This is a genomic window from Firmicutes bacterium HGW-Firmicutes-1 (genome assembly GCA_002841625.1).
Classification (GTDB): Bacteria; Bacillota; Clostridia; order Lachnospirales; family Vallitaleaceae; genus HGW-1.
The window spans coordinates 1-230,686 of the sequence record PHAG01000006.1 but is presented as its reverse complement, the minus strand read 5'-3'; the positions used below and the strand labels follow the sequence as shown (position 1 = coordinate 230,686).

The 230,686-nt window shown below is 34.3% G+C and carries 168 protein-coding genes and 1 pseudogene (1 of these 169 cut by a window edge); 18 read left to right on the top strand and 151 right to left on the bottom strand.

What is annotated here, in order from left to right; translation table 11 throughout:
- From CVU84_08475 to CVU84_08220, 52 genes and pseudogenes are all read right to left on the bottom strand, one after another.
- On the bottom strand, window positions 1-1,972 hold the 5' portion of the coding sequence (locus CVU84_08475) for a DNA-directed RNA polymerase subunit beta (GenBank protein ID PKM94949.1). It extends 1,871 nt beyond the left edge of the window; the window shows 1,972 of its 3,843 coding nt (coding positions 1-1,972); its start codon is at window positions 1,970-1,972; its stop codon lies beyond the left edge, outside the window.
- Between the two features lie 488 nt (window positions 1,973-2,460).
- Window positions 2,461-2,835 carry a 50S ribosomal protein L7/L12 gene (locus CVU84_08470; protein ID PKM94948.1) on the bottom strand — a complete coding sequence of 125 codons (375 nt, stop codon included), beginning with the start codon at window positions 2,833-2,835 and terminating at the stop codon, window positions 2,461-2,463.
- Between the two features lie 29 nt (window positions 2,836-2,864).
- Window positions 2,865-3,524 carry a 50S ribosomal protein L10 gene (locus CVU84_08465; protein PKM94947.1) on the bottom strand — a complete coding sequence of 220 codons (660 nt, stop codon included), beginning with the start codon at window positions 3,522-3,524 and terminating at the stop codon, window positions 2,865-2,867.
- A gap of 308 nt (window positions 3,525-3,832) precedes the next feature.
- Entirely contained in the window at window positions 3,833-4,531 is a 699-nt protein-coding gene (locus tag CVU84_08460) for a 50S ribosomal protein L1 (protein ID PKM94946.1), read from the bottom strand.
- Between the two features lie 87 nt (window positions 4,532-4,618).
- Window positions 4,619-5,044, bottom strand: coding sequence for a 50S ribosomal protein L11 (gene rplK / locus CVU84_08455; GenBank protein ID PKM94945.1), 426 nt, complete (start codon window positions 5,042-5,044; stop codon window positions 4,619-4,621).
- 79 nt (window positions 5,045-5,123) lie between these two features.
- A complete protein-coding gene (locus CVU84_08450; GenBank protein ID PKM94944.1) occupies window positions 5,124-5,642 on the bottom strand; it encodes a transcription termination/antitermination protein NusG in 519 nt (172 codons plus the stop codon).
- A 163-nt stretch (window positions 5,643-5,805) separates the two neighbouring features.
- Window positions 5,806-6,009, bottom strand: a complete 204-nt coding sequence (gene secE, locus CVU84_08445) for a preprotein translocase subunit SecE (protein PKM94943.1) — start codon at window positions 6,007-6,009, stop codon at window positions 5,806-5,808.
- Window positions 6,010-6,043: 34 nt separating this feature from the next.
- Complete coding sequence (rpmG, locus tag CVU84_08440) at window positions 6,044-6,193, bottom strand: 50S ribosomal protein L33 (protein ID PKM94942.1); 150 nt, start codon at window positions 6,191-6,193, stop codon at window positions 6,044-6,046.
- Between the two features lie 132 nt (window positions 6,194-6,325).
- Window positions 6,326-6,811, bottom strand: coding sequence for a hypothetical protein (locus tag CVU84_08435; GenBank protein ID PKM94941.1), 486 nt, complete (start codon window positions 6,809-6,811; stop codon window positions 6,326-6,328).
- A 111-nt stretch (window positions 6,812-6,922) separates the two neighbouring features.
- A complete protein-coding gene (locus tag CVU84_08430) occupies window positions 6,923-7,606 on the bottom strand; it encodes a hypothetical protein (protein ID PKM94940.1) in 684 nt (227 codons plus the stop codon).
- A 178-nt stretch (window positions 7,607-7,784) separates the two neighbouring features.
- Window positions 7,785-8,330 (bottom strand): hypothetical protein, encoded by a 546-nt coding sequence (locus CVU84_08425; GenBank protein PKM94939.1) that lies wholly within the window; start codon window positions 8,328-8,330, stop codon window positions 7,785-7,787.
- Entirely contained in the window at window positions 8,331-8,537 is a 207-nt protein-coding gene (locus tag CVU84_08420; GenBank protein PKM94938.1) for a putative motility protein, read from the bottom strand.
- Between the two features lie 30 nt (window positions 8,538-8,567).
- The gene (locus CVU84_08415) at window positions 8,568-10,148 is read right to left on the bottom strand and encodes a hypothetical protein (protein ID PKM94937.1); all 1,581 of its coding nucleotides are present in this window, start codon (window positions 10,146-10,148) and stop codon (window positions 8,568-8,570) included.
- A 19-nt stretch (window positions 10,149-10,167) separates the two neighbouring features.
- Complete coding sequence (gene fliS, locus CVU84_08410) at window positions 10,168-10,566, bottom strand: flagellar export chaperone FliS (protein ID PKM94936.1); 399 nt, start codon at window positions 10,564-10,566, stop codon at window positions 10,168-10,170.
- Between the two features lie 14 nt (window positions 10,567-10,580).
- Window positions 10,581-10,979, bottom strand: coding sequence for a flagellar biosynthesis protein FlaG (locus CVU84_08405; protein ID PKM94935.1), 399 nt, complete (start codon window positions 10,977-10,979; stop codon window positions 10,581-10,583).
- 134 nt (window positions 10,980-11,113) lie between these two features.
- Window positions 11,114-12,064, bottom strand: coding sequence for an NAD-dependent dehydratase (locus CVU84_08400; GenBank protein ID PKM94934.1), 951 nt, complete (start codon window positions 12,062-12,064; stop codon window positions 11,114-11,116).
- Window positions 12,065-12,146: 82 nt separating this feature from the next.
- Window positions 12,147-13,361 carry a UDP-4-amino-4,6-dideoxy-N-acetyl-beta-L-altrosamine transaminase gene (gene pseC, locus CVU84_08395; protein PKM94933.1) on the bottom strand — a complete coding sequence of 405 codons (1,215 nt, stop codon included), beginning with the start codon at window positions 13,359-13,361 and terminating at the stop codon, window positions 12,147-12,149.
- Between the two features lie 133 nt (window positions 13,362-13,494).
- Window positions 13,495-14,553 carry a UDP-2,4-diacetamido-2,4,6-trideoxy-beta-L-altropyranose hydrolase gene (pseG, locus tag CVU84_08390; protein ID PKM94932.1) on the bottom strand — a complete coding sequence of 353 codons (1,059 nt, stop codon included), beginning with the start codon at window positions 14,551-14,553 and terminating at the stop codon, window positions 13,495-13,497.
- A gap of 2 nt (window positions 14,554-14,555) precedes the next feature.
- Entirely contained in the window at window positions 14,556-15,239 is a 684-nt protein-coding gene (locus CVU84_08385) for a GlcNAc-PI de-N-acetylase (protein PKM94931.1), read from the bottom strand.
- A complete protein-coding gene (locus CVU84_08380; GenBank protein PKM94930.1) occupies window positions 15,232-15,924 on the bottom strand; it encodes a methionyl-tRNA formyltransferase in 693 nt (230 codons plus the stop codon). The genes CVU84_08385 and CVU84_08380 overlap by 8 nt, the downstream gene beginning before the upstream one ends.
- Window position 15,925: 1 nt before the next feature.
- The gene (gene pseI / locus CVU84_08375; protein ID PKM94929.1) at window positions 15,926-16,960 is read right to left on the bottom strand and encodes a pseudaminic acid synthase; all 1,035 of its coding nucleotides are present in this window, start codon (window positions 16,958-16,960) and stop codon (window positions 15,926-15,928) included.
- Between the two features lie 14 nt (window positions 16,961-16,974).
- The gene (locus CVU84_08370) at window positions 16,975-17,445 is read right to left on the bottom strand and encodes a GNAT family N-acetyltransferase (GenBank protein PKM94928.1); all 471 of its coding nucleotides are present in this window, start codon (window positions 17,443-17,445) and stop codon (window positions 16,975-16,977) included.
- Between the two features lie 32 nt (window positions 17,446-17,477).
- On the bottom strand, window positions 17,478-18,212 hold the full coding sequence (locus CVU84_08365) for an acylneuraminate cytidylyltransferase (GenBank protein ID PKM94927.1): 735 nt from the start codon (window positions 18,210-18,212) through the stop codon (window positions 17,478-17,480).
- A 25-nt stretch (window positions 18,213-18,237) separates the two neighbouring features.
- Window positions 18,238-19,011, bottom strand: coding sequence for an imidazole glycerol phosphate synthase cyclase subunit (locus CVU84_08360; protein PKM94926.1), 774 nt, complete (start codon window positions 19,009-19,011; stop codon window positions 18,238-18,240).
- A 9-nt stretch (window positions 19,012-19,020) separates the two neighbouring features.
- Complete coding sequence (locus tag CVU84_08355; protein ID PKM94925.1) at window positions 19,021-19,632, bottom strand: imidazole glycerol phosphate synthase subunit HisH; 612 nt, start codon at window positions 19,630-19,632, stop codon at window positions 19,021-19,023.
- A 17-nt stretch (window positions 19,633-19,649) separates the two neighbouring features.
- On the bottom strand, window positions 19,650-20,801 hold the full coding sequence (locus tag CVU84_08350) for an N-acetyl sugar amidotransferase (GenBank protein ID PKM94924.1): 1,152 nt from the start codon (window positions 20,799-20,801) through the stop codon (window positions 19,650-19,652).
- A 2-nt stretch (window positions 20,802-20,803) separates the two neighbouring features.
- Window positions 20,804-21,439 (bottom strand): pseudaminic acid biosynthesis-associated methylase, encoded by a 636-nt coding sequence (locus CVU84_08345; protein ID PKM94923.1) that lies wholly within the window; start codon window positions 21,437-21,439, stop codon window positions 20,804-20,806.
- 4 nt (window positions 21,440-21,443) lie between these two features.
- Window positions 21,444-22,460 (bottom strand): hypothetical protein, encoded by a 1,017-nt coding sequence (locus CVU84_08340; protein PKM94922.1) that lies wholly within the window; start codon window positions 22,458-22,460, stop codon window positions 21,444-21,446.
- Between the two features lie 24 nt (window positions 22,461-22,484).
- Window positions 22,485-24,311: a hypothetical protein gene (locus CVU84_08335; GenBank protein ID PKM94921.1), complete on the bottom strand. Its 1,827-nt coding sequence runs from the start codon at window positions 24,309-24,311 to the stop codon at window positions 22,485-22,487.
- Between the two features lie 24 nt (window positions 24,312-24,335).
- A complete protein-coding gene (locus CVU84_08330; GenBank protein PKM94920.1) occupies window positions 24,336-24,554 on the bottom strand; it encodes a hypothetical protein in 219 nt (72 codons plus the stop codon).
- 149 nt (window positions 24,555-24,703) lie between these two features.
- Window positions 24,704-25,933, bottom strand: a complete 1,230-nt coding sequence (locus tag CVU84_08325) for a flagellin (protein PKM94919.1) — start codon at window positions 25,931-25,933, stop codon at window positions 24,704-24,706.
- A 1,452-nt stretch (window positions 25,934-27,385) separates the two neighbouring features.
- Window positions 27,386-27,808: pseudogene (locus tag CVU84_08320) on the bottom strand (hypothetical protein).
- A 232-nt stretch (window positions 27,809-28,040) separates the two neighbouring features.
- A complete protein-coding gene (locus CVU84_08315) occupies window positions 28,041-28,466 on the bottom strand; it encodes a flagellar protein (protein PKM94918.1) in 426 nt (141 codons plus the stop codon).
- 26 nt (window positions 28,467-28,492) lie between these two features.
- The gene (gene csrA / locus CVU84_08310; protein ID PKM94917.1) at window positions 28,493-28,711 is read right to left on the bottom strand and encodes a carbon storage regulator; all 219 of its coding nucleotides are present in this window, start codon (window positions 28,709-28,711) and stop codon (window positions 28,493-28,495) included.
- 2 nt (window positions 28,712-28,713) lie between these two features.
- Window positions 28,714-29,172: a flagellar assembly protein FliW gene (locus CVU84_08305; GenBank protein ID PKM94916.1), complete on the bottom strand. Its 459-nt coding sequence runs from the start codon at window positions 29,170-29,172 to the stop codon at window positions 28,714-28,716.
- A gap of 37 nt (window positions 29,173-29,209) precedes the next feature.
- Entirely contained in the window at window positions 29,210-30,550 is a 1,341-nt protein-coding gene (gene flgL / locus CVU84_08300) for a flagellar hook-associated protein 3 (GenBank protein ID PKM94915.1), read from the bottom strand.
- Window positions 30,551-30,575: 25 nt separating this feature from the next.
- Window positions 30,576-32,309: a flagellar hook-associated protein FlgK gene (gene flgK / locus CVU84_08295; protein ID PKM94914.1), complete on the bottom strand. Its 1,734-nt coding sequence runs from the start codon at window positions 32,307-32,309 to the stop codon at window positions 30,576-30,578.
- A 29-nt stretch (window positions 32,310-32,338) separates the two neighbouring features.
- A complete protein-coding gene (locus tag CVU84_08290) occupies window positions 32,339-33,985 on the bottom strand; it encodes a flagellar hook-associated protein FlgK (protein PKM94913.1) in 1,647 nt (548 codons plus the stop codon).
- 28 nt (window positions 33,986-34,013) lie between these two features.
- Entirely contained in the window at window positions 34,014-34,526 is a 513-nt protein-coding gene (locus tag CVU84_08285) for a flagellar protein FlgN (GenBank protein ID PKM94912.1), read from the bottom strand.
- Between the two features lie 9 nt (window positions 34,527-34,535).
- The gene (gene flgM, locus CVU84_08280; protein PKM94911.1) at window positions 34,536-34,808 is read right to left on the bottom strand and encodes a flagellar biosynthesis anti-sigma factor FlgM; all 273 of its coding nucleotides are present in this window, start codon (window positions 34,806-34,808) and stop codon (window positions 34,536-34,538) included.
- 276 nt (window positions 34,809-35,084) lie between these two features.
- Complete coding sequence (locus CVU84_08275; GenBank protein PKM94910.1) at window positions 35,085-35,501, bottom strand: flagellar protein; 417 nt, start codon at window positions 35,499-35,501, stop codon at window positions 35,085-35,087.
- A 19-nt stretch (window positions 35,502-35,520) separates the two neighbouring features.
- Window positions 35,521-36,252, bottom strand: a complete 732-nt coding sequence (locus CVU84_08270) for an amidophosphoribosyltransferase (protein PKM94909.1) — start codon at window positions 36,250-36,252, stop codon at window positions 35,521-35,523.
- A 36-nt stretch (window positions 36,253-36,288) separates the two neighbouring features.
- Window positions 36,289-38,505 (bottom strand): ATP-dependent RecD-like DNA helicase, encoded by a 2,217-nt coding sequence (locus CVU84_08265; GenBank protein ID PKM94908.1) that lies wholly within the window; start codon window positions 38,503-38,505, stop codon window positions 36,289-36,291.
- 18 nt (window positions 38,506-38,523) lie between these two features.
- Entirely contained in the window at window positions 38,524-39,711 is a 1,188-nt protein-coding gene (locus tag CVU84_08260) for a methionine adenosyltransferase (protein PKM94907.1), read from the bottom strand.
- Between the two features lie 89 nt (window positions 39,712-39,800).
- The gene (locus CVU84_08255) at window positions 39,801-40,910 is read right to left on the bottom strand and encodes a hypothetical protein (protein PKM94906.1); all 1,110 of its coding nucleotides are present in this window, start codon (window positions 40,908-40,910) and stop codon (window positions 39,801-39,803) included.
- Between the two features lie 261 nt (window positions 40,911-41,171).
- A complete protein-coding gene (locus CVU84_08250; GenBank protein PKM94905.1) occupies window positions 41,172-41,525 on the bottom strand; it encodes a flagellar biosynthesis protein FlgJ in 354 nt (117 codons plus the stop codon).
- A gap of 32 nt (window positions 41,526-41,557) precedes the next feature.
- Window positions 41,558-42,370 (bottom strand): flagellar basal body rod protein FlgG, encoded by an 813-nt coding sequence (gene flgG / locus CVU84_08245; protein ID PKM94904.1) that lies wholly within the window; start codon window positions 42,368-42,370, stop codon window positions 41,558-41,560.
- 17 nt (window positions 42,371-42,387) lie between these two features.
- Complete coding sequence (locus CVU84_08240) at window positions 42,388-43,152, bottom strand: flagellar basal-body rod protein FlgF (GenBank protein PKM94903.1); 765 nt, start codon at window positions 43,150-43,152, stop codon at window positions 42,388-42,390.
- A gap of 114 nt (window positions 43,153-43,266) precedes the next feature.
- Window positions 43,267-44,265 (bottom strand): rod shape-determining protein, encoded by a 999-nt coding sequence (locus CVU84_08235; GenBank protein PKM94902.1) that lies wholly within the window; start codon window positions 44,263-44,265, stop codon window positions 43,267-43,269.
- 223 nt (window positions 44,266-44,488) lie between these two features.
- Window positions 44,489-44,749, bottom strand: a complete 261-nt coding sequence (spoIIID, locus tag CVU84_08230) for a sporulation transcriptional regulator SpoIIID (protein ID PKM95012.1) — start codon at window positions 44,747-44,749, stop codon at window positions 44,489-44,491.
- A 263-nt stretch (window positions 44,750-45,012) separates the two neighbouring features.
- Window positions 45,013-46,095 carry an ATPase gene (locus CVU84_08225; protein PKM94901.1) on the bottom strand — a complete coding sequence of 361 codons (1,083 nt, stop codon included), beginning with the start codon at window positions 46,093-46,095 and terminating at the stop codon, window positions 45,013-45,015.
- A gap of 62 nt (window positions 46,096-46,157) precedes the next feature.
- Window positions 46,158-46,715, bottom strand: a complete 558-nt coding sequence (locus CVU84_08220; protein ID PKM94900.1) for a hypothetical protein — start codon at window positions 46,713-46,715, stop codon at window positions 46,158-46,160.
- A gap of 293 nt (window positions 46,716-47,008) precedes the next feature.
- Here CVU84_08220 and CVU84_08215 point away from each other — a divergent pair, with 293 nt between their 5' ends.
- On the top strand, window positions 47,009-48,223 hold the full coding sequence (locus CVU84_08215; GenBank protein ID PKM94899.1) for a FliB family protein: 1,215 nt from the start codon (window positions 47,009-47,011) through the stop codon (window positions 48,221-48,223).
- 94 nt (window positions 48,224-48,317) lie between these two features.
- Here the strand turns inward: CVU84_08215 and CVU84_08210 are convergent, their stop codons facing one another.
- From CVU84_08210 to CVU84_08115, 20 genes are all read right to left on the bottom strand, one after another.
- A complete protein-coding gene (locus CVU84_08210) occupies window positions 48,318-50,294 on the bottom strand; it encodes a cell division protein FtsX (GenBank protein PKM94898.1) in 1,977 nt (658 codons plus the stop codon).
- Entirely contained in the window at window positions 50,287-51,057 is a 771-nt protein-coding gene (locus CVU84_08205; protein PKM94897.1) for an ABC transporter ATP-binding protein, read from the bottom strand. Before CVU84_08205 ends, CVU84_08210 begins: the two co-directional genes overlap by 8 nt.
- A 165-nt stretch (window positions 51,058-51,222) precedes the next feature.
- A complete protein-coding gene (locus CVU84_08200; GenBank protein ID PKM94896.1) occupies window positions 51,223-52,236 on the bottom strand; it encodes a hypothetical protein in 1,014 nt (337 codons plus the stop codon).
- Between the two features lies 1 nt (window position 52,237).
- A complete protein-coding gene (locus tag CVU84_08195; protein ID PKM94895.1) occupies window positions 52,238-52,909 on the bottom strand; it encodes a DNA-binding response regulator in 672 nt (223 codons plus the stop codon).
- A 267-nt stretch (window positions 52,910-53,176) separates the two neighbouring features.
- Window positions 53,177-53,452, bottom strand: a complete 276-nt coding sequence (locus tag CVU84_08190) for a hypothetical protein (protein ID PKM94894.1) — start codon at window positions 53,450-53,452, stop codon at window positions 53,177-53,179.
- A 79-nt stretch (window positions 53,453-53,531) separates the two neighbouring features.
- Complete coding sequence (locus tag CVU84_08185; GenBank protein ID PKM94893.1) at window positions 53,532-54,296, bottom strand: hypothetical protein; 765 nt, start codon at window positions 54,294-54,296, stop codon at window positions 53,532-53,534.
- Window positions 54,297-54,348: 52 nt separating this feature from the next.
- The gene (locus CVU84_08180; protein ID PKM95011.1) at window positions 54,349-55,167 is read right to left on the bottom strand and encodes a phosphoesterase; all 819 of its coding nucleotides are present in this window, start codon (window positions 55,165-55,167) and stop codon (window positions 54,349-54,351) included.
- 114 nt (window positions 55,168-55,281) lie between these two features.
- The gene (locus tag CVU84_08175) at window positions 55,282-56,142 is read right to left on the bottom strand and encodes a hypothetical protein (GenBank protein ID PKM94892.1); all 861 of its coding nucleotides are present in this window, start codon (window positions 56,140-56,142) and stop codon (window positions 55,282-55,284) included.
- A 221-nt stretch (window positions 56,143-56,363) separates the two neighbouring features.
- Window positions 56,364-56,486, bottom strand: a complete 123-nt coding sequence (locus CVU84_08170) for a hypothetical protein (GenBank protein ID PKM94891.1) — start codon at window positions 56,484-56,486, stop codon at window positions 56,364-56,366.
- A 14-nt stretch (window positions 56,487-56,500) separates the two neighbouring features.
- On the bottom strand, window positions 56,501-58,009 hold the full coding sequence (locus tag CVU84_08165; GenBank protein PKM94890.1) for a sodium-dependent transporter: 1,509 nt from the start codon (window positions 58,007-58,009) through the stop codon (window positions 56,501-56,503).
- 230 nt (window positions 58,010-58,239) lie between these two features.
- Window positions 58,240-59,628 carry a tyrosine phenol-lyase gene (locus CVU84_08160; GenBank protein ID PKM94889.1) on the bottom strand — a complete coding sequence of 463 codons (1,389 nt, stop codon included), beginning with the start codon at window positions 59,626-59,628 and terminating at the stop codon, window positions 58,240-58,242.
- Between the two features lie 224 nt (window positions 59,629-59,852).
- Entirely contained in the window at window positions 59,853-60,236 is a 384-nt protein-coding gene (locus CVU84_08155) for a hypothetical protein (GenBank protein PKM94888.1), read from the bottom strand.
- Entirely contained in the window at window positions 60,229-60,909 is a 681-nt protein-coding gene (locus tag CVU84_08150; GenBank protein PKM94887.1) for a hypothetical protein, read from the bottom strand. The genes CVU84_08155 and CVU84_08150 overlap by 8 nt, the downstream gene beginning before the upstream one ends.
- Before the next feature lie 84 nt (window positions 60,910-60,993).
- Window positions 60,994-61,506: a GNAT family N-acetyltransferase gene (locus tag CVU84_08145; protein ID PKM94886.1), complete on the bottom strand. Its 513-nt coding sequence runs from the start codon at window positions 61,504-61,506 to the stop codon at window positions 60,994-60,996.
- Window positions 61,507-61,563: 57 nt separating this feature from the next.
- Window positions 61,564-61,947, bottom strand: coding sequence for an ACT domain-containing protein (locus CVU84_08140; protein PKM94885.1), 384 nt, complete (start codon window positions 61,945-61,947; stop codon window positions 61,564-61,566).
- Between the two features lie 138 nt (window positions 61,948-62,085).
- Entirely contained in the window at window positions 62,086-62,529 is a 444-nt protein-coding gene (locus CVU84_08135) for a hypothetical protein (GenBank protein PKM94884.1), read from the bottom strand.
- A gap of 20 nt (window positions 62,530-62,549) precedes the next feature.
- Entirely contained in the window at window positions 62,550-63,140 is a 591-nt protein-coding gene (locus tag CVU84_08130) for a hypothetical protein (protein ID PKM94883.1), read from the bottom strand.
- A gap of 41 nt (window positions 63,141-63,181) precedes the next feature.
- Complete coding sequence (locus CVU84_08125) at window positions 63,182-64,021, bottom strand: vancomycin resistance protein (GenBank protein ID PKM94882.1); 840 nt, start codon at window positions 64,019-64,021, stop codon at window positions 63,182-63,184.
- A gap of 24 nt (window positions 64,022-64,045) precedes the next feature.
- Window positions 64,046-64,339: a hypothetical protein gene (locus tag CVU84_08120; GenBank protein ID PKM94881.1), complete on the bottom strand. Its 294-nt coding sequence runs from the start codon at window positions 64,337-64,339 to the stop codon at window positions 64,046-64,048.
- 489 nt (window positions 64,340-64,828) lie between these two features.
- On the bottom strand, window positions 64,829-65,650 hold the full coding sequence (locus CVU84_08115; protein PKM94880.1) for a hypothetical protein: 822 nt from the start codon (window positions 65,648-65,650) through the stop codon (window positions 64,829-64,831).
- A gap of 314 nt (window positions 65,651-65,964) precedes the next feature.
- On the opposite strand from CVU84_08115, the gene CVU84_08110 reads away from it, so the two are divergent.
- Window positions 65,965-66,645, top strand: coding sequence for a DNA-binding response regulator (locus tag CVU84_08110; GenBank protein PKM94879.1), 681 nt, complete (start codon window positions 65,965-65,967; stop codon window positions 66,643-66,645).
- A gap of 1 nt (window position 66,646) precedes the next feature.
- Window positions 66,647-68,176 carry a two-component sensor histidine kinase gene (locus CVU84_08105; GenBank protein ID PKM94878.1) on the top strand — a complete coding sequence of 510 codons (1,530 nt, stop codon included), beginning with the start codon at window positions 66,647-66,649 and terminating at the stop codon, window positions 68,174-68,176.
- Between the two features lie 32 nt (window positions 68,177-68,208).
- Here the strand turns inward: CVU84_08105 and CVU84_08100 are convergent, their stop codons facing one another.
- The 9 genes from CVU84_08100 to CVU84_08060 form a co-directional block, all read right to left on the bottom strand.
- Window positions 68,209-68,967, bottom strand: a complete 759-nt coding sequence (locus tag CVU84_08100; GenBank protein PKM94877.1) for a transposase — start codon at window positions 68,965-68,967, stop codon at window positions 68,209-68,211.
- Between the two features lie 135 nt (window positions 68,968-69,102).
- Window positions 69,103-69,834: a prevent-host-death protein gene (locus CVU84_08095; GenBank protein PKM94876.1), complete on the bottom strand. Its 732-nt coding sequence runs from the start codon at window positions 69,832-69,834 to the stop codon at window positions 69,103-69,105.
- A 316-nt stretch (window positions 69,835-70,150) separates the two neighbouring features.
- Window positions 70,151-71,641: a 4-alpha-glucanotransferase gene (malQ, locus tag CVU84_08090; protein ID PKM94875.1), complete on the bottom strand. Its 1,491-nt coding sequence runs from the start codon at window positions 71,639-71,641 to the stop codon at window positions 70,151-70,153.
- Entirely contained in the window at window positions 71,631-73,832 is a 2,202-nt protein-coding gene (locus CVU84_08085) for an alpha-glucosidase (protein ID PKM94874.1), read from the bottom strand. The genes malQ (CVU84_08090) and CVU84_08085 overlap by 11 nt, the downstream gene beginning before the upstream one ends.
- Before the next feature lie 89 nt (window positions 73,833-73,921).
- A complete protein-coding gene (locus tag CVU84_08080; GenBank protein ID PKM94873.1) occupies window positions 73,922-74,746 on the bottom strand; it encodes a sugar ABC transporter permease in 825 nt (274 codons plus the stop codon).
- Window positions 74,746-75,612 (bottom strand): ABC transporter permease, encoded by an 867-nt coding sequence (locus tag CVU84_08075; GenBank protein PKM94872.1) that lies wholly within the window; start codon window positions 75,610-75,612, stop codon window positions 74,746-74,748. Before CVU84_08075 ends, CVU84_08080 begins: the two co-directional genes overlap by 1 nt.
- A gap of 247 nt (window positions 75,613-75,859) precedes the next feature.
- Window positions 75,860-77,203 (bottom strand): sugar ABC transporter substrate-binding protein, encoded by a 1,344-nt coding sequence (locus CVU84_08070; protein ID PKM95010.1) that lies wholly within the window; start codon window positions 77,201-77,203, stop codon window positions 75,860-75,862.
- Window positions 77,190-78,314 (bottom strand): sugar ABC transporter ATP-binding protein, encoded by a 1,125-nt coding sequence (locus tag CVU84_08065; GenBank protein PKM94871.1) that lies wholly within the window; start codon window positions 78,312-78,314, stop codon window positions 77,190-77,192. Before CVU84_08065 ends, CVU84_08070 begins: the two co-directional genes overlap by 14 nt.
- An 11-nt stretch (window positions 78,315-78,325) precedes the next feature.
- On the bottom strand, window positions 78,326-79,348 hold the full coding sequence (locus CVU84_08060; GenBank protein PKM94870.1) for a LacI family transcriptional regulator: 1,023 nt from the start codon (window positions 79,346-79,348) through the stop codon (window positions 78,326-78,328).
- A gap of 249 nt (window positions 79,349-79,597) precedes the next feature.
- On the opposite strand from CVU84_08060, the gene CVU84_08055 reads away from it, so the two are divergent.
- Window positions 79,598-81,430, top strand: coding sequence for a glycoside hydrolase (locus tag CVU84_08055; protein PKM94869.1), 1,833 nt, complete (start codon window positions 79,598-79,600; stop codon window positions 81,428-81,430).
- 110 nt (window positions 81,431-81,540) lie between these two features.
- Here CVU84_08055 and CVU84_08050 read toward each other — a convergent pair whose 3' ends face one another.
- From CVU84_08050 to CVU84_07915, 28 genes are all read right to left on the bottom strand, one after another.
- Window positions 81,541-82,380, bottom strand: a complete 840-nt coding sequence (locus CVU84_08050; protein ID PKM94868.1) for an acetyl-CoA carboxylase carboxyl transferase subunit beta — start codon at window positions 82,378-82,380, stop codon at window positions 81,541-81,543.
- Between the two features lie 21 nt (window positions 82,381-82,401).
- The gene (locus tag CVU84_08045; GenBank protein ID PKM94867.1) at window positions 82,402-83,604 is read right to left on the bottom strand and encodes an alcohol dehydrogenase; all 1,203 of its coding nucleotides are present in this window, start codon (window positions 83,602-83,604) and stop codon (window positions 82,402-82,404) included.
- Between the two features lie 12 nt (window positions 83,605-83,616).
- Window positions 83,617-98,709, bottom strand: coding sequence for a hypothetical protein (locus CVU84_08040; protein PKM94866.1), 15,093 nt, complete (start codon window positions 98,707-98,709; stop codon window positions 83,617-83,619).
- A 265-nt stretch (window positions 98,710-98,974) separates the two neighbouring features.
- On the bottom strand, window positions 98,975-116,401 hold the full coding sequence (locus CVU84_08035; protein ID PKM94865.1) for a hypothetical protein: 17,427 nt from the start codon (window positions 116,399-116,401) through the stop codon (window positions 98,975-98,977).
- A complete protein-coding gene (locus CVU84_08030) occupies window positions 116,394-133,658 on the bottom strand; it encodes a hypothetical protein (GenBank protein ID PKM94864.1) in 17,265 nt (5,754 codons plus the stop codon). The genes CVU84_08035 and CVU84_08030 overlap by 8 nt, the downstream gene beginning before the upstream one ends.
- Window positions 133,659-133,700: 42 nt before the next feature.
- Window positions 133,701-137,264, bottom strand: a complete 3,564-nt coding sequence (gene fabD, locus CVU84_08025; protein PKM94863.1) for a [acyl-carrier-protein] S-malonyltransferase — start codon at window positions 137,262-137,264, stop codon at window positions 133,701-133,703.
- A gap of 71 nt (window positions 137,265-137,335) precedes the next feature.
- Window positions 137,336-138,331: a phosphoadenosine phosphosulfate reductase gene (locus tag CVU84_08020; GenBank protein ID PKM94862.1), complete on the bottom strand. Its 996-nt coding sequence runs from the start codon at window positions 138,329-138,331 to the stop codon at window positions 137,336-137,338.
- Between the two features lie 31 nt (window positions 138,332-138,362).
- Window positions 138,363-139,115 carry a 4'-phosphopantetheinyl transferase gene (locus tag CVU84_08015; protein ID PKM94861.1) on the bottom strand — a complete coding sequence of 251 codons (753 nt, stop codon included), beginning with the start codon at window positions 139,113-139,115 and terminating at the stop codon, window positions 138,363-138,365.
- Between the two features lie 387 nt (window positions 139,116-139,502).
- Window positions 139,503-139,745 (bottom strand): hypothetical protein, encoded by a 243-nt coding sequence (locus tag CVU84_08010; GenBank protein PKM94860.1) that lies wholly within the window; start codon window positions 139,743-139,745, stop codon window positions 139,503-139,505.
- Between the two features lie 159 nt (window positions 139,746-139,904).
- Entirely contained in the window at window positions 139,905-142,298 is a 2,394-nt protein-coding gene (locus CVU84_08005; protein ID PKM94859.1) for a hypothetical protein, read from the bottom strand.
- A gap of 339 nt (window positions 142,299-142,637) precedes the next feature.
- Window positions 142,638-143,990, bottom strand: coding sequence for a UDP-N-acetylmuramoyl-tripeptide--D-alanyl-D-alanine ligase (locus CVU84_08000; protein ID PKM94858.1), 1,353 nt, complete (start codon window positions 143,988-143,990; stop codon window positions 142,638-142,640).
- A 53-nt stretch (window positions 143,991-144,043) separates the two neighbouring features.
- Entirely contained in the window at window positions 144,044-145,120 is a 1,077-nt protein-coding gene (locus tag CVU84_07995) for a D-alanine--D-alanine ligase (GenBank protein ID PKM94857.1), read from the bottom strand.
- A gap of 149 nt (window positions 145,121-145,269) precedes the next feature.
- The gene (locus CVU84_07990) at window positions 145,270-146,082 is read right to left on the bottom strand and encodes a hypothetical protein (protein ID PKM94856.1); all 813 of its coding nucleotides are present in this window, start codon (window positions 146,080-146,082) and stop codon (window positions 145,270-145,272) included.
- A gap of 86 nt (window positions 146,083-146,168) precedes the next feature.
- Entirely contained in the window at window positions 146,169-147,107 is a 939-nt protein-coding gene (locus tag CVU84_07985) for a sugar kinase (GenBank protein ID PKM94855.1), read from the bottom strand.
- A 62-nt stretch (window positions 147,108-147,169) separates the two neighbouring features.
- Window positions 147,170-148,183, bottom strand: a complete 1,014-nt coding sequence (locus CVU84_07980; GenBank protein PKM94854.1) for a membrane protease subunit, stomatin/prohibitin — start codon at window positions 148,181-148,183, stop codon at window positions 147,170-147,172.
- Window positions 148,184-148,204: 21 nt separating this feature from the next.
- A complete protein-coding gene (locus CVU84_07975) occupies window positions 148,205-150,304 on the bottom strand; it encodes an SAM-dependent methyltransferase (GenBank protein PKM94853.1) in 2,100 nt (699 codons plus the stop codon).
- A 9-nt stretch (window positions 150,305-150,313) separates the two neighbouring features.
- Complete coding sequence (locus tag CVU84_07970) at window positions 150,314-151,216, bottom strand: ADP-ribose pyrophosphatase (protein PKM94852.1); 903 nt, start codon at window positions 151,214-151,216, stop codon at window positions 150,314-150,316.
- A gap of 251 nt (window positions 151,217-151,467) precedes the next feature.
- Window positions 151,468-151,947, bottom strand: a complete 480-nt coding sequence (locus tag CVU84_07965; GenBank protein PKM94851.1) for a flavodoxin — start codon at window positions 151,945-151,947, stop codon at window positions 151,468-151,470.
- Between the two features lie 88 nt (window positions 151,948-152,035).
- Window positions 152,036-153,142 carry a spore gernimation protein gene (locus CVU84_07960; GenBank protein PKM94850.1) on the bottom strand — a complete coding sequence of 369 codons (1,107 nt, stop codon included), beginning with the start codon at window positions 153,140-153,142 and terminating at the stop codon, window positions 152,036-152,038.
- Window positions 153,143-153,162: 20 nt separating this feature from the next.
- Window positions 153,163-153,375 (bottom strand): hypothetical protein, encoded by a 213-nt coding sequence (locus CVU84_07955; GenBank protein ID PKM94849.1) that lies wholly within the window; start codon window positions 153,373-153,375, stop codon window positions 153,163-153,165.
- A 1-nt stretch (window position 153,376) separates the two neighbouring features.
- Window positions 153,377-154,564: a hypothetical protein gene (locus tag CVU84_07950; GenBank protein PKM94848.1), complete on the bottom strand. Its 1,188-nt coding sequence runs from the start codon at window positions 154,562-154,564 to the stop codon at window positions 153,377-153,379.
- Entirely contained in the window at window positions 154,554-156,068 is a 1,515-nt protein-coding gene (locus CVU84_07945) for a spore germination protein (GenBank protein ID PKM95009.1), read from the bottom strand. The genes CVU84_07950 and CVU84_07945 overlap by 11 nt, the downstream gene beginning before the upstream one ends.
- Window positions 156,069-156,538: 470 nt before the next feature.
- Window positions 156,539-157,135 (bottom strand): hypothetical protein, encoded by a 597-nt coding sequence (locus CVU84_07940; GenBank protein ID PKM94847.1) that lies wholly within the window; start codon window positions 157,133-157,135, stop codon window positions 156,539-156,541.
- Window positions 157,136-157,223: 88 nt separating this feature from the next.
- Window positions 157,224-158,027: a hypothetical protein gene (locus tag CVU84_07935; GenBank protein PKM94846.1), complete on the bottom strand. Its 804-nt coding sequence runs from the start codon at window positions 158,025-158,027 to the stop codon at window positions 157,224-157,226.
- A gap of 110 nt (window positions 158,028-158,137) precedes the next feature.
- Entirely contained in the window at window positions 158,138-159,082 is a 945-nt protein-coding gene (gene spoIID, locus CVU84_07930; GenBank protein ID PKM94845.1) for a stage II sporulation protein D, read from the bottom strand.
- Window positions 159,083-159,304: 222 nt separating this feature from the next.
- Window positions 159,305-161,776, bottom strand: coding sequence for a glycogen phosphorylase (locus tag CVU84_07925; GenBank protein ID PKM94844.1), 2,472 nt, complete (start codon window positions 161,774-161,776; stop codon window positions 159,305-159,307).
- A gap of 487 nt (window positions 161,777-162,263) precedes the next feature.
- Window positions 162,264-165,383, bottom strand: a complete 3,120-nt coding sequence (locus CVU84_07920; protein PKM94843.1) for an isoleucine--tRNA ligase — start codon at window positions 165,381-165,383, stop codon at window positions 162,264-162,266.
- 869 nt (window positions 165,384-166,252) lie between these two features.
- A complete protein-coding gene (locus CVU84_07915; GenBank protein ID PKM94842.1) occupies window positions 166,253-168,208 on the bottom strand; it encodes a hypothetical protein in 1,956 nt (651 codons plus the stop codon).
- A gap of 277 nt (window positions 168,209-168,485) precedes the next feature.
- On the opposite strand from CVU84_07915, the gene CVU84_07910 reads away from it, so the two are divergent.
- The 4 genes from CVU84_07910 to CVU84_07895 all read left to right on the top strand — a co-directional run bounded on the left by CVU84_07910 (window position 168,486) and on the right by CVU84_07895 (window position 172,844).
- Window positions 168,486-169,931: a nicotinate phosphoribosyltransferase gene (locus CVU84_07910; protein PKM94841.1), complete on the top strand. Its 1,446-nt coding sequence runs from the start codon at window positions 168,486-168,488 to the stop codon at window positions 169,929-169,931.
- Between the two features lie 13 nt (window positions 169,932-169,944).
- Window positions 169,945-171,441, top strand: coding sequence for a 4-alpha-glucanotransferase (gene malQ / locus CVU84_07905; protein PKM94840.1), 1,497 nt, complete (start codon window positions 169,945-169,947; stop codon window positions 171,439-171,441).
- A 21-nt stretch (window positions 171,442-171,462) separates the two neighbouring features.
- Complete coding sequence (locus CVU84_07900) at window positions 171,463-172,197, top strand: 1-acyl-sn-glycerol-3-phosphate acyltransferase (GenBank protein PKM94839.1); 735 nt, start codon at window positions 171,463-171,465, stop codon at window positions 172,195-172,197.
- Window positions 172,198-172,361: 164 nt separating this feature from the next.
- On the top strand, window positions 172,362-172,844 hold the full coding sequence (locus tag CVU84_07895; GenBank protein ID PKM94838.1) for a hypothetical protein: 483 nt from the start codon (window positions 172,362-172,364) through the stop codon (window positions 172,842-172,844).
- Between the two features lie 329 nt (window positions 172,845-173,173).
- Here CVU84_07895 and CVU84_07890 read toward each other — a convergent pair whose 3' ends face one another.
- The 14 genes from CVU84_07890 to CVU84_07825 form a co-directional block, all read right to left on the bottom strand.
- On the bottom strand, window positions 173,174-174,781 hold the full coding sequence (locus CVU84_07890) for a CTP synthase (GenBank protein ID PKM94837.1): 1,608 nt from the start codon (window positions 174,779-174,781) through the stop codon (window positions 173,174-173,176).
- Window positions 174,782-174,878: 97 nt separating this feature from the next.
- Window positions 174,879-176,276, bottom strand: coding sequence for a hypothetical protein (locus CVU84_07885; GenBank protein PKM94836.1), 1,398 nt, complete (start codon window positions 176,274-176,276; stop codon window positions 174,879-174,881).
- A 218-nt stretch (window positions 176,277-176,494) separates the two neighbouring features.
- A complete protein-coding gene (locus tag CVU84_07880; GenBank protein ID PKM94835.1) occupies window positions 176,495-177,997 on the bottom strand; it encodes a hypothetical protein in 1,503 nt (500 codons plus the stop codon).
- Window positions 177,998-178,027: 30 nt separating this feature from the next.
- Window positions 178,028-180,994: a hypothetical protein gene (locus CVU84_07875; protein ID PKM94834.1), complete on the bottom strand. Its 2,967-nt coding sequence runs from the start codon at window positions 180,992-180,994 to the stop codon at window positions 178,028-178,030.
- Window positions 180,995-181,086: 92 nt separating this feature from the next.
- Window positions 181,087-181,524 carry a DUF1934 domain-containing protein gene (locus CVU84_07870; GenBank protein PKM94833.1) on the bottom strand — a complete coding sequence of 146 codons (438 nt, stop codon included), beginning with the start codon at window positions 181,522-181,524 and terminating at the stop codon, window positions 181,087-181,089.
- A gap of 21 nt (window positions 181,525-181,545) precedes the next feature.
- Window positions 181,546-182,346: a glutamate racemase gene (locus CVU84_07865; GenBank protein PKM94832.1), complete on the bottom strand. Its 801-nt coding sequence runs from the start codon at window positions 182,344-182,346 to the stop codon at window positions 181,546-181,548.
- Window positions 182,347-183,072: 726 nt separating this feature from the next.
- Entirely contained in the window at window positions 183,073-183,789 is a 717-nt protein-coding gene (gene spoIIR, locus CVU84_07860; protein ID PKM94831.1) for a stage II sporulation protein R, read from the bottom strand.
- Window positions 183,790-183,869: 80 nt separating this feature from the next.
- Window positions 183,870-185,012 carry a hypothetical protein gene (locus CVU84_07855; protein ID PKM94830.1) on the bottom strand — a complete coding sequence of 381 codons (1,143 nt, stop codon included), beginning with the start codon at window positions 185,010-185,012 and terminating at the stop codon, window positions 183,870-183,872.
- On the bottom strand, window positions 184,993-186,105 hold the full coding sequence (locus tag CVU84_07850) for a hypothetical protein (protein PKM94829.1): 1,113 nt from the start codon (window positions 186,103-186,105) through the stop codon (window positions 184,993-184,995). Before CVU84_07850 ends, CVU84_07855 begins: the two co-directional genes overlap by 20 nt.
- Window positions 186,106-186,116: 11 nt before the next feature.
- Complete coding sequence (locus CVU84_07845) at window positions 186,117-187,661, bottom strand: spore germination protein (protein PKM94828.1); 1,545 nt, start codon at window positions 187,659-187,661, stop codon at window positions 186,117-186,119.
- Between the two features lie 3 nt (window positions 187,662-187,664).
- Window positions 187,665-187,886: a hypothetical protein gene (locus tag CVU84_07840; GenBank protein PKM94827.1), complete on the bottom strand. Its 222-nt coding sequence runs from the start codon at window positions 187,884-187,886 to the stop codon at window positions 187,665-187,667.
- 327 nt (window positions 187,887-188,213) lie between these two features.
- Window positions 188,214-188,879, bottom strand: a complete 666-nt coding sequence (locus tag CVU84_07835) for a GntR family transcriptional regulator (GenBank protein PKM94826.1) — start codon at window positions 188,877-188,879, stop codon at window positions 188,214-188,216.
- Window positions 188,869-189,765 (bottom strand): 4-(cytidine 5'-diphospho)-2-C-methyl-D-erythritol kinase, encoded by an 897-nt coding sequence (locus CVU84_07830; protein PKM94825.1) that lies wholly within the window; start codon window positions 189,763-189,765, stop codon window positions 188,869-188,871. The genes CVU84_07835 and CVU84_07830 overlap by 11 nt, the downstream gene beginning before the upstream one ends.
- Window positions 189,766-189,898: 133 nt before the next feature.
- The gene (locus CVU84_07825) at window positions 189,899-191,467 is read right to left on the bottom strand and encodes a hypothetical protein (GenBank protein ID PKM94824.1); all 1,569 of its coding nucleotides are present in this window, start codon (window positions 191,465-191,467) and stop codon (window positions 189,899-189,901) included.
- Window positions 191,468-191,897: 430 nt separating this feature from the next.
- Between CVU84_07825 and CVU84_07820 the strand changes: the two genes are divergently transcribed.
- The gene (locus tag CVU84_07820; protein PKM94823.1) at window positions 191,898-192,836 is read left to right on the top strand and encodes a hypothetical protein; all 939 of its coding nucleotides are present in this window, start codon (window positions 191,898-191,900) and stop codon (window positions 192,834-192,836) included.
- A gap of 191 nt (window positions 192,837-193,027) precedes the next feature.
- Here the strand turns inward: CVU84_07820 and CVU84_07815 are convergent, their stop codons facing one another.
- The 3 genes from CVU84_07815 to CVU84_07805 all read right to left on the bottom strand — a co-directional run bounded on the left by CVU84_07815 (window position 193,028) and on the right by CVU84_07805 (window position 196,120).
- Complete coding sequence (locus tag CVU84_07815) at window positions 193,028-193,717, bottom strand: hypothetical protein (protein ID PKM94822.1); 690 nt, start codon at window positions 193,715-193,717, stop codon at window positions 193,028-193,030.
- A gap of 442 nt (window positions 193,718-194,159) precedes the next feature.
- Window positions 194,160-195,536 (bottom strand): hypothetical protein, encoded by a 1,377-nt coding sequence (locus CVU84_07810; protein PKM94821.1) that lies wholly within the window; start codon window positions 195,534-195,536, stop codon window positions 194,160-194,162.
- Window positions 195,537-195,799: 263 nt separating this feature from the next.
- A complete protein-coding gene (locus CVU84_07805; GenBank protein PKM94820.1) occupies window positions 195,800-196,120 on the bottom strand; it encodes a hypothetical protein in 321 nt (106 codons plus the stop codon).
- A 323-nt stretch (window positions 196,121-196,443) separates the two neighbouring features.
- Here CVU84_07805 and CVU84_07800 point away from each other — a divergent pair, with 323 nt between their 5' ends.
- On the top strand, window positions 196,444-196,725 hold the full coding sequence (locus tag CVU84_07800) for a hypothetical protein (protein ID PKM94819.1): 282 nt from the start codon (window positions 196,444-196,446) through the stop codon (window positions 196,723-196,725).
- A 44-nt stretch (window positions 196,726-196,769) separates the two neighbouring features.
- A complete protein-coding gene (locus CVU84_07795) occupies window positions 196,770-197,261 on the top strand; it encodes a hypothetical protein (protein PKM94818.1) in 492 nt (163 codons plus the stop codon).
- 188 nt (window positions 197,262-197,449) lie between these two features.
- Here the strand turns inward: CVU84_07795 and CVU84_07790 are convergent, their stop codons facing one another.
- The 16 genes from CVU84_07790 to CVU84_07715 form a co-directional block, all read right to left on the bottom strand.
- Window positions 197,450-197,809 (bottom strand): PqqD family protein, encoded by a 360-nt coding sequence (locus tag CVU84_07790; GenBank protein ID PKM94817.1) that lies wholly within the window; start codon window positions 197,807-197,809, stop codon window positions 197,450-197,452.
- A 2-nt stretch (window positions 197,810-197,811) separates the two neighbouring features.
- On the bottom strand, window positions 197,812-199,743 hold the full coding sequence (locus CVU84_07785) for an oligopeptide transporter, OPT family (GenBank protein PKM94816.1): 1,932 nt from the start codon (window positions 199,741-199,743) through the stop codon (window positions 197,812-197,814).
- Between the two features lie 42 nt (window positions 199,744-199,785).
- On the bottom strand, window positions 199,786-201,228 hold the full coding sequence (locus CVU84_07780) for an aminoacyl-histidine dipeptidase (protein PKM94815.1): 1,443 nt from the start codon (window positions 201,226-201,228) through the stop codon (window positions 199,786-199,788).
- A 633-nt stretch (window positions 201,229-201,861) separates the two neighbouring features.
- Window positions 201,862-202,722, bottom strand: coding sequence for an aldo/keto reductase (locus CVU84_07775; GenBank protein ID PKM94814.1), 861 nt, complete (start codon window positions 202,720-202,722; stop codon window positions 201,862-201,864).
- Window positions 202,723-203,585: 863 nt separating this feature from the next.
- Window positions 203,586-203,834 carry a Veg protein gene (locus CVU84_07770; protein PKM94813.1) on the bottom strand — a complete coding sequence of 83 codons (249 nt, stop codon included), beginning with the start codon at window positions 203,832-203,834 and terminating at the stop codon, window positions 203,586-203,588.
- A 98-nt stretch (window positions 203,835-203,932) separates the two neighbouring features.
- On the bottom strand, window positions 203,933-204,424 hold the full coding sequence (gene lepB / locus CVU84_07765; protein PKM94812.1) for a signal peptidase I: 492 nt from the start codon (window positions 204,422-204,424) through the stop codon (window positions 203,933-203,935).
- A 100-nt stretch (window positions 204,425-204,524) separates the two neighbouring features.
- Complete coding sequence (locus CVU84_07760; GenBank protein PKM94811.1) at window positions 204,525-204,938, bottom strand: hypothetical protein; 414 nt, start codon at window positions 204,936-204,938, stop codon at window positions 204,525-204,527.
- 187 nt (window positions 204,939-205,125) lie between these two features.
- The gene (locus tag CVU84_07755; GenBank protein PKM94810.1) at window positions 205,126-206,865 is read right to left on the bottom strand and encodes a phosphoglucomutase; all 1,740 of its coding nucleotides are present in this window, start codon (window positions 206,863-206,865) and stop codon (window positions 205,126-205,128) included.
- Window positions 206,866-206,894: 29 nt separating this feature from the next.
- Window positions 206,895-208,178: a hypothetical protein gene (locus CVU84_07750; GenBank protein ID PKM94809.1), complete on the bottom strand. Its 1,284-nt coding sequence runs from the start codon at window positions 208,176-208,178 to the stop codon at window positions 206,895-206,897.
- A gap of 27 nt (window positions 208,179-208,205) precedes the next feature.
- Window positions 208,206-209,903: a hypothetical protein gene (locus CVU84_07745; GenBank protein PKM94808.1), complete on the bottom strand. Its 1,698-nt coding sequence runs from the start codon at window positions 209,901-209,903 to the stop codon at window positions 208,206-208,208.
- Between the two features lie 54 nt (window positions 209,904-209,957).
- Entirely contained in the window at window positions 209,958-210,701 is a 744-nt protein-coding gene (locus CVU84_07740) for an ABC transporter permease (protein PKM94807.1), read from the bottom strand.
- Window positions 210,698-211,468 carry a nitrate/sulfonate/bicarbonate ABC transporter ATP-binding protein gene (locus CVU84_07735; protein ID PKM94806.1) on the bottom strand — a complete coding sequence of 257 codons (771 nt, stop codon included), beginning with the start codon at window positions 211,466-211,468 and terminating at the stop codon, window positions 210,698-210,700. The genes CVU84_07740 and CVU84_07735 overlap by 4 nt, the downstream gene beginning before the upstream one ends.
- A 15-nt stretch (window positions 211,469-211,483) precedes the next feature.
- Window positions 211,484-212,434: a metal ABC transporter substrate-binding protein gene (locus CVU84_07730; GenBank protein ID PKM94805.1), complete on the bottom strand. Its 951-nt coding sequence runs from the start codon at window positions 212,432-212,434 to the stop codon at window positions 211,484-211,486.
- Window positions 212,419-212,997, bottom strand: a complete 579-nt coding sequence (locus CVU84_07725) for an aromatic acid decarboxylase (GenBank protein ID PKM94804.1) — start codon at window positions 212,995-212,997, stop codon at window positions 212,419-212,421. The genes CVU84_07730 and CVU84_07725 overlap by 16 nt, the downstream gene beginning before the upstream one ends.
- A gap of 21 nt (window positions 212,998-213,018) precedes the next feature.
- Window positions 213,019-213,900, bottom strand: coding sequence for a 4-hydroxybenzoate octaprenyltransferase (locus CVU84_07720; protein ID PKM94803.1), 882 nt, complete (start codon window positions 213,898-213,900; stop codon window positions 213,019-213,021).
- On the bottom strand, window positions 213,887-215,335 hold the full coding sequence (locus tag CVU84_07715) for a menaquinone biosynthesis decarboxylase (GenBank protein PKM94802.1): 1,449 nt from the start codon (window positions 215,333-215,335) through the stop codon (window positions 213,887-213,889). Before CVU84_07715 ends, CVU84_07720 begins: the two co-directional genes overlap by 14 nt.
- Window positions 215,336-215,825: 490 nt before the next feature.
- Between CVU84_07715 and CVU84_07710 the strand changes: the two genes are divergently transcribed.
- Both CVU84_07710 and CVU84_07705 read left to right on the top strand, forming a co-directional pair.
- On the top strand, window positions 215,826-217,085 hold the full coding sequence (locus tag CVU84_07710; protein PKM95008.1) for a hypothetical protein: 1,260 nt from the start codon (window positions 215,826-215,828) through the stop codon (window positions 217,083-217,085).
- A gap of 37 nt (window positions 217,086-217,122) precedes the next feature.
- Window positions 217,123-217,752, top strand: a complete 630-nt coding sequence (locus tag CVU84_07705; protein ID PKM95007.1) for a class D sortase — start codon at window positions 217,123-217,125, stop codon at window positions 217,750-217,752.
- Window positions 217,753-217,817: 65 nt separating this feature from the next.
- On the opposite strand, the gene CVU84_07700 is transcribed toward CVU84_07705, so the two are convergent.
- The 7 genes from CVU84_07700 to CVU84_07670 form a co-directional block, all read right to left on the bottom strand.
- The gene (locus CVU84_07700) at window positions 217,818-218,819 is read right to left on the bottom strand and encodes a hypothetical protein (GenBank protein PKM94801.1); all 1,002 of its coding nucleotides are present in this window, start codon (window positions 218,817-218,819) and stop codon (window positions 217,818-217,820) included.
- Between the two features lie 327 nt (window positions 218,820-219,146).
- Window positions 219,147-220,484 carry a polynucleotide adenylyltransferase gene (locus CVU84_07695; protein ID PKM95006.1) on the bottom strand — a complete coding sequence of 446 codons (1,338 nt, stop codon included), beginning with the start codon at window positions 220,482-220,484 and terminating at the stop codon, window positions 219,147-219,149.
- Between the two features lie 95 nt (window positions 220,485-220,579).
- Complete coding sequence (locus CVU84_07690) at window positions 220,580-221,551, bottom strand: mannose-6-phosphate isomerase (GenBank protein ID PKM94800.1); 972 nt, start codon at window positions 221,549-221,551, stop codon at window positions 220,580-220,582.
- A gap of 51 nt (window positions 221,552-221,602) precedes the next feature.
- Window positions 221,603-222,820: a hypothetical protein gene (locus CVU84_07685; GenBank protein PKM94799.1), complete on the bottom strand. Its 1,218-nt coding sequence runs from the start codon at window positions 222,818-222,820 to the stop codon at window positions 221,603-221,605.
- On the bottom strand, window positions 222,820-223,596 hold the full coding sequence (locus CVU84_07680; protein PKM94798.1) for an ABC transporter ATP-binding protein: 777 nt from the start codon (window positions 223,594-223,596) through the stop codon (window positions 222,820-222,822). Before CVU84_07680 ends, CVU84_07685 begins: the two co-directional genes overlap by 1 nt.
- 60 nt (window positions 223,597-223,656) lie before the next feature.
- A complete protein-coding gene (locus CVU84_07675) occupies window positions 223,657-224,538 on the bottom strand; it encodes a rubrerythrin family protein (protein ID PKM94797.1) in 882 nt (293 codons plus the stop codon).
- Window positions 224,539-224,585: 47 nt separating this feature from the next.
- Window positions 224,586-225,236: an HAD family hydrolase gene (locus CVU84_07670; protein ID PKM94796.1), complete on the bottom strand. Its 651-nt coding sequence runs from the start codon at window positions 225,234-225,236 to the stop codon at window positions 224,586-224,588.
- A 301-nt stretch (window positions 225,237-225,537) separates the two neighbouring features.
- Between CVU84_07670 and CVU84_07665 the strand changes: the two genes are divergently transcribed.
- The 5 genes from CVU84_07665 to CVU84_07645 all read left to right on the top strand — a co-directional run bounded on the left by CVU84_07665 (window position 225,538) and on the right by CVU84_07645 (window position 229,220).
- Window positions 225,538-226,011: a hypothetical protein gene (locus CVU84_07665; GenBank protein PKM94795.1), complete on the top strand. Its 474-nt coding sequence runs from the start codon at window positions 225,538-225,540 to the stop codon at window positions 226,009-226,011.
- A gap of 12 nt (window positions 226,012-226,023) precedes the next feature.
- Window positions 226,024-226,236 carry a transcriptional regulator gene (locus tag CVU84_07660; protein PKM94794.1) on the top strand — a complete coding sequence of 71 codons (213 nt, stop codon included), beginning with the start codon at window positions 226,024-226,026 and terminating at the stop codon, window positions 226,234-226,236.
- 2 nt (window positions 226,237-226,238) lie between these two features.
- Window positions 226,239-227,618 carry a hypothetical protein gene (locus tag CVU84_07655; protein ID PKM94793.1) on the top strand — a complete coding sequence of 460 codons (1,380 nt, stop codon included), beginning with the start codon at window positions 226,239-226,241 and terminating at the stop codon, window positions 227,616-227,618.
- 180 nt (window positions 227,619-227,798) lie between these two features.
- Window positions 227,799-228,686 carry an AraC family transcriptional regulator gene (locus tag CVU84_07650; protein PKM94792.1) on the top strand — a complete coding sequence of 296 codons (888 nt, stop codon included), beginning with the start codon at window positions 227,799-227,801 and terminating at the stop codon, window positions 228,684-228,686.
- A gap of 99 nt (window positions 228,687-228,785) precedes the next feature.
- Window positions 228,786-229,220 carry a pyridoxamine 5'-phosphate oxidase gene (locus tag CVU84_07645; GenBank protein PKM94791.1) on the top strand — a complete coding sequence of 145 codons (435 nt, stop codon included), beginning with the start codon at window positions 228,786-228,788 and terminating at the stop codon, window positions 229,218-229,220.
- A 616-nt stretch (window positions 229,221-229,836) separates the two neighbouring features.
- Here CVU84_07645 and CVU84_07640 read toward each other — a convergent pair.
- Together CVU84_07640 and CVU84_07635 are read right to left on the bottom strand one after the other, a co-directional pair.
- Window positions 229,837-230,187, bottom strand: a complete 351-nt coding sequence (locus tag CVU84_07640) for a hypothetical protein (protein PKM94790.1) — start codon at window positions 230,185-230,187, stop codon at window positions 229,837-229,839.
- Window positions 230,188-230,196: 9 nt separating this feature from the next.
- On the bottom strand, window positions 230,197-230,583 hold the full coding sequence (locus CVU84_07635) for a hypothetical protein (protein ID PKM94789.1): 387 nt from the start codon (window positions 230,581-230,583) through the stop codon (window positions 230,197-230,199).
- Window positions 230,584-230,686 lie beyond the last annotated feature (103 nt).

Sequence of the window (230,686 nt, the reverse complement as noted above, 5' to 3'; positions counted from 1 at the left end):
CATCATTTTCAAGGAAAGGAATCATTGATGTTGCAACAGAGAATACTTGCTTTGGCGAAACATCCATTAAGTCAATTGTTTGTCTTTCCATTTCAGTGATGTCTTCTTTAAAACGTCCAGTAACATATTTATGAACAAATCTACCTTCTGAATCCAAAGGCTCATTTGCTTGTGCTACTCTATAAATTTCTTCTTCATCTGCTGTTACGTATACAATTTCTTCCGTAACAATTGGAGTACCTGAACTTCTATCGATTACACGATAAGGAGCTTCAATAAATCCATATTCATTAATTCTTGCATAACAAGCAAGAGAGTTAATTAATCCAATGTTAGGACCTTCAGGCGTTTCAATCGGACACATTCTTCCATAATGGGAGTGATGGACGTCACGAACCTCAAATCCTGCTCTTTCTCTAGAAAGACCACCAGGACCTAATGCTGATAAACGTCTCTTATGTGTAAGCTCAGCTAATGGATTGGTTTGATCCATGAACTGTGATAATTGAGAACTTCCAAAGAATTCTTTAATTGCTGCTGTAACAGGCCTAATGTTGATCAAGGTTTGAGGTGAAATACCTTCTAAATCTTGAATTGTCATTCTCTCTCTTACAACTCTTTCCATTCTTGATAAACCAATTCTAAATTGGTTTTGTAATAATTCTCCTACCGCACGAATTCTTCTGTTTCCTAAATGATCGATATCATCCTTGTTTCCAACTCCATACTCTAAGTGAATGTTATAATTAATAGAAGCAAAAATATCCTCTTTTGTTATGTGCTTTGGCACTAGCCTAGCAGCATTTTTGGATATAGCTAGCTTTAATTCATCTTCTGTTTCGCATTCATCCATAAGTTCTTTTAATACAGGATAGTACACTTTTTCAAAAATGTCATATTGTTTCACATCAAAATTAATGTATTTAGAAATATCAACAACCATATTGGATAGAACTTTAACCTTATGGTCATCATAGTTAACGTTAACATATGGTATGGCAGCATTTTGTATTTGATCTGCAAGTTCAAGTGTAACTATAGTACCTGCTTCTGCAAGTATTTCACCAGTATTATGGTCTACTACATCATCCGAAAGTACTTGACCTCTAATTCTGCTTCTAAATGCAAGTTTTTTATTAAATTTATAACGGCCCACCTTTGCTAGGTCATATCTTCTTGGATCAAAAAACATTGAACTAAGAAGTGACTCCGCACTTTCTACTGTTGGTGGCTCTCCTGGACGAATACGCTTGTATATTTCAATCAAACCTTCTTCGTAAGAGTTACTACCGTCTTTTTCTATACTTGCTAAAATTTTTGGATCTTCTCCAAATAAATCTATAATCTGCGCATTTGTACCTATTCCCAATGCTCTTATTAAAATTGTAACGGGTACCTTACGCGTTCTATCAACTCTAACATGAAAAATATCATTTGAATCGGTTTCAAATTCTAGCCACGCACCTCTATTAGGAATTACAGTAGCTGAGAATAATTTCTTACCAATCTTATCAAAATCAACTGAATAATAAATACCAGGGGAACGCACTAGCTGACTTACAATAACTCTTTCTGCTCCATTTATAATAAATGTTCCAGTGTTTGTCATCAATGGCAAATCGCCCATAAATATTTCATGTTCATTAATTTCGTCCGTTTCTTTGTTAATTAATCTTACTTTTACCTTTAATGGCGCAGCATAAGTAGCATCTCGTTCTTTACACTCGTCAATGGTGTATTTGAGATCCTTGTTCATTGTAAAATCAATAAACTCGAGTATTAAGTTTCCACTATAATCTGTAATGGGGGATATGTCACGAAATACTTCTTTAAGCCCTTCTTCTAAAAACCATTTGTAGGAATTTTTTTGAACTTCAATTAAGTTAGGCATTTCAAGAACTTCTTTTTTACGAGAATATGTCATTCTTACTGCTTTCTCGTTTTCGATAGGTCTTATCCTATTTTTCTCCATGGTTACGATTCACCCCTTGGTAATATTTATTTTAAGATACAAACGATGGTAATCATCAATGTATCGAAATCACATATGAAAATCGGCTACGTTGAATTAGAATCATTAATACATTTAGACAAGAAAGCAATGCTTCAAGTTGAGAGGAACAATATAAAATGGTTTCTCAATATGTGCATTTAAATAGTAGCATCACGAACAATGTCACTTTTTCGTTATTTTTAGGCTAATGTATCGGACGTTTTTTTGTTAATATTATATGCGAACCTATTAAAGAGCGCACAAATCCATATTAACGCATTATCAAATAATACCATAGTGCTTTTAGGGTGTCAAGCACTTTTTTTCGAACTTTGCAAATATTTTTAACGATGCAACCACAAAGAATATAGGGATTTTTTACATAAAAAAGAGGATACAACAGATTTCTGTCATATCCTCTTATGAATGATTAAGAAAAGCTTAGCCGCCTTTCTTGATCATTTGAATTACTTAACTGTTATTACAGCTCCAACTTCTTCTAACTTAGCTTTAATGTCAGCTGCTTCTTCTTTAGTAGCGCTTTCTTTAACTATTTTTGGAGCTCCATCTACTAAGTCTTTCGCTTCTTTTAATCCAAGACCAGTGATTTCTCTTACTACTTTAATAACTTTAATTTTTTGAGCGCCTGCTTCTGTTAATTCAACATCAAATTCAGTTTTTTCTTCAGCTTCTGCTGACGCTGGGCCAGCTGCTGCTACAGCAACACCTGCTGCTGCTGATACACCAAATTCTTCTTCACACGCTTTTACTAATTCGTTTAATTCTAATAGAGATAATTCTTTAATTGCATCCATAATTTCTTGATTTGTTAACTTTGCCATTTGATTGCACCTCCGAATATTTTTTTGATTTATGCTTCTGTAGTGTCTTCTACTACGTCAGTTGCTACTTCTTTAACTTCTTCTACTACTTCTGCTTTTACTTCTTCAACTTTTACTTCTTCTACTACTTCTGCTTTTACTTCTGCTGCTTGGGCAGTTTCAATTTTACCAGCACCGATACCAGCTGCAGTTGCTGCACCTGTTTCTTCTACTTTTTCTGCAACAGCCTTGATTGTACGAGCGAAAGCAGAGATTGGTGACTTCATGCTACCAAGTAATTTAGAAAGTAATACTTCTCTTGTTGGAATTGTTGCAACAACTTTGATGCCTTCTGCATCATAGTAAACACCTTCAACAACACCAGCTTTGAATTCTAGTTTTTTGTATTTCTTTGTTGATGCCTCTAAAACTCTTGGACCAGCCGTAGCATCTGCATAGCTAATCGCTATTGCGCTAGGACCTTCTAGATGTTTTTTCAAAGCATCAAACTGAGTTCCTTCAAATGCAAAGTTCATCATTGTATTCTTAAATACTTTGTATTCAACATTTGCTTCTCTCAGTTCTTTTCTAAGAGCAGTATCTTCTTCAACTGAAAGACCACGATAGTCTACTAATACTATTGATGAAGCACCCTCTATTTTTTCTTTGATTTCAGTAATTTTCGTCTTTTTGAGATCAAAATTTGGCACGCGTTACACCTCCTTGATTTAATAAAGAACAAAGCGCTTGTCGGCGCGTTACATAATAATTTATGCTATCCAACGCTTTGTCCTATGCTTCGTGGAAAGTAGAACTTTCCTACTGGATAAAAAAACCTCTTCATCCGCAGACAAAGAGGTTGTATTTTATAAAAAACACATTCGTATAAATACGACATATCCTCGGTAGGTTGAAACAATTGTTTCTTTTATGCACAAGCACCTACTGTCTACGGCCAATTTTTATGACAGGTTGAATTATAGCATGTGCTATTTCAATTGTCAACAAAAAGGTAGTTTTATTGTTCGTTGATTTTTGCTGTATTTAATTTAACGCCAGGTCCCATTGTAGAGGATATTGCAACACTACGTAAGTATTGACCTTTTGCAGCTACAGGTTTTGCTTTGATTACAGCACTCATTAAAGTGTGTAAGTTGTCTAATATCTTTTCAGTTCCGAAAGAAACTTTACCAATTGGAACATGAATAATATTAGTTTTATCTAAACGATATTCAATCTTTCCAGCCTTGATATCTTCGATTGCTTTTTTAACGTCCATAGATACTGTTCCAGCTTTAGGATTTGGCATTAAACCTTTTGGTCCAAGTACACGTCCTAATCTACCTACAACACCCATCATGTCTGGTGTAGCTACGACAACTTCGAAGTCTAACCATCCTTCATTTTGGATCTTTGGTATAAGCTCTTCACCACCAACATAGTCAGCTCCAGCTTCCTCAGCTTCTTTCGCTTTCTCACCCTTTGCAAATACTAAAACACGCATTTTTTTCCCTGTACCATGTGGTAAAACAACAGCACCACGTACTTGTTGATCGGCATGACGTCCGTCAACACCTAATTTAATATGTGCTTCAACGCTTTCGTCAAATTTTGCACTTGCTGCCTGAATTACTAATCCAATTCCTGTATTTGTATCATACAAGCTTGTACGATCAATTAGCTTCGCAGCTTCTTTATATCTTTTTCCTCTTTTCATTCCATTAACCTCCTTGTGGTAGTATCGGGAGCTTAGCCCTCCCACAGATTTGACATTTTTCGATTTAGACTCAGATCATATGAATGATTAGTCTACTACAACGATTCCCATACTTCTAGCTGTTCCAGCAACCATACTCATTGCTGCTTCTACACTAGCTGCATTTAAGTCAGGCATTTTAAGTTCAGCAATTTTTCTAAGTTCTGCTTGAGTAATTTTAGCTACTTTATCTTTTTGTGGCACTGCAGATCCTGATTTAAGGTTGCAAGCTTTTTTAAGTAATACTGCAGCTGGTGGAGTCTTTGTTATAAAGCTAAAAGTTCTATCTTGATAAACTGTAATAACAACAGGTGTAATCATACCCATTTCTTTTTCAGTTCTAGCATTGAACTCTTTTGTAAATTGCATAATATTAACACCATGTTGACCAAGAGCTGGTCCAACTGGTGGTGCTGGAGTTGCCTTACCAGCAGGAATTTGAAGCTTAATTATACCGGTTACTTTTTTCGCCATTTCAGCGTACCTCCTAAAAATTGTGGTATTTGCGGGGAATTCCCTCCCACTTGTACGAATTCAATCGTACTAAATGTTCTTAAAGCTCTATCATTTTTGTGAAATCCAGTTCAACTGGTGTGTCTCTACCAAAAATTGATAGATTAACAATAACTGTTCTTTTGTGCTCGTGAATTTCTTTTACTATGCCGACTGAACCTTCAAATGGTCCATCAGTAACTCTTACTGCATCGCCAATTGATACATCGATTTCTACAATCTCTAGATCTATGCCCATAGCTTTTATTTCAGCTTCTGATAATGGTACAGGCTTAGAACCAGGACCGACAAATCCTGTAACACCTCTTGTATTACGAACAACATACCAAGTATCGTCATTCATAAACATTTTTAGAAGAACATAGCCTGGGAAAAGTTTTTTCTCAACTTCTTTTCTTTGACCATTTTTCTCTTCTAAAACTCTGTGTAAAGGAACAACTACTTCGACAATTTGATCATGGAGTTTTCTGTTTTCAACAAGCTTTTCAATATTGGCTTTAACCTTGTTTTCATACCCTGAGTAAGTATGTACTACATACCACTTAGCTTCTTCTGACATAAAATCATCCTTTTCACGTATATGCATTATAAAATGCATACATTATTTTCTTAGTAAGAAAATCGGCTACGCGCCTTAAAAATCTTCGTTAGCTTTCTGCCGCTTTTCCAATTGCTCCTGTAGGAATTTCCTACCAGTAAGAAAATTCAAAAAGCTACCTGTCCTATACAATACCTAAAATATTTTGAACAATAAATATATATCCTACGTCTATTGCAGCTACAACGCCACCAACAACCGCTGAGATAATGATTACTGTCCAAGTTTGTTTCATAAGTGTAGGAACGTTAGGCCAGATTATTTTTTTAAATTCACCTTTTACACCTTTGAAAAAGCTTGTTTTTCTAGTAACACTTGCTTCTCCCATATCGTTCACTTCCTTTTGAGTCTAGTAATACTCCCTATTTCGTTTCTTTATGATTAGTATGAGTTTTACAGAATCTACAATATTTTTTTGTTTCCATTCTTTCGGGATGCTTTTTCTTTTCTTTCATTGTGTTGTAGTTTCTTTGCTTGCATTCCGTACATTCGAGTGTGATTTTAACACGCACAACTTCCACCTCCACTGTCAATGTCAAAACATATTTTGCACCTTTTAGGACATAAAAAAAAAGACCTCTAGATGTGCATACATAAATGTATCATAGAATGTATGGGTTGTCAAGAGATTTTCTGGTGTAAAATTATTTTTTAGAATCGAAAAAATGGGAGGTTCCAGAGTTGTTTTGTTTCTTCATACTTGAGTAGTAATTAGTTACTTCTAGTTTACTTTTTGAATATTCTTTCACTTTTGATTTTTCCATTTTAGCAATGTTATCGAATTGATTTTTGTTACGGCTTTCTTGCACAGTGATGGCAATACCTAGGTCACCAATTTCAACGATTGATTGCTTGAGGGTTTGAAGTTTTTCTTTGTATAACTCTGGATGTGCTTCTATAATGCCTCGAACATTTACGTATATAGCTTGAAAACCCTCATCAATTTCAATCGCTTTATTAATAAATCCATCTTTTTTTTCTACGAGTACATGAAAGGCTTCAAGGTCGAGTTCATCCTTTTCTAAGATGCTTGATTGGTGTTTCGTATATGCTAAGATATCTTGTAGATATAAGGTCTTTTTGTATATAATATTAATAAGAAGGTCTAATTGTGTGTTGATGTTATTCATGAGATCACCTACCTTGTTGTATAAAGTAATCGTTATTATTATACCTATAATCTCATATATAATTTAAAAGAGCAATCCACTTTTGATAACTTTTGTGATTATATAAGTTTTCTATTTTATTCCACAAAAAGTATAATGGAAGCCATCTCCTTCATCACTTCGTAACTTTGCAGCATAGTAACCTATATGTACAGGTTTAAACATTGAAAATTTCTTAATTAAATGCTCTTCGTCTTTAATAAAAGACATATAATATTCTTTAACTTCAAGTCGATCATTTTTAAAATTTACGACACGCAAACCATTGCCAGCATCTTTTGAATTATCGAAAAATTCTGAAGATTTTTCTCCCATCATTGTTGCAAAAAAAACACCACCAGGTTTCATTGATTTCCATAATTTTTCCATACATGCCTCAAAATCCTCATCATTAAAATAATATAATGATTGAATTGCTGTTATCACATCTACATCTTCATGAAAACCATAATATTCATTATTTTGGGGACATGGATCACACACACAAAATCTATCCGCAATATGCGAAAACCTTGCTTGTGCAATACTAATGTCAGTATTACTTATGTCAACACCTTTAACATTAAACCCATGGTTTGCAAAATAATTAACAGCTGCGCCTTGTCCACAACCAAAATCCACCAATTTTTCAAAATTACCACCCAGCTGAAATTGTGGTTTTAGTATTCTTCCATAAAAACGAAACACTTGATGATCAACATTTGGGGCATTGTATCCCTTTTCCCAATAATTTTTGTTTAAACTTAAATAATTCATAAATCATCCCTCTTTTCTTTAATAAAAATCTCTACTTCTTTCTAACAATTACTACCTGATTATAGAAAAACTAGGTTTTTAACTTTAATGCTAGAACAAGTTTATTATTTAAAATAGAATTAAAACCAAAACAGACAAAACCACCGATTATGCCTGCTTTTTTATAATTTCATCATTTTTACTTCTTTCTGTCCATAAAATAAGACATGTCGCTTTGATGTGTATCACTCATATTTTGGTTATACTTAGATGCTACATGCTTGGATTTCTTAAAAGCACTTATATCTTTTCGCTTAACGTTAAATTGCTGCTCTATCTTTTCCTTATTTGTTTCCTCGGCTTTGCTAATATCCTTACCGAGTGAACTGAGTTTTTCGAGCTTATATCGAATTTGATTAATCTGATCTCTGTGCGCTTCTAACCCACTACTCAGAAGTTGTTCATTTTGATCAAGTATTAATGATAAGTCTTCATTTATTTGATCCAGCTTTTGAATAGGATTGTCTTTCGTATTCAGCAGCTCCTCAAAAGATTGCAAATCAACCTCCTCATGTTCTAACACTTTCTCTTGTTCTAGTGTAAGTGTCAGAAGCTGTTGAAATACTTCCAACTTCTGATTAATATAATTTTCAATTGTATTTAATAAGATTATAATACTATCCATTTTATCACTTCCTTCAAAAACAACACCGCCGATTCTAGTCTTTATCACATGAATATTCAATTATAATTTTATATCTATATTTCCTCCAATGTGAGGCGAAACACTTTGTTCCATATTTGGAGTAGCCGTGTTGGCTGCTTGAAGGAGTGTCATTAGGGCTTGTCCCTGTTGTTCCATTAAATCTTTATTAATAGAAAGGACTGAAGTTCCTACTTGAACAGCTAAACTGCTTTTTGCCATGACTGCTGATAGTGCCGCTATGTCCATATAATCATATCCTTAAGTGATATAGTCTAACTAGGAACCGCTTAACATGTTGGTTATATTTGTACTCTGACTATTAGCCCTTTGGATAGCCTTCTCCATTGCTGTAAACTGGGCTCTGTAACGGGTTTCCATCGTTATCATTTTATCTTCTAGCTTTGCCATTCTATCTTCATAATCTACGACCTGCTTCTTCATTTGTTTATCATTGTAAAAAGTGAAAGCACTGTTTAAGCTAGTAGATTTCATTTTTTCTGCCATTTTTGAATACAGTTCATTTCCAATAGCCATAAATAACTCCGCAACTTTTTCAGGGTTTTCATCAATCGCTTTCTTAAGTTTGTTTTCATTCAAACTATATAATGAATCCTCCGAATCGCCTTGAATATGAAGTTTACCTTTTTCTGTGTAATTACCTGTAGTAATGCCAACATCTGAAAGAAATTTAAACCCATCTGAAAGTAGTGAAGTATCTACACCACTACTAGCATTAATAATAATTCTCATAAAGTTTGAGACACTCGTTAACTTGTCATCTCTTCTTAAGAGTGCTTCTTTAACCTTATTTTCCCAATTTTCTATTGTTTTATCATCAAGACTTTCTTTTTCTACATCTGTTAATGGATCATATTTATTTGGGTTAGCATCCAACTTCGTTGCAATTTCTTCAATCAAAGTATTATATGCTTTAATGAAATCTTTAATCCTATTGTAAATTGCATCTTTATTGTCAGTCACGTTAATTTTAATATCATTAACTTCCGCTTTAAAAGTCAAAGATAACCCATTTACAGTGACTGTATTAGAATCTCCTTCAAAGGCAACACCATTGTATTCATAAGTGGATTTTTGCCCGGCTGCACCTAAATCAGCAAATTGAGTATAAAGTGCTTGTGTAGCTGGATCCATAGCGGTATACTCCGTGAGGGTCGCAACAGTACCACCAGCATCTTTATAAAAAATGGCCTCTGTATCTTTGATTTCGTTAAGTGTATTTACATTAAATCCAATTTTTTTGAAAAAGTCACCCTCAAGGGCTGTGTCAACATTTTCGAATTTAATCGTTGAAGCGTCTCCCATCGTAGTAGAATTTAAAAATATACGTTTGTTCTTACTATCATAGGACGCCGTAATATTTAGATCCGCACCATTAATCGCTGTTACTAAGTCACTTATTGTTGCACCTGATGCCAAATTTATATCTGCAGTAGTAGTGCCATCTGACATCTTAAAGGCCATGGCTTCACCAGTTACAACTGTATCGTCACTTATGGCATTGCTATAAAGATGTGCACTTTTGGCTAATTGGGTTACACTAAATGTATGTACTCCTGCTGCAGCCGATGTGGACGCTGATACACTAAGTTTTGTCTCATCACTGACTGTTGCTGATTTTGCTTTATAAGTTCCTGCAGATTTCAAATCAAATACTTGTTTTGTGTAAAAACTATAAAGCTTGGTGTTCATTTCTTCCCAAACTTCTTTTTTCATCTCAACTTTCATCTTTTGTTTATTTACTTTATCGATTTTGTTTTGTTGAGCCTTCATTAAGTCTTTTATAATAGTGTCTGTATCCATTCCAGATGCTAGACCTGATATTTGCATTCCTGCCATAATAATTCACCTACCGATCTTATGCTAACCTATTAATGGGTGGCTTTTTCCCTTTTGCAATGTTCATAGCTTCTTTCCATGTGTCACGAAATTCTCTTAGAAATCCATTGACTTCTTCAAGAATCGAAATGTCTTTTTGAATGTTGGCTTCTATAAGTCTTCTTTGAAGATAGTCATACATTATTGTAAAGCTTTTTGTTACTTCAAACTCTGGATTCAAGGAAGCTTGGAATTCCGAAATAATATCTTCAACCCTAACGATGTTATGATGTGCATCATTCATATTGTTATCATTGATTGCCATAATAGCTTTATTACAAAACTTAATTGCACCATTGTATAACATGAGTGTTAGTTCTTCCTTGGATGCTTGCATAATTGTGTTTGACATGTAGATGTCTTGCTTATTTGTTGTCATAATATAACCTCCAGTTATCTCTTTTCGTCTACTAATATACCCGCCACTTCCCAGAGATGCGCAACCATATCAAGTATTTTTTCTGATGGAATTTCCCTAATAACTGTGTCATTTTCTGTATCTATTACCTTGACCATGATTTGTTTTGTTGTATCATGGATAGAAAATTCTAGTTTTCGATCAAATGAGCGAATATGCTTATTGGCCCTTTCAATTGCTTTAATGACCTCGTGTTCATTTTCTGCCTGACTAATTTCTGCAACTTCAATCGTTGCAGCTTTTATCACTTCTACTTGATGTGCCCTCTGATTGACCACAGGCGCTGCTTCAACACTAGCTGTTACAGAATCCGTTCTGTTTTGTTGAGGTTGTTGAAATGTTTTAACTTCAAACCCGTTACCCTCAATTTTCATAATATAACCTCCTTGTTTGTCATAACTACTATTCACGGTAACATACTACATTCTTTTGTATATGATATATCGGCATATTATCGTAAATATTAATAGATATATGCAAATTCTTACGTTAGAATATTTTATGGAAATTACAGTTTATTTAAGTCTGTTGCTTTTATCCAAGATTTCGTCTTTTCGATGCCATCTTCAAGCGACACTTGTGGAGACCAACCCAGCAATTCTTTTGCCTTATTATAATTACATAAAAGTTTTGCAATTTCACTTTGAGGATGGATATGTTCAACATGGTTGATTTTTTTTATATCCCCAGAAATGATAAGGGCTAAGTCATTTATAGTAATGTCTCTTCCAAGTCCTGCATTCACAATTTCTCCATTTACTTGATCCGAAAATCCAGCTTGTACTACAAAATTGGCACAATCATCTACATAAAGCAAATCTCTTGTCTGAGAACCTTCACCATATATGTTAAGCGATTCTCCTTGCAATGCCTTTTTAATGAATATTGCAATAACTCCACCTTCTCCTCCTGACTTTTGGAAAGGTCCATAGGTGTTAAAAGGCCTTACAACCACAACAGGAAGTTTGTACGCATACCAATAGGATAACACTATATTCTCACCTGCTATCTTACTTGCAGCATATGGAGATGCTGGTTTTATAGGGTCACATTCCGTTATGCCCGATTCATCATTTGCCTTGTCATAAACCATACAGGTACTCATAAAAACCATTTTTGTATTATGCTTTCTGCACTGTTCAAGCACATGAAAGGTTCCAACTGTATCATTTTCAAATGTGGTTTTGGGATCATCGATACTATCTTGAACGTTAATGCTCGCAGCAAGATGATAACAAACCTCATAATTATTCTGAAATAGTTTTTCTAATACTAAATTGTCTTTTATGTCGCCTTTTGTAAACTCAACGAAGTTTTTATTTTCTTCAAATTCCTTCAGGTTTTCCTCACTACCATTTGATAAATTGTCAAGCACCCATACATTATGTTGATCGGCAAGAAGTTTTTTCACTACCCATCTACCTATAAAACCTGCTCCGCCTGTAACAAGTATATTCAAATCTAACACCTCTTTTCTAAGATTGAGCAATCGCATTACGCTAAATCTTACTTATTTTTTTAATAAAAATTATTTACTGAATCTAAATTTTCTTTCGATAAAAATGAATAACTTTTTTAACCGCCTTCATAACATCCTCAACATCCTCATCCTTCATAGTTGGAAATAATGGGAGTGAAATAATTCCTTCGTACAATTCTTCTGCATTTGGACATAGTCCCTTTTCATAACCCAACTTACTATAATAAGGATGCAGATATACCGGAATATAATGCATATTAACCCCTATATTTTCAGCCCTTAACGCATCAAAAATATCATTCCTTGAAGCATTGAGCATCTTAATGTTTAGTTTTATCACAAACAAATGCCAGCTCGAATCGCAGTAATCGGGTATATCTTGTAAAGTAATTTCTTTGATTTTTGAATAGGCAAGCCGATATTTATGAACAATTTCTCTTCTACGCTTTACAAAGTCATCTAATTTACCTAATTGGCTGTTTCCAAGAGCACACTGAATATCAGTTATTCTATAGTTATAACCCAAATGCTGCTGTTCATAATACCAACTACTTTGAGTATGATCTTCTAAAAGTGTTAAGTCCCTAGTAATTCCATGTGTTCTGAATAATAATAGTTTTTTGTAAAGCTCCTCGTTATCTGTTACAACCGCTCCACCCTCACCAGTTGTTATATGCTTAACTGGGTGAAAACTAAATTCACTCATATCTGTAAGACTTCCCACTCTTTTGCCCTTATAGCTTGCGCCAAGAGAATGAGCTGAGTCCTGAATAACAATCAAATTATGTTTTTGGGCGATAAGGTTGATTGCATCAATATCAACTGGCATTCCTGTATAATCAACAGGGATGATTGCTTTTGTTTTCGAAGTAATCTTTTTCTCAATTTCTTTGGGATTAATGTTCCAAGTTTTTGGGTCAATATCTGCAAAGACGGGCGTTCCACCACAATAAAGAATGCAATTAGCTGAAGCCGCAAAGGTCATTGGTGTCGTGATTACCTCATCGCCTTCTGTTATGCCCGCCGCAAAGCAGGCAGCATGGAGGGCGGCCGTCCCATTGGAAACAGCGACTGCAAACTTTGTACCAACTGACTGTGCAAGGTTTTTTTCAAATGCATCCACCATCGGACCACAAGTAACAAAATCGCTCTTTAACGTTGCAACAACTGCTGCTATATCGTCGTCATCTATGTATTGTTTTCCATATGGTAAAAGACTATCACGCACTGGTCTTCCTTTATGTATTGCGAGTTGGCTTTCTTTATCATTTAGCATATTTCCACCTCTTTTATAGCGAGTATTTAAGTTTTACGCTTGATTTTACTCTTACTCTTACTCTATATCTTGATCTTTATCTTTACCTTTATAAACAAACATCTTGACTTAAACCTATAGTTTTTAATAAGACTTATATCATTTGCAATAGTTTTTCAACAATTCTACTGCAGCCGTTTCCGTCCACCAGTTTTTGTCCATTAGAGCTAATTTCTTTTCTTTTTTCAAAGTTTTCCATTAAATTGGAAAGGTTCTTTATAAGACTTTCTTCTTCTAATTCATTATGCCAACCTATCGATTGTACAAGTCCAAGTTCGTTCATTCTCAATACTATCCCCAGCTGATTATCCGCCACTATAAAAGAAATTGTAGGTGTACCACAAGCACAAAGTTCGTAAAGCGTACTGCCTCCTGATGAAATAGCTATGTCAGATTGCAGCATAATTTCGGATATTTTCTTAGGGTTTTCATATAAAACAAAATTTTTGTGTTCAAGGGCAAGTTTATTGAGTTCTGATTTATTTGAAAAAGCAGATCCAACTATGAGATTGATTTGTATATTCTCAAATTTCGAATTGGTTAAAATCCATTTGGATAATTTCTGAGAAAGTCCAAATAAATCCGAGCCGCCTGTAGTTATCATTATTTGAGTAATTTCTTTAGCAACAATTCTTTTGGGCAAATCTTTAAATTCATTACGAATCATATTATAATCAATTCCAAGGAGCATTTGCTCAGCTACAGTATGTTTTGTGTAATTAAGGTCTGTAGCATTTATGTTTCCGTTAATGATCATATCCACTGGGTAATTGAAACGATTGATATCATCTATGTAAACAGTTTTCACCTCTTGTTTGAGCGCTGAAAAAAAATCCATAGAGACGTTATATGAATCTATGATTAAAATTTGGGGCTTCACGTTACTGATTAAATTAATTATATAACCCGATTCCTCGATTAAATCCTCTGGGCTACCATAATAAAACCCTTCACTCGAATCTTCTATATCACATGGTATCCTAAATGCCTTAAAGCCACTACTTATGACCTTGCTTTCTCCCTCTTTATGTTTGGTAATAAACGCAACTTCAACACCTGCATTTTTTAATTCCTTTGCAAGTGAAAGACAGCGTATTATATGACCCATACCGATTCTTTGGCTTCCGTCTACTCTAAAGAGAATTTTCAACATTTTTATTCAACCTTTCTAATCAGTTCAAAAGCTTCTACATATTTCTTTCCTACAACAGTTCCCCACCTTTTCGCAATTACTTCAAGAGCTTCTAACGATCTAGGATGAGGATACTCCCTTATTTCTGATTTATATTCAGCCATAGCATTAAGCTTGTACTCAATTGTACTTTCGATGTCTACAAATACATTTGGTTTGAATAAATTATCTCCATATTGGAAATTCCATTCCGTAGATGAAGGCGTTTCAAAGCAATAAATTTCCTTTGTAAAATAATCACCGATAGGTCTGCAAGCCGTAATTACTGCATTGAAAGTGACTCTATGGTCAATATTTAGGTCACCATAGTGATGTGTGTAAATTATCTCAGGTTGAACTTCCTGAATGAATTTATCAACTTCTTTTACCACATCCAAAAAATCAACAGAATCAAATCGATTATCTGGAAGATTCGAAAAATACACCTTGTTAAATCCAATTATTGCAGCCGCCTTCAAAGTATCTTCCTTAAGAATATCCAGCTGTTTTTTTTCTGTATCAAGACGGTTGTTTTCTCTTGATGTTAATCCCTCTCCTAATATAAGGCAGTCTACGGTGTGCCCTGCAAGGGTTAATTTCTTTATTGTTCCGCCAAGGCCAAGTATTTCATCATCAGGATGTGCTACTATGACTAAAATTTTACTCATTGTTATCCACCTCTTTTATCTCAACGTCTGCAATGATCTTTCCGTTTTTCAAAGATGCTCTTGAAAATTCTAATCGTAATCCCCCAAAATTGATATATGCCTTGGGATAGCCCTCACCATCAAGCATCCTTATATAATCATATATCTTTTCAAGGTTGAAGTCATCTGTAATTTCTCCATCTTCGATTTTTCTTCTTTTAAATACTACCGCTTCCCCATTTTGTTCAACAGGCAATAATTTATTGTCCAATATTTTAGGTATCATTTCTCTAAATATAGTATTTGAGGCTCTAATAAATATTTCCTCAGCTGTACCGTTTAAATTCAGTGTCTCTTTTATATAAATTGGCCCTGCATCAAGACCTCCGTCTACTTTTAAAGCTGAAATTTTTGTATCTCTAATACCATTTGCAATTAAATTCTGCAAAGGGCTTCCCCCTCTTCCAAATGGCAAATCCGTCATATGAAAAACTACACATGTAAACGCTTCATATATTTCTTTTGGAATCATCCATGACCAATGGGTAAAAAATATATATTCTGGATCAAGCTCTTGAAGCTTTTGGTAATTAAGCTCTTCCTTGTTATCAATTATATGAACATTTACTTGCTTACTTACTACCTGCTTAAATTCTAATGCATTCTTTATGTTCCAACTTTTAACAGTGGCAATTACAATGTTCATTTTATTCCACCATCCCCCATTCAATCGGCATTCCCATTTCAATATCTCTGACAGCTCGTTTACCAAGTATATCAGGCATGAATTTAGGCTTTAACCCATAACCTGGTCTAATAATTCGTATGTTTTTCTCATTAAAGGCTTCACCTTTACTAATATTCGTAACTGAAAAAATTGACCTTCTGAATATAATACTGATCTTTTCTTCTTCAGATACCTTGTAAGATACCTTGCCCAATGCTTTTTCAGTATCTCTTATATTTTTAACCATCTCAGAAAATTCTCTTGGCTCCATCGAAAACGATGCATCTGGGTTTTCAATTCTCCTACTTATACAGAAATGCTTTTCTACAATTTTAGCACCTAACGCAACGGCTGCAATAGCCGAAACTGACCCCAGTGTGTGATCAGACAGGCCAACAGGATATCCAAATGCATCTGCTAAGTGGTTAATCGTTTTCAAATTCATATCCTCTGGGATTGCAGGATATACACTTGAGCACTTGAGAAGAAATAGATCGTGATTGCCTTCATTTTCAGCAGCTTCAACAGCCTCCTGAATTTCATCAAAGCTTCCCATTCCTGTAGATATTATAATCGGTTTTTGTTTTGATGCAACATATTTGATTAAAGGGATATCCACTAACTCAAAAGATGCTATTTTATATGTTGTTACTCCAATACTTTCCAGAAAATCGACAGCTGAATTATCGAAGGGGGTTGAAAGAAAATCAATACCAATTTTATCTGCCTCATCTTTAATTCTCGCTTGCCATTCCCAAGGGGTAAATGCTTTTTTATATAAATTATATAGGTTTTCACCCTGCCAGGTTCCTTTTGAAATATTGAAATACTTATTGTCGCAGTCAATTGTCATGGTGTCAGGCGTATAAGTTTGAATCTTTATGCAATCTGCTCCTGCTTCTTTTGCAGCATGTATAATTTCTATTGCTCTATCAAGGCTACCTGCATGATTAGCAGACATTTCGGCTATGATATAGCACCGTGGTGATGCTACGATTGGATTACCTTCACACATAAAAACTCCTCCTTTTATCTATCCTGATTTAACCATTTGAATTCCTTCCATCCATTTGTTATCTCTAATTGATAACCTGCTTTAAGGAAAGCTTTTTCAGAAGCCACATTACTATTCTTAACCTTACCAATTAATTCGCTGAACACAAATTCGTCTTTTATGAGTTGATCCGGTAACAACTTCAACATTTCAGATCCAAACCCTTTTCCTCTGAATTGCGAATCAACATAATAGTCAATTATTCCAACATGATTTGTGAAATCAAGTCTTACTTGTCCAATCTGTACTTTCATTTCTTCTTTTTCAACACAAATATAAATAACAGTATTCGGATCATTCATTTTTGAACGAAACCACTTATTATGTTCCTCGAAGGAAATGAATTCTGTGTTAAAAGCGTTCTTTCGAGTTAGTGGATCATTTACCCATTTATATAACAGGAGACAATCTTGATTCGTATGCGCTTTTTTAAATTCCAACTTCATAAAGTCACCTATTTTTCAAATTTATATATTATTTAGTGAACTTCCTTTTGCCTTATCATTTCGTTTATTTTTAATAGCTCTGGTTCATTTTGTATCAGTTCAAGAATTTCCTTTTGATAAAAACGATTATCGCCATGATATAATCTTTTATATATATTCTCAACAAATTCAAAATCTTCAATTGTGTCAACTGTCCATCGAAATTGCGAATTATCTTGTTGCTGTTTATAGAAGTATTTATGTTCTGTATTTTCATATATATATATTGTTACATGTTCTCGATGGCTTTTCTCTACAGCCTTTATATTTGCACCTTCAAGTGCTTTAAATGAAAAGATTTCAGTGTCAAGTCCTCTTGGATAAGTTCTAAATTGAGGATCTACCGTTGCATTTGATACAATATCGTACTCATTCGTCTTAAAAAACTCAAGTATTTCTGTGATAACTAGTGGATCAATCAGCGGACAATCTCCTGTAACACGTATAACTATATCAAGATTCTCTTTTTTAGCGGCTTCATAATATCGTGACAAAACATCTTCCTCACTGCCACGATAAACTATCACATTTTGAGTACGAGCAACTAGCTCAACTGCATCATCCATCTCGTTCGTTGTTGTGGCAACAATTATTTCATCAATACCAATAACCTGCTTCAATCTTTCTAAAACGCGAACTAACATCGGTTGTCCTTCTAAATTCATCAAAACTTTTCTAGGTAACCTTGTTGAACCCATTCTTGCTTGAACAATTATCCCAGTTTTCATATAAAACCTCTCTCTTTGAAGTTATTTATATCATTGTGTTTATATTTCTTACGGGTATTCCATTTTTAGCCATATATTTCTTAGCCTCAAGTGGTGTTTGTTCGGTGAAATGAAAAATACTTGCTGCAGCAACAGCCGATGCATGTCCTAGGACAATAGCATCAACAAAGTGCTGATAATTTCCTACCCCTCCAGATGCAATAACCGGAATGTTAACGGCCTTAGCAACTTTTTGAATAAGTTCTATATCATATCCCTGCATAGTACCATCATTTTCAATAGATGTAATCAATAACTCTCCAGCACCCCTAGATTCCATTTCCTTCGCCCATTCTGTAACGTTCACTTCCTCCAGGCGCGTTCCACACTCTGAATAACAACTGTAAGAACCATCAGAAGTCTTTTTACAATCAATGCTAACAACAACGCATTGGGAACCAAATCTTTCCGAGGCTCTGTTTACCAAATCAGGATCCCTGTAAGCTGCACTATTGATTGCAATCTTATCCGCCCCTGCTCGTAGTAAATTTTTAATATGTTCTATATCTGAAACGCCTCCACCAACTGTCATTGGAACAAAACATTCACTGGAAAAATCAGAAATAGAATCGTAGTCAGGTTCTCTACCATCTTTCGTAGCAGAAATATCCATAAGAATTATTTCATCAACCTCACGAAGATTATATACTTTGATTGCAGGCAAAACGGTGTCAACTCGCCTCCAGCTATCAAATGACTTTCCCTTAACAAGTCCTACGTCTTTCCAAAGTAAAGTAGGTATCACTCTTACTTTTAGCATATTTCTCCTTTAACAATAATTCAAAAAGTTTTTGATTAATTTAAAGCCCATTCTCTGACTTTTTTCCGGATGAAACTGTGCGCCAAATATATTTTGTCTGTTTACAACAGAAACAAATCCTCCACAATACGGAGTGGTTCCCAGTACGTCCATATGATTTTCCACTCTAAAATGATAGCTATGAACGAAGTAAAAGTCTGCTTTATCTGGTAATCCTTCAAAAAGAGGATGAGGCTGCTTCTGGTGCAACTCATTCCAGCCTACATGGGGAATTCGATCTTGATAGGACTTGTCAAAACGAATCACCTCTCCTTGGATCAATCCAAGTCCTTTTGTTCGTTCACCTTCTTCACCCCACTCAGCTAGAAGCTGCATGCCAAGGCAGATTCCCAAAATAGGTATACCTAAATTAGCATTTTTTTGAATTTCCGGTACCCACCCATTTATTGTAAGCATTTTCATAGCATCCGGAAAGGCACCCACTCCTGGTAGTACGATGTGAGTTGCCTCATCTAGTTCTGAAGGTTGAGTTGTAATAAAAGAATCTGCACCACACTCTTCAAAAGCTCTTTTTACTGATAATAGGTTGCACATTCCATAATCGATAATTGCCACTTTCATATATACTGTCACCAACTTTATATATTATCATCATTTAACTTTTGCAGATTTCCCGCACTATCTTTAATCAAATTCCCTCTAGCATCTAATTTAAAAATTTTCTTATTTGTAAAACGATCACACACTTTAATAAATTCATCTACACTCATATCTAGTGGCTCTAAAATTTTCTCTAATGGTTTCCCTAGGTATGTCCAAGGAAATTTACCGTCATGCATTTTAACAAGCTCAATAGCATCTTCACGTAGAATTCTACCTCTTCTTGCATGCAGAGATGCAATATCGGTAGCTCGTCCAAAACCAAATTTCAGAAATTTGAAATAATCATGAATACCTGTTTGATGATTGTCAACATTTTCATAGTTTACGATAGAACCTTCAACAGTTTTCTCAAATGCCTTAAATCCATGTGCCTCTGAAAGTAATGCATTTGAATAACCATCCCAAGGAAGGTAATGCCCTAAGAAGATACCCGTTACACCAACACGTTTCAGTTCTTCATCAGACGGATATGTAAAAGGGATGATATGCTTTTTCTCAATGCCTTCTGTACCAATTAAATCAGTTACACGAAGACCCAGTAAACCGCCAAACTCCTCAAGCCATCTTCTGTCAAGTACATTATGTTCGCTTTCTGCTGCTGGTCCCCCAAATTCATTTTGAGAGTTTTCTCCCCATATAAGAAGTGGAACATTATACTGAACTGCTGCATTAATTGGTATTGTAAATATACCTGCATGTTCAGGCCATGAGATATCTCCAACTTGAGTTAATCCAATTCTATTTAATTTAGCGCGTATCTTCCTATTTGAGGTAATTTCAATATAGTCTACCCCCATATTTTGAAGGTTCGTAATATTCTGTCTTCCTATATCAGACAAATCACATGTTGTCGCAGTGACACAGAGAGGGTTCATACCGAGTTGCAGCATTCTAATGACTTGGTAAGTACTATCCTTTCCGCCGCTCACTGGAATAATACAGTCCCAATTCGAACCATCCTTTGAGCGATATTTGTCTAAAATGATTAAAAGCTCCTGTTTTCTTTTATCCCAATCGATTTCTGTACGCTTCTCATAACTACGGCATGCATTGCAAACTCCCTCACTGTCAAGCGCAAGGTTTGGCCTCGTGTCAGGCATTACACATTTTTTACAGTAATGAATCATCTCTATGCCTCCGTCTTTTTATTGTTTTTTTCTAACAAGAACCAAGTAATGTCATCTTGTGGGAAATTAGGATCGCGTCGATAAACAAATCCATAATCTAAGAGCTTCAAATCCGGGAACTTGTCCAACATATCACCTGCAAAATCTCGTTTAAAAAGTCGATCCTGATGGCCTCTGTATTCAATTGCAACTGGAGATGGATTATAATATTCAGCAATAAGGATATATTTTTGACTAAAATCATAAAGCTTCTGATAGACACCATCAAGTACATCTGGATTAATATGAATCAAGACTCCTCTAATGACGACTATATCATACAGGGAAGTTTGTGGACATGTAAGAATGGATTCTTGAAATACTTTCACCCATTGTTTTTCTCTCAAATAATCTGCTGCTGTCTGGTTGATTTCAATTGCTGCAAATTCTGCATCTGGCAGCAGTAGCTTTATTGCATCCAGATTGACTCCTATATTTGCTCCAAACTCAATTACCGAAGAAATATTGCTGGTTTTCTTCAAGATCTCGCTAAATAAAGCTATACTACTTGCTAGAATTCTCTCCTGTTGGTTTCGGTTTATATACTGATCTCCAAATTCACCAGCCCAGAACTCTTCCTGCTTTGTTTGATATGACATGGAATCACCTGCTTTCAAAATAATTTTCATCAAGGAATGTATGAATTTCTGACTTTGTAAGTACCGTTTCACTCATAGATGATATCACGTTAATCATTGCATCTTGTTGTTCAGCTTTTTCTAAATCTTGACTCAAAAACAACTCCGGCTTGATCACATACATTTCATCTAATTCAAATGCTCGTTGAGATTCTTCTTCCGTCATAAGTTCCTCATACATTTTTTCTCCAGCTCTGAGGCCGATAACCTCTTTCATTATATCTTTAGGATTAATATTTTCCTCCCGACAAATACGTTCAATAACAACATCCACCAAATCGATTAGTTTAATAGTTGGCATTTTCAAAACAAATACTTCACCACCAGTAGCTAGTTCAGCAGCCTTGATGGTTAATTCTGCTGCTTGTGAAATACTCATCATGTATCTCGTCATTTCTGGAACAGTAATTGAAACTTTTCTATCTTTTAAAATTTGTTTTCTAAAAAACGGAATAACTGAGCCTCTTGAACCCATAACATTACCAAATCTGACAACCGAAAACATCGTGCCACCCATTCCCTGGGTAAAATTAGCGGAAATGATCAAGCGTTCAGCCAAAAGCTTTGTCGCACCCATAACGTTAGTGGGTCCAATAGCCTTGTCTGTGCTCGTAAAAACAACTTTTTTTACATTGTTCGCCATAGCCGTATTAATTACATTTTCTGTGCCGATCACATTCGTTCGTACTGCTTCAAAAGGGTTGTATTCACAAGCAGGTACATGTTTCATGGCAGCCAAGTCGAATACAATATCAATATCATTCATAGCCCTATTCAATCGACTAACATCTCTGACATCACCTATTAGGAATCGAAGCTTGCTGTTGTATTCAGCTAGCTCCTGCTCAAGCTCAAATTGTTTGAATTCATCCCTACTAAGAATTCTCACAACTTTCGGGTTATATGATAATATGAATTTGCAAATTTGTCGACCGATAGTACCTGTTCCGCCGATTATAAGTATAGATTGATTCTCAAACAAAGTTGTTACCTCCCCTATAAATTATTAATAATCAAGTTCTCCCCTTAGTTCTTTAAGAAGAAGGGCAAAGCGTTGAACCTCTGTAGCTTCCGCAAGAACACCCTTATAGATCGATTGAATTTTCATGTTTGTTTCTTCTCCATAATACGCATAGGTGTCTTTTAAACTTGTTACGATATGCTCTAGGCTAGGATATATTACATATTTATATACATCAATTTTATTAAACTCGCCATAAAATTCTTTTACCTTACTTTCAAATTCGCTCAGCTTTTTTGAATTTGCATTACTAATATTTTCGTACCCTGAGTATTTCTTAAGATAATCGACTCTTCTATTGTTGATTAACAAAAGGCTTTCAATTTCATCAACAAATTTTTTATAATTCTCGCGAATCTTAGGAAGCATGCCACTTCTGCCTACATTTTTACTTAACACGACCTCATGAATGTTAGTCAGCATAGGTTCTACTTCTAGATCTGCTACTGCCTGTTCAAGTGTCATATTTATTGTTCCTTTAATTGGAAGTCCACCTTCCGTAGCATTGATAACTGTTGTTTCAGGAAATTGTTGTATAATCTTTTCAAACAAATTTCTCATGCTCAAAAATTGTAGGGAAGTAAGAATCTCTTCATTATTAATATTTCTCGCTTTCACGATACCTGGTCCTTTTAAATCCATTTTATAATGATCACTAGCACCATCCGCATATTGTTTCTCTTTTTTAAAGCTCAAATTCTGTCCAATTAATATTACTTTTTTGTAACCCAACATTGCAAACAAGTCCAACGCCAGATTTGCAACAGAATAACCAGACCTTACTGTTATTTGTTTATAACCTGTGTCATTATAAAAATATTGAGTAATTCTATCAACATTGAGAATCATCATATATTTCATTCCATCATAATTGGGCAATACATCTGAGTGAACTTTTTCACTGTATAGAAGGGGTACTGTTTCTGTATCTATACCTTCAAAGATACATTCACTGGGAAAGCCATCGATTGCAATACGAAGGTGCGGCTTAATTCCGTGAACATCAAGAACCCTTATAGCAGTACCAACTGCAACAATAAATGCTTTATCTTTCAACTCATGAAGCATATGCATATTATCAACCAATGAAGGACCAGCTGAAACAATGATTACTGGACATTTTAATTTTTTTAGTTCCTGAAAAAGGACTTCTGCAAAAATAAAATCATGCTTTTGATTTTTCATAAAATTGCATGAGTAAAGATGCAATGTATGATAAGCTGTAAGTAAATTAACGGATTCACTTATAAAATTATCTCTTGTAAGCTCTTTTATTTGTTCAAACATGTTGCCAAAAATTGTCCTATATGTTATATGTTCGGCAAATGCAATCTTCTTTTTTCTATTGTTTTGAAAAATATATGAAATTAATCTTACTACTTCCTCAGTTGTTTGATTTAGAATAATGCTTATGCTTTTATTTGCTTTAAAAATGCCAGTGATATCCCTTTTCGTTAATACCTCTTTGAAAAGTTGAAGACATGGTTCAATAATAATAATATGCCCTAACTTAGGGCGATTCATAAAAATCTTTTCCAAAGAAGATCCAGTCTCAAACCCAAACAAAATAAGTATTTCAGCATCTTCGCTTATCTGTTCCAACATCCTATTTGCCTGATTATCTTTATGATCTAAACTATTCAAGTAACACTTACTTTCATTATTAGAAATAATGAAATTTAGCTCCTTAGCATTGAAAATTTTTACATCTATGTCCGGATAAAGTGGAGTTTCAGTTGTTATTGTATTATATAGAATAACACTATGCTCCTTGAAGAATAAAATATTTGAATTATAAATATTGTTTGTCATATCATTCCTCTTCCTTTTTATTAATTATAAATCAAATTCAAATATATCAGCCAATCTCAAAAAATCATTGTTTTTATATGCTTCAAATGCAGCATTTATCGTATCCGTATTGAATTTGTATCCATTATTAATTAGTTGACTATATACATCAATGAATTCTACCATTGCTCTATGAATAAGATTTGGTTTGTATTCGTATACTGCTTCAATTATTCTTTCTCTTATATCAGTTAATTGATTCATTTACAATCACCTCAGAATATATATCGACAAAAACTAATAATACATTACAGTTTTAAATCTGGTAAATTAGATAATATTTCATATTATTATAAGCGAAAAAGAGGTATTGGAATATCCAATACCTCCATATTTCAATATAATTTGTTGTATTATCTAAGAAGTTGTAAAACTCCTTGTGGTGCTTGATTAGCTTGAGCAAGCATTGCTTGAGCAGCTTGTGTAAGAATATTGTTCTTGCTGAACTCCATCATTTCTTTAGCCATATCAACGTCACGTACACGTGATTCAGCTGCAGTAAGGTTTTCAGAAGATGTTCCTAAGTTATTGATAGTATGTTCAAGACGATTCTGAACAGAACCAAGTTTTGAACGTTCAGTCGAAACTTTTGTAATTGCGGTATCAAGAACTTTAACTGCAACATTGGCTTGACCTTGGTTTCCAACTTTAATATCTTTTACACCTAAAGCAGCAGTATCCATCTTTTCTATTGAAAGATTCATACTTTGGTTAGTATTTGCACCAATTTGGAACGTAGCAGATCCATCAGCACGTGCATCTTTCGCTGCTGTTGATTCAAAGAAACTTGATAATGCATTTGTTGCACCAGCTCTAACATTTCCACTTGCATCTTTTACAGTAATTGTAACACCGTTGATTGCTCCAGCTGTTCCAAGTGTTCCAGCTGTTAGTGTTGCTCCTGCTGCAGCATATCCAGCAGTAGCTCCAGCAACAGCAGCTGTTATACCGGTTACCATTGTTGTATCAGAAGCATTCGTAACGTTAGTAGTAGTAGTAGTGCCATTTACCACATATGAAATTGTTATAACATCATTTGTTGCAATACCTAATGAATTACCATTACGGTCAAGTAATCCAGTAAGAGTAGTTGCCGCAGTTGTTGCAGATGCTAAAGCAGTATTTGTATTGATGTTTGCAATACTAGTTGTAACCGCAGAACCCATAGATCCATCTAATAAATTTTTCGTATTAAACTGAGTTGTTTGTGCAATACGGTCAATTTCTTTATTCAACTGATCAACTTCATCCTGAACATTCGTACGATCACCAGTAGTATTTGTATCATTTGCAGATTGAACTGCTAATTCACGCATTCTTTGTAGTATGCTGTGAGTTTCATTTAAAGCACCTTCAGCTGTTTGAATAAGTGAAATACCATCTTGAGAGTTTCTTGAAGCTTGATTTAAGCCTCTGATCTGACCTCTCATTTTTTCACTGATTGCTAGTCCAGCTGCGTCGTCGCCAGCTCTGTTAATTCTTAAACCTGATGATAATTTTTCCATAGATTTTGAGGAACCTGCGGAACCTGCTGTAAGTTGTCTATGGGTATTAATCGCTGCTATATTATGGTTGATAATCATGATAATTCCTCCTTGAATTATGTAATTCGTTCGGCATCCATGCCGACTCATTTGTTAATAAGTTTGACTGTTGGCCAACAGTTTTGCTTTACATGACATATATCGACTTAAATTTAATTTGTCTTAACACCTTGATTGAAAATTTTTTTACCCTTTTAATAACTGCAATACCCCTTGTGGAATTTGATTGGCTTGGGATAACATTGCTTGGGATGCCTGAGCTAAAATATTATTTTTTGATAGTTGCGCCATTTCCTGTGCCATATCTGTGTCTCTTATTCTAGCTTCCGAAGAGGTTAGGTTTTCCGAAGTATTTACGAGGTTTAGAATGGTATGTTCAAGCCTGTTTTGATATGACCCAAATCTACCTCTCACAGAAGATACTTTTGTAATAGCACTATCAAGTTGTTGTATAGCAGACGCTGCATTGTCTTGAGTTGAAATATCCAAATTCCCTAATCCAAGTCCTTGAGTCGTCAGATTCGCTGAATTAAACTGCATACTCTGTCCGGTGTTAGCTCCAATTTGGAAGTTTAGAACTTTGCCATTACTGTCTGAATCCCCTGATACATCTGCAAAAGCAATTGAATAAACGCCTGCATAATCAACTGTGTCATCATTTACAATCGTATCTGCGCTGGTACCGTTAAAGGAACTCGTTGGATCCGAACCATCCACGATCGCACCACTACCTACAAAATCAGTGCTATTGTCCAAATAATTGTTCACATCTGTGCTCGTATTAAACCAGGTTACAAAATCTGCAAAGTTTGCAAAATCAACTTGAGGATTAACCCCGTCTGCAGTCGTTAAAGCTGGATCCCCATTAAGCGTTTGCGCTGTTGCATTTATCGCTGCATCTAAGCTATTACCAGCTTCAAGTTGATCAATGATCGCGTTAATACCGCCTACAGTTATTTCATGTAATGTCTTAATAGCTGCAAAGGCAGACCCATATTCAGCGGTTGTTCCTGTCCAAGCAAGCAGATTGACTGATGCGCTGTTGTTTGGAGGAGCAATGAATCCGCTTCCACCTTGAACAATTGTTGCTAACCCTTCTGCAAACCAGGTCTCTGGCGTAGTAAAACCACCAGCAATCATATCGGACATTGCAGTAAATTGCATTGCATGCATGATTTCATGTGCAATCACAGTATCAAACTGTCCGCCACTTGTTCCTACAGGGATTTGGTTTGAGCCATCAAGTAGCTTACTTACATTTACCTGCATCTGCAAGGTTGCACCTCCATCTGATGTACCCATTGTAGCAGCAGGAGCACTAGCTGCTCCATCTTGATAGAGCGTTACCGTCAATGATCTAGAAGCAGGTAATGTGATTCCGTAATTTATCTCCATCACTTTTAGCGCATCATCAATCCATAAAGGGATTTTTGCTTTGAGTGTATCGACTACAGCTTGACTAACTCCCGTTAGGATTGTGCCTGTGGAGGAAGCCATTTCTCCATCCAGCATCTTAATTGTGTTAAATTCGGTGTTACTTGCAATTGTGTCCACTTGCGATTTCAACTGGATTACCTCATCATTTAATGAGTTTCTGTCTTTGTCTGTAAGTGTTCCATTTGCAGCTTGAATTGTCAATTCCCTAACCCTTTGCAACATCGAATGCACTTCGGACGCCGCACCTTCTGCAGTTTGAATTAATGAGATTGCATCTTGAGCATTTCGTGAAGCTTGATTTAAGCCTCTAACTTGTCCTCTCATTTTTTCTGAAATTGCAAGTCCAGCTGCATCATCTCCAGCCTTATTGATTCGTAGTCCCGTAGAAAGCTTCTCAATTGATTTGGTAGCTTTCGAATTATTCATAGAAAGTTGCCTATGGGTGTTATAAGCTTGAATATTATGTCCGATTATCATAGTTTCACCTCCTTGTCTCAAGTAAAAAGAGGAATCCTTTCCCCCATTTATGGGCTTTTTAAGTACTCTACTAATTACTTTATATCTGCAGAATACAAAGAATCTAATATTATATCGACAGCTTACAAAAAAATAAACACAGCTTAACATCAAAACAATATATTTAATTTTCTAATTTTGCAATAAAACCCAACAGTCCCTTTAAAACCGAAAAAAAAGCCCTACTGGACTTTTATTCATTAGATTTATTATGATTTTTATTTAAAAAGCGCATTTTTGCATTATCCGCATCTTTTTCTTCAGCATGAACAGTTTCTTTCTTAATATAAGCTGACTTAAGAGTGTTAACCGTATCAATTTTACACACCGAACAAAACCTTCCGGTTTTAATAGGGGCCCCACACTTTTCGCATTCAATTCCAACAGTGGAAGTTTTCGTATATTCAATGCGTTCATCTTTAATCCATTGTCTGATTTGTTCCATATCCATCTTGCAAGACTCAGACACCTCAAAAATGGAAGCATTCGGATGACTTCTTATAAATTGTTTCACGATTTTAAAATCAGCCTCAAGTGCAAGATAGCAATTTGGGCACACGTTCACTCCCGAAACAGATTCATAGAGCCTTCGACAATGCTTACAGACTTGTACTTCCATAAACACCACCCCCTAAATCAAGTTAACTATAAGTTTTTCAGTTGATCAATTACATTCTTATCCATTTTAACAGCTTCTTTATTCTCTTCTTGAATCTGAATATAAATCTCCTTACGATGTACAGGCACGCTTTTAGGTGCGCTAATCCCAAGTTTCACTTGATCTTTGGAAATGGATAGAACCGTAATTTCAATATTATCACCAATAACAATTGATTCTTGTATTTTGCGAGAAAGAGCAAGCATAGCTATTCACCTGCTTCCTGTAAATTCTTTATTTGTTCGTATAGATTGTGTTTAATTGCATATTGATCATCATGAGCAATCACTTGCATCCCTTTTTTCGTCTTAACGTTCACTAAAATAGGCGCCTTAAGGTTGGTTGTCATCTTTTTAACGTCTTCTGGGACTACAACAACAGTGAATAGATTAATGTCTTCAATAATAGGTTCACCAATTTTTTCAACGAGTTCTCCCGCTACTTCAGGATTGTACTCTGGAAAAAAGCTCATTGGATTGATTACTGGCAAGGCTGTCTCTTGATTTTCTAATGATTGTAACCAGCAAAATGGGCTGTCCTCTACTTCTTGATCAAACAAGATTACAAACTTTCTAAATTCCTCAAACCCAAAAATTCCCTCAGGAAATTCTAATATATTTTCTTCGTCGACTTCAACTTCTCCAAAATGTTTTGTTTTAATTATCATGCCCTTCACTCCTTCATATTATTTATTGTTGTATTTTTTAGTTAATAAAATCCATCAAAGTTCTTTGCATTAGTTTTGATGATGAAGCCAGAGAGGCATTGTACACAATTTCTTGCGCCTTTAGGTTAATAACGGCTTCAGTCATATTTACATTTTCATTAAGGGATAATAATTCCGTAAAATTAACATTGTCATCTTCTAATCTATTGATTGTTAATTCTAATCGATTCATCTTACTTCCAATGATTGATTGTTCTCTCACTACAGTATTAAGATGCTTATCTACCTTAGTTAACATACCTTCAAAAAAATTGCCTAATAAATCCTTTTTCAAAGAATCTTTTTGTGTTCCATCATTCATGATGTTTTTTACAGAATTAATGATTTCATCAAAGTCTCTAGCTAAATCAGTTGTAAATACTTCATTTCCCATTGTATTGACAGTTATTTCTTGATTATAACTAATTTGATATACCATTTCATCCTTTGGTTTTGTATATGTAATGTTAGGTATTGCAGTTGTATTAACGCAATTATGATACTGTTCTGGCACCAAGTCACCCTTTTCAAAGTTGATTTTGTTATAAGCAAAATCAAAAGTGGTAGGAACTGGTACGGCTGGTGCTACACCATTCACGTTATCACTATTAAAAATGAGTTCTCCTGTATCTTTTAGAAAGTATGCCTGACCAGCTGGCGGTGTATATGCATCATTTGCTGTTGAAAGTCTAGTTGAATCGATTGTAATGTTCGTCGGTGGTGAAATAATGGTCGCTGTAATATTTGATGCGATATCCCCGTAACCTAATCTTACTCTGTACGCATCATTTATCACATATTTCCCTGGGGTACCCGATTCAACAACTGTAGAAAACTTTTCAATATTTTTTGCATCTATACTTTCCGTTATTGCATAATTTACCGTATTTTGAGTTTTTGTAAAAGTTACTGGCTGATCTGTCTTAAAACCAGAAAATATATATCTTCCTGCATAATTAACATTCGCTTCGTTTACAAATTGTGCCTTTAGCTCATTTAGTTCAGCAATAATTGTGTTTCTATCGTTTGTGGAAAAAATATCTGACGAACCTTGTACACATAAATCTCTGGCTCTTTTTAATAATTTAGTCGTATTCGCCAATGCTTGCTCCGTAACACCTAACCAAGATGTTGCATCTTCAGAATTGGTTTTATATTGAGCTATTTCTTTTACATTGGTTCTAAACTTCAAAGCTCTAACCGCAACGATAGGGTCATCTGAAGGTTTCTGAATCTTCTTTCCTGTTGACAATTGCGTTTCATATTTGCTCATGAGTTCTTCATTTCTATTAATATTCCATAAAGAGTTTGATCTCATCATTGAATTGGTTATTCTCATAATATCACCTCACAATATCATCCTTTTATCTAACTAGTTGGTTTATCATTACATTATATATTTCATCCATTACACTGATAATTTTTGCTGATAAATTATAGGCTTGTTGAAATCTTACCATGTCAGCTGTTTCTTCATTTAAATCGACGCTTGAAATTGATTTTCTTTGGTTTTCTATCAACTTGGTCAAATTGGCTTGGCCTGATTCAAAACTTTGTGCTTGCTTTGAATCAATCCCCAACTCACTGATCAATGATTGCATAAAGCTATCTGGCTTACCCTTCTTAAACATATCAACATCAAACTTTGTATTGAGTAAATCCACAAGCAAGTTGCTAGCACTCTCCCCATTACCTTCGTAAGATGTTAACAGTAGGCTATTATCACTTACAATTTTTTGTGAAAAAGAAAAGTTGTGGATATTAATTTGATTGTATGAGAAGTCATTTGCTTCCGTTTCTACTAGTGGTGGCACTCCATTAAATCCTTCATAATTAAATAACTCGGTTCCTGTATTGGTATTACCTTGCTTGTGAATTGTATTAAATTCCTGGGCCATGGTTCTTACAAATTCATTGAGTTTTTTTATGTAATGAGGAACCCCTTTATAACCTACTGCTTCTCCTATTTCAACTTTATCTAATGCTGAAACACTTGCTGGTGGAGCTGCCGCTAAGGTAAATGTCATCTGGGGTGGAGTGGTAGCATTGTTATAGCTTATATCTGTATATTCAATTACTGTAGATCCTATTCTAAAAGTACCTTCACTGGGAATATCATGTCTTGAAATGTTATCTACCACGATTAAATGTGGAGGACCCGTAGTTTTTGATACAACTGCCCCTTTAAAATTCTCACTATTGTTACCATCTCTAACATCAAGATAGCCTTTCAATGAACCACTGGTTGTACTATTGTTTAGATATAATCTTGCACCCGATTCCCAATTAATATCATACAAATCCGGATCATCCTCTGGATTATTAAGGTTGGCTCTAGGAACGGTAACAAGACGGTTAACAGCATTTCCATAAACTAAGCTTTGTCCATTTATGGATACTGCAAATTTCTTCTTTCCATTAATATCAGTGAGTTCTTTTGCTTCTATATTGACTATTTCGGATAATTGGTCAATCAACTTAACACGTTCATCTCTTAGATCATTGGCAGTAACACCATTCAGTTCTAGATTACCAATTTGACTATTAATCGCAGCTAATTGTTCTGCAATGACGTTAATTTGAATAACACTGGTTTTCACTCCGAAATTTGCTTCTCTTTGGCTATTTACCATTTGTTTTCCAACGTTGTTAAAATATTCTGCAAAACTTTCTGAAGAATCAATAAAATTAACTACCATTGCATCTTCGGCTGGGTTTGTCGATAGTGTTTGCAATGCCGAATAAAAGTCTCCCATTGTTGTGTTATAACCAGTATCTGAAGGCTCATTGAAAAGGAGTTCGAGCTGACCTAACATCTCATTTTTAATCTTATACTGACCTAAGTCTGTTGACATGCTCCAAAACTTGGTATCGATATAAGTACTTCTTGTTTGCTTAATTCCTGTAACCTCAGATCCTGTACCTACCATACCTCTAGGGCCATCAGGTAAAGCTCTAGCAGCTGAAATCTCTGCATACTGTCTACTATATCCTTTGGTTTCTGCATTAGAAATATTATGGTTTGTAACATTTAATGCTGACTGTGCTGTATATAATCCTTGTATACCTACATTCAGTCCAAAAAAAGATGATCTCATAAGTCATGCTCTCCTTTCTAAAAGATAATTTATCTTCCTACAAGCCCTGTACTTTTTACAACCTGTTCCATCATTTGATCTAGTGTCGAAACTACCTTCGCTGCTGCATTATATGCATGTTGAAACTTAATCATATTGCTGAGCTCTTCATCAGAAGATACTTCCATCCTAGAGCTTCGTTGGTTATTAATCTGAATAACCATTTGTTCTTGGTTAGACATTTTATTGTAAACTGAATTTCCGTTGTTTCCTATCACGGATATGTAATCATTGTAGTACGCATTAAAGTTTAATTTAGAAGTTAATCCAGGTTCAATGGCTGAAAATGGTTCTTGCCATTTCGTAATCATTTTTTGGATAAAGGTATTGTCTGAAAGATCCATCATCGTACCACTTAAACAGATTTTATCATAATCATCAAGAATAGCTTGATTCACTGCTATATTGCCAGCTGAATATAGGCTATATGTATTTGCAGGATCTTCATCATTATAGACTCCTGCAGTATAACGAGTCATACTTTTTCTAGAGAATAGTTCTATTCCTTGACTACCATCTAATCCATATGGCGCATTCACCGTATCTAATTCATAAGTTGGTGGCACCGTTGCAGGTAATATCTCTATATTAGGTGCAATAACATTATTCATCATCGTAACTACACCATGTACTAAATTATCAAATTGTGCTTGTGCATTCATGATAATCGAAGGTTTAATATTACTTTGATAAGTTGCAAGATTTTGCATATCTGTGTAGTTTGCTGCTCTTGTACCTCTACCTAGTAGCAAGCCCTTTAATTTACCCTTATCATTGTCATTTTCTGTATTGATTGGTGTTGCATAATCAAACACATCATTATTGGTACCACTTAAATGTGTCCATATTGGCTTAACTAAAGTACTAAATGGTTCTGCTGCTGCTATCCCCATTTTATTGTACCCGCCAATTGAAACAAATTCCATTCCTTCAATTTGTACCAACACGTTACCCTTAAGGTCCTCCTTATAATTAACATCAACCATTGTTGATAGTTTATCTATAAGGGAGTTTCGTTGGTCTCTATAATCATTGGCTTGTCCGCCACTAAGCTCCGCTTTAACTATAATTCCATTCAAATCATTAATTTGTTCGCCTATATGATTGATTTCTTTTACCATATCCATGACCTGTGAGTTCATATTATCTTGATAAGAATTCAACTGGTTGGAAATTAAATTGGCTCTATTTATAAAAAGGACTGCATTTTGAACCAATGCGCCTCTTGTTTCTAATCCATCTGGATTTTTTGATATCTCATTTAAAGATTGCCATAAATTATTAAGAACTTTTGAAAAGCTTTCGCCTTCCGTTTCACCTAAAATAGTTTCAATTTCTTCAATTGCATTGTTTTGAGCTGCATAAAAACCTTGCCTTGAATTTTCTTGTCTATAGGCTTGATCTAAAAAACGGTCTCTTATTTGTCTTATTTGTTGGACATCTACACCTAGTCCGACATAAAATCCCGTTGTACCATTTTGCCCAAGGTTCATGTAGCTATTGTCTTTCATTAATACCTGTTGTCTTACATATCCCGGTGTATTTACATTTGCTAAGTTATGTGCTGTTGTATTGAGAGCAGTTTGGCTTGACATGAGCGCCGAAACCGCTGCTGATAAACTGCTTATTGACGACATATCATCACCACCTTATCTTATTTCCTATTTATTGCTTTGCATCAAAGAAATTTCTACCTTGGAATTCATCAGATCTATGGCCTTTCGCTTGATATCTATTTCCTGTAGAAATTGATGTAGTGCTTTGTACTGCGTTGACTGTAAAATCTATAAATTCTAGAGATTGTTGAATGAGTTTAGAATTAGTTTCGTTGAAAAGTTGAAGCTCTGATAATATCACAATCAAGTTTTCATTGATTTTTCGAAGCCTATCTTTTTCTTCACCAAGTAAAATGTCTACTAGTCTATTTATAGTTATTTCTTCAGGATTTTTATTTAAGACCAAACAAATGTCCTCAATATTTTGAATTCTTTTTTTTTCAAGACGCAAAATATGCCCAGCCAATTCTTGCTCAATCTTTGTGATTTCCTGTAGGCTAGGCACATCTCCTTTAATAATAACATCCTTTTTATTATCTGCCATATCAAGAAGAGTTTTATAACATCCTGTTTCCTCTTCTAATACACAAAATAATTCTTCAATTAAGCTCGCCACTGTAATCCCTTCTTTTTATTCAAAGTTTTTGTTTAACAGTTTGTCTGCAAGTTGTGAAGCTGAAATATTATACTTACCAGCTTCCATTTGTTGCTTAATCTCATCAACCTTTGATTGACGTATGTCAGGCGCATTGTTTACAGCTTGAGTCGCAACTTGTAGCTCTTTTGCAAAATTAGAAATCGCTAAAGTATCCTTTGATGTTGATACACCAGAAGCTGAATATGCTTTGTTTGTTTTGTTGCTTTTGTAAATATTGTTTACATTGTTAATACCGTTAATCCTCATAATAGCCACCACCTTTAAAAATCTTATTTCCTTATTTATTATATCGTCAATACTATCCGTTCCATTTAGCTTTTTTTTATTTTTTTTTTCAAGTTCAAAAAATCGGCTACGCCGCGTTAAATAACTTTGTTATTTATACGCCGTGTTAAAATTCTCGTTACCTTCCTGCCGCTTTTCCAATTACTTATGCAGAACTTTCTTCGTAACCAACAAAATCAGGCTTTTATTCAAGCCTGATCCGTTTATTTAAAATCTGATGTTAATTAATTCAGCTTATCACTTATCTTTATTTAAAAATCTCATTTTACTACTTGTATCCTTGTTCTCGTACGGGTTTTCCTCTTTAACTTCTGGTCTTTTAATCGCTGCGCCGAGATTGTTAGCCATTTCGGCTTTGCAACCATCACAGTATCTACCTGTTCTTATAGTCTTGCCGCATACTTCGCATTCTATTCCTATTGCTGAATCCTCAGAAAACAAAAGTTTTTCTTCTCTTATCCATTGTCTAATTTGCTTGATATCAACGTCATTTACTTCCGCAACCTCAGCTATGCTTGACTTTGGATTTTTTCTGATATAAAGCCTTACTTCTTTGAATTGATCATCAATTGACTTTCGGCAACTTTGACATATTGATGGTCCCGATACATAATTGAAGAGTTTCATACATTTTATACAATTTTTGATATCCATTTGCCTACACCTCCGCGTATTAGAGCCCTTTTCCTATAGCTACCGTCAAAAAATATACTTTGTAAGCACCATAAGTTTTAAGTATCTTTGCACAGCTGTTTATCGTGCTGCCGGTTGTATATATGTCGTCTACAATTAATATATTTTTCCCTGTACTAGAAGATAAAATGTTAATTGAAAAAGCATCCATTACATTTAGTATTCTCTCTGAATCTGTTAAATCCTTTTGAGGAATCGTATTTTTTGTCCTTGATAGCAGATAATTGTCGACTCCTATATCAAGCCTTTCACCTAGTATATCGGCAATAAGTGCTGATTGATTAAATGATCTTTCTTTTAGCTTTGCAGGGTGCAACGGCACCGATGTAATGCAATCAATATCCCAATGAATATTATTTACATAGAATTGATATAATTCTTCTGCAAAGGCTTTACCATACCCCTTACGATTACCGTACTTGTACTTGTGAATAGCTTTTTTCACCGAATCCTCATATACCCACATTCCACGTCCTTCATTATAATACTTAACCTTTCTCGAACAATCATAACACAAATCCAATCGATGGCACTCCAGTGGCTTACCACATTTCTTGCAGATATCTCCTGTAACCCATGTTGCATCAGGTTTACACTCTGCACAAATCGGTTTTTTTTCGCCAAAGGATAGAACTTCATCGCAAAATAAGCATCTTTTGGGATAGACGATACTGATTGCTTTATTCATTGCTTTTCTTACAACACCCTCCATAGCTATTTTCCCCTCATATAGTATCTTGCTTAGTACTTATAAACTAAAAACATCTCTAAGCATTTGGTCTAAGGTAGAGTTCCTACCAATTTCTCTATTATTATCTATCATTTTTTTCAAAACCTCTTCCATGCCAACAACCACTACATACGCCTTTGCTCTTGTTACTGCCGTATACAACAAGTTCCTAGTAAGTAACATGGGGGGGCCAGAGAACATAGGTAAAATCACTACTGGGTACTCACTGCCCTGTGATTTGTGAATGGTAATTGCATAGGCTAATTCTAACTCATCCAAGTTCGTAAAATCATATTCCACTAGCTTTTCATCATCAAATTTCACCTTTATCTTTTCACTGTAATGATTCACTTCAATTATTTTACCAACATCACCATTAAATACACCTAAGCCTTCTTCAACTGTATAATTGTATTTGCTCACAATCTCCCAACTAATATTGTAATTGTTGCGGATTTGCATTACTTTATCCCCTTCTCTAAAAACAATCTTTCTAAATTCCTTTTCTTTTTTGTCTTTTGAGTATGGATTGATCGCTCTTTGTAGTTCACCGTTAAGATGTTCTACTCCAAGTAGACCCTTTCTCATTGGCGTTAATATTTGAATACCATCATGACTAGTACATCCTGTAAACTTAGGTAGTCTTATCTTCACTAAGGATACAATCTCATCGATGATATGATGTGCATTGCTTCTTGCTATAAAGAAGAAGTCCTTGTTACTCCCTTTTAACGGGAAATGTTCACCAGAATTAATTTTATGTGCATTTAAAATGATATCACTTTCCATTGCTTGTCTAAATATTTTATCAAGAATGGCTGTTGGAATGAATTCTGATTTAATGATATCTTTCAAAATATTTCCCGGTCCAACAGAAGGTAGCTGATCTTTATCGCCTACCAATATCAACCTTGTACCTGGTACAATTGCCTTGAGCAAATGATAGGTTAAGGTTACATCCATCATAGATGCTTCATCTATAATAACAACATCACATTCTAGCGGATATTCTTCATTTCGTTCGAATCTTTGATGTAGCTCATCCTTACCAAAGGTTATTTCAAGAAGTCTATGTATGGTCTTTGCTTCTTTACCAGTTGTTTCTGTCATTCTTTTTGCCGCTCTACCTGTAGGAGCAGCTAATAATACTTCTAAACCTCTATTTTCAAAACCTTCTATGATTGCATTTATTGTTGTCGTTTTACCAGTTCCTGGTCCACCAGTAATAACCAATACTCCACAATTCATTGCCTCAATGATTGCTTTCTTTTGTTTAGCATCTAAAAATATTTCATGTGTTTTTTCTATTTCAACAAGTTCATTTTCAATATTTTTATCAGTAGGGTGCTTAAAGCTACTCAAATCTAATAAATGGTTTGCAATATATTTTTCCATTAAATAATAGGTTATTAAATATACAATTTCTATTCCGTTTCTACTACTTATTAGGAGATGCTGCTTCAGATGCAACTGGGTTAAAGCATTTTCAGTACTCTCTGCCTCTACACCTAAAAGTGCAGCTGCTTGTACTATTAAGGTTTCTTTTTCTAAGAACAAATGCCCATCTAAAGAAGATTGACCTAAGATATATTTTATTCCAGCCATAATTCTCTCTGCTGAGAATCGATCTATTCCAATACGAAAAGCTATAGAATCTGCCATCTTAAAACCAATTCCATGAATATCCTCTGCCAATTGATATGGATTGTTTTTCACTGTTTCAACTGTCTTCTCTTTATATTCTCCATATATTTTAATTGCATAGGTTAAGGATATCCCAAATTCTTGAAGGAAGATGATTACCTGTCGCATTTTCTTTTGTTCATAAAATACAGAAGTAATCTCTTGCGCTTTTTTCTCACTAATGCCTTTTACCTGGGCTAAAACTTCTGTTTGTTCCTCAATTACTTTAAAGGTATCTAAGCCAAATTGATCAATAAGCCGTTTGGCTAATGAGGGGCCGATACCTTTAATAACGCCAGATGCAAGATAGCGTTCCATTGCCGCTATTTCTTCTGGCATAAAGCTTTGAAATTGTTCAACTTTAAGCTGCATTCCATAGATGGGATGTGATGTATAGGTTCCACTGGCTCTAATCCGTTCTCCAATGGCTACATGAAACAAAGTTCCAACTATAGTGATTTCTTCCGAATCAGTAGCAACGGTTATAATCGTATAACCGTTGCTATCGTTTCTATATATAATTTCTTCTACAATTCCATCTACTACTACCATGGTTTCACCAACCCGCGCTTACTTTACTGCATTTTTTAACAGCTCGACTTTATCTGTTCTTTCCCATGGTAAGTCAATGTCTGTTCTTCCAAAGTGTCCATAAGCAGCCGTTTGCTTATAAATTGGTCTTCTTAGGTCTAAATCTCTAATAATTGCAGCTGGTCTAAGATCAAAATTCGCCTCTACAATCTTAGTAATTTTATCATCCTCAATAATTCCAGTTCCATGAGTATTGATGTAAATTGATACAGGCTTTGCAACACCGATTGCATAAGCTAGTTCAATTTCACATTTCTTAGCAAGTCCTGCTGCAACGATATTTTTAGCAACATATCGAGCTGCATAAGCTGCTGAACGGTCTACTTTCGTTGGGTCTTTTCCTGAGAATGCACCACCACCATGACTTGCATATCCACCATAAGTATCAACAATAATCTTTCTACCTGTTAGTCCAGAATCCCCTTGAGGTCCTCCAATGACAAAACGTCCTGTAGGATTAATGAAGTATTTAGTATCACTGTCAAGAAGTTCTGCTGGAATCACACTCTTTATAACATATTCCTTAATATCTCTTTCAATTGTTTCAATGGAAACCTCTGGTGCATGTTGTGTAGATACAACGATTGTATCAACTCTTACTGGTTTGTCGTCAATATATTCAACTGTAACTTGAGATTTTCCATCTGGTCTTAAATAGGAAAGTGTACCATTTTTTCTAACCTCAGCAAGTTTTCTTGAAAGTTTATGTGCTAATGAAATAGGTAATGGCATTAACTCTTCGGTTTCATCACAAGCAAATCCAATCATCATACCTTGGTCGCCTGCTCCTGTTGATTCTAAAGTTGCTTCTTGCATTTCACCTTTTTTTGCTTCATATGCTTCATTTACACCCATTGCTATGTCTGCTGATTGCTCATCTATTGTAGTTAACACTGCACAAGTATCTCCATCGAATCCACCAAGTGCATTGTTATAACCAATTTCTTTCACTGTTTCTCTAGCAATTTTCTGTATATCAACATAACTGTCTGTAGTTATCTCACCCATAACTAAAATGAGTCCAGTTGTAACTGCTGTTTCACAAGCAACTCTTGCATAAGGATCCAGTGTTAAAATAGCATCTAATACTGAGTCTGAGATTTGATCACATACCTTATCTGGATGTCCCTCTGTAACGGATTCTGAAGTAAATAATCTTTTTGTCATAATAAATTCCTCCTTGTACTTGGTAGCTGCAAAGCTTAATACCTTGCACTAATAAAGTATTATATCATTACTTATTTAAATATGCAATTCTAATTCCCAATCCTTTTCAGGTCCTGCGCAAGTATTTTACCCACATTTTTTATGCCAATAATTAAGGCATGCGCAACTTTTCTTTCCTCTCCATTTGAAGGTTTATTGACAACCTTACCTCCTATTACCATTGTACTAGATGCTCCACCATCTAAATATGCTGCATATATGCAACCTTCTTCTTTCATAAGCTCCGCAGCCTCATATCCTGTTATCCCTAAACTTATTTTTGGTATTCTGCCATCAATGACTTTAACAATTAGTTGCTGTTCCTCTGTTATACCGATTAAAGTTCTAGGGTTAAGTCCTGTAGTATATCCGATAAAAGGTTCGTAATTCTTAGCAATATTTTCTCCTTCATATACAAGCCATCCACCTGTTTGAAAGGCTTGTGCTATATCTTTGTTCTCATGATTACTAATTTGAAATTGTATATCAAGCGTTTCACCCTTTTCAAATACAGGTATCGTTTCATTGGTAACCTGTGTTAACACATAATCCTGTTTTTCTATAGCAACAGGCATATCAGTATAAATGATCTCTGTGACAATATTATCCTTGATGATATAATTCATACTATATCGACTTACTCTTGTAGTATCACCATACACATCGTGAAATAACACCCATTTGCCATCAGATACACCTTTGTTCGTTCCTTCAAGCTGGATCGTATTTTTAATACCCTTTACTGATCCTTTAATGTCAATTTTCTCGAGAGACACTTGTCCCGTTTCTGTTACAACCATTGTTGGCGTATTGATGGAATCCATAGTTACTACCTTACCATCTATAATTAATATTCCATAAGGAGCTCCAAACTCATCATAGAACATTCCATTTACTCCAAATAGCGCTCCCGATTCCATTACCATATTCGAGGTTTTATCAACACCAAAAAGAACATTATAAGATAGAATATTTTTTAATTCCACATTTGGATTGTCTGTGTTAATAGATAGTGTGTAGATAGTTTGTGGCCGATCATGAATCTTTAACTGCTCAACCTTATATGAAATAGGATTAATAATAGTCATCATTACACTCAACATTGAAATTGCTTCTAATATCCTGCCAATAATCATTTCGCACCTCATTTGATTGATCATTACTTGCTACTCACATTATACACAATAGACAATAATTTAACAAGAAAATCGGCTGTGGTATTCTAAAATCCTTGGTGACTATCTGCCGCTTTTCCAATTACTTATGCAAAACTTTCATTATCAACAGAAAATCGGCTGTGGTCAATTAAAAGTCCTTGATACCCCGTAAAGAAATACAAGGCCAGACTATTATCACTTAAAGGAATAAGCAATCATAGTCTGACCTTGTATAATGTACCTGTTTGAAGTGGGGGACTTCGATTAATCAGTTATATTCTTAGACAATTGTCTATAAAGCATTTCTGATAGACCCATACCTTTTCCTTTAGACATATTCTTTGAGTATTCTTCATATAGCATATCTTCAAAAATATCTCTTCCTTGGGATTTTTCGAGTAATCCACTGTCAGGAATAGTTTTTCTCATTTCCTTAAAAAGCTGTTGCAGATAATATCCTTCGAATTCTTGACATGCCTTTTTTAATTTTACACTATCCTTCTTCTCAACTGCTTCATTAAGAATTGCTTCAAAAGCATTTTGATCTGCTGTTTCTTTTGTTGAGCTAGTAATATACTGTGAAAGTGGATTATTTATGTTTGATACATCTATTGACACTATTTATCACTCCTTCTCTTAATTAGAGTCTATTATCTTTTTAAATTATTTGCCATTCCAAGCATTTCATCTGAGGTTGTAATAGCCTTTGAGTTTAATTCATATGCTCTTTGAGCGACAATCATTTTAACCATCTCATCCACTACTGCTACGTTTGAGGATTCTAATGTGCCTTGCATAATTTTGCTCTTCTTTAATTCATCATCTTCCGATTCTAAAATTGCTTCTCCTGATGCTCCGGTAGCTTTGTAAAAGTTTCCTCCAATTGCATCAAGCCCAGCAACATTTCGAAATTGTGCCATACCCATAGTCACTCCTAAATCCTCAACACCTTCATCAGTCATGTAGCCAATTTCTCCAAGTGCGCTTATTACTAACTTACTTGGCGTAAAGGTAGTATCAAATTCTATTGGTTCTCCTTCTGAGTTAAGTACTGCGTAACCATCAGAGGTTGTTAATCTAATTGCATCCTCCATAATAGATATTTTGAAGGCTCCGTCTTTTGAATATAATTTTTCTTCGTTAAGACCTTGAACCACAAAAAAACCGTTTCCATCAATTGAAAAATCCAAGGGATTATTAGTTGTTTCAATACTTCCCTGTGTAAAATTTTTAACATTGGCACTAGCTCTTACACCATGTCCTACTTGCAGACTTACTGGTGATCCATTTCCCTCAGCGTCTACTCCAGACGCTCTTAACGTTTCATATAAAAGAGATTTAAATTCCATACTCTCTTTTTTGTAACCAACAGTATTAACATTCGCTAAATTGTGTGCGATAGAATCAACATACATTTGTTGGGACTTCATTCCTGATGCCGCTGTCCATAGAGATCTTAACATTTATATCACCTCTTATTTTATAGTCGTCCAATTTCATTTACTGACTTGTCCAATGTTGCATCATAGGTTGTAATTATCTTTTGATTAGCTTCATAAGTCCTCATAACATTAATCATATGTATCATTTCTTCAATAGAGCTTACATTTGAGTTTTCTATAAAGCCTTGAGCGATTTTTCCATCATAAACTTTTGTAGTGGTATTATCTGCTGCTTCAAAGATGTTACCACCTAGCTTTTTAAGAGATTGTATATTTTCAAAATCTATAGTTTTAATTTTATCTATAAAGGTTTCACCCTCAAAAACATTCCCATCTTCTGTAATTCTTACGTCTGCACTTCCTACCGTAATTGGTCCATTTTCGCCTAGAAGTAAAAGTCCATCCTTATTTTCTATTTGGCGATCTTTATTTAATCCAAAAGATCCATCTCTTGTGTATTTTTCTTGGATGTTTCCCTGTGCATCCAGAGATCCAACAACAAACATTCCTGAACCGTTAAGTGCCAGATTTAAAGGGATGTCTGTTTGCTGCAAAGAGCCTTGCTCGTAATTGGTAAATGACTCCCCAACCTTAACTCCTAGAGAACCTTTTCCAATTATTTTATTACCAGCTTGCTCAGGATCATTAATTTTAACCATATATACATCATTGAAGGATTCAAACATTACAGCTTCTCTCTTATAACCAGCCGTATTGGCATTAGTTAAATTATTTGATATCGTATCCATCTTTTGTTGCTGTGCCAACATCCCTGTATATGCAGTGTATAGTCCTCTTAACATCTGGTTCACCTCTTATTCATTTATGCTTCTAAATATTTATCGTACAAAATGCAATATTAATTAACCCTAAAAATTAAAAAAAGCAAAAGAACTAGTCTTTTGCTTCATATTAATTTAATTATAAAAATCTGACTTTTGACTTGCTAAATATTCTACATACTTTCCTGTTCCAATTGCTACACAAGTTAATGGATCTTCGGCAGTAATTACGGAAATTCCTGTCTTACTCTCAATTAACTGTTCGAGCCCTTGTAATAAGCTTCCGCCTCCCGTAAGTACTATTCCACGGTCAGCAATATCTGACGCAAGTTCTGGAGGGGTTCTTTCTAATACTCCATGTACTGCTTCAACAATCTTAGAAGTAGACTCTCTTAAAGCTTCCTCTGTTTCTTCTGATGTAACTGTAATTGTCTTTGGTAGACCAGTAATTAAGTTTCTTCCTCGAACGTCCATTGTTAATGAATCTGGTCTCTTAAATGCTGTACCAATATTGATTTTAATATCTTCAGCAGTTCTTTCACCAATAAGTAAATTATGTTTTTTTCTCATGAATCTAACAATTGCTTCATCAAAGTTGTCGCCTGCAATTTTAATCGATGTACTTGCTACAACGCCACCTAGTGAAATGACAGCGATATCTGAAGTTCCGCCTCCGATATCTACTACCATACTTCCACAAGCCTTGCTAATATCAATGCCCGCTCCAATAGCAGCTGCAATTGGCTCTTCAATGATATTAACCTTTCTAGCACCTGCTTGGTATGTAGCTTCTTCTACAGCTCTTTTTTCTACTTCAGTAACTCCACTTGGTACACATACAGTAATTCTTGGTTTTCTAAATCTTCTACCAACTGCTTTTGCAATAAAATATTTAAGCATTTTTTCTGTTACTGTATAATCCGAAATAACGCCTTGTCTTAAAGGTCTAATGGCAACAATATTACCAGGAGTTCTTCCTAGCATTCTTCTAGCTTCTTGTCCAACAGCTAAAATTTTATTATTATCACGATCTATCGCAACGACTGAGGGCTCTCTTAGTACAACTCCCTTTCCTTTAATATATACCAGTACATTTGCCGTACCTAAATCAATTCCAATATCTGCTCCAAACATTACCTTTCACCTTCCTGAAATTTTATAGTATCCCATAACGAAACCCTTAGAGATTACTTCTATAATAAAAGGATTAAAAAATTCCCTCTAAATGTCGTTCTATTCTATATTATATACAATAATGCATTTTTTTCAAAGGAAATTTTTATAAAATGTAAAAAAAATTTCCCAAAAGCGTGTTTTCGCCTTCAGGAACTCTTAAATTCATTGTTTTATAGTGTTTTTATAGTCTGTGAGTTATTTCCAAATACTTTGCTTTAGTAGCTAACCCACCACGAATATGTCTTTCTGCTTTATTAAATTCTAATACTTTTCTTGCCTCATTGGCAAGTAATGGATTTATCTGCGTTAATCTTTCAGTTACATCTTTATGTACCGTACTTTTTGATATACCAAACTTCTTCGCGGTTTGTCTAACCGTTGCGTTGGCTTCAATTATGTAATTGGCAATGTCTATGGCTCGTTCTTCAATATACTGTTTCAACATAGGTCCCCCCACATGGTCCTCAAACATGAGATTCTTTATTTCATGTATATGAAAAGGGGTGGGGGGATATGCAGTTTATTTATGCTTCTCTATATGAATGATGAAAACAATTTGTACAATGTCAATGTTACAAAACCTCCGAATTCGCTACGGTTTCGTAATCGAATGCAAGCTTCGCTTCCATTCGGTTAAATTAACCAAGTCAACTACAACTATTATTTGTGTAGCTGTCTCCTTTTATTTAAAGCCATTGATACAAGCTATTTCATGATTTTCTCCATTATTTTTTCATAGCAATCATCAATCGCTAAAAAGTTAACATTTGGTATATAAAACGTTTCAAGTTTATCATGAAGTGCTTTAGCCCTGCTAATGGTTTGCAAAGCAATGGCCACTAGCTGATTAAATTCTACTTTGTTTTGATTGAGATCTTCTTGATAGTATTCAAGAATCTCTTCCTTATAAAACTGTATTAGTTCAATTGTTTTATATTTATATATTGTAGACGTGTGATATTCATTTGAAGTTGTAATTGCAACATTTAACTGTGGAATCACTAAATGCTCAACCTTATATGGATTTAATGCACAATAATAAGCTTCTACAAAGTATCCTCTCTCCAAGGCAGCAGATTTTATTTTTTCCAGTATTCTTTCTTCACATGTTCCTATACCACCTTTTAATTCATAGACATTTTCGACAGTTAATAAACTGTCAAGAAAATTCCACAATCCTCTAGGTGTGATAGCACTTGCAAAAAGACTTCTTTGTTTGCCCTCATTTTTCGATATGTCACTTTTCGAAAAGATTTCATTGATCAAATCTGTTGTAAAAACATTTAACTGACCTTTTTTTAATGCCATATTATTGATAACAGTCGTGTCCTCATAAATGGCATAAGCTGCTTTTAAATATTTATAAGCCCTAGCAAATACAGCACTTGTTTTTTTTGTAATTTCTAAAATCTCATCTTTATGGATTCTTATGCCTTCATCATTCCAAAACTCACCAAAATTAAGTATTTCATCTACTGCTCCCGGACTCTTAGGATCAACAACATGGGGTGCTGTTCCATCAATAAAAGCGATTCCTAGCATAGGTATTTTAATACCATCTAAAGAATTGTTGTCTGAAGAACAGTGTAAAAATTCAACGTCATAACCTTTTTGGAGCATTTCTTCTCCTACTTTTTTCATGAAAGTTGATTTCCCAACACCAGGTCCACCTTTGATAATGATCAGTCTATCTGCTTCTTCCTGTGTCATAACGTCTGAGTAATAGCTAAAAAACCCAAGAGATGTGTTTCCTCCTGGAAATAAATGCTTAATCTTGCCATAAAGCATATAAATTTCCTCGATGTTAACCTTATGATTATTATATGCCCTATAGCAATCAACTGTGAGTCCTATGTATTGGATTTAGGTAGAAATCTTTTCACCATAAATACCACAAATCCTATAACAATTAAAAACATACTGATTGTTATAAAAGTACTTTTTAATCTTGTGAATATGTTTGCTAATTTTGCTACATCTTGAAGTTGCTGAGGATAATTATTTAATAGCTGTATGATCATAGCATTTTCAAGCCAATCGAAAATCGTTGCACCAAAGCCTATTAAACCTATTAACCATGGCTTTTTCATCTTACTAAAGATACCCTTTGCTAATGTACTAAGTAACATAAAGTAGAATATTCCATACGCTAAAGGAAACGGAAAATCAATTGGAATGATGTATTTCATCTCAAATCCTCTACCCTCTTCACCAAGAGCAGTCAATATTTCATAGGCTTGATCGACTGTATAACCGCCCATTTCCATATCTAAAATACTATTTCCATTGGTTATTTCAGTTAATTTTGCCAAGCCAATAGGGCTAAAACTGATTAGGTAATACATAGCCATAAAAACAAAAAATGAAATAATGACATTTCTAATACAAAATAATCCTTTTCCTTTCATAAATCGCACTCTCCATTCATAGTTATTAACTATATAAGCAATATATTGTATAATACTATATTAACATGTAGCCTGCCTTTTCTACCAGCAATTTTCTTACATTGCTATAAGTATGTAGACACAAGAAAGAAGAACTATCCATCATAGGTATCGTTTTCTATTAGTTCGATTACCATGCTGCAATTCCATTGGCATTTTCAATCAAAATAGTATAGAATGTAACTAATGTATATAAACCTTACAATTATTAAACTTCAAAATATTCAAAGGAGAATCCTTAAGATAAATTTGATATGACAAAAATAATTAAACTAGTATATCCAACCTATCTCAAACAATTCCAATGCATTGGCGGTACTTGTGAAGATAGTTGTTGCATTGGTTGGGATGTTGATATTGACCGCCTTACCTTTCGACAGTATTTTCGAACAAAAGATTCAACAATGCGTGAAATTTTTAAAACCTATGTTTATAAAAACGAAGACTCCTATAGCGAAGTTGTTGATTATGGCAAAGTTCGTCTAGGAGTTTCAATGCGTTGCCCATTTTTAGATCCTGATCATTACTGTAAAATCTATCGCACCCTTGGAGAATCCTATCTATCTAACGTATGTACCTCTTATCCAAGAGTAACCAATGCCGTTGATGATTTTTATGAAGTCTCCCTCTATATATCTTGCCCCGAAGCTGCTAAACTGATCCTCCTAAACCCTGATGGCATTCACTTCCAAGAAAGCATGCAACCTCTCGATAAGCATGTGATTGGTAGCATAGTGGATACACGCCTAAAAGAACATCAGCAATCCCCTATTAAATATTTCAAAGAAATTCGAGAAAAATGCATTCAACTGATACAGAATCGAAAATACTCTTTGACTCACCGATTACTTATCCTAGGCACTTTCCTTGAAAATATGGAAGAAAAAAGCGAAATCAGTCAAAAATCAATGATTTCTTATTTGAAAACTTTCAATCCAGATTCTTATCCTAACCTTGATAATAATACTACCAATCTACCTCTTCTCATTCGTTTATTCAAGAACTGGATCGAAAACCTACATGCTTTAACTAAAATCGACAGCGTAAAATTTGTTGCTTACACTAAAATCGTTCAAGATTCCTTTATGCTTAGCAACTCTAGTAATATCATTGAGCAAGCTTCACAGTATGAAGAATCCATGATACAGTTCCTCAATCCTTTCATTCAAGAGCATGCATATATTTTTGAAAACGATCTGGTTAACCTTATGTTTAAAAACATGTTTCCCTTTTCACAAACACACTGTATGTTTGACGGTTATATCATGCTAATCATACACTTTTTATTAACACGATTTTATCTAGCTGCTGTTTTTAAACACAATAAAAAGGCATCTTCTGAAGATGCTGTGTTGTTAATACAGGTTCTAGCAAAAACAATTGATCATAACACCTTTCTAGATGATCTCTTCCATGAAATCAAAGTGAAGGAATATGATAATATGGAATTTGTTAAAGCATTGCTCTAAGAAATAATATAACACATATGATCCCATGAATTTGTAAAAGCATTGCAATTAGAGCCTCAACTGGGTCTCTTAACGCAATGCTTTACATATTTAGCTATGCCTTTACAATTTTATAGTACGCTCTTGCCGTTAATGAATAGACAACTGCATATATGATGGCAAAAATGAGTATTGTCACAACTGTGCATCCAAAGAAAAGAGGAATGTTCACAAGATTTAAGACCGCAAGCAATCTTATGATCATTTTAAACGCAACTGCAATGTGTATCACTGCTGCCAAAAGTGGCAAGAAGAATACCATAATAATCTGGCTTTGAATGGTTTTTTTCACTTCTTGATGACTCATTCCTACTTTTTGCATAATCGCGTAACGTTCCTGATCGTCGTAACCTTCTGATATTTGCTTGTAATAAATAATCAAGGTTGTTGCCATTAAAAATAATGTTCCCAAAAATATTCCAAGAAATAATAGTCCACCGTACAATGTAAAGAAAGACTCTCTTCTTAGTTGCTTGCAATCCACATAAATCGAAGTGTCAACTTCATTCTTTAATTCTTGATTTAATACATTGATAAAAGTGGATAAATCTGCATCTTCTCCCTCAACATTAAAGCCTACAAAATAATCAAGATTTTGAAATTCTTTATTGAAAGCACCTTCATATATGGTACGAATGGTATCAATATCCTTCACAATCAAATAGTAACCTTTCAAAATGACAACTGGGCTTTTTTCCTCAATTTTAATATTGTGAATTTCATCTTTGACTCTAAATGGAATTTGATTTATATAAATTTCATCATAGCTATACGCATCACTGTTCGAATAGATCAGCACTTCGTTTGATGAAAGCTCAATGTCTTTGTTCTCCATTTTATTGTATTCATCAATCGTTAGCACAGTCAAAAGATTAAATCCTGCATCTGTATAAGGAGAACCCTCAACTGTCGTAAAACTTGTATCCTCTTGTCTTGATATTAGAGATAAATAATGATAAGAGATCTCATCACTCATTGTAACCGTTGTTCTATTTTTTTGATCATTTATGATTTGGTCTATTTTTTCAATGTTTTCTTGTTTTGCATTATTATACTGAACCATGACATCCTGCGGGAATCTTGAATTTAACGCGTCATCCATTCCAATATAAAGGGATACCGTAGTAGACAGCATAACCAGTACCGCGGAGCTTAGAATACAAATACTTGCAAGTCCTACAGCATTTTGCTTCATCCTATAGATCATGCTTGAAACGGATGTAAAATGGTTGATTTGATAATAGAATTTTTTGTTTTTTCTTAGCTTTTTCAACAAGACAATGCTTCCTGCCGTAAAGAGTGAATATGTGCCAAATATAACAAGTAACGCTGCAACAAAAAACAAGGTGATCGCAAGCAAAGGTGATTCAACTAGTAGTGCTATCCCATATCCAGTACCAAGGGATAGAATTCCCAAAATAACCATTAGCCATTTTGTTTTTGGTTCTTTCTCTCCCACTTGCCCACCCTTTAATAGCTCAATTGGCTTAGCCAACCGTATATGCATAAGATTGGTCAGCATGGTTATACAAAAAATACCAAGGAATAAAATAGCAGTGATTTTCACGGATGCCATTGAAATGACAAAAACAAATGGTATCTTGAAGCTTAAGGCTTTAAGTAATAACAGAAAAATAAGTCTACTAAAAAGAACACCGCAAATCAATCCCACTATTATACAACTCGTACTTATAAAAACTGTTTCAAAAAACAACATTTTGGCAATATGGTTTTTTCCCATCCCTAATATATTGTAAAGACCTATTTCTTTCTTGCGTCTTTTCATTAAAAAACTATTTGTATAAAATAAGAAAATCACAGAAAACACACCTACAACAACGGTTCCTAGCCCAAGAATTTTTTCAACTTCCATAGCCCCTGGTATGTTGTTAATGCCCATATTGATAGAAATTGAGTGCATGATGTAGAACATGGCAATAGAACAAATACATGCGAGAGAATATGGCAAGTAGGTAATTTTATTTTTAACTAAATTTGTCCACGCAAGCTTGGGGTAAAATGCTTTATTCAATTTTTACACCCCCAGTTGCCAGTAATGTTAACGTATCAGATATTTTTTGATACATTTCTTCATCAGAATGTGCACCCTTATATAGCTGATGAAATACTTCTCCATCTTTAATGAATAGAACTCTATTTGCATGACTTGCTGCCCTCGTACTATGAGTAACCATCAGAATCGTTTGGCCCTCTTGATTAATTTTCGAAAACAATTTGAGTAAATGTTCGGTGGACTTGGAATCCAGTGCACCTGTTGGCTCATCTGCTAAAATTAATTTGGGATTTGTAATCAATGCTCTAGCAATAGCAGTTCTCTGTTTTTCTCCACCCGATACTTCATAAGGATATTTGGCAAGAATTTCTTCAATACCTAGCTTTTTAGCAATTGGTTTTAATGCAGCATCCATCTCACTGTAGGATTTTCTTGAAAGTACAAGAGGTAAAAAGATATTGTCGATAACTGAGAACGTATCGAGCAAATTGAAATCTTGAAATACAAATCCAAGATTGTTTCTGCGAAAAGCAGAAACTTCACTTTCTTTAATAGAACCAATATTTTTACCCCCTAACATTACCTCCCCACTTGTTGGTTTGTCCAATGAAGCTAAAATATTGAGTAACGTGGTCTTACCCGAGCCGGACTCTCCCATAATGGCTACGTATTCTCCTTCTTCTACCGAAAAAGTTACATTGCTGAGCGCTTGAACATGGTTACTTCCAAATCTCGTTGTGTATATTTTCTTTAAGTTTTTCACTTCTAATAACGATGACATTTTTACTTCCTCCATTTTTGACTATATCATATTTCATAAGCTTTTCTATTTACTACATGAACTCTATCATAATAAAAAAAGGAATGGTTTACCATAGATGTGGCTTACATTCCTCTCTTTAACCTTACAATTTCGTAAGATTGACTTTTCGCTTTGAAATACCGTTTATTCTATAAATGTTTTAGCCGTTGAAAGATCTAACCTAACCTGTGTCCCAACCTCTACTTGAGACGTGATGGATATTTTATGAGACAGCTTATCTAAAATTTGCTTACACAAATTAAGTCCAATACCAGTAGATTTCTTATCCATTCGTCCGTTATAGCCAGTAAAGCCTTTTTCAAAAACTCTTGGAAGATCTTCTGCCTGAATTCCAATCCCTGTATCCTCAATAATAAGGGTCTTTTCAGTGTTTGGATCCATATAGATTGAGATGGTACCCGTTGCTGTATACTTTAAGGCATTTGATAGTATTTGTTCAATGACAAATATCAGCCACTTCTCATCCGTTAACACTGTATCGTTTAGTTCTTCAAATTCTAACTTGATCTTTTTATGAATAAAGATAATTGAATATTTTTTAATCGCTTGTTTAACAATTTGATTCAAACTATAGGTTTCAAGCATTAAGTCAGAGGAAATACTTTCAAGCCGTGCATACTGGATTGCCAATTCTACATAACGTTCAATTTTAAATAACTCTTGCAATGCCTCCGCATTTTGTACGTGATCAGATTCTTGCAGAAGCAATTTTATGGCTGCAATGGGTGTTTTTATTTGATGAGTCCAAAGTGTATAGTAATTCATCATATCAGTCATAGATATACTCCATTGAGAGATATGTTTAATTTTGTCTTGATACAATCCCATTAATAAATTCTGATAATCCTTTTCAATTAACGCATTTGTTTCTGGCAACGATTCTAAGTGAATTGGTATGCTATCCATTAGTTTCATCAATTCTTTATGTCTTTTATAAAAGGCAACAAAATCAAAACCTAAATATACAATTGCCCCAATTGTAGACAAAAGCATAGCATAAGAAACTGATTCTAATGGCACGTTATAGAGAAAAAATACTATAACAAAAATCATACTCCAAACGCAATAGAACAACAAAATTTTATAATGATTTTTGAGATAGGCGATTATCACATACCCAATTGAACTTATTTTCATATCAAGTCACCATATATCCAATTCCCTTTTTGGTTAAAATAAATTTTTCTAGACCTATATCTTCTATTTTTTTGCGTAATCGTGTCACATTAACGGTTAACGTATTATCATCTATAAAACTCTCACTTTCCCAGAGCCGCTCCATAATGGCATCCCGGCTGACGACATTATTGGTATGTTCCAATAGTATTTGCAGAATTCTAAACTCGTTTTTTGTGAGATTAACTTTTTCATTTTGATAGGTTAACGACGCATCACTTATGTTAAGCATCACACCGTTATGCTCTATAACATTTATTTGCCCTTGAAAAGAATATGTACGTCGAATCATCGCTTGAATCTTCGCAACTACGACCGTTAAATCAAATGGTTTTGCAATAAAATCATCCCCACCCATATTCATCGCCATTACGATGTTCATATTTTCATTTGACGAAGAGATGAAAACAATTGGTACTTTGGATAATTTCCGTATTTCGCTACACCAATGATAGCCGTTGAAATATGGCAAAGATATATCCATCAATACAACTTGTGGATCAAACTGAATAAATTCCTCAAGTACTCGTTTAAAATCAGCCACAATTGCAATCTCAAATTCCCATTTGCACAAGTGATTTTTCAACGAATTTGCAATCACCAAATCATCTTCAATTATTAAAATCTTATACATAATAAACTCCTCTTTCTAGCTCCAAGCCTTTCTTAACATGTCCAAATCTTATTACTAGTATAGAATATTAACTTGATTAATGCAATCGAGAAAATCCCATTATCTTGACATACAGAAAAACTACGAGTCAAACCCTTCATTACCCACCATTCACTTTTTCAACATCTTGATAGATAGTTAGAAATACATAAAGCACCCTTCCTACAATTCATGTAGTTTAGTGTGCTTTGCATTTTCTAAGTCAATTTTATAAACCTACGCCTTCGATTAAAATCTATCTGGGGCACCAAAAGGCTCATCAGAAGCATCATACATTGGATTTTCTTCATCTCTTTCAACTCTTTCAGACCTCATTTGATATTCCAATTCAATCTTAGATTTTTCTTCACCCATTTTTATATCCTTAATACCTGAATTGCCTTGGTTACTAGCTAAATCATTTTTATTATTTTCTATAGCACTATCCTTATCGTTATTAGCAAAAGCTTCTTTACTAATTTCATGATCCTCTATATAAGTGTTTTTAAAAATTTTTTTATTCATTTGAATCTCCTTAATTGATAGTCTCATCAATTATTATTCGATTCTAATCTACTTATTATTCAAACAACTAAGTAGCCAATCAAATCACCTGAAAGATACTTAGTCCAATACCAACAAGTGCTAAATCTGCACATATATGCACATACCAGCTATTTAAAAAGGTATTCTCATGATCATCTAAATAATTAAAAATCATACCACCAATAAAAAGACCCGTTGTTGCCAAAACAAATACCCAGATGTTAAACCAATTTTGAAAGTTACCCACATGATATATTGCAAACGCTATTGAGCTTGTTAAATAAGCAACTCGTTTCATACCTATTTTTTTGAGGCTTAAAAAAATAAAACCTCTAAAGAAAAACTCCTCAAGCAAGGAATTTATCAAGGCAAGATAAATACCATAATATACTATATTTAATTTGTTTATTTTATATTTTTCTTCAAATTCAAATATCAAAACCTCTATATTCATATATTGTCTAAACCAATGAAATGCGACTATGATAATAATAAATATGAGAACTCCTAAGATATAACTTAACTTAACACTAAATCTTTTCTTGTCACAAGAAAATCGGCTTCGCTGAGTTAAAATCCTCGTTACCTTCCTGCCGCTTTTCCAATTGCTTATGTAGAACTTGCCTTGTAAATGAAAAAAGGAGTCCTTCACAAAATTATCTTTGGTCCAAATGATATAAATGATTGGAAATAACGAAAATAGTATGATCTTAACCATTACCTTAGATACATAATTTAAATGTAATATTTGATCCGTTATGTAAAGTAGAAAAATCGTTATTAAAGTGGCCCCTATAATATAAAAAAGTTTTTTATTCTTCATTTGCGATTCCTTTGTATATACTATGTTTTGCTTTATTATATCCTTTTTTCTCCTATTTCGTTAACGTAACTAGAATTAATTCTGGTTTGTTAAATATCCTTTGAGGAATAATACTGTTTCCCAAACCTCTACTTACAATCATTGTAGTATTGTTTTTATGATAAATTCCGCTTGTAAATTTAGGAAACCAACCTTGATCCGGTGCAATTAACCCCCCTATCATAGGTAATCTTACTTGTCCTCCATGTGCATGACCACTAAACACCAAATCTATATCACTTTCAGAATAGATATCAATTAATTCTGGTCTATGAGATAGTAAAAGCGTGTAGTTTTCAGCAAATAATGCATCCATATCATCAAGTAGCGTTTTCATGTTGCTACCCTGTTGGATGTCTGGATCATCAACACCTACTATTAAAATACTACTATCTTCGATATTAATTAATTTACTCTCATTTCTTAATACGATTACCCCAACATCAATCAATCGTTTTTCAAATTCGTCAAAGGTATTTGACCAAGCTTCATGGTTTCCTGTGACAAAGTAAATAGGTACAAGGTCTATTACCTGTGAAAATAATTGAATACATACATCTTCATCGTAATTTTTAGAATCAATCGCATCCCCTGTAACTAAGATTACATCGGGATCCTCATCTAGAATTTTTTTTACAAGCCTCTTCTGATTTTCCCCAAATTCCTTACTGTGTAAATCCGATATTTGAAGTATTTTATATCCATTAAATGCATCTGGAATATCCTCTGACGAGATTTCCAATCTACTAATATCAATGGCATTATTCTGTTGATATAAAAAACCGATCATGATTGTAACAAATACAATTATAGTTACTAACTTTTTATTCATTTTCTTACTCATCATATGCTCTCCAAGGTATTGGTTTATATGTATGTTCCCGATTTGATTCGCTTAGTATACCCTATTCATATTCAGAATTCAATCTTACTTTCCATTGGTGTTTCATTGATGCTTCAACCAACTCACTGCCAATTCTAACCATTTATTTGCATTCCCATGGTTTTTCATATCAAGCTCTGAATAGCCTACTGTTTCATCACCTAATGATATGCCATGGGCACCTTTTTCAAATAGGTGAAACTCAAAAGAAACATTCTTCGCTGCTAAGGTTTTAACAAATTCTAGGCTTTCCTCCACATCAACTATATTATCTTCGACAGTTGTCCACAAAAAAGTTGGCGGCATATGTTTTGACACTAGGTCCTTACAATTCCATTCGTCCATAACCGCTTTACTTGGATTTAATGTTCCATAAGAAGAGCTAACCATCATCTCTATAAGAGGTTCCATCTTTGGTGACTTCTCCAGATTCTTCTTCATAAATTGATATATATCTAATAATGGATAACCTAAGATTAATGCATTTGGTTTAAACAATTGATTATCTGCATTTAAAGTATCTGATAAATATGCATCCTGCCAACTAGTCGCTAAGACGGTTGCTACATGCCCCCCTGTAGAAAATCCACATAATCCTATTTTGTCTGAGTCTACACACCATCTTCTAGCATTTTCTCGTATAAGCATCATTGCTCTTGCTGCATCTATAAATGGTGCCGGAAATCTTGCTATCCCTATCCCGATTGAATACTTCAGGATAAAAACATGGTAACCCGCTCCAAGAAATTTCATAGCAACAGGGTCAGCTTCTTTTTCTGTGATTCCTACATATGCTCCACCTGGGAATATTACGATTGCCGGTCTAATAATTGGACCGCTTTCATCAATGGATGAATCGTGAATATATGCCGTTAATGTGGCATTTGAAATACCTTCTTGTATTTGAATAACTTCTATTTGCATATAAACCTCCTAAGTAGAAATCCTACCGTAAAGCACCTACTTTCCTTGTACAGTAATCCGTTACCATTATAGCATAATTCGTGAATAAGCAAAACATATAAGGGTATTCTGATCATGAAATTATCATGTAGAATACCCTTAGAGATTATATATCTTCCTTTATTTCTTTCTATATTTCTTCCTGCTTAATTTTTCCAAGTTATTTCATTTTTACTACTTAACTAATTTGCCTCTTTTTTAAGCTTTTTCTTTTCCACATTTAGAGCGATAATAATTGTAACGACTGTTCCGCCCCAAACTGTTCCACATCCTATAACCATCATTAATATAGCACTTGTTGACATATCAATCCCTCCAATTATTCATTTTGTGCGTCTGCAGTCCATTTTTTCTTATAGAATACAATTGATGCACCAATCATTAGAACTACAGTTCCCCAACCAAATGCGATATTAGAAATCACTCCAACAGAATCTTGATTAAACAAACCTGTAATTAAGTTAAATAGATTTGTTATTACAACAGCTCCTAGTAACAGAGGTGTAAAGTATCTTAATAAATAATCCCACCACTTACCAACTTTAAAGTCTGAATAAGCATTTGCTTCCTCTCTCAACTTACTAGTTCCATAAACATAGCTAATCAGAATAACTTCTACTAAGCCTAACCCAGCAATGATAATATTTCCAACATAGGCATCTACAATATCTAAGATATAGTTAAAGCCTGCATAACTTGCGAAGCAAGTACTTCCAGCGAAGCCAACAATTGAAATAATTGTAACAAGTTTTCCTCTGGATATATTGAATTTATCTAGTGCAGCAGTTGCAAAGGATTCGAGCATGGAAATACTGGAGGATAAACCTGCAATAAACAAACAAAAGAAGAATACGAAACCTAATAACCCTTGAATCACTACATTTGTCGACATTGTTGATATGGCAATTGGGAAGGCTATAAATGCGACTCCTGCGCCTGTACCAAAAGCGGTAAAATCAATACCCATTGTATTTACTAAGTATCCTAATGTTGAGAATACGAGTACCCCAGCAATGAGGTCAAAGCTTGAATTCGCAAAAACAGTAATGAATGCACTATTAACAATATCTGCTTTTTCATGTAGGTAGGAACCATAGGCTATCATTACGCCTACTGCTAAAGTTGTTGAGAAAAACACTTGTGCGTAAGCAGATACCCAAATACTTGGACTTAAAATCTTTGAGAAATCCGGTTTAAAAAGTGCTTCTAATCCTATACTAGCACCATTTAAACGAACAGCATTTATCATGAATATAATCATTAGTACCATTAACATAGGTGTGAAAATGGTTGACATTTTCTCAATTCCACCAGAAATACCTTTTTTTACAATAAGCCAATTACAAAACCACACCGCAATAACTGCAATTAATATATAAATACTCATACCAGCACCTAAGTCTAAGGCACTTTCTGCGCTTCCAGTTACCATACCCATAATAGGTCCTGGATCTGAAAGCCAATTAATCATACCAAAGGCATGTCCTAGAGAATAAACCATAAAAATGACTGATACAGCAATAATAGCAGAGTAATAAGTCATTACGATAATGGGTACCATTACCTGAATCCAACCAACAACCTCATATTTCTTGTTTAATTTTGAGAATGCCATAACAGATCCACCACGTATTTTCCTACCATAAGCGTACTCCATTATCATCAATGGTATCGCACAGGTAATCAGTGCTACGAAATATGGTAAAAGAAAAGCACCTCCACCATTTTTATAAGCCTGAAACGGAAATCTCCATAGATTCCCTAAACCTATAGCTGCCCCAGCTGCTGCAAAAATAAACCCTTTTCTGCTTTGCCAATTTTCTCTCATTATCAGCTTCCTCCTTGATAATCTTATATAATGTCTTGTTATAGCTTACCTAAAAGATATACTTTTTATTATTTCTTGATTGTTTACTTATCGCCGCTTTTCCAATTTCATATGGAGAACTATTAACCAAAAACAGCAAAACTTAAATAAGCTCTCTCAAATCTAATATAGGTAAAGCTATTAAGATAGGAGAGAGCCTTATAATCTTCAAAGTAAATTGTAAGTCAATATTATTTATCAAGTGGTATTAATCTTGCAAGGAAATGTCTTAATACTGGTGGTTCATAGCTAAAAGTTAAGCCTGTTAACTCACCTTTTTTATCCATTACTTTCTGAAAGCCTTCTACAATTTCATCCATATGGCTTTGAGTGTATACTCTTCTTGGTATGGTTAATCGTACCAAATCAAGTGCCGCCTCTTCTTGTTGTCCCGTTTCAGGATTCCTACCAAGTAAAAACGAACCTATTTCAACAGCCCTAACGCCGGATTCTAAGTACAAAGCATTACATAGTGCTTGTGCTGGAAATTCTGCACCCGGAATATGTGGTAAAATTCTTCTTGCATCAACAAAAACTGCGTGACCACCAGTTGGATATTGAATTGGAACCCCAATTTCCATTAATTTATCACCTAAGTATTTGATTTGACCTAATCGGTATTGTAAATAATCTTCATTTATACCTTCATATAAACCTCTGGCAAGTGCTTCCATATCTCTTCCAGATAATCCACCATAAGTTGCAAAGCCTTCCATAGGTACACAACGTGCTTGAGCCCCTCTGAATACATCCTCATCTGTTTTTATTGCGATCATCCCACCCATATTAACGATAGCATCTTTTTTAGCGCTCATGGTCAACATGTCAGCGTAGGAGTACATCTCTTTAATGATTTCTTTTACTGAGATATTCTCATAGCCAGCTTCTCTTTGCTTAACAAACATAGCATTTTCTGCAAATCTAGCTGAATCCACAACAATTTTCTTACCATACTTATCTGCTACTCTTTTTAATTCCTTCATGTTAGCCATTGAAACGGGTTGACCACCTGCTGAATTGTTGGTTACAGTCATAATAAAGAATGCAACGTTATCAGCTCCAACTTCTTCCATAAAAGCTTCTAATGCTGGAATGTTAAAGTTACCTTTAAAATCAAAATATGTAGCTGTATCAGTTGCTTCTGGAACTAAGAAGTTTCTCGCTTTTGCTCCTGATATTTCTACGTGAGCTTTTGTTGTATCAAAATGATGATTACTACATACATATTGGCCTGGTTTTAGTAATAGAGGGAATAATACTTGTTCAGCTCCTCTACCTTGATGAGTAGGCACTACAAAATTATAATCAAAAATATCTTTCACTGCGTCACAAATATTATAGTAATTTCTACTTCCCGCATAGGACTCATCACCTAACATGATACCCGCCCATTGATTATCGCTCATTGCACCAGTTCCACTATCTGTTAATAAATCAATATAAACATCTTTTGATTTTAATAAAAAGGGATTGTAACCGGCTTCTTCTAATGCCTGTTTTCTTTGTTCTAGTGTTGTAATATTAAGTGGTTCTACCATTTTAATTTTAAATGGTTCTGCTGGATGCTTTGCATTCGACATGATAAATTCCTCCGTGATGATATTGATTATGTGATTTTTTTGATGCATACAATTTTTTTATCTTCTAAGATTTTTTTATATTGATAAGAAATTACTATCATGCAACTAACTATATACTCTTTTATCCATTATGTCAATATGACAAAATGAGAAAAATAAATGCCCTATTTTTGTATGTATTCAACAAAAATAGGGCAACTTCTTCATTTTTATAACCTTTGGTACTAGCTTAATGCAATCACTTCAATTTCTACTAAGGAACCTTTTGGAAGACCAGCCACTTGAACGGCTGAACGTGCTGGCGAATCAGTTCCAAGATATTTTCCATATATGCCATTCACTGTTACAAAATCTTTTAAATCTTGTAAAAACACTGTTGCTTTTACAACCTTATCAAAAGAGGTTCCAGCTTCTTCAAGCACTATTTTTAAATTTGCAAATACTTGTTCTGTTTGAGCCTCAATTCCACCTTCTACTAATTCACCAGTCTCTGGATTTACAGGAATTTGCCCCGATGTAAATATCAAGCCTAAACCTGTATCAATTGCATGTGAATATGGTCCAATTGCTGCTGGTGCAGCTGCTGCATTAATTATTTTTTTACTCATATATTTTCTCCATCTTCATTTTTTTATTTATATTACTCAAATACCTATACACTGTCGCTTCAGAAATTCCTAGCATAATTGCAACCTGACTTACCGTTCCTTTAATTAAGAAAAACTTTTCTTCATTGAGTCGCCTTACAATTTCTATTTTTTCATCAACAGTTAAGCGTTCAGCTGCTATACCCACTGAATGAGTCACATCATTAATAATTCCATTGATCATATCCTTTGGTGATGATTGAAAGGCTTCAATATTATTGTTATCCTTCTCATCAGATATTAATGCTGGAATAAATGCCAATTTTTGCAATAAATCAGCTGCTTGTTGATACTTACTCACATCAGTGTTCACGCAAAGCATTCCTCTTGGATTTCCTTGCTTATCTAAAATAAAAAAACTATTAGATCTTAATTTGGTATTGTTCTTTGACATTCCAAGGTAATTTAAATAATATGGTGGTCCTTCTTTTCCTTTATCTTTTAATTTTGATAAAGCAAAGCTTGTTAATGGTGCACCTATAATTCTTCCACTAATATGTCCATTGCAAATTGCAATAACTGAATGGTTCAAATCATCGAAGCTATGTAACACAACTTCTGTATTGTCTCCAAAGCATGCACCTAGAAAATCTACCAATTGAATATACGATGTGAAATCAAATTCTGTTTCCATAAGCACCACCTTTTGTCAATGTTGCAAAACCTCCGCATTCGGTTGCGTAATAATGTTTCTTTTCCTTAAAAATGGGTGATAAATTTATCGTGTAATTGCATAAATACAGGAATCCGATATCTTCCCATTTTTAAATACACTTTTTTTTGATATTCCTTCAAGTTCAAACCCAGCTTTTTCAAGGACTCTTCTTGATCCCTGATTTTCTGCAAATGGTTCTGCAAATATCCTTACGATATCATATTTTGCAAATGCATAATTACAAATCTCTTTTATTGCTTCTGTCATAATACCCTTTCCCCAAAACTCTTCTCCAAGCCAATAACCTAGTTCCGCACTTTTGCAATATACATCATCTTTAATAAAGATACCTATACTACCAACTGCTTTACCATCTACAACAATTGCTTTGACACATTTTTGGGGGGTACTTTCGTTAAGACACATTCTAATATAGAACAATGCGTGCTCTTCTGTATATGGATTGGGAAAAACATTTCTTAAATTATCTGCAATTTTCTTATTGTTCGCGTAATATGTAATACTATCTTTATCATTTTCGTTCCACTCTCTTAGTTCAAACATATATCCATCCATGCTTATTTTCTCCCTTTCTCATGGTCAGCCTTTGCTATTGATGATTATCAACGAAATCTATTTCACATCATACCCATTAGCTACCAAGGCAGCTAATGTCTTATCTAACGTGTTTTCCTTAATTAATATATAATCCGTATCGTAGGTAGAAACAACAAATATACTAATATTCTTTTCTGCCAATATCTTACTTATCCCTGCTAATATACCAATTTGCCCAAATTCTAAAGGTCCAATTACCTTTATACATCTCCAACCTCCTTCTGTCTTCACATCATCTGGAACTACTGATTCCTCACATACAATTGATAGTTCTTCATCTGTAACGGTAATGGAGTACCAATTACTCTTCCTTACCCAATTAGGTATTTCTTCGCTAGGATCTAGTCGATTAACACAAAACTTTTCACTTAGAACACATAGAGATCGTTTTTCTCCCATATATAGTCATCACTCCTTTAATTCTACGATTACATGAATGTATCCACTTCTTGTTTCTCTGTTTTATCAAGCTGTAAATTATCATTTTTGACAAATAATTTCCATCCTTTTGATATGTAACGTCAATAGCTATTTCATTTATTCCTTATCCAATAACAAATCTTCTAATATATTAATCGAATCCTCAATCATTTTAGGACATATCATGTCGAATAACGTCTTTTCCTTAATCATTTTCAATTCGTTTTCAATCGTGATATCATATCCTAACAATTGTTTGCAAATGATCGATCCATTCAATTCTTCAAATTTTAATTCAAATTGCTTTGTTATTTCATAGGCTTTGGCTTTAGAATCTGTATCACCTTCAATAAAGTGCCCGTTTTTAAGTCCAATTGCCATAATTGCACCTGTAACCGCTCCACACACTTCCCCTCTTCTCATACCTCCACCAAATCCAGTAGAAATTTTCAAAGCCACTTCCTTACTTAAGCCTAATTCTTCACAAAACACACTCAAAACTGCTTGACTACAATTAAATCCATTGTCAAAATTTTGTATCGCTTCAACTTTTCTATTCATTTCATATATCCCCTTTTCATTTAAGTTGTTTTTTCTGTACTAAACAATCCCTTTACCAATCCACTATAGATCACTTTTATTATAATATGTATACATAAATAAATACCTATCGCCCAAATGAATACTTGAGAATTATGTTCAGACGTTGAAATAACTTTAGCAGTTCTCAGGAGCTCATTGATCCCAATTATTGATAGTAGCGAAGTATAGTTAATAAGCCTTCCCGATTCTCTTACTATCGTAACGAATAAGATTTTTACACTATTTCGAAAATTTAGTTCTATATTTAGTATTTGCGCTAAAACATGCCCTTTACTTGCAATCTCTGACATAGCAATGAGAGCAAGAACAACAGATGCTACAACGATTGCTGACAGATTTCCACTCATATTTAAGTTATATCCTCCAAAGTAGAAAAACGAGAGTAGCAAAAGAATTGGTACCCCTTTAATTAATTCAATTATACCAGTTGCTAAAGCATTCATGATTGATATTTTACAGGTCTTACCCCAAAACAATAATGCTCCTGGGATTAACCCAATTAACAATGAAATAAACGCAATTCCTATCGATACTTTCAAACCAAGCATAAGTTCTGAAAAAAGTTGCATATATGTTTCTCCTTTATAAATGAATTTTATTTTCTAAAAACTTATCCATTCATTTTTACTCTAATTTTATCTTTAGGTATATATTGATCATCATACATCACCTTTGAATGATTTTTTATGAGTAATTGTTTATTTATCAGATTCCCTGTTTGTTTATCTATTGTCTCTCGGAATATCTCGTTGTTCCTATAATATCTATCGCCTTCATAAGAATAGTAGTGGCTTTCTTCTTGTATATGATAACTATATTTTAATTCGTTTGAACATCTAAGCTCTCCGCACAAATGCGTTTCAGTTGTTGAAACTCTAATTTGAAAAGTATTTTCTGTATGATTAGTAACCTGATAATCAAGGTAATTATACATTATAGAAGTACCTATACCAAATGGTATTTGTCTATTGAAATCGGGAAACAAATCTAAGGAATTATGATGATGATGTTCAACAATATCTAATGGACTATGTAAGATCATCCAGTGAATTAAATTTGTGAATTGGCACATGCCTCCCCCAACTCCTTTATCAACCGCACCTCCTTTTATAATAAGGCCATCTAAATACCCTTTTTTTCTTGTGCATACACCTATCAATTTCCAAAATGAGAATGTTTCATTTGGCCTAATGATAATATTATTGACCTTCGTAGTCGCAATATTTAAGTTAATTGCTTTATTGTTCTGTAACTCAATATCAACATTACCCAACGTACGCCTTATTAATGACGTATGCTTATATACTAGAACTGGTAATTTATGATGGTTAAATGTTTTTGCATATAACTTATCACCAAATATCCACGTAAAATAACGTTTTAGATTTTCTTTTAAAATAGATATTTTGTATGTTAGTGGATTAATCTCACAAAATAGTTTTCTCGCCATACTTCCCCCTTTGCAAATCTCATACTATTCTCTCCTTTTAACCAAACCTCTATTGATTAAATACTCGAATGGTTTATACAATAGCATTAATATGATACATATAGCCGTATACTTATTTAAAAATAACCGTACTAGTTTGAAATATGCAATATCTATCGTAGTATAAATCGATGTTGGTCCATCTGCACCTCCTATAATTGCAATACTTGCATTTGACATCATTAATGGCAAAATGAAGTCAGCAAGAAAAACTAATAGCGCTATGATTATTGAAAAAATGATATGCTTGCTTATATTCCATCTCGTTTTCATTTTCATCAATTTTCTCCTTCATTCTATAATTTTACCCCGCTTAATTAGCACCGATCTTTTTAAGCGTATTAAGGGTTGACATCAAAAAATACCTCTTAGTTGCTAGGTCAATGTTTTCTGAATACATGTAGTTTTATGAAGCATTGGAGAGATTTTTGATTAGAATAAGGACCAAGAAAAAGTTATTATGAATAATCATCACTCTAAATAAAGTGACAGTAATTACTTCAATTCTCTTAATTTCTAAAACCTTATAAATACTCTACTCTCTTATTCTCTCTATAAATCACTTACTTAACAATTATCATTATTTTAACTTATTTCATGTAGAATTACAATCAAAATCTAGGCTATTTTAATTACCCAAACATTATTCTACAAAATATTATAGATAAGAAGCAAACAAAAAAAGGGCCCTCAAAAACAAATATAAATTTCTTGAGCCAACCCTTTCTCTTTAGTTAATATAAGATATATTTTATACTGCAAAAAACCTTAACGGTTTAAACCTCTCCCACCGTGTGGTCCCTTATGAAATACCGAACTCAACGCATCAGCTTGTGCTTGTGTAATAACGTTGTCAGTTACTAAAGATGTTAATGGATCAACTTTGGGTTGTTGTGCATCGAAATATTCTTTTATTTCATCTGCAGTTTTACCTTTTAATGCATCCATTTCTAATTGATTCTTCACTCTAATATCCTTCATATAAGCTAGGATTTCATCTGCTTTAGCTTGTGTGATTGTATTATTTGTGACAAAAGATTCTAACGCAGTTGAAAGCTCTGTTTGATGTTGCTCTAATCTTTCTGCTTGCATATAAGCTTCAATTTTATCCATTTCATCTTGAGTCAAAATATTATTTGAAACCAATTCTTCTTGCAAATTAATTCTTACTGTATTTCCTTTATTTTCAAAATAAACTTGACGTTCTTCTTGTGTCATACTTTCTATTTCTTGTCTCTCAGCTAATCTTTCAGCTTCTTTGTCTGATATAAGGTCCTTAATTGCTGTTGCTTGTGTTGAAGTAATCAGCCCCGCAGCTACAAGTGTATCGGTGTCAAATAATGAGCCGCAACCTTCTACACCTTTTAAATTTCTACCTTGTCTAGCACCAAACCCATTTAATCTTGTACCCTCTTTTCTCAACCCTCTTGTACTTTGATCTGATGTTGAGTCTTTTATCAATCCATTCATTTGATTACCTACACCCAAACCATTTCTAGAATGAGTACCCGCAAAAGCACCTGTACCTAATGATACCACCAATGTTCCTACTGCTATAATTCCTATAGCCGTTTTAATTTTACTGTTCATAATAATTCTCCTTTCAAATTGTACTTCTCATTATTTTGTTAGTCGTTCTTTCGAACGTAAGCTTATTATATGATCTTAAAGTTACAAAAAACATACATGAACGTCACAGTATAAACGAGTTTATGTTACAGTTCTGTCAACATTTTAAAAATCACTATATATCTGCTTCAGAAATTGATATAATTTAACCATACTTAAAGGTAAAGACGATTAATTACTTTGAAGTTAATCCGATAGAGTGTAAACTCTAGTGAATATAGAAGGCGAGTAGCTTTTGATTAAGGAACTCCATTACAGATGAAAGGATGTCATTTATGAATACAAAAACAATATTGATTGTTGATGATGAAATGAAAATACGTATTCTTTTGAAAGATTTTTTAGAAAAAGAAGGCTATCATGTACTTGAAGCCGCTGATGGTAAACAGGCTATTGAAATCTATGAGGCATCAATGTCCTCAATTGACTTGGTATTATTAGATGTCATGTTACCTATTTTTGATGGATGGACTGTTTGTAGAGAAATTAAAAAAAAGAATGATGTGCCCATTATTATGTTGACAGCCAGGAGTGAAGATTTTGATGAAGTTCATGGTTTTGAAATTGGTGCAGATGATTATGTTAAAAAACCAGTAAAACCCTCAGCCCTAGTCGCACGTATTAATTCCTTATTTAAAAGAATCGATAAACTGGACAGCAATAAGCATGTTTTTTACTTAGACCAACTTGAAATTGACCCTTCTTCTCATTTAGTTACACTAGATGGAGAAGTCATCAACTTAAGTCCAAAAGAGTTTGAATTATTACTTATGCTCACACAAAATTTAGGACAGGTCATTTCTAGGGAACAACTTTTAAATCAAGTGTGGGGCTATGAGTACTATGGTGGAGAACGAACGGTGGATACGCATATTAACCGATTGAGAATTAAGTTAGGAAGTAAAGGAAACGCTATAGCCACCATCCGAGGTTATGGCTACCGATTCGAGGTGTAAAATGAAAAATTCCATTTTTTTAAAATTATTTTTTTATATGATTGCCAATATTTTACTTTTTACTATTCTTTTATATATCTCTAACCTTGTTTTTGCCAATCAATACTATATCAATCACAAAAAAACGTCCTTGATTGAGAATAGTCAAAAGGTCAATGAATTGCTTGAAAATATAGAAGGTCCTTTTGATCGAGAAACAATAATGACAATAAATCGCTTAGAAAGAAACATTGGTGCTTCCATCACAATAGGCCAAATAGATGGTAATATATATTACCCTACGCCTGATAATTTACCCCAACGCATGTTAAATGGGAATAATAATCCGTTTTTTATATTTGATGAGGCTCCTACCCGTTCACAATTGACCTTACATGGTGGTAGAAGGGCTGATAAAATTGTCGTAATTAAAGACTGGGAACAATATGATGACAACTCTATTTTTGTAGGAGTTGAAGATCCTAGTTTATTGATTGATACCTTAAGGTTCCAGACCATTTTAGACAATGGTCTTACTTTGCTTATTTGGGTTCCAATGGCAGAAATATCTGAGAGTATATCTGTTTCCAATAGTTTCACTGCCATCATAGGGCTCATAACGCTTTTCATAACTGGTATATGGTCATTGATTATTTCCAAAAAATTCACAAGACCCATTACTGATATGAATCGAATTGCAAAAAAAATGTTAGATCTAAATTTTTCTAAGATTTTAGATGTAAAAGGCAATGATGAGATTGCAGAACTGTCCCATACCATTAATAAGCTCTCAGAAAAGCTTAATGATACGATCAATGAACTAAATGCAAAAAACTTACAATTAGAAGCAGATATTGATAAAGAACGGAAATTAGATAACATGAGAAAAGAATTTATCTCAAATGTATCCCATGAGCTTAAAACGCCGATTTTTCTTATTCAAGGTTATGCAGAAGGCTTAAAAGCGAACATCGCTAGCGATGAGGAAAAGAAGAATTTTTATTCTGATGTTATTGTTGAAGAAGCAGATAAAATGGATTTTATTGTGAAAGATCTTTTAGATTTAACACAAATGGAATCAGGAACCTTTTCAGTCTCAAAATGCACCTTCGACATTGGTAGTTTTACCAAAGACATTATGCGTAAAATGGAACCCCTAATATTAAGCAATGAAATTCATTTAGAATTAGAAATAGATGAACCTATTATGATTAATGCAGATCCTGACAGGATTGAACAAGTCCTCGTGAACTACATGACCAATGCCATTCATCACGTAGATGATCAGCATAAAATAAAAATTAAATTTCAAAAAACATCCAATAAAGCAAGAATATCCGTTTTCAATACTGGTATCCCAATTCCAGCAGAATCATTAGACAAGATTTGGTCAAGTTTTTATAAAGTTGATCATGCTAGAACCCGATCTTACGGAGGCTCAGGACTAGGTCTATCAATCGTAAAAAACATTATGAACGCACACAATAATCGCTACGGCGCAATAAATGTAACCAATGGTGTTGAATTTTGGTTTGAAATCGACCTAGTGTAAAGGGTAGTGTAAAGGGGACAGGCACTTATGTCTTATTTCGTTCTATCTCTACATATTCTTTCAACGATACCTGTACTAATACCCATAACGCGTCCAAGCTGTTTATAGGAGGCACCCGTTTTATTCCTCATATCGATAATGAGTTCGTTGTTTCTCTTCTTATTAGTGATAACAGGAAAACTCTCTAATTCATGTTTCAAAATCATATTTAACTCATCATCTGTCCATCGATTGTTTATATTCCAAGATGGTTTGTAAATTATTTTACATTCAAACATTACACCAAGCATTTCCTCTCTAGTTAAAAAAAATGTATGATATATACTTGTATTTAACCAATTATTCTTTCTTATATTTTTATAATATGTCTTACAGCTACTCCATTCATATTTATGAGGCTCCTTTATCAACCCAGCCTTAACAGGATTATTATGGATGTAAGTAAATAGTACTCTTAGATGATTTTCTGTTTCAACTGGCTCACTCTTGTAACGGCTTTGAAACAAATGGCCCACTCTTTGATATTTTTTATTATGATATTTAGCGTACGTTTCTCCAATCCTTTTCATACTTACACTCATATTCCCCAGATCTTCTAATAATAAATGTACATGATTGTTCATTAAACAATATAGCATAATTGAACACGATTCTTTTTCTACGGTTTCTTTTAATATTTCTAGAAATTTAGATCTGTCATAATCGTCCATAAATATATTTCGATTATCAATGCCTTTTAACATATTGTGGTATAATCCTGTTGAACTAACTATCCTATTTTTTCTTGGCATAAATATTCACCCTCTCTTTTTTATTTGTAGCATATCACAATATTTAGAATCATTGGTCTGCTGATAGCATACAACAAAAAAAGAAGGCTATTGAATAAACCTTCAAACCATAAGAGGTAAATTAAATTTTCTGGTTCACCATGTAAAGATATCACTAACGTTAATTTCTAGCCCTTTGAAAATCTCTGACTTAATAGTCATATCTTTCAAATATACCCAACTATCTCTGATATCTCGTTCCTCAAAATAGTAAACATATGTCAACTCTTTTTCTGTATCTACAAGCCAATACTCCTTTATGTTACTATTCATAAATAAATTCATTTTTTTCACCATATCTTTACTTCTTGTTGACTTGGATAATACTTCAACTACTAAGGTTGGTGTCCCTTCGTATTTACCTTCAGTAGTAACCTTCTCTTCATCACACATTACTAGAATATCGGGTTGGACTACATTAGGATCATCCTCAAATCTCTTCGCATTGTTGAAAAGCTTAACATCAAAAGGGGATGTAAGTGGTCTGCAGGGCTTTCCTTTAAACCAGTTGTAAAAATGTCCAAATATCTCATTCACAGCGACCTGATGCTTAAATAATGGCGAAGCCATATAATAAATCTCACCATCAATGAGTTCATATCTTTCATCCGTATTTTCAACAATTTCAAGATATTCCTCGTAGGTTACTTTTCTTTCTTTCTTGTAATTTAGGCCTTGCTCTTTTATCATGCCACTCTGTTCATCTTCAAAGGCAACCAACTTAGCTACACCCTTGCCATTTTTAGTAATAATAATATCCTCTTCTGCTATTGCTTGTGCTAAATACTTTCCAAAACTATTTTGAATATCTGTCGTTGATACTCTCATTTTACCATCTCCCTAAAATTCGTTTGCTGTTTTAGGTATATTTTACTTCTTTATGGCTAACTTGTCAAGAATATCTCAAAATCTTAGCTATATTATTAGCTAACACTTGATGCCATTCCAGTATAATAGACTTATTATTTAAATAAGCATTTGAGACAACGGCAAAGATAATCACTCCTCAATTTGCAAATAAAATAGATACCCATAGGATAGACACAAAAAAAATGTGTTTAAATCATGGGTACCATTTCAATTTTACCTTTATATTCCCTTAAAATAAGGCAAAAGTGCCTGTCCCCTTTAAAGGGCTTTTTGATCAAACATTTTCTTCCAACCTTCCGTATAATTTAGTCATTGTATATATTCTTAAGCTTAATGCTTCATGAATTTGATCCTTCGTCAATCTCCATTCCCAATTGTTCCCAATAGTAGAGGGAATGTTCATTCTAGCACTTGTATCTAGCCCTAAGAAATCTTGCATTGGTGCAACTGCTAGTTTCGCAACTGTGCTCCAGGCTGCTCTAATAAATCCCCAGCTATACCCTTCTGTCTCGTCTAATTTCAAGTAAGCAATTGCCTTTGTTACATCTTTTTTATCTGCATTTACCATCCATCCCATAACGGTATCATTATCATGTGTACCGGTATATGCAATACAGTTTTTATCATAGTTGTGAGGTAAGTAATCACTCACTTCCCTTGAATCAAAGGCAAATTGTAGCACCTTCATACCAGGATAACCGGAATCCTTAAGAAGTTTTATCACATCATCTGTAAGATATCCTAAGTCTTCGGCTATAATATCTACATTTTTAATATTCGTCTCAATTGCATGGATTAACTTCATGCCCGGCCCTTTGACCCACATCCCATCTTTCGCAGTTTCATCTCCGAATGGAATATCCCAATATGATTCTAGGCCTCTAAAATGGTCAATTCTAATGACATCATATAATTCCATACAACCTTCAATACGCTCTATCCACCACTTGAAGCCTTGTCTTTCTAGTACTCCCCAGTTATAAATAGGATTTCCCCAAAGCTGACCTGTTTTTGAAAATGCATCAGGTGGACAACCCGCTACAGTCTTTGGCATACAATTTATATCAAAGTTAAAAATATCTCTATTAGCCCATGTATCAGAACTATCTGTAGAGACATATATGGGGATATCTCCAATAATTTTAATGTTGTTTTTATTGGCATAATTTTTCAATTTATTCCATTGCTTAAAAAATGTAAATTGAACGAACTTCCAGAATTCAATTTCTTCTTTTAATTCAACTCTAATTTCTTCTAATGCGACTTCTTTTCTAAATTTTAATTCAGCAGGCCAATCCTGCCATTGGATATTTTTGTTTTTTATTTTTATAGCCATAAATTCAGAATAATTATGTAACCAGTGGTGCTCATTTTCAAATTCGGATATTTCTTTTTTTATTGTTGCATTTATCTTAGAGAATGCTTTCCTTAATACAATTAAGTTGATTCTTTCAACCTTCTCAAAGTTTACCTTTGATGTTTCATCACAATAATCTAATGTTTTATAATCATCTTGATCTAAAACTCCTTCTTCTTCTAGTATTTCGTAGTTAATGAACAATGGATTTCCTGCAAATGTAGAATACCCTTGATAAGGTGAATTACCGAATCCAGTATGTACCAGAGGAAGAAGCTGCCAATAGCTCTGTCCTGATTGTTTTAGGAAGTCTACAAATTCATATGCCTCCTTGCCAAAAGTACCTATACCATACTGATTAGGTAGGGATGATATATGAAGCAATATCCCACTTGTTCTACCTTGCATTGTTCTCCACCTTCTTACACTGAAATTTACTAGTATCCTTACACTCTATTTTACTATAATAGTGATTACCTAAATCATCCATAATCACAAATTCCAATTCCTTAACTTCATCATTATTCCTATTTACAATTGAAATCAAAACAGCTTCACCGGTTTTTTCAACGGTAATATTTATAGTTTTGTAATATCCCTTCAAATACTCTTTCGTAACTCCATCATCATCATAGTATGAATATGTTGCACCGTCGCTAACAAAACCTAAAACCCTTAGCTTACTATGATCAAGCTTCTCTACTGTCTCTGCAGAGTTCCCAACTACTAACAATCTATTTTTTCTAAGAAATATAGGAACTTCATCTAATTTAACATTGACAAAGTGATCCCCTGCTTTCATTAATTGCAAATTATTTTCTCTATAATTCTTAACCTTCCAAAGCACCATATCTTCTGGCAAATAAACATATCTTCCTCTTGCGTTGTTCACATAAATTGGAGATAGCATCAATGACTCTCCACATAAAACTTGATTATCTATATCCCGTTCTCTCTTACCATCATACTCAAATAATAGGTTCGAAAATAGCATCTTATTATGCAGAGCTGCCTTCATATATTCTGAATATAAATATGGTATCAATGCATATCTCAACTCGATCACATTTCTCAATATGTTTTTTGTGTCATCATCATAACTATATGGCTCCTGATATCTACTTCCCATCACACTATGATTCCTAAGTAACGGTGTAAAAATGCTGAACTGCGTCCATCTTATAACCATTTCTGCACTTGCATTATTTGAAAAACCACCAGTATCACTGCCTGAATATAAGAAACCACACATATTGATGGAAGGCATCATACGAATAGCCATAAGAATATGTTCCCACCAGGAACTGTTGTCCCCAGTCCATATGCCCCCAAATCTATGCATCCCAATTGATGACGCTCTCGAGAACAGCAAGAACCTCTTGTCTGGTTCAATTTCATCTAAGCCTTCAGCCGCCGATTTCGTCATATTGTAACCATATAAATTATGTACTTGATCATGTCTTACTTTAACACCTTCAATGCTATGATAAAACTTTTTATAATCCTCAATATTATTGGCTAGGTTCTCTACTTTACCCATGAGATCGAAATACGAATGAATATCTAATTCAATGGATTTGGCTTTTTCAACTTCTTTATAAAAATCTCTTAATCCTTCTTTTGTATAGAATATTGCAGGTTCATTCATGTCATTCCAAAACCCATCAATTCCCATATCTGTAAGCACTTTGTACTTCTGACCAAACCATTTTCTAGCCTCTAAATTCAAAAAATCCGGGAAATGTACCAATCCTGGCCAAACGGCTGCTACAAAAGGATCTCCTTTTTCATCTGTACAAAAATATCCCTTCTGAACCCCTTCCTCATAGACATCATAATTTTCTTCAATCTTTACTCCAGCATCAATAATAGGAATTAGTCTAAAGCCCTCATCCTTCATCGTCTTCACAAATTCTTGAAAATCAGGGAATTTTTCTTCACACACGGTGAAATCCTTATATCTTTCCATATAATCTATATCTAAATAAATAGCATCACAAGGTATTTTATTTTCTCTGAACTTTCTTCCAACCTGTTTGATTTCTTCAGCAGTTTTATAACTCCACCTACACTGTTGATAACCAAATCCCCACTTAGGAGGAATATAACTTCTTCCAATTAATTTCAGGAACTGATTCGTAATTTTCTTAAGTGAATCGTCTTCGATAAAATAAATATCAAAATCAGTCCCCTTAATCGTAATTTCAAGTTTATCCTTATCATTAAATCCAACATCATATATAATCTCGCCAGGGAAATCAATAAAAATCCCAACTCTTTCTCTATTTTCAGAAATAAAAAAGTTATGAGCACCATATAATGCCTCTTTTTCTGGTGTGTGTAGCGCATCATCAGAACAAAATGATTTTATAACTGTTCCTCTTTTATTCATCCCATGAACAGATTGACCTAACCCAATGATCATATCCTCTTCTTGAAGGATATGTGTTAAATGAGTCAATCCTTTCTGCTTATCAATTTTGATACAGCTAAAAAAGTCATTGGGAATAACACTACCCTTGAATTGAATTGACGGTAGTATTTGTTCATCTATAGCATAACAATTTATTGGATTCCCAACTCTGTATACATTCATCATCTCATCCTCCTGTCAATGTTACAAAACCTCCGCATTCGCTACGGTTTCGTAACCGAATGCAAGCTTCTCTTGCACATCGGTTAAACAAATTACTTTATTGAACCTTGGGTGATACCCTTAACAATATGTTTCTGTGCAATGATGTAAAAAACTACAATTGGTATCATTGCAATGATTAAGCCCGGTAACGCTAAATTCCACTTTTTAGAATACTGTCCAAAGAAATAGAACATTTTTAGTGGTATCGTATGCCACTCAGGTTTATTTATTACGAGTTGTGGTAATAAGAAGTCATTCCATATCCACATTGAATTTAGAATACTTACTGTTACAGTTATCGGCTTTAATAATGGAAATACAATCTTCCAAAACACTTGAAAAGTATTACACCCATCAATAATAGCTGCTTCCTCAAGCTCCTTTGGAACGCTTTTTATAAATCCGTGGTATAAAATAATTGAAAGTGAAGATCCAAAACCAAGATACATAAATATGAGTCCACCTCTATTTAAGAAACCGATCTTACCCATAATATTTATTAAAGGCAACATAACTGACTGAAATGGTATTAACATAGCTACTGCAAACATAAAAAACAAAAATGTACTTAATTTAGTATTGCTTCTCACCAACATCCATGCTGCCATTGAAGAGAATATAATGATGATCACCGTACTAATGACCGTAATACTCAATGAATTCATAAATGAATGAATAAAGTCTAGTTGCTTGAAAGCAGTAATATAATTGTCTGGTCTAAAGTATTCTCCAAAAGGTAATTTCATAGAGTTAATGGCTATGCCCTTTTGCGATTTAAACGAGTTTGTTACTACCAAATAAAGTGGAGACATGTAAAACACTGCTAATAAAAAACAAAGTGTCGCAAATCCATATTTCTTTATTTTATTACTCATTACATCTCCACCTCCCTCTTCTTAGAAAAATACATCTGTGTTAATGATATCCCTGCCACAACAACTAAAAATATGACGGCTTTGGCTTGGGCTATTCCCATATCTCTAAAAACAAATGCAGTATTATAAATATTCATAGATAACATTTCAGTGGTATGAGCAGGATCACCACCAGTCAGTGATAAGTTCTGATCATACAACTTAAATGAATTTGATAGTGATAAGAATATTCCAACTGTGAATGCAGGAGCAACCAGTGGAATTGTAATATTTTTAAGTCTTTGGAAGGGTGTTGCACCATCAACTTTTGCAGCCTCAATTAATGATTCTGGAATGTTTTGTATTGCAGCTATATAAATAACCATCATATAACCTGACATCTGCCATGCCATAAGAATTGCTAGACCCCAAAATCCTGTTGTTTCATTAGATAACCATCCTGTTAAGGAATCCCACTCCATTACCTTTCCAACATATCCAAAGGCATTTATAAAAATAAACTGCCACAAAAATCCAAGTATGAGTCCTCCAATTAAATTTGGCATAAAGAATATACTTCTATAAACTCCACTAAATTTAGGGACTTTTGTTACGATTAAGGCCAATGAAAATCCTATAAAATTAATCATAAATACAGACACTACAGTGAATTTGGCTGTAAAAATAAATGCATTAAGAAAATTTTTGTCATCCGTAAAAACTTTTATATAATTCTGAATTCCAATCCAAGTTGCATTGTTGTTAATCCCATTCCAATCTGTAAAGGAATAATAAATCCCTAGAAACATTGGTATGATAACTACGATTGCAAATGTCATTAAGATCGGACCTACAAATACACTAAACCAAGTCTTAGAATGTTTCATAACGAGACTCCTCCTAGAAATGATAGATTATTTCCTAGTTACTAATTTTATACCACCAGATCATTTTTATATAACAGAAACAATTGCTTATGCAGAGCTTTCATAATATACAATGAAAATGGCTGCGCCAAGTTCAAGCTCTCGTTACCTATCTGCCACTATTCCAATTTCATATGCAGTATTTTTATAATAAATAAGAAAAAATGAGGAGGATTATCCTCCTCATTCTAGCAATAAATTATATTATTTATTTTCTTAATTCAACCCATTGATCTTTTGAATTATTGATTGCTTCTTCCCAAGTGATATCACCTGCTAAGTATTTTTGAAGTTCAGCACCAAGTACTTCCATTCCCCATCCAGTAGGATATCCCATAAATACCCATGGCATTGTCTTTCCTTGATCTGCATATTCTTTTATTGATTTTCCTAGTGGATCTTTAGGATCAATACCAACATATGTAGTTAGTGGTGGAATAAAAAAGAATTTTTCAACTACTATTTTCTTGCCTTCTTCTGAAGTATATAACCAGTTCAAGAAATCTTTAGCTGCAGTTTTCTCAGCATCTGGACTTGCACTGTTTACTGTCCAATACATTGGCACACCAACTGGTACGCTGTCTCCCTTTCCACCTTCTATAGGAATAGGAAGAAAAGCTAGATTTGATGCAACTGTTTCGTCAATTCCCTCAATACCACCATAGATCCAGTTACCTTGTTGAATAATAGCAACTCTTTCGATTGCTAATCCATTATCAACTTGAGTAGCATAATCAACAGCATTTAAATTGCCTTTTTTCTTAGCACTACTTGAATAATCTGCTTGAATATCGACTAACTTTTTGAAGGCATCCGCATATTTGAATTCAACTGACTTTGCTTCGTTCGCTTCAATTGAACTTGAAAATTCTTGAGAAAGTGCTACGTTAGCTAAATGTAATCCAGTTACCCATGTTTCTTTAGCTGGAAATTCAAATACAGCTTCTAAAAGAGGATATTTATCGCTTAACTCACCTGATTTGATTTTTTTATCAAGCTCTACTACTGCTGTCTCTAAGCTTGCATAATCTTTAATTTTTGATGCATCGATTCCTGCATCTTCAAATATAGCCTTATTGTATGCGAATCCATAACCTTCGATAGCGTATGGTAAACCATAAACCTTACTATCCATCGTTACACCTGAAAGCACGCCTTCAACCGCATCCTTAACCCATGGTTGATCTGAAAGGTCTTCAAGTTTACCCATCCAATCTGCTACATCTTGAGGTCCACCTACATTGTAGATATCTGGTTCACTCCCTGATTGGAATTTAGCAAGAAGTGCCGCGCCATAATCGTCTCCACCACCTACTGTTTCAAGATTAATCTTTACATTAGGATTCATGTCTTGATATGCTTCGATTGCAGCTTGAAGCTCTGCATTAATTTCAACTTTAAATTGGAAAATATCTACCTCTACAACTTCAGCCTTGGCTGGAGTTTCTCCTGGTGTAGCTGGTTCATCTTTTTTAGCACACCCCGTAAATGCTAAATTAAGAATCATAGTAACTAATAATGCAATTGATAACAATTTTTTAAACTTCATAATTCCCTTCCTCCAATATACTAATATTTTCTTCTGATTCATAGTCAAAAACATGGCATTTCTCCATACAGAACTTAAATGAATGACTTCTTTCAACTTTGATGTCCTTAGAATCCAACGAATTAATTCGGGATACTAACTTAATGTCACCTAGTTTAAAATGTATGTAACTTTCATTCCCTAAATGTTCTATAACTTCTACATATCCATCAATATCATTTTCATTCTGGTCATTTGACAATTCAATGTCTTCGGGTCTAATGCCTAGCCATACTTTTTTATTAATACTTTCCTCCATTCTAGAAGATTTTTCAATAGAAACTTGGAATTCTTCACCTCCAATCTTTACGAACGTTACATCATTCTTTTTAATTAGAACGCCTTCAATTAAATTCATTGCTGGTGAACCAATAAAACCCGCTACAAATTTGTTTGCAGGATAATGATAAAGATTAAGTGGTGTATCAACTTGCATAATTTTCCCTAGATTCATGACACATATCCTATCCCCCATTGTCATAGCCTCAACCTGATCGTGGGTAACATATATCATGGTATTCTTCAGTTTTTGATGTAACTGCGTAAGTTGAACTCTCATATTTACTCGAAGCTTTGCATCTAGATTAGAGAGTGGCTCATCAAATAAGAATACTTCTGGGTCTCTTACAATTGCCCTACCTACGGCAACCCTTTGACGTTGCCCTCCGGATAGTTGCTTAGGTTTTCGACCTAACAAATCTTCTATTTCCAAAATTTTAGCTGCTTCTGCGACTCTAATTTTAATCTCTGCCTTTGGAACCTTTTTCATTTTTAGTGAAAAAGCCATATTATCAAATACTGTCATATGTGGATAGAGGGCATAATTTTGGAATACCATAGCTATACCTCTATCTTTGGGTGGTATATCGTTTACAATACGATCACCAATGGCTACTTCTCCTCCGGAGATTTCCTCTAAGCCTGCAATCATTCGAAGACTTGTAGATTTTGCACATCCAGATGGACCAACAAAAACCATAAATTCTCCATCTCTAATTTTCAGGTTTATCCCATGAACTGCCTTAAATCCATTTGGGTATACTTTTTCAAGACCTCTTAACTCAACTGATGACATAGCCCTTCCTCCTAAATTTTAATTAATGATTCCCTGCTGATAAACTCTGTATCTAATTTGTAATGAAGGTTTTGCCCACCTTTAATTAGATCAAATAAGATTTCAACACTCTTCTCGCCTAATAGACCAACAGGTTGCTTAATTGTAGAAATTGAAGGCATGAAATATTCAGCAAATTCATTTCCGTCAAATCCTAGTACTGAAATATCTTCTGGAACTCTTAAGCCTCTTTCTAAAATTGCCCTAGTTGCACCAATTGCCATTATGTCAGTTGCAACAAATACTGCCGATATTTTACTGCCCCGATCGAGAAGTTCAATCATTGCATGATGTCCTGACTCAAAACTATAGTCACCAACAGCTACATAATCCTCGTTAATTTCTATGTTACTATCTATCAAGGCTCTTTTATAGCCCTCATATCTATACTTACAACCACTGATATCATCATTTTTAATTCGAATCATTCCAATTTCTTTATGTCCAAATTCTATAAGCTTCTTAACTCCTCTATAGGAAGCCTCGTTATCGTCAATACAAACTGATGAAATTACATCTCTATCGGTACCACCTGAAACTACTGCTGAACAAAGAACGATAGGTGTTTCTAACTCTTCAATTTGATGGTCCTCAGTTATATCATAGCTACCACCTAAGCAAATGAGTCCACTTAATTTCTTTTCCTTGATGAGTTCAGTTGCAACATTTGTATCACTTGAAGTACAATCCTTAGGATTATAATGAAGAATCATGGCATAATCAAATTTTGCAATTTCCATTTCTATCACTCGTACGATTCTGGAGAAGAATGGGTTATAAATTCCCTTTACTAGAACTCCAATGGTTTTCGTTTCTGATCTTTTTAAATTTCTAGCACTATTATTAGGTATGTAATTATATTCATTGATGATATCGAGTATGTTTTCTCGCGTTTCTTTCTTAACATCCGCATGGTTATTGATTACTCTTGAAACTGTAGTGACACCAACTCCAGCAATTCTTGCTATATCCTTAATGTTCACGTTCTTTTTCATTCGCTCAGCTCCTTTTGGTACCGTTTCTGGTATCGTTTCCGAAAACGTTTCCAATTGCTATTATACAACGGATATCTTTTTTTGGCAACATACAATTTAACCAATTTTTACAGTATAAAATAGCTGATATTACCAAATATAAAAAACTCAATATCATAAGGAGATATAATAATTTCTTTTTTATATCCCTACTTTCATTAGTTTTTGTATTTATGAATTATATTGCTACTTATTACAAAAAATAGAATAATGAGTGGCACACATTTTTTTATTGAGGAGTCAACAATGGATATATTAAGTGATTACTTATTAGAAATGGATACAGACGGATATAGTTTAATCCTATATATTAATCCTAGCAATACTGAATTTGCCAGTGAAATTTTTGATACTACCAAAGAAATATCGAAAAATTTGAAAGAGTGGATTATTAATTGGTCAAGCGCACAAGCTCCCCGACTTAAAATTCATACTGTGAGAGTTATGCTAGGAACTTTTTTATTAATAACCATTCATATCCCTTTCCAGTTAGATAATAATAGTAGTAATTCCCAAGTATATGCTCAAACGAATGATAAGTTTAATATGTCCTATCTTTATTTTGGGAGCCCCAGTACCCATGTAGACAGAGTTCTTAGAACAAATAATTCTTTAAAAGTGGTATCCCCAAGTTATTTTAATTTAAATGAAAATGGAAACTTAGAATTAACACCTCTTCTTGATTCAAATTTTATTAACGAAATGCATAACCGGGGTATAAAAGTGGTCCCCTTTTTAAGTAACCATTGGGATAAAGCTAAAGGTATCAAAGCTCTAGAAAATCGCGATCAATTGGTAAACGATCTTGTAGTTGCTATCGAAGTCAATAACCTAGATGGAATAAATATAGATATTGAAAATGTTACTCCTGCACAAAAAGAAATGTATGTAGACTTCATAAAACAACTTAGAGAAAGACTACCTTCAGATAAAGAAGTATCCGTTGCTGTTGCTGCAAATCCAAACGGATATACGACCGGTTGGCAGGGTTCTTATGATTATGCTGAACTCGGGAGATATGCTGATTATCTAATGATAATGGCTTACGATGAAAGTTCCTACGGCTCTGAACCAGGTCCAGTTGCAAGTCATGATTTTGTTGAACGTTCTATCCAATATGCATTAAAGCATGTTCCAGCTGAAAAAGTAGTACTTGGAATATCCTTTTATGGACGCTATTGGAATGTGGAAAAAGGAATTAAGGGCAATGGTATTCATTTGACCAAGGTGCAAGAACTATTGTCAGCCTATGAAAACACAATAACCTATGACAATAAATATCAATCACCAAAAGCAGTCATTAAGGTCAAAGCAGGCGATCCACCTATACAAGTTTTTGGTAAACCACTTGCTTCTGGAACATATACAATATGGTATGAGAATGCTGACTCCATAAAAGCCAAACTTATGTTAGTACAAAAATATAATATCAAAGGAACCGGTAGTTGGAGCTTGGGTCAAGAGCATAGTGATGTATGGATGTATTATGATTTGTGGTTGAACAGTAAATATTTTGAGGATATAAATCAGAGTTGGGCAAAAGATGAAATTTTAACGATTGTGCAAAGGGAAGTCATGACCGGTATGACTGAAACTAAATTTTCCCCCACGGGTACATTAACAAGAGCTCAGGCCGCTACTGTTTTGGTAAGAGCCTTTAAATTACAGAGCTTGGACCAAGAAATCAAAGCTTTTATTGATGTTCCTACTACCCATTGGGCAAAGGAAAATATTGATACGATAGTCTCACATGGAATCATGGAAGGGATAAGTATCGATACCTTCTCCCCCGACGAACCATTAACCCGCGAACAAATGGCAATGTTATTATATCGTGTGTTAGAACAGCAGCCCTCAACATCAGTAGGAACGAGTACCTTTACCGATGTTGAATCTGGTAGATGGTCTGAAGAAGCTATTCATAAAATGACTTTAACCGGTATATATAAGGGCTATCCTGATAACACTTTTCGCCCTGCAAAGTCCATGGAACGTCAGGAAATGGCTACGCTTATGAATCGGGTTTTAGATAAGAATGAATGAAACCCCCATAATATATATTTGTTGTAATCAAAAATATATCCTATAAAATAAACACACAAAACTGTCTATTCTAGAGGATATATTTAAACTTCAAAAAAATGCTCTAATATTTATTTATGTAATTTAATAATATGATAAAGAGTCTCTTTCATCTCATTTCTATTAACAATCTTGTCGATAAATCCATGTTCCAACAAAAACTCTGCTCTTTGAAAACCTTCAGGTAAGTCTTGCTTTATCGTTTGCTTGATTACCCTAGGGCCTGCGAATCCGATTAAACTTCCCGGCTCTGCAAGTATGATATCTCCAAGCATGGCAAAGCTAGCTGTCACCCCACCCGTAGTTGGATCTGTTAAAACAGTTATGTAAAGGCCTCCTTGATCACTAAATCTACCAACAGCCGCTGCTGTTTTTGCCATTTGCATAAGAGATATGATTCCTTCTTGCATTCTTGCTCCACCTGATGCACAAAAAATAATCAGCGGCAAGTTACTTCTAGTAGCTTCTTCAACCAATAGTGTAATTTTTTCTCCAACTGCGGCTCCCATACTACCCATCAAAAATCCACTATCCATTACGCCTATAGCAGCCTGTATTCCTTTTATCTTTCCAAAGCCTGTAACAACACCTTCAATTAACCCTGTTTTTTCTTGAAGTGCTGAAATTTTCGTTTCATAGGAAGGAAAGTTCAATACATTTTTTGTTACAACCTCCGTGTAGGCTTCCCCAAAGGTTCCTTCATCTATGACTAAGTTGATTCTGGACCATGCATCAAGTCTAAAGTGCTGTTCACATTTAATGCAAATTCTATTGTTGCTATGGAAGTCGTCTTTATATATGATTTCACCACAAAATTCGCATTTTACCCACATATCTTTTGGAACCTTTGGTACGCTGGAATATTTAGGAGTATTGTTTATATACTTTGTTTTAATAAATAAATTTACCATTACCTCAATCACCTCACCTTTTTATAACGAGTTTCTATAAATTGATTCAATCAAGTCTCTTGTTACCGGAACTGGCGAACAATAAAGTAGCAGTGGATTACCTGGCGTTTTATATACTAAGTCAACCAGTTGCTCTAGCTTTTCTTCTCCTATTCCTAACGTAGTAAGCGTATCACTTATTCCCATGGATATAAGCCAATTCTTAACTCCCTCTGCCGCTCTTTTGGCTTCATTTGGTAGTCCTTTTAGGTCTGGAACTATTGGCTGTAATATCTCTGCTAATATTTCTGCTTTTTTAGGGTACGTTTCTCTAATAACCGCCGGAAGGAGCACAGCAAGTCCTAAACCATGAGGCAATTCAGTTTTGATTGCGCTCATCGGATGCTCTAGAGCATGAGTAAGGTGAAGTGTCGAATTATCAAAGCTCATTCCTGCAATCATTGCAGCATATGTAAGGCAATATCTTGCTTGGAGATTCTCGCCATCTTCAAGTGCTTGAGGCAAATACTTTGCTATCAGCCTAACTACCTCTTTTGCCATCAAAATGACTAGAGGATTTGCAAGAAAGGAAGTGCAAGCCTCAAGAACATGGTTTAATGCATCAATTGTTGTATAGGCTGTTTGACCTTTTGACAAAGATACCATCAGCTTTGGATCATCAATTGAATACTTTGGGTATAAAAATTCATAACCAATACCTATTTTAAAATTTCTGTCTTTTATACTAAGTACCGCAAATCTATTCGTTTCTGAACCTGTACCATGGGTTGTATTGATTGCTAAAATAGGAAGAGCATTTTTTGGTTCAAATACACTATCAAATAGCTCTGAGGTTGAATATTCTGGATATAAGGTCATAATTGCAACAATTTTTGCTGCATCTATCGGGCTTCCTCCTCCAATTCCTATTACACCATTTGCTCCTGTTTCAATTGCAAGTTTAACCGCTTCGTCTACTTCGTCAGAAGTTGGGTTTGGTGAAATCTTATCAAATAAAACATAGCTAATATGATGTTTTTTTAATGCCTTCTCAACATGATCCCATGCTCCTGTTTTTTTATAGGCAGACCTTCCAGTAACTATAATTATTTTATGAAAGCTATGATTTTTTTTAATTTCTTTAAGGACATCAAAGGTTTTTTCAATAGCACCGTTACCTAAAACAACAGATACTTTACCTCTTATTTCCCTTACTTTATCCATTTTTATCGTGTTTTCCCACATATTGAACCTCCCTTATTTCTTACCTCTTGGTTTTCTTGGCTTTTTAATGTATCCAATTTCAATACAATAATCTAAGTACGTAGCTATTAGTTTTTCATCTATTTTGGGACACCTAATATTGCCATTTTCAAGAATGTTTTTCGTATATGTCGCATCTACATAGGAATATCCCAAGGAGTCACTACCAACTGGATTAAGTAGTATTAACTCTGTTGTTAACGAGTGATACCTATTTTCTTTACTTTCAAGAACGTCAACGAATTCATCAAAGTTAATAATATTAACTTTATATCCAAACTTATTTATGTAATTCATAACATCATTCAGTGTGCTTGTTTCAGGATTGTTTAAATGGTACGTTTGGTAAGTATCTTTTAATGTCGTTGTAAGATATACCATACCTTTACTAATATAATCCAGTGGAGTAATGTCATAATGAAATGGTGAGTTGTAAAACAATTTCATTTCAATTGCTGTCTTTATAAAGTCATAGAAAATCCCTGGAACACTTGTTATTCCAAAAGGATAATATCCATTTTGACTATCTCCCATAATATATCCTGATCTTACGATTATCCAATTCAAGCCAGCTTTTCCAGCTGAACGAACTAAATGTTCTGCTTCAAATTTGGATTTTTCATAACCCATTTTTTTAAAGCCTTGACCTAGGTCGTAATCCTTTTCAGTAAATGGAGAACAATTTTTATACAGACGATCTCCCATGACGGCTATAGTTGATGTATGAATGAAGTATTTTTGCTTCGTTTTTAAAGCAAATTCAATCATGTTACTTGTTCCATCAACATTGACACTTTTTACTTCATCATAAAATCCATGTAAACTGGTTTTTGCAGCAACGTGTACCACCATATCAATTGTATCTGCAAGTTCATTATAAAGCTCTGCCTCTAATCCTAGCATCGGATGTACAATATCACCTAGTATTGGAATGATTCTTTGCTCAAACTGTGTCCAAAGGGTCTGATTTGGATCATGAACGACAAGCATTTCCTTAATACGCTCTTTTGCTTGTTCAGTATTTTGCCCTCGGATGACGCAATAAAGTATACTGTCAGTTATTTCAAGGTATTCCTTAACTAACCTTCCACCTAATACACCCGTTACACCATTTATCAATATTTTATGAGTCACAAGTTTTGATGCATCCGGCTTTTGCAGTACTGTTTCCTCTGTATAAGGCTTTTGTTTTACGACATCAGGCAATTTGTTTTCAATTTTCTCTACATCCTCAATTGCCTCAACATCAATGTTGTATTCATTTAATAACAGCTCTGAAACTACATATTTAGCAATTCCTTCTAAATTCTCTTGTTGGAAAATTGATGAGGATAATTCTATTGTATCAAATTCATTTTGTATTTTATTTGCTAATTGAACTATTGTAATTGAGCTCAAACCGTATTCTGTAAGTTTCACATTTGCATCAATATCTTCTATACTAATTCCTAGCACTTCTGAAGTGAATACGCTCACATCCTCTAGTACTTTTTTATAAAAATCTTCATTGTCATCATTATTCATTTGCTCAGATTGAAGAGCATTTTCTTGTGTTTCTTTTTTTGCACTACTTTCTTCCAGCTTATTGTTTTGATATTTTATAATTTCTAGCTTTTTCTGTGGGTCGTTATGATTACTTTCATACTTAGGAACCCAATAATGTTCATTTGCAAAAGGATATGTCGGTAATGAAACTCTCCTATAGGTTTCCCCTTCATATAACAGCTTCCAATCTATCCCTACTCCTGTCACCCATAGCTGGGCTAGTTTATCTAGCTTTCTCTCATTTATAATGCTTTTGATATATTCCTCACCTTCTTTATCTTCAAGGAATAGAACCAAATCTGATTTGGTTTTTTTAACATTCCCTGTGAAAGTAAGATCAGGAATCATATGACCTTCACAATACGTCTTTAATCCCTCTATTAGTTCTCCAGTTGTAGACACGATTAACACAAGTCGTTCATCCATTGCTTCCCTACCTACCTGCAACGTAAACGCGATATTGTCTAACGTAATATCGTCAAATTTATCTTCCTCTAATTCCTTCTTGGTTAGGAAATCGCATAATTGTTTTGCATATTCCTTAAGTCGCTCTTCTTTTTTTGCGGAAAGCACTATGATATGCTCTCTATGCTTTTGGATACATGGTATATTTACAAATTCCTCTAGTATCATATGTACATTAGAACCACCTGCTCCAAAGGCATTTATTCCTGCTCGTCTTGGATATTTTTGACCTTCTATTTCAGGTTGTAACCACTTACTCAACTCATTTTGCATATAAAAAGGTGTACCCTCAAAATTAATATTTGGATTCTCCTTCTCAGAGTGTAGTGAAGGCACTAGCTCCCGATATTTCATTTGCAATAAAGTTTTCGTTATTGCTGCAATTCCACCTGCTGATTCCAAATGACCAATATTTGACTTGGCCGAACCTAATGGACAATATTGCTTGTCAAGTGTATAGTTTGTAAAGGCTTTTGACAAGGACGCTATTTCAATAGGATCTCCAAGTGCTGTACCAGTTCCTTGTCCTTCAACATAGCTTATTGTTCTTGGGTCTATATGTGATTTTTTTAATGTATCAAGAATTACTTCCGTTTGTGCTTTTGGATTTGGCACTGAGTAACCACTGGTTTTTCCACTGTGGTTAATAGCCATCCCCTTGACAACACCATAAATGTAATCTCCATCTTCCTTAGCCTTCGTAAGAGATTTTAACAGTATAGCACCGACACCTTCACCAGGTACATATCCATCTCCACCCTCACCAAAACTTCGGCATTTACCATCAGTCGAAATAAATCTGCCTTGTGATAACAATAAGTATTTATTTGGATGCAAAGTAACATTTACCCCTCCTGCTATTGCCATTTCAGCTTCGCCTCTATAAATACTTTCGCATGCAAGGTGTACTGCTGTTAATGCCGATGAACACATGGTATCTAACGCAATACTTGGTCCTTTAAAGTCGAAAAAGTAAGATACTCTATTTGCGATTGATGCATAAGAGGAGCTAAGCGACATTGGGTTACCCATTAACGTTTCCTCTGCACCATATAACTGATACTCGCCATACATAACCCCAACATACACTCCCACTTTGTTTTTATTGAGTCGTTCCCTTGTATAACCTGCATCTTCAATTGTATTCCAAACAGTTTCTAAGAAAATCCTCTCTTGCGGGTCAATATAATGAGCTTCCATTGGGGAAATATTGAAAAATAGCGGATCAAATTTATCAATATCCTCTATAAAGCCTCCCCATTTGCTATAGCTTGTACCTATATTATCCTTATTAGAATTATAGTACTTCCTATAGTCCCATCTATCTGCTGGTATTTCTGTTATGCAATCTTTTGCAGTTTTTAAATTATCCCAAAATTCTGTAAGATTTTTCGCCATCGGATATCTTCCACTTACACCAATGATTGCTATATCATCAATGATTGAAGTAGCTTCCATTGATTTCGAAACCTTGAATCTTGAATTTCGTGTTTTCTCTTTTGTTTCTTCATAGCTTATATCCTTTGATTGAGTTACTTCAATGAATTTACGAACTGGTTTAAAACTTTCACTATAATAACGACCTAGTATATCCCTATGTTCTTCTAATAAGTACTCCCCAAAGGATGCAATCGTGGAGTGTTCATAAAATACATGTGGCATTACCTGTAACTGATATTTATCATTCAACAGGTTACCTAACTCTGTAAAGGTAATTGACTCAAAGCCAAGCTTGTCCATATCTGCATTTAAATCAATATCCTTCTCATCTATTTTTGATATTTTTGACACCAATCCTTTTAAATCTCTCTTAACTTTTTTCAACAGATTGTCCATGTCAAGATTGATTATTTCTTCTGTTTCTACCTTTGCTTCATTTGTTGCTTTTTCTTCATTTGTTGCTTTTTCTTCATTTGCGGCTTTTTCTTCTTTTAACTCTGTTTGTTTTGTTGACGTTTTAACTTGTTTGTCATTTATGATACTCGTTATTTTACTCTTATGACCTTCAATGACGATCAACTGTGGCTGTTGTTGAATTAGACTTAATTCAAACGCTTCGATTCCTGTTCTTGTTTGAAGTAGCTTCATGCCAAAGTTCTTTTCAAGTAATCTTTCAGTTTCACTATCTACTTTCATTCCGCCTTCTTGCCATAATGGCCAATTAATCGATACTGTTTTCCCGAAACGTTTGCCATCTTGACACATCATCTCTCTTTTATTTGCATAGCAATCCATAAAGCTGTTTGCATAGGCATAATCCGCTTGACCTGCATTTCCAAGTACCGATGAAAGGGATGAGAACATTGCAAAGAAATCAAGTTTTTCATTTTTTGTTGCTGCATCAAGATATAATGTACCAAATACTTTTGGTGCAAATACTTCTTCCATCTCTTTTTCTGTTTTGTTTATTAAATACGCGTCTTTTATAACTCCTGCACTATGAATAATTCCGTTTATTTCTTTAAATATTGCTTTGCTTTCTGCTACTAGCATTTCAACTTCTTCTTGCTTAGATATATCAGCCTTCCTATAAATGACTTCAGCTCCATATGCTCTGAGCTCGTCAATTTTTTCCTTTTTGCTTGAATCTAGCTCAGATCTTCCTGAAAGAATAAGTCTTGCCTTATAATTTTTTGCTAAATGTTCTGCAAATATTAGGCCAAGTCCTCCAGCTCCTCCTGTGATGATATAGACTCCCTTTTCTTTCAGCACTTGATTATCAATGGACTTTTGTTTCATGTCTTGGATTTCATGAAGTACCTTGACTAGTCGTTGCCCATTGCTATACATGATTTCCATGTTATTTTCTTCTAATTCACGCATTAGAGTATTTACAATTTCTGTTGGATTTTTTGAGTCTAATCCTACTGACTTACATAAAACTCTAGAGCTCTCAATACCTACCGTTTTGAGCACGCCACTTACTGCCTCATAATGAGGCATACTTGCTTGCTTAAATGCATTATAAGCATATACGAGCTTAATCATATCTTTTGGCTTTTGCTCAATGATTGCACGACTTAAGTGGCAAATCGAATATACTCCTGATTCTAGTTGATTGTTCAAGCTTTGTTCAAACGAAGTATTTTCTTCAATACTTTCATGAACCTCATTGCAACTAAACATATGCAAAATATGCGTTGGTACGAGATTGCTCTCCTTTAATGCTTCTAATAGCTTTACATAATCTTCATACTTACTACTATTTATTTCATATTTACCTTCACTTACTTTATTAAATTCTTCCCCTTGTGTTACAAGTGTTATGTTATTGCTCGTTTCTTTTAATACATTGTATATTTGTGCTTCTTTATCAAATATAAGAATATTACCTGAAGAAATTGGGTCAGTAGTTCTTACCGGCAAGTCACTATTTTCCCAAATGTTGTTGTAAAATAGTGTAGCTGATGTTTCATTGGGATTAATCAGTGCTCTAAGTGACAAGTCTTTTATTCTAATAAGTGCCTGTCCTTCTTCGTCCACAATTTCAACATCAAATTTCTTAACCTTTGCCGAATCTCCAGTAAAAGTTACATGAGCATAGCATTTCTCTTTAAGCTCCTTTAAATACGTAACTTCACCAAGGGCAAAAGGCAGGTATGTTGAAGATTCTTCTGAACTATTACTTATTCCTATAATTGCCTGTAATGCACCGTCCATTAGGGATGGATGCAATCCAAATTCATTGAAGCTGTCTTTTAAACTATCTTTTATTTCTAAATAAGCTAATGCCTCTCCTTCTCCTGAATACAATGTTTTAATTGACTGAAAACTATGTCCGTATTCAAGTTCAATTTCTTTAAACTTGCTATAGCACTCTTCGCTAGTCATCACTTTGGTGCATCTTTCCTTGATTGCTTCGATATCAATTATTTCATTCGTATTTATGAATTCATTGCTTTCAAATATCTTCCCTTGGCTATGCAGCACAAGATTTTTATTATTATCAAAAGTACCCACTTCAAATTCAACACTATTGCCTTCAGGGAACAGACTTATTTGCACTTCCAGCGGAGTGTTTTCTACCATGATTGGTCTTGTCCAAACGATGTTTTTTATTGTGCTTACTCTGGACATCCCTGATAATTCCCCTGCTGCACGTGCCATCTCAATATATGCGACCCCTGGTAAAACCTTATTTCCTGCTACTACATGGTCAGCAAGGTAGAATTCTTTACCTGTTAAAAATGTAGTAAATTTTTGCTCTAAAAGGGTAGATGAATTTTTGTCTATCATTGGATGAAGTCTACCAACCTCTTTTTGATCGCCAATATTATTTCCTTTTTGAATAGGCATCCAGTAACGATTTTTAGCAAATGGATATGTTGGAAGGGATAATTTTCTTATTTCCTGGCTATTATGTAATTGTTGCCAGTCTATTTCTCCTCCCGACACCCATAGCTGTGAAATGTTTTCTAGTTTTCTGTTATTTATTAATGAATGTATAAATTGTCTTCCTTCATCACCATCAATAAATAGATTTGATTTTTGCTTGTTGTCAACATATGAGCCTGAATAAACTCTAGCGGTATCAATCTTACCCTCTAGGTATAGTGCTAGCTTTTCCTTCAGTTCATCTATTGATGACGCAATCATTGCTAACCGTTCAGCCATTGGTTCTCTACCTAGCTGGAGGGTGTATGCAATTTCTGTAAGACTCATATTTGGAGGTGTCTTTTGGCTACTAACAACTTCAAGGTTTGTATAGCGTTCTAATATATTTTCTCTATATTGTTCAATTAAGTCTTTTGCAATATTTTTAAGACTTGAACACAAGAGTGATAATGGTAAAAAGGCATCAATTTTATATAGATCACTTATTCTTTTCGATAAATCTGTAAGTCTTACCAGGTCAAAGCCATACTCATCAATATTTTCACTCGTGCTTATTTCATCTGGTAAAACACCAATTATTTCTGCAACTTCTCCAAGTAATTCTTCAAGGATTTTTGCTTGAATACTTGCATTACTTACACTTTTACGATCACCCTTATGCCCGTTATCATCAATAAAGCTTAGCATTTCTCTTGCATAGGCCTTCAGTCTATCTTCGTTTTTCGCTGATAGCACAATGATCTGAGGTTCACGATCAATTGCTAAATTGTTTTCTGGCAGCTCATATTCCTCTAATACTACATGGGCGTAGGTTCCACCAAATCCAAATGAACTTACTCCTGCTCTTCTTGGAATATCTTTACCATTATTATCTTTGAGCTTTTCCCATTCTTGTGTACGTTCTACAATATAAAATGGTGAATCCTTTAAATTTATGTATGGATTCATTTCTTGAAAATGCACAACACCTGGAAGCTTCTTGTTTTTTAGTGCTAATACAAGCTTAGTTAACCCTGCTATACCTGATGCTGGCTCTAAATGTCCTATGTTGGTTTTTACTGAACCAAGTCCACAGTAATTGGCATTCGTTATTTGGCGTCCTTGCTTCTTAGCTAAATCAGCAAAGCCTTTCTTTAGACCTTGTATCTCCGTTGGATCACCAAGTTCAGTCCCTGTTCCATGTGCTTCAATATATGAAATGCTTTCTGGTTCGAATCCAGCTTCTTCGTAAGCCTTAACAAGCATATCAGCCTGTGCCTCTGAGTTAGGTGCAGTTAATGAATTTGCCCTTCCCCCGTGACTTTCCACTGTGCCTTTTATGACTGCATATATATGGTCATTGTCTGCTATTGCTTTACTAAGTGGTTTTAGTAGCAGTGAACCGACACCTTCCCCTTTTACATATCCGTTTGCGCTTTTGTCAAAGGTCTTACACCTGCCATCTGGTGACAGTATACCAAGCTTAGCTGCACCCAAATAAGTGTAAGGAGATATCATTAAACTTACTCCCCCAGCAATGGCAAGCTCACTTTCTCCACTTTGTATTGATTTGACCGCTCTATGAACTGCTACAAGTGCACTTGAACAAGCAGTATCAATAGCCTCACTTGGCCCTTTCAAATTTAGTAGATATGATATTCTATTACTAAGTAATGCATGTGCATTTCCGGTTCCCATTTGGGCTTGTATTTCTGTTCCCTCACCCATCATATCTTGATAATCAGAAAACTGCATACCAACAAATATACCAATGTTTCTTCCCCAAAACTCTGATGGTTTATAACCTGAATCTTCTATTGCATTCCAGGAAGTTTGTAAAAACAATCTTTGCTGAGGATCCATTAGCTCTGCTTCTCTAGGAGATATGTTAAAAAACATAGCGTCAAATTTGTCTACATCGTCAATAAAGCCGCCCCATTTAGCATTTGTCTTGTTTGGTTCTCTAGGGTCTTTGCTATAAAACTCTCTATAATCCCATCTGTCACGAGGAATTTCAGTTATTAAGTCTTTTTCCGCCTCAATATTATCCCAAAATTCTTCTAAATTTTTCGAACCTGGGTAAATACCGCTTACACCTATTATGGCAACAGGCTCTTTTTCAGACACTTTGTTATAGTTAAGTTTGCTTCCTAAGCGTTTTGCGAGTGGTTCAAGATAGTCTTTCGTATTTTCATCCATTGTTACTCGAGGTTTTTCAAGCTCTACCACTTTACTTGTCCCAGTTTGATAACTTGCTGCCACTTCCTCTTTATATTCTTCTAGTAAAAACTCACATAGACCTTTTAATGTACTGTGTGCAAAGAAAACTGTTGGTGGTAATTCTACTGCAAATAATTCACCAATGTTATTTCCTAACTCTTTCAATGATAATGAATCAAATCCATATTCACCTAAATTCTCGTTTATGCTTAATTTTTCTTTTTCAAGCTTTAAAATTGAAGCTGCAACTTTTATTACATCCATTTCTAATCTTTGTGAAATAGGAACACTATCTTCATAAGATGTTATTACTACTCTTTTATGAACTGCTTTAGTTATTACATTAGCTTTAGTAACGTTAATTATTTCTTTCTCTTCTTTATTGTCATTTACAATTTTTTCTACCCTGCTTTTTTCTCCTGACATGACCAATACTTGTTCATAACCACTTTTTAATATTTTTTCAAGAGCTTCCATACCGTCCTTCGTTTCAAGGTATGTCATTCCTGATGACTTCAGATATAAGCTTTCGCTTTCTTCATTTAGGTGCATGCCACCTTCTCGCCAAGTTGGCCAATTAATAGAGATTGTTTTTCCGTATCTCTTATTATTCTTTCTTAGTTCTTCTCTATACACAGTATAACTATCTAAAAAGCTGCTACCAATTGCATAGTCGCACTGTCCAAAATCTCCAAGAATCGCTGAAGCTGACGAATACATAATGAATAAGTCCAATGATTCATCTTTTGTTGCTTCATCTATTGCCAATGTACCTTGAACTTTTGGATATAAAGTAGCCGAATATTCGGCATATTCTTTATTTGTAAGTAAATTAGCACCCACTGTACCTGCAGCATGAATGACACCGTTTATTACGCCATATTTTTCTTTTGCTTTGTTTACGATTTTTTGCATATCTAGTATGTTGCCTACATCAGCAGCAAAATAGTTGGCTTCTGCTCCAAGTTCACTTAATTCATTTAGTTTATCAGTCTTTTGTTTATCTAGTTGAGATCGTCCTACTAAAACAAGCTTTGCTTGATAAGCTTTTGCAAGATGCTTTGCAGTTATAAGACCAAGTGCTCCCATTCCCCCAGTTATTAGGTATACTCCATTTTGTTTGAATTGTTGCGGTACTAATAACTCTTTGGTTACTTCCTGGTTTAACTCTTCAAGCTTTCTAACATATCTTTCACCGTTTTCATACTTAGCTTCAGGCCTTATACTAATGATTGGCATATAAAGCTCTTGTATTATTATTTTGGCAATTTCATCGCTATCATCAACAGATTCCTTTGCGTTGATTTTAATCGTTGATAAAGCTAGCTTCGGCCATACCTGTAATATTGATCTTGAATATCCGTTTATAGCTTCCATAAAGGGATTGGATACTTTGTCATAACTACGATAGGGCACTACGATTCTTTTTATCGTTCTAGTTTTTGTAACCTCCATTGCTTTAAACAAGTAAAATAACGGATTTATCCCCATTGATAAATAATCTTTACTTTTTTCGTTGATCATAAATGTGTCAAATTTATTGCTCTTTTCTTTTATTGCTAATGGCCATAAATAGGCTATTTTCTTTGGCAATTGATCTTTTTCTCTTAATTTATTTAAGAGTTTTATGTAATTCTCTGGGTTTTCAACATTTATTTCATAGGTCTCTTCATCAATTTCTTTATATTCTTTTGAAGGTATAACTAATATTACTGAAGAATTTCCCTCAATATTTTGTTTAATGCTTTCTTTTTGCCTTTGGTCTGTATCAAAAACAAGAAGGTTGCCTTGTAGCTTATTGTCTGGAATTACAGAAACTGCTTCACCTGTTGGACTAACACTAGTTGCCTTATCCCAATTACTAGTATAATATAAAAGCTCTGATTCTTCTGTGCTTTTAACCTTATGTTTTGATAGCTCTTTATAGGTTAATCCTTTTATGTTTAGAAATTCATAACCCCTGGAATCTATCACTTTTATATCTATTTTATTTTCATCGTTTATTGATGCTAAAACATAGCACTCTTCATGATTACTTGTACTGTCTTGCGGATTATATTTCCCTGAAAATTCTTCGCTTTGAATAAGCTGATTTTCTTGGGATCTTTTGCGTATTTCAATTTCATCTATTCTATACGGTTCAATTTTCATATCATTTATACGTCCTGATGACAGTGCTAATATACTGGCACACTGAAATACGCTTTCCAAAAATGCAGGATGTATAAAAGCAGGTAATGCTACTTTAGCTAGTACTTCTTCTTCATTTGAAAATAATTCATTAATCACTTTATATGTTGCACCATATTGTTTTCCATACTTTTCAAACTGACTGTAAATATCATCTTTCTTCTGGGTATTCGTAAATCCAGCTATGAATGAATTTATATCAATAATACTTTGTGCTTTGTTGTCCTTTTCATTTAAATAAACAATTTTCCCCTGTGAATGAATATGACTTTCCTTGTTCTCTCTACCTGAACTAATTTCATATTCAATTTTATCCCCATTCGGATATAGGTTAATATAAACATTGGTACATTCTTCTAAAAGGGCTATTTCTTTCCCCCATTTAATATCTTTTAGTAGTGCTATTTCATTGTTTTTATTTGCCAATTCTCCCGCCGCTATTGCTAGCTCGACAAGTAATATGCTAGGAAACTGTGTATTTCCATTTGCTTTACAGTCTATTATAGTAGGATCATCCTGCCATAAAGCCTTTTTATAGCAATGCTCTTCGAGTGATGACTCATTTGAATCAATGAACTTGTGAAGCTTTTGAATACTCATATCATTTATTAGCTTGTTTGTTTCCTTGTTTTCCGGAATCCAATAACTTTCCTTAGCAAATGGATAAGTTGGGAGTGAACTTCTACTTGGAATTTCATCTTGATATAGCTCCTTCCAATCCATTTCAAAACCATTTACCCAAAACTGTGCAATGATGTCCAGCTTCTTATCAGTCATTATATCTTTAATAAACTGATTTCCTCTATCATCACTTAATAACATATTGTAGTTAGATGGGATGTCTTTCATATTTGCGCCATATAAATTATCGTTCTCATATTTACCTTCAATATAATCTTTTAAAGTTAAAATAAGTTCTTTTTTATGATTGGCAATTACTGCTATCCTTTCATTCATTGACTCTCTTCCAATTTGAAGCGTATATGCAATTTCTGTTAAGCTTAAGTTTTCGTCTTGATTAAGAAACGCTATTAAGTCCTTAGCATATTCATTCAGTACCTCTTTATTTTTTGCAGATAATATAATTAGTTTTGGTTGCTGATCGTTTTGTTCAATGACCTTTTCATTTGCATATTCTTCAAGCACAACATGTGCATAGGTTCCCCCAAATCCAAAAGAGCTTACACCCGTACGTCTAGGTAACCTATTTCCATTTTCATCTATGAAAGGCTCCCAATCTTTTGTTTTTTCAACAATATAAAATGGTGAGTTCTTTAAGTCAATATACGGATTAATTTCTTCAAAATGTACAAGACCTGGTAGCTTTTTATTTTTAAGTGCCAGTATAAGCTTTGTTAAACCCGCAATACCTGATGCTGGCTCTAAATGTCCTATGTTTGTTTTTACTGAACCAATTCCACAGTAATTGACTTTAGATATTTCACGGCCATGTTTCTTAGCTAAATCAGCAAACCCTTTCTTTAGACCTTGTATCTCAGTTGGATCACCAAGTTCAGTGCCTGTTCCGTGTGCTTCAATATAGGAAATACTTTCTGGTTCAATACCTGCTTCTTCATACGCTTTAACAAGCATCGCTGCCTGTGCGTCTGAATTGGGTGCAGTAAGTGAATTGGCCCTTCCTCCGTGACTTTCTACCGTGCTTTTTATGACAGCATATATATGGTCATTGTCAGCGATTGCTTTACTAAGTGGTTTTAGTAGTAGTGAACCAATACCTTCCCCTTTTACATATCCGTTTGCACCTTTGTCAAAAGTCTTGCACTTACCATCTGGTGATAGTATACCAAGCTTTGAAGCACCCAAATGAGTGTAGGGTGATATCGTTAAGCTTACACCACCAGCAAGGGCAAGCTCGCTTTCACCACTTTGTATGGACTTAACCGCTCTATGTACGGCTACAAGTGCACTTGAGCAAGCAGTATCAATTGCCTCACTTGGTCCTTTCAAGTTTAGCAAAAAGGATATTCTATTACTAAGTAATGCATGCGCATTTCCAGTACCCATTTGGGCTTGTATTTCAATTTTATCTGCCATTATGTCTTGATAATCGGTAAACTGTGTTCCAACAAATACACCAATGTTTCTTCCCCAAAACTCTGATGGTTTATAGCCTGAATCTTCTATTGCTTTCCAGGAGGTTTGTAAAAACAATCTTTGTTGTGGATCCATAAGCTCTGCTTCTCGCCTAGATATATTAAAAAAATGTCCGTCGAATTTATCTATATCCTCGATAAAACCGCCCCATTTTGCATTTGTCTTATTTGGTTCTGACGGGTCTTCACTGTAGTACTCTCTCCAGTCCCATCTGTCAAGAGGTATTTCAGTTATCAAATCTTTTTCTGCCTCAAGATTATCCCAAAATTCTTCTAGATTTTTTGAACCTGGGTAAATACCACTCATTCCTATTATGGCAACCGGCTCTTTTTCCATAGCCCTTTGTTGATGGTTGCTTATTTTCCTTTGCAGTGCCAGCTTCTTTGTTGTCTCAACAACCGTTGAAACTTCAACGTTGTTTTCATGATCCTCTAAATAAAGATTACTAACCACTTCTTGGAATTCTGAACCTATGTATTCACATAAACCTTGTATATCGCTTTGAGCAAAGAATACGGTGGGTGAAAGTTCAATTCCATATAGCTCACCTAATTTATCGCCTAATTCTTTAAGACTTATTGAATCAAAGCCAAAAGCTCCTAGATTTTCATTGATATCAAGCTTATTACTAGGAATTTTTATTATTTTACTGGCTATTTCTTTTACATCAAATTCAATCTTTTCTTTTATGGACAACGATTTAGGAGCTTGCGTTTTAAAGCTACCTCTTTGGATATTTTTTCTTTCTCCTTGGGTATCTAGCATTTTACCATCATTTTCTTTACTTATAAACTTTTGTATTTTTTCTTTATTTCCAGAAAGAACGATTGAATAACTTTTAATACTACTCAATATTTTCTCAAAAGAATCCATTCCTGCTTTGTTTTCTAAATAGCTCATACCTGAGGTTCTTAAGTATAACTCCTCAACTTTCCTATCTAGGTGCATGCCTCCATCTCTCCAAAGAGGCCAATTGACTGCTTTTGTTACACCTTTTCTTAGGTTTTCATTTCTTAAGCCTTCACGATATTTAACATATCCATCTAAAAATCTATTTGATACTGAGTAATCACCTTGACCAAAGTCCCCTAACACTGAAGAAGCCGATGAAAAGAATAACATAAAGTCTATATCTTCATTTTTAGTTACCTCATCAAGAACTATGGTTCCTTGAACTTTAGGAAATAGTGTTTCTTTGAATTCATTGATCTCTTTTTTGCTAAGTTCCATGGAACCTGGCAAACCTGCAATATGTATTACCCCGTTTAAGGCACCATACTTCTTATTAATTTTACTTATGACAACTTCCATTTCCTCATTATTTCCAACATTTCCTTGAAAATAGGTTATTTCTCCACCTTCTTCATTCATTTTTTTAAGCTCATCTTTTTTATTTTGCTTAAGGGCTGATCTGCCAGTTAAAATAAGCTTTGCATTATACTTACTTACAAGATGTTTTGCTAAAACAATTCCTAATCCACCTGCTCCACCAGTAATTAAATATACGCCGTCTTTTCTTATTTTTATTTCATCATCCTTAATACCTGTTTCATTATGCACTACCTCATTAAGTACTGCTTCCTTAATTTTTCTTATATATCTTTCGTCTTTTTTATACATAATGTCTTGATAAATGTATTTTTCTTCGATAGACAATTCCCTTAAAATAAGTTCAAAACCTTTTTCAAGACTAAATTCCTCCAACTCCATAGTAGAAAAATTTAATCTTGGCATGCTCTTGTTAAGAGAACCTGAAAAACCTTTTATAGCAAAAGCAAAGGGATTGACTTTTTCCTTTGAATGATTCATAACTGAAATAAATCTTGTTATGGATTTTATCTTAAGCTGATGAATAGCCTTTACAATATGAAATATTGGTGAAATTCCATAATCTAGTAACTCTGTTGATTCTTCTAGCTTCAAATTATTGTTGTTGATTTTTGTTGACCATAAGTCAATAATTGAACTTGGATTAAATTCACTCTCCAAAAGCTCTGAGAAAAGAAGAATATAATCCTCTTTTTTCTCAGGAGCAATTTCAAATTCCCTACTGCTAATTTTATTAAATCCTTTTCCTGGTCTTACAATAATGCTATTATCCAGTTGTACATTATTAGCTTTTTCATATGCACTTATTTCTGAAGTATCTAAAGAAAAAACGATTAAGTTGTTTAGTTTATCTTCCTTGATTTCCTTAGAAGATAAAGGCATTCTTTCCCAATCAAGTTCATAATACATGATTTCGGAAATTTCATTTTTGTATTGTTCTTCTTTGTATTGTTCTTCTTTGTACTGTTCTTCTTTGTACTGTTCTTCTTTGTACTGTTCTTCTTTGTACTGTTCTTCTTTGTACTGTTCTTCTTTGTACTGTTCTTCTTTGTACTGTTCTTTATTTAATTTCCTTGGAGCTTTTTCCAACTGTTTAATTAGTACTAGTGCTTCTTGTGATGTTATCTCGCGATTACTAACCATCTTTAATATCTGTCTTTTATCTAAATTATTATTATTCATATAGTCCTTCCTCCATTAGCATTACTGCATCTTCAAAATCAATTTCTCCCGCTTCAAGTGCCATTAGTATTTCAAGCTCTGAATCATTGTTTGGTTGCTCTTCAATTTGAAGATTTTCATTTGAATCAGTTTTAGTGACCCAATACCTTTCCCTACTGAACGGATATGTAGGCAAGGAAATTTTTGATGAAGTCTCGGTATTGCAAATGCTGCTCCAGTCAATTTCAGTACCAATAACCCATAGTTTTGCAATTTCATCAAGGTTTTTATTTAGGGTAAGATGATTAACCTCTTCTTTTTCTTTTGTTACGAGTCGCTGTTTTTTATTTGCCTTTGTACTTCCCATAAATAACCCAACAACATTTATGTCCTTGCTTAAAAATCCCTCAAGTTTGTCTTTAAGTTCTTCAACACTTGATGCAAGGATTGCTACTCTTTCTTCCATGGCGTCTCTTCCATAGATTGAGGTAAATGACATATCCTTCATGTTTAAGGCTTCCTTTTTCACAATCTTCCTTTCCAGAAATTCCACCATATCATGTGCATAAGTTGTCAAACTTTCATTGTTTTTGGCTGACAAAACGGTGATTGAAGGTTCATTATAAATTGTTTCGATCTGTTTATTATTTTCATACTCCTCAAGAACTATATGGGCATTCGTTCCACCAAAACCAAAGGAGCTTACACCAGCACGCCTTGGTTCATTACCTATTTTCTCCCACTGTATCGATTGATTTATAATATAGAATGGGCTTCCTTCTAATTGGATATATGGATTTATTTTCTTAAGGTTAATATTTGCTGGAATTATTTTATGTTTAAATGCTAGTAATACTTTTAGTAAGCCAGATATTCCTGCTGCAGTTTCAAGATGTCCAATATTTGTCTTAACTGATCCAATGGCACAATGAGGCTCTTCAATACTATTTCCCCACTTTGAATTCAGCTCACTAAAGGCCTTCTTTAAACCATTTATCTCTATTGGATCTCCAAGGCTTGTACCAGTTCCATGAGCTTCAATATATCCTACCGTAGAAGGGTCTATTTCCGCTTTCTCCCAAGCTGTAACAATGAGTTCTGCTTGTGCATTGGGATTTGGGGTTGTCAAAGAATTCGCATGTCCTCCATGATTTACTGCACTTCCTTTTATCACACCGTATATATAATCTCCATCTCCAATTGCTTTGCTCAGTGGTTTTAATAGCACTGCTCCAGAACCTTCCCCTCTAACATAGCCATTCGCATTTTTGTCAAAGGTCTTACATCTTCCATCTTCGCATAACATTCCAGCTTTGCTGAAAGAGATATATAGAGTTGGACTTGTAATAACATTAATTCCTCCTGCAATTGCCATAGTGCAATTGCCATATTGTATAGCTTCAACAGCTCTATGAATTGCAACTAGCGAGCTTGAACAAGCAGTATCTATCGGTTCACTTGGTCCATGAAGGTTAAGCAAATAGGATACTCTGTTTGCAAGAACACAATGAGCCATTCCTGTAGCAGTTTGCGCCTGTATTTCAATACCCGAGTCTTTTATTACATCGTTATAATCCGAGGTTCCTACTCCAACAAATACTCCTGTTTTTGTTCCAGAAATATCTGTTGATTTGTAACCTGCATCTTCAATCGTCCTCCACACTGTCTCAAGGAAAATCCTCTGTTGCGGATCCATAAGTTCTGCTTCCCTTGGAGAAATACCAAAAAACAGCGGGTCAAACTTATCAACTTCCTTCATAAAGCCACCCCAAATAATATTGGTTTTATTCGCTTCTCTCATTGGATTTCCATAGATTTCTTTCCAATCCCAACGATCAGGAGGTATTTCTGTAATCAAATCCTTTCCTGCCTCAAGATTGTCCCAAAAGACTTCTAGGTTTTCTGATTGTGGCATTATTCCACTCATACCTATTACTGCAACGGGTTCGATTTTCGGGCTTTCAATCGTATTGATGAATCTATTTGATGTTGCTACCATAGGTTTCTCACTATTGAAATTATCATCATTTAACAGTTTTTTTGTTGACTTCATATCTTTATCATAATAGCTTAAGATTAATTCCCTATATTCTTCTAAGGCAAATTCCATGAAAGAAGATAGAGTTGAATGTTCATAAAATATTGATGGCATAATATTTAACTTATACTTTTCATTAAGCTGGTTACTAAAATCTGTAAAGGTAATGGAATCAAACCCAAATTCACTTAAATCTCCTTCTAAATCTAAATCCTCTTTTTGAAGCTTAAGTATTTTGGAAACCACTTCCATCAAATCTTCTTGAACCTTATTAACCAAATCCTCTGTATCAATCTCGATAATATTTTCTACTTTCGAGTGTTCTTTTTCACCAGTATTATGAACAATACTGTTTATTTTATTTCTGTAGCCATTAACGACAATTAATTGAGGCTGATCTAGGTGTAATCCTAATGTAAATCCGTCAATACCTATCTTCGTATCTAAAAGCTTCATACCAATTGTAGCTTCCAACATTTTTTCAGTATGACTGTCTACTTTCATGCCCCCTGCTCTCCAAAGTGGCCAGTTAATCGATAAGGATTTTCCCTGACGCAAACCTTCTCCAACAAGCTTATTCCTCATACCTGCAAAATTGTCCATATAGCTGTTTGCATAGGCATAATCTGCCTGTCCTGCATTTCCAAATACCCCTGCAATAGAGGAAAACATTACAAAAAAGTCAAGTTTTTCTTCCTTTGTTGCCTCATCAAGCCAATTCGTACCAAATATTTTCGGACCAAAAACTTCGCTCATCTCATCTTGCGTTTTATTTATTATATAGGAATCCTTAACTACACCTGCACAATGGATAATACCATCGATACTTCCAAATCTACTTTTTGTTTCAGCAATTAAGTTTTCAACTTCTTCTTTTATTAAAATATTTGCTTTCATATATACTACTTTTGAAGAATACTCATTCAATCGTTCAAGCTCTTCACTCTTCTTAGCATCCATATCGCTACGACCTGATAAAACTATAGTTCCACTATAATTTTCAGCTATGTGTTTAGCAAATATTAATCCTAATCCTCCAGTTCCTCCAGTAATTATGTACACACCGTTATCCTTAAGGCTGGTTGAACTTTCCAATGTTTTATGATTTCCTACTGTTAGTTCATCAATATCCTTTAATTCCTTAATGGATTTTCTCCATCTTTTCCCATCTCTATATTTGACTTCTAAATCATTCACCTCAGCTTCAGAAATGAATATATTGGTGATTTCTTCGCAATTTTTTGTTTCCAATTCTATAGTCTTAAATCCAATTTTTGAGTTTTCAAGTGCTACAGTTTTTAAGAATCCACTAATTCCCTGATAATGAGGGTTCGCTTTCTTAGAGTCATTATGAAATGCATAAATGATTTTCACTTTATCTTTAGGCTTTTCTTCAATAAGACTACGGCATAAGTTAAACATAGAGTACACACTTGTTTCTAATTCATAGGTTAATTGTTTGTTATAATCAGTATGTTTTTCATTATCCCCAGTGTTTAACAGGTGAAGAATATGTGTAGGCATATTGCTATTCTTAGAGAGATCTTTTATTAATTCCATATAGTTATCACTGTTACTAAAGTTAATTTCGTATTGCTCCTCACTAAGCTTTTTGAAAGAAGCTCCTGCCTTAACTATGATGAAACCATTATTTTTAGAGCTTAATTTTTTCTTTAAGCTGTTAAACTGCTTTGTTCCCCAATCAAAAACCAGGAATCTTTTAGCTACTAAATCTACTGTCTTATGATTGTCGAGGGCGCTTTCTTCCCACGTAACACGATAGTGAATTGTTTCAGACTCTTCCTTTATAGCCTTTTCTTTTTGTTCTTTTACAAGAGCTCTTAAAGAAAAATCCTTAATCCTAACAAGAACATTTCCTTTATTATCAAGAATTTCAACCTTGAATTTTTTTACCTTTGCTTCACTTTTGGAAAGAGTTGTATAAACATAACATTCTTCCACAAGGTCTCCAATAATTTCAACCTCGCCAAGGGCAAAGGGCAGATAAGTTGTTTTATCGTCTTCACCAATACCCGCAACTGTTTGCAATGCTCCATCCATAATAGATGGGTGAAGAATAAATTTATTAAAATTATTTTTTAATTGTTCTGGCAATGTTAATAGACCAAGTGCTTCTTGATCGTTTGAATAAAGCTTCGTTATTGTTTGAAAGCTATTTCCATAGCTAAAACCTGCGTCAATAAATCTTCTATAGCACTCTTCGCCACTACTATTTTTATTGCAGCTTTTTTTAATTGCTTCAATATCCACGATTGCATTTTTCACTGTATCGCTTTTGTTGTCTTCAAATACAAGTTTACCTTGCCCATGAACCTTACCATTTCCCGCTTCATCTACAGTAGAAATTTCAAAGTCAACAAAATTATTTTTTGGAAAAAGACAAATACTAACCTTTGTACCTGTTTCGTCTTCAGTTATTGGTCTTGTCCATACAACATCTTTTATTTTTGCTACTTTTTCATCAGAGGATAGTTCCCCTGCTGCTCTTGCAAGCTCAAGGTATACAACTCCTGGAAGTATTTTGTTACCACCAATAACATGATCTTCAAAATAAAACTCCTTGCCAGTAAGCTCCGTTAAAAACCTTTGTTCTTTAAAGGTAGAGATGTTTTTATCTATCATTGGATGAAGCTTATTTTTTTCTTTTTGTGCTTTTAGCAATTTTCTTTCATCTTGTTCGGGTATCCAATAACGATCTCTTGCAAAGGGATATGTAGGTAGGGATAGTCTTCTAGTGTCTCCTCTTTTTTGCACCTTAGTCCAGTCAACTTCCACACCACCAACCCATAACTGGGCAATTTTATTTGTTTTACCCTTTTGAATTAATATATCAATAAATTCTTGACCCTCTTCTTCGTCAATTAATTGCAGGGTTTTTTGTTTGTTATCAATTGCTGCACTGATAAATAAATCCTTGATGTCCTTCTTCCCATCTAGGTATTCACATAACCTTTCTCTTAACTCCTCAATGCTACTCACTACGATTGCCATACGATCAGCCATAGCATCTCTTCCTATTTGTAAGGTGTAGGACATTTCTGCTAAGGAAACTTTTGGAGTAGTCTTAATATATGTATTTAAGTCTATCGGATAATAATTTTTCAATGGTTCAAAGTGCTCTGTAACTAATTCATTTCCAATATTATGTAAAGAAGTATACCCTGAATTTATTTTTGCTTTTAAATCAATTTTAAATTTCTCACAAACCATATCATAAAATCTAGTTATATTTACTGGATCAAATCCGTATTCATCCATTGCTTCATTCTCATTGATTTCATTAGCAGGCACCATAATTATTTCAGCGGCTAATTTCTTTAAGTCATTTTCAACATTTTGAAGCAAATTCAACGCACCATCATTGCTCTTTTGGCTTGCGTTCTCAATAAATTTAAGGAGTTCCGTAACATAGTTATCTAGTCTTTTTCTGTTTTTTGCAGATAAAACTATAATCTGTGGTTCAAATTCCTCAACTTCCTTTACCTCAGCTTGAATATATTCTTCAAGGGCAATATGGGCATTGGTTCCACCGAAGCCAAAGGAGCTCACTCCTGCTCTTCTTGGCTCATTACCAATTTGTTCCCAATCTTTCGTGTTCTTTACGATATAGAACGGGCTTTCTTCTAATTTTATATACGGATTAAGTTCAGTTAAATGAATACTTGCTGGTATTTTTTTATTTTTCATAGAAAGAATTACTTTTAAAAGTCCTGCAATACCAGAAGCTGTTTCTAGATGTCCAATATTCGTTTTAACAGACCCAACTCCACATTGTTGACTTTGGGAAGTAATTCCCCATTCTTTATAAAGTTGATCAAACGCCTTTTTTAATCCATTGATTTCAATAGGATCTCCTAAGCTAGTTCCAGTACCATGTGCCTCAATATACCCGATCGTTGAAGGATTAACTCCTGCTATTTTCCACGCCTTACTAATTAAATCTGCTTGGGCATTTGGATTTGGAGTTGTTAAAGAGTTTACATGGCCTCCATGATTTACTGCACTTCCCTTAATTACCGCATAAATATGATCACAGTCTTCAATTGCCTTAGATAACGGCTTTAGAAGTATAGCTCCCGTTCCTTCACCTCTAACATACCCGTTGGCATTTTTATCAAACGTTTTACATCTTCCGTCTTCACAAAGCATCCCCGCCTTGCTAAAGGATATGTATAGGGTTGGACTTGCAATCACATTTACACCACCTGCTATTGCCATATCACAATTTCCTAATTGAATTGCTTCTACCGCTCTATGAATTGCTACAAGTGAGCTTGAACAAGCCGTATCAACTGGCTCACTTGGCCCATGTAAGTTTAAAATAAATGAGATTCTATTTGCCAGAACTGAGTGCGATATTCCAGTTGAGGTTTGAGCCTGTATCTCAACCTCATGGTCTTTAAGTAATTCGTTGTAATCTGAAGTACCCACACCGACAAAAACACCCGTATTCGTATCTGAGATATCTTTAGACTTATAGCCAGCATCTTCTATGGTTTTCCAAACTGTTTGTAGAAATATTCTTTGTTGAGGGTCCATAAGCTCCGCTTCCCTTGGAGAAATTCCAAAGAACAATGGGTCGAACTTGTCTACCTCATTCATAAACCCTCCCCACTTCACATTGGTTTTATTAGGTTCAGTCATAGGGTTACCAAAAAATTCATTATAGTCCCAACGATCACTAGGGATTTCCTTTATTAAGTCTTTGCCAGCCTCTAGATTATTCCAAAAATCCACTAAATTATCTGACTGTGGCATAATTCCACTAATGCCAATGATAGCAACTGGTTCACTTTCTTTTCTAATAAATTCATTGATTAATAATGGTTTTGACAGGTTGTATCTTGCTCTAACTCTCTTTTCTTCAACAATGATTTCTTCCTTTTGGTTATCTTTTTTAATTGCTTTAAGCCCATCACCGTAGTATTTGATAAAGACGTCTTTGCAATCTTCTAAAAGATACCTTCCAAAGGACAACAAAGTGGAATGCTCGTAAAATATTGATGGCATTAATTGTAGTTTATATTTATCATTGAGCTCATTACTAAACTCTGTAAAGGATATTGAATCAAAACCAAATTCACTTAAATCAGCATCTAAATCAATTTCGTTTTCTTGAATTTTTAATATTTTTGATACTGTTTCCTTGAGTTCCTTCTGTATCTTTTTAAGCAGCTCCTCCTCGTTGACAGTTACCTCTTGAAATACTTCATTTGAATGTTTATTCGAATGTTCACTCGAATGTTCATCTGAATGTTCATTTGGATGTTCATTTGAATTTTCATTTATAGTTTTTTCTTTGCTATTTAACAATGCATTTGTGACTTCCGTTCTATTTCCTTGAACTACAATCAGCTGATCTACCTTAGTATTCAAACTAATTGTAAATGCTTCTACGCCTTTGTCTGTGTCGAGTAGCTTCATACCCATTCTACTCTCAAGCATCCTTTCCACTTGACTGTCAACCTTCATGCCACCTTCACGCCACAATGGCCAGTTAATGGAAACAGATTTTCCATGTCGTTTTTCCTCTTTCTCCAGTTGACTTCTATAAATGGCATAGTTATCCATAAAACTATTTGCATAGGCATAATCCGCCTGTCCTGGATTTCCTAATACTGCCGAAATCGAGGAAAACAGTGCGAAAAAGTCCAAGTTTTCATCTATTGTTGCTTGATCCAAATAAGCTGTTCCATATACTTTTGGACCAAATACCTCTTCCATTTCAGTTTCAGATTTATTCATTAATAAAGCATCTTTTATTACACCCGCACAATGAATGATTCCATTTATATGGTTATATTTTTTCTTAGCTTGATTAATGAGCTTTTCAACATCTTTTCTCTTTGAAATATCTGATTTAATATAAGTAACTTCTCCACCATAGGTTCTTAGACCAGCTAGTTTTTCTTCTTTGTTGGCATCAAGCTCTGATCTTCCAGATATGATTAATTTAGCCTTGTAATTTTTCGCAAAATATTCAGCAAATAGGATACCTAATCCTCCGGCTCCTCCTGTAATAATATATACACCCTCGTCTTGAATGGATATATTATTGTCCTTAGTACCTAGATTATTGTCTTCAATTTCCTCGATGAGCTTAATTCTTCTTACCTTCTCTTTATAAATAACTTCTGATGCATCAGAATGTAGCTCTGCTGTTAAAATACTAGAAATATCTGCTTTGCTATCAAGGCCAACGGATTTAAATGCAACTTTAGAGTTTTCTAAACACAAGGTTTTTGAAAATCCACTGACTGCTGTAAGGTATGGTAATAATTGTCCATTCTCATTATTATAAGCATATAAGATATTCATTTTTTCAGTTGGCTTTTGTAATGTTAAGGAACGACTCAAGTTAAACACTGAATATATACTTGTGTTCAAGCTTCCATCTTTTATTTCCTCATTGTTTGTAGCTAATAGGTGAATAATATTTGTAGGCATTTGATTATTGGTTTTCAAAGCTTCAAAAAGAGCATTATAATCTTCTAATTTTGAATGATCAATTTCATATCGAAGCTCACTAAATTGCTTAAATTTTTCACCCTTACTTACTAGGATTGTATTTTCATAATTTCCTACAAAATAATCTGCAATTTCTTTAATACCATTTTCTTCGTTATGTAATAGGAGTACTTTTTTTGATCTATCTATCTCTTTTATTGTTGGAATCATTTTTTCTTGCCATTTGCTGTTAAAGTACAGTAGGTTTGAACTAGCGATTTCTTTTTTGGAGCTTGCCTCCCCAACAATAGCTCTTAAAGAAAATTCCTTAATTTTCACTAAAACGTTTCCTTCTTCATCAAGAATTAAAATATTATATTTTAAAATTTTTGATGAAGCTACCTCTTTAGTAACATAAGCAAGACATCTTTGCTTTAGAAGACCAAGCATTTCTACTTCTTTAATAGAAAATGGGAGATAGGTTTCATTACTTTCAGCATCGTAGTTCAGTCCCATAACAGCTTGCAAGGCTCCATCCATAAGAGAAGGATGTAGTACGCAATCATACATATGATCTGTTAGATTATCTGGCAAATCTAAGTCAGCTAATACTTCTCCTTCGCCAATTAACATATTTGATATAGGTCTAAAGGTCTTCCCATACTCAAGTCCACTATTTGAAAATATAGTATAACATTCCTCTTTGCTAAGGGATTTACTGCATCTTTCTTTTATTTCGTTGATACTAACCTTCTTATCCGCTGAATTGTTTATGGCATTGTTTTTTGCATTGTTATTTATTGCATTGTTATTTATTACATTGCTATTTATTGCATTGCTATTTATCGCATTGCCATTTATCGCGTTGCTATTTATCGTATTGCTATTTATTGCATTATATATACCGCTGTTTTCTACTACCAGCTTTCCTTGTCCATGTACTATTCTATTTTGTTCCGTATCCAAGGTAGAAATTTCATATGTAACAAAATCTTCCTCTGGAAATAGGCTTATATTTACTTCACAGGGAGAATCATTTACAGTAATTGGTCTTGTCCAAATAATATCTTTTACTTTGTTCATATTTACTAAACCTGATAATTCTCCTGCTCCACGAGCCATTTCAATATAGGCTACTCCTGGTAAAACTTTATTCCCTCCTACAATATGGTCTTCTATGAAAAATTCATTCCCATATAAAATGGTTGTGAAATTTTGCTTCGATAAAGTAGACGTATTTGCAGCTATCATAGGATGTAGTTTATTTGCAATACTTAAGTTAGTAGGTCTAGCTCCTTCACTATTATGATTTTCAGGTATCCAATAAATATCCCTTGCAAAAGGATAGGTTGGAAGAGAATGTCTTCTAATTTTTTCATCCTCATATAATAGAGAAAGGTCAACATCTCCACCACATACCCAAAGCTGCGCTATTTTTTCAAGCTTTCTGTTTGTCATCAAAGCCGAAACAAATTGTTTTCCCTCTGAACCCGCTACAAGCTGTACAGATTTCTGACGACTATCTGAAGCTGTTCCCAAATATAGGTTTTCTATATCACTTTTTCCCTCCAAATAGCCCTTGAGCTTAACAATTAATTCATCAATTGATGCTACAACAACGGCTAAACGTTCACTCATAGCTTCTCTTCCTGCTTCAAGGGTATACGCTATTTCCTTTAACCACAAATTAGATTTTACTTCTGGTAAACCTTGTTCAATTTGGATTTCAAAAAATCTCACCATTTCACTTGCATACGCTTTTAGTCTTATCTCATTTTTGGCAGACAGAACAATCATTTGAGGTTCAGCATACTCATACCCTTCTATATTAGGAGAAACATATTCTTCTAATATAACATGAGCATTTGCCCCACCAAAGCCAAAGGAGCTAACACCAGCTATTCTATGAATGGACTCCCCGTTTTCATCTAATAATTTTTCCCATTCTTTTGTTTTTTCAACGATATAGAAAGGAGAATTATTCAGATCTATATAAGGATTCATATCCTTAAAATGCAATGTACCCGGAAGTTTTTTATTTTTCATAGATAAAATTACTTTCGTTATTCCTGCAATTCCAGAAGCGGGCTCAAGATGTCCAATGTTCGTCTTTATTGAGGAAATCCCACAATAATTTGTTCTACCACTCGCTTTTCCTGATTTTTTCTCTAAATCGCTAAATGCCTTTTTCAGACCTTGGATTTCAACTGGATCTCCGAGTTCTGTCCCTGTTCCATGTGCTTCAATATAAGAAATAGAACTAGGGTCTATTCCCGCAGCTTCATATGCTTTTACAAGCATTTCAGCTTGAGCTTCTGAATTTGGAGCAGTTAATGAATTTGCTCTACCTCCATGACCCTCAACACTTCCTTTAATAATCGCATAAATATGATCCTTGTCTTCAATCGCTTTACTCATAGGTTTTAAGAGTACGGCCCCAACGCCTTCACCTCTTACATAACCATTTGCACTTTTATCGAAGGTTTTGCATTTGCCATCAGAGGATAAAACGCCGAGTCTTGCTGTACCTAGAAATGTTTCTGGTGATGCCATTACAGTTACACCACCTGCAATTGCAAGCTCACTTTCTCCATTTTGAATTGATTTTACTGCTCTATGAATAGCTACAAGACTACTTGAGCACGCTGTATCAATCGCTTCACTAGGTCCTTTGAAATTGAGAAAATAGGATACTCGATTACAAAGCACTGCATGGGAATTTCCTGTGCCTGCTTGCGGGTGTATTTTGTCAGTTCCTGCTAACATATCCATATAATCAGTGAATTGTACCCCTGTAAATACACCAACATTTCTTCCACCTAGTGAAGAAGGTTTATAGCCTGCATCTTCTATTGTTTTCCACACTGTTTGTAGAAACAATCTATGTTGTGGATCCATAAGCTCTGCTTCCCTTGGAGAAATATTGAAGAATTTAGGATCAAATTTGTTAGCATCCTCAATAAATCCACCCCACTTTGTATTTATCCTTTTGTTAGGGTCTGCCGCTTCTCCATAATAGTCCTGATAATCCCATCTATCCTTAGGGATTTCCGTAATCATGTTTTTTTCTGCTTCAAGGTTATTCCATAGTTCATCCATATCCTTTGAACCAGGATACATACCACTTATTCCAATAACAGCAATAGGTTCATTGTAGCTGGGTGCTAAATAATCTATTCCTCTTGAACCTTTATTTATTTTGGAACCTGCACTTATGCTAGTATTATCTATTTCATACTCTTTTTCATCTTCAACGTCATAGTTTTCAACTAACTGGGCTGTTTCATTGCCCTTAAGTTCTTCACTAAACTCTTCTATAAGATAAGCTGCTAAACTTTTTATATTACTATGAGCAAAAAACACTGTTGGTTGTAGTTCTATACCGTACATTGAAGAGATCTTGTCACTATATTCTTTAAGGCTAATTGAATCAAATCCAAAATCGCCCAAATTATCTTTCACATCCATAAGATCAGGATCTATACATAGTAATTTTGAAGCTACCCCTTGTAGTTCCCTTTCTATTTTCTTATCGATTGCTACCAGTTCATTTCCTTGAGCAGCTGTTTTAATAATGCTTTTCGCCACCATATCTTTTCTGATAGCAACATGATATGAACGGTTTGAAATTCCTAAAAACCTTTCAATCTTTCCTTTATGACCAGATATTACCATTACAGTGGACTTTCCACTTTTTAAAATTTTATGGAAAGCTTCTATCCCAGCTCTTGTTTCAAGGTATGACATACCCGAGGTTTGAAGGTACAACGCTTCTCCTTCAGAACCTAAATGCATTCCCCCTTCTCTCCATAGTGGCCATTGAATTGAAATTGTTTTACCTTTTCTTTTCCCTTTTTCCCTTTGATCTTCTCTAATATTTACATAAGCATCTAAATACTTATTTCCTACCGCATAATCACATTGACCAAAATCACCTAACACTGCCGATAAAGAGGAAAACATTACAAAAAAATCTAACTGCTCCTCCCTTGTGACTTGATCAAGCACTATAGTTCCTTGAACTTTAGGCCACAAAGAACTATTGAAAGCATTCATGTTTTTTTCTAAAACAGTTTTATCGTCTGCAAAGCCTGCTCCGTGAATAACACCATTAAGCGTTCCAAATTTGCTTTTTATCTGGTCTATTACTCTTTTCATATCTTCGAACTTTCCAACATCACCTTGCATATAAAGTATTTCATGACCTTGAGAAAGTAGTTCGTTCATTTTCTTTTCTTTTTCTCCGGATAAAGGTGAGCGACCAGTTATGACAATTCTTGCTCCATACAATTGGGCAAGATGTTTAACAAATACGAGTCCTAATCCACCTGCTCCACCAGTAATTAGGTAGACGCCCTTATTTTTAATTTCTATTTTTTCCTCTTCGTTAAGCTGTATTTCCTTAATTTTACTAACGTACTTTTCATTGTTTTTATAAATAATCTCTTGCTCTAACGAGGTGAAAGCTTTCATTTCAGCGATAATACAATTAGATAATTGGGTTCCTTTATCTACTCCAATCAATGACATCTTCAAGTTTGGTAGAACAAGCTTGATGGACTTATGAAAGCCTTCCATGCTTTCAAGAAAAGGATTTGTTGGAGCATCGCCTATTTTGAATATATTAAGAACCTTATTTACTGAATTCACCTTTAGCTGTGCAATAGCCTTAACCATATGAAACAAATGGATAACACTCCTATTTAAGGAGTCTTCAGTTTGTGGGTTTTCTTCATCATATGAATTATCATCATAGTTCCATAGATTTATGATCGAGCTGAGTACTATATTATTCTTATTCATTTTATGAAAGAGTTTACTATAATCCTCTTCATTTCTTGGATTTAATTTATATTCGAAAGAATTGATTTCCTCAAAGCTTTCTCCCCTAGTAACGAAAACCAATTTATTGTTTTCAGCTCTTAGAACCTTTTCAATTTCAGAGATGTTTTTCTGATCCTTACCAAATATTAGTATATTATCAGTCATGATCTCTTCTTCGAAGGATTGTTTTGTTTGCGCGAGTTGCCATTCTCTATTAAAATACATAACTTCATTGGTCAAAAGGCCTACTTTATTGTTCGTCGCGTTATCATCTTCATATTGAACCACAGAGTCGTCCTTTAAATTTTCAGTCCAATAGGATTCCTTCGCAAATGGATATCCTGGCATTGAAATAATATGTTTTGATCTGACATCCTGGATGATACCCCAGTTTACAGCACTACCATTAACCCATGCCCTAGCAAGGTTTGAATAATCTGATTCTAAATTTTCTATATGAACAGTTTCCTCTTCCTTATCATCCTTTATATTTCCTGTGAACAATTCGTCAATGTCTTTTTCATCTAAAATAAAGCTGTCTAATTTGCTAATGATTGTTTCCTTGTTGTTACCAAGGATGGCTACTCTCTCTTCCATTGACTCACGTCCTATTTGAAGAGTATAAGCGATATCTTCTAAGGTTTCTTCTGAATTTTTAAGAAAGCTTATGATATCTTTTCCGTATTGTTTTAGCCTAAGCTTATTTTTCGCTGACAGTACAAATATCTGAGGTTCAGTATTTGTACTCGTTTTTGGTTCCTTGGTCCCAATATATTCTTCGATAATAATATGCGCATTAGAACCACCTGCTCCAAAAGAGCTCACAGCTGCTCGTCTTGGATACTTAATACCATTTATCTCCACACTTTTCCAGTCTTCTAAGGTTTGTTGAACAAAAAATGGCGTTTCCTTGAAGTTAATATTTGAGTTTAACTCCTTAGAATGAATTGATGGAACAAGCTGTTTGTACTTCATTTGTAGCAGCACTTTTGTAATTCCTGCAATACCTGCCGCCGATTCAAGATGTCCAATATTTGATTTAACTGAGCCAATTGAGCAAAAGTTTTTATCCTGCGTAAATTCTGAAAAGGCTTTCGCTAATCCTGTAATCTCAATTGGATCACCTAAGGCAGTTCCTGTACCATGGGCCTCAATATAACCTAATGTTCTTGGATCTAATCCCGTCTTTTTTAATACGCTAGAAATCAAAGCCGCTTGAGCCTTTGGACTTGGCACGGAATATCCATTCGTCTTTCCACCATGATTGATAGCACTCCCTTTAAGAACACCATATATTCTATCACCATGAGCTATAGCTTTCTGAAGCGGCTTAATCAGTATAGCTCCAGTACCTTCACCAGGAACATATCCATCCCCACCATCACCAAAGCTTCTGCACTTTCCGTCTGTTGACGGGAAATTATTATGGCTTAATAAAATATATTTATTAGGATGAATGCTTAAGTTAATTCCACCTGCTATTGCCGCATCACATTCTCCTCTTCTGATGCTTTCAACTGCTAGATGAATAGCGGTTAATGAAGATGAACACATCGTATCTAGACCAATACTAGGTCCATTCAAGTTCAAATAATAGGAAACTCTATTCGCTACTGAAGCGTGTGATGAGCTCATTTCAGGGCCATATAGTTGATAATGCCCAAACATTACTCCAACAAAAACTCCTACATTTTCCTCGCTAAGCCTTGCCCTTGTATATCCGCCATCTTCAAGCGTATGCCAAGCAGTTTGTAAAAACAAGCGCTCTTGGGGATCAATATATTTCGCTTCTCTAGGTGAAATATTGAAAAACAAAGGATCAAATTTATCAATATCGTCAACAAATCCACCCCACTTGCTATAACTTTTACCTTTTTTTCCTTTTTCAGGGTGAAAATAGTCATTATAATCCCATCTATCCCTTGGTATTTCAGTAATACAATCTTTACCTTGGGTTAGATTTTCCCAAAACTCCTTTAAGTTTGAGGCCATTGGATATCTACCACTAAGACCAATAATCGCAATATCGTCTTCGGTTAATTCTTCACTCGACCTATTTTTTTCTTTTATTATTGTTTCCACTGACTTTTCTGTTGTTGAATTGATAAATCTTCGTCTCGGAAGTTCCTTTGACTCATTGACTTTTGGTTCATTCGCTTTTAAGTCATTGACTTTTGCTTCAACAATTTTTTCTTCATCAACAAGTACTTCATCATCCTTATGGTTTTGAGTAGGCTGAAATTTTTCTGCCACCTTATCCTTATAATGATTGACAAGATAACCAGAAAGCTCGCCTATAGTATTATTTTCATAAAATAGCGTCTTCGATAGCTCCCCAAAATCCTTTTCTAGTTGTCTATTTAGGCTCATTACCATAACCGAATCTATACCAAATTTTTCGAAGTCATCTTCTTCTTTCATTTTTGAAATAGGGCTTTTCGTCTCAACTGATAGTATCTCTTTTATATACTCTGTTGTTTTATCTCTTAACACTTCTGAATTAATATTGTCTTCACCTTGATTGAAATCATTTTTCTTCTTCATTTCTTTCTCTTCAACAGAAAAAATTTTCCTAAGCTTTTCTTTTTCACCTTGGAAGACTACTAATTGATTAAGAGGTGCCTCTAATGCTTCTTCAAAAGCAATCATTCCATTTTCATTGCTTAAGGGAGCTATTCCCATATTTTCCTTAAGCCAATTTACAGTTTCAATATCTATTTCCATGCCTCCACTTTTCCAAAGGGGCCAATTAATTGATATTGTTTTGCCAAAGCGTTTATTGTTTAAAACATGATCCGCTCTTTTCATAGCAAAGTAGTCCATAAAACTATTTGCATATGCATAATCAGCTTGACCTATATTTCCTAATGTCGCTGCAATAGAGGAAAACAGAACGAAAAAATCAAGTTTTTCTTTTTCAGTATATTCATCGATATAAATGGTACCAAATACCTTTGAAGCAACCACTGTATCAAACTCTTCTTTCGTCTTTTTTACTAAGAAGGAATCCCTTAAAACACCAGCTGAATGAATAATTCCATTTATTTTTTGATATCTTTTCTTAATTTCTAAAATAGCCCTTTCAACATCATCTTTTTTTGAAATGTCTGCCTTTAGGTAGATTATTTCGGAACCGCCTTTTTCAATTTCTTTTATTCTTTGTTTTTTTTCTTCACTTAGTTCTGATCTTCCTGTTAGTATAACCTTACACTTTACTTGACTAATAAGATGTTTGGCAAAAATCATACCAATCTCACCTGCACCACCGGTGATTATATATACACCGTCAGTTTTTAGTTTTGTCGTAGGAACACTCTTAGCAACTTTCTCATATGGTTTATAACTTCTAACATATCTTTTGTTGAATTCATCGTAATGAACCTCAGTTTCTCCAACGCCAATTTCTTTAAATTCCTCTATAATTATCTCAAAAACCTTTTCCTTGTTGTGTATTTCTTTAACCCCTATAGATTTGCATTCAAAAGTCGGATTTTCAATTTTTAAGGTTTTTAAAAATCCACCTATTCCCGCATATTGTGGCTGTACTTTAACAAAATCACCTTTATATAAATACAATAAATTAATTTTTCCTTCAAGTTTTAGCTTCATCATTTCTTGGACTAAATAAAACAATGAGAAAATGCTTTCATTTAAAGACCCGCTTATATACTTCTCATCTTTTCTTAGCTCATTTTTCGACCAAAAATGCAAAACATTTTTAGGTATTAATCCATCCTCTTTCATACTAGCTACTAATTTATAATAATCATTTTGATTATTTGGATTTATTTGGTATTCATTAGGAGATATTTTCTTGTAACTTCTTCCCTTTAACACCAATATTATTTGAGAAGAGCTGTTGTTTTCAAGAGAATAATCTCTGATTAATTCCATTAACTCATTATTCGTATCAAAAATAATGGTATTATCTTTAAGAGAAATGTCCATCTCTTTTATAACAATATCCTTTTCAATCCATTTTTCTTGATAAGTAATGAGCTTTGAATTATCCTTTATTCCATTAATCAATTTAAAGCCTTCTTCTGGAGTAATTTCTTTATCCTTAATCATATTCATTATTTTAAGCTTATCCATATCAATCTTACTCATCGGCTAACACCTCCATGATGTCCTTAACAGCTGCAACCTCTACTTCTCCAGCATACAATTTGTTAAGCAGCTCCATTATCTTATCTGTGTCCGCATTCTTAGATTTTGTCCTATTGGTGTTTATAATAGCTTTTACCGTAAAATTAATAATCTTTACAAGCACTTTACCTTGATTATCTAATAAACTTATATTGTATTTCCTAGAGCTTTTATCTTCATGAACTAATTCAATATATACGAAACATTCCTCTTCAAATTCCTCAAATATTTGTATTTCTTCAACAGCAAATGGCAAATAAAGAACATCGTCCTCTCTATTGCTATAGCCTACACCCATAATAGCTTGAAAACAGCCATCAAGGATAGAAGGGTGAAGAAGGAATTCCTTGCGAGTATTTTGAACCTCTTTAGGAAGTTTAAGAACTCCTAACGCTTCCTGATCCCCAATAAAAAGTTCTTCAATTACCTTAAAGCTTGCTCCGTAATTTATTCCAAAATTGTTTAATGCTTCATAACACTCTTGTTTCTTCAGTGATTTATGAAATTTATTTCTAATACTTCCAATGTTAACCTTCTCATTTATAGGCTTATTCTCATTTAAGGCATCATAAACAAGCTTACCACTTGAGTAAATGACCTTATCTTTACCCTCAACCATTTCACTTATTTCATATTCAACATATTCTTCCTCTGGTATTAGACTAATGTTTATTTCCTTTGAAGAATCGGAAATAATAATTGGCTTTGCCCAAAGTATATCTTTAATCTTAACAACTTTATTAGTATCTGATAAATCCCCCGCAGCTTTTGCCATCTCTAAATAAGCAGCTCCAGGTAGCATTTTCTTACCCTCAACGATGTGGTCAGTAAAGCAAAACTCTTCCCCACTGAATATAGTTGAGAATTTTTGTTCCTTTAGCGTTGATGTGTTTCTACCAATAAGCGGATGAAGATTTAAGGTATCAAGCTTATGATCTATCTTACTACTGCTCTTTTCTGATTCAGCTATCCAGTAACGCTCTCTTGCAAAAGGATAAACTGGTAAAGAAACAATATTTGCATTAGAACCAGAATACATTGCCTTCCAATTAATTTCTTCTCCTAGTACCCATGCCCCTGCTAATTCAACCAACTTCCCTGCTTTGAATAATTCTAGGTATCTTTCTTGATTATTTTCAAGGTGGTCAAGGGTATTTACTTTTCTCTTTTTAATACTGCCACGTATTATCTCTTTATTATCAAACTCTCCATTATACCCTTTTCTTAATTTTGAAATCAAATCTTCTATAGTTGCTGCAACTATTCCAATTCTTTCTTCCATGCTTTCTCTACCAACCTGTAAGGTGTAGGCGATATCGCTTAGTGAAGTATTTTCTAGTAATGTTTTTTCATCTAAGTACTTTATGATATCTTGAAGATATGCATTTAATCTCTCTTCATCCCTTGCAGAAATCAATATTAATTGAGGCTCCTGGCTAATCCAATTCGTTTTAGCAGCTTCGTATTCTTCTAAAATAATATGCGCGTTTGAACCACCTGCTCCAAAGGAACTTATACCCGCACGTCTTGGATATTTCTTTCCATCAATCACTGGATTTTTCCATTCTTCTACCTCGTGTTGTACGTAGAAAGGTGATTCCTCAAAGTCAATATTAGGATTCATTGTCTTTGAATGAATTGATGGTACTAATTGTTTATATTTCATCTGTAAAAGTACCTTTGATATTCCAGCAATTCCAGCTGCTGATTCTAAATGTCCAATATTAGATTTTGCTGAGCCAATTGAGCAAAATTGTTTTTCATTTGTAAACTCATGAAAGGCTTTCACCAAACCTGCAATCTCAATAGGATCTCCCAAAGATGTTCCAGTACCATGAGCTTCTAAATAACTAATTGTTCTAGGATCTACTTTTGCACGTTTAAATGCATCTAAAATCAAATCCCCTTGCGCCTTAGGACTCGGAACAGAGTATCCATTCGTCTTTCCACCATGATTGAGAGAACTTCCTTTAATAACTGAATATATTTTATCTCCATCAGCAATTGCCTTTTCTAAAGGTTTTAACAGTAGGGCACCTACTCCTTCCCCTGGAACATATCCATCTCCACTCTCTCCAAAGCTCTTACACTTACCATCACTTGCCGCAAACTTACCTTGACTTAAAAGAATATATTTATTTGGATGAATGGTAACGTTTACTCCTCCTGCAATTGCCAGATCGCTTTCCCCTCTTTTGATACTTTCACAGGCCAAATGAACTGCTGTAATAGAAGATGAACACATCGTATCTAGTGCAATGCTAGGTCCTCGTAAATTCAAATAATAAGAAACTCTATTCGCTATTGATGCATAAGATGAGTTTACTGCAATCACATTGCCCTTTAAGGATTCTTCCGCAGCAAACATTGGATAATGATTATACATAACCCCTGCAAATACACCCACTTTTTCTTCTTCTAAAGCTGCTCTTGTATATCCAGCATCTTCAATTGTATGCCATACTGTCTCTAGAAAAATCCTTTCCTGTGGATCCATAAATTCTGCTTCTTTTGGAGAAATATTAAAGAACATTGGATCAAATTTGTCTACATTCTCAATAAAACCTCCCCATTTACTATAGCTCTTACCCTTTGCATTTTTATCAGGGTCAAAATAGATGTCTTTATCCCATCTTTCCTCTGGAATTTCAGTAACGCAGTCCTTACCCGCCTTAAGATTTTTCCAAAACTCCTCAAGATTATTGGCCATTGGATATCGTCCACTTACGCCTATAATTGCAATATCTCCGTCCTTATAAAAACTATCCTCAGAAGGATTTATACTTTTATTAAAAAATCTCGATTTATTCAAACTTACTTGCTCTACTTCTCTGTTGGTTCGCTTAATTATTGCTTCTTTTGTTTCTTTACCCTCAAGCTCAAACTCAAGTTTAATGAATTTATCCCTGTGATTTTCAGCAAAATACTTTGCAAGCTCTTTCACGTTTTTATATTCAAACAAAAGTGTTTTAGATATCTTACCAAAGTGATTTTCAAGCACTCTATTTAGACTAACGATCATAATCGAATCAATTCCATACTTTTCAAACGGCTCTTGAACACTTATTCTTTCTACTGGTAAATTGATTTCCTTAGACAAAATAAGTTTTAGTTGTTTTTCCACTTTACTTGTTAAATCTATAGTATTGTTACTCGAGCTTTCAATAACTTCAAATTCCTTAGGAACGGGCTCGTCCTTTTCTATACGTTCAAATACACTTCTTACTCTACTTTCTTCTCCCTTAACAACGATCATATTAGGAACGCTGTATTTTAACGCAGCTTCAAAAGCATTTATACCTGTATTATTCGTAATTGGTAAAAATCCATATTCTTCATCCATCATTTTTATCAAGCTTTCATCCATCTTCATTCCACCATCTTTCCATAACGGCCAGTTGATAGAGATCGTAATTCCGCTTCTTTGATTTTTGACTCTCCTAACTTCTCTTAGTTGAGCATAATTATCTAAAAATGAATTTGCATATGCATAATCACTTTGTCCTATATTACCGGTTACCGCGGCTATTGAAGAAAACACTACAAAAAAATCAAGATTTTCGTCTTTGGTTAACTCATCAATCCATATAGTTCCATATAATTTTGGTGAAATTACCTCTTTCATTTCCTTAAGAGTTTTCTTCAAAATAAATGAATCCTTAATTACTCCAGCAGCATGAATGATTCCATTTATACACCCATACTTTTTCTTTACTTCATTGACTAATTCTGAAACCTTGTCTTTGTTTGAAATATCACATTTTACATAGGTGACTTCACTACCTAACTTCTCAATTTCTTTAATTTTATTTTTCTTAGAATTACTTAAGTCCGATCTTCCAGTTAATACTAGTTTTACTTTTGCCCTTTTTGCAAAATACTCTGCAAAAATTAGTCCAAGTCCACCTACGCCTCCAGTAATCAGATAAACTCCATGATCTATTACAGGAATTTCTTTTTCCTTATTAAAAATATCTAGCTCCAATTTTTTATATCTTCTAACTAGTCTTAATCCATTTTCATAACGAACTTCCCCATCTTCTTGTCCAGCAGCAAGTTCTGCAACGGCTCTGTCAAAGGTTTCAAATGGATTTTGCACTTCAACAGTTTTAATATTCAAATTAGGGTTTTCAATTCCAACAGTCTTTGCTAGACCACTAACACTTCTATAATGTGGTTCAATATTATCGTTTATACTCGCGTGAATATGCACCATTTTTACTTTTTTACTAATTCTTGCTTCCATAAGCGCTTTGCTTAAATTAAAAGTTGAAAACACACTTAAATCCATCTGTCTATTTAAGGAAGCTTCATTTCCTTCAAATTTTTCCTTTGACCAAAAATGCAATATACAATCCGGAATTTGATTTTTCTTACCTAACATTTCAATTAGAGCCTTATAATCTTCTGGCTTTTCTGGACTGATTTCGAAAATGTTATTTCCAACTTCCCTATAGTTCTTACCTGGCTTAACAAGCCAAATATTAGCTTGATTATTTGGTGCTTTCTTCAATAATTCATTATATAGCTTTTCATTTGTATCAAAAATCAGTATGCATTCTTTTTGAAGTTCAAAATTACCCTTGATCACGAGATCTTCTTCTGACCATTGGCTGTGATAGTAATGAACTTCTTCCTCTTTCTTGATCTCACTTAGAACAATGGCTCTCATTACAAAGTCATTTATTTTTACCAGTACTCGTCCTCTGGTGTCAGTAATTTGAATGTTATATTTTCTTATATTCGAATTGTGTTTTCCAATTTCATCAATCATTTGCCCATAGGCATAGCATTCTTTTTCCAAGGGTTTTATTATTTCCACTTCACCCATTGTGAAAGGTAGATAAATTTCTCCACCCCCAACACCTGAATTATTCATACCAATAATTGTTTGTAAAGAACCATCCATTAGAGCTGGATGTAATATAAATTCATCAAAATCTTCTGTTAAACTATCCGATACTTCCAGCCTAGCAAGTGCTTCATTTTCACCGCAAAAGATTTCTTTAATTGGTTGAAAAGTTTCGCCGTAGTTGAAGGCCATTTCTTTAAACGTTTTGTAGATCCAATCACCTGGCTTCTTTACATTGCATCTACTTGTTATTTCTTCAATATCAATGAATTCAATAGCATCATTTTCTTCACCTGTATCCATTATTAGCTTACCTTGAGAATATACAGTTCTACTACTATCCTCGTTCATTGATACAACCTCATATTCAACATCCTCTCCATCTGGCAAAAGACTAATATGAATTTCTTTAGACTCTTGATCAACAATAATTGGCTTGGCCCAGAGAATATCAGAAACTTTCGATACTCTTCCTGCTCCACACATCTGTCCTGCAGCTCTAGCCATTTCAATATATGCAACTCCTGGAAAGATGCTTTGACCATCAACAACATGATCCTTTAAATAAAACTCATTTTTATTCAGAACTGTAGTGAATCTTTGTTCATAAAAGTTGGAGGAGTTTATATCCACAAGAGGATGAAGTTTTTTCACGATCCCTTTTCTATTTAAAGCACCTGACTGATTACTCATATAATCAGTTATCCAATATCTTTCCTTTGCAAAGGGATAAGTTGGAAGCGATATCGGCACTCTGAGCTCATTATTATACAACTTACTCCACTCAATCTTCGCACCAGTTGCCCATAACTGAGCTACTTCTAATAACTTCCCGTCTTTGAGTAAATCACTAATAAATTCTTTTCCTTTTTCCCCTGAAATTAGAAAATCAATTTTTGATTTATCGGTTTTATTGCCAATTGATACTCCTTCAATCTTTTCAGAGCCATTCACAAACTGCTCAAGTTTGTTTTTTAATTCTTTTACATTATGAACAACCATAGCTAACCTTACATCCATTTCTTCTCTACCATTACGAAGGGTATAGGCTATATCTGCTAGGCTAATGTTATAATTTATTTCACTTACACTACTACTGCTATTATCGTTTTTTGGAAATTTTATTGCTAATATCTGGTAATATGTATTGCATAAATACTTTGTAATATTTTCTATTGTAGAACAGCTAGCAATATCATTAGCACTTAGCTCAATTTCGAATTTATTACCTATATCTTCTGCTAGCTTATTTAAGCTAACAAGATCAAAACCATAATCTTCTAGTTCCTCAAAGCTACTTATTTCCGCTTTGTTTACATCTATAATGATAGCTGTAAGCAATTTTATTTCATCTTGAACTAGCCTAGAAATATACTCGTAATCTAAATCCTGAGACGTCGTTTGAACAACCTTGTCCTCAATAAAAGCTATCATTTGTCTAGCATAATCTATCAATCTATCTTCGTTTTTTGCGGAAAGTAAAACTAGCTCTTCTTGTGTATTATCTTCTATTTGAATAGTTTCTGGATATTCATATTCTTCAATGGCTATATGGGCGTTTACACCACCAAAACCGAAGGAGCTTACTCCAGCTCTTCTTGGAATTGGTATATTATTTTCATCAATTAAAGCTTCCCATTCCTTTGTTTCATTAATAATATAAAATGGACTATTTTCAAGTTTAATATATGGGTTTTGCTCCTTAAAATTGATAGAAGCTGGAAGCTTTTTATACTTCATAGCAAGCAGAACCTTAATAACTCCTGCTACCCCTGAACCCCATTCAAGATGTCCAATATTGGTTTTAACAGCTCCAAGCCCACAATATGGTTTTCCAACTTCCTTTATATCCCATTCCTGATAAAGATGATCGAAAGCTTTTTTTAATCCATTAATCTCTATTGGGTCGCCCAAACTAGTTCCTGTACCATGAGTTTCCATATATGTAATTGTACTTGGATTAACCTGAGCATCCCTCCACACTTTTTGAATAAGCTCAGATTGTGCATTTGGATTTGGAGTGGTCAGTGAGTTAGCATGACCACCATGGTTAACCGCACTTCCCTTAATTACACCATATATATGGTTTTTATCCTTAATTGCTTGACTTAAAGGCTTTAGTAAAAGAACGCCACATCCTTCTCCTCTTACATAACCATTTGCAGCTTTATCAAAGGTTTTGCATCTTCCATCTTCACAGAGCATTCCAGCCTTTGAAAGTGAAATATAAATTGCAGGATTCAACATTACATTAATTCCACCAGCAAAAGCCATTTCACAATTTCCATTCTGAATTTGTTCAACTGCACGATGAAGCGCAACTAAAGAGCTAGAGCACGCAGTATCAATCGTTTCACTAGGTCCATGTAAATTCAGTAAATAGGAAACCCTATTTGCAAGTATGGAAAAGGAAACCCCAGAGGAGGTCTGTGCTTGAATATTGATATCATTTTCTTTTAATAAATATAAGTAATCCCATGCACCTGCACCAATAAAAACCCCAGTTTTGGTACCTGAAATATCTGAGGGCTTTAATCCACTATCTTCTAAGGATCTCCAAACATTTTCCATAAAAATTCTTTGTTGTGGATCCATTAAAACAGCTTCCTTTGGTGATATTCCGAAGAATAGCGGATCAAATTTATCCACTTCCTTCATGAAGCCTCCCCACTTTACATTTGTTTTATTATCTTCACTGACTGGATCTCCATAAATTTCTTTCCAGTCCCATCTGTCCTTGGGAATTTCAGTAATTAAATCTTTTCCAGCTTCAAGGTTACCCCAAAACTCTTTAAGATCTTTTGACTGAGGCATAACACCGCTCATACCTACAATCGCAACCGCCTCTTTCGTTTTAGTTGCATTTTGATCTATTATTTCTTCATCTAAGACAATTTCAGTACTGCTATTTTTATTAATGCTATTTTCATTAAAAGAATTCTTAAATCTAAAAGATGGTAAAAAGCCCTCGTTATTGATTACTGCTCTTTTTTCATCCTTGATCTCCAGAGAATTCGTCCTTGAAATTACTTTTTGTTTCTGTTGATGTCCTTTATGAATCTGTTTTAGCTGTTCATAATAATCACTTACTAAGTATTTAGCTAGAGAAGCTAGTGTTGAATACTCAAAAAATATTGATGGCATAATACCAATATTGTATTTTCCATTAATCTCATTGCTTAATTCAGTAAAGGCAATTGAATCAAACCCAAACTCACTAATATCAGCTTCTGCGTCAATATCATTAATATTTAGTTTTTGAACCTTTGATGTAAAATTTATTAGTTCTTTAATTACAGCTTCCAGTAATCCCTTCTCTTGATCACTATTATCTTGATTACTATTATCTTGATATCTATTACCTTGATTTCTATTATCTTGATATCTATTATCTTGATATCTATTATCTTGATATCTATCCTCTAGATCTTTATACTCTGGCTCGTTTAAATCGATACCAATTTCTTTTTTATATAAACTAGTTGGAACATCGTAGGTCATTATCGCTTCACTTACTGCAACACTGCCCACATTTGTTACTTTTGCTACTTCTGTAGTATTTGCAGTGTTAAATATCTTCTCTAAGGTTTCTCTGTATTCTTGATACAAATACTTTCCTAAAGAATTAAGGTTTTGATGTTCAAAAAATATGGAAGGCATAACTCCTAAATCATATTCTTGATTTATCTGATTACTAAACTCCGTAAATGCAATTGAATCAAAACCAAATTCGCTAATATCTCCTTCAGCGTCGATATCTGATTCATTTATCTTTTGTATTTGAGAAGTCATTTTGATTAAAGCTTTTATTATATTTTCTTCAATATGTGCATTTGAAGTCATATTGTTATTGATTTTTTCTTTATTATTTCCACTTGAAATCATATTGATCATAGGCTTTTCTTCATTATGTCTACTTGAAATCATGTTGATCATAGGCTTTTCTTCATAATGCCCACTTGAAATCATGTTGGGCACAACTTTATCTTGTTGTCTTATACTAGGTTGGCTAATCCATATGCTGCTAATACCTAATAACGCGTTAAGTTTTTCTTTATACCCTTTTAAAACAATAAAATAATTTTCTTTCTGAGTAAGTCCAATCTCAAAAGCCTTGATGCCTTCCTCAATCTCCATAGGATATATTCCTAATGTGTTTGTTAAAAACTTTTCAGTTTCAGCAGTTATTTTCATGCCACCATCTTTCCAAAATGGCCAGCCTATAGCTAGCGTTTTTCCAAAGCGTTTTCCTTCACCCTTTAGAACATCACGCATTTTTGCATAGTCATCCATAAAGCTATTAGCATAGGCATAATCGCTTTGTCCAGTATTTCCAAGTATGGAGGAAATAGAAGAAAACATAACAAAGAAATCTAATTTATCCTCCTTTGTTAATTCATCAAGCCAGATTGTTCCCCAAACCTTCGGAGCGATTACTGCGTCAACCTCTCCCTTTGTCTTATTGAAAATAAAGGAATCTTTCGTTACTCCTGCACAATGAATAATTCCATTAATTTTACCGAATTTTTTTCTTGTCCCTTTTAGAATACTCTCAACATCTTTAACCTTAGAAATATCAATATTTAAATAGGTGATTTCACTTCCAAGAGCTTCAAGCTCTTTTAATCTCTTGGCTTTTTCATCATTTAAAGCCGATCTTCCTAAAAGAATAAGTTTTGCTTTCACTTTTTTTGCTAGGTATTCTGCAAATATAAAGCCTAGGCTTCCTGCACCACCTGTAATAATATAAACTCCTTCTTCTACAATAGGTAGACTATTAGCCTCTTTCACTATATCTTCTAATATGTCTACATACTTACACACAAATCTATTGCCATTTTCATATCTTACTACTTTATCTTTCGTTGAGGTAATGGTTCCAAGTTCATTCATGCATAGCGTCACCATTTCTACGCTTGAAATTGGAAGAGTTTCAACTGTTTTACAGCTAAATCTAGAATTCTCAATTTCAAGTCCTTTTAAGAAACCTTTAATAGCTGAATGCTGAGGTGATAATCCAATACTTTCAGGTCTAAGAAAATAAACAAGTTTTGTTTTATTTCTTAACTTTAGCTCAAGTAAAGCCCTGCTCAAATACAACATAGAATATATGCTTCTGTTAAGCTGGTTCATTATTTTTTCTTTATCACAAATCAAATTTTCCTTAGACAATAAATGTAAAACATTGTCAGGAATCATTTCCTTGTTTAAAAGCGTGCTAAATAGTTTTCTATAATCTTCTTGATTGTTAATGTTTATTTCAAAAATATTTCCCTCAAGTTCTTTATACTCTAAGCCAGGTTTTACAAGAACAGTACTCTCTGAATTGCCATTAAGCTTTGTCATTAAACCTTGGAATACTTCTTCACCTTCATCAAAAACCAATATATTTCCTGTAATAGTATCTTGTGCTCTTTCAGCTTCTATTGAAGATAATTCCCAACTATTTTTCATATAACTCATAGAAGGGCTCTTCTCAATAGCTCTTTTCATTGGCGTTGAAGGAGTGAGTCCTCGTAACGAAAAATCCTTCATCTTAACTAGAACCTTCCCCGCTTCATCCGTTATATATATTGCAAATTTCTTTACACTATAGCCTGTTCCTTGTTGGTTTTCTGTTTGTATTGCATAAGAGAAACACTTTTCAGGTAGCTCACCTAAAATCTCTAACTCTCCCATTGCAAATGGCATATATATAGTTCCCGTCTCAGTAAATGAATTCCCAATAAATACGATAACACTTTGAAGTGCACCATCTAAAAGTGCTGGAGGCAACATATAATTTTCAACATTTGCTTTACACTCCTGTGGTAATTCAATCTGTGATAGTGCTTCTGACTGGTTATAATACAAATGATTGATTGATCTATACGTTCTTCCATATTGAAAGCCCGACTCTGAAAATAAATGATAGCAATCATCCTTCGTAAGACTATTTTGCATTTTTGCTCTTAGTAAGCTAATATCCAGAAATTCCTCTTGAGCGTATCCATTCTTATATTCAATTTTTCCTTGGGCGTGAATCGATTTACCTTCTACTCCCTTAGAGCTAATTTTATATTCAACTCCCTGACTACTTGGGTTTAAGGAAATGCTTATATCAATTGGGTTTTCCTTTAAAATAAGCGCTTTCGACCATACATTATTTTGAAGTTTTACCACTTTGCCTTTATGATTGGCCAATTGACCTGCTGCCCTAGCCATTTCCAAATATGCAACTCCTGGAAATATAGTCTCATTATTGGCAATATGATCCTGAATACTTTCATCATATTTATTTAAAGTCTTTTTATAGGTTTGTTCTTCAAGGGTTGATTCATTGCTATCAATAAATGGATGCAGCGCCTTTGATGATAACCTATTGGTATTATTTAAGTTGTTTTGTGTTTCAGGTATCCAATGTCTAACCTTTTCAAAAGGATATGTTGGTAGTGGCAACCTCTTTGGTCTACAATTTGCATATATAACATCCCAGTTTATTTCAACTCCAATAATCCAAAGTTGCGCTAATTTGGAAAGCTTTTTGTTCTTAATAATATTTTTCAGAAATTCTTCCCCTTCATCCCCTTCCATCAATAATTCAGTTCTTTTTTTACTACCTTTAATATTATTTGTAAATAAATTCTCTATATTATTCTTTCCATCAAGATACTTACAAAGTTTTTCTTCTAACTCAGTGAAAGAATGAACAATCACAGCCAGTCTCTCATCCATCTCTTCCCTACCTGTTTGGAGAGTAAATGCAAAGTTTAGCAAGGAAATTTCTTTTATGTCTTTATTTTTTTGGATAAACTCTACCATATCTTTTCCATAGGCTTTTAATCTGCCTTCGTTTCTGGCGGATAGTATAATCAACTGTGGCTGTGTAGCATCTCTTATTACTTCTTTTCTACTATGGTATTCTTCTAATGTAACATGGGCATTAGAACCACCAAAGCCAAAAGAACTCACTCCTGCTCTTCTTGGAATCATATTCCCTGAATCATCAATAATCCTAGTCCACTCTTTCGTATTTCTTACAAGGTACAATGGACTATCTTCAATCTCAATATATGGATTGATTTGATTTAAATTTATATTTCCAGGTAAAACTCCATTTTTAAATGACAAGAGTACTTTAAGCATTCCTGCAACTCCAGCTCCAGCTTCAAGATGACCAATATTTGTTTTTACTGATCCAACACCACAATAACCTATTTTAGAAACCGAGCCTTTCTTTTGATACATTTTATTTAAGGCATCTTTTAAAGCATTGATTTCAATAGGATCGCCAAGACTCGTTCCTGTTCCGTGAGTTTCAATATAGGAAATCGTATCCGGGCTTATTCCTGCTTTTTCATAAGCTTCCACAAGCAGCTCTGATTGTGCTTCTGCACTTGGAGCAGTTAAGGAATTGCTTCTTCCACCATGATTTTCTACCGAGGATTTAATAATAGCATAGATATGATCACCATCTGCTTCTGCCTTTGACAAAGGCTTCAAATAGATTGCTCCTACACCTTCAGCTCTAACATATCCATCTGCACTTTCATCAAAGGTTTTACAACGTCCATCAGCACTTAACATTCCTTTTTTACCGATTGCAACATGGAAAAATGGATTTGCCATTACATTTACTCCACCAACAATTGCTCCATCACAATATCCGTCTTGCATTGCTGCAACCGCACGATGAACAGCAACAAGAGAACTTGAACAAGCTGTATCAATTGTGGCACTTGGTCCTCTTAAATTTAACATATAGGAAATTCTATTTGCGATAACACAATTAATTCTTCCTGAGGTAGTAAAAGTATCCATATTAAATGGATTTTGTGACATTAAATCCCAATAATCCGTGGCAACTACCCCTACATATACTCCCGTTTTTGAGTTTGAAAGATCTGATGGCTTATAACCCGCATCTTCAACGGTTTTCCAAACAGTTTCCATAAACAATCTTTGCTGAGGATCCATTAACTGAGCCTCTCTTGGGGAAATGCTAAAAAAAGCAGCGTCGAATTTATCAACATCTTCGATAAAGCCTGCTCTAATTGGATTAGCGCTTGTTCCAGCTTTTGCATCCTCACCATAAAAACCATTAGGATCCCATCTATCTTTTGGTACTTCTGTAATCATATCTATTTCATTCACAAGATTGTCCCAAAACACATCCATATTAGGTGATAGAGGCATGATTCCTCCAATACCTATTACTGCAATGGGTTCTTTCTCACTGTTTTTGCTGTAGTAAGCGGTATTCTTATGAACATCTGTGCCCCATTGAACTACTGTGTCTTTTTTCTCAATAGAAATATTAGAAATATTATCCTTTATAATTGGGTCTGTCGCTATCATGCTGTCACTATAAGTCTTTAAAATAACTTCTTTATAGGTCTTAAAAATATAATTTGAAAGCTTCTCTATAGTAGAATATGAATAAAAAATTGCTGGGCTTATTGTTACTGCTAGCTTACCTTTTATTTTTATGCTAAGCACTGTAAAACTGACAGAATCATATCCATATTCACCTAAAGGCGTTGTAAAATCTATCTTATCAACATCACATTTTATTACTTGTGCAGTTAGTTTACCTAAGTCTTTCATAAGAAGATGAATCACGTTTTCTTCTATTGCTATAGCTACTTCTAATGCCTCGATTAAAAGGTCCTTTTCTTTAGCTTTTTCAATTATGTTGTCATCAATCATATGTGCGTAAAGTAAGTTTACTTCCTTTTGGTACGTTTTATATATATATTCTGTTAGCTTTTCCAGCGAAGCGTAAGAATAAAAAATTGCTGGACTAATGCTTACTTTATATTTTTCTTTCATTTTTATGCTTAATACTGTAAAGCTAACTGAATCATAACCATATTCACCAAGTGGTGTTAAAAAGTCAAGGGAATCTACCTCTACTTTAAGAACACTAGCCGCTAAATTGAGTAGGTCTTTTTTCAAAGTATCTTCAACACTTTTTCTTTCAATGTCAAGGTTTTGTTGTGTTGCTTGTTTTATTTCTTGTTTTATTTCTTGTTTTATTTCTTGTTTAGCTTCTAGAATTGCCTCTAGTTTTGCTCCAACATCTTTTTCCTTAGCATCAACATCATTTCTATTTTTATCACCATATTTATTTTTTATCTCATCAATTGTCATTGTAGATAATGACTTTCTATCAACTTTTTTATTCATTGTAAGAGGATATTGGTTTAAATAAATATAATGTCCTGGTATCATATAGCTAGGTAAAAAATCTTTCAATTTCTCACCAACTTTAGTATTTACAGAAATCTCACAATCCTTTTCTGCTGAAATAAAGGCATATAGACCCTTAAATCCAGCATTGTCTTCTCTTAAAACAACAACTGCTTTCTCTATCTCGGCTTGTTGCTTAAGGACGGTTTCAATTTCTCCTAATTCTATTCTAAAGCCTCTTAGCTTTACTTGATTATCAATTCTTCCCAACCATTCGACATCTCCGTCTGGAAGGAATCTAACTGAATCCCCTGTTTTATAAATCCTTTCACTTTTTTCTTTTTCAAAGGGGCTAGAAATAAACCTTTCATCCGTCATATCCTTTCTATTCAGATAACCACGAGCAAGACCATCACCACCTATAAATAGCTCTCCTGGTGTTCCCTCAGGTACTGGATTTAAGTTCTTATCTAATACATAGTATTGAGTATTATATACAGGATGACCTATCGTAATATTCGTTGTTTTAATATGACTTATTGATGACCAAATTGTTGCTTCTGTTGGCCCATAGATATTCCAAAGTTCATTACAACGTCCAATAAGCTTCTCTGCAAGCTCAGGGCTCATTGCTTCTCCACCACAATATATTTTCAATGGCAACTTCTTTTCCCAACCAACTGTAATAAGCATATCCCAAGTAGCTGGAGTTGCTTGAATTGCAGTAGCCCAGTTATTTTCTATTTTTTCCATTAATAGATATGGATCTCGTTGCATTTCTGTAGGAAGTATTTCAACCTGTCCACCTCTAATTAGATTTGCAAATAGTTCACATAAGGAAATATCAAAGCAAATTGTTGTAAGTGCCATAAATTTATCTTTTTCAGTAAATCCTTGACTTTCTACTACAAACCAAAGATAGTTTGTGAGTCCAAGTTGAGTTACCTCAACTCCTTTTGGTTTTCCTGTAGAGCCAGATGTAAAAATGACATAAGCTAATCTATCTCTTGTAGATAGCTTTTTCTTTCCTCTACCTTTTTTACCTGAAACTAATAAATTCGTTTCATTAAATATTTCCGCTTTTTCAAGGTCAATTTGAACCACTTTTGCAGTAGTTTCTGGAAGCCTGTCAATTAAATCGGCTTGAGTTATGATGAGTGGCAGCTCTGCATCTTCAATCATATGTAAAAGTCTATCTTTCGGATAAATTGGATCTAATGGTACATATGCGCAGTCTGTTTTCCAGATACCTATTAGCGCTACTAATAAATCAATTGATCTTTCCATAAATACTCCAACAAGCTTGCCTTCCTCTATTCCTTGCGCCTTCAAATAGCTTGCCAGCTGATCAGCCTTCGTATTTAACTCCCTATAAGTGAGTTGGGAATCCTCATAAATAACAGCAATATTATCAGGAGTTTTTAAAACCTGTTCCTCTATTAATTCATACGTGCATTTTTCTTTTGGATATTCAACAACATAGTTATTATTCCATTCTACAACTATTTTATTGTGCTCCTCAATTGATAAAATATTGATTTTCATAATAGGGGTATTAGGATTTATAGCTATTTCATTTAGAAAAATTGATAATCTATCCATTAATCTAATGGTTTTTTCTTTCACATACTTGTTACCTTTGAAGCTTATGCAACAATTCATATTCGATTTATCTATCAACAATACTAAATCACCATCAACCAAACTTTCATTTATGTTTCTACTTTCTTCGACAACAATAGGAATGTTAAATGTATTTCCTCTCCTGCTTTCAGTTAGCAATTCAGGTAGTCTATAAATCATTTCAAAGGCATAGGTTTTTTTCTTTTTGATGTTTTCGAAATAATTGGTCATCTTAGAAAATAGGTCATCAATGCTTTCTGTATCCATAATATCAACTCTATATGGAATAACATTAGAGTACTTGTTTTCTAATCCTGCCAATTCCAGCTTTAATTCTTCACTAGAAAAACCAATATCAAAAGACTGATTTTCTCCAATTCTAGCTATAAATGCACTTACTGCAAGGAAAATATATTCAGCTCTATTGAATCCCTTATTCATACTATCTATATACTTAATAAAATTATTTGGTATTTGAATTTGATGCTTTATGTAAAAGTCTTCCTCTTTTTTATCATCCATTCTAATAATATCTTGCACGATTGGTACTTCAAGATTTAATAGTCTTTTTTTCCAATAGTTTTCATGTTTCCCTGTTGTAACATATAAATCATTCAGTTTTACTTCAATGTCAGCTTCCGTGTTTTCTAAAGAAAAGCCTTCATATAATTCGTAATTATGAGCAATTTCAAGTATATCTAAGTCTTCGCCCATAATTGTGGTTAGTTTGAGGCTAATATCAAAAGTTGTAGTTCCAACCACCAATGAGTCTCTATTTATCTTGATTACTTTTCCTTCATTAGCAGCGTTAGATCTTGATTTTTTTATCTCCGTTTTAGAAATAATATAAAAATGTCCCTTAATAAATATTTTCACACAGCCTAAGCTGTTAGGTTGTCCACCAAAATCCATTGCTCTAACCAGTCTATCCACATTTTCGGCGCTGTTTGGCCAAGAAATTACTCCACCATTTTCTGGCCTCTTTGTTTTTGCATAATAAGTTCTCTCTTCTAAGTTCTGAGGAATTGCATTATAAGCATTTGATGAAAGCTCATCAACGAGCTCCTCAAAGGCTTCAACTGCAGCAATATAACATTTTAAATTTAGAGAAAAAGCTGTTTCATTGTTGTCAATATCCACTTTCTTTTGCTTTAAAATATTCCCTTTATCTACGCCTTCTTCCATAATGTGCCATGTAATACCATGGAATTTCTCATCGTTCATAAGTGCCCAGGAGGTAGCATGAATTCCCCCATATCTAGGTAAAATGGCGTCATGGAAATTAATTGCCATTTTCTCTGGAAGATCCAACACATCCTTTTTAAGTACTTTATAATTGACAATACTAAATAAGAAGTCAAAAGGTTCTTCTTTAAGTACTTTTATATAATCATCATTAGGATCAATAATGCTTAAATCATTTTTTCTTACCCATTCACAAATTTTGCCTTCCTTTGATATTACACCTTTAATAAAAAATCCATTATTTAATAAGATATCTCCACATTTTATTAGTAAAGAAGCCTCTCCAATTAAATAACAGGAATTTCCTTCGCCCAAATTCATTCCCATTACCTCCAATATTCAACTAAGTTGTTCGTCTATGCAGTGTACCTATTTTGTTAATGCAATTATTCTCTTGGTTAATAACTCTGCTGTGCCTTCCATAATTTTTTCACCGATTTTATCAACATTTCTGTTTTTCCAATCCTCCATCTCAGTCCCTTTTACCCATTGGTTAAAGGCCCCTAATGCTGGTCCACAATGAATTTGATAATCAACTTTTTGCTCTGGGCTTCCACTAAGTGCAAGTCTTGTAGAATGTCCAAAATACCATTTGAAAATCATTGCCATTTTTTGCTTTGGATTTCGTTCAGCTTTTTCAATTTCTTCCTGTGGGTAATATTCTTTTGCATCTTTAAATATTTCCTCAAAGCTTTTCTTAAAGTATCTTTCTTGTATTTGATTTTTAGTTTTTTCATCTATTTCATCTAAGGAATTATACTGACGATAAAGCTCATAAAGCTTATTCGCCCTTGCTGGAAAGAATAAACCCTTTTTAAGTACTTGCACTCTTGCACCAATTTCAAACATATCACCAGCTGGAGCATATTCTGTATCCTGAACATTTGCTTGCTGTAACAAATCTTTTACCTCATCGCTTGTTCTAGCTTCAACGCTACATTGATTTATTGATCCAGTTACAATGAAATCTGCACCTAGAATAAAAGCAGCTGCTGCTGCTTCTGGAGTCCCAATCCCTCCAGCTGCCCCAATGTTTATTTTTCTTCCATAATTAAACTTCGAAACCATCTCATCCCTTAATTTTATGATTGCTGGCATCAATGCATAAGCAACTCCTTGATCTGTATGACCACCTGAATCTGCTTCAATACAAATAGCATCAACCATGGCAATTTCTTTTGAAAGCTCAGCTTCAATTGAAGTAATTTTGTTTTCTTCTAGAAGTTTGTTCGTTATTTTTTCTGGTGCTGGGCTTAAAAAGGCTTCAGCAACCTCTGGCCTAGAAATCTTTGCTATAATTTTGTTTTCGGAAAATACCTTTCCATCTTTATCTCGTTTTAGTCCCTTTAACCTATACCTTACAAGAGAGCTATTTACACTCATATATGCGGAAGCTTCTATATTTCTTACTCCGTATTCCAAATATAAATCTATCGTCTCATTTTCCTTATTTACTTCAACAGGATTGTATAAAATGTTCATACCATAAGACTGTCCCTCACTTAACTCTCCTTGTATATACTTAATTGCTTCTTCAATCTCATTCTTCATTAATCCTCCGGTTCCATAAAATCCCATAAATCCGGCTTTCCCCATTTTAACTACCATCTCTTTTGAAGAGATCCCCTTATACATTGACCCTGTTATGTATGCATACTTTAAATTGTTTTCTTTTTTAAACTGGTCGTCTCCAAGGGAACTAGCACTAATTTTATATTTTCCTGCTGCTTCCACTACCGCTGATTTTTTTTCATGAATATCATTTGAAGCTTCGGCTATTTCTTCTTTTGCTTTTACTTCTTTTGCTTCTTTTGCTTGTCTTACTTCTTTTACTTGTTTTTCTTGTTTTTCTTGTTTTTCTTGTTTTTCTTGTTTTACTTCTTTTACTTGTTTTACATCTTTTATTTTTTCTTCTTTTACTTTTGCTTCTTTTACTTTTTCTTCTTTTACTTTTGCTTTTTTATCTGCCTGGATTTCAAGAACTTCTTGTTTCTCTTTTTCTTCTACAAATAAAGGTGCGTCTTGTATTTGTTCCACTTTTTCTTCCAAAACCAAAGGAGCTTCTTGTGTATTTTCCTCTTCTTCATCAACTATTAATGGCTGTGCTTCTTTTAAAATATTTTTCACAAGACCAGTTAATACCGTTCCAGGTCCTACTTGCTCAATTACAACATCTCCTTTTCCCATCAAATATCTAATACTTTCTGTCCATTTTACAGAATGCGTAATCTGATCGGCCAAATACTTCTTAATGCTATCTTGTTTATAGGGTCTTGCTAATACATTAGAAATTACTGGAACGCTCATTTCAGTGAAGGAAATACCTTCTAAAAATTTGGAGAACTCTTCCTTAGCAGCTTCCATATATCTTGAATGAAAGGCTCCGCTTACCTTTAAAATTGCATACATTCTAGCTCCTGCATTTTCAAAAACACTTTTTGCCTTTTCTATATATTCTTTTGGACCTGATATTACAATTTGTGATGGTGTATTATAATTTGCAATGTCTATGCTGTCAAAATTATTTTCAGCAAGTATTTCCTTAACTCTACCTTCTTCTAATCCAATGACAGCTGCCATTGTACCATTCATGGCCTTACTCATGAGCTCGCCTCTTTTTTTGACTAGCTTTAAGCCTGTTTCAAAGTCAAATGCACCCGCAGCAAATAGAGCACTGTATTCTCCCAAACTATGTCCAGCTACATAATCAGGTGTTCCACCAGTTTCCTTCATTTTTTTCAAGTAACTTAGTCCATTTACTACATATAAAGCTGGTTGGGTAAACTCTGTTTGACCCAATTGATTCTTATTATCTTCCATACATAGTTCTTTTATTGAATATCCTAATATTTCATCTGCTTTAGAAATTAATTTAGGGAACTCATCAAAAAGTTCTCCTCCCATACCTTTTTGTTGTGATCCTTGTCCAGGGAATACATAAGCTACCATTTTTCTTTCCTCCATATTGATTTCATCATTATTATTTAAGGTTTCAATTATTTTTTTATAGTTCATAACCTCTTGTCCAAAGAGATTGAACGTAACAAATATTTCTCTCTCTTTATGGTTATTTATATTTTGCTTTGCGAAATTTGCTAAAGTACCTGAAGGGCCAAGATCGAGGTATACACTCCTACCTTGCTTTTCTATTGCTTCTATTGCCATTGGAAAGTTTATAGGTTTTCTAGTAATGTCCCAAAAATAATCCTTTGGAATTTCTTTCAAAACCAAACCTTTTTGACTTGAAACGAAAGTAATGGACGGTTGATGGTATTTAATTTTACTAATAAAATCTTTATACGCTTCTTCAATCGGATCCATCAAATAGGAGTGAAACCCATATGTAACAGGAAGCTCTTGGTAGACTATTCCATTTATATTTAAATACTCATGTATTTTTTTTAGCTTATTAACCTCACCAGAAATAACAAAATGATTATCATAATTTACTCCTACAAGTTCACTGTGATCTCTAATAATCGGTGTGTCAAAAAACAAGTTACTTTTGTTAATAACTGCCGTCATCCCTCCTTTGGAACAATTTTCTTCAGTAAGCTTAGCATGATAAATTACCCCTTCTAATGCTTCTTTTACACTAATTACATTCCCGACTGCTGCAGCAACAAATTCTCCTAAGCTTGTTCCAACCACATAACTTGGCGTTATACCATCTTCTATAAGTGTTTGGGCTAATGCATACTGGATTATAAAAAGTGCTGGATGTGTAAATCTAATTTGATTAAAAACATCCACCTTCCCTTTTTTTCCATGATAAATTTCCTTTACTACTGACTCTCCCATAATATTTTCAGCAATATTATCTAGCTCTAGCATCCACTTCCTAAAAGTTTGATTGTTTGAAAAAAGGTTTTTTCCCATTTGATAATATTGAGAACCTTGACCTGAAAACATAAATACAATTGATTCTTTCATATTGTTTCTCCTCGTATTCCAATGACAAAAAAACTAAATATAATAATTTAGTTTTTCCTCAATATATATTGTTAAATTATATCTTCATATTTTAAGTCTAATTTTTGTAAAACTTCTTCAAGTATTTCCATTGGAATCGGTGTTTCAATAATATCTAAAGCTCTTTCTCTAGTTAATTCTTTTTTTCTTACTAAAGTACTTACCTCTGTTTCATGTTGTGAATAACCCCAATATTTCATGGCTAAATGTTGTGATAGAAAATTAAATGAACAATTTGTTGAATCTTTTGGCCAGCTATTGCTTGGCCTTTTAAAATCAAGTTTTTCAGTCAAAAACTCTAATATATTGCCTTCATTGTAATCAATATATTGGAATGGATTAACTTGAGCTATATGACTATAGTTTTCATACAAATAAAGAGCTAAATTATTAAGAATATCAAGGGTATCTTTAAGCCCAGGTGATTTTTCGATTTCACTATTTGCATTTTCATCAGATTCATTAAAGATCCAAAATAATTCTTCACTCTTTGCAAATTCTTGTCCCTTCGTATATCCACCAATGAGCATTTTGATATGATATCTATCAGCAACTTCTCGAACATATACGTCTAAAAGCGCATGACAAACACGGCAATAATATACTTCCTTTTTCTTTACAAGCAAATATTTGAAGATTTCTTTAAATTTGTTCACTTTATATATAACCAAATCAATTCCTAAAATATCTGTAGCACTTTTAATGTTATGAAACATTTCGTCTAAAGAAAATCCATTATCAATGAAAATCGCTAAAGGATTCAGATTCAATTCATTCTTAGCTATGTATAGTGCCATTATGCTGTCCTTACCCCCTGAAACACCTACAGCACAATCATATTTTCCACGTCCATCACCTTTATGTTTATTAATCTTCTTGATTAAGTCTTCATAACCTCCCACCTGCTTTTCTTCCTTAGATAAAATCTTTGTTTCATCAAAACGATTACATACATTGCATACTCCTCCCTCATCGAAAGCCACATGGCCTTCAACTTGTGGCATAACACATTTAATACATCGTTTCATAAAATTACCCCCCATTTTAATGCAACTAAGTTTAAATGTTAAACAGCTTTGAAAGGTCCTTACTATCAACATTAAACTCAATATTTTTCGGATAAGCAATTGAGCACATATATTGCCCCATCTTAAATGATCTTATTTTATATTGCGCAAAAAATTTGAAATCACATATTGCATAATCTTCTTCCACTTGTATTTTACTAATTTCAAAAATACTGAAAGGAGTCATCAAACCAGTCTTTAAAGCTTTAGATAAGGCTTCCTTCGCTGTCCAAAAAAGTGTCAGCCCACGATTATAATCATATGGTAGTGATGCTAATATTTCTTTTTCTTCTATCGTAATTTCATTTTCTAAAGTTTCCCGATTATCCTCGTCAATTATTTCAATATCTAATCCCATTACAAATCTTTCATGGTATGCAATAGCTCCTCCAAAATCCCCACTATGTGATATACTGATTTGAAGATTTTGATTTTGAGGGCCAAATATAATTGGCTGATTAAAAACCCCTTTTCCTATCGTAATACTCTCTACATTCTCATCCTCTAGATATTCTGAAATAGCTCTTTTTGCACAGTATCTTCCCATAACATAGCTTTTTTGCCTTTTTTCATATTTTAATGAAGAATAATACTCCAGTTCTTCCTTATGAAAAAGTTTTCTTGCATGATCATAATGGCTATTATTATTAAAATTACAAATACAAATAATTGCTTTATATTCATTATCATTAAATTTTATTGTTACTTTTTTAACAATGGCGTTTGGGAATGCCTCTTTTACCATCTCGTCTCTCCATATAAATTTTTAGCATTCATCTGTAAATACTCTAAAATTTTATAGTTTTTCTTTCATACATAGCAAAATCGATATAAATCGTCAATAATTAATGTATAAACGACATCTATAGCCACATAAACTAACAGATATCCTCAAAAAAACCACCTTTTCATATTATCATTACTTAAAGCAAATGTCTATAATCTAAATTGACTATTGAGTTTATTTTTATAAAACCACAGATTAAATATGCAATAAATACTCTTACCAGCAAATAGATTTTCTTCAATATGTTCCGAAAGAAGTATTTGCTCAATTTATTATATTCCTACAATATTATTTGAAACTAAAAACCTTCTTCACGAATTTTTGCTTTAAAACATAAGGTTCTATCTATTGCATATCCTCTATGTTCAAGCGTGTGCAATGCAGTTTGTAAGAATAATCGTTCTTGGGGATCAATATACTTCCCTTTTCAAGACGAAATATTGAAAAGCAAAGGATTAGACTCATCGACATCGTGAATAAACCCGCCATACTTGCGAAAACTCTTCCTCTTTTCCCCTTTTTTAAGGTGAAAATAGTCATTATAATATCCTCGATCTCTTTATATTTCAGTGATTCCATCTTTTCCATATTAGATTCTCCCAAAATTCATTTAAGGTTGAGGCCATGGATACCCGTCACTTAGATCAATAATTGCAATATCATCATCCAATAATACCTCGTTATTGTCTCTTATCAATCCTTACTATATCCATAGCCTTCTTAGTTTTTAAATTCATAAATTTACTCTTAATTAGAAACCTCTGCAATCATATTTCCTTCATGAATAAAATCTGTCTTTATCTTTATCTTTTTAATTTTCTTTTTCTCTCTCTTTTTTTCTCTCTCTCCATCTTTACAAAAGCACCCTAAACGTTTATCATCGTCTTTATTTTTCTGAACCTCAGCCTCCTTTTTCTTAACTTCTAGTGAACTGTTTCTGGAATAATCACCATATTTATTTTTAATTTCATCCATTGTCATCGTAGTTAATGACTTCCTATCCACTTTTTTATTCATTGTTAGGGGAATTTCATTTAAATAAATAAAATACCTTGGTATCATATATGTTGGCAATACTTCTTTCATTCTTTCATATATTTTCTTATTATTAGGATTTTCACAATTTTTTTTAGCTAAAACAAATGCATATAAGCCTTTTAAGCCAGCCTTGTTGTATTCTCTTAAAACTACTACCGCTTTATCAATCTCCGGTTGTTGCTTAAGAACGGTTTCTATTTCCTCTAATTCTATTCTAAATCCTTTTAGTTTAACTTGATTATCAATTCTTCCTAGCCATTCAACATCTCCGTCAGAAAGGAATTTAACAAAGTCACCTGTTTTATATATTCTGCTGCTCTTCACTTGTTCAAAGGGGTTAGAAATAAACCTTTCCGCTGTCAAATCTTTTCTGTTAAGATAGCCTCGCGCAAGACCATCTCCACCGATATATAGCTCTCCAGCTGTTCCCTCTGGTACAGGATTCAAATTCTTATCTAACACATAGTACTGGGTATTATATACAGGATGTCCTATCGTAATATTAGTTGATTTAATATGACTAATTGATGACCAAATAGTTGCTTCTGTTGGGCCATATATATTCCAAAGTTCATTACAACGAGGAATAAGCTTCTCAGCAAGTTGTGGGTTCATTGCTTCTCCACCACAGTAGATTTTTAAAGGCAGTTTCTTTTCCCAGCCTACTGTAACTAACATATCCCAAGTGGCGGGAGTTGCTTGAATTGCAGTTGCCCAATTATTCTCTATTTTCTCCAATAAAAGATATGGATTACGTTGCAATTCTGTTGGAAGTATTTCTACTTGCCCACCCCTAATAAGGTTTGCAAATAATTCACATAAGGAAATATCAAAACAAATTGTTGTAAGGGCCATAAACTTATCTTTTTCAGTAAAGCCTTGGCTTTCTACAACGAACCAAAGATAGTTTGTTAACCCCTGTTGGGTTACTTCAATCCCCTTTGGTTTCCCTGTCGTTCCGGATGTAAAAATTACATAAGCCAATCGGGCACTTGTAGATAGCTTCTTATTGTTTTTTTTGCTGCACAATCTACTTGTTTCTTCAAATATTTTCACCTTTTCGAGATCAATTTGAACCTTACTTGCATCAGTTTCTGGAAGCTTGTCTATTAAACTTGATTGCGTTATTATAAATGAAAGCTCTGCATCATCAATCATATATATCAACCTATCTTTAGGGTAAATAGGATCTAGCGGTACATAAGCACAACCTGCTTTCCAGATTCCTATAAGCACTACCAATAAATCAATCGATCTCTCCATAAACACGCCAATGAGCTTGCCTTCCTCTACCCCTTTATTATTTAAATAGTTTGCCAATTGATCTGCCTTCGTATTTAACTCCTTATAAGTCAGCTTATCCTCCTCATAAGTAACAGCAATATGACCCGGTGTTTTTAAAACCTGTTCCTCAATTAATTCATAGGTACACTTTTCTTTTGGATATTCAACATAAGTACTATTCCATTCTACAACGATTCTATTGTACTCCTCTGTTGATAGAATATTGGTTTTCATAATAGGGACACTTGGATTTAATGCTATTTCATTCAGAAAAATTGGTAGCCTATTTAATAAGTTTCTCGTTTTTTCTTTGTCATATTTATTGCCTTTGAAAACTATGTAACAATCCATATTTATATCATCTATTACAAACACTAAATCTTCATCACTCTTCAAATTTTTATTTAAATCTCCCCAATGCTCAATAATTATATTTATTTTATATGCTTTCCCTTCTTCATTTGCTACAAATAATTTTGGTAGTCTATAAATCATTTCGTTGGCATAAGTGTTTTTCTGTTTGATATTATCGAAGTAACGAATCATTTTAGCGAATAAAAATTCTAAACTTTCCATGCCGTCTACTTCATAAGACTGACTTTCTCCAATTCTAGCTATAAATGCACTTATAGCTAGAAAAATATATTCCGCTTTACTTAAACTGAGCTCCAAATTATCCACATAATTTATAAAGCTGTTAGGTATTTGAATAGATTGTCTGATGTTAACCTCCTCTTCGTTATTGTCATTCATTCTTAAGATATCTTGAAGTATCGGGGCTTCAAGTTTTAGCGAGGAATTCTTTTCATCTATATTCATACGCTTACCTCCCCATGTGACAATTCATTTATCTATACTCTTAATTACCCATTTGTAAGGCGCTAAATCATTTTACACAATAGTCTTTGTTAATAGATAATTTGTCATTTATTTTCTCATTTTTTCTACAATTTGCTGTCCATATTTTTCCAAAAAAGGATTATTATGTAAAACCGTATATGTTGTATTACATACATTATCAAATTTAATTCAAAAGTCAACCGTACATGAACAAACGACACCTATATCCGCACAAACGACAAATGTCATGTGACATAGTCGTAGGTAAGTTATAGGTGTCGCTTTAAAAACCTTTATTTACTTTTTGCTACTAGTTTGTTACATTAACTCTAAAATTTGCTCCATCTTCATACCTCTTGAACCCTTAATTAACACAATATCACCAGAAATTAAGTATTCCTTTAAAAATTGTACAATTTCTAAATGGGAATTGAAAATTTTATACTTGCTTTGATCACCAATCCCTTTAGCGACATCAATTGCATTTTCACCAATGATCATACTAAAATCTATACCTGTTTCCGCACATATCTTGCCCACATCATAATGCGCTGAGCTTGCCATTTCGCCTAGTTCAAACATATTACCAATAATAGCGATTGCTCTATTTCCCTTTGATATACTGCTAAGCACCTGTAGGCCTGCTTTCATAGAATCTGGGCTTGCATTATAAGAATCATCAATAAATTTAATACCATCTTTCTCAATTATATTTAATCTCATTTTTTCAGGTTGATACGCTTGAATTCCCCTCAGTATTTCTTCAGGACTCATTCCTAGTTCAATCCCACAAGCTATACCAAACAACACATTGTGCACATTATGTTTACCAACTGCAGGAATATGAACATCATATTCTTTGTTTTCTAACATCAACTTAAAGCTGACACCCTCTTCACCACAGTCCACTACCTCATAAGCCATATAATCAGCAGGGGTGTCTACGCCTACATAAACTATCCTTTTGGTAATATTTCTATCAACCTTTTGTAGTAATGAATCGTTCGCATTTAGTATTAATAGCCCATTATCCTTAAGTCCTTCAACAATTTCTAACTTTGCCTGTAAAATATTTTCCCTAGATCCTAATCTTTCAATATGTGATATCCCAATGTTAGTAATAACTGCAATTGAGGGCTTTGCAATATGCGCTAAAGTACTGATTTCCCCAAGGCCTCTCATGCCCATCTCCACAACTATTGCATCATGGCTTTCTTCTAATCCAAGTATTGTCATTGGCATACCAATATGGTTGTTAAAATTTCCTTGGGATTTGTGAATATGATAGCTAGCTGATAAAATAGTTGCTATCATGTCTTTCGTACTTGTTTTGCCGACGCTACCCGTGACTGCTACGACAGGTTTTGCTAACTTTTCTCTGTAGTAGGTAGCAAGTTGCCACATGGCTTTAAGCGTATCCTCTACCAGTATGATAGGAACACCTAAAACTTTTTCAATTGGTCTCGAAACAATTGCTAAGGCAGCGCCCTTACTAATTGCTGCCTCAACATAATTATGTCCGTCATAGACTTCTCCAGATAATGCTATATATAAATCGCCTTTTTCTACTTTTCTGCTGTCTGTACATACTCTACAAATATGCATTTCTTGTTCAATAGTACACTTACCACCAACGGCAGCTATCACTTCTTTTATAGAAATACTTTCCATGAAAATCCTCCCTACAGAATTAGAATAACATCCATTATAATGACTACCTCTGACTAAATGGATGTAGCAAGCTGAGCTTCTCTATCATATCTTTCAATCGCGTATTGAATGAGTCGATCAATTAATAATGTATAAGAGATACCAGTTGCTTCCCATAGCTTTGGATACATACTTATTTTCGTAAATCCGGGTAGCGTGTTCACTTCATTTATAAGAATTTCCTCTTGCTCTGTTACAAAGAAGTCAACTCTTGTTAAGCCTTCACAATAAAGCGCTTTAAAGGTCTTTACTGCAAGTTCTTGAATTTTCTTTATGGTATCATCCTTTAATTTCGCAGGGATTTCTAAGCCTGCTCCATTTTCGTCTAAATATTTCGCTTCATAAGAATAGAAATCATGGTTACTCTTAACTTCACCTGGAAGTGATGCCATAGGCTTTTCATTTCCTAAAACTGAACACTCTATTTCCTTGCCAACAATATTGGTCTCTATTATAAGCTTAAGGTCAAACTTAAAAGCCTCTGTAATCGCTCGTTCAAATTCTTCCTTACTATTGATTTTACTAATACCAACTGAAGAACCTAGACTAGCAGGTTTTACAAAAAATGGAATACCTAAGGAAGTTTTTGCCTCTTCATAGGTTGGATTTAGTACATCGTCTATATATTTATTCATTACCAAATACTTAGCACTTGGAATCTGGCAGTCTTTTAAAAGTCTTTTCATTACTTCTTTATCCATTCCTACCGCTGAGCCCAGCACACTAGGTCCTACAAAAGGAATGTTCATAAGCTTAAGTAACCCTTGCATTGTTCCGTCTTCACCGTATGGCCCATGAAGAATTGGAAAAATAACATCAAGCTTTTCAATGTGATTATTCCCTTCTATATCAATAAGCTGGCTTCCCTCAGAACCTGGTACAAGGGCTAAAGGATGATTACCAGTTACACAGCCTTCGTTTGTAATTTGCGGGTTTATTAGCCATCTTCCATCCTTCGAAATACCAATCATGATGACATTGAATTTATCTTTATCGATTGCATCGTATACATTTTTAGCTGATTGTACGGAAACCTCATGTTCTACGGATCTACCGCCAAAAAGGATACCTACATTAATTTTCTTACTCATAACAAACCTCCACTATTATATTGAATTCTTATGTATCACTTTTTCTACTCGAAAAGTAATCTATGAACAGTATAGACCTATGTTTATAGAATTGCAATTACATTATTCTATATCATTAAAATTGCATTTAACATTAAATACTGTGTGTTTTATAATGTAGTTATCTCTATCTCAATATGATCGCCTAGTACATGCGCTACGTTTAAGGATATCACTAACGCTACCTCAGTATAATAATACTTCGCATTCTTATTGCTTAATTGGCTAATCAACTCTTCATTAGAATATTTGTTTAACTCATCTTGAACAATAACGTCCTCAAGGGAAAAATCTGTTGTATAAGGCATATATGTACCGGATTTAAGATGCTCGATGAAATTATCGTCTATGCTGTATACGTCACTTAAGGTCTGTATTTTTTCTTTCGTAATATTAACGTTGGTGGTATGTATTAAATTGTTTGGATATGCTGCACCTTCACTACTAGCTATGCCTAAATATTTTATACTAATGAAGTCTGGCATTTGTAATGTGATTTGATAATCTAACTGTAAATTAAGCGGACTTTCGCCACTATATTCATCTAGGATATTTAGTACGTCCTTCTTAATTAATTCATTTATCTTTTCCTGTTTATCTTTATTACTCAAGCCCTCAACATGCGGATAATGAATTCGGATGTCACCCTCACTAAACGTCGCTTTCGTGATTTCATATTCTTCAGCGTCTAGTAAATCATCTTCACTTAGATTGTCCTCATCTTTCTCTTCTCTGTCTTTGTTGTCTTCTTCCTCGTTGTCATTCTCTTCTTTATCTTCATTCTTTTCCTTTGATGAACTCGTTTTCTTCGTAGATCCTGAGGAGTCACGTTCGATTAGACTATCACACGCTACGAATGTAACTATCAACATGATAACAACCATGAAACAAATACCTTTTTTTGTAATATATTTCCCTTTCATAATTAAATCCCTCCTTTTTTATAAACAATACTTATTTTATTATATCTTACGACCTAGTTTTTTCCAACTAAATCATTTTTATTTAGCTACACAACCAATTGTCCTTTCTTATTCGCTACTTGTATCTTTGCTTCTACCCCCGAATTAAACTCTAAATAATCCTCTTCAATGCCATCACTAAAAATACATCCATTTTCTGGCATTTGGGATTGAATAATCAAGGGTGTTTTATGATTGATTTTACCAAAAACAATATTAGTACCTGTTCTTTTACTAGGATATGGCTCTCTAACAGTAAAGATAAGCTCGTCAGTATCCCAAGGCAATCTAGTATCCAGTACAGAGCTCTCTGTTTTCATATTCATAAAAACATCCATTGTTCTAGCCGCTCCAGCAACAACACTTTTTAACCATCCCGTTGAGCCTAATCCGGTTGATACTATGATACCACTCGAAGATTGCTCTTCTTCATTATGCCCTACTCTTAGACTATATCTAGCGGAAACATGAGTCCTCTGTCCAATAAATAAATCATTCACACCATATAATATTTGACCATTATTTAAAACCGCCTGCGCCATCGAGATTTCTTTGATTGTACGTCTACCTTGGGTCAAGTCATTCAGTATTTTTTGAATATCCTTCACTTTAAATGGCAACAAGATACCATCCCATCTATTGGAGTCTGGATTAATAGCAACGACTGGTTGACCTTGTAAGTATTTTAATGTATTCGCAACAAGTCCATCTTGTCCTAAGACAATGATAATATCCTTCTCGTCAAAAAGATAATTAGGTACATATTCTCGGCTTAATACTTGAACTCTTCCCAGCTTTATTAAAATCTCTTGGCAGGACTTTAGCGCAAGCTGATATACTTTATCTTCCATCAAGTAATCATCAAAATCTATGCCCATATGTTCAATATAGAATTTAGCTTGATCTACTGTATTGTATTTTATAATTAAATCTTGTAACCGTGTATTGCGTTTCACTAAAATGTATTTTTGACTCACATTATTCATGAATTCTCCCCCTCTCCTTTACGCCATTTCTTTTTCACTATAAGCTCTTTACGAATGAGTTCTTATTTGCTACGCATCAATCCCTGTAATAATTCAGGAGACATATTAAATTCACCAATTTTAGCTGCGTTGCCAGCAAGCTCTTGAAATGCAACAGCAATCAGTTGACTAGAATCCATTCCTACACTAGCAAGTGCCTTTATGGTACTACTATCAACACTATTTATTACTTCCATGCTCTTAGCTATTTCATATATTCTCGCATCGGCTTTAATCTTAGCGTTTTCAACTTCTGAGTTTACAAGGGCTTTTCTTTTGTCTTCTTGGGCAATTTCAAATTGGAGCTGGGCTTCCTCTAATTCATTTTTCTTCACCTGCAATAACTTTTCACTTTCAAGTTGAGCGTCTAATATCTGCATCTTTTTTTCTTCTATCGCTATTTCTGTACTTAACTCGTTTTCTTTAATAATACGTTCTTGTTCTATTGCCGCATTTCTTCGGACATATATTGCTTCATCAGCTTTCTTAAGAATTGCTTCTCTCGCATCTGCCTCAAGCGCTCTGGAGGTTTCCTTATTAGGTAAAATTGCAAGGATTGCAGCACTTAGAACCTCTATACCAAAACGCTCTATTTCTCCATTTTGTACCAATGCCTTCACCATTGTATCTGCAAGTACCTCACTAGATTGAATCGCTTCCCTTAGCGACATTTTTTCAATTTGCCTCTTTGTTTGTACTCTTACAATGTTAACAATTTTTTGTGGTAGCTTAATAGAATCCTCAGAAATATAACAGCTTTTTTTAAAGTTATAGCCAAAATTCATCAATCCAGCAATTTTCTTTTGATCAGCTATTCGATAAGAAATTTCTCCTTGAATTGTAATACTTTGAAAGTCCGAAGTGATTTCTTCAAATATAAAAGGAACTTCTTTACTCCCTACAGGTACAACTACCATTGACGTTGTTGGTCCATAATAGGTAAATGAAAGTCCTGCTCCTTCCTTGATCAGCTTCCCTTTGGCGTACCTCATAACATATTCATTTGGTTGAAATTTAATAAACCTAAATCCAAACATAAAATCACATCCTTTTTAACTTTATATTTTTTCAATCACTATAAAGCAAGTACTGTCTGGCAATGCCGTTCTTACATGATCTTCATTAAAAAACTCTATCTTAGAGGACAACGCCACAGTATAACCTTGTTGTAAATAATGTTTTTCTTCAATGACCTTTGCAGTACTGCCTAAAGCACCTTGAATAACTGTAATATACTCTGAAGGAGTAAAGTAACCAAACTGTTCATTTATTTCGTGAACATAGGAAGCATCTCCCCACGTATAGGTATATAGAAACTCCATTGCATCATTTACCGGCATTAACACCATGTTATGTGCAATTATCTCAAATTGGATGTTTCTACCCTTAAAATCCCTCTTATACTTCTTTAAAAATTGCAACCCTTCTTCAGATAAAAATCGTATCATTCGTTTTTGGTCACTGGGTTCAGTCATAATGCCATCACGGATAATGATTCGTCCTCCTGTTGGGATGACATTGAATGCACTCTTTAGTGCAGCAATCACCGTATCTTTATGAAAGCGTTCGCCTTCGTAAGGGATATAAGAAAACAATTCATGTAAAATCGAGCAAAAGATCACCGTATCCACGGAACCCCTTTCAAAATATTGCTCTAACTCCAATGCATCCCCATACTGAACCTCCCAGGACTTGCCCTCAATTTGCTTTCTCTTCTTCAGATTATCTAAAACATTTTCTGAAATATCTACACCTATGACTTGTTTTGAAGGATGCTTTTTCTCTATAAGGTCCATTAACGCACCCCCACCAGGGCCAATGTCTACAACTTTTTGTCCAACTATGTACTCTAAAATAATCGCTTTATAATCTATGGATTGATTCATAGTTTGCAAATAAGCTTCCTCCTCATAAAATCGGTCGTAGGCATCTCTTCTTAAATCAAATAAATCATATAATAAAATAATTGCTTTCTCATATAATACATCTGCTTTCTCAGCTTCTTCACAAAACTGAATGAGTTGATCTGCCGCTGGTGAAAATTGAAATTCAAAAAACAACATATATGGATTGTTAAATTCCTTGATCATGCAATGCTTTACATGTATATTAGAATGATCAACTTTCCCAATCAGTAATTGCTCAATTTCAAACTCTTTTAAATAGTTTTCTATGATTCTTTTCTTATACAAATTCAATTTTTTTTCATTATTACGATCATAGTAAAGTGAATTCATTAGTTTTTCAAAACTTAAGTGAATGACAGAACCTTCGTTTATATTAAGCTCCTTTGAAATCAAAAGTAATATTTTTATAAATTCCTCAAAGGAAAAGTCATGAAGTGCTGCTTCTACATACCAGATTTCACATCTATTGATTACTGCCTCTATTTTTGAAATAAGTTCAGGATTTTCATGCATATGTATCCATTGGGTGTTAAAATCTTCTCCATTTTGAATGGAGGATTTTCTTAATGCTTTTAGACGTTCTAATGTTGTCATCCCACAATCCCATTGCCTGGTTAGAATTAAATCAATTGTAGTATCAACCTGTTCTGAAAGCTCTTCCCAAAGCTTTGGTGAAACTCCACCAATGATGCATTCATTAAAGAACATTAGTAACTTCTTATACTCTTTAACATCCAACTTAAACTTTTCCATACACTCCACTAATGGTTGATTACTAATCAGAGATGTCTCACCACGTAGATATTGACCAATTAGGCCATGGGTCAATATGAGTGTTGAGCAAAGCTCTTGAATCGGTGTATAATCTACCTCCGTATCTAATCCAAACTGTTCCCTGTATATCTTACAAGAACCAATATTATGAGCAAATAAACAAAACCCTTTATTGATCCAAGCTTTCCTCGTATGATACATCCCCGTTTTAGCTACTTCGCACCATGAAAGTGCAATTTCTAATATTTCTTTTGAATCCACCTTAAATAGCTTTCCTTCAAGCTTTATGGAACTTAGAATCCTTAATGTACGTTTGACATATTCTAGCGTATACTTCTTTACAGCTGCTATACGCTCAACTCTCTCCAGATTAACATTTTCTTCACAACTAAAGGCTAGATGTAGCAACCACTTTTCTTCTTTTAATATTGCAAAGTTGCCCTCCTCATATTTTAAAATTGCTTCTAATCCTCTCATTTTTGCCTCCTAGTAAAATATACTTTCATCTAAATTGTTATATTTAAATAATTTTGCTGGTCTATGCCCTGCATCTTTCTGCATCTGATTTGTTTCAAGTACCTTTTCTTTTATTTTCCTTCTAAAATTAGCTGTTAATAACTCTTCTCCTAAAATTACTTCGTAAACCTGTTGTAACTCGGTTAGAGTAAAGACTTGAGGCATAAGATTAAAAATAATATCCGTATAATCAATCTTTGATTTTAAACGTTCAAATGCATAATAAAGTATAATCCCATGATCAAAAGCTAACCCGTTTGAGTCAATCACCTTCCGTTCAATATTCAGGCACTGATCCACTTTTTCTTTAGATATTTCAATAATCACAAATATCTCCTCGCTTTTTGACTTCAACCTAATTTGAATACGTCTTTCCATTCGGTAACCATTTGCCAAATAGGTAGTCTTTTCTTCTAAAATCGTATATTCTACCGCAAACCACTGTGCTTCTACCGCATCATCTGCTGCCCTAATTGAGTGCACTCCTGCTGGAACAAGCGCTAAATAAGACGAACTGATTACTCTTGTTCTAGGATCTCTATCAACATCTCCCCATGTATATAATTGTTCAAGGTATAACTTATCTAAATTTGTTTCTTCTTTTAGCTCTCTATAAGCTGCATCCTCAATACTTTCATTCATATGCACGAAACCACCCGGCAACGCCCATTCTCCCTTATATGGATGTTCTCCTCTTTTTATTAACAATATATTTAGTTCCTTTTGATTAAGTTTACGATAATTATGGACAGCTTCTTCCATAACCGTCATTACCACGATATCTACGGTAACCGAAGGCCTTTCATATCGTGTAGCATCATAGCTATGAATAAATTCTTTTTCTTCTAAATTAACTTCTTTATGTTTCATAATAATTCACACCCACCTCTTATTATCATTCTGATATTATCATTATAATCATTTGGTTTCCTATTGTCAATTATTAATTCTATTAAATGATTGGTTTGAATTTTTTATTTATGGGAATTATTGTTGGAGGGCTTCCCGTGCTCTATAGAAGGTCTACTTCAACGGGAAAAAGCTTCATTGCAATCTTTCTATTGGGAAGAGCAGAACGGATGGATTAACTACAAAAAGGGCTTATGCCCTTTTCATATGCTTTCTTATGCAATATTCATTGCTTTAGCAAATTCTTTAATATTGTTCTCTAGAATATTCGAATAGTCTTTATCTAGCTTTGCAACCTTCTTAATGATCGTTCTTTCAAGAAAACCCATTTTATTAAAAATCACTTCACCTCCGAAATTATCTTTTGCTGAAGCCTTATCTAATAATTCTGATGAAAAAACTAAATCTAATTGGTTCTTTCCTTTTTCACCTTCTGTCATTCCACAGATAAAATATCCTGTTTTCTTGTTTTTTAATAGCTCTTCATTCTTTGAACAAAATTCCTTGATTTGTTTTTGAATTGTCCCTGCATAAATGGATCCACCAACAATAATTTTGTCAAAGGATTCCGCATCAGCTACTTGTTCCTTCTTAATATTTCGAAGCACTACAGTACCTTCTAGCCCTTCCGCTAATAGCTTTGCACACTTCTCAGTGCTTCCATGTTTCGTTGCATATACTATTAATACTTTCATCTAATGATCTCCTTTAAAAATATACTCATAAAAATATGTAACACATTACTTATCTCTATATTATATGTATTATATATTCCTGTTATTGTCAAGCATTTTTCGCCAGTTTCTTTGTCTCCCCTCGCTTAACCTTAATTTCACATAAGCTCCATATAATAACGGGCATAATTACTTGAAATGGAAGTGCATAAAATTTATAATATATAAATGCCCATTCTTGCATTTCCATAATACTATCATAGATTATTAGGGATAAGCTCAGCATAATTAGCCCTATTGGTGTAACTAGGGTTCTATATTGTGTAATATTAAGTACTCGTGCCACTCCATTACTTACTGCTAATAAGCAAATACTAATTTTAATGAAACCCGCAAATAAAAACACTACCGAAACAAGTATTTCTATTCTTTGAAGAAACTCTCCAACATTGATTAAGCTAACCGCAGCATATGAGGGAAAGGCGGTATTGGTAATAAATTCATGCCCTACTACTACTATGTTTCGTATATTAATAATAAGAACTATCAAGCCGCCGATTAATATACTTTTTAGATAAATCATATAATAGCCTTTTTGATCCTTTGCACCACTTAAGATCATCATAAATACAACTGTTTCTGCAAACGGAAACGAAAATACAGAAAACGCTGCCTTTGTTATTGGTCCAAAGCTGTTGTACATAATAGGTCTAATATTAGTCCAATCTGCCATTTTCAAGGATAATATAATAGTAGTTAAAATTATTGCTAGAAGTAGGGGCAAAACGAATTGTGACCATCTACCCAATACTTCGATACCTTCCTTTACCCCCCATATGCAGAGTAATACTAAGATTAACGCCGAAACAAGTTCAGGAGTTTCGAGTAAAGCGACAACTTTCATAAACTCTGAAAAATTTCGGATAACTAATACTCCTAAATGAAATGCATACCAAATAAATAGCAAGGAAACTACTTTTCCTACATACTTTCCCAAAATTAATTCTAATATTTGAAATAAATCCTTGCCTGGAAATAACCATAGTATTCTCGAATATATTAAAACAATCATTATAGCAACTGCTGTAGCAGTTAGGATTGCTATCCATGAATCTTGTTTTGCTTCTGCACCAACTCCGAGTACAAGTGTGCTTCCCATTATAAACAAAATCATTAAGCAAATTACTTGTTTATTAGTAACAATCTCTTTTTCCATATTTCTCCTTACTTTTATTACTACTCTTTTCCAATTAAATAACTTACTATATTTTTTAACGGCTTGGCTGGGCTTGGAATATCTATTCCCATTTCAATTGCAATACTAAGTGTAATTGCTATAATTATTAACCCAATATAAATTAAATTTGATTTTTTATTTCTTTGTTTATAAATTGGCATAAAATCTAACAATACAACTAATATATATAAGATTAATATCAAGATAACCATATCAATATCCCACCTTTATAGGCTTTCCTTGGATTCCACTATTCTTTATTTGCATATCTACATCTACATCTATTTCTACTAATAAAAATATTGCGTCCCAATTTTTATTAAATTGTTCCCATAAATCAGGTCTTTTTACTCTGATTGCCTTTCCAAATTTAAAAACATCGCTTCCACTTTGTTTCTGTACTTTATTAATTAATTCTGTAACCTCATTTTTAATTTTCTTCTCTGCTACATTTTTTAATTTTTTCATTCCTTCTTCACTACTAAAATCCTCTAAGCCCATGTTCTCACCTAATACAGCCTCAGATTTAATATTTATTTTCATTATTAATTTATCTTCTGAATAATAAGGGGTGATTTTTGTTTTATTATTTAAAAGCTCTAAGGTTACCTTCGTTTTCTTATCTTCATATAGGTCTTCAATAACTAGTAACCCATCTTTTATTTCATCTCTAACAAAAAGAAGCATATGTGCATCTTCTCCATTTAGATATCCTATTAACTTTTGACCTTTAAAAATTCCAGCGCCACTAATTTCAAGCTTTACATTATCTTTTTCATATACCTCATGTATTATAGGTAAAATACCTGCCTCATCCTCGGCTGATACTTGATTTATGAATTGCCATAAGTCAACCTTTGGAGCAATAGGCAAATTTTCTTGTGAAACTAATAAGGTATCTGAAATTTTATAAGAAAGAATTTCCGATGCATTTTTCTTACATGCAAATACTTCTGAGGCTTTGTCTGAAGAAATCAATATGTCAATATCATGCCTAGTTTCTTCTTGACGATTCATCACATCAATTACTGATAATATCCCACTCTCTGCTATATCCTTACTAATGATTAAAACCTTTGTATGGCTGAAGTAAAGCTTTCTCCCTGGGTCTTGTAATAAATTTCTAATTGCATCAAAAATAGTATCACCTTCTGTAGAGATAATTTGAGTGTTCGTTGTATTTTCTTTACCGCCTTTAATATCTAAGATTTCTGTTGTAACTAAATATTTTTTGGTTTCCTTATTATAGTCTATAGCTACGCCTGCAACAATACCTAGCTTTTCAACTTCTCTATAATTCCAGCAGCCTGTAAACGTTATAAGTAATATTTCAGCACCAAAAATAAGTCTAAAAAAAGTATACTTTCTTTTTTCCAATACTCTTACCTCCTTATTTAGCATTTTTTCCTCGGAGCTTATTTTTTGCTCCTATTATTTGAGGACGATATTTCATATACCACCAAGGAGCCCTAATAACGGTATCTTGTAATTCCTGTGAATCTAATGAACCTAGTCCTAGCATATAAGGAACACCATAGGATCTCATACTAAATAAAATAAGTAATAGCCCAATCAAACCGAAAATATAACCGTACAAGCCTAATATAGACGCCATTATTAGAAAAATAAATCTTATTGTAATAACTGCAGCTTTAATCTTAGGAATAAGTAATCCTGTAACTCCTGTAAGTGCTACAATGATTACCATTGGTGCACTTACAAAACGTGCTTCAACTGCTGCCTGACCTAATACAAGTGCTCCAACTATACTTATAGCCTGTCCCATTGATGTTGGCATCCTTGCTCCTGACTCTCTTAATATTTCAAATACAAAAAGCATGGCAATCGCCTCAATTATTGACGGTAAAGGGACATCCTTTCTTGCTGCAGCAATACTTAGCAATAAGGTTGTGGGAATCATTTCTTGATGATAGGTAACAAGCGCTACATATATAGCTGGAACGCTAATAGTAAGTATTAAACCAATTATTCTAATAAATCTATTGATTGATCCCATAAAATAATTAAGATAGTAATCCTCATTAGCTTGAAAATATTCAATAAAAACAAAAGGCAACGTCAATACAAAGGGTGTTCCATCAACAACAATTGCTATTCTTCCCTCAAGTAGCTTGGCAGCTACAACATCTGGTCTTTCTGTACAACCTAAGGTTCTAAAGGTGCTACTTGGAGAATCCTTAATTAACTCTTCAATATAACCTGAGTCTATAACGCCATCAACATCAATTTTAGCAAGTCGTTCGAATACTTCATTAATGATTTTTGAATTTGCTAACTCTTGAAGATAACAAACGCTTACCTTCGTATGGGATCTAACTCCAATCTCTCTAAATTCAAATTTCAAATCTGGAGTTTTGAGTTTTCTTCTAATTAATGTAAGATTTACCATTATTGACTCTGTAAATCCTTCTCTTGGACCTCTAAGTACTGCTTCTGCATTTGGTTCTTCAATTGCTCTAGTTTGCCATCCCTTAGAATTAATAATTAATGTCTCATTGTAGCCCTCAAGCAGAAATACTGTATCACCAATAATGATTGAATCCACAATTTTATTTAAGTCCGAGCTTTTACTAACTTGATTTGAGCGTATTACCTTATCCTGAAGTTCTTGCAGTAAATTATTATTAGATGATCTACCTTCATTTAGATTTGAACACATTATAGCTTGAATTATATTTTCGTTAACCACCTCAGTATTTACCATACCATCAATAAATATGACTGCGCACATCATTGAATCTAAATATTTGCTGTTAAATTCCCTAACAATAAGTGTTTCGTCCTTCTCAAAAATACTTTTGATTAATTCAATATTTTCTTGAAGGCTCTTGGTAAAGTACTTTTCTATAGGCTTACTTGTTTCTTCTTTTTTAGATTTATCCATATTATCACCTAAAAACATTATCTCCAGCTAGTAGGATTTGTAGTCAAGAAAATCGGCAGCTCCAAATTTATACCCTCGTTACCTGTCGGCCGCTTTTCCAATTGTATATGTAGACCTTTCCTACTGGAACAAAAAAAAGAGCGTTCACACAACGCTCATCTACTAGGCAAAATCTCTATTCCTCAACAATTAATAGGATCTCATTTAGGCACATTTCTTTACTCTCTAAGTTTAAGTGAGTTATTTCTATCTCCTTATCTTTGGTAAAGGATGTCCAGTATGCTGGTACACAATGAACAAAGCCACATTCCTTGCATCTATAAGTGTACATCTCCATTTCTTCATCACCTTCATAAGTATTTTGTTAACTAACTATGTATCACTTTTTAGTATATCATCATCTCAACATATAAAAAAGTGGTGTAGCTTTTCTTTTAAGAAATTCTACACCACTTTATGAATGACTACTATTATTCTGCTTTCACTTCTGTAGCACCAGTAACCTTGCTCTTATCATCAATCTTGAATGTTTCTTGTAATTCTTCAGTAGCAAAGTAAACATTTCCTTCGATCGTTGCATCTACTAAATTAAAACCTGTTTCTTGAACATATACATCTCCAACAAACGTTCCACCTTGAATCTTTGTATCTTTACTCTTAACAATCATCTTAGGTGCTGTTAATGTATAAGTTGCTGTTTTGTTTCTGTCCGCATCTTGAGCATAAAGAGCTATCTTACGACCTGCCGGAACCAATTTGGTTTCGTCGTCTTTATCAGGCTTAGTATACTCGCCCTCTACAACGATATCTTCATCAATTTTTACATCTCTTACAATAGCTGCTAACCAAAATACATCTGGTCCTACAGCTTTTAAGAAAGCTTCGCCGTTATCTACGATAGATGCTGTAGTAACTACATCTGGTTGTTCTTCAGGTTCTTCTGCATCTGTGTCAGCATCTGTAGTATCTTCAACATCTGGTGTAACCTCAGGTTCATCCTTCTTTGTACACCCTACAAATAAGCTTGTTAATATTAACGCTAGTACTAAAAATAATTTTATTTTCATACAAAACCTCCATATTTTAGTTAAATTAAATGGTTACTTCTTGTAATCATACCACACTTGTATGGAAAAGTCATCCATTTAGACAAAATTATTTTATTAAACTTATAGGATTAATGGGTTTATCATTTTCTAATACTTCAAAATATAAGTGTGTACCTTCTAAGGTATAAAATTTTGATGGCTCGTTAAGATATCCAATAATAGAACCTCTCTCAACTAGATCGCCTTCTTTAACATTCATATCCTCTTGAAGTTGTCCATAAAAAGACATATATCCATTTCCATGATAAATGGTTATGCAATTTCCATGATTTTTACCCAGCTCAATCTTCTCAACGACACCATCAGCAACTGCTTTTACCTCTGAACCTACCTCGTTTGCAATATACAATCCTTTATTAATCTGATATTGATTAAGAGTTTTAAAGTATGCAGGAACAGCATCACTATATGGAATGATCACGTCTCCTTGTAAAGGCATCATCATACCTTCCTCTACTGTAAAGGATAAATTTGGCTGTTGTACCTTAATCACGGGAACAAACGCCTCAAGCTCTCCTTCTTCAATATCATTTGTAGCAACCGCCTCAATTAAATCATCTGAAACTACGGCTGTATCAAGTGGTACATCATCTGGTACTACCTCTTCATCATGAATTGTTATTTGTGGAACAACAGCAGAATTATCCACTATGACTTGCGTTTGTTCTTCAATAGGATTATCCACCAAACCTTCCTTTTGAATGGCTTCGTTTAGATTTGCAATTTCTTCATATTGCCGACCATTATTGTAAATAACGCCTACTGCTACTAATATTACCAATAAGCCCCCTAACAAGGATAAATAATATTTCCTATCAGCAATATATTCGAGTACTTTGTTTTTTTTCATAAAATTCACCTCTGGCAATAATTAATTTTATGAGAGCATGCTTTAAATGCTTCTCTAATACATTTTTATTATTACCAAATGATGGCTTAATATTCACTTCGTCAATAATTTTATTGTTCTTTAATCTCATGCAAAGCAATTATAGTAACGTCTTTATAATAATGCTGCAAAATTTCTTGATAACCTTTACCCATATTAGCAAATGCCTCCGCTCCATATTGACTCATTCCAACTCCATGCCCATATCCTTTACAAACTAGATTAACAGAATCCTCAACAAAGGAAATCGTAAAATTACTTGAAGCAATATCAAATATTTTTCTAAACTCTTCTCCTGTATAAATCTTATTTCCAACCTGCACAGATAAAATATACCCCTCTTTATTACGTTCTATAATCTGAATTTCACTTGGTAACTCTTTGCTAAAAACTATTTTAGAATCAAATTGAAGTATTTTATCTTGAAACTCCTTAAAAGCAAAGGTATATTGGTGTAAATAGGTTGGTGCATTGATATCTTCTAAGCTTTCTGCTCCCTGAAGATAAGGAATATCTTGTCCCCATAATTCCATTGCACTTCTAGTTCTACCAATACTTGTTGAGTGAAATACAGCATCTATCAATTCGTCCTGATAAATGATTACCTGTCCATTTGTTTCTTCAACTGCATCTCGAATTTTCGAATAATAAAAAGCATAGTCATTCACACCCCAAACTTCCTCGAGCTCTTTATCTGAGTAATAGTTTTGAATATCCTTTGTAAAAACTATATTTGGATCTTTATTGTATCGTTTCATGGTATAAGTTCTGGCTGTGACTGCTTGTGCTTTCAATGCTTCATCCTCAAAAAATACTGGCATCTCTGCAGCTACTACCCCGATTAAATAGGATTCTAATGGTATTTGAACCTCCCCATCACTATAATGAATGGTTACCATTGTATCTTGATTATGAATAGGACTTTTCCTAAAATCAGTTAATGTGGTAGTAATAAAAATAGGTATAAAAAAAACAGCTAAAATAATCAAGCCTTTTGAGATGATTTTTTCCTTCATATGCACTCTCCTCCCTGTACATATCTATATGCATACTTTTTATAAATTATGAAATGTCCACTCATTTCTTCATTCTAGAACAAAGCGCTTGTCAGCTCGTTACATAATAATTTATGCTATCTAACACTTTGTTCTATCCTTCGTGGAAAGTAGAACTTTCCTACTGGAGAAAATGAAAAACCCTCTTGTTGTTATCATCCAAGAGGGTTTTGGTTTTTGTTATTATTTGTTATCTAATTCCATAACTACCTTCGTCTTTTCTAGTTCCCATATTTCATTCACATATTCTTCTATCGTTCTGTCTGAAGAGAATTTACCTGAGCTTGCAGTATTAAGCATAACCATTTTTGCCCATTGACTCTGATTTCTAAATGCCATATCTACCTTTTCTTGGGTTCTTGCATATGCTGCAAAGTCCTTAAGAATAAAATATTGATCTGCAGGAGCAAAGTCAGTCTTAAGTAAAGAGTCATAAATCACTCTAAACAAATCTGGGTTTTCTGGTGAAAAGAAGCCGTTAATTAATTGAGTTACAACCTTTCTAATTGCTTGGTCATTATTATATAGCTCCCAAGGATCATAAGACTTGTCATGAACCATTTTAATTACTTCATCTGAGGTAAGTCCAAAAATAAAGCAATTTTCCATTCCAACTTCTTCAGCAATTTCAATATTTGCACCGTCTAACGTACCAATTGTAGCTGCACCATTTAACATTAATTTCATATTTCCTGTACCGGATGCCTCTTTACTCGCTGTGGAAATTTGTTCACTAACATCCGCCGCTGCAAAAATTATTTCAGCATTAGATACATTGAAATTCTCTATAAACACTACTTTAATTTTATTATTTATGCTTACATCATGATTCACAATATTTGCTACATTGTTAATTAACTTAATAATAAGCTTTGCTCTCTCATATCCAGGTGCAGATTTAGCACCAAAAATGAAAGTTCTCGGCATAATATCTAAATCAGGATTTTCTCTGAGCTGATTGTATAAATACATAACATGTAAAATATTTAATAGCTGACGCTTATATTCATGTAATCTCTTAACTTGAACATCGAATATAGATCTTGGGTCGACCTCAATGCCATTATGTTTTTTAATATACTCAGCAAGTCTAACCTTATTATCATATTTTATATGCATGAATTCTTTTTGCGCTTGAGGATCATCAACAAATTCTTTCAACTTATTAATTTTACTCAAGTCCGTTATCCACTCATCCCCAATTTTTCTCTTTAACCATTCTGCTAACTTTGGATTTGCGTGTAATAAAAATCTTCTTTGCGTAATACCATTTGTTTTATTATTGAACTTCTTAGGGAAAATCTCATAGAAATCCTTAAGCTCTTCATTTTTCAGTATTTCAGTATGCAGTCTAGCAACACCATTTACTGAGAAGCTACCTACAATACATAACCAAGCCATTTTAATCTGACCATCAGAAACAATCGCCATTCTTCGAAGTCTTTCATTATCTTGACCATACTTATCAACAATTTCCACGCAAAACCTTCTATTAATTTCTTCAACTATTTGATAAATTCTAGGTAACAATCTACTAAACAACTCAATCGGCCATTTTTCTAGCGCCTCAGACATAATCGTATGATTTGTGTATGCACAAGTTTTTTTCACTACTGACCATGCGGCATCCCATTCTAAGCCTTCATCATCCATTAAAATACGCATTAATTCTGGTATTGTTAAGGATGGGTGTGTATCATTAATATGGAAGATGACTTTATTTGGTAAGTCTTTGATATCTGGATGGTTTTGTTTAAATTTCCTCACTACCTGTTGAATTGTCGCTGAAATAAAAAAGTATTGTTGTTTCAGTCTAAGCTCTTTTCCTTGGTAATGGTTGTCATTAGGATATAGAACCTCAACGATTGTTTTTGCCAAGTTCTGTTGTTCCACAGCCTTATTATAGTCTCCTCTATCGAAGGACTTAAGGTCAAAACTTTGAAGCGCCTCTGCATCCCAAATACGCAGAGTATTTACAGTGTTGTTATTATATCCGATAATTGGAATATCATATGGAACAGCTCTAACCGATTGGTAATCTTCTTGAATGAATTTCTCTCTTCCATTTTCCTTCTTGACGACTCTGACGTTACCACCAAACTTGATTTCTACGCCATATTCATCTCTTCTAATTTCAAATGGATTTCCATTCTTTAGCCATTCATCTGGTTTTTCAAACTGGTACCCATCAATGATCTTTTGCTCAAAGATTCCGTAACGGTAACGAATACCGCATCCATAAGCAGGATACTCTAACGTTGCTAAAGAATCTAAAAAACACGCTGCAAGCCTTCCTAGACCACCGTTTCCTAGACCAGCATCTGGTTCATGATCCTCAATTGCATTTAAATCTAAACCTAATTCATTAAGTACTTCTTTAATTATGTTATTTGCTCCAAGATTAATGATATTGTTACCAAGTGCGCGACCCATTAAAAACTCCATAGATAAATAATACACAGTTTTTGCATCTTTTTCTTCGTAAGTTTTATGGGTTTCAATCCATTGGTCTACAATGATATCCCGAACTGCATAAGCAACAGCTTGGAAAATATGTTCCTCGGAAACTTGATCAATCGTTTTTCTAAACATTATCTTAATGTTTTCTAAGACTGCTTCTTTAAAAACCTCTTTTGTGACATTCAATCTATTCATATGATGTCCTCCATTTTTTTGTTAGTAACCTTTGGTCATAATAATACTAGGATTATCAAATTTAAGCATTTATATGTCCACAAATTTTATGCAAGAAAATCGGCTGCGCCGAGTTAAAATTCTTGTTACCTTCCTGCCGCTTTTCCAATTGCTTATGCAGAACTTTCCTAGTAAACAAAAACCGGCTATGGCGCTTTCCTAATTCCTGTATGAAAAGCTTTACATTTATGATGTAAAATTCGTCTTTTCAGTTAGCATTGCATTTTTCACTACTAATCGGGAACGAAAAAATATGTGTGTGTTGACTATAAACTAATCCTAAGGATTATTATAACTGATAATAAAACAAATATCAATCATGCTATTAAAGAAAATCGGCTGTGAGGTTAAAATACTCGTTACGCATCTGCCGCTTTTCCAATTGCTTATGCAGATGTTCCTTATCAAGAAAAAACCCCATCTTGAAAAAGAAGGGGTTTTGTTAATACTATTTTTTGAGTACCGCAAAGTTAACGTTTTCTCCGTTAATTTGCCATTCTTTTGAATAACCTTCCGTGCTTAAGCCTTCTATTAGACTATCAGCTAGAGTTTCACTGCTAATTTGTTCAGTATTTCTTGCAATGATAGCTGAAATCTTTTCATTCTGATCATAATAAAATTGAATATGATCTACAACCTCAAAGCCAGCTTCTTTTCTCATTGTTTGAATCTTACTTACTATTTCTCTTACAAAGCCTTCTTCTATTAACTCTTCAGTTAAATTCGTATCGATAATTACCGTCACTTCTTTGTCTGATGCTGATTCAAAGCCTTCTTGTTTCGTTGATTCAATTAAGAGATCATCTTTTGTCAGCTCAACAGGTTCTCCCTCCACCTCAAATTTAATGCAGGAAGCTTCTTCTAATTCTGCCATAGCTTTATTACCGTCTACTTCTGATAAGAAGGTACGGATCTGATTTAATAACTTGCCGTATTTTGGACCAACCGTTCTGAGCTGTGGCTTAAACAGGTAGGTTGTAAACTCTCTTACATCTTGGGTAAATACTACCGCCTTTACATTTAACTCTTCTATTATGATTTCTTCATAGCTTTTATCAAGCTTAAGCTCAGATTTTACATACATCTTAGCTAATGGTTGTCTGTTTTTAATATTTGCTGAATTCCTACACGCACGGCCAGCGACAACTACACGAAGTACTAAGTCCATTTGTTCCTCTAGCTTAGGGTCAATTCTACTCTCATCTGCTACAGGAAAATCACATAAATGAATACTTTTTGGAGCATTAGGATCCAAGTTAAACACTAAGTTTTTATAAATATCATCTGTCATAAATGGAACAAAAGGTGCTGATACTTTAGATAAAGTAATAAGTGCTTCATATAAAGTCATATAAGCATTTATCTTGTCTTGTGGCATATCTTTTTGCCAGAATCTTTCTCTACTTCTTCTAACATACCAATTACTTAAATCATCTACAAAGGCTTCAATTGCTCTTGAGGATTCGGTTATTCTATATTTATCTAAGTTCTTATCAACTGTTTTGACTAACGTGTTTAGCTTTGATAATAACCACTTATCCATTAAAGATATTTTGTCATAATCAAGCGTATAGTTCATAGGATTAAACTCATCTATATTCGCATACAAAACATAAAATGCATACGTATTCCAATAAGTTCCCATAAATTTCCTTTGACCTTCTACTACAGCATCATCATAAAAACGATTTGGTAACCATGGCGCACTATTGTTATAGAAATACCAACGAATAGCATCTGCACCATATTTGTTAAGCGCTTCAAATGGATCCACTGCATTTCCTTTTGACTTGGACATCTTTTGTCCATTTTCATCTTGAACAAGACCTAATACAATTACATTTTTATATGCTGGCTTGTCAAAAAGCAAGGTAGAAATAGCAAGAAGTGAATAAAACCAACCTCTTGTTTGATCTACAGCTTCACTAATAAAATCAGCTGGGAAATTATCATCAAAAACTTCTTTATTTTCAAAAGGATAATGCCATTGTGCAAAAGGCATCGCCCCTGAATCATACCAACAGTCAATAACTTGTGGAACACGCTTCATTTTTTCAGCGCATTTTGGACAATTAATTAGAACATCATCAACAAAAGGTCTGTGTAGCTCAATGTCTTCTGGACAATCGTCACTCATTTCTTTTAATTCGGCAATACTTCCAATTGCATGCTTATGCCCACAATCACATTCCCAAATATTAAGAGGCGTTCCCCAGTATCTATCTCTACTAATGCTCCAGTCAATCAAGTTTTCTAACCAGTCTCCAAAGCGTTTCGTTCCAATATTTTCAGGTAACCAATTTATCATTTTATTATTTGCAATCATCTTATCTTTCACTGCTGTCATTTCGATAAACCAAGATTCTCTTGCATAATATAAAAGGGGTGTATCACAACGCCAACAATGTGGATATGAATGCTCATAATCTAATACTTTATGCATCTTTCCTTCTTGTTCTAAATGCTTAATAATATCATGATCTGCATCCTTAACGAAAATACCCTTCCATAAATATGCTTCTTCTGTAAATTCACCCTTGCTATCTACCAATTGAACGAAAGGCAAATCATAAGCCTTACCTACTCTAGAATCGTCCTCACCAAAGGCTGGTGCAATATGAACAATACCTGTACCGTCAGATAAGGTAACAAACTCCGCACATGTAACATAATATGCTTTTTTCTCCGGCTTAACAAAATCGAATAATGGCTCATATGCCTTATATTCTAGGGATTTCCCTAGAAAAGTTTCTATAATTTCGCAATCCTCTCCTACTACTTTAGGAACTAAGGCTTCTGCTAATATTAAATATTCATCTTGGTGTTTCACTTTAACATAGGTCTCTTTTGCATTTACTGCTAGGGCTACATTTGAAGGTAGTGTCCAAGGCGTTGTTGTCCATGCTAAGAAAAATGTATTTGCTTCATCTACACTTTTAAACTTTGCGATCATAGATTTTTCATTGACATCTTTATATCCTTGAGCTACTTCATGGCTAGATAATGGTGTTCCACAACGTGGACAATAAGGTACAATTTTATGACCTTTGTATAGCAAGCCTTTTTCCCATATTTGCTTCAGTGACCACCAAACAGATTCAATATATTCATTATGATAGGTTACATATGGATCATCCATATCTGCCCAAAAGCCTACTGTTCCGCTAAAATCTTCCCATAAACCTTTGTATTTCCATACGCTTTCTTTACATTTATCGATAAAAGGTGTTAAACCATATTCTTCAATTTGCTCTTTCCCATCTAAACCAAGTAGCTTTTCAACTTCAAGCTCAACTGGTAGACCATGGGTATCCCAACCTGCTTTTCTAAGCACTTTATAACCCTTCATGGTTCTATATCTTGGAATCATATCCTTAATAACACGAGTTAAAACATGTCCTATATGTGGCATGCCATTTGCAGTAGGTGGTCCATCATAAAAGGTAAAGGTTGGACCTTCTTTTCTTGTTTCAATACTTTGTTCGAAAATATCGTTTTCTCGCCAAAATTCTAGTACTTTTTTTTCTCTTTCGACGAAGTTCAGATTTGTGGATACTTTATCGTACACGGGGTTTGCCTCCTTACAGCTCTATTATACATTCATAATACCCTTCGAAATGGGCATTTAGTTGTTATTTTTAGTATCTTACGTACCAACTCAATGTTTTATTATAACGATTATTGGTTCTTTTGTAAAGCCCTAAAGAAGGATACTGCTCTGGGATTCTGCATTTTTACATTAGTAGTCGTTATTTTAGCTGGGGGTGGCGCTGCTGTGGGGGGTGCCTGGGGTTCGTTACGCGCCCCCGTTGTACCGTCCATGGTACAAATGGGGCGCGTTCCCATCCATGGTCACTGCTCCACGAACCCAAGGCACCCCCTACAGCACCACCCCCCAGCTAAAATCCCTCTGTAATGGTATCATACGGAAACCCAGAACAGGGTATCATTATTTTTAAAAAGTGGGAGTTGGTTAAAACAGGTGAATGGTTCTCATTACATGGCATCTGATATAGGTATTTTCTTATCACACTCTGGAACAAAGTCAATTACTCAGGGTGTTGATATTTGATTGTTTATCAATTAACGAAGCAGAGATAAAAGCATTTTTTCTTCTAGCTTAATACAAAGGCAGTAAGTGTTCATTTTTCGCCAGACTGTCCGAAGGGTAAGGCTAGAAAAATGAACACTTACTGCCAATAATCAATTCACCTATCAGAAAAAATGCTTTTATCGACAGCCTGAGCAACATCAAATACATATTATATCCTCTTTGTCGACAGCCTTAATCATTATATCTAATCCATGATATACGCAACTCTATTAATAATGTCATCCACTCGTAACCTCTTGTTATATCTTCATCCAAAGTCTTACACGCACATATATCTACAAATCAAAAGAGCCAACATCAAAATGCCAGCTCTAATATATTTCTTACCATGTATACTCAAATTGCATAAACTCAAGCGCCTCATGCCTCGGTACTGGTCTGCTAATATAATACCCTTGAATCATATCACAGTTTTCTTCTCTTAAAAAATCTAACTGCTTTTTCGTTTCAACACCCTCAGCAATAACCTTAAGATTACAAGCATGCGCAAGAGAAATAACCGACTTAATAATTTCTTCACCTGATTTATGCTCTATCGTATTATTGATAAAGGACTTGTCTATCTTTAAATGGTCTATTGGAAGTTGTGTTAAATAATTCAAAGATGAATATCCAGTTCCAAAATCATCCAGCGATAACTTAAGACCTAACTTTTTTAGTTCCTTTAACACTTGAATCGCAAATTTCATATCGTATAATGCTGTTGACTCAGTAATTTCAAGCTCAAGCTTCGTAATATCAACATCTGTATCCATACTTATTCTTTTAAAAAGCTTGATTAAATGAACATCTTTAAACTGCTTAGCCGATAGATTAATTGCAATTGTTAGCTCATTATGTCCCTGGTCATGCCATTCTTTAAGCTGTCTAACCGATTGGCATATGACCCATTCTCCAAGAGGAATAATCAGACCTGTTTCTTCTGCAAAGGGAATAAAATCCATAGGAAATATCATACCCTTTTGCGGATGATTCCACCTAATTAAAGCTTCATATCCTAATACCCTACCTAATTTAATATCCAATTTAGGTTGGTAGTATAACTCAAACTCTTCCTTAATAATTGCTTGTCTTAAGTCTCGCTCTAAGGTTAGTCGTTTGTTGAAGCACTCATCTAGTTCAAAGGAGAACATTTTATAACCGTTCTTTCCATTCACCTTCACATCATATAAAGCCATATCTGCATGCTTCAATAATTCATCAGCTTGCTTACCGTCAAAGGGATAAGTTGAAATACCCATACTCAAAGTAATCGAAAAGGAGACTTCTTTGTATGTAAAGGGTTCCGCGAATTCTCGAATAATTTGTTCTGCATATGCTTTTAACTCTGCATTTGTAGTAACATGTGAAACCACAAATACAAACTCATCTCCACCAAACCTTATAAGCTCCGTATTCTCTTTCAGATGCACCTTAAGTAGCTCTGCCACGTTGTTAATGATTTCATCCCCATAGGAATGTCCTAAGGATTCATTTATAGCCTTAAAATTGTCAATGTCTATTAAAAAAAGTGCAAATTTTTCTACCTGCTGGATCTGTATGTACTCTTCCATTAATTGATTAAAGTAAGCTCTATTTGGCAGATCTGTTAAGGAATCATAGTAAGCTAGTTTATTGATCCTTGCTTCTGTCAGCTTTTCCTTATTAATATTATTCAATGAACCTGCAATTCGAATAGGGTTACCATCTTTATCATGCATTGCTCGGCCTCTAATATTAACCCATGAATATTTTTCATTCGCTACCTGGATTCGGCACATCACTTCAAAGGTTTCAGATTCCTTTTGTAAATGCTTATAGAACTTTTCTGTAACCTCTCCTCTATCTGCCTTAATTATTTTATCCTTAATTTTCTCTAAGGTTATAATACTGTTGTTACAATTCTCAAACCCAACTATTTCTTTGCCTTTCTTAGATATATATACTTCTCCTTTTGCAATATCAACATCCCAGATGCCTACCTCAGCACCTTCTACTGCTAGTTTATATCGTTCTCTGCTGACCTTCAATTTTTCTTTTTGTTCCTTTATCTCAAGAAATTGCCTATTTAACTCTTCTTCACTTGCTAATAATTGCATATTAGAAGACTCATAATTCATTTGTGCAATTGCATATTCCTCTTCAGCTTTATTTCTTAAAAGGTACTGCCTTACGGCAAAAATAAAAAGCACCAAGGCTAAACATAAAAGAGCTGAAAACGCAATCACTATTGACACTTTACCACCTAAGCTGATACCTAGGGAGTAATAATCCATAGTAAATATAATATTTCCCTTCAATTGTTGCCCCTCCGCATTGTTAATAATGTATTTCCTTCAAGACAAATCTTTAGTCTCTAGCAATGCTTCGAATTGTTTTCTCTTTGTTAATAATTACTATCCCATCATAATTATACATAAAAATGACTATTTTATCAATCTTTTTAGTGGTTTTGTCTCTAGTACTTATTCCCCAATACCCGTCTATTTTAAGTGAGAGTACATTTTTCTTGATAGTTTCATGTAAATGTTATAAACTAACAACATAGTGAACAAATTTATGGAAGAAGGTTATATCATGCCAAATACAGATTTAACTTTATTGACAGATTTTTATCAGCTAACTATGATGCAAGGGTATCTTGAGAATGAAAAAGAAGATCAGCTTGTGGTCTTTGATTTGTTTTTTAGAAATAACCCCAATGATGGCAGCTTCTCTATAGCTGCAGGTCTTCATCAAGCTATCGACTATTTAAATAATTTGTCATTTTCGATTGAAGATATTCAATATTTACAATCATTAGAAATTTTCAATGAACGATTTTTAGATTACTTAAAGAACTTCAAGTTTACGGGAGATGTGTATTCTGTAGTAGAAGGTACCATTATATTTCCAAACGAACCTTTCTTAAAGGTTATCGCTCCTATTGTACAAGCCCAGCTTATTGAAACAGCTCTTCTTAACATCATTAACCATCAAAGTCTCATTGCCACTAAGGCATCAAGAGTGAAATGGGCTGCTGGAGATGATGCTGTTTTAGAATTTGGACTTAGACGTGCGCAAGGCCCAGATGCAGGCATATTAGGTGCTAGAGCTGCTGTAATTGGTGGTTGTTCAGCTACCTCTAACGTATTAGCCGGTAAACTTTTTGATATTCCTGTGAAGGGAACCCATGCTCATAGCTGGGTTATGAGTTTTGATTCAGAAATAGCAGCTTTTAGAGCTTATGCTAAACAATACCCTACTGCTTGCTTACTTCTAGTTGATACTTATGATACTTTAAAATCTGGAGTTCCTAATGCAATTAAGATTTTTCAGGAAATGCGTGATCAAGGTATTTATCTTAATTCATATGGCATACGCTTAGATAGTGGGGATATATCCTATTTATCAAAAAAAGCTAGGCTTATGCTTGATAAGGCAGGTTTTGAAGATGCAATCATTAGTGCCTCCAGTGATTTAGATGAGTATTTAATTCGTGATTTGAAACTACAAGGTTCTAAGATTAATCTATGGGGGGTTGGTACCCACCTTATTACGTCAAAGGACTGTCCCGCATTTGGTGGAGTATATAAGCTAGCTGCAATTTATGAGAATGGCTCATTTATTTCAAAAATAAAAATTTCTGAGAATCCTGATAAGGTGACAAATCCTGGAAACAAAAAAATCCTACGAATATATGATATGAAATCGGGAAAAATTATAGCAGACCTAATTGCTCTTGAACATGAGAAATTTTTCGAATCTAACTCTCTTATTTTATTTGATCCAAAGAATCCATGGAAAAAGAAAAGACTTGAGGCTGGAACCTACATTATTAAAGAGCTTCTAATACCTATATTTAAAGAAGGGAAGTGTGTCTATTCATCTCCCTCCACCTTTGAAATCAAAAAGCACTGCGAAGAAGAACTACTTACACTTTGGGACGAATCTAGGCGATTGGTTAATGCACAAACTGTTTATGTAGACTTATCAAAAGAGCTTTATGATCTCAAGCAACAAATGTTACTGCTATACTATTAACAGGAGGTAGCTTATGGAAAATACTGTAACTAGAAGAAGTGGCATTTTGCTACATCCAACATCTTTTCCTAACCCATATGGAATAGGTGATCTTGGCTCTTCTTCATATTCCTTTATTGATTTTTTAGAGGCTTCAGGGCAAAAGCTATGGCAAATACTTCCTCTCGGCCCTACGGGCTACGGCGATTCCCCATATCAAGCCTTTTCCTCCTTTGCAGGGCAGCCATTGGTAATCAGTCCTGAAAAGCTAATAGAATTGAACTTATTAACGGATGAAGATTTGATAAACATTCCCATATGGGATCCTTTAAAGATTGATTATGGTCCAGCAATAAATTATAAGTTCTCTTTACTAAGAAAAGCATTTACTCATTTTGTTACTTCTGATTGCAAGGAGCTAATCGATGAATTCGATAACTTTTGTGAAAATCAGGCTTCTTGGCTTTTTGATTATGCACTATTTATGGCCGTAAAAGATGCTCATGATGGTATTGTTTGGACTAGCTGGAATCCTGCTATTGCCTTTCCAACAGAAGATACAAAAAAAGAATGGGCAATTAAGCTAAAGGACAGTTTAAACTTTTATCAATTTATTCAATTTATTTTCACCAAACAATGGCATGGGCTTAAAAAATATGCAAATGAAAAAGGAATTCAAATCATTGGAGATATTCCAATTTTTGTTGCCTTTGATAGTGCAGATGTTTGGGCGAATAAAGAGCTCTTTTTCTTAGACTCTATGGGATTCCCTCTAGAAGTTGCAGGTGTTCCACCTGATTATTTTTCTGAGATTGGTCAACTATGGGGAAATCCTCTGTACAACTGGAAGATCCACAAGCAGCAAAATTATTCTTGGTGGATTAAGCGGATTTCACACGCGCTTACAGATGTTGATATATTAAGAATTGATCATTTTCGAGGTTTTGAATCCTATTGGGCAATTCCATATGGTTCTAGTAATGCAATAAATGGAAAATGGGAAAAAGGACCCTGTAAAGATTTATTCTATGCATTAGAAAACGCTTTGGGCAAGAATCTACCTATTATTGCTGAGGATCTTGGCATAATAACAACTGAAGTAGAAGACTTAAGAGATACCTTCAAGTTTCCTGGAATGAAGATTCTACAATTTGCTTTTGAGAACATTGAAGAAAACAACCTATTGCCTCATCATTATAGTCCAAATTCTGTATGTTATTCTGGAACACATGATAACAATACAACGATTGGCTGGTATGATAAGGCTTCTGCTATTAGCCAAGACCGTGTACGTCGCTATATGAATACGAATGGTTCAGATATTGCCTGGGATTTCATTAGAATCTGCTTTGGATCTGTGTCCTCTATGGCAATTGTACCTATACAGGATGTTTTATCCTTTGAAAGTTGGGCACGTATGAATACCCCTGGAGTTGCAGAAAACAATTGGCAGTTTAGATATACTCCTGAAATGCTATCTGATAGTATAACAAAGAGGTTAGCAGATATTACTGATCTTTTTGGACGATAATTAAATAAAAAGGGTGATCACATGTTTCGTGCAATTGTTATTTTGATATTATTCGCAATCTTTTTACTCGTTACCTTTCCTATAACTCTTATTGGGTTTTTAGCAGGAAAAGTATCCATGAAACTAAGATATAAAATTGCCAGAGGAATTGCTAGTTTTGCATCAAATGCTTTTTTTATACTTTCTGGAGCCAAGATAAATGTCACCGGTTTGGAAAATGTTCCCCAAAATAGTCAAGCTGTGCTTTTTGTAGGAAATCATAAAAGCTATATGGATATTCCTTTGCTCATTAAACACATCCCTTTTCCTCTCGCTTTTATTGCAAAAGTTGACCTAAAAAAAGTTCCATTTGTAAGCCAGGTTATGATTTTACTAGGCTGCTTATTTATGGATAGAGGTGATGTTAGGCAATCTCTAGAAATCATAAAAGAAGGTGTCAACAAGCTTAAAAGAGGTGAATCTCTCTTAATCTTTCCAGAGGGAACTAGAAGCAAGACCGATACGTTATTGCCTTTTAAACAAGGTAGTCTTAAGCTAGCTGAAAAGTCAAATGTTTTGATTATACCCTTTGCTATAAAGGGTACCGATGAACTATTTGGCAACCATGGGTTTAGGGTTACACCTACTGACGTTTGGCTTACCTTTGGCAAACCCATCGACTTATCTCAAATGAATCTTGAAGAAAAGAAAAAAAGCGCTCATTATGTGCAAGAAATTATACAAAGTATGTGTTTAGAAATGAATGAAAGCCGCTGAGCCAAGTAAAACAAATTAGAAAGTTATCCTTCAAATTTAAAATTCTTTCCTGCTTCATAATAAATCGTTTCGATTTTATGAATGCCTATTGATTTTTTTCATAATAATGGTAAAATAAGTATTGTCCTTTAAACATGGACAACATAAAGATTGGAGGAAATGTAATGGATTGGATTTATATCTTGTTAATTATAATTGGTATAATTGCGGTTATTCTTGGAGTTTTATTCTTTCTTGGTAAAAAAATGCAAACTAAAGTCAATGATCAACAATCATTAATAGATCAAAGTAAGATGACAACCTCAATCCTAGTGATTGATAAAAAGAAAATGAAGATCACTGATTCAAACTTACCTAAAGTTATTCAAGAACAGGTGCCATTCTACTTAAAGTTTAGAAAAGTACCGTTGGTTAAAGCTAAGATTGGACCTAAAATTACGACCCTCATGTGTGATGAAAAAGTATTTAAGGATTTACCTGTTAAAAAGCAAGTTAAGGTTGATATTGCAGGAATGTATATCGTAGCAGTGAAAGGCGGATCTGGTACTACAGCAAAGACACCTGCTACTACTACAAAGGCTACTACTAAAACCAAACTAGCTGATAAAGTAAAAAAAGCAAGTCCCGCTACGAAAACAAAAAAATAAGCTATTGGGTTATTAAGAAGGGACATTCCATATGGAATGTCCCTTCAGGTTGTCGACAATTTAATTACCTATCAATTAACAAAACAGAGACAAAAGCATTTTTTCTTCTAGAGGAATATGAAAGGCAGCAAGTGTTCATTTTTCGCCAGACCGGCCGAAGGGTAAGGCCAGAAAAATGAACACTTACTGCCCATTAATGTATACACCTATCAGAAAAAATGCTTTTGTCGACAGCCTGAAGGGCTATAAGGTGCAAAAAAGGAACCATTACACAACTCACGTTATGCAACAGTCCCTTGATGCGTTCTTGTTTTTTAAACACTACTGTATTACTTTGTATTATTTTTAATGCTTGCGCCGACAAAGTCCTTAAAGAGGGGATGACAGCGGTTAGGTCTAGATTTGAATTCTGGGTGGAATTGAACACCGACAAACCATGGATGATCACTTATTTCAATCATTTCAACTAGGCGATCATCAGGTGAAACTCCAACAATTTTCAAACCTTTTTTAACAAGTTCTTCTCTATATTCATTATTGAATTCATATCTATGTCTGTGTCTCTCATAAATGAGCTCTTCTTTATATGCCTCAAATGCAAAGGAATCTTTTTCTACCTTACATGGGTATGCACCTAATCTCATTGTACCACCTAGTTCGTCAATGTCTTTTTGTTCCGGCATTAAATCAATTACTGGGTTAGTCGTTTGAGGATCTAACTCGGAGCTATGAGCATCCGTGAGACCTAAAATATTTCTAGAATACTCAATTACTGCACATTGCATTCCAAGACAAATACCAAAAAATGGAACTTTGTTTTCTCTTGCATAGTTTGTTGCACAAATTTTACCTTCAATACCACGATCACCAAAACCTCCAGGTACTAATATACCGTCTGCTTCACCTAGAAGCTCTTTCATATTATTGCAATTAACCTCTTCTGCATTTATCCATAACACTTCAACATAGGTTTCATGGTGAATACCTGCATGATATAAGGACTCTACAATAGAAATATAAGCATCATGTAATTCTACATACTTTCCAACAAGTGCAATTTTAATTTTATTTTTACGCGCTCTTTCTTTTTCAAGCATTTCTTCCCATTCCGTCAAATCTGGAACAGTACATTTCATACCTAATCTTTTACATACAATTCTTGCAAGTCCTTCCTTTTCTAACATCAAAGGAACTTCGTATAGGGATGCTGCATCTAAATTCTGAATTACGCACTCTGCATCTACGCTACAAAACAATCCCATTTTTTCCTTCATATCCACAGATAATGGTTGTTCTGTTCTACAGACCAATATATCTGGTTGAATTCCAATGGATCTTAGTTCTTTTACGGAATGCTGTGTAGGTTTCGTTTTCATTTCTTGAGAAGCTTTTAGATATGGAATCAACGTAACATGCATATAGATCACATTTTCTTTTCCAACATCAGAAGCAACTTGTCTTATCGCTTCAAGAAAAGGTAAGCTTTCTATGTCGCCGACAGTACCTCCAATTTCAGTGATTACAATGTCAGATTGAACACTTTTACCAGCTCGGTATATTCTATCTTTAATTGCATTTGTAATGTGTGGAATTACTTGTACAGTTGCTCCTAGGAAATCGCCCTTTCTTTCCTTATTGAGTACTGTCCAGTATACTTTTCCTGTTGTTACGTTACTGTATTGTCCTAAATTTTCATCAACAAATCTTTCATAATGGCCCAAGTCAAGATCTGTCTCAGCTCCATCTTCAGTTACAAACACTTCACCGTGTTGGTATGGACTCATAGTACCTGGATCAATGTTAATATAGGGATCGAACTTTTGAATGGTAACTTTTTTCCCTCGTGCTTTTAGCAATCTTCCTAAAGAAGCTGCTGTAATGCCTTTTCCTAATCCTGATACAACTCCACCTGTAACGAAAATGTACTTTGTCTCCATCGCGTGTTCACCTCACATATATTTAAATTGTTATTAAGTTCTTAAAATTACAACTCTTATATTTTAGTATTAGTCTGTTGATAAGTCAAGCTATATATTAATTTTTATGTATTTTGTCTAGTATTAAGGATACCGCCTTGTGAACTTGTGGATCATTTGCTTCAATAGATTTAAGCATTGCCTCATTTAACTTCGCTTGTGTAGAAAAATCACACCCACCATAACCATATAATCCATGATCAAGTTGGAATTTCTTAACAGCATTAAAGGTTTTTCGATCATATTTTTTATCTGGAGTTCCAACATTATATCCTAGAAAATTCAAAACCTTTTCTACTTGTATAACATTATCAACTTCATCATGTAAATAGTATTTGGTTTCTCCCATTAAATAATCCGGTATTTCAATAAAATAGTCTGGCTTAACTCCTACTTCATTAATTTTATTATTGTTTCTTGAAAAAAATTCTTCCATGGTTAATTTAATAATATATCCTTGTTCATACCCGGCGAAATACTGTGCAACACCTTTGCCGTAGGTTGTTTCTCCTACTACTGTGCCAGCTTTAGAATCTTGAATTGCAGCTGTAACAAACTCAGTTGCAGAGGCACTATATTCATTAACAAGTACTACAATCTCAAAAGGAACGCTTTTTGCTGTTGAAGAATGAACGACTTCCGCCCCGCTTGCATCAACAAAGCGAACAATTGGTCCTTCAGGAACAATGCTTTGTGCTATGTTTACAGCAGTTGATACATATCCACCACCATTATTTCTCATATCTAAAATAAGGTATTTAGCACCCGTTGATTGAGCCACTCCAATAGCATCTTTAAATTCGATATCTGTTTTTTGTGAAAAGCTTGATAAAGATATGTATGCTATTTGGTTTTCATCTTCAGCCTTCAGCCCTTTATATAAATCCGAAATTTTAAGAGTTTCAACTGTCGGTATTTTTATTAACGTTCTAATGATGTCTACGGCGTATGTTGTTCCACCTCTTCCAAAGGTAATTTTAACAGTCGTACCTTCTTCACCTAGTACTAATTTTAACAGCTCCTCAGTAGAAAAGCCTTTTACGCTAACTCCATCAACACTTACAAAATAATCTCCTTTTTTTACTCCCGCTGCAAGAGCAGGAGACCCCTTGAACACCTTACTAATTCCAATATACTCGCCAACTGTTGTAAGTTGAACACCGATGCCAACATAGGTTGCATTAAGTGATTCAGTAAATTCAGCTCCTTCAGCTGGTGTCATAAATTCTGAATAAACATCTAATTCACCAAACATCCCTTTCATTGCAGCTTCAAATAATTGTTGTTCAGTAAGTTCATCTCCCTTAATATAAGTCCCTCTAACATAGTCCATTACCTCTTTAAACATTCTGTCATATTCTACAGTAGTTTCAACCGTTGTTGTAGTTTCTGCATAGCTCGCAATTGGAAAGCTAACAAAAACCATAAATACTAGGAGCATGATCATCTTTTTCATTTGGTATTCCTCCGATTTGTCTATCAATATTTTGTTTTCCAAGAAAAACGGCTACGCTAAGTTTAAACACTTGTTACACGTTTGCCGCTTTTCCAATTTCATATGTACAACGTTCTTTGTTAGAAGAAAAACGGCTACGCTAAGTTTAAATACTTGTTACACATCTGCCGCTTTTCCAATTGTATATGTAGTTCTTAGTGAACAAGAAATTAACTAATTTAGTTTTTTCGATAATCTACAGAAATTTCTTCTCTTAAATAATCCACTAATCTGTTAATTATAGCTGCAGCCTCTGCCTTTGAGATCCATTGGGTTGGTTTTACATAACCATTGTCCCCTTTAATAATCCCTAATTTAAAACCTGCCATAATTTCTTTTTTAGCCCATGATGCAATCTTATTGTCATCAAGAAAAGGGGTTTGAGGGCTATTCGTAATTCCAAGTCTTTCTAACCCGATTACTCTAACATAAATAGTAAAGGCCTCTTGCCTTGTAATCGGTACATCAACACCAAATTTTGTGCCGATACCTTTAATAAGCTTAACATCATATGCTGCCATGATGTATTTATATAGCGGATGTGTTGTAGGAACATCTGCAAATATTTGAGGTGAAGTCTTCGTTACTTTATCATATTTTTCAGTGCTAATATCCATAGAAAGACATAACGCTTTCACAAAAGCACCTCGATGCATTGCTTGATACTGCATTCCATTATTCGGAGTATCCGTAAATATCTCCATACTGTACATTTTCTTAACATCTTCTTCCGCCCAATGCCCTGCTATAAAATCAAGATTTTCGGGAATAGGCAGTTTTTCAAGATCATTTGCGGGGGAAATTAAAATGTTTCCATTCTTTTGTTTACTTGTTAATACTTTGCTCGAGGATAGAATATTGTAAGACAAGGTTGATTCTCTCTCAAGTCTTTGGTTGAAGGTTCCTCCAAAGCTAATTGGAAATGGATCTGTCTCATCATAATATAAGGTTTTTTTTGCTTCTAAAAAAGGTTTCAATTCTATTACCGTATCGAAGGTTGCTCCACCATCACGTGAAATCTCCATTTTCAATTTTTGTGCTTCTACCTTTGACCACGGCTGTGAATAACCATAAATATTACCGTTTACCATGGAAATAACTTCCTTCTCATCAATACTATAATGAGCGTTATAAGAAATAACCGTATCATAATAGCTAACACCCGGTGTCAAATCTTCAATTGAAGATTTCGAATAAGTAGACGCTGTTTCGATTAATGCGTATGTACCCTCTGGCGTTACAATCGTTTCTGTCCACTTTGTAAGCTGTGAATTTCTAATGATTTGTCGCTTAAATTCTCCTTCTTTCACTCTATATGAAGTTGTAAAATTAAGGGTTCGACTAATGTTTGCTGTTCCAGCTGTATCACTTGCTTTAATCGTATAGGTTTCTTTATAGGTACCACTTGGTTCCTTAATATAATCTACTTCGCCCTTCACAATAGTAATGGTACCTTTGCATTCTATCGGAACACCTGATAGAAACACAATTTCTCGATAATCAAATACGGTTTGTTTTTTAATCTTAGAATCCACGTACTTGTCCATTGTATAGGGTAAATTGGTTCCTTCAGAAATTCCACCTGAATAACCCATTTCTCCACCATCATCTCCATAGGAAATACTGATAAATAAAATCATCATTAAAGAAACGCATAAAATAATTTCTTTATATTTTTTCATAGTAGCACCTCTTTCTTTACTTATCAATTCTTATTCTACAAAAATGATATATGCATCAACATCTCTTTTAGAATTCAATAATAACTTGCTGGCTAAGTCTTCAGTAGTCATGATCCTAATATTGTCTCCAAGTTTAAGTTCGTCTTTAGTAATCACCTTATTGTTTTTGATGATTACTGAATTGGTGAAGGTATTCATCTGTGCATAGTTATTACTCAAGCTTAAGATTGTCCACTTGTTCGTAGCTGAAGAATAGACTGATGCATCCTTTATCATGATTGAGCTTTCATTCACTTCATAAACTTGTCCTTTTACCCCTTCAGTAGCATATGGATTTTTAACTAGATAACTTGCGTTAGTACCTTCTGCAATTATGGTATATACTTCGTCAGCCTTTGAAATATCTGAATAATCAACAAATTCATCAAAAGGTATGATTCCATCTTCGTCATAAATTAGAGTACTACTCGTTAAATTATAGATCCTAGGAATGGGTGAATATATCCATTTCACATCCATTAATACAGCATGGGACTGAACTTGGAAAGATTCGCCTTCCTTGATACTCTGAATTCTACCTCTAAATACAGAAATAGCATCATTGTTAGGTTCGGGTTCAATATTTACAATAGCTGCACTAGAATTACCATTTAAAATGACTTGAGCATAGTCAGGGGCTATCACATTCCCTGCTTGTACAAGCTTACCATTCTTAATTACAATCGTACCGGGATCCATAGCAATGGTGTTGCTTTCCGAAAGAATAGTCAGCTTATCTAAGCCATTTGAGTAGGTCACGTTACTTGGTGATAATACTGAATCTCTTCCTTCCCTAAAAGTAATCTTTTCAACTTTTTCTGTACCTGGATATTCAGATGTTACTACATAGGCTTCAATACCCGCTTGTGTTAAGTATTTTTCTGCATATTCAAGGGAAATTTGCTTTCCACCTTGAAAGTATTCAACATCTGCTGCAGATATATCAAAGGCTTTTGCTGGCGCATAATTTCCCCAACCCAAAGCTGTCAATGAATAAGAATTGTTCAAGGTTACTTTTCTTTGTTGTTTATTAATCGTACTCATCTGTCCTTTATATACATTTGCAACTTGGTTGCCATATTGATCTATAATTAATTCTTTTACTGTTTCTTTAACATTCCCCGGTTCTAGTACCGCTTGATTTATAAGCATTCTAACAACATCTCCTGGTAATAGGTTTAATAATCCAACATTTTTTCCTGATTTTAATACAGGTATACCAGAAGATATTTCATAAGTTGCTACAGATAAGTCATCATAACCAATTATAATATTAGCTCCTTCTGCGCCCTTATAGGCAATATCCTTCACTGTTCCATATTTTACTACATAATTTGTCTTAGCACTAATTGCCGATACGTAGTCCTTATTTGTAGGATCTATTTTCAAGTGAACAATGTCACCCACCTCAATCTCTTCAACATTACTATCTCTGTCATCAAATCTAAAGTCCGGGAACATTTGATCTATATATCCAATTTCATCTGATTCATCATAATAATTCTGCTTCTCCACAACTACCTTGCCTTTATTATAGCTTTTGGTAATTTCTTTTCCATTCCAATCAATGATTGTAATGTAAGAAAAGGCCGGATTATTATCCTTAACTATACCACTTACTTCAGAATATACTGTTTCAGTTCCAATATAGTTTATGTCTGTAACTATCGAATTAAGCAATGTCAATATAACCGATGCGCTAACAGGTGCTGTATCCGACGTATATGTTTTTCCATCAATTCTCACCGTTTTACCTACTGAATCATAGAGACTAGCTCTCATAGGATAAGTAAAAAGCACTCCATCTTTTGTCTTGATTGTAATTTGTCCCTGATCAAGTCCAGTAATTGGTTGCAATATACCTGTAACCTTCACAGGCTTGGTATCTCCTTTGCTATATACATAAAGAAGTTCCTTTGTTTCTTGGTCCACTAAGTACTCAACAGCCTCTCCTTCCTTTAAGGAAAGCATACTGTTAACCGCTCCCGCTTGATATACTGGTGTGTCCTTCGTAGCGATTTGGTTTCCAGCATTCTTCTTATATTCATAATTCAGTTGGTCTACCTTTCCTTCATTGTTACGAATTAAGAAGGATCTAGTAGCCGTCCCAGTAATAGGATCAATTACATTGGAATCTATAATGGCTGCAACAAATCCACCCTTTTGATCTATAGTCATAGAATCGTAAAGGGTTTTGTCCATGTTTTTTAAAATCTGTGCAAACTCAGCTCTCGTTAAAGAAGATTTTGGTTGAAATCTTCCGCCATTTCCTACCATAATTTTATTTTTAGTTACCGCTTCTATGTAAGGAGTAAATTCTGCTCCCATATTATTCCAGTCGGTATAATTAAAAATAGCCTGTTGCGTATAAACAGGGGTCAGTTGATCTGGCTTGATGGTGCTCACTGCCTCCACAATCCATTTTGCAATTTGTTCTCTCGTTACAGCATTTTGTCTCATAAAGCTTAATGTAGGATCTAAGCTCGTTTGATCATCTGCTATTGAATCTCTATATTCTGCCGCAGTAATGAGTCCCATACTATTTGCTACTTTCATATAGCCTTTTGACCAAGTAGTTTTTAGAGCCTCTTCGGTAGCATTCCCCGCCGCAAGCTGCTCAGCTGCAAGAATTGCTTCACCTTCTTTTCCAACCATTCTAATTAATAGCGCCAATGCCTCTTCTTTCGAAACTGCTGCATTTGGTCTATACCTTCCATTAGAATCACCTTTAATTACCTCTATGGCACCTAATCTTGTAATAGGCTCCTTTGCCCAATGGGAAGTAGCAAGATCCGTAAAACGGAGATTGTTAATAATGGCATTTCCTGTAGTCCTTGCTGTATAAACGCCACTGATCGGTTCTGATAATACACTTGTATCTGTCGCACCATAAATCATATATACACTATGAATTAACAAAATCATGACCATTGCCATTGCTAATATATTTCTTCTCATAAAAAAGCCTCCAATGCAGATCTATCTTAGTTGCTTATTATTATTTCGGCATTTCCTTAAGGTTTTTTAAGGTGTATTTGTTTACAATTACATTACAAGATAGTTTCTTCATTCATCTCTTTTGCATATAGCTCAAAATAAGCAACACCTGATGATCTTTTATTGATCTCTAACAAATATTCTACCGCTAACTTCAAGCTCGTCTCATTTTTTTCCAAAGAGATTTTATTGGTATGCGTTTTTATTTCAAAAATACCAAAAGGAGTTTCATAGGGTGCATAATGACTTACCCCTTCTTCAAAAATCATATGGGTACTGGTTGCTCCAAATCTAGTAATAGACACCTTGTTAGAATTCATCTTTACAGAGGTTTTTGTCTCTACCTCAGAGTCTAGGGCGGTATCAATGTAATGAATATAATACTTGTCATTCTTTTCATAAAATGATCCAGTAGTGATCATCTCAATTTTTTCACTATCTAATACATCACCTTGAATACCTTTTACAGTTATAAGTACATCTTTTTTCATATTTACTTTTGTCTCTTTCCATTAATAGTTTTCTATATTGATATGCTGAACATGCAATGTTTGTCTCTGTAAAATTATCTTTGCAAATGCTTCAAACTTATTCGCACGATCACTTACATAAAACTCATGAATTGGTTCGTGATCATCGTGCTTCAAGTCCTTTGAAGTAAGTAACTTATCTAATACTGCCGCTGTCTCATTGGCTGGGTTAATTAAGGTTACATCCCCCATTATCTCCCCAATAATCTTTGACAATAGTGGATAATGCGTACATCCTAATATTAATGTATCAACATCTTTATCCTTCAATGTTTTTAAATATCTTTTTGCAACCTCAACTGTAACTTCATCTTCTAGCCAGCCTTCTTCAACTAACGGTACAAATAAAGGACAAGCCGTTGAAAATACATCTATATTCTTCGTTTGCTTATAAATTACCTGATCATATGATTTGCTTGCTATTGTTCCATCCGTTCCGATAATACCAATTCGATTGTTTTTTGTTTCCTTGACTGCAGACATTGCAGCCGGCTCAACAACACCAATGATTGGCAAATCAAATTTCTCTCTTACTGCCTCTAAGGCGGTAGCACTTGCTGTACCACAAGCGATTACTATCGCTTTAACATCTTTTGTTTGTAAAAACCTAATAATCTGAGCTGAATATTTAATAATTGTTTCCTTGGATTTACTGCCATAAGGAATACGTGCAGTATCGCCAAAGTAAACAATTCTTTCGTTTGTTAAATGATCCATAATCTCCTTGGCTATTGTTAAACCACCAAAGCCCGAATCAAATACGCCAATTGGTCTATTATCCATTGTGTTCCTCCACAGTTACTTTCATTACCTCCTTTATTTTATATCTAAACAGCGTAATTATCAACATAAAAATAAACCTATTGTTTTATAGGTGTTAGGATGGCAACAAAGAGGTTATTCTTTTTAGTGATATCGGTCGTTGTCGACAAAGAGGTTATAATATGTGTTTTTTTCGCTCCAACCCGCATCCATGCGGGTTAAGTCACGCCATTCCTCCTCCTGCTCCACTATCAAACACATAGTATAACCTCTTTATCTCTGTATTATAAATTAATAGCAAACAACCTTATGTTACTTAGGTTCCCGGTTGTTGACGTCGAATTATTTATCAATTACCGAAACAGAGATAAAAGCATTTTTTCTTCTATATTAATTCAAAGGCAGTAAGTGTTCATTTTTCGCCTGTCCGGCCGAAGAGTAAGGCCAGAAAAATGAATACTTACTGCCAATAATCAATACACCTATCAGAAAAAATGCTTTTATCGACAGCACTCAACCTATATCACTAAGCTTCCAGGTTATTGGCACTTTAATTATTTACCAATTAAGAAACAGAGATAAAAGCATTTTTTCTTCTATATCAATATAAAGGCAGTAAGTGTTCATTTTTCGCCTGACCGGCCGAAGGGTAAGGCCAGAAAAATGAACACTTACTGCCAATAATCAATACACCTATCAGAAAAAATGCTTTTATCGACAGCCTTCAACCTTATATCACTAATCATTTTATCTTTTATCAGCAAATACAGTTTCATCTATATCATCACGATCTTTCTCCGAAAACCATTTGAATAGTCTGCTTTTCACTTTGATATTAACATCCTTGTCCTTTGACATCACAATCGCTGCATACTCATCATCTGATAGCACGTCTTTTAGGGCTTGTTTGGATTGGTTATCGACTACGCCATGGGTTGCATCTACAAAGCATAGGGGTGGGAATAGTACACACCACCAATTTTTGCCTTCTGCGGCACCAATACGTATCACCAGTGCCTCATATTCTCCCGGTGGCAAAACAATATCTCCATATTGCTTTAATGGAAACTCTTGCTTTTGTAAGGCAATCGTTACTTCATCACTAAAATTATTCTCATTAATTACATTTTCAGCTGTTTGTTTAATATTACTCATATTTTTAAGGATAATTTCTCGGGATGCATCAACAGACGTTGATTCCTGTAGTAGTACCTGCATCATTTCGATGACTTCATCCTTTACTTTTACCTTGAGTGACTGGTCTTCTTCTGAATCGCTGTTAGCAATAACATGAAACCTTATCAGGCTATTGGATAAACCTTCTACAACAACATCCTTTTCCTTTGTAAAACCTATCGTCATATCATAAATGATAGCAAGTAGAGCTAAGATAACAATGCCAGCTCCTATCGCTGTTCTTCTCTTATTTGTTTTTTTAATGATAAATGAATTATTATTTTTCATGACAATCCCCCGTTTTCTATCCATGTATATATTTCAGTTAATAACTTAATTATTTCCCAAATAAGAATTTTTATACAAAATTATTTCGTCATGCCTATTCTTCTAATGTTAGGTTCTATTTCTACATGGATATTGGCACTTACAAAATACAAATCCCAGTTATCTTTCATTTCTTCCCAAAGCTTTCCTTCTTGTATTTTCATGGATTCTGACAAATCTAATATATCCACTCCTAATTCATTTTGAATATATTTAACCATTGAATTTGCTTCTTCTTCCATTCCTTCTTTAAGCTCTTTTTCCATTTCTTTTATTGATTTTTCTTTAAAAAAGTCTTCTTCCTTCTCAATATCCTTCGCAAGCTCAAATTCTATAATATCTCCTTCCATACTTACTAAAATATTAATATCTATACCTTGCTTGGTTTTTTTAAATTCTACTTTCCTTTTTACTTCACTAATCTCATAGGTAATGTTTTTTAATATATAAGTTTCTTTCCTGATCGTGTTCTCGCCTTTATCTGTACCCCTTATCCAATTGAACGGAACCATTTGTTCAATTGATAATGTGCCACATTCTTTAAAACCCTTAATGATTGTAATGCCGTCGAGGCTTATCTCTTTATCTTTATATTTTATTAGAGGCAAGCTTCCCCCGCCTTTAGTATCCATTACCGAAATCAAAAAATCCAATAGAGTTGTTTTATAATCATTCACTTCTTCTGCTTCCATGCCACTAAACAGCTCGGAAATAAACAAACTGTTTGGTTCCTCTGCATTTGGTTTAGCTTCTAAGAGTTCCTTTGCAGTTTTATCAGTTGTAATGATCAATAAACTCATTGCATATTCTGGGCTCCTTGTTAAATAGTCTAACATCTTTCTCATTGCAACATCATCCTGCAGAAATTCATTTCCCATAACAATTATTTTTGAATGATCAAATGTCAACTTATCTGGACTAATTAAATTATACTTTTTATTTGCATCATGTAATGTTTCTGCTTCTACAACCTTAACAAAGTTTTTTTCATCCCCACCACCTTGACCAGTAAGAACAGGTAAATTAGGTATCGTATAGGTAACTTGTAAAAGATCATCCTTTTTGTCTAAGCCAATACCCATTACAAACGCCCTATCATTTATTTCTACCTTATCCCAACATCCGCATAAACAAACACATATTATTATACAAGTAATGAATAGTTTAATTCTGCTTCGTATCATCTTTTACACCTAACTTTCTAATTTTCGCTATTCCCAAAAGTAGGATTGGGACAGGCAAAACAAAGATTATGCCATATAATTGTATTAACCTTTTTATCGTTTCAAAAGTATGCGGAACATTGTTTGGAACCAATGCTATTACATAAACAATTGGAATAACCAATAGATTAATCCAATTAGCTTCTTTTGACTTAATCAATCTTGATGTAAGTATGCTAATAAAAAATATATAACAATTAATTAACCCGAAGGTAGTCAATATCCAAAAACTCATCATTAATGCATCTTGTCTAGAAATGAAGGCTCCCGGCAACTCAATCACTTGCATTATAGTCATAACTGGCCATATCTCTCTTGCTGTTTTTATAGGTCCAAAAAGCCCAACAGTAATAAAATTAATCATTAAATTTAGTATTGCTACAAATATTACAGTCTGCATTACAGCCTTTGTTACTTTTTGTGGAGTCCTTAAAAAGGGTATTGCAATATATAAAAATTCAATCCCTACCATTGCAGTTGAAATAAAGTAACTACCTGCAACAAATTCAGACGCTTTTATGGTAAAAAATGGCGCCAATCTGTCTAATCTAATATCTTGTAATGCAAAAAGGAGCACCAACATGATTGGAATAAGCCCAAGAAAAATGATTAGTTCAGCAATCCTAGCCCTAGGTTCATAGCCTTTTCTAGTTAAGTAAACTGCTGTAAACAGCATTATTATCATGATAAATTCTATAGGTGTATTACTTAATAGCGTTTGTTTGACAAGCTCCCCGAAAATTCTAATTTCAAGTCCAAGAAATATGATTAATTTAATAACCAATATCCAACAGATAAGGCTGCCTATTGGTTTCGTAACTATTTCTTGAGAATACTCAACAATTGTCTTATCTGGAAACATTTTCCCAAGTGTTGTAATAAAATAACTATACAACATCGTAAGAACCGCAGCCCCAATAATTAAAAGCCAACCATTTTGCTTTGCATATTCCGTAGTAATTCTAGGCAAAATGAGACTCACACTTGTAAAAAGAGTAAGTATCAACAAAATTTGTAACTGTCTAATTGATATTTTATCATTACCTGAAAACATGTTTCTCCTCCTTATTTATGCTTAACCTTAAATCTCAATTTTTCACCTTTTCGTGTAAATATTGGTCTTTTCGTGTAGTAGAAAACTGGAAATCTAAAAAAGCTATCTTTAAGGTCATTATCCCCATTTATATCACCTGATACAAAGGGCATTAAATAAGGAAAATTAACACTTTTTAAAGATACAAGATGTATTAATACCACCAATATACAAATCCAAAAACCGTACAAACCAAACATACTTGATCCCAATATAATCCAGTATTTTACAACTCTATAAGCATTTGCAAGGGTATAATTTGGTATCGAAAACGAAGCGATAGCAGTAATCGCTACAATTACTATAATGATTGGGCTTACTATATTTGCAGCTACTGCTGCTTGGCCAATTACCAATCCACCTACAATACTAATGGTACTACCGATGGAACCCGGGAGCCGAACCGCAGCTTCTCTTAAAAACTCAAATTCTAATTCAATGATCAATACTTCAATAATCGTTGGAAAAGGTACCCCCTGTCTTGCAGCAGCTATTGAATACACAAGCTCTGGTGGAATCATCGCTGTATGAAAACATGTTAGCGCAATATATAATCCTGGCAAGGCTACTGCCATAGCCGCAGATACATATCTTAATACTCTCACAAAGCTCGAAAATAGGAAGCCTTGATAATAATCCTCGGAAGACTGAAAAAAACAATTTATTGTTGTTGGAAGCAAAAGTACAAATGGTGTATTATCAACAACGATTGCTACTCTCCCTTCCAGCAGCGCTGAAGCGACCTTATCTGGCCTTTGCGTAACTTGAGCTCTAGGAAAGGGCGATTTCCATTCCTTTTCCATAATTTCTTCAAGCATACCACTTTCAAAAATTGCATCTATAGTGAAGCTATGAAGCCTTATATCTATTTCCTTTAAGACCTCTTTTCTTGCTAAATCCTCGATATACATAATGGCTATATCCGTTCTACTTCTTGTACCTACCTGTTCTTGTCTTACTTTAAGCTTTGTATCTCTAATTCGTCTTCTAACCAATACAGTATTTATGCGAAGTGCTTCACTAAAACCTTCCTTCGATCCTCTAACAACTCCTTCTGTATCTGGCTCTTGAACTCCTCTATTGGGCCAACCTTTCGTTGCAATAAGCAGCCCTTTATCAAAACCATCTATAAACATGATCGTATCTCCCGATAACACGGCAAGACACGCTTCATCAAAGGTAAATAATTCCTTTACATCAGCTGTAGATATTGCATAACTCTTAACGAATTCAAATAAATTAAGATTTTCCGATATGTTTTTTGGAACATTCTTAATTTGCTCTATAATCTGTTCAAGGATTGAGTCCTCTACCACCTTACGATTAACCATTGAGTCTACGTAACTGATATATCCCCACACGCTATCTAACTCTCCGATTTGAAACTTCTTTTTAATCACATCATCACAGTTGTTAAACAGAGCTTCAAAAACCTTTATGTTCTCGTCAAGGCTTTTCATTAAATCTAATTCAATTTTATTTGTTTCTTTATTATGAAGGCTACTGATACTTTTCATTAATCATATACTCCTTACTATTTTTGCAGCAAAATATAGACTAACCCCAAGGATCAAATAAACAACCCCACAAAACTTTGCCATTTTACTATCCTTTGTTGCACCTTTCTTTTCTAACATAGGGCTGTCATGAAATATTAATATTAGAGCAATAATCACCATCATGATCATGAATTGCATAGAGATGATGCTGGAAAACTCTCGCAAGATACTTTTTAATAGCATTGAATACTCCTTTTATTTCAAAGATTCTCGACTGATTCATAATGTTATTAATAAAGTATTTGATAAGTTATTGATTATTATACAAATTTTTCTAGTTACAGAAAATCGGCTATATATACTTATCTCTTCGATGCCCATCTGCCGCTTTTCCAATTGCTTATGCAGATCATTCCTAGAAAACAAGAAAATCGGCTATGTATACTTATATCTTCGTTTGCCCATCTGCCGCTTTTCCAATTACTTATGCAAATCTAAAAGGGCCATGTGATAATACCCAAGTATTTATCGCATGGCCCTACATATTTATTTATAAGATGTACAACTCCATTAATCTAACATTTCAATTACTGCTTTTTCTTGATTTGCAATGTGTCTAATAACAATTTCTTCTGCTTTTTGCTTGTTATGATTGATAATACTATCTACAATTTCTTCATGCTCGTTGACAAGGACTTGATAATCTGGCATTTGTTGAATATATTTAACTCTAAATCTGTAAATCTGTTCTCTCAAGTTGCTAACAATTTGAATAAGCTTTTCATTTCCTGTTGCAGCAAATATAGCATCATGAAATTCAATGTCTTTCTTAATAATTAGTTCAACATCCTTTTTCTTTGCAGCGCGAGCAAACTCATTCTTTAAACCTATCAATTTCTCAATGCTTTCTTCACTCATTCTTTCACAGGCAAGCCTAGCAGCGAGTGCTTCAAGTGTGGCTCTTACCTCTAATAAATCTGTTATATCTTTTTCAGTTATTTTGGCAACCTCAGCGCCCTTCCTTGGTACCATTAGAACCAAACCTTCTAATTCAAGCTTTCTAATTGCCTCTCTAATAGGCGTCCTGCTAACACCCATTCTATCTGACAAAGTCTTCTCCATAAGCCTTTCTCCTGGAACAAGCTCACCTTTTAAAATTGCTTCTCTAAGTGTATTGAAAACTACATCTCTCAAAGGTAAATATTCATTTAAAGTGACTGATAGCTTATTGTCCATGATCTGAATCCCTCTCTCTATTATAAACTGTTGTTGCATATGCAAACTTTATGTGTTCTTGCTTCTTGAGTATTGATGTAGCCAATACGGCTTGCTGTTTATCTTCAAATAACCCAAATACAGCAGATCCACTTCCACTCATTAACGCTCCACTCGCACCATGTAGCAGCATGCTATCCTTGATCTGCTCAATAACAGGATATTCTGGTATCGTCACTTCTTCAAGAACATTACATAAATTCTTACTTATTATACCAAAATCACCTTTGTTAATTGCTTCAATAAGCAAAGGGTTATTAGGTCTTTTCTTAACCTGATCAAGCTTTAAATTCCCATATACAAATGCTGTCGATACACTTATGTTTGGCTTAGCAATCACTACAATGCATTCTGGAAATGGTTGTAAGTAAGTCATCTCATCTCCAATTCCTTCTGCTAATACTGTCCCTTCCACAAGACAATAAGGAATATCCGCACCAAATTGTTTGCCAATTGCAATCATCTCTTCAACCTTTAATTCTAACCCGAATAATAAATTCATTGCCTTGATGGTAGCCGCTGCATCTGCACTTCCTCCAGCTAAACCTGCTGCAATAGGAATAACCTTATATAAATCAACGAAAATATTTTCTTTCAGCTCATAAACCGTCTTCATATATTCAATCACCTTATAAACTAAGTTCTTATCATCTGTAGGTAAAAAACTAAGATTCGTCTTTATTGTGATTGGCGAGGCTTTTTTTGCGCCTAGCTTAATATTTACTTTGTCGTATAAATTAATTGTCTGCATAATCATTGATAAATCGTGATATCCATCCTCACGCTTTCTGATTACATCCAAAGAAATATTAATTTTAGCTCTTGCCTTCATTCTAATCTCATTCATCTGACTTACCTCTTTCACATTAGCTTGTACAAAATCAATCTGTACTTTGTATACTTTATATTATATACAAAGAAACTATAATAATCAAGGACATTTCTAGTGGTTAAACCCCCTAAAAATGTCCCTAAATGAGCTAAAAGAGTAGTTCTTTTACGATTATTAGCTTATCACCCTTACCAATGATATCATCCTCTAAGCTATTTGCCTTCTTAATGTTCTGTATAGTAGTTCTATACTTTTTGGCTATATCCCATAAACTTTCCTTATCCTTCACAATGTACCCTACTATTCCCGGGATATTTTGAAATGCCTTCATATCAATCGTTTTTTCATCAATTGCAGTAATAATATCAACTGAATTTTCTTCAAAAACAATGGTATTCATTTGCACAGTGCTCTTGATTTCGATTTCTTTTCCACCTACCATTGTACAACCGATATAATTTACCGAAGGAGTAATATTCACTACACTGGAAGATTTTAATCCTTTTATATCTATTTGGTGTTCAAAAGGTACTGGTATTTCGAAAATATTAATCGGCATATGGTCATCAGCTGCAATATACATAATCTTGCAAAATAAAACACCTTCAATGTTAATTTTTTCATCTGCAAGCATCATGTTTTCTATTGCACAGTTTCCACTTGCATAATAAATTTGAAGGATTTCCTTTGAAATATCATCTATTAAAACGGTTTCCTTAATATTGGTTTGGCTTTGATTTTTACATAGAAGTTTTTGATACGCAATTGGTTCTTTTTTAATCATAAGATCTTTTTCTAAGGAATATACATCTCCTAAAACATTCGATTGTTCCTCATCGTATACTTTAATATCTACTCTAGTATCCACTTCAACACTGAGTACTCTCTCTTCTCCATCTAAATCTGGTCTAATTAGAATTTTATCATCAACTATTTTCATTTGAACGTCATTAATCATATTTTCTTTACTTCCAGGACAGTCTAAAAGACCATTAAAAGTAAGGTCATGTTCAACAAATTCAATATTATTTTCAGAGGCTTCCGAAGCATATAGTGTTGCAAGGTGTATGGTACCTTTCAAATTAAGCTTTCCATCAACCAATCTAAAATCTCTATTTTGAATTGTTGTTTCATGCCATAGAACTTCCATCATATTTGGTTTTCCCGAAGGAATTGCAACTTCATCCTTAATTTTATAGCTATCTTTTCTTGATTCCTTAAGTTGACATGCAACTACTTGATTTATCTTTTTCTCAACATCCTTACTGCCTTCAATATCTGAGGTTATATAAACCTCTTTCTTTTCATGAACATCCATTTTAAGTTGAGATATAGATTTGACATTTACCTTTCTAGAATTCAACATATGAACTACCAAATCTTCAACATTACTTGAAATATTAATATGATCCCTTGCACTCAACCCATCCGCATTAATTGTCTCCTCAAAAGGAAAAACAACCTCCAAGCTATGTATTGGTTTCTTATCGTTAAGAGGTATATAAAGAATGTTAACCTTTAAATCTCCCTGCAATATGATTCTATCTTGCAATAATTCTTCTTTAACAATAGAAACTTGAGCATTGGTTTGCAATATTCTATCCATGTCAGGCTTAATATCTGGAACATTAACATCCTCATCGAAAGTCATTTGCAGCATTTGATTTCCCTTAGGCTTAAGTAAATCCATTTTCTGTTCTCTTAAATTTAGCGACATAACCTTCCTCCTATTCTACATACTATTTTCTCTTATAGTATATTAAATCAGTGGAAGGATTTATGCCAAATAGACAAGAAAATCGGCTGTGCAACTTATGTTGCCTGTTGCCAGGGTGGGTGGAGTGGTGGATAGAGCTATGAAAATTGCAGAAAAAACCGCCTAAACAGTTATAAGGACATTTGAACATATTCATTACTACACAACTCGATTACTCTGCCCTCTCGTTTTCGTATCAGAGAGCCACCCATAGCTCATCAAAAAATTGCTTGCATATATTGTGGATGTTTGTTGTTGTATCCGTTGTCATTGGTATATCGATTCATTTTTTGATAAACAATCACAATTAAACATTAAAAATTGCAAATTATATACTTTTAAGTTATAATATTTATAATAAATTACATTCAAAAGTATTGGAGGGATTAAGATGAAAAGAGTTTGTTTTGCATTAATGCTACTTGTTACTTTAGTTATGACGTTTGTTGCTTGTTCTGGCAACACTGCAGGCGATAAAACCGCAGCAACAAATGGAGAAGTCACAGGAATGGTTTTTTTTGATGAAAATGATAATGGTGAATTGGACAGTGGTGAAAATGGTCTTGCTAATGTTAAAGTTATAATTGACACAATATCTGCACTAACAGATGCTTCAGGAAAATATGCTATTACTGTTTCTGAAGATGAACTTGAATTATTGGTAGATGAATCTACAATTGGTGCAGAATATACTCTATCAACCAACAATAGTACTCAAACAATTCAATTAATTGAAAATAAAGGGACCGCAGATCCTATTGGATATGCTCTAAAACCGGCTGAGAGTGATATTACAATAGGTGAAATACTTACTGATACAAAAAGATATGATAATTATTATTTCGAATTAATTATTACTGATACTGCTAATTCGGACTTTTCTATGAAACTTTGGTTTATGAATGGTAGTTATAAATCAGATAGCCTAGGTATAACTACTTTTGTCAACCAATCGAAAGGGATTATGGGTGTATATACTCAAGCAAATAATCAAGTCGTTATAACGCCAATTTTAGAATATGAAGAATTAGTAACACCATTTACTTATATGAATGAATTAGATAGGGAAACATTTGATAAGGTATATTATAAAGGCAAAGAAGATTTAGATGGAAAATCAGTATTGGTTTTTGAAAATACAACACCTACACAAGAGATGAAAATATATATTTGGGAAGATACAGGCATCATAATAAAGCTTGATATTAATTCAGGACCACAAAAAAGAATTGTTTATTTTAAAGATTTGACTTTAGGGAATGTTATTGAAGCGGATATCACCTATCCTGCTGGTTCAATCGTAATGGACTTGAGTTCTGTAAGTCAGTAACAGGTAGCATGAAATAATCGACAGCACTATCCATATGGGTTGTAAAAAAGGTTCAACAATAATTGATGGTTGAACCTTTTTTTGGTACACCCAGAATGGGCGGAATCTAACGGGTGAAAGTTTGCTTACGATATAGCTTTACCACCGTCTCCACATGGGTTGAGTGTCTTTCCTTATCAAAACCCAGATTCTTAAATAATGAGAATTTTACCCTCGTCAGAGAAACTGAGAAGAAGTTTACTGAAGCGATGACACTCTTTATAGAAATCATCTTCAATAAATTTTTCAATTTTATCCTTGGAACAATTAATGACATCATTTATAAAAAATCCTATGATCGAAGCTTCAATTATACTATGTTGTAGTTCTGTTACCGCAATATACTCTATATTTTTTTGATGTGCTAATTTTATTTGATTATCAATATTTGCGATTTCAGATTTTAAGATTGTTATTTTACGCAAATTTTCGTATTTGGAAAGTTCTTTGCAATTAAGAGAATCAGAAGAAAACTTAATAATTAGATTATGTCCACGCTGAGAAATCTCTTCAGCAATAGCAACAATTTGTCCCTCAAGTGTAGTAGAATGACCATATTCAGGGTATAGCTGCTCTAAATCACAAAATAAAGTGTTCTCTAAATCCTGTGGTAATACGGTAGTTTTAGTTAAGTTAACGTTTAAATTCAGACCTTTAGCGATTGCTCTTGAAATCTGCGTAACTTCTAATATATGTTTCATTCTAGTTCTAATATAATCGTCATTGGTACAATTAATCGTTTCTGATTTATTAATTAGCACTTTATTTGTCTTTGCATATAGGTTTTCATAATCACATTGAAATTCATTTGTGTTTTCTAGAATTTTCATGCTTTTATTCATAATAATTCTCCACCTCTCATAATTGTATCTAGCACATCTAGCTTATTATATTGCAGTATAGCTTATCACTGATATTGCAATTGTTTGTCTTACAGTTTCGAAACCGAATACAAGCTTTGCTTGCTCATCGGTGAAATTATAATAATAAATCCCTAAAAAATCTGGGGGTGATTTATTAGGGATTTATGTAGGGAGGCCATAAATGTATGATTTATATTCAAAAAGCTTTATTTTCAGTTAAAGCTTTATAATCTTTTATCATTTAAGCGTTTGATAAGGTTGATTTCGTTATTATATTCTTAACATTTTTCCCAACCTTTTATTTTGTATAGATTAAGCTTATATCAATTGAACTAATTTGTCAACCTATATTTCAATAAATTTTAATAATATTTTTTCTATTAATTATTCATATTATTTGTACACATATTATTTGTACGCATCACAAGGATTTGCGACTATTCAGTACCCTTGCAATAACTACAGTCGCTTCAGCCCTTGTAATTTCTTTTTCTGGACTGAGTTTACCCTCACTACCAATTATTATCTCTTTTTCTCTTACAAAGGCGATTGCTTTCAATTCTACTTCATCTAACTCAGTAACATCAGTATATATTTCTTTTATTTCCGATAATATTTTAGCATCAGGCTCAACTTGTCCATATATTCTATGTATAATTAGACTTACATCTTGTCTTAAGATCGGTCTTTCAAAATCTGTTTCAGATAATACATCAGCCCAATCCGTATCTATAATAAGGCCTTTTTGTATTGCATATATAATATATGGAACATACCATTCACCCTCCTGATTTGCAACCAAAGGCGAGTCGGTCTCTACTGTTACTATCATTTTAATAAACTCAGCTTTCGAAATATTTTCAGAGGGTCTGAACGCCATATCGCTATAACCGGATATTATTTCTACTTCTGTCATTGTTTCAATGGTATCGCAAAACCAATCATCTATGTATACATCATTATAATAGTTAGAAGCAGTTCTTTTGGGTGCTGTTGGTTTAACTGTTACCGCTTGTAACCCTAAGGATTTCCATCTTGTTTCAAACAACGCCTTAGAATAATATTCTTCTTGTCCCGTATAAGGGTCATTGACAATTACATAATTATTTGTATATCCGATTAAAAGTAAGGTATGCTCCTCGCCAGGCCATTGAAAAGCACTCCCATCATTAAGTTTCCATTTTGTTGTCAATCTCATAGGTAGCATATTTATCGTTGCCCATACCATAACTGGCCTTCCCGAATCAATTACTTCAAATAAATCTTCCATTGTTTTTCCCGTTAAGTTTTCAGCTCTTGTTGGAAAACAAGAATTTACAATTGATAAAATAGGTTGATGAAAAACGCCATAACTGTTCGAGTCATAAGGACTCCCTACAAATACTTTCTTAGGGTCAGCACCATAAGTTAAACCATTCACTGTATATGGTTTTGGGCCTTTTGGTATCATATCTGCTACTTGTTCTTTTGTTAAATTCTTACCAAAAAAGTTAAGTAGCATTGTAAGCGATGTTGCTTCACATCCTGTAGGTAAATTTGGTCTTTGAGAAATAGGTGGTATGTCCTCTATCTTTACAACTAATTCAATAGCAATAACAGGAATACCCGTAGCACTTAATAGCAGACTCAATGTTAGCAAAAATACGATTGCGATGTTAACCTTTACATACTTCATAACGTAGTCCTCCTTTAAAGATTTAGAATAACGAAACTTCCAAATATGCGAATTAAAATAAGACATAGCATATTTATCAATGTAAAATGCCATGAATATAATGATTTTATTTGTACCAAACACAGATTGAACCTCTGAAAAAGTTGGAATATATTATGATTTTAAGAACAATATGGATTTGATTAGGAAACAAGTTTTCGGTAACCTTCTAGGTAACACTAGAAAAAATGAGTTGTTTATTAGAATTGATGATTTAAGTGAATTGATTATAGACAGTACTACATTTGATAACGTAGGCTCAAGTGATCTATCCAAGGGAGGGATCCTTATAAATCCCAAGAACCATGGATTTAAAAAGTGAGTTTTATAATTAATTAAACTGTAACCTAGACAACCTTTTCTATTTCTTCTTCTATTACTATTTCTAGTTCTATATCATTTCTCAAATGGTCAATAGTGTATGTTTCTCTATTACCTTTCTTTGGCAATGATTCCATAAACTTCACAATATCTTCCCCATCAAGACTTTCTAAATACTCAATAATGATTGAAAGCCTTTCGTATTCAGATATTGAAAACAATACAGCATCAGGTTGATTGTTTTTTAAAATAAAAATCTTACCAAAGCTTTCTGCCTTATCTCTACATGATTTGTAATTCTTTATCATTTCAGAATTTGAAACAATCGCTCTTGTTGAAATAATCATTGATTTATTCACGCCCTTTTATTTTAGTGTATGTTCATCATATTCTCTTTGCAATTATTTGTCAACTTATTTTTAGTATTATTTTTCTAATTATAATTCAATTTATTTTTAGAATATTTTAATTCCTGTTTTTTCATTAAATAATTCAATAATTTTATCTTGAAATATTTTGAAAAGATGAAAGACTATGATATAATAGTTTTTGATATTGAATTCGTATTCTGCGAAATATAACTCTAATTATTTTTTAGAATATGTATGGATAAAATGTTATAACTGATATAAGGTAGCTTATATCAAATAAATAAATGGAGATAATTCAAATGAATATTTCAACAAGAGCAATCGTCTCAAACTCTGAAATGATAAAGAACTACAAATCATGCAGGGAGAAAGCAGAAAGCTTCGGGAAGATTTTTGTTTTAAAAAACAATCAACCAGATGCTGTATTATTTTCAATTTCCGAATACGAAAGGCTTTCAATCTTCATAGAGTACTTGGAAAGCCTTGAAGGGAAAGATATCAATAAGTTTATGGAATCTTTGCCAAAGGAAGGAAATCGAGAAACGTACTCTATTGACCATTTGAGAAATGATATAAAGTAAAAAGAGTATCTCTGCAATGATATGGAATTAGAAAGGATATAGCGATGAAATTATGTGTTCAACAAAAAATATTTTCATGGAACGATAAGTTTGCTGTTAAAGATGAACATGGAACGGATAAATATTTTGTAGAAGGTGAATTTTTTTCTTGGGGCAAAAAGCTCCACGTATTTGACACCTCAGGCAATGAAGTTGCCTTCATTCAACAAAAGGTATTTAGCTTTTTACCTAAGTTCTTCGTCTTTGTAAATGGCGAACAAGTAGCTGAAATCGTAAAGGAATTTACCATCCTACGTCCACGTTATTCTATTGGGGGTCTTGAATGGGAAATTAACGGTGACATTTGGTCTCATAATTATGAGGTACTGGAATCAGGCCGAAATGTAGTGAACATAAAAAAGGAATGGTTTACATGGGGAGACTGCTATGTATTGGATCTTGCTGATAACACAAACGATGTAGTGGCGCTTGCGGTTGTTCTTGCCATTGACTGTGTTATGGCACAAGCAGGATCCTCCGCTTCCACTAATAGTTAACCCCAGCCCTATAATGGTCTCCACATGTGTGGAGACGTGGATAGAGCAATAAATTTATTGTTCTATTCTTCATCTCGATGCTCCTTCGTTTTCATCTCCATATTCATAGAATCGATTTCTAGCTTATTCACACAGGCTGCAAAACCGAGGATTTTATCCTAAGTTCTGCAGCCTATTATTGTTGCCTTTTATTCAGGTTTAGCTTCTATAAAAGTAATCCAACCTTTCTTAGCCAGATATCGGAAGAAAGTAACCACTCTTCTTAAGGATTCTTCCATCGTATCTTTGTTGTCCTTATTGATTAATTTTGAAATTTCAAATATAGTTTTTTTCCCATCCACAGTTATCCATGTAATGGAGGACAATTCATCAAAAGTTAAATCATGAGCAGGTGATTTTTTAACCAGCCAACCTGCAAATCTTCTGATAGGATCTTTTATATGAAAATACAACTTGACTCTGCCCTCTATAATTTCCCAGTCCTTGTATTTGATCACAGGTACATAGAGTGCAAAATTGTATTTATCCTTAACAGTATGTACAATCATCCTTATTTCACTTCCTTATTTTTCTTGATCGCAAACATATATACCCAAACGCCTATGACAGTGAACATAATAAAGGATAACAAACTACTTTCTGCGAGAGTTGGAAACAGTTTGGCTCCAATTCCTATTTTCACTTCGAGCACGGCAAAGACAGCAATTAATATTCCAATCAGCGCATCCCCTGCAACAAGTCCTGATGCAAGAAGTACCCCGCGATCAACAGAACCTGTTTTTCTCTTTTCATCATCTTTGAATTTTTTCTCAACGAGACTTCTTACAAGTCCACCGATGAGCACCGGTGTGCTGAGGGATATGGGCAAATAAATCCCCAACGCAACGGGGAGTATTGGAATTTTAACCATCCAACAAAATGCTGCAATAGCAGCTCCAACAATAACGAGCGTCCAAGGAATCTGCGCCGTCATTATCCCTTCAACAATCAATCTCATTAAGGAGGCCTGTGGCGCAGCAACTTCTGCTGATCCGATTTCATAAGCTTTATCCAGCAAAAGCACAACGCCCCCAGCTGATAACGAAGCGATCGCTAGTGCTACAAACATTCCGATCTGAACACTTTTGGGATTTCCGCCTATTATGAAAGTGGTCTTTAAGCTTTGAGCAGTTCCACCGGCTACAGCAATCGCTACACAGACAACACCAGCAATTAGTAGTGCAGTTTTGATACCTTCATCACCCGTTACTCCTGTAATCTTGAGCAATGAGGCTACAACCAACAAAGTTGCTATGGTCATGCCGGAAACCGGATTACTGGAAGCACCAATTATCCCGACCATTCTTGCAGATACCACTGCAAAAAAGAAGGAAAATACAACTGCAGAGATACCACCCAAGAGTCCTCCTCCGATTGCAGGAATCAGCCAGGTTGCGAAAAATCCAAATACAGCCGCGCCAATTACCCAAATCAAAGGAGCTTCCATATTCGTTCTTTCAACTTTACCACCTTTTTTGCTCCCCATTCCTTTAAGCGCCTGCTTAAAACTTCCAATGATTGTAGGAAGCGATGTGATCAATGAAATTATTCCACCCGCTGCAACAGCACCGGTTCCGATATATCTAATGTAGTTTGACCAAATCTCTCCAGCTGACATCTCTGAAATGATAGTACTTGCTGGGAATATCGGAACTGTAAGGCCATCACCCATAAACTTGATGATGGGGATCAAAGCAAACCATGCAATGACTCCACCACCAAACATCAGCGCTGAAACCTTGGTTCCGATGATGAAACCAACACCCAAAAGTGATGCGAGGGCGTCAACCCCGATCTGAGTTCCTTGGTAACGTGTGAAGGTATAAGATGCTGATTCTGGCCATAATTTCAGTCCTCCTGAGAGAAATTTATAGACTCCACCTACACCAATTCCTGTTAAAACTGTTTTGAACCCACTTCCACCAACACTGCCCGCAACAAGAACTTCAGCTGCAGCCATGCCTTCAGGAAATATAAGTGTACCATGTTCTTCGACAACTAGGAATCTTCTAAGGGGTGTAATGAAGAAGACGCCCATGACTCCACCTACCACAGTTACAATTGCAACTTGAATTATGGACAGTCCAAATCCTAAAAGAATCAGGGCTGGAAGCACGAATATAATACCGCCCGCTATGGATTCCCCCATTGCTGCAAGGGATGCAATCATATTGGCTTCAAGGATACTGTTTCTTTTAAAAACAGCTTTTAAGAGTCCTGTTGCAAGGATAGCACCCGGTATACCCGCTGAAATAGTCATACCCACTTTAAGACCTAGATAAGTGTTTGCTGCTGCAAATAAGCAAGCAAAGAGTATCCCGATTATAATGGAATAACCAGTTGTTTCAGGCATAACTTCCGTTGTTGGGATAAAAGGAATGTAGTTCTCTCCTTTTATTCCGCCATAAGCATTGCTTGAAAGATCTTTATTCATTTGACTCATCGTTTTTTGCTCCTCTTTTTAAATTTTAGAATTCCGTTCAAGTTACTTCAAATTTTCAAGTAACGTTGTCAAAAATGTATAAGTTCTTTCTATTGAAGAGATACTCATATGTTCTCCAGGCGTATGTACATCAAAAAGATTTGGACCAAAGCTGATCATATCAGTCCCTTGTAGTAATTTCTTCAATAGCCCGCATTCAAGTCCTGCATGAATAGCGCTAATTTCCGGTTCTTTTTTGTAAAGGCCTTTGTAGGTCTCTATGGCTATTTTTCTTATTTTGGAGTCTTCTTCATATTGCCATTCAGGATAATCACCTGTATTATTGACCACCCCACCCGTAAGACCTGCTAATGTTGCTAGGGTTTGTGTTATTTCTGCCTTCTTACTTTTGCGTGAACTTCTTACAGCATGTGTGAATACGATCTTTCCGGCAATATCTTCTAAGACGCCTAAGTTCAAACTGCTTTCAACAAGACCTTTGATATCACTACTCATTCTTTGAATTCCATCAGGAACAGTCATCATATATCCAATGATTTTCTTGCTACTATTTGTAGTCATCATCTGATCACCTGAAGCTTTTTTAATGCTTACCTTGATTTTGGGGTCTTCCACTCTGTTTTCAGCCTTGAAAATGGTGTCCATCTCCTTTATGATTTCAGAGACCTGCACCTTATTCTCCTCCGGAAACGCTATCGTTGCATAGGCTTCTCTTGAAATCGCATTGTGTTTCGCTCCGCCTTTCATCGTAACCAGCTTTATTTCAACTTCCACATTGAGTCTGTTAAGGACTCTTCCTAAAAGTTTGATGGCATTTCCTCTTTGTTTGATGATCTCCATTCCCGAATGTCCTCCCTGTAAATCTGTTACAGAAACCTCCATAACGATTCCAGACAGATCTTGGTACTTGGGACTGAAGGTGACAGTAGACGTCAGCCCCCCTGCACAACTCACAATAAAAATGCCTTCTTCTTCTGTATCAATATTCAGCAACGTCTTTCCGGATAAGTTCTCTGCGGACAAGGCGGCGGCACCAAACATACCCGTTTCCTCATCCGTGGTGATGAGTAGTTCTAGCGGCGGATGTTTTAATTTTTTTGCATCCAAAATTGCCAATCCGTAAGCAACTGCTATACCGTTGTCTCCTCCTAAAGTGGTATCTGTTGCATAAATAAAATCATCAACTATTCTTAGTTTTAAAGGATCCTTCGAAAAATCATGGGTACTGGTACTGGTTTTTTCACCGACCATGTCCATATGTCCCTGAATAATTACAGGTTCTAATTTCTCGTAACCCTTTGTTCCATTCTTTTTAATAATCACGTTTAGTGCTTTATCTTGAAAGACTTCTAGACCGCGTTCTTTTGCAAAATTCACTAGGTAATCACTTACCTGTTGTTCATTTCCAGAAGTTCTCGGAATAGCGGTCAATTCTTCGAAAAATCCAAAGACCTCTTTATGTGAAAGTTTATACAATATGTTCATTAAAATGCTCCTTTCTACCCATGTGTTTGTCACATCTATACATGTATCCTAGTCCTAAACAGCGGTATTGTCAATGCAATTACTGTGTATTAAATGCTTTTTTCAGAATATTATGCATTTTAATGGCACAATTTCAGTTTTTTAGTCGTGATTTATATTGGGGGTAATTGTTTTTATCTTATTGTTGTACTAAAAAGAACAACTTTCTACTTTTGGTCCTGTAACCCTATTGGGTATACAAGAAAATCGGCTGCGACGAGTTAAAATTCTCGTTACCTTCCTGCCGCTTTTCCAATTGCTTATGCAGAACTTTCCTAGTCAACAAGAAGAACGGCTATGTCGCGTTTTTCGCAAAGCAAACTTCGGTTCTATAGGAAAATTTCATTGACGCACAATGTGAATGTTTTTCACATTATGCCAAAATAATATAGCTTTCCTATAAAGCAAAAAAGATCCACTAACCTATTCGATTAGTAGACCTTTTATGCATTAAATTTCATGTTCTTGTATCCTGAAATGCCTGTCACAGATTGAATCATCAATCGATAAAAAATGGTTTTTTCAAGCTCTTCTACCGAGGTGATATTGAGACCTTCCTTTTGTTCTTGCAACCATCCCTTGGGCCATGGGTTACTAATTGAAAAACGATTTTTTTGTACCAGGAATTGGTACAATACAAGGTTTTTGTGCTAATAGCCATGCAAGTGCAAGCTGTGCCGGCGTTACATCTTTTTTTTGTGCATATTCTCTAACTGCATTTGCCAGAGCCTGATTCGCTTCCAAATTATGCGGGTCATTGAAACGAGGAATAGAAAGCCGTATATCGTTTTTTTCAAAAAAGACATCCTGTGTAATAGCACCAGTTAAAAATCCTTTTCCAAGGCGACTAAAGGGTACCAGCCCAATATTTAATTCTTCCAATACAACAAGCATTTCTTCTTCTGGTTTGCGATACCACATGGAATACTCACTTTGCAGTGCAGTTAACGGGAATACTGTATGTGCACGACGCACTGTCTTAACACCTGCCTCTGAAAGCCCCCAGTGAAGAATCTTGCCTTCCTCTGCAAGTTCTTTCACAGTTCCCGCAACTTCCTCGATTGGCACATTAGGGTCTATTCCATGCTGATAATACAAATCAATGTAATCTGTACGTAAACGTTTCAAAGAACCTTCTACTGCCTTTCTTATGGTCTCAGGACGGCTATCGGTTCCTAACACCCTGCCGTCACGTATATCCCACCCGAACTTTGTAGCTAAGACAACTTGTTTTCTATATGGTTCCAGCGCCTCACCTACCAATTCTTCATTGGCATATAAGCCATAAAGTTCTGATGTATCAAAAAAATTCTCTCCTAATTCTACTGCCTGACCTAAAAAACGAATCATCTCGCTTTTCTCAGGAAACGGGGGATAGCCCTGGCTCATTCCCATACATCCCAGGCCAATAGCAGATACTTCCTTTTCCATGTTTCCAAGTTTCCTATATTTCATTTTTTCACCATTGTATACCGAAGGCAACCTACGATACTGCCACTTCTAATAGTCTGAATAACTTCAAACTGAGGCTCCTCTCATTCGATATTGTTACACCAGAACGATTCTGATGACCCTCTTGTTTTACAAAAATTATATAAATACAAGCCTATTAGCATTGAAGGACATGATGTAAAGCTATTCCTCGATTAATTGATAGTAATACCTAAAAAGAAAGCTACGTTCTAATTATGCTTAGATCGTAACTTTCTTTTTATTATCTCCCCTACTCCACATCCCGACAACAATTCAAACTTCAAACTGTCCAACTGCCTATTATCTCTAAAACCATCACTATCGATATCAAAGGGCAATGACCTTTAAACCCTAAACAACACTATACTTTATTTAACAAATCGCCTATAAAGTAGTACCAACACAACGACGATAATTACTAACACAATGACAGCCATAATTGTAACCGTACTGTTTCCTAACATAATAACAACTCCCTTCTTTATTAACTATACCTACATGGACATTTTGATGTTTATTTTCGCTTTCCTTAAGTATCGTCGACAAAAGCCCAGCCTTATTATGAACTTAATATTTTATAATAGCAATCTAGTAATCCACCTGTAATATAATCGTCATATTTTAAACTTCAAATTTCTACTATATTTGTACATTTAAATTACTATAGCAAATATTTAAGCTCCTATTTTACTATCAGCTAAATCAACAAATTCCTATATCTAATAAATTTAGTGTTATTAAAAAAAAATATCGAATGAGCTCTAACAATAATCCTAATAAAAGACTTATCGATAAAAAAGAGTACAAAAAAACCAAGAATTTAAAACTTCTTGGCCATTAGGCTACTATTCTGGGAACAACGTTAGCTCAACATTATTAGTTATGATATCCGTATAACTGTATGAGACTGTTCTATATGTGTCTTGATATTCATTTTGTACCTTCACAATAAATATACTTGGGTAGGTACTCTGAAGAACACCTTCTTTGATTACAACTCTTTTTCTTCCTTTGTTAGCTTTAATCAATACCTTGCTACCAATGTATTTATCTACTTGCTTCCTAACCAGTGAAATTTCTTCCTTTGCAATCATGCAGCCACCTCATTTCTTTAATAGTATAACACTTCCTCCTGAAGAAGTCAATAAATTTCAAGATTATATCAAAAAAACCACGACTTGTCAATATGTTTTTATAAACCATTAGATATAAAAATAGCCCTGCCTCTAATATCCCCTTTAAAAACACATCCGAACTCCCTACTATCCTTACTAATTTCTCTATGATCACCTAGTACAAAGTAGGCATCCTTTGGAACAAATAAATCGATATTTGCATGAGTAGGACTCGAGGTATATTGTTCTTGTAGTACTTTACCATTAATTGACACAAGCCCATCCTTAATAACAACATGCTCGCCTTCTATTCCTATTACTCTTTTTACTATTTTCTGTTTCTTCTCGCCTTCCTTAATGTACATAATGATTATGTCACCATATTTACAAGGTTCCAAATAGACACTAAGTTTAGAGACTAGGATAATTTCTCCGCTAGATAGGGTTTTCTCCATTGAATTTCCACTTACATGTATGGGCCACATGACATAATAAAGTATGAATACCAATATTACAGCACTACAAAAAGCGTAAATCCATTCCTTAAGTATTCTATCCATTTTTTTCATTTTTATTCCTCAGCTTAAATCTATATAGTCTTTTCATTATTTTAACATCTAACTGCTATATAAACAAGAAGCCCCACAAAAAGTGGGGTGTCATCAATACCTATTTATAACAAACTGGCAAGTCTTGGTTTTCTGTTTTTATCACTATATACGGATATGTGAGTACCGTTACTGCTAAATCCTTTTCAGATGGTCCAATTAACGTTGCTTTGATTACTATGTATTCCTGTGCTTGATAAAGATCTGTTACCTGAATACTGTAACCTCCAGTAGGTTGTTCGCCATAACCGATTGCAATATACATTGACTCTCCGTCGGTGTAGCTAAATTTAAAAGGAGCTTCTTTTTCGGCTTCGATTTTTGTTGCTACGATTTCGGGTAATTGACTGCTTTCTAATACTGTATATTGTAGATCTTTTACCTTTTCTATATTGTCATCTTTGGTATCCTTACATGCTGAAAAAATTGTTACTGTCATAAGTAGGACTCCTATTAATAAAAACTTTAACTTCATTTTTCACCCTTATGCAATTCTTTATATATCTTTATGAAGAGGGGCGTTGATTTATGTCTGTGTGTATAAAAGTACTGCCTCAAAAGAATAAAATTCTTGTGAGGCAGCTCATGTCAATGTTACAAAACCTGCGCATTCGCTACGGTTTTGTACCGAATGCAAGCTTCGATTGCACATCGGTTAAATTTTATTTAGCTATTTCTTCAATCTTTGTCATCATAGCTTTGGTGAAGCTCTCCATCTTAGCATCTGCATCTTCCATTGAGCTTCCTTTTACACCAAAGTAGAACTTAACCTTAGGCTCAGTGCCTGAAGGTCTAATACAGAGCCATGACTCATCTTCTAGATCGAAGTAGAGAACATTAGACTTAGGTAGCCCTGTAGGTCTTACTTGTCCTGTTAATAAATTCTTAATTTGATCATGCTCGTAATCTCTTGCTTCAACCACTTTAACACCATTTAACTCCGTTGGAGGTGTTGTTCTTAAGGTGGTCAGAATATGTTCAATTTTCTCGATACCTTCAATACCTTTTAAGGTTAGAGATTCTAGTGATTCCTTGTAGTAACCGTATTTCTCATAAAGTGCTACTAAAGCTTCGTAAAGAGTAATTCCCTTAGATTTGTAAAACGCTGCAAGTTCACAAACACCCATAGTTGCAACTACTGCGTCCTTGTCCCTAGCATGGGTTCCGATCAGGCAACCGTAGCTTTCTTCAAAGCCGAAAAGATATTCATACTCTCCACTTTCTTCGTACTCTTTAATTTTTTCACCAATGTATTTAAAACCTGTAAGCGTCTCAACCATTGCAACATCAAAATGCTTTGCTATAGCCCCAACCATATTCGTTGACACAATGGTTTCAACGACAATACCATTTTTAGGCAATTGACCTTTTTCTTGTTTGCGACTTAGAATATAGTCTAAAAGTAAAACTCCAACCATATTACCTGTGAGAGGCACGAATGCTCCTTCAGCATTTTTAGCAAGTACTCCCAGACGGTCTGCATCAGGATCTGTTGCTAAAATAACATCTGCATTTTTTTCTTTACCTAGTTTAATTGCAAGCTCAAAGGCTTTAATATCTTCAGGATTTGGGTAGCTTACCGTTGGGAAATTTCCGTCTGGTAGCTCTTGTTCCTTAACAACTTCAACTTTAGTGAATCCAATTTCTTTTAAGATCGTTCTAACAGGAATATTTCCTGTACCATGCAACGGCGTGTAAACAATGGTGAAATCGTCAGCCTCTTTTTTAATGACCTCTTGGTCAATGACAAGTTTCTTTAACTCGGCAATATATAAATCGTCTATCTCTTTACCAATTACTTGATAAAGTCCCTCTGCCATTGCTTTTTCCTTGTCCATCGTTTTTACAGTTGCATAATCTTCAACCTTAGATACCTCTGTAATGATGTCTTCGTCCTTTGGTGAAGTGACTTGGGCCCCATCCTCCCAATAAACCTTATATCCATTGTATTCAGGCGGATTATGGCTTGCAGTAACAACAATACCTGCAATACAACCTAATTGTCTAACTGCAAAGGAAAGTACAGGAGTAGGCCTTAAAGACTCAAATACATAGGCTTTTATTCCATTTGCTGCAAGCACGAGTGCTGCTTCATCTGCAAATTCTGGAGACATTCTTCTAGAATCGTAAGCAATCGCTACCCCTTGCTTCTTCGCTTTGTCTCCTTCTTGACTAATATAATTTGCTAAGCCTTGTGTTGCTTTTCTAACCGTATAAATGTTCATTCTATTGCTACCTGCGCCTAAAATACCTCTTAAGCCACCTGTACCAAATTCTAAATCCTTATAAAATCTTTCCTGAATCTCTTTGTCATTACCTTTAATTCCCTTTAATTCTTCCTTCGTTGCTTCATCAAAATAAGTGCTTTGTAACCATCCTTCATAATGCTTCATGTAATCCATACTATTACCCTCCTTCTGTAGATTTATTGTTATGGTGTTTCTGTTTGTGTTGGCATCGGTATCAATTCAGGGAAAACAAAATTAGCATCTTGGCCATTGTCCTCAACTTGAATGGAGTGCATTTTCGAATAATAACCATCCTTTCGAATTGTTACCGTATGCGCTCCGGGATCAATAGGCGCTTCCACAGGGATTATTCCAATGTAATTGTCATCAATATACATAGAACATCCTACTGGACTATTTACTTTAATATATTGAGCCTTTTTATTCATATTAATTTCTACTGGCATAAAAGCTTGATTTACCACCAGCTTACTCTCCCAAGGAACATAATTGGCCTTTTCAATTCTTAGATTATAAGTTCCAAATTCTAAGTTTATTGGTTTTGAAAAATCTTTATATTGTACATTATTAATAAATAACTGGACATCTCCTGGCGTTATAGTAAAGCTAACCATACCTGCGGTTGGTTGAGCAGAGCCTATATCTATAATTACCTCTTTGTCTTCTTCAACAATTACTTCTGTAACAAACGAAACCATTCCTTCTTTTGCTACAACAATATTTTGCACACCCATAAGTACTGTTACTTTGGTATCCTTCTTTATATCCTCAGTTTTCTTTCCAATTTCAATAGTTCCACCTATGAACTTTTCATGATTCTTTAACACTATAAAACCGTGACCCTTTTCCAAGGTAATTGACCAAATTGTATCTTTGTAACCTTTTACAGTCACTAAATCTACAGGATCAAGCTTATCTATGTCCATAATTTTACCAGCGAAGGTTGTAACTAAATCATCCGTATATTTATATATATCATTTCCGATTTGAATTGTTTTGTTTTCTTTATCGTAAATCAAATCTTGAATATTCTTCTTTTCCCATGTCTGGCCTGTTATTTGAATCATTTCAGGTCGGAGTGACTTACTATCATATTTTGCTTCTATAATGTCACCTGTCTTTAGCTGTGCAAAAGCCAATAGCGTTCCATATACATCCTTAATGTCTACTGCACCATCTACTTTAAGAACAACTTGTTTTCCTTGCTGAATATCTAAAACAGTGAGCTCTTTTTTTTCAGTATCTACTTCTTTAATAAGTGCTAAAGTTCTTAGAAAATCTGCGCCTTCTGCTGATTCAACTTCTGTCTCAAGGGTTTCATCTGGCTTATCCTTATTTTTTTTAATCGTTTTATCTTTAATTGCAAAAGAAATGATGCTTACTAAAATCAAAATACATATTAATCCTAATCCTCCAACAATGGACATTTTTGTTACTATATCCATTTTTTTACTTTTCTTTTCCATTCATATCACCTATCCCTTTTAATGTGTTCAATTATCCTTTAACTCTGAATAGCTTTCATTTGCAATTTGATAATTCCTTATTAATAACTCTGTCATTTTTAAGCTTACTTTATTCTTTATATTATAATCAGTATTTCTCTCCTTTGCAAGTTTATCTAGGTAATCTGGAATCTTATTCATTTCTTCTAGGCAAAATTGTGCTGTTTCCTTATCATTCCTTTTCATTGCTTCTTGAAACCATTCTAACAGAATATCACTGTATACTTCAACATGTTTTATGTTTAATGGATTTAAGTTCATAGTCTTCTTAGCATAAAAAGTTGCATGTTCATAATCCTTTGTACTATAGACATAATCCCTCTCATAGACCACTGCTTCTAATGCATATTTGTTTTGCTCCGTTATTTCATGACTCAATAAAAACCCTTCATAAGTTATACCATCACCCTGTAATAGGTATTTCATTTTTGCTTCTGTATAATATGGATATAGCTCAGAAGCTCTTTCATACTGTTCATAGTAATTTAATGCGGTTGCACAAAAGAGATAAAGACAAATACTCGTTAAGGCTATTGCACAAAGCACTGGTATTCTCCACATTTTAGAAAATGTAATGATCTGATTTTCCTGAATACCTATTATAATAATCAAAATAATAAATACCACTGGAAACTCAAAATCAAAATCGATTAAACCATGTCCAACGATTGTAATGAAAATCAATTTAAGATGTCCGTCCATTTTATTAAAAACTAAATTGCTTATAAAATAAATACTAACCAAAATCGCACCAATAATACCTATATCTAGTGCATATTGAAGTATATTGGAATGAACATATTTTACAAAATAATTTGAACCCGTTTGATAAGTACGTTGAACGAAAGAATAACCGTCATATCCGATTCCAAAAGGAAATTTTTTAATGATATGATAAGCATCCTTGTAATAAATCAACCGAGTTAACCATTCACTTGAATGTAATGCAGACTCAGAAACTCTTGTACTAACTTCATTTAATCCGAACCCTTTCACAAAAGTACAACCAATTACAATTCCTGATAATAAAGATGTGCCCTGTTTCACTCTATTCTCTTTATCTAGAAACCAAGCAATCGCAACAACCACTGCACCGATCAGCAAAATACCTCTACTAAAGGTTAAAATGACCGCAATAATCAAAAGCACACTGCCCCATATTTCTAGTAGTTTTTTTTCTTTTTTTCTAATAATTAGAATCAGTGCTACGATGCAAAAAAGACCATAGGTATTGGCATATTGAAATACACCACCCAATCGATTATCTTGAATCAACAATCGTTCTAATGGAGTGAAAAAATATGCGATCACACCTAATAACGCAGTAATAATAGCCGAATATATGATTGAATTCAATAGCCTCTCTCTAAAGCTCTGGGTATATAATTGTGTGTAGAGTAAAAAAAACACAGTATATGTGAATACCTTAAACGCACCAATGAGTGCCATACCTTTGTCTATACCATAAAGAGCCGCTATAAAATATAATAACGGCAACATCAAAAGCACCATACTGTTTATGCTTTTTTCTATCTTTATACCTTTTTTAAGCACAAGACATCCAATTAGTAGCACTAAAAATATGACCGTAAACCCAATTGCTTCATGACAAAAATAAAGCCCTTGGAAAAAAGGCAATATAAATAAGCAATTTATAAATATTTTTCTTATAGTGTCCATGTTCATACTCTTTCCTATCCGAAATATTTTTATAACTAACAAAAATAGATTTTTTATTAGTTATACTTTCCATCTACAAACATATTCTTCCAAAATATCAACTGCAATGAACAAAACAAATCCTAACAAGCTGATTGTGATAACACCTAGATACATACTGATATAATCCATTCTTGACCATGTATCTAGTATATAGTAACCAATACCATAATGGGTACCATAGGCTTCTGCAAAAAATAATATAGAAAGTGCTGTTCCAACTGACAATCTTAAATTCGTCAATAATTCTGGCAATACTGCTGGCAGTGTCACGTGAATGAAGATTTGACGCTTAGAAGGCCCTAGGCTACGAATCAGGTGATAAGTATCCTGTGGAATATTAAGTATTGCATCTCTAGTAGAAACAATTACCTGAAAGATAACAATAAGAACAATCAAGGTAATCTTGGAACTGTCTCCCAAACCAAATAGAAGCATAATAATGGGCAGGAAAACTGTTTTTGGAATTGGATAAGTAAAGTATATGAGAGGGCTTAAAAACTTATTCCACACTCTAGAATATGCCATTAACAAACCTATACCAATTCCAAATATCAAAGAAATGCTCAAACCACTAATCACTCTATAAAGACTTGCTAAAATATGTTGATATATCTTATCTGTATATAGTAGATTCATATTTTGATAAACCATTAGAGGCGTTGGCAATACACGTAAGCTCAGAAGCCTTGCCAAAAAATACCATAATAGATTAATGATGATAAATCCCTGCATAAATGTCAAAAGTTTTCTTTTTGATCTCATCTTTTCCATCCTCGCTTTACAATACCTCTAATATACGAGGATAACTCTAGATAGCTTGTACCCCCACCTAGTAAGTTACGAACTTCTTCCATTCGGTTAAAAAGCGGATTATCGATGACTTCAACAATAGTCCCTGGACAGTGAGACATGATAATAATTTTTTTTCCTATGAAGATGGCTTCCTCAATACTATGGGTCACAAATACCGTAGTCACTTTATACTGATTCCAAACATCGATAAAGAGCTCCCCCGCTTCTTCTCTTGTTAGAGAATCGAGGGCAGAAAATGGCTCATCCATCAGCAACAAGTCAGGATTCATAATAAAAGCCCTTGCAATCGCAACCCTCTGCCTCTGTCCACCACTTAATTCATTTGGGTATCGATGCTTTAAGGTATGTATATCTAATCGATGCATGATAGAATCGACACGTTCCTTAACCTGTTGATCCATAGCTACCCCTTTTATTTTAAGAGACAACCTACAGTTTTTCTCAACATTTTTCCAGGGTAGCAATCCAAAGTTCTGAGGAATGAACCCAATTGTACATTTGTTCGCCTCGAGACGTTCTCCATTAAGCTGTACTTGTCCATCAAAATCATGAATAATACCACCTAGTACATGGAGCAATGTGGATTTCCCACAGCCAGATGGCCCAATGATGGCATAAATTTCACCCTTTTCCAAGTTAATAGTCATTGGACCTAATGCATTCACACGTTGATGATTTGAGGTATAGGCAACCTTTAGTTGGTCAATCTCTAACATTTTGTCACCCTCTTCTTAGTTCATAATTAAATCCTTAGGGGTTAATGTTTTTTTACTAAGCCCATAAGCTTCAACCCAATCGATTGCACTTTGTAGTGCATCTTCTGTTGGAAGACCACTTTTATTCAACTTAGGAAAAACAACTTTCCCTTTCATATCTTGCGGGTAACCTACTGCACGAATTACAGTGTCCTCATACTCAGAAATAGGCGTAACATTCGCATACTCTATAGCCTCATCATAGGCTTTGAAGAAAAGATTGATTTCGTCTTGTTTTCCAGCTATAGCTTCCCCCGTAAAGGCGATGACACTTGGTCGCAATCCAATCTCACTTGCTTTTTCAAGAAGCACGCCTCCATCCTTTAAGGCCAAGGTTGCAAATGGCTCAGGAAGTAACGCTAAATCGACCTTATGATTGCTAAGCATTTCCACTCTAGTTGGAATAGCCGGAACGACTGATTTAACAACTAATGTAGCATCAATATTATGACTCTCAAGCATCTTGTCTAAGGTATATTCTATAACTGTTTTTTCGGATATGGCAACGCTTCTTCCCACCACATCTTCCATCGTCTTAATTCCCGAATTCTTAGCTGCAATGAGTGAAAAGTTACAATCCGTATAGCTTGCAATTTTAATATCGAAGCCTGCATTTTGATAAAGACAAATTGCTACTTGGTCACCGACGATCCCGTCTAAGCCTCCTGATTGTAACGCTGCATCCCTATCTTTTGCACTTTTAAAGACTTCATATTTTACGATAACCTTATGCTTTTCAAAATAGCCTTTTTCTTCTGCTAATACAAAAGGTGTCGCATCTTCCGAAGACATTAGTCCAATTGTTAGCGTTTTTCCAGCTTCATTGTTCATTGTATCGCTTGTTGTTTTAGCGCAAGCGGCTAAAGATATCATCAACACTGCCACCATAATCATCATTACTATTTTTTTCATTATACATTTCCCCATTTCTTAAACATATTATTTTCAATTGATAAATAATCTAAAATCTTTCCTATAACAAAATCGACTAAATCCTGAACTGTTTCTGGATGGTGATAAAAACCAGGCATAGCAGGTATAAGTGTCACGCCTAATCTTGATAATTTCAACATATTTTCTAAATGTATCGCATTTAAAGGCGTTTCTCTAGGTACAAGAATCAATTTTCTGTTTTCCTTCAAAGCAACATCTGCTGCTCTAGTTAATAGATTTTTTGCATAGCCTTGACTGATTTCTGCCAGTGTACCCATAGAACATGGGAGAATGATAACAGCATCATAAGGATATGAACCACTGGCAACTCCAGAGAACATATCCTCGATATCCTCTAAGTGTATAGATGCATATTTTTCCTTTAAGCTCCCAATCCAAGCTACTAGATCCGTGCCTGTTTCGTATTGCATAACTTTTTTACCATTGTCTGTACAAATTACATGGAGCTCATAGCCCATTTCCAGCAATACCTCAACCATGCGCTTTCCATAAATACTCCCACTAGCGCCTGTAATACCTATCACTATTTTTTTCATTGAATGCATCCTCCTATTTGGTTACAACAGCGCATCTACAACACCCATGATCAAAAACACCACACTTATCATTTGATTGATGCTATAGGAAGCAATTTTTACATGGGTTAAATTATCTGGTGAAACCAATCTATGCTCAAGAATAAACAAAGCTGTTATAATAATCAAACCTACATAATAAATAACGCTAAGCTCTTCACTCAACAAGCCAACCATCACCAAACATATTAAGGCAATTGCATGAAAAAAACCAGCAATACGCAAGCCATTTTTTACACCAAATTTTACTGGTATGGAATGAAGTTTATTTTCAGTATCAAACTTATAATCTTGAGAGCCATAGATAACGTCAAAGCCTGCAACCCATAATGTATTAGCAGCCCCCATCACTAGAGCAATCCAAGAAAAACTTCCTGTAACCGCTATCCAAGCACCAACTGGTGCTGCGGCAGAAGTAATTCCAAGGATTAAATGACAAAGATACGTGAACCTTTTCGTATAGGAATAGCTAATCAATAAAAAAAGCGCAATGGGTGATAGCAATAAACACAACGTGTTAAGCATTGCTGCAGCAAAAACCATAATTAAAAAGCATATAGATGAAAAAACAATAACCTCTTGTTTCTTCATTACGCCTTGGGGGACTTGACGAGTTGCTGTTCTAGGATTCCTCTTGTCAATTTCTGCATCTATTACCCTATTAAGAGCATTTGCACCAGTTCTTGCACCCATAAACGCTATCAGTATCCAGAATATGGTAGCTAGAGGAAGTTTACCCCTACTTGCAAGTAGCATCGAAATAAGGGCAAAGGACAGCGAAAAAATCGTATGAGAAAACATGACAAGTGTCCCGTAGTCTTTAACCTTCTTGAAAAACCTCTGCAACCATTTATTCAAACCCATACTCAGCCCACTTTCTAGACACAAGAGCTTTTATATCCTCAGACATCTCAATATCGTCTGGCCACTCTCGGCTATGCCCTTCACTGGTCCATTTTTTTGTAGCATCAACGCCTACTCTATGTCCATAGTGAGGTAGCACAGAAGCGTGATCAAGGGCATCTAAAGGTCCTTCCGAAATCACAAGATCTCTTTTCGCATCAATATTATTAAAGACTTTCCAAGCAACAGTACTCAAATCACTTGGTTTAATATTTTCATCCACTACAATGATCATTTTTGTATACATCATTTGTCCCATACCCCAAAGCGCATTCATCACTTTTCTGGCATGCCCAGGATATCGTTTTTTTATTGAAACAATTACACAATTATGAAATACACCTTCTAAGGGAAAGTTGATATCTACAATTTCAGGAAGTTGCATTTTAATAAGTGGCAGAAAAATCCGTTCAGTAGCCTTGCCCATATAACAATCCTCCATAGGTGGTTTACCTACGATCGTCGTTGGATAGACAGGATTTTTCTTGTGCGTTATGCAGGTTACATGAAAAACAGGATAATAATCTGCAAGAGAATAATAACCTGTATGGTCTCCGAAAGGCCCTTCTAAGCGCAGATCTTCTTCCACATCCACATAGCCTTCTAAAATAAATTCTGCATCTGCAGGTACATAAATATCGTTCGTAATTGACTTAACGAGCTTCACTGGTAGTTTCCTTAAAAAGCCTGCAAACATCATCTCATCAATCATACTTGGAAGAGGTGCGGTAGCTGCATAAGTGATTGCTGGATCGCAGCCAAGTGCAACCGAAACAGGCATTCTACCTCCAAGTGCTTTATAATGCTCATATATTTCTCGTCCATCCTTATGCATGTGCCAATGCATGCCTGTACTGTTTTTATCAAAGACTTGCAATCGATACATACCCACATTTTGTATGCCACTTATAGGGTCTTTGGTGAAAACGAGTGGTAACGTAATAAATCTACCTGCATCACCTGGCCAGCATTTTAAAACAGGGAGCTTGAACAGATCAGGTTCATGTTCAATGATTTGTTGGCACGCTCCTTTTATAGGCAATTTTATTGGAAATATAGACGCCATTCTAGTTAATCTTGGTACAGATTTAAACTTATTCATAAGTCCAAGATAATTTGTCATATCGATGAATTCATCTATATCTTGTCCGATATCATCCAATTTTTCAACACCCAACGCCATACTCATTCTTTCATAAGTTCCCATGGCATTGATTAGCACCGGGAAATCCGAACCTTTAACCCGTTCAAAAAGCAATGCTGGACCATAGTTCTTAGAGACTCGGTCAGTAATTTCAGTGATTTCCAGCTCAGGATCTACTTCTGCTTTTATTCTTTTTAACAATTCTTTTCCTTCTAGCTGTTCTATAAATTCTTGCAAATCTTTATATGCCATTATAGACTCCTAATCTTGATTAACCATTATTTTCCTTACTGTTTCTCTAAAAAAGTATATCACTAATTCTTGTATACCGTCAATATTATGCTCACTATACGGATTCGTTTAAATCAAATCCAATAGCATACTCCTTCTATTTATACTTAGATTCTACGTCAATAATTCAAAAAATGCACTCAAAACCATAATACATATGCGTTCCTTCAAAATTCAACTTTCACCCATTAGGTGAAATAAAAAAGTTTAAAAAAATGTTTAATCATAAGGATTTAACATATAATATGTGGTAAAATAAAAATATTTTGAAAAAAGAGTCCCGAAAATTATTTTTTTACACGTATCTTATAATAGGCGTGTATTGAATCTTGTTACAAGGATTTTGGTAAAAGTCGCTACAGATACATCGTGTTTTATGAACAAATACTAATTTACATATTACAATTCAATAAAGAGATCAAAATAATTCAAAAGAGGTACAAAACAAATTATGAAAACAACAAAAATGAAGTTTATGTCATTACTACTGGCACTATTACTACTCGTTATGGTGACGACACCAACAACGAGCATAGCGGCTGAAGCACCAGTAACCCTTGGAACCACTGAAGATTATGCGGTTTTAGCGGGTTCTACAATTACAAATATCGGTACGACCACAATCAATGGAAGTTTTGGCGGAAATGTGGGGCTGTACCCAGGAACATCCTTCACTGGACAAGAGACTATAACAATTAGTGGAGAAGTCCACGTAGCGGATACGCAAGCAATGAAGGCAAAGGAAGATTTGGTCGTTGCCTATAACGATGCAGCAGGAAGATTGCCAGTTACGCGCATTCCTAGTGAACTTGGTGGGACTACTTTGACACCAGGTGTCTACGATTCAGCGGATGGTACATTTCAGATTACAGGCACGCTAACACTTGATGCTCAAGGTGATCCTGAGGGTGTTTTCGTATTTAAGACGGCATCGTCACTGACTACGGCATCGAACAGTAATGTCAATATGATCAACAGTGCTCGGTTTTGTCGAACTTTTTGGAAGGTGGCAAGTTCTGCAACATTAGGATCAAATTCTTATTTTGTTGGACACATATTAGCACAGGTTTCTATCACAGCTAATACAGGCGCGGCAGTGCAAGGACAATTGCTAGCAATAACGGGTGCAGTTACGTTAGATAGCAATACCATTACAAATGGGATTTGCGAGGTTATCGTTACCCTCCCTCCTACCGAAGTAATACCAGAACCAGCAATTCTTTATGTTATTAAACATGTAATTAATGATGATGGCCGAACTGCAATTGCAACAGACTTTAACTTGTACGTAAAGACTTCAGGTAATGACGTTGTAGCTAGCCCGGCACCAGGTGCTGAAGCGCCAGGAACAGTCTATGGATTAGATCCAGGAACATATGTCATTAGCGAAGATGCTATTGATGGGTACACGTTAAGTTATAGTGGTGATAGTGATTCAGATGGTACCATTACTTTAGCTGCTGGAGATGTAAAAACTGTAACGCTGACGAACAATGATACTTTACCTGCGGAAATGCCTGACATAAATGGGGAAGGTACACCGGATGTAATCGAAGATGTAATTGAAGATGATATCGAAGTTGTTACAGAGACTGTTACAGGAGGAGAACTTCCTAAGACAGGTGCACAGTTAAATACATTATTTATTATCGGTGTTGTTCTCGTTCTTGTAGGAGCTGTTGGTTGGATCTATAGGAAACGTTTTGAATAGGATTAAACGATTGGGGAACAAACATTCCCCGCTTACAATGCTATCCTTGGGATTTATGATTTTGGGCATAGGATTTGTCTCCTTTGCGCTGTTTAATAAGTGGACCCTGTCTAATATGGCTATTGAAGTTACCCCTGATCGTTTGCTGGCTACGGATTTGTTGAATCCGGATTATTTCACCGCCTTAACTGTTGGGGATGCTTCAACGACGTTAGATTCTTCATTTGCACCAGTACCAAGTGAAATCCTTTACTCGGATTATCCTCAGACAGGTGATACGATTGGTATTTTGACGATACCAGCTTTAAAACAGGAATTTTCGATATTACAAGGGACTGGTAATGAGGAGCTTAAGAAAGGTGTAGGACACTTCATCCAAAGCGTGCTACCTGGGCAAGAAGATAATTGTGTGTTGTCAGGACATAATGACACGGTCTTCAGCCAAATAGAGAAATTGGTGCTAGGGGATCTATTGATCGTAGAAACATCTGAGGGTATATTCTTCTATGAAGTCAGTAGCACTCGGATCGTCGATAAAGACGACAAAACAGTCATCGTACCTACGGATGCTGCTGTGCTGACATTGACCACGTGTTATCCCTTTATTACGATTGGGGATGCGCCTGATCGCTATATTGTCATAGCAAATTTGATTAAAAATAAATAAAAACCAATCAACCTTAAAAAGATGATTTCTGAACGCAGAAGTCATCTTTTTTAATGCAATAATACCTAGCATTTTATATAGTGAATAAATTTTTCAATAAAGCATTTCTTTTTCTCTTCTTGTGCAACTAGCTTTCTAAGCTTTACGAGTGTTTGTTTTGGCTTCCAAGCCTTGTTTAAATTAAAATAATAATTGCTTATTTTCCAAAACTTTTCTGGATACATAAGAAGGTATGCCATTAATTCTAGCTCTTGCTTATTTAAACAGTAGATTCGAGTATATTCATCAAATGCTTCAAGTCCAAACTTAACGTCCCAATCATTCTTTTCCATCGTTTTCCTTATCATGCTATATAAATCAATTATTGGCAAATGATAAGCCGCATACTCAAAGTTAAAAATATGTAATTTATTTGTATCATCAAAAATAAGGTTGTGATGATTGTATTGACCATGGATGATAACCTTACTTAGATTATGACACCTTTGCGCCTCTTCATATACTTTATTAATAAGGTATATGGCTTTTTTTGCTTCCATATAGTAATAATCAAAGGATTCCAAATAGAGCAAATCAAATTCTGACCAGCTACCCATTCTTTTTATACTGTTTCTCATTCTTATCAGTTCTTTATTGTGTCTAGTAAGCGCGTCTAAAAGGCAATCACTTTTATCAAACCTTTCATAAACGCACTTTTTAATCGGCTGTAAATTCACAGAATGCATTTTTGCCAAATGTCTTACAGCTACTAGCACTTCATTTTTATCATTAAAGTATATTTCTCTACCCTCTGTCCAATCCTTAAGTACATATTTTTTATGGTCTTCCCTGGCAAAAAGCTCACCATCCTTAGTATGAAGCATTGTATCAATATAAAAGCCTTGAGCACGTAGTATTTCTTGTAACTGATATATAAACATAAGTTTATCTTCGTGCAGTTGAACCTCTTTCAACAGTTTTAACCCTAAATCTGTTTCTATAAGAATAGCACCTCTGCCCTTGTAAAAATTTCGTACTTGTATGTTATATTGATTTACAATATTCTCGTATTGTTCAAACAAGTGAATCCCTCCATTTTTTACCCGCTAAGGTTTTATTGCATCCTGAAAATCGGCTAAGTCGTGCTTAATCCTTCTGTCACCTACCTGCCGCTTTTCCAATTGCTTATGTTGAACTTTGCTAGTGATCCTGAAAATCGGCTAGGCCGCGTTAAATAACTTTGTTATTTATACGCCGTGCTTAAACCCCCTGTCACCTACCTGCCGATTTTCCAATTGCTTATGTAGCACGTTACTCGTCACAAAAAAATCCTATCCTCATAAAATATTTATTATTGCTACTCTAATGTATATGAGCAAAAATAAGTTTTATGAGAATAGGATGAACGATTTATATCAGTTCTCTTTATTAAGTTGTAACGCCCTATTTAGAAGCCAATCCCTATTATTATGGCCAGGTTCTTCAATAACCATTTCTAGCAATTGATTTAAAATTAGTCCTATTGTCTTTCCTTGGGGTAGCCCTAAATCGGTTAAATCTTTTCCGTTAATTTGCAAATCCTTAAGTGAGGTGCATTGTCTAGATTCAATTATTTCTCTATAGCAAACGAGAATTTCATCTAGTCTTGTTAGATGTTCTTCCATGTACGCTGGGTTTTGTGCCCTTATATCTGCTCTTTGCACCTTTATATACTCTTCAAATAGCTCTTCACCAATTTTATTAATCGCCGTTCGCACTTGCTTCATATCAGCCTCAATGCGATAATCATGATGTTCAATCAGTTTCAATATATCTGATATTGTTTTGTTGTCAAATCTTAATCGATTCAGAACTTCTTTTGCTATTATAACGCTGAGCTTCGGATGATTGTAAAAATGACCGACCCCTTCATCATCTATTGTTTTACAATATCCTTTTCCAATATCGTGAAGTAGCAAGGTCCAGCGTAGCGTTTCGCTCGCTTCCACATTTTTTATTGCTTCATAAATGTGATTATCAACTGTGTAAATATGATGCTTATTGTGTTGCTCAACACCTACATTCTTCATAAATTCTGGTATAATATAAGCCATTAAACCTAATGAGGTCAACTTTTCTATAAAATGTGGATTATTTGATATGAGTATTTTAGTCATCTCCATATGAATACGCTCACCACTAATTTTTTCTATGAGTGGTGCACATTGTATGATAGCCGCTTCCGTTGCTTCATCCATTTCAAAACCTAGTTTTGCACAAAAACGTATTGCCCGTAACATTCTTAAAGCATCCTCATTAAATCGTTCACTTGGACTTCCAACGCAACGTACAATCTGACGTTTTATATCTTCTATTCCAAAATAAACATCAACAAGACCATTTTTTTCATTATATGCCATTGCATTCATTGTAAAATCCCGACGCCTTAAGTCTTCAACTACTTCCAGTGTAAACTCTACGTCCATTGGTTTGCGGTGATCTTCATAAACTCCATCAATTCGATAGGTTGTAACCTCATAAGGAATTTGATTTATAAAAACTGTCACTGTTCCATGCTTAAGTCCAGTATCTACCGTTTTTTTGAAGAGTTTCTTAACCTGCCCAGGCAAAGCAGAGGTTGTAATATCCCAATCGTCAGGGCTTACCCCAAGAATAGAATCTCTAACACAACCTCCCACAGCATAAGCCTCATAGCCATACTCATCAAGTTTTCTGATTATCTCATTTACATTGTTTGGTAAATTAATTTTCAACATAAGTTTCTGCCTTACTTTCTATTGTGAAATTATTTTTTATATTATTCGCCAACTAAAACCTTTTACTGATTGGCCCCCATTGCTTATATTCCCTAGCAAGGTACATAAGCTCTTATAAATGCTCCACTGCCAGTTATGGTATACTCCTCAATGCTGGCTGGCACCATGAAGGAATCTCCATGAACTACATCAATTGCGCCTTCGTTACAACTAATTTTGGCATTCCCTTCGACACACATAAACAGCTCAAAGTGTTTTGATGGCTTCAATACGTTATAGCTTTTTGATACACTAATTTTATCTAATGAAAAATATTTATTCTTAATATAGTAGGTCATTTCGTAGCCTTCTTCCACCTGCTTCGTACCTTCTACTACAGATTTTGAATGCAATCCTTCAAAGTCGATAACCTCTAGAGACTTTTCAATATGCAGCTCTCTCATTTCTCCATCTAAACCGACACGTCCCCAATCGTAAACTCTATAGGTTGTATCAGAATTTTGTTGGACCTCTGCAAGCAGAATTCCAGTACCAATCGCATGGATCAGTCCAGCAGGGATGTTTATTACATCGCCTTTTTTTACCTCTAGTTCATTTAAAACTGTTTCTAAGCAATTCTGTTGAAATGCCTCAACAAATATTTTCTTTGTAACGCCTTCCTTTAAGCCAACGTATAATTTCGAGCCAATCTCAGCATCTAATATATACCATGCCTCATTTTTCCCTAGTTCTCCATTTTCATTTACAAACGCATACTCATCATCCGGATGAACCTGAACGGAAAGCAAGTCCTTAGCATCAATATACTTCAATAGAAGAGGGAATTTCTTCCCTTTATTTATAGTGTTCCCTATTAATTCCTCACCATAAGTATCGATTGCCGCCTTTAAGGTCATCCCCTTTAAGCTGCCGTTTCTAATGATTGAATTCCCATTCTCATGGCAGGCCACTTCCCAACTTTCTCCCGTATGAGTAAAGGGTATTTCCTTCTTTAAAAAAGTATTGAGCTTTTGTCCACCCCATACTCGTTCCTTGTAATCCGGTTCTAATAATAGTAAGTACATTTCTATGTCTCCATTCTATAGTCAAAAATATATACTTTCGCTTGTATAAGGCTATGCGTTAAACATTACCTTTTCATCGTTAAAGGTCTTGGTTATCAATTTAATTATAATTCCAGTTACAATAAGCGAAACACCTGCTGAGACTCCAAATTCTAACATAGATAGATCAAAGGAAAACATCTCTTTTAGTGCCGTTACACTTCCATATACAGGAATTGCAAATTTATAAAGTGCAATTTCACCACTTTTTGTAAACATCGTACTAAATGAAGCTATCATAATAATCATATAAATTGGTGCCATATAAGTACCTGCTTCTTTTACAGAGCGAGCTCTAACAGAAATCAAGCAGATTAATCCAACATAGATTCCCACTAAAGTAATCATAATTGCGAACAATTGAATATATTGAAGTGGACTAAAGGACAATCCAATTGGCCCTACCTCTGCTCCTCCAAAGGAAGATAACATATTCGGAAGAGATGCAATAATCGCACCAAAGGAACATGCCGCACTAATAATCGCAACAATTCCGAGTCCAATAACCTTTCCTAGTGCAACTGTTTCCCTAGAAACAGGGGTTAACAATAACGTTGCCATCGTTCCTCTTTCTTTTTCTCCTGCTATTGTATCCATACCGATTCCCATCGCCCCTGCGAATAATATTATAGCAAGAATCATAGGTACTATCATGCCAAGTCCTGACGCCGCAGCTTTTTTCTCATCAACAATTACTGATTCTTGATTTGTTCTGTCCACATCAAAAGCCTTTACATAGTTAATGTTTCCAAACCTCTCCATTAATGCTACTTCTTCATAACCCTCTAAAAGGCCAGATACGAAATTATTCTTCGCCTCACTAGAATACTCTTCTGATGGATTTGAATAAGTCATTATTTCTGGTGCCTGATGGCTTTCTTTATAACTTGTTACTTTTTCGTCAAATTGATCCTCGAATTGTATGAATAGATCAACTTCGCCATTTCTAATCCCTTCAGAATAATCATTTTTATCAAAATCACCAAAGGAAACTTCCATATTATAGGTATCCTTCACTGAGTTGTAATAACTAGAAAAGCTTTCAGGTGCATTACTAACATAAACAATTGATGTATGACTCTCAATATCTCCCACTAGATTGCCCATCATATTTCCCATTAAGCTATACAACACATAAATACTAATCGCTGGTATAACAAAAGTTGATATAACCAAACGTTTATCTGAAAAAACACGTTTTAATTCTTTTCCAATAATATTCAATAACATTATGCACCCTCCCCAACATTTACTTTATATAATTCAAAAAAGGCATCTTCTAAATTAGTCGTATTCGTTTGCTTAAGTACCTCAGGAATCGTACCATCCGCAACCTTCTTTCCACCAATTATAATCGCTACCTTATCACACAGTTTTTCTGCAACTGTCATAATATGTGTGGATACAATTATCAATTTACCTTGTTCCTTTAGCTTTTGTAGATAATCCGTAACTGCCCTAGCAGTAATAATATCTAATCCATTCGTTGGCTCATCAAATATAACCACCTCAGGATCGTGTATCAAACTAACCGCTATAGATAGCTTCTGCATCATACCTGTAGATAAGTCACTAATCTTCTTGTTCGCAAACTCCTTGATACCAAAATGTTCGAATAATTCAGCTGTTCTATTCTCTATATCCTTTGTCTCCATACTATGAAGCTTACCAAAAAACGACATCGTATAGGCAGGTGTAAAGTGGGTATCCAACTTTAGTTCATTAGTCAAAAAGCCGATTCTTCTTCTTACCTCTGTTGGATCCTTTATAACATCAAAGCCTTGAACCATGATTTCACCCTTAGTTGGTTTAAGTAAAGTTGCGATGCTTCGAAGTGTTGTTGTTTTACCAGCTCCATTTGGTCCGAGCAAACCAAAGATTTGACCTTCCTTTGCAACAAAATTAATGTTGTCAACAGCTATCTTCTGATTTGCCTTTAATTTTTGTTCCTTCATTTGCTTTTTAGTTAAATGATAAACTTTTGTAAAATCCTTAATTTCTATCAAAATATTTGCCTCCCGTTTATTATTGCTTCATTGTTATCATGGCATGCTAGTTTTCGTTTACTACATTTCAATATTGAATACTTGTTTGACCAATATTCCCACTATAAAAGATATTGCTGAAACACCTAAGCTAATTACAACCATTTCTATAAACCTTTTCTTAAAATCATAATCCTTGGCAACGGATACATAGTAATTAAACACAAGTATGATTAGTACAGCAATCCCCAAGGTTACAATTAGACTTATAAAGGGATCTTGTAGAAGTAAAAACGGTGAAATTAGTGAAACTACTGTTAAAACATAAGCAATTCCTGTATAAACAGCTGCCTTTCCTGCCTCTGCGCTACCTTCTTCTTGTTTCTTTGACAAGTATTCGGAGGCGGCCATTGAAAAAGAAGCACTGATTCCAGTAATCAAACCTGTTAACGCAATGATTCTAGTATTTTGAAATGCAAATGTAAAACCCGCTAGAGCTCCAGTAAGTTCAACCAACGCATCATTTAAGCCCAAAACAATAGAACCAATATAGTTAAGCTTTTCTTCATTCAGCATGTCGATTAGTTCTTTTTCATGTTTTTCTTCTTCTTCTAAAACAGTTGTTAATAAGGGTAAGTCCCCTTGATACTTTGTATAGATTTTTTGACCTTGAATTTCTGTTTTTTCCAACAGCTTAACTCCAAAAGTCAAACCAAAAAGCATACTAACAAAATAGAAAAAATAAACCTTTATCATATATGGTTTAGCATCTTCACCTGTTATACTTTTAAATTGATTATAATGGCTGAGTTCATCTTCACTGATATCTTTTAGAATTTGAGAATTGTCAACATCTTTAATTCTGCTGCTAATTTTCTTATATATTAAATGACCTGTCATCTCATTTCTTTGTTCCTGTAATAACATCTTTTTCAATTCTGGATCTACCTTTTGCATTACCATTCCCCTTTCGTAGTTTGTTTTATCTTTAGTGACAAGTTTTTGTCAATTTATACATATCTCAAGATTTCATTTGGTGATTTTATCAATACCTCTGGTTTATGACTTAAAAGTTCTTCTTCCGTACGAAATCCCCAAGTTACTAAAATAGAATGCATTCCTGCATTTTGAGCCGTTTTTAAGTCCACCTCAGAATCTCCTATATAAATACACTCCCACGGCTTAACCCCTACTTCTGATGCTATTTGAATTGCTGCTTCTGGGTCTGGTTTAATTGTACTGACTGCTCCTTCTCCCATGATCTTGACAAAATTCCATTTGCTCAAGAATCCATCAACAACTCTCTCTGCCATTTCTTGATTTTTATTTGTATTAATGGCGAGTATTATGCCTTTAGCGCTGAGTTCATTTAGTACTGCATCGATTCCTTTGTAAATTGACATGCCTATAGCATAGAGTTCTTGATACGCTAGGAGCATTTTATCATAGCATAGATTAACCGTTTCAGGGTCTCTATTTTCCTCAGGAAGGCCTCTAGAAACCAATTTCTTAATTCCATTTCCTACAAATCTTTTGTAATCTTCAACCCTATGCTCCGGATAGCCTCTTGATGATAAAACCTTGTTCATCGAAGCTGCTAAGCCTTCAATTGAGTCAACCAAAGTCCCATCTAGATCAAAGATAATAAGTTTAATAGCCATAATTTCCCCCACCTAATCACAACTGTTGCAAATTATTGCGAACAAATGGGGAATATCAAACATACCCCATCAAAAAATATTATATCATTATTTTCTGTTTTTGTCATTTTAATCTATTCCAAACAAAGCAGTAATGCATGTTCAATAACAATTATCTATACATAAGAAAGGTCATATCAGAACTGAGTGACCATGCGAATATGTTCGTTTATCAATAATTATTTATTGTTTATCGATAATTTATTATTGATTTATAGTCAGATGTGTGATAATATATAAAAAAACATATTAGGAGGATTCTATGAAAGTGTTGCCTTTTAAATTTTTAACATTACTATTAAACTACTTTATGCTGTTTTTAATGATTTTTGCTACTGGAGTATTAATAACCTTGCCATGGCTAATTAATTGGTATGTTACTTTTGACATTACCTTCAACATACCAGATGCAAGCAAATTATATTATTATATTTTAGCAATATTATATATATCCGGCATCTGTGCACTTATCATCTTAAATGAGTTAAGAAAAATATTTAAGACTTGTGCTTTAGATAATCCATTTATTAGTGAAAACGTTACATCATTAATGAGGATTTGTTTGATGTGTGTAGTTATTTCAATCGTATATTTAACGAAAATTTTTATTATTAATTCTTTCTTTACAATGATTGTTGTATTTATATTCATGATGGCTATGGTTTTTTGCTATGTTCTAGCACAGCTATTTGAAAGTGCCGTATCATTTAAGGCAGAAAACGACTTAACAATATAAAGGAGCGAGCATATGGGTCAAATGATTATTAATCTAGATGTCATGATGGCAAAAAAGAAAATTGGTCTCACGGAACTCGCTCAAGCAGTTGGTATTACAAATGCTAACTTATCAATATTGAAAAACAACAAAGCTAAAGCGATCCGATTTTCAACCCTAGAAGCGATTTGTCACGTGTTAGAATGTCAACCTGGAGATATTTTAGAATATAGAGAGGATGTGTAAGTATGCATATTAAAAGTAAGAAAGCTAAAATTTTAGTTACTAGTATCATGCTCAGTGTTTTGTTTAATTATTTTTTTCTATTTGCAAGGTTAGGAATTTCTGTTTTCCTATTTAATACTGTTTTGCTAACTATTGGATATTATTGCATTAAGGATGAGGAGAGTTTCAATACAAAGAAATATATTGTATCTGGTATTATTATTTTAGTGTTATCAATACCATTTTTCAGGTTTGATTTTGAACTTTTTAAAGTTTTAAATTTTGCTCTGATCATTGGGATGTATGGGTTAATTGTTCATAGCATTGTTACTTTTAATATTTTTCAGTGGCTATTTTTAACGATAGAAAGTTTGTTTTTGCCACTCTTCAAACTAAACCAGTTGTTCTTAGATTTAGAAATTATATCAACCGTTAAGAAGAAAGGCTTCATTAATGTCATTGTTGGGCTTGTATTGGCTTGCATGTTCTTAATTTTTGTAGGACCAATACTATTGTCATCAGATTTGGTGTTTAGTAACATCATCGAAAGAATGGTTTGGTTGTCACCATCTGTAGTCTTTAGAAAAGCTATCTTCAGATTTTTTATATTTGTCTTTTTTTCTTCTTACATTTATAGTCACTTGGGGAAAAAAATCAATTATGTTCCTACCAATACACTAAACAGTCCCAAAAAGATTTTTAATATAACAAGCTCTTATGTTTTCTTAATTTGTATTAATTTAGTTTATCTAGCATTTAGCTTTATTCAAATTAAGTATCTGTTCCTTGGAAACAAGCTTCCGGACGGACTATATTATGCCCAGTATGCTAGAGAAGGTTTTTTTCAATTGGTGTTTGTATCCACCATTAATATTATCGTTGTTACAGTATTTAATCACTTTAAAAAGAATCATATATTAACCAACGGACTACTTTTAATTACGGTCCTCTGTACGTATATAATGACCTTCTCAGCTTTTTATAGAATGAGTCTTTATGAATCAACCTATGGATATACAAGATTAAGGTTATTGGTTTATTTATTCTTAATTGCCGAATCGATTGCTTTGATACCGATACTGATTGGCATTTTCAAGCCTAATTTTAAGTTCTTAGAATATGCGACGATAGCCGTTTTTACGTTTTATATTTTACTGACTTTCATAAATATTGATGCCTTTATTGCAGAAAGAAACATTGATCGGTATATGAATAGCAACCATCGCGTAAAACTTGATTATGATTACTTATCAAGTTTATCCTTAGATGCCCTGCCAGTAATTGATGAGCATATGGAAGAATATCCGAAATACATTCAAAAATCCTTCAAAAAGAACTTTAGCGAAAAACAGGCAAGATACTCTTCAGATTTCACGTGGTATGAATGGAACATGTCAAGATAGGTTAAAGGGGTCAGGTAGGTTAAAGGGGTCAGGCACTTTTGTCTTGCGCTTTGACCCAATCAACATATTTACTATATATTAACATTTTTAAATTTGTTATATAGTTTTTAAAAAAGGATAAACAAAAGGACAAAGGCAATTATTCCCTTATCTTATCAATATTAAATGGAGGGCAGTAGAATGCAATCAGGCATAAACAATCTTAAGATGATTCAAAACCTTGTCGGTGACATTACTGAAAGTGACCTTAAATATGTTGATTACTATATTTCTGAACACTTTGGAATCTTTATTCCTAGTGTTGGATGCTGTGAATATGCGATTAAGCTTAATCATACACATCCATCTTATTCTTTTGTACTATCGTTTTCGGAAGATCTAAGCATTTTCAAGCCTGAGATAAAGCTAAAACCAAAACATTATTCAATGGCAGCATTATCACCAAACATACCACATGAAGAAAAGTTAAACGAAACATTTATCCGATATATCGCATTGTTCATTTCAAAAGAATTTTATGAAAAAGAATACTTGATTTATTCAAATAAAAAACCAAACGAATACATATGGAAACAGTTTTTAATTGATTATGATATTATGATTTATTTAAAGAAATTCATGTCGGAGTATGACAATAAAACTTGTGGATATAAAAACATATTAGAATCACTATCCTTACTAATTACAAATCAATTAATTAGAAGCCTCTTAAATGTAAATGTAGCAACTGAAGTTATCACTGATAAAATCGAGATGAACAGAGTAGTAGAATATATGCATCAACATTATGGTAAAAAGCTTTCTAACTTACAACTTGCTAAAATAGCTAACATGTCAGAATCCCATTTTATACGTGTGTTTAAAAAAGAAACAAATATGTCTCCCATCGAATATTTAGTTCGATTACGTATAGATAAAGCAAAGAAATTATTAAAAAGCGCTTCTAAAAACATAACCGAAATATCTCTAATGTGTGGCTTTAATAGTCCTTCCCATTTTTCCTCAAGCTTTGTTCAGCATGAGAATATTACACCCTCTGAATTTCTAAGTATGTATTTAATACATTGAATCCAGCAGGATAGTTAATACAAATGAGAGGATTTTGAAAGCATTTAATGAAAGCTTCCTGTATTCTATTTAAATAATAGCTATAGGAGGTATATTAAAATGACGAAACCCGATATAATCAAAATCATGAATAATAACCCCGCTTTCTTTTTAGCAACAGTTGAAGGCAATCAACCTAGAGTACGAGGAATGTTGCTCTATAAAGCTGATGAATCCGGAATTATTTTTCATACAGGAATCATGAAAGATGTATATTCTCAAATTATTAACAATCCAAAGGCAGAACTATGCTTTAATGATTTTAAAGAAGGAATACAAGTAAGAGTAAGAGGCGAATTAGAGTTAATCGATAATAATGATTTAAAAGATGAAATTTGCGAACATCCTTCACGTACATTTTTAAAACCCTGGAGGGAAAGCGGTGAATTAGAGGACTTCTACAAGACATTTGCCGTTTTTAGTTTAAAAAATGGAGTTGCTATAACGTGGACTATACAGACAAACTTTGCACCTAAAGATAATATTTATTTATAAAAATTAATTTCAACTAACAAAAGGTCATACTTTGAATTACCTCAAATAAAGTCTGACCTTTCTTACAGCATATATCATTATTATCTTCTGACTTTTACACTTATTTCTCATAACAAGCAAGGAGTAAGACAAAAGTGCTTGTCCCCTTTACCCTTATCTACAACCTTAGCAACATCTCCCATTGCATCGACTGCTTTTATGCCTTTGTTTATAGCCTTGCCTCCAGTTGCTGCTCACACAGTAATTGGCATTGGTGTTACTGCTTTGGTGGTCGCACATGACTGTTGTTGATCCTGATACACAATAAGAAGATCAGTTTGGGTTAAAGGGGTCAGTTCATTGCCAATGGTCTCTTTCATGTTATACATCGATTTTCGGGTTTTCTTTGTTCGTCCTTTGGTTGATACAGATTTTGTTTTTGAAGCCGTTTTTTTACGGTTTCCGTGGGATTAGATTGCAGGCACATGCAAGTGACTGCAGAATTACAATTATGCAGTTAGCATATGCAATACTGATGAAAAGAAACCCATGGTCTGACTGGTATTGCCGAAACCATGGGTTATGTTTAAAGTTATGTCGCAAGTTTCGTCTAGCTTATGACGTGAGTTTAGTTCTCTTACTTAGTACAATCTTGATAACTATTCTTTGTTAAAGTTCCAAAATATTCCTCGATTATCTTCTTGTTTGAAATCGTAGTATCTAGAAAAATGCTTTCAACAACTGCAACCTCAACTAAATTAACAACCTTTTCATCACCATTCTTCATTAATTCCTCAACTATTTCAAATGCTTTTTTCAATATACCTTCACTTCCGTTATTAGCGCATTCTACAATAAAGGGGACAAATTCAGATTCATAAAAAAGATATGGTAAATCCTCATAGTAATCTTCATCTTTTTCAAAAATTTCTTTCATCTCAGAAAAATTACTCGTTAAAACTGAAATAACTTCATCATATTTGTACACGTCATCCTCCTATTTTCCTGCTAAGGCATTTAGAGAATCCTCCAAAATTGCTTTTGCTAAGGAGCTACTGCTGGTCGTTGTTGCTGCTGCCTTGTAACTGCTACTTGTCGTTGGCATCGCTGCTGGCTTATAACTACTACTTGTCGTTGTTGCCGCTGGCTTATAGCTACTACTTGTCGTTGTTGTCGCTGGCTTATAGCTACTGCTTGTCGTTGTTGTCGCTGGCTTATAGCTACTGCTTGGCATGGATGTCGTCGGCTTATAGCTACTGCTTGGCATGGATGTCGCTGGCTTATAGCTACTACTTGGCATGGATGTTGCTGGCTTATAGCTACTGCTTGGCATGGACGTCGGTTTATAACTGCTTGTCTTATAACTACCCATTACTTGTGCCATTTTCTTCCTCCTCTAACCTTACTTTATTTTTTGGAATTTATCAATACTTTGTCTACCCTAGATTGCATAATTTATTGTTCCTAATAGAAACAAATTATTATTA

Excerpts from the sequence above, each read along its gene's own strand:
- CVU84_08470 (PKM94948.1), bottom strand. The coding sequence starts at position 2,835 with ATGGCAAAGTTAACAAATCAAGAAATTATGGATGCAATTAAAGAATTA.
- CVU84_08460 (PKM94946.1), bottom strand. The coding sequence starts at position 4,531 with ATGAAAAGAGGAAAAAGATATAAAGAAGCTGCGAAGCTAATTGATCGT.
- rplK (PKM94945.1), bottom strand. The coding sequence starts at position 5,044 with ATGGCGAAAAAAGTAACCGGTATAATTAAGCTTCAAATTCCTGCTGGT.
- CVU84_08450 (PKM94944.1), bottom strand. The coding sequence starts at position 5,642 with ATGTCAGAAGAAGCTAAGTGGTATGTAGTACATACTTACTCAGGGTAT.
- secE (PKM94943.1), bottom strand. The coding sequence starts at position 6,009 with ATGGGAGAAGCAAGTGTTACTAGAAAAACAAGCTTTTTCAAAGGTGTA.
- CVU84_08435 (PKM94941.1), bottom strand. The coding sequence starts at position 6,811 with ATGAATAACATCAACACACAATTAGACCTTCTTATTAATATTATATAC.
- CVU84_08430 (PKM94940.1), bottom strand. The coding sequence starts at position 7,606 with ATGAATTATTTAAGTTTAAACAAAAATTATTGGGAAAAGGGATACAAT.
- CVU84_08420 (PKM94938.1), bottom strand. The coding sequence starts at position 8,537 with ATGGACATAGCGGCACTATCAGCAGTCATGGCAAAAAGCAGTTTAGCT.
- CVU84_08415 (PKM94937.1), bottom strand. The coding sequence starts at position 10,148 with ATGGCAGGAATGCAAATATCAGGTCTAGCATCTGGAATGGATACAGAC.
- fliS (PKM94936.1), bottom strand. The coding sequence starts at position 10,566 with ATGACAACAAATAAGCAAGACATCTACATGTCAAACACAATTATGCAA.
- CVU84_08405 (PKM94935.1), bottom strand. The coding sequence starts at position 10,979 with ATGAAAATTGAGGGTAACGGGTTTGAAGTTAAAACATTTCAACAACCT.
- pseC (PKM94933.1), bottom strand. The coding sequence starts at position 13,361 with ATGCTAAATGATAAAGAAAGCCAACTCGCAATACATAAAGGAAGACCA.
- pseG (PKM94932.1), bottom strand. The coding sequence starts at position 14,553 with ATGTTGAAAATTCTCTTTAGAGTAGACGGAAGCCAAAGAATCGGTATG.
- CVU84_08385 (PKM94931.1), bottom strand. The coding sequence starts at position 15,239 with ATGAGTAAAATTTTAGTCATAGTAGCACATCCTGATGATGAAATACTT.
- CVU84_08380 (PKM94930.1), bottom strand. The coding sequence starts at position 15,924 with ATGAACATTGTAATTGCCACTGTTAAAAGTTGGAACATAAAGAATGCA.
- pseI (PKM94929.1), bottom strand. The coding sequence starts at position 16,960 with ATGTGTGAAGGTAATCCAATCGTAGCATCACCACGGTGCTATATCATA.
- CVU84_08370 (PKM94928.1), bottom strand. The coding sequence starts at position 17,445 with ATGAAGTTGGAATTTAAAAAAGCGCATACGAATCAAGATTGTCTCCTG.
- CVU84_08365 (PKM94927.1), bottom strand. The coding sequence starts at position 18,212 with ATGAAAACTGGGATAATTGTTCAAGCAAGAATGGGTTCAACAAGGTTA.
- CVU84_08360 (PKM94926.1), bottom strand. The coding sequence starts at position 19,011 with ATGCTAAAAGTAAGAGTGATACCTACTTTACTTTGGAAAGACGTAGGA.
- CVU84_08355 (PKM94925.1), bottom strand. The coding sequence starts at position 19,632 with ATGAAAGTGGCAATTATCGATTATGGAATGTGCAACCTATTATCAGTA.
- CVU84_08350 (PKM94924.1), bottom strand. The coding sequence starts at position 20,801 with ATGATTCATTACTGTAAAAAATGTGTAATGCCTGACACGAGGCCAAAC.
- CVU84_08345 (PKM94923.1), bottom strand. The coding sequence starts at position 21,439 with ATGTCATATCAAACAAAGCAGGAAGAGTTCTGGGCTGGTGAATTTGGA.
- CVU84_08335 (PKM94921.1), bottom strand. The coding sequence starts at position 24,311 with ATGACAAACAATATTTATAATTCAAATATTTTATTCTTCAAGGAGCAT.
- CVU84_08330 (PKM94920.1), bottom strand. The coding sequence starts at position 24,554 with ATGAATCAATTAACTGATATAAGAGAAAGAATAATTGAAGCAGTATAC.
- CVU84_08325 (PKM94919.1), bottom strand. The coding sequence starts at position 25,933 with ATGATTATCAACCATAATATAGCAGCGATTAATACCCATAGACAACTT.
- CVU84_08315 (PKM94918.1), bottom strand. The coding sequence starts at position 28,466 with ATGGAAGTACAAGTCTGTAAGCATTGTCGAAGGCTCTATGAATCTGTT.
- csrA (PKM94917.1), bottom strand. The coding sequence starts at position 28,711 with ATGCTTGCTCTTTCTCGCAAAATACAAGAATCAATTGTTATTGGTGAT.
- CVU84_08305 (PKM94916.1), bottom strand. The coding sequence starts at position 29,172 with ATGATAATTAAAACAAAACATTTTGGAGAAGTTGAAGTCGACGAAGAA.
- flgL (PKM94915.1), bottom strand. The coding sequence starts at position 30,550 with ATGAGAATAACCAATTCAATGATGAGATCAAACTCTTTATGGAATATT.
- flgK (PKM94914.1), bottom strand. The coding sequence starts at position 32,309 with ATGAGATCATCTTTTTTTGGACTGAATGTAGGTATACAAGGATTATAT.
- CVU84_08290 (PKM94913.1), bottom strand. The coding sequence starts at position 33,985 with ATGTCGTCAATAAGCAGTTTATCAGCAGCGGTTTCGGCGCTCATGTCA.
- flgM (PKM94911.1), bottom strand. The coding sequence starts at position 34,808 with ATGAGGATTAACGGTATTAACAATGTAAACAATATTTACAAAAGCAAC.
- CVU84_08275 (PKM94910.1), bottom strand. The coding sequence starts at position 35,501 with ATGGATATCAAAAATTGTATAAAATGTATGAAACTCTTCAATTATGTA.
- CVU84_08270 (PKM94909.1), bottom strand. The coding sequence starts at position 36,252 with ATGGAGGGTGTTGTAAGAAAAGCAATGAATAAAGCAATCAGTATCGTC.
- CVU84_08265 (PKM94908.1), bottom strand. The coding sequence starts at position 38,505 with ATGGTAGTAGTAGATGGAATTGTAGAAGAAATTATATATAGAAACGAT.
- CVU84_08260 (PKM94907.1), bottom strand. The coding sequence starts at position 39,711 with ATGACAAAAAGATTATTTACTTCAGAATCCGTTACAGAGGGACATCCA.
- CVU84_08255 (PKM94906.1), bottom strand. The coding sequence starts at position 40,910 with ATGATCAATCAAATGAGGTGCGAAATGATTATTGGCAGGATATTAGAA.
- flgG (PKM94904.1), bottom strand. The coding sequence starts at position 42,370 with ATGTTAAGATCTCTATGGACAGCGGCATCAGGAATGAAGTCCCAACAA.
- CVU84_08240 (PKM94903.1), bottom strand. The coding sequence starts at position 43,152 with ATGTTAAGAGGACTATACACTGCATATACAGGGATGTTGGCACAGCAA.
- CVU84_08235 (PKM94902.1), bottom strand. The coding sequence starts at position 44,265 with ATGTTTGGAGCAGATATTGGAATTGATTTAGGTACGGCAAATGTACTG.
- CVU84_08225 (PKM94901.1), bottom strand. The coding sequence starts at position 46,095 with ATGCTTTATGGCAAGATTAAGCATTTATTTCCAGGAGGAAACACATCT.
- CVU84_08220 (PKM94900.1), bottom strand. The coding sequence starts at position 46,715 with ATGAAAGGAAAAGGATTATTTTGTATTAGAAATGTCATTATTTCATTT.
- CVU84_08215 (PKM94899.1), top strand. The coding sequence starts at position 47,009 with ATGACAAAAATAATTAAACTAGTATATCCAACCTATCTCAAACAATTC.
- CVU84_08205 (PKM94897.1), bottom strand. The coding sequence starts at position 51,057 with ATGTCATCGTTATTAGAAGTGAAAAACTTAAAGAAAATATACACAACG.
- CVU84_08200 (PKM94896.1), bottom strand. The coding sequence starts at position 52,236 with ATGAAAATAAGTTCAATTGGGTATGTGATAATCGCCTATCTCAAAAAT.
- CVU84_08195 (PKM94895.1), bottom strand. The coding sequence starts at position 52,909 with ATGTATAAGATTTTAATAATTGAAGATGATTTGGTGATTGCAAATTCG.
- CVU84_08190 (PKM94894.1), bottom strand. The coding sequence starts at position 53,452 with ATGAATAAAAAAATTTTTAAAAACACTTATATAGAGGATCATGAAATT.
- CVU84_08185 (PKM94893.1), bottom strand. The coding sequence starts at position 54,296 with ATGAAGAATAAAAAACTTTTTTATATTATAGGGGCCACTTTAATAACG.
- CVU84_08180 (PKM95011.1), bottom strand. The coding sequence starts at position 55,167 with ATGAATAAAAAGTTAGTAACTATAATTGTATTTGTTACAATCATGATC.
- CVU84_08175 (PKM94892.1), bottom strand. The coding sequence starts at position 56,142 with ATGCAAATAGAAGTTATTCAAATACAAGAAGGTATTTCAAATGCCACA.
- CVU84_08170 (PKM94891.1), bottom strand. The coding sequence starts at position 56,486 with ATGTCAACAAGTGCTATATTAATGATGGTTATAGGATGTGGAACAGTT.
- CVU84_08165 (PKM94890.1), bottom strand. The coding sequence starts at position 58,009 with ATGAGAGAAAATTGGCAAAGCAGAAAAGGGTTTATTTTTGCAGCAGCT.
- CVU84_08160 (PKM94889.1), bottom strand. The coding sequence starts at position 59,628 with ATGTCGAATGCAAAGCATCCAGCAGAACCATTTAAAATTAAAATGGTA.
- CVU84_08155 (PKM94888.1), bottom strand. The coding sequence starts at position 60,236 with ATGAGTAAAAAAATAATTAATGCAGCAGCTGCACCAGCAGCAATTGGA.
- CVU84_08150 (PKM94887.1), bottom strand. The coding sequence starts at position 60,909 with ATGGAAACAGAATTTGATTTCACATCGTATATTCAATTGGTAGATTTT.
- CVU84_08145 (PKM94886.1), bottom strand. The coding sequence starts at position 61,506 with ATGGATGGATATATGTTTGAACTAAGAGAGTGGAACGAAAATGATAAA.
- CVU84_08140 (PKM94885.1), bottom strand. The coding sequence starts at position 61,947 with ATGGGAGAAAAACGATCTCTATGTGTTCTAAGTGAAAAGTTTTGTGTT.
- CVU84_08135 (PKM94884.1), bottom strand. The coding sequence starts at position 62,529 with ATGAATAGAAAAGTTGAAGCGATACAAAATTTTGACAATGGATTTAAT.
- CVU84_08130 (PKM94883.1), bottom strand. The coding sequence starts at position 63,140 with ATGCAACTTTTTTCAGAACTTATGCTTGGTTTGAAAGTATCGATAGGA.
- CVU84_08125 (PKM94882.1), bottom strand. The coding sequence starts at position 64,021 with ATGGCGAGAAAACTATTTTGTGAGATTAATCCACTAACATACAAAATA.
- CVU84_08120 (PKM94881.1), bottom strand. The coding sequence starts at position 64,339 with ATGAAAATGAAAACGAGATGGAATATAAGCAAGCATATCATTTTTTCA.
- CVU84_08115 (PKM94880.1), bottom strand. The coding sequence starts at position 65,650 with ATGAACAGTAAAATTAAAACGGCTATAGGAATTATAGCAGTAGGAACA.
- CVU84_08110 (PKM94879.1), top strand. The coding sequence starts at position 65,965 with ATGAATACAAAAACAATATTGATTGTTGATGATGAAATGAAAATACGT.
- CVU84_08105 (PKM94878.1), top strand. The coding sequence starts at position 66,647 with ATGAAAAATTCCATTTTTTTAAAATTATTTTTTTATATGATTGCCAAT.
- CVU84_08100 (PKM94877.1), bottom strand. The coding sequence starts at position 68,967 with ATGCCAAGAAAAAATAGGATAGTTAGTTCAACAGGATTATACCACAAT.
- CVU84_08095 (PKM94876.1), bottom strand. The coding sequence starts at position 69,834 with ATGAGAGTATCAACGACAGATATTCAAAATAGTTTTGGAAAGTATTTA.
- malQ (PKM94875.1), bottom strand. The coding sequence starts at position 71,641 with ATGCAAGGTAGAACAAGTGGGATATTGCTTCATATATCATCCCTACCT.
- CVU84_08085 (PKM94874.1), bottom strand. The coding sequence starts at position 73,832 with ATGATGAATGTATACAGAGTTGGGAATCCAATAAATTGTTATGCTATA.
- CVU84_08080 (PKM94873.1), bottom strand. The coding sequence starts at position 74,746 with ATGAGTAATAAAATAAAGAAATATGGATTTGCGACACTTTGTTTTTTA.
- CVU84_08075 (PKM94872.1), bottom strand. The coding sequence starts at position 75,612 with ATGAAACATTCTAAGACTTGGTTTAGTGTATTTGTAGGTCCGATCTTA.
- CVU84_08065 (PKM94871.1), bottom strand. The coding sequence starts at position 78,314 with ATGTCATCAGTTGAGTTAAGAGGTCTTGAAAAAGTATACCCAAATGGA.
- CVU84_08060 (PKM94870.1), bottom strand. The coding sequence starts at position 79,348 with ATGAAAAAGAACGTGAACATTAAGGATATAGCAAGAATTGCTGGAGTT.
- CVU84_08055 (PKM94869.1), top strand. The coding sequence starts at position 79,598 with ATGAGTGGCACACATTTTTTTATTGAGGAGTCAACAATGGATATATTA.
- CVU84_08050 (PKM94868.1), bottom strand. The coding sequence starts at position 82,380 with ATGGTAAATTTATTTATTAAAACAAAGTATATAAACAATACTCCTAAA.
- CVU84_08045 (PKM94867.1), bottom strand. The coding sequence starts at position 83,604 with ATGTGGGAAAACACGATAAAAATGGATAAAGTAAGGGAAATAAGAGGT.
- CVU84_08040 (PKM94866.1), bottom strand. The coding sequence starts at position 98,709 with ATGTATTATGAACTTGATTGGGAAAGAATGCCTTTATCTTCTAAGGAA.
- CVU84_08035 (PKM94865.1), bottom strand. The coding sequence starts at position 116,401 with ATGAGTAAGATTGATATGGATAAGCTTAAAATAATGAATATGATTAAG.
- CVU84_08030 (PKM94864.1), bottom strand. The coding sequence starts at position 133,658 with ATGGGAATGAATTTGGGCGAAGGAAATTCCTGTTATTTAATTGGAGAG.
- fabD (PKM94863.1), bottom strand. The coding sequence starts at position 137,264 with ATGAAAGAATCAATTGTATTTATGTTTTCAGGTCAAGGTTCTCAATAT.
- CVU84_08020 (PKM94862.1), bottom strand. The coding sequence starts at position 138,331 with ATGAAACGATGTATTAAATGTGTTATGCCACAAGTTGAAGGCCATGTG.
- CVU84_08015 (PKM94861.1), bottom strand. The coding sequence starts at position 139,115 with ATGGTAAAAGAGGCATTCCCAAACGCCATTGTTAAAAAAGTAACAATA.
- CVU84_08010 (PKM94860.1), bottom strand. The coding sequence starts at position 139,745 with ATGGAAAAGATGGAATCACTGAAATATAAAGAGATCGAGGATATTATA.
- CVU84_08005 (PKM94859.1), bottom strand. The coding sequence starts at position 142,298 with ATGAATATAGATGAAAAGAATTCCTCGCTAAAACTTGAAGCCCCGATA.
- CVU84_08000 (PKM94858.1), bottom strand. The coding sequence starts at position 143,990 with ATGGAAAGTATTTCTATAAAAGAAGTGATAGCTGCCGTTGGTGGTAAG.
- CVU84_07995 (PKM94857.1), bottom strand. The coding sequence starts at position 145,120 with ATGAGTAAGAAAATTAATGTAGGTATCCTTTTTGGCGGTAGATCCGTA.
- CVU84_07990 (PKM94856.1), bottom strand. The coding sequence starts at position 146,082 with ATGAAAGGGAAATATATTACAAAAAAAGGTATTTGTTTCATGGTTGTT.
- CVU84_07985 (PKM94855.1), bottom strand. The coding sequence starts at position 147,107 with ATGAATAATGTGAGTCAAAAATACATTTTAGTGAAACGCAATACACGG.
- CVU84_07980 (PKM94854.1), bottom strand. The coding sequence starts at position 148,183 with ATGTTTGGATTTAGGTTTATTAAATTTCAACCAAATGAATATGTTATG.
- CVU84_07975 (PKM94853.1), bottom strand. The coding sequence starts at position 150,304 with ATGAGAGGATTAGAAGCAATTTTAAAATATGAGGAGGGCAACTTTGCA.
- CVU84_07965 (PKM94851.1), bottom strand. The coding sequence starts at position 151,947 with ATGAAAGTATTAATAGTATATGCAACGAAACATGGAAGCACTGAGAAG.
- CVU84_07960 (PKM94850.1), bottom strand. The coding sequence starts at position 153,142 with ATGGAAAAAGAGATTGTTACTAATAAACAAGTAATTTGCTTAATGATT.
- CVU84_07955 (PKM94849.1), bottom strand. The coding sequence starts at position 153,375 with ATGGTTATCTTGATATTAATCTTATATATATTAGTTGTATTGTTAGAT.
- CVU84_07950 (PKM94848.1), bottom strand. The coding sequence starts at position 154,564 with ATGCTAAATAAGGAGGTAAGAGTATTGGAAAAAAGAAAGTATACTTTT.
- CVU84_07945 (PKM95009.1), bottom strand. The coding sequence starts at position 156,068 with ATGGATAAATCTAAAAAAGAAGAAACAAGTAAGCCTATAGAAAAGTAC.
- CVU84_07940 (PKM94847.1), bottom strand. The coding sequence starts at position 157,135 with ATGAAAATAAAATTATTTTTAGTACTAGCGTTAATATTAACAAGCTTA.
- CVU84_07935 (PKM94846.1), bottom strand. The coding sequence starts at position 158,027 with ATGAAAAAAAACAAAGTACTCGAATATATTGCTGATAGGAAATATTAT.
- spoIID (PKM94845.1), bottom strand. The coding sequence starts at position 159,082 with ATGAAGGAAAAAATCATCTCAAAAGGCTTGATTATTTTAGCTGTTTTT.
- CVU84_07925 (PKM94844.1), bottom strand. The coding sequence starts at position 161,776 with ATGAATAGATTGAATGTCACAAAAGAGGTTTTTAAAGAAGCAGTCTTA.
- CVU84_07910 (PKM94841.1), top strand. The coding sequence starts at position 168,486 with ATGCCAAATACAGATTTAACTTTATTGACAGATTTTTATCAGCTAACT.
- malQ (PKM94840.1), top strand. The coding sequence starts at position 169,945 with ATGGAAAATACTGTAACTAGAAGAAGTGGCATTTTGCTACATCCAACA.
- CVU84_07900 (PKM94839.1), top strand. The coding sequence starts at position 171,463 with ATGTTTCGTGCAATTGTTATTTTGATATTATTCGCAATCTTTTTACTC.
- CVU84_07895 (PKM94838.1), top strand. The coding sequence starts at position 172,362 with ATGGATTGGATTTATATCTTGTTAATTATAATTGGTATAATTGCGGTT.
- CVU84_07890 (PKM94837.1), bottom strand. The coding sequence starts at position 174,781 with ATGGAGACAAAGTACATTTTCGTTACAGGTGGAGTTGTATCAGGATTA.
- CVU84_07885 (PKM94836.1), bottom strand. The coding sequence starts at position 176,276 with ATGAAAAAGATGATCATGCTCCTAGTATTTATGGTTTTTGTTAGCTTT.
- CVU84_07880 (PKM94835.1), bottom strand. The coding sequence starts at position 177,997 with ATGAAAAAATATAAAGAAATTATTTTATGCGTTTCTTTAATGATGATT.
- CVU84_07875 (PKM94834.1), bottom strand. The coding sequence starts at position 180,994 with ATGAGAAGAAATATATTAGCAATGGCAATGGTCATGATTTTGTTAATT.
- CVU84_07870 (PKM94833.1), bottom strand. The coding sequence starts at position 181,524 with ATGAAAAAAGATGTACTTATAACTGTAAAAGGTATTCAAGGTGATGTA.
- CVU84_07865 (PKM94832.1), bottom strand. The coding sequence starts at position 182,346 with ATGGATAATAGACCAATTGGCGTATTTGATTCGGGCTTTGGTGGTTTA.
- spoIIR (PKM94831.1), bottom strand. The coding sequence starts at position 183,789 with ATGAAAAATAATAATTCATTTATCATTAAAAAAACAAATAAGAGAAGA.
- CVU84_07855 (PKM94830.1), bottom strand. The coding sequence starts at position 185,012 with ATGATACGAAGCAGAATTAAACTATTCATTACTTGTATAATAATATGT.
- CVU84_07850 (PKM94829.1), bottom strand. The coding sequence starts at position 186,105 with ATGTTTTCAGGTAATGATAAAATATCAATTAGACAGTTACAAATTTTG.
- CVU84_07845 (PKM94828.1), bottom strand. The coding sequence starts at position 187,661 with ATGAAAAGTATCAGTAGCCTTCATAATAAAGAAACAAATAAAATTGAA.
- CVU84_07840 (PKM94827.1), bottom strand. The coding sequence starts at position 187,886 with ATGCTATTAAAAAGTATCTTGCGAGAGTTTTCCAGCATCATCTCTATG.
- CVU84_07835 (PKM94826.1), bottom strand. The coding sequence starts at position 188,879 with ATGGACAATAAGCTATCAGTCACTTTAAATGAATATTTACCTTTGAGA.
- CVU84_07830 (PKM94825.1), bottom strand. The coding sequence starts at position 189,765 with ATGAATGAGATTAGAATGAAGGCAAGAGCTAAAATTAATATTTCTTTG.
- CVU84_07825 (PKM94824.1), bottom strand. The coding sequence starts at position 191,467 with ATGTCGCTAAATTTAAGAGAACAGAAAATGGATTTACTTAAGCCTAAG.
- CVU84_07820 (PKM94823.1), top strand. The coding sequence starts at position 191,898 with ATGAAAAGAGTTTGTTTTGCATTAATGCTACTTGTTACTTTAGTTATG.
- CVU84_07815 (PKM94822.1), bottom strand. The coding sequence starts at position 193,717 with ATGAATAAAAGCATGAAAATTCTAGAAAACACAAATGAATTTCAATGT.
- CVU84_07805 (PKM94820.1), bottom strand. The coding sequence starts at position 196,120 with ATGATTATTTCAACAAGAGCGATTGTTTCAAATTCTGAAATGATAAAG.
- CVU84_07800 (PKM94819.1), top strand. The coding sequence starts at position 196,444 with ATGAATATTTCAACAAGAGCAATCGTCTCAAACTCTGAAATGATAAAG.
- CVU84_07795 (PKM94818.1), top strand. The coding sequence starts at position 196,770 with ATGAAATTATGTGTTCAACAAAAAATATTTTCATGGAACGATAAGTTT.
- CVU84_07790 (PKM94817.1), bottom strand. The coding sequence starts at position 197,809 with ATGATTGTACATACTGTTAAGGATAAATACAATTTTGCACTCTATGTA.
- CVU84_07785 (PKM94816.1), bottom strand. The coding sequence starts at position 199,743 with ATGAGTCAAATGAATAAAGATCTTTCAAGCAATGCTTATGGCGGAATA.
- CVU84_07780 (PKM94815.1), bottom strand. The coding sequence starts at position 201,228 with ATGAACATATTGTATAAACTTTCACATAAAGAGGTCTTTGGATTTTTC.
- CVU84_07775 (PKM94814.1), bottom strand. The coding sequence starts at position 202,722 with ATGAAATATAGGAAACTTGGAAACATGGAAAAGGAAGTATCTGCTATT.
- CVU84_07770 (PKM94813.1), bottom strand. The coding sequence starts at position 203,834 with ATGATTGCAAAGGAAGAAATTTCACTGGTTAGGAAGCAAGTAGATAAA.
- lepB (PKM94812.1), bottom strand. The coding sequence starts at position 204,424 with ATGAAAAAAATGGATAGAATACTTAAGGAATGGATTTACGCTTTTTGT.
- CVU84_07760 (PKM94811.1), bottom strand. The coding sequence starts at position 204,938 with ATGAAGTTAAAGTTTTTATTAATAGGAGTCCTACTTATGACAGTAACA.
- CVU84_07755 (PKM94810.1), bottom strand. The coding sequence starts at position 206,865 with ATGGATTACATGAAGCATTATGAAGGATGGTTACAAAGCACTTATTTT.
- CVU84_07750 (PKM94809.1), bottom strand. The coding sequence starts at position 208,178 with ATGGAAAAGAAAAGTAAAAAAATGGATATAGTAACAAAAATGTCCATT.
- CVU84_07745 (PKM94808.1), bottom strand. The coding sequence starts at position 209,903 with ATGAACATGGACACTATAAGAAAAATATTTATAAATTGCTTATTTATA.
- CVU84_07740 (PKM94807.1), bottom strand. The coding sequence starts at position 210,701 with ATGAGATCAAAAAGAAAACTTTTGACATTTATGCAGGGATTTATCATC.
- CVU84_07735 (PKM94806.1), bottom strand. The coding sequence starts at position 211,468 with ATGTTAGAGATTGACCAACTAAAGGTTGCCTATACCTCAAATCATCAA.
- CVU84_07730 (PKM94805.1), bottom strand. The coding sequence starts at position 212,434 with ATGGGGAAATGTATAATGAAAAAAATAGTAATGATGATTATGGTGGCA.
- CVU84_07725 (PKM94804.1), bottom strand. The coding sequence starts at position 212,997 with ATGAAAAAAATAGTGATAGGTATTACAGGCGCTAGTGGGAGTATTTAT.
- CVU84_07720 (PKM94803.1), bottom strand. The coding sequence starts at position 213,900 with ATGGGTTTGAATAAATGGTTGCAGAGGTTTTTCAAGAAGGTTAAAGAC.
- CVU84_07715 (PKM94802.1), bottom strand. The coding sequence starts at position 215,335 with ATGGCATATAAAGATTTGCAAGAATTTATAGAACAGCTAGAAGGAAAA.
- CVU84_07710 (PKM95008.1), top strand. The coding sequence starts at position 215,826 with ATGAAAACAACAAAAATGAAGTTTATGTCATTACTACTGGCACTATTA.
- CVU84_07705 (PKM95007.1), top strand. The coding sequence starts at position 217,123 with ATGCTATCCTTGGGATTTATGATTTTGGGCATAGGATTTGTCTCCTTT.
- CVU84_07690 (PKM94800.1), bottom strand. The coding sequence starts at position 221,551 with ATGTACTTACTATTATTAGAACCGGATTACAAGGAACGAGTATGGGGT.
- CVU84_07685 (PKM94799.1), bottom strand. The coding sequence starts at position 222,820 with ATGTTATTGAATATTATTGGAAAAGAATTAAAACGTGTTTTTTCAGAT.
- CVU84_07675 (PKM94797.1), bottom strand. The coding sequence starts at position 224,538 with ATGGTAATGCAAAAGGTAGATCCAGAATTGAAAAAGATGTTATTACAG.
- CVU84_07670 (PKM94796.1), bottom strand. The coding sequence starts at position 225,236 with ATGGCTATTAAACTTATTATCTTTGATCTAGATGGGACTTTGGTTGAC.
- CVU84_07665 (PKM94795.1), top strand. The coding sequence starts at position 225,538 with ATGAAAGTGTTGCCTTTTAAATTTTTAACATTACTATTAAACTACTTT.
- CVU84_07660 (PKM94794.1), top strand. The coding sequence starts at position 226,024 with ATGGGTCAAATGATTATTAATCTAGATGTCATGATGGCAAAAAAGAAA.
- CVU84_07655 (PKM94793.1), top strand. The coding sequence starts at position 226,239 with ATGCATATTAAAAGTAAGAAAGCTAAAATTTTAGTTACTAGTATCATG.
- CVU84_07650 (PKM94792.1), top strand. The coding sequence starts at position 227,799 with ATGCAATCAGGCATAAACAATCTTAAGATGATTCAAAACCTTGTCGGT.
- CVU84_07645 (PKM94791.1), top strand. The coding sequence starts at position 228,786 with ATGACGAAACCCGATATAATCAAAATCATGAATAATAACCCCGCTTTC.
- CVU84_07635 (PKM94789.1), bottom strand. The coding sequence starts at position 230,583 with ATGGCACAAGTAATGGGTAGTTATAAGACAAGCAGTTATAAACCGACG.